General features: G+C 46.1%; 164 protein-coding genes and 4 pseudogenes (2 of these 168 only partly in view). 131 read left to right on the top strand and 37 right to left on the bottom strand.

Annotated features, from left to right (window positions below):
• Positions 1-117 carry the 5' end (the start) of a M15 family metallopeptidase gene (locus MHI37_RS26370; RefSeq protein ID WP_083676141.1) on the bottom strand. It extends 519 nt beyond the left edge of the window, so the window shows 117 of its 636 coding nt (coding positions 1-117); the start codon lies at positions 115-117; its stop codon lies beyond the left edge, outside the window.
• A 151-nt stretch (positions 118-268) separates the two neighbouring features.
• Between MHI37_RS26370 and MHI37_RS26365 the strand changes: the two genes are divergently transcribed.
• From MHI37_RS26365 to MHI37_RS26350, 4 genes are all read left to right on the top strand, one after another.
• Positions 269-712 carry a MarR family transcriptional regulator gene (locus MHI37_RS26365; protein WP_076335872.1) on the top strand — a complete coding sequence of 148 codons (444 nt, stop codon included), beginning with the start codon at positions 269-271 and terminating at the stop codon, positions 710-712.
• 60 nt (positions 713-772) lie between these two features.
• On the top strand, positions 773-1,750 hold the full coding sequence (locus MHI37_RS26360) for a ring-cleaving dioxygenase (protein ID WP_076335873.1): 978 nt from the start codon (positions 773-775) through the stop codon (positions 1,748-1,750).
• Positions 1,751-1,933: 183 nt separating this feature from the next.
• The gene (locus tag MHI37_RS26355) at positions 1,934-3,544 is read left to right on the top strand and encodes an S-layer homology domain-containing protein (protein WP_076335874.1); all 1,611 of its coding nucleotides are present in this window, start codon (positions 1,934-1,936) and stop codon (positions 3,542-3,544) included.
• A 248-nt stretch (positions 3,545-3,792) separates the two neighbouring features.
• Positions 3,793-5,031 carry a TraB/GumN family protein gene (locus tag MHI37_RS26350; protein WP_076335875.1) on the top strand — a complete coding sequence of 413 codons (1,239 nt, stop codon included), beginning with the start codon at positions 3,793-3,795 and terminating at the stop codon, positions 5,029-5,031.
• A 225-nt stretch (positions 5,032-5,256) separates the two neighbouring features.
• Here MHI37_RS26350 and MHI37_RS26345 read toward each other — a convergent pair whose 3' ends face one another.
• The 3 genes from MHI37_RS26345 to MHI37_RS26335 form a co-directional block, all read right to left on the bottom strand.
• Positions 5,257-6,138: a hypothetical protein gene (locus tag MHI37_RS26345; protein WP_076335876.1), complete on the bottom strand. Its 882-nt coding sequence runs from the start codon at positions 6,136-6,138 to the stop codon at positions 5,257-5,259.
• Positions 6,135-8,009 (bottom strand): StlD/DarB family beta-ketosynthase, encoded by a 1,875-nt coding sequence (locus MHI37_RS26340; RefSeq protein WP_076335877.1) that lies wholly within the window; start codon positions 8,007-8,009, stop codon positions 6,135-6,137. Before MHI37_RS26340 ends, MHI37_RS26345 begins: the two co-directional genes overlap by 4 nt.
• A 1,260-nt stretch (positions 8,010-9,269) precedes the next feature.
• Positions 9,270-9,578 carry a thioredoxin family protein gene (locus MHI37_RS26335; protein ID WP_083676143.1) on the bottom strand — a complete coding sequence of 103 codons (309 nt, stop codon included), beginning with the start codon at positions 9,576-9,578 and terminating at the stop codon, positions 9,270-9,272.
• Between the two features lie 257 nt (positions 9,579-9,835).
• Here MHI37_RS26335 and MHI37_RS26330 point away from each other — a divergent pair, with 257 nt between their 5' ends.
• From MHI37_RS26330 to MHI37_RS26255, 16 genes and pseudogenes are all read left to right on the top strand, one after another.
• Positions 9,836-10,762, top strand: coding sequence for a hypothetical protein (locus tag MHI37_RS26330; protein ID WP_144023627.1), 927 nt, complete (start codon positions 9,836-9,838; stop codon positions 10,760-10,762).
• A gap of 573 nt (positions 10,763-11,335) precedes the next feature.
• Entirely contained in the window at positions 11,336-11,929 is a 594-nt protein-coding gene (locus MHI37_RS26325) for a TerD family protein (RefSeq protein ID WP_076335879.1), read from the top strand.
• Between the two features lie 26 nt (positions 11,930-11,955).
• Positions 11,956-12,537 carry a TerD family protein gene (locus MHI37_RS26320; protein ID WP_076335880.1) on the top strand — a complete coding sequence of 194 codons (582 nt, stop codon included), beginning with the start codon at positions 11,956-11,958 and terminating at the stop codon, positions 12,535-12,537.
• A 399-nt stretch (positions 12,538-12,936) separates the two neighbouring features.
• Complete coding sequence (locus MHI37_RS26315; RefSeq protein WP_076335881.1) at positions 12,937-13,509, top strand: TerD family protein; 573 nt, start codon at positions 12,937-12,939, stop codon at positions 13,507-13,509.
• 35 nt (positions 13,510-13,544) lie between these two features.
• A complete protein-coding gene (locus tag MHI37_RS26310; protein ID WP_076335882.1) occupies positions 13,545-14,123 on the top strand; it encodes a TerD family protein in 579 nt (192 codons plus the stop codon).
• A gap of 73 nt (positions 14,124-14,196) precedes the next feature.
• Positions 14,197-15,483, top strand: coding sequence for a TerD family protein (locus MHI37_RS26305; protein WP_076335883.1), 1,287 nt, complete (start codon positions 14,197-14,199; stop codon positions 15,481-15,483).
• Positions 15,484-15,508: 25 nt separating this feature from the next.
• Positions 15,509-16,300 carry a TerC family protein gene (locus tag MHI37_RS26300; RefSeq protein WP_076335884.1) on the top strand — a complete coding sequence of 264 codons (792 nt, stop codon included), beginning with the start codon at positions 15,509-15,511 and terminating at the stop codon, positions 16,298-16,300.
• 96 nt (positions 16,301-16,396) lie between these two features.
• Positions 16,397-17,602 (top strand): HpcH/HpaI aldolase/citrate lyase family protein, encoded by a 1,206-nt coding sequence (locus MHI37_RS26295; RefSeq protein WP_076335885.1) that lies wholly within the window; start codon positions 16,397-16,399, stop codon positions 17,600-17,602.
• Positions 17,544-18,842: pseudogene (locus tag MHI37_RS26290) on the top strand (phosphoribosyltransferase family protein); the annotation flags it as partial. The gene MHI37_RS26295 and the pseudogene MHI37_RS26290, both read left to right, overlap by 59 nt.
• A gap of 30 nt (positions 18,843-18,872) precedes the next feature.
• Entirely contained in the window at positions 18,873-20,027 is a 1,155-nt protein-coding gene (locus MHI37_RS26285) for a cysteine protease StiP family protein (RefSeq protein ID WP_256710260.1), read from the top strand.
• Complete coding sequence (locus tag MHI37_RS26280; RefSeq protein WP_076335887.1) at positions 20,024-20,824, top strand: HAD family hydrolase; 801 nt, start codon at positions 20,024-20,026, stop codon at positions 20,822-20,824. The genes MHI37_RS26285 and MHI37_RS26280 overlap by 4 nt, the downstream gene beginning before the upstream one ends.
• 40 nt (positions 20,825-20,864) lie before the next feature.
• On the top strand, positions 20,865-21,887 hold the full coding sequence (locus MHI37_RS26275) for an ATP-grasp domain-containing protein (protein WP_076335965.1): 1,023 nt from the start codon (positions 20,865-20,867) through the stop codon (positions 21,885-21,887).
• A 141-nt stretch (positions 21,888-22,028) separates the two neighbouring features.
• Entirely contained in the window at positions 22,029-22,718 is a 690-nt protein-coding gene (locus MHI37_RS26270; protein ID WP_076335888.1) for a hypothetical protein, read from the top strand.
• 18 nt (positions 22,719-22,736) lie between these two features.
• The gene (locus tag MHI37_RS26265) at positions 22,737-23,831 is read left to right on the top strand and encodes a toxic anion resistance protein (RefSeq protein WP_076335889.1); all 1,095 of its coding nucleotides are present in this window, start codon (positions 22,737-22,739) and stop codon (positions 23,829-23,831) included.
• A gap of 311 nt (positions 23,832-24,142) precedes the next feature.
• Positions 24,143-24,709 carry a hypothetical protein gene (locus MHI37_RS26260; protein ID WP_076335890.1) on the top strand — a complete coding sequence of 189 codons (567 nt, stop codon included), beginning with the start codon at positions 24,143-24,145 and terminating at the stop codon, positions 24,707-24,709.
• Positions 24,710-24,770: 61 nt separating this feature from the next.
• Positions 24,771-25,361, top strand: a complete 591-nt coding sequence (locus MHI37_RS26255) for a thymidine kinase (protein ID WP_076335966.1) — start codon at positions 24,771-24,773, stop codon at positions 25,359-25,361.
• A 64-nt stretch (positions 25,362-25,425) separates the two neighbouring features.
• On the opposite strand, the gene MHI37_RS26250 is transcribed toward MHI37_RS26255, so the two are convergent.
• The gene (locus MHI37_RS26250) at positions 25,426-25,872 is read right to left on the bottom strand and encodes a tellurite resistance TerB family protein (protein ID WP_076335891.1); all 447 of its coding nucleotides are present in this window, start codon (positions 25,870-25,872) and stop codon (positions 25,426-25,428) included.
• A gap of 287 nt (positions 25,873-26,159) precedes the next feature.
• Here MHI37_RS26250 and MHI37_RS26245 point away from each other — a divergent pair, with 287 nt between their 5' ends.
• Positions 26,160-33,710, top strand: a complete 7,551-nt coding sequence (locus MHI37_RS26245; protein WP_256710238.1) for a glycoside hydrolase family 3 N-terminal domain-containing protein — start codon at positions 26,160-26,162, stop codon at positions 33,708-33,710.
• A 229-nt stretch (positions 33,711-33,939) separates the two neighbouring features.
• Here the strand turns inward: MHI37_RS26245 and MHI37_RS26240 are convergent, their stop codons facing one another.
• Genes MHI37_RS26240 through MHI37_RS26225 form a run of 4 tightly spaced genes read right to left on the bottom strand, consistent with a single transcriptional unit; the run spans position 33,940 to position 35,945 of the window.
• Positions 33,940-34,443, bottom strand: a complete 504-nt coding sequence (locus tag MHI37_RS26240; protein ID WP_076335892.1) for a VanZ family protein — start codon at positions 34,441-34,443, stop codon at positions 33,940-33,942.
• A gap of 53 nt (positions 34,444-34,496) precedes the next feature.
• Positions 34,497-35,351 (bottom strand): copper amine oxidase N-terminal domain-containing protein, encoded by an 855-nt coding sequence (locus MHI37_RS26235; protein WP_076335893.1) that lies wholly within the window; start codon positions 35,349-35,351, stop codon positions 34,497-34,499.
• A gap of 17 nt (positions 35,352-35,368) precedes the next feature.
• On the bottom strand, positions 35,369-35,770 hold the full coding sequence (locus MHI37_RS26230; RefSeq protein WP_076335894.1) for a hypothetical protein: 402 nt from the start codon (positions 35,768-35,770) through the stop codon (positions 35,369-35,371).
• Positions 35,763-35,945 (bottom strand): NUDIX domain-containing protein, encoded by a 183-nt coding sequence (locus tag MHI37_RS26225; protein ID WP_076335895.1) that lies wholly within the window; start codon positions 35,943-35,945, stop codon positions 35,763-35,765. Before MHI37_RS26225 ends, MHI37_RS26230 begins: the two co-directional genes overlap by 8 nt.
• Positions 35,946-36,284: 339 nt before the next feature.
• Between MHI37_RS26225 and htpG the strand changes: the two genes are divergently transcribed.
• Positions 36,285-38,165, top strand: coding sequence for a molecular chaperone HtpG (gene htpG, locus MHI37_RS26220; RefSeq protein WP_076335896.1), 1,881 nt, complete (start codon positions 36,285-36,287; stop codon positions 38,163-38,165).
• Positions 38,166-38,391: 226 nt separating this feature from the next.
• On the opposite strand, the gene MHI37_RS26215 is transcribed toward htpG, so the two are convergent.
• From MHI37_RS26215 to MHI37_RS26205, 3 genes are all read right to left on the bottom strand, one after another.
• On the bottom strand, positions 38,392-39,939 hold the full coding sequence (locus MHI37_RS26215) for a GGDEF domain-containing protein (protein WP_076335897.1): 1,548 nt from the start codon (positions 39,937-39,939) through the stop codon (positions 38,392-38,394).
• Positions 39,940-40,311: 372 nt separating this feature from the next.
• A complete protein-coding gene (locus MHI37_RS26210; protein ID WP_076335898.1) occupies positions 40,312-41,937 on the bottom strand; it encodes a response regulator in 1,626 nt (541 codons plus the stop codon).
• Positions 41,927-43,747 (bottom strand): sensor histidine kinase, encoded by a 1,821-nt coding sequence (locus MHI37_RS26205; protein WP_076335899.1) that lies wholly within the window; start codon positions 43,745-43,747, stop codon positions 41,927-41,929. Before MHI37_RS26205 ends, MHI37_RS26210 begins: the two co-directional genes overlap by 11 nt.
• A gap of 196 nt (positions 43,748-43,943) precedes the next feature.
• Here MHI37_RS26205 and MHI37_RS26200 point away from each other — a divergent pair, with 196 nt between their 5' ends.
• The 13 genes from MHI37_RS26200 to MHI37_RS26140 all read left to right on the top strand — a co-directional run bounded on the left by MHI37_RS26200 (position 43,944) and on the right by MHI37_RS26140 (position 73,504).
• On the top strand, positions 43,944-45,314 hold the full coding sequence (locus MHI37_RS26200) for an extracellular solute-binding protein (protein ID WP_076335900.1): 1,371 nt from the start codon (positions 43,944-43,946) through the stop codon (positions 45,312-45,314).
• Positions 45,315-45,405: 91 nt separating this feature from the next.
• Positions 45,406-46,290, top strand: coding sequence for a sugar ABC transporter permease (locus MHI37_RS26195; RefSeq protein WP_076335901.1), 885 nt, complete (start codon positions 45,406-45,408; stop codon positions 46,288-46,290).
• A gap of 57 nt (positions 46,291-46,347) precedes the next feature.
• Positions 46,348-47,235: a carbohydrate ABC transporter permease gene (locus tag MHI37_RS26190; protein ID WP_256710239.1), complete on the top strand. Its 888-nt coding sequence runs from the start codon at positions 46,348-46,350 to the stop codon at positions 47,233-47,235.
• 126 nt (positions 47,236-47,361) lie between these two features.
• Positions 47,362-48,225 (top strand): ABC transporter permease subunit, encoded by an 864-nt coding sequence (locus tag MHI37_RS26185; protein ID WP_083676152.1) that lies wholly within the window; start codon positions 47,362-47,364, stop codon positions 48,223-48,225.
• 43 nt (positions 48,226-48,268) lie between these two features.
• Positions 48,269-49,171 carry a carbohydrate ABC transporter permease gene (locus MHI37_RS26180; protein WP_076335903.1) on the top strand — a complete coding sequence of 301 codons (903 nt, stop codon included), beginning with the start codon at positions 48,269-48,271 and terminating at the stop codon, positions 49,169-49,171.
• 72 nt (positions 49,172-49,243) lie between these two features.
• A complete protein-coding gene (locus MHI37_RS26175) occupies positions 49,244-50,896 on the top strand; it encodes an extracellular solute-binding protein (protein ID WP_076335904.1) in 1,653 nt (550 codons plus the stop codon).
• A 430-nt stretch (positions 50,897-51,326) separates the two neighbouring features.
• Complete coding sequence (locus tag MHI37_RS26170; RefSeq protein WP_076335905.1) at positions 51,327-52,958, top strand: extracellular solute-binding protein; 1,632 nt, start codon at positions 51,327-51,329, stop codon at positions 52,956-52,958.
• Between the two features lie 18 nt (positions 52,959-52,976).
• Positions 52,977-53,936, top strand: coding sequence for an ABC transporter permease subunit (locus MHI37_RS26165; protein ID WP_179090167.1), 960 nt, complete (start codon positions 52,977-52,979; stop codon positions 53,934-53,936).
• Positions 53,937-53,984: 48 nt separating this feature from the next.
• The gene (locus tag MHI37_RS26160; protein WP_076335906.1) at positions 53,985-54,860 is read left to right on the top strand and encodes a carbohydrate ABC transporter permease; all 876 of its coding nucleotides are present in this window, start codon (positions 53,985-53,987) and stop codon (positions 54,858-54,860) included.
• A 9-nt stretch (positions 54,861-54,869) separates the two neighbouring features.
• On the top strand, positions 54,870-62,396 hold the full coding sequence (locus tag MHI37_RS26155; protein WP_144023628.1) for an S-layer homology domain-containing protein: 7,527 nt from the start codon (positions 54,870-54,872) through the stop codon (positions 62,394-62,396).
• Positions 62,397-63,189: 793 nt separating this feature from the next.
• Positions 63,190-71,997, top strand: a complete 8,808-nt coding sequence (locus MHI37_RS26150) for a glycosyl hydrolase (protein WP_076335908.1) — start codon at positions 63,190-63,192, stop codon at positions 71,995-71,997.
• 278 nt (positions 71,998-72,275) lie between these two features.
• Complete coding sequence (locus tag MHI37_RS26145; RefSeq protein ID WP_076335909.1) at positions 72,276-72,464, top strand: hypothetical protein; 189 nt, start codon at positions 72,276-72,278, stop codon at positions 72,462-72,464.
• Between the two features lie 392 nt (positions 72,465-72,856).
• Positions 72,857-73,504 (top strand): SIMPL domain-containing protein, encoded by a 648-nt coding sequence (locus tag MHI37_RS26140; protein WP_076335910.1) that lies wholly within the window; start codon positions 72,857-72,859, stop codon positions 73,502-73,504.
• Positions 73,505-74,248: 744 nt separating this feature from the next.
• Here MHI37_RS26140 and MHI37_RS26135 read toward each other — a convergent pair.
• Positions 74,249-74,671: a GNAT family N-acetyltransferase gene (locus MHI37_RS26135; protein WP_076335912.1), complete on the bottom strand. Its 423-nt coding sequence runs from the start codon at positions 74,669-74,671 to the stop codon at positions 74,249-74,251.
• 210 nt (positions 74,672-74,881) lie between these two features.
• Here MHI37_RS26135 and MHI37_RS26130 point away from each other — a divergent pair, with 210 nt between their 5' ends.
• A complete protein-coding gene (locus MHI37_RS26130) occupies positions 74,882-77,014 on the top strand; it encodes a GMC family oxidoreductase (protein ID WP_076335913.1) in 2,133 nt (710 codons plus the stop codon).
• Positions 77,015-77,361: 347 nt separating this feature from the next.
• Here MHI37_RS26130 and MHI37_RS26125 read toward each other — a convergent pair.
• Positions 77,362-78,216 (bottom strand): annotated as a pseudogene (locus MHI37_RS26125) (IS3 family transposase); the annotation flags it as partial.
• A gap of 20 nt (positions 78,217-78,236) precedes the next feature.
• On the bottom strand, positions 78,237-78,533 hold the full coding sequence (locus MHI37_RS26120) for a transposase (protein ID WP_076335915.1): 297 nt from the start codon (positions 78,531-78,533) through the stop codon (positions 78,237-78,239).
• A 588-nt stretch (positions 78,534-79,121) separates the two neighbouring features.
• Here MHI37_RS26120 and MHI37_RS26115 point away from each other — a divergent pair.
• From MHI37_RS26115 to MHI37_RS26080, 8 genes are all read left to right on the top strand, one after another.
• Positions 79,122-80,171 carry a LacI family DNA-binding transcriptional regulator gene (locus MHI37_RS26115; protein ID WP_076335970.1) on the top strand — a complete coding sequence of 350 codons (1,050 nt, stop codon included), beginning with the start codon at positions 79,122-79,124 and terminating at the stop codon, positions 80,169-80,171.
• A gap of 583 nt (positions 80,172-80,754) precedes the next feature.
• Complete coding sequence (locus MHI37_RS26110) at positions 80,755-82,059, top strand: extracellular solute-binding protein (RefSeq protein WP_076335916.1); 1,305 nt, start codon at positions 80,755-80,757, stop codon at positions 82,057-82,059.
• Positions 82,060-82,165: 106 nt separating this feature from the next.
• Positions 82,166-83,050, top strand: a complete 885-nt coding sequence (locus MHI37_RS26105) for a sugar ABC transporter permease (protein WP_076335917.1) — start codon at positions 82,166-82,168, stop codon at positions 83,048-83,050.
• Positions 83,051-83,053: 3 nt separating this feature from the next.
• A complete protein-coding gene (locus tag MHI37_RS26100; RefSeq protein ID WP_076335918.1) occupies positions 83,054-83,884 on the top strand; it encodes a carbohydrate ABC transporter permease in 831 nt (276 codons plus the stop codon).
• 62 nt (positions 83,885-83,946) lie between these two features.
• On the top strand, positions 83,947-85,227 hold the full coding sequence (locus tag MHI37_RS26095) for a cellulase family glycosylhydrolase (RefSeq protein ID WP_076335919.1): 1,281 nt from the start codon (positions 83,947-83,949) through the stop codon (positions 85,225-85,227).
• A 148-nt stretch (positions 85,228-85,375) separates the two neighbouring features.
• The gene (locus MHI37_RS26090; protein ID WP_076335920.1) at positions 85,376-85,792 is read left to right on the top strand and encodes a disulfide oxidoreductase; all 417 of its coding nucleotides are present in this window, start codon (positions 85,376-85,378) and stop codon (positions 85,790-85,792) included.
• A 53-nt stretch (positions 85,793-85,845) separates the two neighbouring features.
• On the top strand, positions 85,846-86,310 hold the full coding sequence (locus MHI37_RS26085; RefSeq protein WP_076335921.1) for an MEKHLA domain-containing protein: 465 nt from the start codon (positions 85,846-85,848) through the stop codon (positions 86,308-86,310).
• Between the two features lie 130 nt (positions 86,311-86,440).
• On the top strand, positions 86,441-87,319 hold the full coding sequence (locus MHI37_RS26080; protein ID WP_076335922.1) for a DUF72 domain-containing protein: 879 nt from the start codon (positions 86,441-86,443) through the stop codon (positions 87,317-87,319).
• A gap of 114 nt (positions 87,320-87,433) precedes the next feature.
• Here the strand turns inward: MHI37_RS26080 and MHI37_RS26075 are convergent, their stop codons facing one another.
• Positions 87,434-87,838 (bottom strand): hypothetical protein, encoded by a 405-nt coding sequence (locus tag MHI37_RS26075; protein WP_076335923.1) that lies wholly within the window; start codon positions 87,836-87,838, stop codon positions 87,434-87,436.
• Positions 87,839-88,269: 431 nt separating this feature from the next.
• On the opposite strand from MHI37_RS26075, the gene MHI37_RS26070 reads away from it, so the two are divergent.
• The 3 genes from MHI37_RS26070 to MHI37_RS26060 all read left to right on the top strand — a co-directional run bounded on the left by MHI37_RS26070 (position 88,270) and on the right by MHI37_RS26060 (position 94,129).
• On the top strand, positions 88,270-91,053 hold the full coding sequence (locus MHI37_RS26070; protein WP_076335924.1) for an ice-binding family protein: 2,784 nt from the start codon (positions 88,270-88,272) through the stop codon (positions 91,051-91,053).
• 908 nt (positions 91,054-91,961) lie between these two features.
• A complete protein-coding gene (locus MHI37_RS26065) occupies positions 91,962-93,050 on the top strand; it encodes a DUF1611 domain-containing protein (protein ID WP_076335925.1) in 1,089 nt (362 codons plus the stop codon).
• Entirely contained in the window at positions 93,047-94,129 is a 1,083-nt protein-coding gene (locus MHI37_RS26060; RefSeq protein ID WP_083676149.1) for an alanine/ornithine racemase family PLP-dependent enzyme, read from the top strand. Before MHI37_RS26065 ends, MHI37_RS26060 begins: the two co-directional genes overlap by 4 nt.
• 301 nt (positions 94,130-94,430) lie before the next feature.
• Here the strand turns inward: MHI37_RS26060 and MHI37_RS26055 are convergent, their stop codons facing one another.
• Positions 94,431-94,796 (bottom strand): MerR family transcriptional regulator, encoded by a 366-nt coding sequence (locus MHI37_RS26055; RefSeq protein WP_076335926.1) that lies wholly within the window; start codon positions 94,794-94,796, stop codon positions 94,431-94,433.
• A 131-nt stretch (positions 94,797-94,927) separates the two neighbouring features.
• Here MHI37_RS26055 and MHI37_RS26050 point away from each other — a divergent pair, with 131 nt between their 5' ends.
• The 16 genes from MHI37_RS26050 (at position 94,928) to MHI37_RS25975 (ending at position 115,578) form a co-directional block, all read left to right on the top strand.
• On the top strand, positions 94,928-95,692 hold the full coding sequence (locus MHI37_RS26050) for an SDR family oxidoreductase (RefSeq protein WP_076335927.1): 765 nt from the start codon (positions 94,928-94,930) through the stop codon (positions 95,690-95,692).
• A 217-nt stretch (positions 95,693-95,909) separates the two neighbouring features.
• On the top strand, positions 95,910-97,637 hold the full coding sequence (locus MHI37_RS26045) for a histidine kinase (protein WP_076335928.1): 1,728 nt from the start codon (positions 95,910-95,912) through the stop codon (positions 97,635-97,637).
• 5 nt (positions 97,638-97,642) lie between these two features.
• Positions 97,643-99,223, top strand: coding sequence for a response regulator (locus MHI37_RS26040; RefSeq protein ID WP_256710241.1), 1,581 nt, complete (start codon positions 97,643-97,645; stop codon positions 99,221-99,223).
• Positions 99,224-99,387: 164 nt separating this feature from the next.
• Positions 99,388-100,308, top strand: coding sequence for an ABC transporter permease subunit (locus tag MHI37_RS26035; protein WP_076335929.1), 921 nt, complete (start codon positions 99,388-99,390; stop codon positions 100,306-100,308).
• Positions 100,309-100,355: 47 nt separating this feature from the next.
• On the top strand, positions 100,356-101,255 hold the full coding sequence (locus MHI37_RS26030) for a carbohydrate ABC transporter permease (protein ID WP_076335973.1): 900 nt from the start codon (positions 100,356-100,358) through the stop codon (positions 101,253-101,255).
• A gap of 48 nt (positions 101,256-101,303) precedes the next feature.
• A complete protein-coding gene (locus MHI37_RS26025) occupies positions 101,304-102,869 on the top strand; it encodes an ABC transporter substrate-binding protein (RefSeq protein WP_076335930.1) in 1,566 nt (521 codons plus the stop codon).
• A gap of 1,274 nt (positions 102,870-104,143) precedes the next feature.
• Positions 104,144-105,739, top strand: coding sequence for a response regulator (locus tag MHI37_RS26020; RefSeq protein WP_076335931.1), 1,596 nt, complete (start codon positions 104,144-104,146; stop codon positions 105,737-105,739).
• The gene (locus MHI37_RS26015; RefSeq protein WP_256710244.1) at positions 105,736-107,514 is read left to right on the top strand and encodes a sensor histidine kinase; all 1,779 of its coding nucleotides are present in this window, start codon (positions 105,736-105,738) and stop codon (positions 107,512-107,514) included. Before MHI37_RS26020 ends, MHI37_RS26015 begins: the two co-directional genes overlap by 4 nt.
• A gap of 116 nt (positions 107,515-107,630) precedes the next feature.
• The gene (locus MHI37_RS26010) at positions 107,631-109,034 is read left to right on the top strand and encodes a sugar ABC transporter substrate-binding protein (RefSeq protein WP_076335932.1); all 1,404 of its coding nucleotides are present in this window, start codon (positions 107,631-107,633) and stop codon (positions 109,032-109,034) included.
• Positions 109,035-109,128: 94 nt separating this feature from the next.
• Entirely contained in the window at positions 109,129-110,016 is an 888-nt protein-coding gene (locus MHI37_RS26005) for a sugar ABC transporter permease (protein ID WP_076335933.1), read from the top strand.
• Complete coding sequence (locus tag MHI37_RS26000; RefSeq protein WP_256710248.1) at positions 110,013-110,843, top strand: carbohydrate ABC transporter permease; 831 nt, start codon at positions 110,013-110,015, stop codon at positions 110,841-110,843. The genes MHI37_RS26005 and MHI37_RS26000 overlap by 4 nt, the downstream gene beginning before the upstream one ends.
• Positions 110,844-110,864: 21 nt before the next feature.
• Complete coding sequence (locus MHI37_RS25995; RefSeq protein WP_076335934.1) at positions 110,865-112,706, top strand: beta-L-arabinofuranosidase domain-containing protein; 1,842 nt, start codon at positions 110,865-110,867, stop codon at positions 112,704-112,706.
• Positions 112,707-112,759: 53 nt separating this feature from the next.
• Positions 112,760-113,650 (top strand): glycoside hydrolase family 43 protein, encoded by an 891-nt coding sequence (locus MHI37_RS25990; RefSeq protein ID WP_076335935.1) that lies wholly within the window; start codon positions 112,760-112,762, stop codon positions 113,648-113,650.
• Positions 113,651-114,441: 791 nt separating this feature from the next.
• Positions 114,442-114,729, top strand: a complete 288-nt coding sequence (locus tag MHI37_RS25985; RefSeq protein ID WP_076335936.1) for a hypothetical protein — start codon at positions 114,442-114,444, stop codon at positions 114,727-114,729.
• A gap of 403 nt (positions 114,730-115,132) precedes the next feature.
• Complete coding sequence (locus tag MHI37_RS25980; RefSeq protein ID WP_076335937.1) at positions 115,133-115,366, top strand: hypothetical protein; 234 nt, start codon at positions 115,133-115,135, stop codon at positions 115,364-115,366.
• Positions 115,363-115,578 (top strand): PIN domain-containing protein, encoded by a 216-nt coding sequence (locus MHI37_RS25975; RefSeq protein WP_076335938.1) that lies wholly within the window; start codon positions 115,363-115,365, stop codon positions 115,576-115,578. The genes MHI37_RS25980 and MHI37_RS25975 overlap by 4 nt, the downstream gene beginning before the upstream one ends.
• 569 nt (positions 115,579-116,147) lie before the next feature.
• Here MHI37_RS25975 and MHI37_RS25970 read toward each other — a convergent pair.
• Both MHI37_RS25970 and MHI37_RS25965 read right to left on the bottom strand, forming a co-directional pair.
• Complete coding sequence (locus MHI37_RS25970) at positions 116,148-117,686, bottom strand: M56 family metallopeptidase (protein WP_076335939.1); 1,539 nt, start codon at positions 117,684-117,686, stop codon at positions 116,148-116,150.
• On the bottom strand, positions 117,683-118,042 hold the full coding sequence (locus MHI37_RS25965; RefSeq protein ID WP_076335940.1) for a BlaI/MecI/CopY family transcriptional regulator: 360 nt from the start codon (positions 118,040-118,042) through the stop codon (positions 117,683-117,685). Before MHI37_RS25965 ends, MHI37_RS25970 begins: the two co-directional genes overlap by 4 nt.
• 266 nt (positions 118,043-118,308) lie before the next feature.
• On the opposite strand from MHI37_RS25965, the gene MHI37_RS25960 reads away from it, so the two are divergent.
• Positions 118,309-122,430: an S-layer homology domain-containing protein gene (locus tag MHI37_RS25960; RefSeq protein WP_076335941.1), complete on the top strand. Its 4,122-nt coding sequence runs from the start codon at positions 118,309-118,311 to the stop codon at positions 122,428-122,430.
• 159 nt (positions 122,431-122,589) lie between these two features.
• Positions 122,590-123,165, top strand: coding sequence for a hypothetical protein (locus MHI37_RS25955; RefSeq protein WP_076335942.1), 576 nt, complete (start codon positions 122,590-122,592; stop codon positions 123,163-123,165).
• A gap of 70 nt (positions 123,166-123,235) precedes the next feature.
• On the opposite strand, the gene MHI37_RS25950 is transcribed toward MHI37_RS25955, so the two are convergent.
• A complete protein-coding gene (locus MHI37_RS25950; RefSeq protein WP_076335943.1) occupies positions 123,236-124,192 on the bottom strand; it encodes a hypothetical protein in 957 nt (318 codons plus the stop codon).
• Between the two features lie 303 nt (positions 124,193-124,495).
• Here MHI37_RS25950 and MHI37_RS25945 point away from each other — a divergent pair, with 303 nt between their 5' ends.
• The 9 genes from MHI37_RS25945 to MHI37_RS25905 all read left to right on the top strand — a co-directional run bounded on the left by MHI37_RS25945 (position 124,496) and on the right by MHI37_RS25905 (position 140,336).
• Entirely contained in the window at positions 124,496-126,268 is a 1,773-nt protein-coding gene (locus MHI37_RS25945; protein WP_076335944.1) for a vWA domain-containing protein, read from the top strand.
• Between the two features lie 25 nt (positions 126,269-126,293).
• The gene (locus tag MHI37_RS25940; RefSeq protein ID WP_076335945.1) at positions 126,294-129,683 is read left to right on the top strand and encodes a tubulin-like doman-containing protein; all 3,390 of its coding nucleotides are present in this window, start codon (positions 126,294-126,296) and stop codon (positions 129,681-129,683) included.
• A gap of 2 nt (positions 129,684-129,685) precedes the next feature.
• Complete coding sequence (locus MHI37_RS25935; protein ID WP_076335946.1) at positions 129,686-132,088, top strand: transcription initiation factor TFIID; 2,403 nt, start codon at positions 129,686-129,688, stop codon at positions 132,086-132,088.
• 59 nt (positions 132,089-132,147) lie between these two features.
• Positions 132,148-133,437: a vWA domain-containing protein gene (locus MHI37_RS25930; RefSeq protein WP_076335947.1), complete on the top strand. Its 1,290-nt coding sequence runs from the start codon at positions 132,148-132,150 to the stop codon at positions 133,435-133,437.
• Positions 133,438-133,459: 22 nt separating this feature from the next.
• Complete coding sequence (locus MHI37_RS25925) at positions 133,460-134,095, top strand: beta-mannanase (RefSeq protein ID WP_076335948.1); 636 nt, start codon at positions 133,460-133,462, stop codon at positions 134,093-134,095.
• A gap of 14 nt (positions 134,096-134,109) precedes the next feature.
• Positions 134,110-135,369, top strand: a complete 1,260-nt coding sequence (locus MHI37_RS25920) for a hypothetical protein (protein ID WP_076335949.1) — start codon at positions 134,110-134,112, stop codon at positions 135,367-135,369.
• The gene (locus tag MHI37_RS25915) at positions 135,369-138,383 is read left to right on the top strand and encodes a hypothetical protein (RefSeq protein WP_076335950.1); all 3,015 of its coding nucleotides are present in this window, start codon (positions 135,369-135,371) and stop codon (positions 138,381-138,383) included. Before MHI37_RS25920 ends, MHI37_RS25915 begins: the two co-directional genes overlap by 1 nt.
• A gap of 807 nt (positions 138,384-139,190) precedes the next feature.
• Entirely contained in the window at positions 139,191-139,700 is a 510-nt protein-coding gene (locus tag MHI37_RS25910; RefSeq protein ID WP_076335951.1) for a DUF6886 family protein, read from the top strand.
• A 78-nt stretch (positions 139,701-139,778) separates the two neighbouring features.
• Positions 139,779-140,336: a hypothetical protein gene (locus MHI37_RS25905; RefSeq protein ID WP_076335952.1), complete on the top strand. Its 558-nt coding sequence runs from the start codon at positions 139,779-139,781 to the stop codon at positions 140,334-140,336.
• A gap of 540 nt (positions 140,337-140,876) precedes the next feature.
• Here MHI37_RS25905 and MHI37_RS25900 read toward each other — a convergent pair.
• Genes MHI37_RS25900 through MHI37_RS25890 form a run of 3 tightly spaced genes read right to left on the bottom strand, consistent with a single transcriptional unit; the run spans position 140,877 to position 143,965 of the window.
• Positions 140,877-142,025 carry a DHHW family protein gene (locus MHI37_RS25900; protein ID WP_076335953.1) on the bottom strand — a complete coding sequence of 383 codons (1,149 nt, stop codon included), beginning with the start codon at positions 142,023-142,025 and terminating at the stop codon, positions 140,877-140,879.
• Positions 142,026-142,046: 21 nt separating this feature from the next.
• A complete protein-coding gene (locus tag MHI37_RS25895; RefSeq protein ID WP_076335954.1) occupies positions 142,047-143,429 on the bottom strand; it encodes an MBOAT family O-acyltransferase in 1,383 nt (460 codons plus the stop codon).
• 5 nt (positions 143,430-143,434) lie between these two features.
• Complete coding sequence (locus MHI37_RS25890) at positions 143,435-143,965, bottom strand: DUF4358 domain-containing protein (RefSeq protein WP_076335955.1); 531 nt, start codon at positions 143,963-143,965, stop codon at positions 143,435-143,437.
• A 265-nt stretch (positions 143,966-144,230) separates the two neighbouring features.
• Between MHI37_RS25890 and MHI37_RS25885 the strand changes: the two genes are divergently transcribed.
• The 3 genes from MHI37_RS25885 (at position 144,231) to MHI37_RS25875 (ending at position 149,069) form a co-directional block, all read left to right on the top strand.
• Entirely contained in the window at positions 144,231-145,466 is a 1,236-nt protein-coding gene (locus MHI37_RS25885) for a peptidase (RefSeq protein ID WP_076335956.1), read from the top strand.
• A 216-nt stretch (positions 145,467-145,682) separates the two neighbouring features.
• A complete protein-coding gene (locus MHI37_RS25880) occupies positions 145,683-147,464 on the top strand; it encodes a sensor histidine kinase (RefSeq protein WP_076335957.1) in 1,782 nt (593 codons plus the stop codon).
• A gap of 15 nt (positions 147,465-147,479) precedes the next feature.
• The gene (locus tag MHI37_RS25875) at positions 147,480-149,069 is read left to right on the top strand and encodes a response regulator (RefSeq protein WP_076335958.1); all 1,590 of its coding nucleotides are present in this window, start codon (positions 147,480-147,482) and stop codon (positions 149,067-149,069) included.
• A gap of 35 nt (positions 149,070-149,104) precedes the next feature.
• On the opposite strand, the gene MHI37_RS25870 is transcribed toward MHI37_RS25875, so the two are convergent.
• Positions 149,105-149,389, bottom strand: coding sequence for a hypothetical protein (locus MHI37_RS25870; RefSeq protein WP_179090146.1), 285 nt, complete (start codon positions 149,387-149,389; stop codon positions 149,105-149,107).
• Positions 149,390-149,638: 249 nt separating this feature from the next.
• Here MHI37_RS25870 and ltrA point away from each other — a divergent pair, with 249 nt between their 5' ends.
• From ltrA to MHI37_RS25850, 4 genes are all read left to right on the top strand, one after another.
• The gene (ltrA, locus tag MHI37_RS25865) at positions 149,639-150,901 is read left to right on the top strand and encodes a group II intron reverse transcriptase/maturase (RefSeq protein ID WP_342556517.1); all 1,263 of its coding nucleotides are present in this window, start codon (positions 149,639-149,641) and stop codon (positions 150,899-150,901) included.
• 208 nt (positions 150,902-151,109) lie between these two features.
• Positions 151,110-152,450, top strand: coding sequence for an extracellular solute-binding protein (locus MHI37_RS25860; RefSeq protein WP_076338084.1), 1,341 nt, complete (start codon positions 151,110-151,112; stop codon positions 152,448-152,450).
• 139 nt (positions 152,451-152,589) lie between these two features.
• Positions 152,590-153,471, top strand: a complete 882-nt coding sequence (locus MHI37_RS25855; protein ID WP_076338083.1) for a sugar ABC transporter permease — start codon at positions 152,590-152,592, stop codon at positions 153,469-153,471.
• A gap of 15 nt (positions 153,472-153,486) precedes the next feature.
• On the top strand, positions 153,487-154,329 hold the full coding sequence (locus MHI37_RS25850; protein WP_083676386.1) for a carbohydrate ABC transporter permease: 843 nt from the start codon (positions 153,487-153,489) through the stop codon (positions 154,327-154,329).
• Here MHI37_RS25850 and MHI37_RS25845 read toward each other — a convergent pair.
• Entirely contained in the window at positions 154,326-155,567 is a 1,242-nt protein-coding gene (locus MHI37_RS25845; RefSeq protein ID WP_076338082.1) for a DUF3895 domain-containing protein, read from the bottom strand. The genes MHI37_RS25850 and MHI37_RS25845 overlap by 4 nt on opposite strands.
• 459 nt (positions 155,568-156,026) lie before the next feature.
• Here MHI37_RS25845 and MHI37_RS25840 point away from each other — a divergent pair.
• From MHI37_RS25840 to MHI37_RS25780, 13 genes and pseudogenes are all read left to right on the top strand, one after another.
• Positions 156,027-156,317: pseudogene (locus tag MHI37_RS25840) on the top strand (VOC family protein); the annotation flags it as partial.
• A 75-nt stretch (positions 156,318-156,392) separates the two neighbouring features.
• Positions 156,393-156,461 (top strand): annotated as a pseudogene (locus MHI37_RS25835) (TetR family transcriptional regulator); the annotation flags it as partial.
• A gap of 33 nt (positions 156,462-156,494) precedes the next feature.
• A complete protein-coding gene (locus MHI37_RS25830) occupies positions 156,495-156,890 on the top strand; it encodes a hypothetical protein (RefSeq protein WP_256710599.1) in 396 nt (131 codons plus the stop codon).
• A gap of 7 nt (positions 156,891-156,897) precedes the next feature.
• Positions 156,898-157,335, top strand: a complete 438-nt coding sequence (locus tag MHI37_RS25825; RefSeq protein WP_076338080.1) for an N-acetyltransferase — start codon at positions 156,898-156,900, stop codon at positions 157,333-157,335.
• 476 nt (positions 157,336-157,811) lie between these two features.
• Complete coding sequence (locus tag MHI37_RS25820; protein WP_076338092.1) at positions 157,812-158,816, top strand: NAD(P)-dependent alcohol dehydrogenase; 1,005 nt, start codon at positions 157,812-157,814, stop codon at positions 158,814-158,816.
• A gap of 112 nt (positions 158,817-158,928) precedes the next feature.
• Entirely contained in the window at positions 158,929-159,390 is a 462-nt protein-coding gene (locus MHI37_RS25815) for a hypothetical protein (RefSeq protein ID WP_076338079.1), read from the top strand.
• Between the two features lie 529 nt (positions 159,391-159,919).
• Complete coding sequence (locus MHI37_RS25810; RefSeq protein ID WP_076338078.1) at positions 159,920-160,582, top strand: pentapeptide repeat-containing protein; 663 nt, start codon at positions 159,920-159,922, stop codon at positions 160,580-160,582.
• A 683-nt stretch (positions 160,583-161,265) separates the two neighbouring features.
• On the top strand, positions 161,266-167,178 hold the full coding sequence (locus MHI37_RS25805; protein ID WP_076338077.1) for an immunoglobulin-like domain-containing protein: 5,913 nt from the start codon (positions 161,266-161,268) through the stop codon (positions 167,176-167,178).
• A gap of 194 nt (positions 167,179-167,372) precedes the next feature.
• Complete coding sequence (gene thrC, locus MHI37_RS25800; protein WP_076338076.1) at positions 167,373-168,770, top strand: threonine synthase; 1,398 nt, start codon at positions 167,373-167,375, stop codon at positions 168,768-168,770.
• A gap of 603 nt (positions 168,771-169,373) precedes the next feature.
• Positions 169,374-169,625: a hypothetical protein gene (locus MHI37_RS25795; protein ID WP_076338075.1), complete on the top strand. Its 252-nt coding sequence runs from the start codon at positions 169,374-169,376 to the stop codon at positions 169,623-169,625.
• A gap of 5 nt (positions 169,626-169,630) precedes the next feature.
• A complete protein-coding gene (locus MHI37_RS25790) occupies positions 169,631-170,182 on the top strand; it encodes a GNAT family N-acetyltransferase (RefSeq protein ID WP_076338074.1) in 552 nt (183 codons plus the stop codon).
• Positions 170,183-170,198: 16 nt separating this feature from the next.
• Entirely contained in the window at positions 170,199-170,687 is a 489-nt protein-coding gene (locus MHI37_RS25785) for an SRPBCC family protein (protein ID WP_076338073.1), read from the top strand.
• A 37-nt stretch (positions 170,688-170,724) separates the two neighbouring features.
• Positions 170,725-171,792 (top strand): hypothetical protein, encoded by a 1,068-nt coding sequence (locus MHI37_RS25780; RefSeq protein WP_076338072.1) that lies wholly within the window; start codon positions 170,725-170,727, stop codon positions 171,790-171,792.
• 296 nt (positions 171,793-172,088) lie between these two features.
• Here MHI37_RS25780 and MHI37_RS25775 read toward each other — a convergent pair whose 3' ends face one another.
• Positions 172,089-173,171, bottom strand: coding sequence for a branched-chain amino acid aminotransferase (locus tag MHI37_RS25775; RefSeq protein ID WP_144023732.1), 1,083 nt, complete (start codon positions 173,169-173,171; stop codon positions 172,089-172,091).
• A 119-nt stretch (positions 173,172-173,290) separates the two neighbouring features.
• On the opposite strand from MHI37_RS25775, the gene MHI37_RS25770 reads away from it, so the two are divergent.
• From MHI37_RS25770 to MHI37_RS25710, 13 genes are all read left to right on the top strand, one after another.
• Complete coding sequence (locus MHI37_RS25770) at positions 173,291-174,226, top strand: LysR family transcriptional regulator (protein ID WP_076338070.1); 936 nt, start codon at positions 173,291-173,293, stop codon at positions 174,224-174,226.
• Positions 174,202-175,566: a UTP--glucose-1-phosphate uridylyltransferase gene (locus MHI37_RS25765; RefSeq protein ID WP_076338069.1), complete on the top strand. Its 1,365-nt coding sequence runs from the start codon at positions 174,202-174,204 to the stop codon at positions 175,564-175,566. The genes MHI37_RS25770 and MHI37_RS25765 overlap by 25 nt, the downstream gene beginning before the upstream one ends.
• Positions 175,567-175,720: 154 nt before the next feature.
• Entirely contained in the window at positions 175,721-176,473 is a 753-nt protein-coding gene (locus MHI37_RS25760; protein WP_218638941.1) for a methylenetetrahydrofolate reductase, read from the top strand.
• Positions 176,474-177,191: 718 nt separating this feature from the next.
• Positions 177,192-177,710 (top strand): GNAT family N-acetyltransferase, encoded by a 519-nt coding sequence (locus MHI37_RS25755; RefSeq protein ID WP_076338066.1) that lies wholly within the window; start codon positions 177,192-177,194, stop codon positions 177,708-177,710.
• Positions 177,711-178,149: 439 nt separating this feature from the next.
• A complete protein-coding gene (locus tag MHI37_RS25750; RefSeq protein WP_076338065.1) occupies positions 178,150-179,919 on the top strand; it encodes a sensor histidine kinase in 1,770 nt (589 codons plus the stop codon).
• The gene (locus MHI37_RS25745; RefSeq protein ID WP_076338064.1) at positions 179,912-181,546 is read left to right on the top strand and encodes a response regulator; all 1,635 of its coding nucleotides are present in this window, start codon (positions 179,912-179,914) and stop codon (positions 181,544-181,546) included. Before MHI37_RS25750 ends, MHI37_RS25745 begins: the two co-directional genes overlap by 8 nt.
• A gap of 106 nt (positions 181,547-181,652) precedes the next feature.
• Entirely contained in the window at positions 181,653-183,047 is a 1,395-nt protein-coding gene (locus tag MHI37_RS25740; protein ID WP_076338063.1) for a sugar ABC transporter substrate-binding protein, read from the top strand.
• 99 nt (positions 183,048-183,146) lie between these two features.
• Positions 183,147-184,043 (top strand): sugar ABC transporter permease, encoded by an 897-nt coding sequence (locus tag MHI37_RS25735; RefSeq protein ID WP_144023731.1) that lies wholly within the window; start codon positions 183,147-183,149, stop codon positions 184,041-184,043.
• 13 nt (positions 184,044-184,056) lie between these two features.
• Positions 184,057-184,920, top strand: a complete 864-nt coding sequence (locus MHI37_RS25730) for a carbohydrate ABC transporter permease (RefSeq protein ID WP_076338062.1) — start codon at positions 184,057-184,059, stop codon at positions 184,918-184,920.
• 58 nt (positions 184,921-184,978) lie between these two features.
• Positions 184,979-186,010: a glycoside hydrolase family 130 protein gene (locus tag MHI37_RS25725; protein WP_083676382.1), complete on the top strand. Its 1,032-nt coding sequence runs from the start codon at positions 184,979-184,981 to the stop codon at positions 186,008-186,010.
• The gene (locus MHI37_RS25720) at positions 186,007-187,371 is read left to right on the top strand and encodes an FAD-dependent oxidoreductase (RefSeq protein WP_076338060.1); all 1,365 of its coding nucleotides are present in this window, start codon (positions 186,007-186,009) and stop codon (positions 187,369-187,371) included. The genes MHI37_RS25725 and MHI37_RS25720 overlap by 4 nt, the downstream gene beginning before the upstream one ends.
• A gap of 68 nt (positions 187,372-187,439) precedes the next feature.
• Positions 187,440-188,435, top strand: a complete 996-nt coding sequence (locus MHI37_RS25715; protein ID WP_076338059.1) for an SGNH/GDSL hydrolase family protein — start codon at positions 187,440-187,442, stop codon at positions 188,433-188,435.
• Positions 188,436-188,646: 211 nt separating this feature from the next.
• Positions 188,647-189,312, top strand: coding sequence for a ribonuclease H family protein (locus MHI37_RS25710; RefSeq protein ID WP_076338058.1), 666 nt, complete (start codon positions 188,647-188,649; stop codon positions 189,310-189,312).
• Between the two features lie 29 nt (positions 189,313-189,341).
• On the opposite strand, the gene MHI37_RS25705 is transcribed toward MHI37_RS25710, so the two are convergent.
• A complete protein-coding gene (locus MHI37_RS25705) occupies positions 189,342-190,178 on the bottom strand; it encodes an AraC family transcriptional regulator (RefSeq protein ID WP_076338090.1) in 837 nt (278 codons plus the stop codon).
• Positions 190,179-190,346: 168 nt separating this feature from the next.
• On the opposite strand from MHI37_RS25705, the gene MHI37_RS25700 reads away from it, so the two are divergent.
• The 15 genes from MHI37_RS25700 to MHI37_RS25630 all read left to right on the top strand — a co-directional run bounded on the left by MHI37_RS25700 (position 190,347) and on the right by MHI37_RS25630 (position 210,092).
• Positions 190,347-191,405: a Gfo/Idh/MocA family oxidoreductase gene (locus MHI37_RS25700; RefSeq protein ID WP_076338057.1), complete on the top strand. Its 1,059-nt coding sequence runs from the start codon at positions 190,347-190,349 to the stop codon at positions 191,403-191,405.
• Positions 191,402-192,259, top strand: coding sequence for a sugar phosphate isomerase/epimerase family protein (locus tag MHI37_RS25695; RefSeq protein WP_076338056.1), 858 nt, complete (start codon positions 191,402-191,404; stop codon positions 192,257-192,259). Before MHI37_RS25700 ends, MHI37_RS25695 begins: the two co-directional genes overlap by 4 nt.
• Before the next feature lie 20 nt (positions 192,260-192,279).
• Entirely contained in the window at positions 192,280-193,173 is an 894-nt protein-coding gene (locus MHI37_RS25690; RefSeq protein ID WP_076338055.1) for a sugar phosphate isomerase/epimerase family protein, read from the top strand.
• Between the two features lie 227 nt (positions 193,174-193,400).
• A complete protein-coding gene (locus tag MHI37_RS25685) occupies positions 193,401-194,729 on the top strand; it encodes an extracellular solute-binding protein (protein WP_256710598.1) in 1,329 nt (442 codons plus the stop codon).
• A gap of 35 nt (positions 194,730-194,764) precedes the next feature.
• Positions 194,765-195,655: a sugar ABC transporter permease gene (locus MHI37_RS25680; RefSeq protein WP_076338054.1), complete on the top strand. Its 891-nt coding sequence runs from the start codon at positions 194,765-194,767 to the stop codon at positions 195,653-195,655.
• A gap of 52 nt (positions 195,656-195,707) precedes the next feature.
• Positions 195,708-196,523: a carbohydrate ABC transporter permease gene (locus MHI37_RS25675; RefSeq protein WP_076338053.1), complete on the top strand. Its 816-nt coding sequence runs from the start codon at positions 195,708-195,710 to the stop codon at positions 196,521-196,523.
• A 59-nt stretch (positions 196,524-196,582) separates the two neighbouring features.
• The gene (locus MHI37_RS25670) at positions 196,583-198,367 is read left to right on the top strand and encodes a sensor histidine kinase (protein ID WP_083676381.1); all 1,785 of its coding nucleotides are present in this window, start codon (positions 196,583-196,585) and stop codon (positions 198,365-198,367) included.
• On the top strand, positions 198,364-199,539 hold the full coding sequence (locus MHI37_RS25665) for a response regulator (RefSeq protein WP_076338052.1): 1,176 nt from the start codon (positions 198,364-198,366) through the stop codon (positions 199,537-199,539). Before MHI37_RS25670 ends, MHI37_RS25665 begins: the two co-directional genes overlap by 4 nt.
• A gap of 33 nt (positions 199,540-199,572) precedes the next feature.
• A complete protein-coding gene (locus tag MHI37_RS25660; protein WP_076338051.1) occupies positions 199,573-201,330 on the top strand; it encodes an S-layer homology domain-containing protein in 1,758 nt (585 codons plus the stop codon).
• Positions 201,331-201,356: 26 nt separating this feature from the next.
• Positions 201,357-203,654: a hypothetical protein gene (locus tag MHI37_RS25655; RefSeq protein ID WP_076338050.1), complete on the top strand. Its 2,298-nt coding sequence runs from the start codon at positions 201,357-201,359 to the stop codon at positions 203,652-203,654.
• Positions 203,655-203,745: 91 nt separating this feature from the next.
• Positions 203,746-204,726: a BadF/BadG/BcrA/BcrD ATPase family protein gene (locus tag MHI37_RS25650; protein WP_076338049.1), complete on the top strand. Its 981-nt coding sequence runs from the start codon at positions 203,746-203,748 to the stop codon at positions 204,724-204,726.
• Entirely contained in the window at positions 204,723-206,057 is a 1,335-nt protein-coding gene (locus MHI37_RS25645) for a 6-phospho-beta-glucosidase (RefSeq protein ID WP_076338048.1), read from the top strand. Before MHI37_RS25650 ends, MHI37_RS25645 begins: the two co-directional genes overlap by 4 nt.
• Positions 206,058-206,148: 91 nt before the next feature.
• Positions 206,149-206,475 (top strand): metalloregulator ArsR/SmtB family transcription factor, encoded by a 327-nt coding sequence (locus tag MHI37_RS25640; protein WP_076338087.1) that lies wholly within the window; start codon positions 206,149-206,151, stop codon positions 206,473-206,475.
• Complete coding sequence (locus MHI37_RS25635) at positions 206,472-206,882, top strand: SRPBCC domain-containing protein (protein ID WP_076338047.1); 411 nt, start codon at positions 206,472-206,474, stop codon at positions 206,880-206,882. The genes MHI37_RS25640 and MHI37_RS25635 overlap by 4 nt, the downstream gene beginning before the upstream one ends.
• A gap of 39 nt (positions 206,883-206,921) precedes the next feature.
• Positions 206,922-210,092: an ATP-binding cassette domain-containing protein gene (locus tag MHI37_RS25630; RefSeq protein ID WP_076338046.1), complete on the top strand. Its 3,171-nt coding sequence runs from the start codon at positions 206,922-206,924 to the stop codon at positions 210,090-210,092.
• A 319-nt stretch (positions 210,093-210,411) separates the two neighbouring features.
• Here the strand turns inward: MHI37_RS25630 and MHI37_RS25625 are convergent, their stop codons facing one another.
• From MHI37_RS25625 to MHI37_RS25600, 6 genes are all read right to left on the bottom strand, one after another.
• On the bottom strand, positions 210,412-211,551 hold the full coding sequence (locus MHI37_RS25625) for a hypothetical protein (RefSeq protein WP_076338045.1): 1,140 nt from the start codon (positions 211,549-211,551) through the stop codon (positions 210,412-210,414).
• Positions 211,552-211,565: 14 nt separating this feature from the next.
• Positions 211,566-212,855, bottom strand: coding sequence for a hypothetical protein (locus MHI37_RS25620; RefSeq protein WP_076338044.1), 1,290 nt, complete (start codon positions 212,853-212,855; stop codon positions 211,566-211,568).
• A complete protein-coding gene (locus MHI37_RS25615; protein ID WP_076338043.1) occupies positions 212,852-213,733 on the bottom strand; it encodes an ABC transporter ATP-binding protein in 882 nt (293 codons plus the stop codon). Before MHI37_RS25615 ends, MHI37_RS25620 begins: the two co-directional genes overlap by 4 nt.
• A gap of 1 nt (position 213,734) precedes the next feature.
• Complete coding sequence (locus tag MHI37_RS25610; RefSeq protein ID WP_076338042.1) at positions 213,735-214,499, bottom strand: hypothetical protein; 765 nt, start codon at positions 214,497-214,499, stop codon at positions 213,735-213,737.
• A 50-nt stretch (positions 214,500-214,549) separates the two neighbouring features.
• Entirely contained in the window at positions 214,550-215,086 is a 537-nt protein-coding gene (locus tag MHI37_RS25605) for a sigma-70 family RNA polymerase sigma factor (RefSeq protein ID WP_076338041.1), read from the bottom strand.
• Positions 215,087-215,831: 745 nt separating this feature from the next.
• The gene (locus MHI37_RS25600) at positions 215,832-216,290 is read right to left on the bottom strand and encodes a hypothetical protein (protein WP_076338039.1); all 459 of its coding nucleotides are present in this window, start codon (positions 216,288-216,290) and stop codon (positions 215,832-215,834) included.
• 385 nt (positions 216,291-216,675) lie between these two features.
• Here MHI37_RS25600 and MHI37_RS25595 point away from each other — a divergent pair, with 385 nt between their 5' ends.
• The 6 genes from MHI37_RS25595 to pruA all read left to right on the top strand — a co-directional run bounded on the left by MHI37_RS25595 (position 216,676) and on the right by pruA (position 223,997).
• Complete coding sequence (locus MHI37_RS25595) at positions 216,676-218,397, top strand: methyl-accepting chemotaxis protein (RefSeq protein ID WP_076338038.1); 1,722 nt, start codon at positions 216,676-216,678, stop codon at positions 218,395-218,397.
• A 205-nt stretch (positions 218,398-218,602) separates the two neighbouring features.
• Positions 218,603-219,535, top strand: a complete 933-nt coding sequence (locus MHI37_RS25590) for a manganese-dependent inorganic pyrophosphatase (RefSeq protein WP_076338037.1) — start codon at positions 218,603-218,605, stop codon at positions 219,533-219,535.
• A gap of 113 nt (positions 219,536-219,648) precedes the next feature.
• A complete protein-coding gene (locus tag MHI37_RS25585) occupies positions 219,649-219,945 on the top strand; it encodes a DUF6509 family protein (RefSeq protein WP_076338036.1) in 297 nt (98 codons plus the stop codon).
• A 331-nt stretch (positions 219,946-220,276) separates the two neighbouring features.
• A complete protein-coding gene (locus MHI37_RS25580) occupies positions 220,277-221,488 on the top strand; it encodes an ornithine--oxo-acid transaminase (protein ID WP_076338035.1) in 1,212 nt (403 codons plus the stop codon).
• A 5-nt stretch (positions 221,489-221,493) separates the two neighbouring features.
• Complete coding sequence (gene rocF / locus MHI37_RS25575) at positions 221,494-222,396, top strand: arginase (protein ID WP_076338034.1); 903 nt, start codon at positions 221,494-221,496, stop codon at positions 222,394-222,396.
• A 53-nt stretch (positions 222,397-222,449) separates the two neighbouring features.
• On the top strand, positions 222,450-223,997 hold the full coding sequence (gene pruA / locus MHI37_RS25570; RefSeq protein WP_076338033.1) for an L-glutamate gamma-semialdehyde dehydrogenase: 1,548 nt from the start codon (positions 222,450-222,452) through the stop codon (positions 223,995-223,997).
• Positions 223,998-224,081: 84 nt separating this feature from the next.
• On the opposite strand, the gene MHI37_RS25565 is transcribed toward pruA, so the two are convergent.
• Positions 224,082-224,636 carry a hypothetical protein gene (locus MHI37_RS25565; protein ID WP_076338032.1) on the bottom strand — a complete coding sequence of 185 codons (555 nt, stop codon included), beginning with the start codon at positions 224,634-224,636 and terminating at the stop codon, positions 224,082-224,084.
• Between the two features lie 708 nt (positions 224,637-225,344).
• Between MHI37_RS25565 and MHI37_RS25560 the strand changes: the two genes are divergently transcribed.
• Positions 225,345-226,832 carry an amidase family protein gene (locus tag MHI37_RS25560; protein ID WP_076338031.1) on the top strand — a complete coding sequence of 496 codons (1,488 nt, stop codon included), beginning with the start codon at positions 225,345-225,347 and terminating at the stop codon, positions 226,830-226,832.
• A gap of 197 nt (positions 226,833-227,029) precedes the next feature.
• Complete coding sequence (locus MHI37_RS25555; protein WP_076338030.1) at positions 227,030-227,830, top strand: hypothetical protein; 801 nt, start codon at positions 227,030-227,032, stop codon at positions 227,828-227,830.
• Between the two features lie 75 nt (positions 227,831-227,905).
• Here MHI37_RS25555 and MHI37_RS25550 read toward each other — a convergent pair whose 3' ends face one another.
• Genes MHI37_RS25550 through MHI37_RS25540 form a run of 3 tightly spaced genes read right to left on the bottom strand, consistent with a single transcriptional unit; the run spans position 227,906 to position 229,664 of the window.
• Positions 227,906-228,550 (bottom strand): metal-dependent hydrolase, encoded by a 645-nt coding sequence (locus MHI37_RS25550; protein WP_076338029.1) that lies wholly within the window; start codon positions 228,548-228,550, stop codon positions 227,906-227,908.
• Between the two features lie 48 nt (positions 228,551-228,598).
• Complete coding sequence (locus MHI37_RS25545) at positions 228,599-228,760, bottom strand: hypothetical protein (RefSeq protein WP_179090254.1); 162 nt, start codon at positions 228,758-228,760, stop codon at positions 228,599-228,601.
• A 16-nt stretch (positions 228,761-228,776) separates the two neighbouring features.
• A complete protein-coding gene (locus tag MHI37_RS25540) occupies positions 228,777-229,664 on the bottom strand; it encodes an AraC family transcriptional regulator (protein ID WP_076338028.1) in 888 nt (295 codons plus the stop codon).
• 215 nt (positions 229,665-229,879) lie between these two features.
• Between MHI37_RS25540 and MHI37_RS25535 the strand changes: the two genes are divergently transcribed.
• Positions 229,880-230,686: the 5' portion of a glycoside hydrolase family 78 protein gene (locus MHI37_RS25535; RefSeq protein ID WP_076338027.1), read on the top strand. 1,878 nt of this gene lie beyond the right edge of the window; only the first 807 of its 2,685 coding nucleotides appear in the window; it begins with the start codon at positions 229,880-229,882; its stop codon lies off the right edge, out of view.

Below are 230,686 nucleotides of genomic sequence, written 5' to 3'. Positions count from 1 at the left end.
AGCTAAAATAACGAACAGCAGCAGTCTGTTGCGTCTGCGTCTACCCCGTGCTGCCAGCTCGTAAGATGTCTGACCTATGGGAAGGGGCCGCTGAGAAAGATGATTCCGTTCAATCATTCGTAAATCTCCTTATGCTTTATATCCGCTTATCTTAACATATTATGAAATGGGTCGCCCTAGTCTCGGGTAGGGGATTAAGCTACGTTAGTTGACATTTTATCAGTTTATAACTAAACTGACAAATATAACGAGACCATGGGGTGATCAGATGGAGCGAAAGGATAAAGATGATTTGTTGTCTAAGCGAGATAAAAGATTAGGCTTAATGATTTGGTTTCGTTTATCGCGAGTTTACAATCGAAGCTCGCGCGAGACTCATCAGCATCTGAAAAAGTGGGATCTATCGGCAGCACAATTCGACATCCTCGCTCAAGTCGGTGCACATAAACGGTTGACGCAGCAGCAGCTCGCTGACAAGCTGTTTGTTACCAAGGGAAATATTACACAGCTGCTTGGCAAGCTGGAGAATTTGGGCTTCGTAAAGCGAGAGCAGGATTGGAAAATAAAATACGTTTCCTTAACGGAAAAAGGAAAAGAACTGTTTGATGCTGCCGTTCCTCTTCAGGAGCAGCATCAGGCGTCGCAGTATAACGTCCTAAATCAAGCGGAGAAGAAGCAGCTGCTTGAGCTGCTGAGAAAAATTCAAAGCTGAGCTATAGGACGGCGGTCAATATTATATGTTTCCATTTAGACTTTATGGGAGGTTTTTTATATGGAGCTTAAAGGCATTCACCACGTTTCCGCAGTTACAAGCAGCGCATCCGGAAATTTTGAATTTTATACGGAGCTATTAGGCTTGCGGCTTGTGAAGAAAACGGTAAATCAAGATGAGACATCCGTGTATCATTTGTTTTATGGCGATGAGAAAGGGAATCCGGGGACGGAGCTTACCTTCTTCGAATTTCCGATGGCCGCCAAAAATCGTGCAGGTACGAGCAGTATTTCCGCATTATCTCTGCGAGTAGGGAATGATGAAGCCATTCGTTACTGGAAGGAGCGTTTTGCGCAAAATAATGTCGATCATGATGAAATCGTGGAGCGCGCTGGCCGCAGCTCAATTGCTTTTAGAGATTTTGAGGGACAGCGTCTCGTGCTCGTATCCGACGAGCATAATCATGGTGTCAAAGGAGGTATTCCTTGGGATAAAAGCACGGTGCCAGTTCAGTACGGCATTCTAGGACTAGGCCCTGTCCAGCTCACAGTCAAAAACCCAGAGCCGACCATTATGGTTCTGACTCAGGTGATGGGCTTCCGTGAAAAAGGGAAATACGTATCGACCTTAGCAGGCCAACCGGATATTGTCGTGTTTGAAACGGGTGAAGGCGGCAGCGGTGCCGAGGTTCATATCGAGCAGCGGCATGATCTTCCGCGCGAGCAGCAGGGCTATGGCGGCGTTCATCATGTCGCGTTCCGCGTTGAGGACGATGATGAGCTGCGCAAGTGGATCGAGCATATTCGCGGAGTCCGCATACCAAGCTCAGGCTTCGTAGATCGCTTCTATTTCCGATCCTTGTATTTCCGCGAGCCTAATGGTATTTTGTTTGAGCTTGCAACGGATGGCCCGGGCTTTGACACGGATGAGGATATTAACCATCTTGGAGAATCGCTTGCGCTTCCCCCATTTCTAGAGCCGAAGCGTGCGCAAATTGAAGCGAGACTGAAGCCGCTCGACACAAAGCCGCAGCAATAAACGGCGATCGGTGTTTTCATAAGCTAGTCTTTACAAGACGAGTTCTTCCCAATGATCAAGGGGGAGCACTCGTCTTTTTTTCGCGATATGACCGACAAAACTGCGAAGCTACCAATATTTTTGCAATGAGTAATTTTCAATAGTTTGGTATGCTTCTTAAATTCGGGCATAAGGAGGATCATAATGAAGCGTACATATACTAGATTGCTATTAACAGCAGTGGCTTTGCTGGTGATGATAACGGCAATGGGCCAGCTGGCAGGCAGCCAAAGCAGTATACCTTTTGATGATATTTCGCACAGCTATGCGGAGCAGGAAATTATAGATTTATATAATCGTAAAATCATAACGGGAACCTCGGAGAGAAGCTTCTCACCATTGAAGTCGATATCTCGTGCAGAGTTTGTTACTGTACTGGATCGCCTGCTTGGCCTGGAGCCCGTACAATCTCCCGTATCACCGTTTGCGGATGTGGCTAAGCAGGCGTGGTACTATGGCTGGATTCAAGCAGCCGTGCAGCTAGGCTTGGCAGATGGAGTAAGCGCGAACAGTTTTGCGCCTTCGAAGCCTGTGACAAGGCAGGAGGCTGCTGTTTTATTAGCGCGAGCATTGAAGAAAACGACTAATCAAGCGAATGCGAAGCTGCTGTTTGGAGACGGCGACCAAATTGCGGGCTGGGCTGCTCCTTCTGTAGCGACCGTGAAAAGCCTTGGCTTGATGAAGGGGGATGATCATAGCAACTTCCGCCCCTCTGATCCAATAACAAGGCAAGAAACAGCTGTTATGATCTATCGCGTGCTGCAAAATAAAGCTTGGGCAGCAGAGCTGGCGGCCAAGCCGGTGGAATCGATAAAGCTCGGCTGGCAGTATGGCCAGACGACGCAGCAGTATAAGGAAAATATATTGTTGTCTAATGTGAATACATTATCTCCCCGCTGGTACTTTCTTGAAGCATCCGGCGCTATAACGGATTATACGGATAAGTCCCTAGTGACCTGGGCTAAGCAGCATAATAAGAAGGTGTGGGCAATGGTTGGCAATCGCTCAAACCAAACAGCTACGAGTCAAATGCTGTCTACTGCAAAAGCACGGAGCGCAGTCATTGCCAAGCTCGCAGCATTTGCCAAAACCTATGAATTAGACGGACTCAACATCGATTTTGAAAATGTAGCTCCGAAGGATCGTGCGGCACTGACTGCATTTATAGCGGAATTATCGGAGAAGCTAACGCAGATGAAGGTTACGCTCTCGATGGACGTATCACCCGACAGGGGAACAGATTGGACAGATGCCTTTGACTTTGCCTCCCTAGGCAAGCAAGTGGATTATATGGTATTAATGGGCTATGACGAGCATTGGGGTGCTAGCTCAGGTGCTGGCTCTAATGCTTCATTAGGCTTTTATCAAGCAGCCTTGGACAAACTAATGAAGCAAGTGAACAGCGGGAAAATCATTTTGGCGGTGCCATTTTACAATCGTGACTGGAATTTGAACAAGGATGGCAGCGTTGCGTCGTCAGAATTTATATCGCTTAGTGAGCAAAATGCCCTTATGAGCAAATTTTCCATTAAGCCCGTTTGGGATGCTAAAATAGGTCAATATACAGCTGCTTATACTAAAAACGGTGTAACCCATCGGATGTGGTTGGAGGATGGCCGTTCTTTAACCGCAAAATATAAGCTGGCAGTAGAGGCTAATTTTGCTGGTCTCGCGTATTGGCATATAGGCGGGGAGAGTGCCGATGTATGGGCAAGCTTTAGAAATGCTGATCGGTTCTTGCACTATTCCTTTTAAGCTGGAGACGTGATTGAGGTATGTTTGCGAATTTGCAGGCATGCCTTTTTTTTGTTGAATCCATTGCTCTTGTGACGACTGTCGCATTATATGCGATGATCTTCTCTGCATGCAACGAAAACTAGATTGGTATTTTCCGAAATAGTAATTGCGTGGTAGAAATGTGTAAAATAGGTCGTATAAGCGCGGCGTATGTTTTAACATATAGTATAAAAAGCCGTCTAATCAAGGAGAGAGAGGGTCAATCGATGAAAAGGTTTACTTCATTATTACTTTCACTAGCACTACTATTTTCTTTCGTTGCTACTGTTCAAGCGGAAGAGAAGCCGATCTCGGTATGGTTAGAAAACCAGCAGCTGCAGCTTGGCGAGAATCAGCCGATTATGGAGAACGGAACTACACTCGTTCCTGCAAAGGAAACTTTTGAGAAGCTTGCCTTTGAGGTCACTTGGGATCAGCAGAACAAAGTGATTAAAGGCGAGAAGGAAGGACTTATCCTTTTATTCCAAGTAGGAACTCCAGCGGTTAAGGTCAACGATACGGAGCAAGGCTTGCTTGTCGCTCCCAAGAATATTAAAGGCACGATATACATACCTCTGCGGACGGTCAGTGAAGCGGCTGGCTACGAGGTATCATGGAATAAAGAGGCTCGGGCCGTTGCGCTTGCAGTGAAGGAGCCAAGCCGAGGCTTTCTGTGGAAGTCGGAAAATGCAGGGAATACGGTGTACTTGCTAGGTTCGATTCATATTGCAAGCGAGGCGATGTATCCACTGCGTGCGGAAATTCAGAAGGCCTATGAGGCATCCGACTATTTGGTCGTGGAGGCTGACATTACGAAAATGAGCGATGAGGCTGTGCAGAAGCAGATACTTGATCTTAGCCTTCATAAGGATAATACAACACTTAAGGATCATATTTCCGCAGATGCTTATAAGAAGCTCGGGGAGATTTTGAAACAAAATGGCGCAGCTGAAAATGTATTGGATACGTACAAAACATGGAGTGTTGCCAGTACAGTGGATTATCTGACTGCGACGAAAGCAGGCTATAACGCTGGTATAGGAATTGATGCATTTTTCCTGCAGCAGTCTATTGAAAACAAGCAGCCGATTCTCGAGCTGGAGTCGATTGATTATCAGCTCAACATGTTCGATCGTTTCTCCGATAAGCTGCAGGAGGAGATGCTGAACCAATCCATTGAAAGCTATTACGCAGAGGATTCCGGCATTGATGATTTGACGAATATGTGGGTTACAGGGAACGAAGAGCAGCTGCTCGAGCTTACTAATTCAACGAAGTCAAATGAAGAGTTTTATAAGGCGCTTCTAGCAGATCGGAATGGTCCGATGGTCGAGAAGATCAAGGGCTATCTGAATGACAGCGGGAAGAAAACTTATTTTGTGGTGGTCGGTGCTGCTCATATGATCGGGGAAGATGGTATAGTGCCATTGCTTGAGAAACAAGGCTTTAAAGTAGTACCCGAATAACGAATTGAACAGACGCAGCAACAGAAGAAGGCGATCCCGCACAGAGCGGTGGTCGCCTTCTTTTTGAAATAAATGAAACGCGCCACCGCCATAAGGAGGCGACAGCCGTTTCACCTTGAAATATAGGAACGTATATCATTTCGCCATACTATCTCTATATTTCTCCGGAATGAAACGCGCCACCGCCATAAGGAGGCGACAGCCGTTTCACCTTGCTTCCGACGCTTATGAGGCCTGCTGCTGTTTAAGCTTGAGCTCGACAAGCAGTGCATGCAGCTGCTCAGTAGCAAGTCCATGCAGAACGAGCCGGAAGCCTGCTTTCAGCGTCGTAAGCGGAACCATGGGATGCTTGTTGTTGATTAGCGCCAATCTATCGTTGCTGCCAATAATTTTGGAGGCGAGAATACCGATGGTCTCATCGAGCTGCAGTGAATTGGTTGCCCGCCAAAAATCATTGTCCGTCAGAAACATTTGATAGACAGGCGTGAAGCATTCGATTGCCGTTGTCAGGTCCATAAAGTTGGTCCAGCGATTCGGCATCTGCTCAATAGGCAGGGGGCCAGAAGTAATGGCGCCGAAGTTAAGCTGATCCTGCTTCGTGACTTCGATTCCCTTGCTGCGCAGTTCACGATTAAGATTGATGACGAAATTATACAGATTAAGGTCGTGAATCAGAAAGAGATCGTCCTTAACTGGCTCGAGATGGGTAGGCTTAAGCGGATTCATCTCGATCTGAACGCCCGGCACATTGTCGCGAATGAAGCCAAGCACCTCGGAACCAAGATAGAAATGGCGCAAAATCATAAAGTTAGCGCTCGGACTAACGAAGGTTTTCATCCCAAAGTGGAGCACGCGGTGCAGCAGGCGAGATGACGTAAACGCTTTTGGAACGATGATTTTGTATAATTGCAGTAAAATAATCATCATTCTAGCGAATGGCCTTAGCACCGGCAGTAGAAATTGTCGCGATTTACTGGAGCAATCCTTAAGATAAGCGGCCTTCGCTTCCTCGTTAAAGGGAATACTCTGATCTAAATAGATGGCGAGAAATGGGTTTGGATCGTTTTTATCATGCTCCATTTGTTCAAAATAATTTGCGTTGCTCATATATTGCCCAACTCCTCTAATTGCAGCAGGTACAGGCGAGCTGTCGTTTTGGCGGTTTTCACAATTCGCGTTGCAATGTCCGCTGTCAGCATAGGATGCTGAACGACCGCCTCCAGCCGTTCAAAATGTTGCTCATCGGAGTCACTGTGATAAAGAAGAAAGGATACCTCATCATCGCTAAGCCCAAGCTGATCGCGAATCATTTCACCCCAGTAGCGAGCCATTCGGCAGCCAAGTCCCTCGATAATCCACATAGCGCCGATAAGATCAACGGGATTTTCACGGCTGGCCCGCTGAAATAAATAGGCAGAGAGCGCCTCGCTGCCAATATTTTTCTCTCCGGATTGAATCTTGCTCAGCTCTCCTCCTACAGCCACGTAGTTGCGCTCGAGAATTTGAAAGTCGCGATGCTCGTCGCGCGCATGAGCGATGAAGGTTGATCGAAGATCAATATGCTCAATCGAGATGTAAGAAGCTGCGCGAGCAATCCACTGGGAGCCGTCAATGACCTGCTGGCGAATATTTTCCATGAGCGCCATATAGTCGGCGAGCGTAAATTTATGATTGTACAATTTGTGAATAACGGGCACGTGCGCGAGCTTCTGCTCAAAATCGATCCATATCTGCACAAGCTGTCTCACAAGCTGAGCTTGAAAGGGATCTGCTTCGTCATACGTCAGATGAGGAGCCTCGGGCGGCCTCTCCTCGAATATAGGCTGAGCTGCAAGCCCCTCTTCAGCGGATTTGCCAACAACCGTGAGCAGCATATATGACGTTTGGAATCTGCCACTTTCAGGTACCATGCATAGCACCTGCTCGCCTGGCTTCAAATGTCCCTCATTTAGCAGTTCCTCGAGCATGATATAGATTGACGCTGCGCCAGTGTTGCCCTTCGAATAGAGATTCGTGAACCACTTTTCCTCTGGAATCGTCATTCCGCCAAGCTGCAGCAGCCTGAATATCTCATCGCGGAAAAAATGAGAAGAATAGTGGCAGACCATCCAATCTATTCGAGCAGGATCAACCTTGCCCTCATCCACCAGCTCGAAAAATCGTTTAACGCCAACCTTTGGCATTTCATTTACGAGCCTAATATCCTGCTTTAAATTAATGGCGCCGTCATCGGCTGCTTCGTGAACAGAGGGATAATCTAGCCAGCTGGCATATTCAGAATTCCCCTTGCTGCTGCCAGCATACATGCAGACATCATATAGATTGGCATAAGACTTATTGTCAATCCATTCAATGCGAAGCGATAGGCCGCTGGCTGCTGGCTGATGCTGGAGCACTGCTGCGCCAGCGCCATCGGATAACATAAAGCGCAGAAAGTCGGTATCGAAAGGAACGGGATGCGAGGAGAGCGACTTCTGCGTTTCGAATCTCGTATGCTTGAATACACGGCTCGGAAACTCGCTGGCGCAGGAAATAGCCGTCTTCTGCTCACCGGACTGCACATGTAGGTACGCATTCTTCATCGCTTGCATCCCGCTAGCGCAAACGCCATGATGGGTAGCGACCTCAAGCACAGGGAGGGTTGTTTGTGCATGGACCATGCTGGCGAAGCCTGGGACGAGCATATCCCCTTGGGTGGTGCCAACAGCGAGAAAATCAATCCCGTCATGCAAAGCTTGCGTATTGCGTGAAAGGGCATCGCGTATAGCGAGCCCAGCCATCTCTGCATTCGAGTAGAGGCTTTTTTGCTCCTTGTTCAGGGCATAATGCCGAAATCTTATTTTATTTTGATCGAGAATGCGGCGCATGGACCGGGAGCTCTTTCCGTCTATTTTTCCAAGATACTCTTCGATCTCATCATTGCCGACAGGCGGTCCAGGCAGAAATTTTCCAATGCTCGTAATGTAAACAGGATTCATGACGCACCTCCATAAAGTGGATGTCTATACGTTCTATCATCGTCGATGGGTCAATTTAATCCTAGTACTAACTTTATTTGGTACCGTTTGGAGGTGGGGCTTGAATTTGTACTCGACAGCCCGATATTCCCCTAGGTATTCTACTGTGTGCCGCTGGCCACGGTTTTTTACTGTATAGGAAACTATACATTCTTCGAACCTTTTGATAACGATGCTGCGCGAGTAGCCGGAGAGCGGATAACGAAAGCTAACGGAAGCTAGAGACGCTAAAGTTGCATTTTGGGTTAGCGTCACATTTTAACGGAACAGGGAGACGCTATTACGCAGAAATGAACTGAAATCGGGCATGTAGGGTACAAATAGAGGCGTGTGTTTCCGTTACAATCTTGAAACGAAAAATAAAGGCGATTTAGCGTCTGTGGTTTCCGTTAGAAGTGTGAGATGATGTGTTTGCGATTTCCGATTACCCGTAAGGACGATTTTGTTCACTATGCTTGAACTTTTTATAGTCGATTTGCGATAGTTGTCATGGGGAATAAGAAAAGTTCTAAACCAGCCGTTTTGGGCAGTGTAATACCGAGCGGTGGGAGTAGGAGACGTAAGGATTTGAGGAGCTAATAAGAATGAATAGTAGTAGGCTATCCTGCACATTTGCAGGGTAGCCTACTCTTTTTAATGGTTTAGGGCAGCTATCCTGTACGTAAGCAGGATAGCTGCTAACAATGGAGATAAGAGGGCCTTAGATGAGCTGAAATGACGAGCTATAATGCGTGAATACAGGATAGGTTAGCTAGAGCGTCCCAATCGCACGAAGTTACTGCGAAAGTGCAGGATAGCTTCTGCGCTGGGAGTAGGAGACGGGAGGATTTGAGAAGCGGCATGGAGCGTGGGGAAAGTTCAGGAAAAAGACGATGTGTGTGTTAGTTTTGTGAAGTATATGGGGATACTCAAACATGCCTAGAAAGGCAGCGGCCGCACGAGCTCTGCCCGTGACAGCCAATAAAGTAGACTCTCCTGCGCATTTGCAGCCTAGCTGCCAACAATGGAGCACGGCGTCTGAATCTAACACAAAATTCATCGACGAATACGCTTCGTCAGCCATTTCATCCGAAGTGGTTTTTTTATTATGATGTATTTAGAAACGGGAAATGTCAGTCTATGCAGCAATGAAAAAAAATGATTCGCCCTTGCGGCGTGTCCTAATCATTTGAGTTAAAATGGAACTAATCGTTAACGTATGCGTCTGTATATATATGGTATTTACTTCAGCATCAAATAAACATGGTCTACCGATTTCATGGCATATTCGTTGCGAATAGGCTCTCCGTTCTCAAGCAGAACAAGGCAAGGAACACTTGCAATTTTCCATTGCTCACGCAAGCGAGGTGCGTAGTTTATATTCAGCTTATACAGTGGGACGGAGATTCCTGTTGCTTGAGCAATTTCAAGCATGCGTTCACCGATTTTGCATGTCCCGCACAATGGAGTGAAGAAATATACGGCAATTTTTCTGTTTTCGGTGTGGATAAGGCTTTGTAAGGCTGCTTCGTCTATTTCGTGGATGGTCATTGTAATGCTCCTTCATGCGTTTAGTTGTCAGCGCCGCCAAAGGACGACGTAGTCGTTTCTTCTTGAAATATAGGAAAGTATAAGTTTCACATTTATACTCCGCCTATATTTTTGCGAGAAACCTCTTGTCCTTAGATAAGGACGACGTAGTCGTTTCTTCTTAGTTCACTTATAATACACAATAACGAAGGAAATAGGGAAGCGATCTGCGTGCTGGCACAATATTATTAGAAGATGTGAATATGGAGGGTGAGGGCATGAAGAGAACAATATGGCTCGTATTGATTCTGGCATTTGTATTGGCTGGCTGCAAGGGAGAGGGAGAAGCGCCGCTCGCAACTGCAGATGCCGCAGCTGAGGACAGTGCTATTCAAAATGAAAATAAACTGTTGAATGATCAGTTAATACTTATGCAGGCCCAGCTTCAGGCGACCGAGCAAGAGCTGGAAAATCTGCAAATCGAAATGGAGTCCAAGCAACCAATAGATCCGTATCAGGAATTGCTTATTGAGCTGACTAAACAATATCCTGCTCTTCGTCCCTTTGCTGCAGCTCAAACTTGGACATCGGTGACGATAACCAATGACTTGAAAACAAATGCGGTTCTCGATCCGGAGCTTCTAGAGATCATCGGTTCTTATCTTGTTATCACAGGTGAAACGATCGACTTCACCAATGGGCCGCAGAGCGATATTGATAATTTCTCGTTGCTGCTCGCGAATGAATCCGGTACTTATAAAATTGATATCGCAGGAAGGGATGTTATGACGTTTCCTGAGCTGGCTCCCGGCGTTTATTTCCGTATTTCATCCAATACAGCGGATGTAGGGAAAGCTTTGATGTCGAAGCCTGACTATGTACCGACGGATTCTTGGGAGACACGTATGTTAAACAGCGGCATGATTCATGTGAAAGCGGAGGATTCACAGTTTTATATGGTTTCGGCGTTTCGGACCAGAGGAGTTGCCATTCAATTGTTAAACGCAGCCAAACAAGAGATAGCTCAGCCGCAAAGCATAACGGAAAACGTGCTTGAGGAAATAACGTTTTATTTATACGGGAACAAAATTCAAATGAATGTATATTCCACTTATATTCAAATAAAGGATGGCAGCAGGGAAATATGGTATCAGGTAGACAAAGAAGTACCTAAGCAGATTCAGGGATTCATATCAGCGGGATAGAGGGCACATCATAGGTTTGGTTTGCTTTTTTAACGATTAGAAAGATACATGGTTAATAAAAAAAATCCATTAATGAGAAGCAAAGCAGTGAAGATAAGGCTCGTTTTGTTCCTTCTTATAAATTCCATGCGAACACCTCGCGAGTGCATATTTACTATATATAATTATCACGCTTATTATCTGATTTTTCCACCTTTTTTTTTCGTCGGCTGCGTCTCTTCGGTTTATTATTTGGATTGTGAATTTTGGGAAAGATATAACGATGAGGATAACGATATAGCCCTTTTCGATTTGAATTTATTAATTTGCAGAAATTTGTAATTTGATGAGAGAATGTTATAAAATTAAAGATGGATTAGCTTGCTATCGCTTTTTAAGCGTAACTGTTTATTCCGTATTTTGTTTGGGTAAAGAAGAGGTAGTTATCAGGTTATGTAGAATTATGTAGTGTAGGAATTTATTTTTTTGGAACTTGGAAGTTAGATAGGCGTATTGATGTTAGAGCTTATGAAATCACAATCACACTCAATGGTTCTATTTGGAGTAAAATAATGGAAAGGGGGTGCAATTCTAATGGCTATCTCTCTTGTTAAAGGTCAGAAGGTAGATTTAACCAAAGGCAATGCTGGTCTCAGCAAAGTAATTGTTGGATTGGGTTGGGATCCTGCTGAAACTAAGGGTGGTTTTTTTGGTTTGAAGAAGGCAGCCAACGTTGACTGTGATGCTTCGGCATTGCTGCTCGATGCAAATGGCAAGTTAAGCGGTGAGAAAAATCTTGTTTGCTTCTATAACAAGCAAAGCAGCTGCGGGACGGTTGTTCATACGGGAGACAATATTACAGGTGAAGGCGATGGCGATGATGAGCAAATTATCGTGCAGCTTGACCGTGTTCCAGCTAATATTGAGAAGATTCTTTGTGTGGTCAACATTTACGAATGTGAATCCAGACGTCAGGATTTTGGCATGATCAAATCTGCGTTTATTCGCATCGTTAATCCGAGCAATAACCAAGAGCTGATTCGATTTAATTTGACAGAAAACTATGCCGGCAAAACAGCGCTTGTTGTAGGCGAGCTTTACAGAAACAATGGTGAATGGAAATTCAATGCAATCGGAGAAGGCACTCATGCTCCGCATATCGATATTCTTGCTCGTAAATACCAATAATTCAATCTAGAAAAGAGGGCATTCAAATGGCAATTAGCTTATCCAAAGGACAGAAAATCGATCTTACGAAAACAAACCCTGGTCTTACAAAAATTACGATTGGACTAGGCTGGGATACGAATAAATATGATGGCGGAAAAGATTTTGACCTTGATGCTTCCGTATTCTGCTTGAACGCACAAGGCAAAGTAAGCTCCGATTCAGATTTTATTTTCTATAACAATACAAAGAACAGCAACGGCTCCGTACTCCACACTGGAGATAACCGCACAGGCGAAGGCGATGGAGACGATGAGCAAGTTATCGTAGACCTTCCTGCTGTTCCAGCTGATACAGATAAAATTGCCTTCGGCATCACGATTCATGATGCACAAGCACGCAGCCAAAATTTTGGACAAGTATCCAATGCTTTCGTTCGTATCGTAGACGAGCAAAGCGGCACTGAGCTGATCCGTTATGACCTAGGAGAAGATTTCTCCATTGAGACAGCGGTTGTTGTAGCTGAGCTTTATCGTCATTCCGGCGAATGGAAATTCAGTGCAATTGGAAGCGGCTTTCAAGATGGCTTAGGCGGTCTTGCACGCAACTATGGTCTGTCTACAAACTAATCGTTTTCGACTACCCGTAAAGGGTCGCCAGTGGCGGCCCTTTTTTTAAAATATAGGAAAGTATAAGTTTCACACTTATACTCCGCCTATATTTCTGGAATGAAACGCGCAAGCCGCCGCCAAAGGATTGCGACAGCCGTTTCACCTTGAAATATAGGAAAGTATAAGTTTCACACTTATACTCCGCCTATATTTCTGGAATGAAACGCGCAAGCCGCCGTCAAAGGACGGCGACAGCCGTTTCACCTTGAAATATAGGAAAGTATAAGTTTCACACTTATACTCCGCCTATATTTCTGGAATGAAACGCGCAAGCGCCGTCAAAGGACGGCGACAGCCGTTTCACCTTGAAATATAGGAAAGTATAATCATTACATATTCCACGAGGAGGCATTTATTTTGCCAGTTAATTTATCAAAGGGACAGAAGGTAGATTTGACTAAATCTAACCCAGGCTTGTCTAAAATTACAATAGGCCTCGGATGGGATGTTAACAAATATGACGGCGGAAACGAATTTGATTTGGATGCGACGGCATTTTGCTTGAATGCAACGGGTAAAGTAAGCAGCGAGAAGGAATTTATTTTTTATAACAATAAATCGAATCCGAATGGCTCTATTGTCTCCTCCGGTGACAACCGCAGCGGCGAAGGCGCCGGTGACGATGAAAGCATCAAGATCAATCTGCCTGCTGTGCCGGCAGACATACAGAAAGTGGCTTTCTGTATTACGATTCATGAAGCGAGTCAGCGCAATCAGAACTTTGGACAGGTAGCTAACGCTTATGTTCGTGTCTTGAATGAGGATACTGGGGAAGAATTGATTCGTTATGATTTGGGCGAGGATTTCTCAGTTGAAACGGCAGTCGTTGTAGGCGAGCTGTATCGTCACAACAGCGAGTGGAAATTTAGTGCAGTCGGAAGCGGCTACCAGAATGGGCTTGAAGGGCTTTGCAACGACTTCGGCGTATAAAACAAACCTAGGCAACGTTAAGGAGGAGTAGAACGATGTCCATTAATCTCTCAAAGGGGCAGCGGATTGATCTTACCAAAACAAATCCCGGACTAACAAAGGTTGTTCTTGGTCTTGGCTGGGATACAAACAAGTATACTGGCGGAGGCGAAATTGATCTGGATGCGAGTGCTTTTCTGCTGCATCAGGATGGTAAAGCCAAGGATGAGAAGGATTTTGTATTTTACAATGCGTTAATTGCTTATAACGGGGCGGTTGAGCATACCGGCGATAACCGTACAGGCGAGGGCGATGGTGACGATGAGCAAGTCAAAATTGATTTTGCTAAAGTGCCTGCTCATATCCAGCGTATCGGAATTACGGTTACCATTCATGATGCTGAATCCAGACACCAAAACTTTGGACAGGTTTCAAATGCCTTTGTTCGTTTAGTAGATGATACAACAGGCAGAGAAGTGCTTCGATATGATCTTGGAGAAGAGTTTTCAGTTGAGACGGCTATCGTATTTTGTGAGCTATATCGGCAAGGGGCAGACTGGAAGTTTCAAGCCGTTGGTTCAGGCTTCTCCGGTGGACTTGCATCGCTTTGCCGCAATTATGGTTTAACCGTGTAATTCAAATGACGTTTAGGGTGGCAAGGCTGAGATGAGTCACCCTATTTTATTTTACGGAAAAGGCGGTTTACTTATGGAGCTTGCATTATTGAAGGGTCAGAAGGCGGATATTACAAAAAACAATCCTTCCCTCAAGAGCATCCTGATAGGAATGGGTTGGAATAGCGCAGCAGGCATTGATATCGATTTTTCATCTTTTTTATTACGCGCGTCTGGAAAAGTTGCAGGAGATTCTGATCTTATTTTTTATAGCAATCCTAAAGATTCGAGTGGTTCAATTGAGCTCGTAGGAGAAAACAAAAGAAACGTGGCAGGAAAAGTAGACAAGGAGCAAGTCGTCGTGCGCCTAAGCGAGGTGCCTCAAGCAATTGAACGAATCTCCTTTACACTAACCATCTACGATGGTGAAGCGAAGAGACAAAGTTTTTCTAACGTGAATGATGCCTATATCCGCATCATCGACGAAACAACAGGCCGTGAAATTTTGCGGTATGAAATTGGAAAAAACTTCTCTATTGAGACTGCGATTGTCGTAGGAGATTTATATAGATATAATGGCGAATGGAAATTCAGCGCTATTGGATCAGGCTATTCAGGCGGATTGGCTGCGCTCTGCAATAGTTTTGGTATTGAAGTGAAGGCAGATGCACCCACCCCTTCGCCAGCACCAGCGCCTTCACCGGCTCCTGTGAAAGCACCTATTATTCCGCCTAAGCCTCCTGAACCGATCATCGCTGAGCCAAAAGCAGCGCCGGTAAATCTCAGTAAGATATCTCTCACGAAACGCGGAGATGTCATTAACCTGCAAAAGGGTGCAGGTGCACTCGGCGAAATTGTAATCAATTTGAATTGGAATCAAAAGAAAGCTTCAACTGGATTTTTTGGAAGATCGAGCGCTGGCGTGGACCTCGATGTCGGCTGTCTCTATGAATTGAAGAACGGCATGAAGGGCTCTGTTCAGGCTTTAGGCAACAGCTTCGGTGATTTCTCACGGGCACCATATGTCTCCTTGGACGGGGATGATCGTACCGGCTCCATTACGACGGGTGAGAATCTTAGAATAAATGGCAATAAAGTATCCGAAATTAAACGTATCGTTATTTATGCGTACATTTATGAAGGAGCAACGAATTGGGCTGAAGCCGCGGGGATTGTAACGATCAAACAATCGGGCGGGCCTGACATTGAAGTTCGCATGGACGAGCATAATAATCGTAAGGGTATGTGTGCCATTGCTATGGTAGAGAATGTAGGTGATCAAACGTTTAGTATCCAGCGGCTTGTGCAGTATTTCTCGGGGCATAAAGAGCTTGATGAGGCTTACCGCTGGGGTCTGAGATGGGTTCAAGGAAGCAAATAATGCATTATGCGGAGGTATTCACAGTATGGTTGATTTTTTTCAAAACATCATAGCGAATTTTGGCAGCTTCTTTCACTGGGATAATTTGTCGCAGGTTTTTACGGATCCAGCGAACCTAGGAATTGTTGCAACACTCGTTATTTTGGAAGGCTTGCTATCCGCGGATAACGCGCTAGTGCTTGCAGTTATGGTTAAGCATTTGCCGAAGGAACAGCAGAAGAGAGCGTTGTTCTACGGGATCATTGGTGCCTATATCTTCCGCTTTATCGCAATTGGTGTCGGTGTGTATTTGGTGCAAATTACTTGGATTAAAGTCGCCGGCGGTTTGTATCTGCTCTGGATCGCGTTAAGCAATCTCTTCCATCTCGAATTTAAGCTTGCGCGTGTTGGCAATATTCCACTCATTCCTTACATTGGCAAGAAGGGCGGTGGGGAAGAGTCAGAGGTTCAAAATAAAGGTCTAAGCTTCTGGCGTACCGTGCTTGCCGTTGAAATCATGGATATTGCGTTCAGTATCGACAGTGTTCTCGCTGCATTCGGCGTGAGCGAAGAGGTTTGGGTATTATTCCTCGGCGGTATTCTTGGCGTACTTATGATGCGTGGCGTGGCGCAGGTGTTCCTCAAGCTTATTGATAAGTTCCCTGAGCTTGAGAAAGCAGCCTTCATTCTCATTATCGTTATCGGTGTGAAAATGATCGCCGGCGCGTATGGTTTCCATGTATCGCATACTGTGTTTTTCGGTTTAATTATCGCAGTATTTGCAGGCACACTTATTTACGGTGCTATGCGCAGAAAAAGAGAATCAAAAGCAGCCTAATAGGCAAATACATCCATTTTTTGGAATATCCCTCAATGAAACACGAGGGATATTTTTAATCCCAGCTTGCCTTACAACATTTTAGGAGGGATAACTTTGAGGTATTTTAACTATCTTACCAATGAAGAAGAGCAAAATTTCTTTTATTCCCTTCCGACTCAGTTCAATAATTATACGGACAAAGAAATTATTGCTCACGCGGTTGGTGCTGCGCTATATATGCCAGCAACCAAAGATAACATAGCAGATGATTTGGTAGCCGTAAAACACGAAGGACTCGTGTCTATGGTGATAGACCTTGAAGATGCGGTAGGCGATAATCAGCTGGAGTATGCAGAAGCAACACTGAAAGCAACGCTATTAAAGATTGGTCGATACATTTCGGTAGGTTTATTACGTTCCGATGATGTCCCTCTTATATTTATTAGAGTGCGCTCTGTAGATCAGCTAAAGCGGCTGCTCTCTTTCTTCGGTGAAGAGATTGCTTACATTACAGGAATCGTTTTTCCAAAATTCAACGTGGAAACCGGCGGCGAGTATTTGAGACTGCTCGCTGATTATAACAAACGAAAAATGCCAACAAGCTCAACGTTATATGGCATGCCTATATTGGAGAGCGCGGACGTCATCTATCGGGAGAAGAGACTTGAGACGCTGCTTGGCATATCGGCTCTTCTGAACGAGTACAAGGAATATGTGCTGAATGTTCGCATCGGTGCTACTGATTTTTCCAGTTTATTTGGGCTTCGCAGAAGTCCGGATCATACGATCTATGACATTGGCGTCATACGGGATTGTATAGCTGATATCGTAAATGTATTTGGTAGAATGGACAACCATTTTGTCATCTCGGGACCGGTATGGGAGTATTTTAAGAGCGATCGGGTATTCAAGCCTCAGCTTAGGCAGACACCCTTCGAGGAGAGCATGGGACGGCACGGACGCATTTTGCGGATGGAATATATCAATAAATATGTGGACGGGCTTATACGCGAGGTAGCTATGGACAAGGAAAATGGCATTCTCGGAAAAACAATTATTCATCCTACTCATATTAAGCCGGTACAGTCGATGTTTGTGGTTACGCATGAGGAATATATGGACGCCCTGCACATTATTGAAAACGGACAAGGCGATTTTGGCGTGATGAAGAGCCGTTATTCGAACAAAATGAATGAGTTTAAGCCGCATATGACTTGGGCCAGACGAATGATGATCAGATCGAACATATATGGGGTGCTAAATGAAAACCAAAACTTCACCTGCTTGCTTGCAGCAGAACGAGAGTCCGCAATCGTTTAATATTATTGGAGACTTAGAGATTTCGATAGAAGTAACAAGCAACGCTTTTCATATTCCGCTGGAGCAGCTGTTTCAGATGGCGGCCAGAATAAATAAAAAACGCAGCTTCTTATTCGTAAGTAAGGTGCTTGGCAAGCATATTCCGGTAAGGCCGCATGTTTCCTTGCTATCGGGAGCGGCACTCGGTCTATTGTATCAGCAGTTCAGAGGCGAGCCGCTTCCAATTAGGATAGAGCAGCTGCTTCAGGCTTTCGAAGAGCCGGATTCAGCCCCAGAAGTATACGAGCAGATGAAGCGCAGCAAAATGAGCTTAACTGAAAAAACGCTGTTTATCGGGTTTGCGGAAACGGCTACGGCGCTCGGGCACAGCATGTTCGATATGTTCGATGGACAGGCTTCCTATTTGCATACGACGCGTGAGAGCATTGCCTATATGTCCTCCTGCATTGATTTTGAGGAGGAGCATTCCCATGCGACTACACATCGCTGTTATGCGGCTGATCCAGCTGTATTCGAGCAAGCTGAAACGATTATTTTAGTAGATGACGAAATGACCACAGGTAAAACGACCATCAATATTATTTATGATTTGCACGCAAAATACGGCAAGAAAAATTATATCGTGGCTAGTCTGCTGGATTGGCGCTCTGTGGAAAATATTGAGCGCTTTAGCAGGCTTGAACAGGAGCTGGGCATAAGTGTAAGCTGCCTATCGCTAGTGTCCGGGCAGATCGCGGTGCAGGGCAGCCCGGTTGAGAGCACGGACTATTTGGCGGAGCAGCATGTGCAGGCAATTGAGCCGACGATGGATTACCTTTATGTGAATGACTGCTTCTTGGGCCTCACGGCACGAAATGGAGACACCTCATATCTTCAGCATACCGGCCGCTTCGGACTAACCGCAGAGGAGAGCCTGCTCCTTGATCGTGAAGTAGAGCTGGCGGCAGCCTTACTGCAGCAGCATAGACTGGGCAGTAAAGCGCTGTGCATGGGTACGGGAGAGTTTATGTACATTCCGATGCGAGTAGCGGCGAAGCTAGGTAACGATACTTGGTATCAATCAAGCACGCGCAGTCCCATCCATCCTTATTCGCATCCAGAATATGCTGTTCATTCTGCATACCGCTTTGCGTCCCCTGAGCATGCTGATGTGACGAACTTCATGTACAATATTCCACGCGATCATTATGACGAAATATTTCTGTTTCTGGAACGCGAGATGGCTGCCGAGCAATTAAATGAGCTTAGAAGCATTCTGCTCTCTTTGGGTATCCCGCATATTCATATCGTTTATTTCAATCGAAAAAAGCTTGCCGATCCTGTACCTATCGGCAGCTATAAGCGTGAAGATGTGATCTTTCTCCTTAAGGATTTGAGTGATGTCTCATTAGAGCAGCGAACTGAGGATAGAGAGGCTGCTATGCAGACGGGCGGACATTATTCAGAAAGTCTTCCGATTGAGTATCAGCCAACTGCTGAATACATTCAGCTATTCGAGCTTACGCTTAAGGAGTCTGCAGCCCGCATCGCTCAAGCAGTCGGAACTGTATCAGAAATGATCGTCAAGAAATATGGGTTTGATGTTGTACTCGCTTCCTTGGCGAGGGGCGGCACGCCGATCGGAGTATTGATCAAACGCTACATTAAGCAAGCCTATGGAATAGACATTCCTCATTATAGTCTTTCGATTATTAGGGGAAAAGGGATTGACGAGAATGCCTTGCTCTATATTAATCAGACTCATCCCGATAGAAAAGTACAGTTTGTAGACGGCTGGACGGGCAAGGGGGCTATTCGCAAGGTACTCATTGCGGCATGCAGCCTGATGAAGCAAAAGTATGGCATCGAGCTGAACGATGAGCTTGCCGTGCTGGCGGACCCTGGATATTGTGCAGGCACATTCGGCACAAGAGAGGACTTTCTCATCCCTAGCGCATGTCTCAACTCTACCGTTTCGGGTCTTATCAGCCGCACTGTGCTGCGCAGCGATCTCATTGGACCGGATGACTTCCACGGCGCAAAGTTTTATAAGGAATGGGAGGATTCGGATCTAACGAATGTGTTCGTGGATACGATTGCTGCTTATTTCCCTCAGACTGCCGCCAGCTCGAAGGCAGAGGCACTTCAATTGGAAGCAAATCCAGAGCTTGTGGAGGTCACTTGGCAGGGGATGCAGGATATTGCCCGTATCCAGAGTGACTTTGGCGTTTCCGATGTCAATTTCATTAAGCCGGGAGTTGGCGAGACGACCCGTGTTCTATTGCGAAGAGTCCCTTGGAAGATCTTAGTTGATCGCCTTGATAATCCCAATCTGAAGCATATCCTTCTGCTCGCAAAGGACCGCGGCGTCCCCGTGGAGGAATATTCGCATATGACGTATTCCTGCTGTGGAATTATTAAAGCCGTGAAGGGGGATGCGGAATGATCTTTGCCAGTGATTTGGATCAAACACTTATTTATTCTGTGAGATCCAAAGGGGAACTTGCCGTTGAAGAAATGGTGCCTGTGGAGCTGTATGAAGGCAGACATATTTCCTATATGACAAAGCCTGCGATCGAAAAGCTGAAGGAGCTGTCAAGCATTGCCCGGTTCGTTCCTGTGACGACACGGATTCCTGAGCAGTTCAACCGTATATTCGGGATCAAGGAGCTGTTCGCCCCAGAGTATGTGATTGTCAGCAATGGCGGTACGATTTTGGTTAACGGCCAAATTGATCAGGAGTGGCATGGCCATGTACGTGCTGCGGTGAAGCAGCATTGTGCCGAGCATACGGAAATTGCCAGTCTGTTCGCTGACATTTCAAGCGAGCATTGGGTGAAGTCAAACGATCTCTGTGACGAGCTGTTTTATTCCATCGTTGTGGAGAGGGAGCATTTGCCGCAGGAATCAATCGAGCAATTGCGGCTGGAGCTTGCTTCTCGCGGCTGGAGCTACTCGCTTCAAGGGCGTAAAATTTATTTGGTTCCTGAGAAGGTAAGCAAGGGGGCAGCTATTCAATACGTGAAGGAGAAGCTGGGCTCAAGCTTCGTTTACGCAGCGGGGGACAGCTTGCTCGATGAGAGCTTGCTGCTGGCAGCCGACTTTGCGCTGTCTCCTGCTCATGGAGAATTAGGCCGAACTTACGCAGCGCATCCACATATTCAGTTTACGGAAGCTAGAGGAGCGTTAGCCTCTGATGAGCTGCTTGGTACGATCCTGGAGCATCTCCGGCGCAGATCCTAAGGAAATAGGCACAGCATTCTTAATGACAGGGAAGAAGGTAATGGGTATGACACGCGTATATATGAATCGGTGGTTTTCAGTAGCCTATCATTATATAAATATGATTCGGAACAATCCGGATGGACAAGCTTTTGAGTTTTTTGGCACGCATCCTGATATTAATCATATGTCATTGCTTGCGTCCGATCATATTGGAACGGAGCCAGCGGTATTTGGGCTGGATTACGTAAATTTTTGCGTAGATTTTTGCCGGAAAAATGAAATCGATATTTTCATCCCTCGACTGCATATGGAGGAAATATCTCGTTATGTACATTTGTTCGATGAGATTGGCACGAAGGTCATGGTTTGTCGTGACATTGAGCTGCTGGACGCTATGATCGAGAAGGATAAATTTTATGAAGCGCTGAAGGGGAAAGATCTGGTAACGATTCCCGACTACCGAGTCGTAAATACAGCGGAGCAATTCAAGCTGGCTTATGAGGAGCTTACTGCTGCTGGGCATAAGGTGTGCTTTAAGCCGACGATATCGGAGGGCGGAATGGGCTTTCGCATCATCGACAATGATCGTGATCCACTCCGTGACTTATATGGCTATGTGACCTTATCGACAACATTTGAGCAAGCTTATGAAACCTTGTCTCAGGCAGAGCGTTTTGATTCAATTATGGTGATGGAGCTTTTAGACGGTACGGAATATAGTATTGATTGTGTGTCTACCGCAGAAGGGGAGCTGCTTACAGCTATTCCTCGCCGCAAATCGACGGGGCGCACTTACCTGCTGGAGGAATCGCCTGAGCTGCTGGATATGGCCAGCCGCATTGCAGCAGCGCTGCGTATTCCTTACGCCTTTAATATTCAGGTGCGCTACAATAATGGCATCCCTAAATTGCTGGAAATTAATCCGCGGATGTCCGGCGGACTTTATATTACCTGCCTCTCAGGCGTGAACATGCCTTATTTGGCGGTTCAAGCGCTTCAAGGCTTAAAGGTAGAGCCGCCAGTTCCACAGTTTGGCATTCAAGCCGGCTATGTAGAGCAGCCGTTAATTATGCAGCAATAGCCGCTTTACAAGAAGAAGGTGACGGGAGTCCCTTCTTTTTTTATTTTTAAAATTGACTTCCCTATACTAAAAACGAGATAATTGGATTATGAAGACTAGCATAGACATCATGACAGGAAAGCTTAAAATGGAGGTGCAGCAATGAATGTTATGAAAAAAGGGTTAGGCATAGCGATTGCCAGTTATTTGGTCGCGCTGGTTGTTTACTGGATTTCTTCTCCCTATATAGCGATAGCTATACCAACAGCGGGTATGCTAATCGCGTTAACATGGAAGCAGCGCGGCAGGAAGGAAATCAATCAGCGGGAGAGAGAGCCTGAGCTGCAGCAGGGTGCGTCTAATCAACCGCCGCAGCCTATTGCAGCGGCTTCTGCCAATGTCCCTGCGCAGGCGCAGACTGCCCCCTCAGCTGCTTCACAGCCAGCCATCCAGGATCCAGAGCTTGCTTCTGCACTCGAATACATCGGAATTATCGAAGATATGATTTTGCTCGAAGGCGGAAAAAATAATTTAGATGATGAAATCGTACAGAAGACGCTTGCTTTGCTTGCACGTCTTAATCGACTGATTCCAGATTTGGTTGCCTTAGGGGATTCAAGCATCAATCACAACATTGTGCGATTGGTACGCAGGGATTTGAACTCGACCATCAATCCATTTCTGCGGCTGAGCGGCGAGGCGAAGCGTCAGAACAGGCGCCTGCTGCTTGATGGGATCAAGGATGTGGATTCCAAGCTTACTTTTTATACGAAAACGATTGAACAGAAGGATCTTATGGAGCTGCATACGAAGGCAGAATTGATTCAGCAGCGTTATCGACTTTCCGACTAATGAAAGGGGAAATGAACAATGGCACAACAGCTCGTACAATTAAAGAATGAAGATATTGAGAAACTGGAGCTTGAAGTACAGAGCACGATGCAGAAGGTAGCGACGACGGATGTTATGAATCTGGACACGCTAATGGATGAAATTACGAAAAAAGGCCAAAAGACGCTGGAGCGCTCCGGACAAACGTTAACGATGCTGGAGAGACCGTTATCGGATTTAATGTCAGGCAAACGTACTGAAGTTGCAAGCAATATGCTTAAGCTGCGCAGCGAGGTTGAGGACCTGAGCAGAAGCAAGCAGCTTACGTTCGTCCAGAAGCTGCTTCGCAAAGCGCCGATGAAGGAATATATTTATAAATACCAATCGGCGAAAACAAATGTGCAGGTCATCGTGAGCTCATTGCGGGACGGTCGCGACAATCTGGAAGAGAACGTCGTCCATATGAGAAACTTAAAGCGCAGCAGTTTGGACAATGTATATGATCTGCAGCTGCTTATTGAATATGGCAATCGCCTTAAAAAAATGTTCGAGGACGAGATCGCAAAGCCGGAGAACGAGCTAAGAAAAACTCATTTGGAGCGAGGCCTTCGCAAGGTCGTGACGAAGCTGCAAACGTATACGGAAATGATTATGCTTTATCAGCAAGCCATTGCAGCAACGGATATTATTAATGATACGAATGATAAGCTGATGGATGCGCTCGATAGCTCGATTGATAAAACGCAGCACTTGATGTCAGTTTCGGTCTTAATTGCAAGTGCAATCGATGATCAGATGAAGGCGATTGAAGCAGTCAATTCAACGAATGAGATGCTGGGTAATCAATTCGCTGAGAACGCGCGTCTTTTGAACGAAACAAGTGAAAAAGCGAATCAAGCGTTGACGAAGCCTGCGATGAGTATGGAGCTGGTGGAGCGGGCGATGTCAGACCTATTCTCAGCGATGGATAAGTATGAGAATTCAAACCGCCAAATCATCCAGACCGTATCACAGCAAACGGAGAAGATGACGCAAATCAATCAAAAGGTCGGACAGCGATTAGGCATTCAAGCGGGCTCAAGCGCTGCGCAGGCGGAGCTTCCAAAATCAGCAGCTAAAGGCTTTTTAGAGTAATCATTATACTAAGCATACGAGGGACGAGCTCTTAGAGGGCTCGTTTTTTTGCGTTTTTGAAAATATAGGAAAGGATATTGCTCATAAAAGTACGCTGGCCGGCATAGCCTTAAAGAAAAAACGAGGTGATTATGCTATGATTAGCGGTATTATCTTAGCGGCGCTGCTTGTTGTATTAATTGTCGTGGCAAGCTCGGAGAGGGCAGAAACCATCGTGGAAGAATTAGGCGTTTTTTGAAACAGGTAGTTGTGTCTAACTCCGATTTGGTATAATCGATATAAATTATACTAGCTGATCGGAGGTATTCCATTTGGAGTTTACCTATGAAATTATTTCGGAGTCCAATATTAACGTGCGCTATATATACGGCGGTGAATGGTTTACGTTCAACCTGTTCAATCGTGATGAGCAATGGGTGCTTCATCCCTTCGATTCCTCCCTTATTCGTAATAAGGATATGAGCAGGCTTGTCATCATTGACTTGCTCCAGCATCGGCCATTCCAAGTGATGCTTGCGAAGGAAGGAATTATTCTCTCAGAACTAAATACATCCATTTCTCTAGGTCAGCAGCAGGAGGAGCCGGAGTTCGAGGAGCTTCCTCGCAGGGACCGCGATTCGCGGCGTATCTTCGATGAGGAGCCGCCTAGCAGCAAAGCTCAAGCAGTCGATATTGATCGATTCATTGAGGAGAATGACCTTGAAGACTTGGTTCAGCAGGAGCTGCAGCTCGTGGAGCTGCGTCAAAACCTGTACAATCAAATTTTACATCGGATGTTCATGGCTGATTTAGGGCCGACAGATCCAGAGTTTCAAAAAATACAGCAAATTGTCAAGGCCTATGGTGATGCCAAAACGAAGCTTCTTGCGATAGAGTAACGAGCGGCAAAAACGAGTGTTCAAATATAGGAGCGTTGAATGATTTTTGGAGGAGATTGGTTTGGCACAGCTTTATTATAAATACGGTACGATGAATAGCGGCAAATCGTTTGAGATTATTAAGGTTGCACATAATTATGAGGAGCAGGGCAAGCAGGTGCTTATTTATTCGCCATCTGTCAGCGCAAGGGGGAGTGTATATCGCGTAGGCTCCAGGGTGGGCTTTGAGCGGGAAGCGATTCCGGTTAAAGAAGAGATGAATCTTTTTGAGAGTGTGAAGTCCCATGTGGCAGCAGCCTCCCCATCAAAAATTTATTGCGTGCTTATTGATGAGGCGCAGTTTCTAAAAAAGCATCATATATTGGAGCTAACTCAGGTTGTAGATGAGCTTAATATACCAGTCATGGCGTTTGGGCTCAAAAATGATTTTCAAAATCAGCTGTTTGAGGGCAGCTATAACTTGCTTGTTCAAGCAGATAAAATCGAAGAGATTAAGACGATTTGCTGGTTTTGCGATCGGAAGGCGACGATGGTCATTCGTTATAATGACGGTCAACCGATGAATGCCGGCGAGCAAATTCAGATCGGCGGCAATGAGGATTACAAGCCGGTGTGCAGGCGCTGTTATAATGACGCGTTCCGCAAGGCGTAGCCAGAATAAGAAAAGAACCTCCAATTCCACTTTTACAGTGGGCTGGAGGTTCTTTTTTCACTTATTATAGGCTGAATTCGCTTGGATCCAAGCCGAGTGTTTTGCAGATGTCGCGAACAGCTGCTTGCTCTTTGGCGTCAAAATCACCGTCTGCTGCGCCGATTGCGCTGCACACGCCAACAATAACACGGCCGATTTCCGGTTTGCCGCTATATTTAGCAATTGCTTTCAGCGCTTCCTGCTTGCCGATCATCCCGTCAAACTCGATATTGCCTACATAATGATTAAAGCGATTGATAACAAGAGTCATATCAAATACACTAAGCTCTTCGCTCCGGCCAATATAGCCAGCCATTTTTTGCTTCTCAGCAGCGTCGATGGAGCCGTCAGCGCCGGCTACAATCGCACAGCCAGCAACGACTGCATCGAGGAAGTCTTTATTTTTTAGTTTCTTAACCTGATCGGTTAGACCTTGCTTTGTATTCTGCAGCCATGATGAAAATGTACTCATTTTTTTGCAGCCTCCTAGTACTATTTTTAATCCCATATCTCTATTGTAAATTCTAATGGTGTCAATTAGCAAATTTTGCAGAAAAATGTCTGATTTCGTTTTGGCAGCTAATGTTCTGACAACGGTTGCAAAATGCGAAAAAACAATGCACATCATCGCAAGAATGCGCCATATTTTCAAATCGAAATCACTTTTATACTTGGAGGTAATCTACGCGCTGCCAAACCTTTTGGAGTTAAATGGCTGAAGCGGTGAGATTGCTATTAAAGTTTTGAGGAGGGCTTGGTTTGAAGAGAAAGATGTCAGTGATGACAGCAGTGCTATTGGTCGTTTCACTAATGACGAGTTTATTATCGGTTGGCGCGGCGCCTGTAACGCAGACTGTAGGGGCGCTTCCTGCGTACCTTGATCCATCGGAGAGTGTAGACGTCCGGGCAGCGGATTTGTTATCACGAATGACGCTAGAGGAACGTGTGGGACAAATGATACAGCCTGAGAAGGGCAATGCTACACCGGAGGAGGTAAAGCAATATTTTATAGGCTCGGTGCTAAGCGGCGGGGGCTCGTTCCCGAATGGCAAGCAGCAGGATAGCACGCGGGAGAATTGGCAGACGCTCATCGACAGCTATCAGGATGGTGCGCTGTCGACGCGGCTCGGCATTCCGCTCTTGTATGGTGTAGATGGCGTGCATGGGCATAACAATGTGAAGGGAGCGACGTTGTTCCCGCATAATATTGGACTTGGCGCAGCAAACAACGTGGAGCTTATGAAAAAAATTGGCGCTGCAACAGCTAAGGAAATTGGAGCGACCGGAGCGAATTGGGATTTTGCGCCGACGATCGCAGCGCCGCAGGACATTCGCTGGGGCCGTACCTATGAGGGCTATAGCAGCAATCAAGCAATCTCCAAGGTGCTTGGCGCGGCCTACATAGAAGGACTGCAAGGAGCAACTGCGCAGGAGCGCAGTGAAACGAAACATATCGTTGGAGCAGCAAAACATTTTATAGGGGAAGGCTACACGGATAATGGCACGAATCAAGGCAATATAACGAAGTATACAGAGGATGAGCTTATTGCAAGTGATTTGGCTATGTACAAGGCGGCTATTGATGCAGGCGTACAAACGGTCATGGCATCCTACCACAGCATTCAGGGGTTGAAAATGCATGCTAACAAGCGGCTGCTCACAGATGTGCTGAAAGGGGAGCTTGGCTTTAAGGGCTTCGTCATCTCAGATTACAATGCGATTCAACAAATTACCCGCAATCAAGAGGGTAACGCAGTAAGCGGCTTGAAAAATCAACTGCTCGTATCCGTCAATGCAGGTGTGGACATGTTCATGCTGACAGGTGATTGGAAGGCGAGTCTGAATCATTTAATTAGTCTTGTGAAGGAAGGCAGCATTACGGAGGAACGTCTCGATGATGCTGTATTGCGTATTTTGAAGGTGAAAATCTCGTCCGGCCTGTTCGAGAATCCGAAAACAGATTCGGATTTAATCGGCTACTTCGGTGCAGCCGAGCATCGCGCGCTGGCACGTCAGGCTGTGGCGGAGTCACTCGTGCTGCTGAAAAATGACGTAGTAAACGGTTCGCCGATTATGTCGCAGCTGAAGGACATGGACAAAATTTTTGTAGCTGGTAAAAATGCTAATGATATCGGCAATCAGGCAGGCGGCTGGTCGATTACATGGCAAGGGGCATCCGGTGCGATCACGACGGGAACAACGATCTACGAAGGGCTGCGAGAGATCGCGGGCGATTCAAAGACGGTAACGTATAACAAGCATGGACGCGGAGCAGCAGGCTATGACGTTGCGATTGCGGTCGTCGGTGAGACGCCTTATGCAGAAACGAATGGAGACAGGACAAGCTTGAATCTCGACGAGGAGGATTTGGCTACAATCGCGAATATTCGCGCAGCTGATCCAACGATACCGCTCGTAGTCGTTCTCGTATCCGGACGCCCGCTTACAATTGCGGATCAACTGGAGGATTGGGATGCTCTTGTGGCCGCGTGGCTTCCGGGAACCGAAGGGCAGGGCGTCGCTGACGTGCTGATTGGTGACAAGGACTTCAAAGGGAAAAATCCGATGAAGTGGCCGTTTTATTTGACAAATTATCCGATTGTGAGCGAGGACAGCACTAACGTCTTGTTCGATCTGGGTTATGGCTTAACGAGCGGACAAGCAACACCTGTACTGCCGGTGAAGCCAGTGCAGCCGGAGCTGCCGTCCTTGCCAATTCCAGGCAAGATCGAAGCAGAAGCTTACGCGGCAAAGAGCAGCGGCTTGAACACGGAGGATACGCAGGATACTGACGGCGGCCAAAATGTCGGTTGGTCCTCTGCTGGTGCATGGCTGGACTATAACGTAAAGGTGAGCGAGCCGGGCACCTACAGCGCTGCGTTTCGTTATGCTGGAAATGGCGCTGCAACAGGGATGAAGATTAAGACGGAAAACGGAGCAACCATAGGGACCGTATCTGTAACCTCAACAGGCGGCTGGCAAAGCTGGAGAACAGCGACCATCGACAACGTCGTATTAAGCAAAGCAGGCGTGCAAAAGCTGAGACTGGAGTTTATGGCAGGCGATATGAACTTTAACTGGGTTCAGTTTACACGTACGGGCGATGTACCTGTAGGAGGCGGCGGTGGCACGACGGATCCAGGTGATGGCGGAGATACTTCAACCGCCATAATTAATGGAGTGGTCGAGTCATGGGTTTCCAATGAACGTGATCCGGCTGATCGCAAATGGTATTACGCTGATCGCTATCAAGCGGAAGATAAGAAGCTGGAGAAGCAGCCTAATTTAGCGCTCGCGCTTCCGGATAACAAAGCTGTAACTACGATTACTCTCGATCCTAACAAAACATATCAGACGATGCTGGGCATCGGTTCTTCGATGGAAGAGTCGACGATTCATAATCTTGTGAAAATGTCTTCGGAGAAGCAAACAAAGCTGCTTCGCGAGCTGATCGACAAGGATAGCGGCATCGGCATGAGCCTGATTCGTTTAACGATCGGAACCTCGGATTTCACAGCGCAAACCTTCTATTCCTACGATGATTTGCCAGCTGGCGAAACCGATGTTGAGCTGGAGAAGTTTTCGATTCAGAAGGACATCGACTTTGGCATCATTCCGGCAGTCAAAAAAATACAGGCTATTAATCCAGATGTGAAATTTTTTGCATCGCCTTGGAGCCCTCCGGGCTGGATGAAGACGTCTGGCAGTATGATAAGAGGTCAGGTGAAGGAAGAATATCTTCCTGTGCTTGCCTCGTACTACGTGAAGTATTTGGAGGCCTATGCGGAGCATGGCATCTACTTTGAAGGCATGACGCTGCAAAATGAGCCTTTGCTCGAAATTGACTATCCAAGCACAGCGATGTCCTGGCAGCAAGCATCCCGCCTTGCAAAGCTGCTTCGCGCGAAGCTGGACATGAACAGCAATGCCAAGATCAAAAATGTGAAGCTATGGATGTTCGACCATAATCCTGGCGATACGATGGCGTACCCAGCTCAAATTTTGGGTAATCCGGTAGAAGGAGCATACGACGCTATTGAAGGAACAGCGTTCCATGATTACGGCGGAGAGCTCTCGATGATGACGGAGCTGCAAAGGCTGTTTCCTGCAAAAAGCGTTTATTTGACGGAGCGGGCTGTATGGGGTACTTCAGGTGCTGATCGAATGGCACAATATTTCCGCAATTATGCAAGAAGCTATAATAGCTGGGTAACGATGCTCGACAGCGATATTTCGGCTCATCAGTGGGTGGGCATTCCTGACCCTACGCCGGTTATACAGGATTCCTCGAACCCGGATCATTACTGGCTGCTGCCTGAGTATTATTTGATGGGACAGTTCACGAAATTCGTTAAGCCGGGTTTTGTGCGCATTGACAGCAACTATGGCTCTGCCTCGACAGTTACGAACGTTGCCTTCGCAAGCCCGGACGGCAAACAAATTGTAACGGTTGTTATCAATCAGACGAATGATCCGCAGCCATTCAAGGTTTTGGTTGACGGGCTCCAAATCAATGCGACGATTCCTGCTAAATCGGCTGCAACCTATCGTTGGAATCGCACCCAAGTGACTAGCGTTCCAGCAGAGATTGACGCTACGAGCTTCGCTTCGGCGGAGGGCGTATATCAGGTTAATCCGAATGGCTATCTCGGCTCCTTTGCATCAAATGGAACGGCTTCGTTTGATTATGTCATTAAAGTAGACGAGGCGGGCGAATATGAGCTTGATCTGGCACTTGCCGGTCATCAAACCGATAGCGCTGTAAGCTTTAGGCTGGACGGACAGCCGCTTATTACGCTTCCGATTCAGCAAACGACGTACCAGTGGGAGTATTTCGCAAATCAGCGCGTGCGTGTTGCACTTCCTGCGGGTACGCATAAATTAACGATGACCGTCAGCAAAAATGATTACAACATTAAAAGCATCACATTCACGAAGGCGGAGACAGCGCCAGTACAGCTTCCCGGACAACTGAAAGCAAGCGGGTTTACGGCTGCGCTTAATGTGCTGGTGAACGGCTCGGCGGTTAGCTATGCTGATCCTGGTGATTGGATGGAATATGTCGTTTCAGTGCCAGAGGATGGCGAATACGGCATTACGTATCAATATGCCACTACAAATGATGGCGCAAAAGCGCAGCTGGAAGCGGGAGGAAATGTTCTGAGTACGACTGAGCTTCCAAATACCGCCAGCTGGGAGGCTTGGGCAACAGCTTCGGATAAGGCCTATCTGACTGCAGGTATTCATACGCTTCGCATTCAAATTGTCGACAAGGGCTTTAACTTGAACACCATCGCCATTGGTCCAGCGATTATGGCGGATGCTTCTGGCATTACCGAAGGCGATGTGATAGGGAAAGAAATTTTTGTGCAGCTGTTTAATGATATTTACAAAGAAGAGCTGACTGCCTCGAACTGGCATGTCGCAGGATATGCAGGCACGGTAGTGGACAGCGTATACCGCGTGGACGATCATACAGCAAAGCTTATCGTCGGCGGAGCGGCAGCTAGAGATTATGATATTGACCGTACAGTCACAGTTACTGCCAGCGTGTATGAGGCGGCTTCAGGAAGTATCGGTCAGACGATGAAATCACAGGTGATCATTAAGGCGCTTAATGATCCGGAGAGTGTATCGTTGTCCGAGAGCACTCTAGCATATGGCGTTAATGGCAAGGAGCTTATATTAACGCTGACGGGCGGTACTTTCGCAGCGGATAAGCTTAATGCGATTACGCTTTCGGGCACAGCTATTTCTCTAGGAGGCGTATCGCTGCGCGGGACCGAGCTTCTGAGTCCTACTAGAGTAAAGCTTACGTTAGATTGGAACGCGAAGGTTTATTACAGCGATTTGACGCTTCAGGTTAACGTTCCTGTACAGGCCTATGATGATTCAACGGGAGACACAACGCTTGCTGCAGCAGCAGCTCTTCAGGGAACAGAAAACGTAAAAACGCCAATTGATTTGTTGAGTCTGGATTCCCTTGATAAATACAATAGGCAAAATGGGTTTACGATCACAGGTCTAGGCAGCACTAGCCAGTTAACCCAAATCGATGCTGGAGATTATGCGGATTATTTGGTCCATGTGCCAGCAAGCGGCAAGTATGCGGTAACGCTTAAGGTTACTTCAAACAGCCAAGTAATGAATGGTATTATTCTAGAGGCACAAGACGGTGCAGTAAGGAATACGTTGACCGTGCCTAATCTGTATAATCAGGTTGTGGAAATGCGGACGGTTATTACTCTAAATGAGGGCGATCAGAAGCTTCGAATTTTAGCCGGTGCATCGGGCTATGAGCTTAGGGGCATTAAATTTGAACCGCATGAAGTTCAAGTCATGGATGAGAGCGCAGCAATGAAAATTGAAGCGGAAAGCTACAGCCGCGCGGATGCTGCCGCCGTTCAAAGCAATATGGACGGACAAACGTTGCTGTTCAAAAATGTCGGCTTTATTGCCGCAGCAGGATCACTGTATTTTGACGTAAATATTGCGAAAACAGCGTTCTACAAAGTGACCTATCGTTACGCAACTCCTCAAGCGGGGGTAAGCGGAACGATATCGGTAAACGGCGAGAAGCTGTCCACAACTGCGCTTAGCGCAAGCGGCGGGTGGAACACGTATACGGAAGCATTCGGCATCGTCAAGCTCGCAGAAGGCGTTCAAACGCTTCAATTCACAAGCAATAATGACGGCGCCAATCTGGATTGGATTACACTGGAGGAGACAGAAGAAACAGGAGTGACTCCGGTTACTCAAGGCACTGTGGCTCTTCCGAAAGCGGGACTTAAAGTAGGGGGCTACAAAGGAAGCCAGCGGGTTACTCTAACCTCTGCTACAGAAGGAGCAGCCATTTATTACACGACAGACGGTACGCTGCCAAGCAGCACAAATGGTCAGTTGTACACTGGTCAGCTTACGTTGAAGGAGCTGACGGTGCTTCGTACTATAGCCGTCAAAGCGGGCATGAAAGACAGCTTTGTTGCACCATTTACGTATCGGATAACTGCTGGCGAGGAGCCGCCGATACCGACGGATGAACCAACACCATCGCCTGAACCAACGGCGACGCCAACGCCAACGCCGACATCAGGCCCGATCACAACGTCGCCAGCTGCGACTCCAGCAGTACCTTCAGGTGAGGTTGACGGCAATACGATCACTGCACCAAGGCCAGTCCTAGATGCAGCCAGTGGTTTAGGTAACGCAGCAATAAGCCAGGCTCAAATTGATGACGCTTTGAAGCAGGAGCAGGATGCTAAGGTCAAAATTGTGAAAATTGTAATTCCGAATGTGAGCACAGCTAATGGCTACGAGGTTCAATTGCCGCCAGCATCCATTAGCGATGCGAAGCTATCGGTGCAATATGAGATTCAAACGAATATAGGAACGGTCATCGTGCCGAGCCATATGCTGAAATCATTGCCGTCAGGTACAAAAAGCGTGTCTATCGTTATTGCGAATGCGGACAAGGCCAAGCTAAGCGAAGAAGCGCGCGCCGCCATCGGAAGCCGTCCGGCAGTTGAGCTTCAGCTGTATGTGGATGGCGTAAAGGTGGAATGGAGCAATTCAGGGGCAGTGGTAACCGTATTGCTTGATTACAGCTTATCTGCTCAGGAGAAGCAAAGCTCTGAACATATTACCGTATGGTATTTCGGAGCATCAGGCGAAGTTGTTGCAGTACCAAGCGGTAAGTACGATCCTGCGACAGGTATTGTAGTGTTTACAGTTAATCACTTCAGCACTTATGGCGTCGTATCGGTTCACAAATCGTTCGACGATCTGGGCAAGCATAGCTGGGCGAAGCAAGCGATCGAGGTGATGGCTTCCAAAGGCGTCATCAACGGGATATCAGACAACGCCTATGCTCCAGCACAAAAGGTGAAGCGAGCAGATTTCATTACATTGCTCGTGAAAACGTTAGGGCTCAGCGCAGACGTTAACGGGAATTTCAACGATGTCGCTAAGGATGCCTACTATTATGATTCCGTTGCTATCGCAAAGAAGCTTGGCATAGTGACAGGACGTTCAGACGGTTCGTTTGATCCGAATGCTGCGATAACAAGGCAAGAAATGTTTGCCATGACAGCTAGAGCACTAAATATGTCTGGCAAGAAGCTGCAGGCGGGAAGTGTAGACGAGCTAAAAGCGTTCACGGATTTGAAACAGCTAGCGTCCTACGCAGTAGACAGCTCTGCACTTCTTATAGCGAACGGTATTGTGAAGGGTGATGGCTCGAAGCTTAACCCGCTCGGCCACACGACACGCGCAGAGGCTGCTGTTATTATGTACGCGATCTATAACAAGTAAGCTTCGTACAATTAGCAGCAAATAGGTGTGAAAAATAAGGAGAAGACAGATGATGGCTGCTGCCATGGTTTGTCTTCTCCTTTGCTTTGTGTTGCATTGATAGAATTGATGGCTAGAGCGTGTGACACAGTGCTACTCGTTCTAACGGAAACAGCGGCAGCCATGGACGTGGAAAAATGTCCTAGACTTCCGCTGTTTTAATGAGCTAGCTATCCGATAGCTTAATATGTCAACTCGCATTGGTTCTGTTGACCACATCATAAGACGGAATCAATTTTTTCAACATCGCCAAACATGTGGTATAAATACCAAAACCAACTAATCCACCTAATGTGTTGAGAATTACATCATCTATATCGAAGCTGCCAACATGCAATAGCATTTGTGAAACTTCTAAAATAACAATAATGGTCAGTATTAATAAAAAGAATTGATTAAGATTCCTAGTTTTTTTTGAAAAGTAAGGTGCACTAAATCCTAACGGAATAAATAATAAAATATTTCCGAAGAGGTTGTTAAACCAAGTATTAAAATTGTAATGTTCATACCTTGTTATATACGTCGTAATTGTTTTAAAAGGAATTAAGTTGTAGTCGTAACCACTCTGAAGATAATAGCCATTCAACAACATAAACAACCTGTAATCCAAAAACAATGTTTTTACAACGAACAAAACATAAATGATAAATAGTCCAATCATAATAACTCTTGTTAATATTCTTAATAGTCTCACAATGTCTATTACTCCTATTCTGTGTCGTAGGAAGCATTAGCCGCTATCCTTTACTATGCAACTGTGTTACTGATAATCGTTATAGCACCATTATTTAAGGCGTTATAAATTAACTGATTAATGGAGTTTCTTGCGGCATCGTTAAACAAATACCATTGATTTTCAGTATCGTCATAAATCAAAACCTGTGGGGAGCCTGTTGAAGGTTCAGGTGGAGAAGATTTAACTAAAGAATAAATATCAAAACGTTTTATGCTGTTCCCTTTTTGATCCAAAAAATCATATTGTGCATTTTTATAATACCCCCCCGCTGTGTAGTAATGGCTCTGCCACGAGTAATCAGCTGGCGCTTCAACCTTGCTGTCTTTATTTTCTACAAAAATATTATAAATTGCTTCGTTATAAGCATTTCCATTGATTTGCTGTACTACGCCACCCATAGTCATGTGGTATTCCTGCTGCAATGCTTTCACTTTTATACCATCTATGACCAATGGCTCGGTATCAACGGTTACGATAGAGTTTTTGTAATTGACTTTGCAGCCAAACGTTTCTGAAATAAAGCGAAGTGGAACAATTGTGCGATCATTTTTTATATACGGTTTTACATCAAGCAGTACCGTCTTACCGTTTATCACTGCTGTACTGCTGTTTAGTTTTAATGTTACTTCCATATTGCTTTTAGTAAGTGTAATTTCAGAATTCGACCAATGGACCTTAGCTCCCAGATTTTCACTGATAACACGTAAAGGCACCATTGTACGATTGTTCTTAGTTTCGGGTTTCACATCGGATGCGATAGCAAAACCGTCAACTTTTATTTTGATGTCTGTGTCTGCTGCATAAGTAGTTGACGATGTAATGATTAGAATCAATGCAAGGAATACTCCTGAGAAAACCTTTTTCATTTTTAATAGCTCCTTTTTTATGAATTGCCTCCAATATGAAAGACACCAATAACGGTTTTACCATCAATGTCATATAGCGGAATATCAGAACCACCGAGGGGCCTACTGTTTTGTATAGCTAGAGCTTCCTCGGGTGTCTTGGGCTGCTCACCTTCTATATCTTTCTTAAGTACATATCCCATAGCACCATCCACACCTACTGCACTTATTAAATCTGGTTCCGATTCAGAGGAAATGGCGTCACCCGCAGAACCATATGTCTGTCCGTTTTCATTTGCAGGATAGTTAGGAGCTTTTGTAAGGCTTGGATTCGTCGTGGTTTTAGCATCTTTACTTTGGAACGCCATTGCAACCATCACAACGCAAATGGCAAAAATAAGACCAATGATTATTCTGATGCCTTTCGAATAACTATTCAAACCACCGCCTCGGTCCGATGATGTGGAATAAATGAGTAACCTCTGCAGACTCATTCTGCTCGGATAACCCACTAGGTAGTTCCCAATTGTATTTCCCATAGCTATGTTTTACTAGAAGAATTCGCCCTTCTGAGTCCATAATGATAGCAGCTGCTCCTACTAGCTTTTTTGACATTTAGAAATATCTCCTGAGCATATGTCTTGTTAATAACTTCCATATTAAAGACGATAATTATCTAAGTTTGTTGCGGTCTTATTAAAATATCCTATCTATCCGAAAGGAGAAAGGAGCTGTTTAGTGGGCGATAGTCTGCTAATCAGCTTCCTTTTTTCTGTATTTTTCTATTGCTGGAGGTTGACATTGAAAAATAGTTTGTGTTATATAAAAATAAGGATTAGCACTCTAACGAATTGAGTGCTAAGATTGAGGGGGTACTGGCATGAATTTGTCCAAGCCCTCCAGTTACGACGAATGGCTGATTTCATATTTGATGAATGGGAAGGGGAACTACTCTTGAGCAAAAAACAGTTTAAAGCAGAATCGAAACGACTGCTCGATATGATGATTAACTCCATTTATACGCAAAAAGAAATCTTCTTGAGAGAGCTTGTTTCTAATGCGAGTGATGCGATTGACAAGCTGTATTACAGAGCGCTCACGGATGATCAATTGGTCTTTAACAAGGAAGATTACTACATCAAGGTAGTTGCAGATAAGGAAAACCGTACATTAACGATTACAGATACAGGAATCGGGATGACGAAGGAGGACCTTGAGAACAATCTTGGCGTTATCGCGAAGAGCGGCTCCTTTGCATTCAAGAAGGACAATGAGCTTAAGGATGGCCACAATATTATTGGTCAATTCGGCGTGGGCTTCTACTCCGCATTCATGGTTGCCGATGTCGTTACCGTCGTGTCGAGGACGCTTGGCAGCGAAGAGGCTTACAAATGGGAATCGACAGGTTCTGATGGCTACACTATCGAGCCGTGTGAGAAGGCTTCGGTAGGTACGGAAATCGTATTGAACATCAAGGAAAATACAGAGGATGATCAGTATGATGAGTATTTAGACGAATACCGCCTAAAATCAATCATTAAAAAATATTCTGATTTCATTCGCTACCCGATTAAGATGGATGTGAAGGGACAGCGTCCTAAAGCTGACAGCGAGAACGAGTTCGAGGAATATGCGGAAGAGCAAACCGTGAACAGCATGGTGCCGATTTGGCGGAAAAATAAAAATGAGCTCACCCCTGAGGATTACGAGCAATTTTATTTTGAGAAACGTTATGGCTTTGATAAACCGATCAAGCATCTTCATATTAGTGCTGACGGCGCTGTCGTTTACAACGCCATTTTATATATCCCGGAAAATACACCATTCGATTATTACACGAAGGAGTATGAGAAGGGGCTGGAGCTTTATTCGAATGGCGTTCTAATTATGGAAAAATGCTCGGATCTTCTGCCTGACTATTTCAGCTTTGTCAAAGGAATGGTCGATTCCGAGGATCTGTCGCTTAATATTTCTAGAGAGCTGCTGCAGCATGATCGCCAGCTGAAGCTTATTGCTAAAAATATTAACAGCAAGATCAAGAGCGCGCTGCTTGGCATTTTGAAGGATGAGCGTGAGAAGTACGAATCCTTCTACAAAGCATTCGGCAGACAGCTGAAATTTGGCGTATACAACGATTATGGCGCTAACAAGGATGTGCTGCAGGATCTGCTGCTGTTCCATTCCTCCAAGGAGAAGAAGCTGGTTACGCTTGATGAATACGTATCCCGTATGAGCGAGGACCAGAAGTATATTTATTATGCTTCGGGTGAGTCGATCGATCGAATTGAGCGGTTGCCGCAAACGGAGATGGTATCCGATAAGGGCTATGAAATTCTTTACTTTACGGACGATATCGATGAGTTCGCGATCAAAATCGTTGCGAAATATAAGGATAAAGAATTCAAATCTGTATCAAGCGGTGACCTAGGCATTGAACCAGATGCTGTAGACAATGAAACGGCTGCGGAGCAGGATTTGAATAAGGAGCTCTTTGAGCAAATGAAAACAATCCTTCAGGACAAGGTAAAGAATGTTAAAGCATCCAAACGCCTTAAATCTCATCCGGTATGCTTGTCCACTGAGGGCGAGGTTACGATAGAGATGGAAAAAATATTGAAGGCGATGCCGAACAGCCAGGATGTCCAAGCGGACAAGGTGCTTGAAATCAACGTCAACCATGAGATTTTCCAATCACTAAAGGCTGCGTATGAGAACGACAAAGAAAAGCTAGGGCTGTATACGAACTTGCTGTATAACCAGGCGCTTCTAATCGAAGGCTTGCCTATCCAGGACCCTGTTGCATTCACAAATGATATGTGTAAGGTTATGGTTTAATTGTAGGTTGACCCAAAAGGAAAGAGTTGCTATAGCAGCTCCTTCCTTTTGGGTCTTTTTTATGAGAAACTTCTGATCAGTTTAAGTTGAATTTTAAAATTAAGTATTTAGCGAAGCGAGAAGATCGCTCTGGAGAAACGAAGTGTTCGCCTTTGCAACAGCGATCGTAAGAATGATCTTCTCGCGCAGCGACCAAAACGTAAATGTTTAATTCAACTTACTATGATTAGAAGTCAGTTTCAGGGGCCATGCTTTCCTGATATAAGCTGAACGTATTTTTACCGCTGCGCTTGGCGTAATAAAGCGCTTGATCGGCACAGGTATACAGCGCATCAGAATCCTGTGCATGCTCGGGAGCAACTGCGATACCGATCGATGCTGTCGTGCTGAAATCGTTGACGACATCGATGCCTTGAATTTCAATAGGAAGCTTAAGCGTAGCAATAATATGCTCTGCAATTTGCAAGGCTGCCTGGGTATCGGCAATATTACTTAAAATGACGACGAACTCATCACCGCCTAGCCGTGCTGTGATATCATTTGGATCGTGGACTGCAGCGCGAATACGTTTGCCGACCTCCTTGAGAAATAGATCTCCGGCATCATGACCCAGCGAATCGTTAACAACTTTGAAATGATCAAGATCAATGTGAAGCAGTGCGGTAAGCTTCTGTTTTCTTTTATTTTTCTCCATAATTGCAATTAGGGCGTTCTCAAAGGTTGCACGGTTGGATAGACCAGTGAGCACATCATGAGAGGCCAAGTACATGGGCCTTGCTACGAGCCTCGTTATAATATAAGAGATGATGAGCGCAATCAAAATTGTCGCTGCTAGCTGAAGTGAAAATATTTGTTTATTTAGCTTGAGATTTTGTTGAAGCTCCTGCTGATTATATACAATTTCAATCATGCGCTGGTCAGTAAAACGAACATAATTAATGTCGAATTGGATGGTATACGGTACATAACGATAAAAGATAGGATAGCCATTCCCTTGTCCGTGCACCTCTTGTATCTCTGAGTCATGGAACGCCTTGTCGAAAAAACGTCTGTTTTCGTTGGCAATAACAATCGATTTTCCATCCTCGCCCGTTTTTCCAATCGATTTTCCGGTTGTTGTATAGATCGTAATATCGTTAATATATTTGTATTTTTCAATGAGACCGTTCAAGATTCCCATGAAATCAATGGATTGGAACATCGGAGTATCCTCAAGATATACGCCTAGCTCTATTAAATATTTGTGATCAGGGGTAGGCATATAGCTATATTTTTTGATTTTTCCTGAATTCGTCTCCTGATCCAGACCATCCGATACGAAGCTGCTTCCCTTGATCCTCTCCTCGAGCAGTTGTGAGAAGGAGTCAGGGGCGTCGCCATCCGCTTTGAAGTTTAGGCCAATATCCTTGGTAAAGCTGCTGTGAATTATTGTAAGGGACTCATCGATGATATAAACATCCATACCGCCTAATTCTTTTTTGAGAGCTTGATAGTTCCAGCTGGCGACATCGGGAATTGCGCTATATTTTTGCAATAATGTATTGGAATAGGCCCGCATGTCTTTTTCCAATTCTTTTTCTGATATTCTAAAAGCTTTGTCAGCCGCAGCTACAGCAGTGACAATGGTATCCTCCACTAAAATAGACTCTCTTTTGTAGCTTTCTATTAAACTATTCTTCAAGCGATGCTGATTGACCGATGACACACTAAGTGTCAGTAAAATGCTGAAAATGCCCATAATGGTCATTAGTTTCGCTTTGAAACCAAGCTGCACTATACATTACCTCCTCTAGGATGCTCGCGGGTATTGCGCAGAAAATTTAGCTGTGCAAAGCGAGGGCCCATATGATAGGCTTGTGCAGCTAAAAGGATGATAGGACTATATACCTAAACTATATATCGGATAAAGTATTGGATTCGTTAACATCATGAGATATCCGCTCTGCAAATGAAAAATGCGCAGCTATCCTTTCAGCATCCTCAGCAGCGTACGACCCGAAATTCGCTATATCATGCACTAAACTGCAACGTAGTCTCTCTTTGCCCGTCATTTGCTCGTTCAAGCAGCGCTAAATAAAAATCAGCCGATCAAGGTAGGAACCCTGATCGGCTGATTTTCTGAAACCTACTTCATTGCCCGATTTCTTTATTCCGCAGTATAGTTTTTCTGATATTGCCGCGGCGTTAGTCCCGTCCACTTCTTGAAGGTGGAGCTAAAGTGCCGTTCCTCCTGATAGCCTACCAGCTTGGAGACAGCATATATTTTGTAGCTCTGACGAAGCAGCTCCTTCGAGCGCTCTACGCGGTATTGATGCAGGTAGTCGAGAAAATTAACCCCCAGCTCTTGCTTGAATAGGGAGCTGAGATAAGAATTGCTGACAAAGGTTTCTTTGGCGGCAAGCTCAAGCGTGAAGTTCGTGTTGTATCTATGCTTAATAAGCTCGATGGTCGCAGATACGGTGCGATGCAGCGATTTTTGATTGGATACGGCCTCGACGATGCTTTGAACAATTTTTTGCAGCACGACGGAGCAGTCATCGAGTGTCTCCATGTTAGGAATTTGCTCGATCCAATTGACGAAGCTGTCCTGCCATTCAATAGAGGCGACCTTCCGTTCCTGGGCGAATTTTTGCAGTTCCAAAATAAGGCTTGTTGACCGGAGCTGAACCTCAGCCTTCGAATAGCCGGAGTTGTTCCGAATATGAGACATGCACGCTTCGATCGTATCGACCGCCTGCTCGTACTGTTCATTTTGCAGCGAAATGAGCAGCTCCTTCTCCATTCGCTGCAGGAAGGCATCGTCCAAAATAGAGCCTTTCAGCATTTGCTGCCGATCTAAGCAAGTATAGAAGAAGATGCCTCCACGTCCTTGATAGAATCTGCCTTCCATCGCTTCAATGGCTTCCTGATAACCGATATGGGCAAAATCAACCGAGCACTTCGGCGAGCTGATTGATATGCTGATCGACAGCTTAAGATACGCCTCAAGGTTAAGCTGCAGCTTCTTCATTGCACTCTCAATCGCTTCATGAGTCATGTGATCCGAGTAATTGCCAATCCAAAGCATCTCATCACCATGGCGAAATACTTCAAGCTCTCCTAAATATAACGGCTGCAGCGTCTCTCCTGTAATGTTTAACAGAGCATACCGAATGAGCTCTAAATCCCTCTTGGAGGCGGCGTTAGGCGAGGTGCTGGAATCAATGCGGATAATCCCGACTTGAATAGAAGCTGAAAGAAGTGCCATACCAACCTCCTCCATAACGCTTTGCCGGTTCTCAAGCGGCATTAACGGCTGCTGAATCCACTGGGATAAAATTTGGTTTTTCAGCAAATGAAGGTTGCGATTCCAGCTGCGATTAAGCTCCGACAACATTTTATCCTCATTTTCCGATTCTTCAATTTTTTGTTTGAGCTCTAGAATGACACGTACAATATCATGAGGCGTGCAGGGCTTCAGGAGATAGTCGGATACGCCTAGCTTAATGGCTTCCTTCGCATACTCGAATTCGTTATAGCCAGTTAAGAGCACCGAACGAAACTCATGTCCGGCAGCCTTTGCCTCGCGAATCAGATCAAGGCCATTCAGATGAGGCATGCGAATATCGGTCAGCAGCAAATCCGGCGGATCGTTTTTGATCATTTCCAAAGCCTGCTGTCCATTCTCAGCCTCTCCTGCGATCTCAATGTCGTAGAGCTTCCAGTCCACAAGTGTAAGTATGCCTTCACGGAAGGATTGCTCATCCTCTGCAATGATCATTCTAAGCGCCATTCCCATTGCCCCCTTGTTTGATCTTTAATTGCACTCTAGTGCCCATGCTCTCGCGGCTTTCGATATGAAACTCTGCCTGCTCATAAAATAAAGCTAATCTTTCTTTAATATTGGATATAGCCATTCCGGAATGGGCGGCGTTTATTTGGAGCGACTTAATAGGCTCCTGCGCTGGAGCTAGGTTTAAAAGCTGAACCTTTGCTTCGGGCATCCCAAGCCCATTATCCGCAACCTCAAGTAGAATGCAGCCGTTTTCAGTATAGGCACGGATATGAATATGACCATTCCCTCCGGTAGGCTCGATCGCATGAATGATGGCATTCTCGACAAGCGGCTGAAGCAGCAGCTTGGGCATGCGGAAATGCTGGATAGACGGCTCCATATCGATCTCAAAATCAAAGCGGGTCGTAAACCGTTTTTTCTGCAAAAACAAGTAGTTTCGCACGAGCTCTATCTCATGCTGCAGCTCGACGAGATCATTGCCGCTATTAAGGCTTAACCTGAATACTTGAGAGAGGGAGACGACCATTTCGGAAATTTCGTGGTCTCCTTTTTGCATTGCGCTCCAATTAATCATATTTAATGTGTTGTATAGGAAGTGAGGGTTAATTTGTGATTGGAGCGCTTTAAGCTCAGCTTCCTTCTGCTTCAGCCGCGAGGCGTAGACATCATCAATCAGTGTCTTGATTCGGCCGACCATCGTATTGTACAAATGTCCAAGTCTGCCGATCTCATCGTTGCCGCTAAAATGGACGCGCTGCGTAAAATCACCCATTTGAAGCGCTCTCATGGACAGCATGAGCTTTTTCATCGGATTCGTAATAATACGAGCGATGACCCAAGATAAAATAATCGTGATGATCGTAACGATAGCCATGATAGAGAAGGTAGCTGATCCGATATGCTTAAGCTCTAGCACTAGTGTGCTGCGATCCTGAATGACGACGCTGTGCCAGCCGGTAATGTCCGATACCGTATCCGAAACGATATATTGCCGATTGTTTTTTAATACAGCTAAGCCATTCTCAGGATGAAGATTAGCCGTATCCGTTTCACTAAACATCGGAAGCAGAATCATAGGCTTGCCAATCCACTGCAGATCGGATGCTGCGAGCACGATGCCCTCATCATTCATAATGAACTGGTGGGCATTCTGATTGCCGTGGTATAAAGATTTGCTCAGCTTATCTGCATCCATACCAATAATGAGAAGACCGCTGCGCGAATAGTTGTAATAGTTTTTGTAGGGCTTAATCAAAACAATTTTGTGATGATAATCGCCAGGCAATATATAATCCGAGGGATAGAGCATATCCCAGATTTCCCCTGTTTCTGATTGGGCTAATCTATCATAGTAACGGGTTTTTGTAAAAGCCTTAAAGCCGATGGCGCTTGCAATACCTGTCTGCGTAATCGCGAAGGGCTGTCCGGAAGTCTCGTCGCTTGCGGTAGGGTAAAGAATTAGCGATTGGATGGTCTCTCCGGTAACCATAAGCGGCAGCAGATTTTTGTACACCTGATCGCGGCGCTGGGGCGTATCCCCATTCATCAGCATCCCTTGTACGGTCGGGTTCAGAAACAAATAGTTGGAGAAGCTCAGTGTGCTCTTGGCAAAATAATCGAGCTGATCCTTTGTCTTGATCGCCATATTGAGCTGCGACTGACGAAGCTTATCTACAACCTCGCCAGAGGCGATGTAATAGGAATACAAGCCGGTAATTCCTATCGTTGCAATAAGAAGGGGGATGACTAAGGTAAGCAGTTTGCGCTGTAAAGTAATATGTCGAAATGGAGGGAAAAGAGTTCTCATCCGATTCACCTTTAGCCATTCAAATTTGTGCTTTCAGTATACCAAGAAATAATTTGAATAAGGGGATTTTTGTATATGATCCAAAAAATGAGGCATCTCTTCTGAATTTTGGTACATATTTTGACGTGTAGTTTCCAAGTTATAATGGGGGCAGGAACAGGGAACGCCTGGTCAAACAAAAAAAGGTGGGGTAGCGATGAAGAAGATGTGGATTACGCTCGTGGCCATGCTGATGGTTTTCACGGTTGCAGCATGCTCGAGCAATAATGGCAATAACGGAAGCAGTGGGAATAAGGGTACGGTGCCAAGTCCTGCCGATGAAGCAAAGGCGACGGAGACGGCCAAAGAAGATAAGAATGCTGAGCCGGTGACGCTTAAGTTTTTTACAGCGCTGGCAGATCGCTCCAATGGAGCCGGGAAAATTGAACAAGCCATCATTGATAGCTACATCGCAGAAAATCCGAATGTGAAAATCGAAGTAGAAGCGCTCCAAGATGAGCCTTATAAATCTAAAATTAAAGTTTACGCATCAACAAATGCAGTACCAGACATCATTCAAGCTTGGGGTCAAACTTCATTCATCAAGCCGCTTATTGACAACGACATGCTGCTTGAGCTGAATGAGTCCGAATTCGAGAGCAGCAACTTTGTGCCAGGTGCGAAGGATGGCTTCTCCCAAGATGGTAAGCTCTACGGCTTGCCGCGCGGCACCGATTTCTTGGTCATCTACTATAACAAGAAGCTGTTCGATGACAATGGTTTGTCCGTTCCCACAACGACAACCGAATTGCTCGAAGTATCGAAGCAGCTAAGGGCTAAAGGCATTAACCCGATTGCAACTAACGCAATGGAAGGCTGGTCGCTCCCGATCTGGTTTGAATACGCGGCACAGCGCCACACGGGCGACTTTAACAAAATGGATGCTGTACTGAGCGGCGAAGGCAAGTTCTCAGGCGATGCTGATTTCCTCGCAGCAGCGCAGGATATTGCAGCACTCGCAGAAAACAAAGGACTTGCAGACGGCTTCCTGACTGCAGACTATGGGATGTCCCGCAACTTGTTCGGTCAAGGCCAAGCAGCGATGTACGTAATGGGCAACTGGGAAGCGGGTCTTGCTACCGATGAGAATTTCCCGGAAGAGTTCCGTAATAATGTAGGCGCAATCTCTTATCCTGCATCGGACAAAGGGGCAGCAACAGACGTAGCGGCATGGTATGGCGGCGGATACTCTGTATCCAAAAACTCTAAGCATCCTGAAGCAGCCGTAGCTTTCCTGAAATATTTCTTTGCACCGGAGAACTGGGCGAAGCAAGTATGGGAAACAGGCTCAGGCACGCCAGCGCAGAAGTTTGATCAGTTTTTGACAGGCAACGAAACCGCGCTGCAAAAGCAATTGGTAGACATTTTCAGCGCTATGACTTCCTCCAGTGGAACACCGGTTCATGATAACGGTACCGACGAGTTTAAGACGATCGTAATGGAAGCGCACCAGAAGCTATTCGGCAAACAAATTACGCCAGAGCAGTTCTTGACGGAAATGGATGCAGCTGTCGCTGTACTGAAATAACAACAGATAAACATCGTATCGGCGGGGCAGCGAAACGGATTTGAGGATTCGGCTGTCCCTGCCTTCTACGACAGAGAGAGCGGGGAGAACCATGCACAAACTGATGAGCAATCGGATCACCATTTTCTGGCTTGTCGCACCTGGCTTTTTGCTGTTTCTCTTCATGGTTTGCCTTCCGATTATCATGAGTGGTTATTATGGAACGACGAACTGGACAGGAATTGGCGCGTACGATTTTGTTGGATTCGATAATTATACAAAAATTCTTTTTCATGATGCTGTTTTTTGGCGCTCGATGCTTAACGCACTGCTGCTGCTGGCAGCAACGCTGCTTATCCAGCATCCAATCGCTTTATTGTTCGCCATATTCGTTACACATGCGGGAAAGCTTGAAAAATGGTTTCGGGCTATATTTTTTATTCCCGCAGTCATATCAATTGTCGTCACTTCAAAAATGTGGGTAAGCGTATTTCATCCGAATTTTGGGATGTTAAATAAATTGCTCGAAGGCGTGGGGTTAAGTACATGGAAGCAGGATTGGCTCGGTGACCCGCAAATCGCTATTTGGTGCATCGTTGTAGTTGTGATGTGGCAGGGCTTCGGTTACGCGCTGCTGCTCTATTACGCAGGACTTCAAGGCATCCCGCAGGATCTCTTCGAAGCGGCTGAGCTGGATGGGGCAGGAAGAGTGAAGCTGTATACGCGTGTCATTATTCCACTGCTGTCTCCGATGGTACGGGTTGCAGTCGTTATAGCAGTTACGGCTTGTCTAAAGCAGATGGAGACCGTATTTCTCATGACGAACGGGGGGCCTGCGAACACGACGCAGTTCATCGGCAACTATTTGTACAAAACCGCGTTCTCCTCCTCCTTATATGGCTATGGAAACGCAATATCCGTGGTGTTCGTCATTATTTGTCTCATCGTGACCATGGCGATGAATAAGGCGTTCAAAAAGGACGTTGGCGAGTTTTAACGCAGGCTTAGGCGCAGCGGTTAGTGGGTATACGATTTTTTTATAGGAGGCATGCTTGTGGGAGCCATTACAGCTAAGACCAATCGCGAGGCGCAAAGGGGGAATAAGAAGAAGGCTGCGGCAGCGCCCGCGTTAAAGGTCATTCTTCATTTGATCCTCTGGGCAGTAGCACTGCTTCAAATTTTTCCGCTTATTTGGCTCATTAATTATTCGTTTCTGAAGAGCGGAGATTTTTTTGGCAGCGGTATTTTGAAATGGCCTAAATCATTTGAATGGAATAACTATGTGAATGCATTCACATATGGGAGCGTTCCGCGCTTCTTATTGAACAGCTTAATGATTACAACTGTAACGATTGTAGTGGCCGCCTTTTTGGCGCTAATGCTGGGCTACGCATTTACAAGAATGGAGTGGAAGCTGCGCGGTCCCGCCATGGCGTTTATTATGCTTGGGATGATTGTGCCGATTCATGCGACACTGCTGCCGAACTTTATTTTGTTCGACAAGCTGAATCTCATTGATAATCCGCTATCGTTGATTCTTCCCTACATTGCGTTCTCGCTGCCCATCAGTCTGCTTATTATCTCGGGCTTTCTAGAGACGATTCCAAAAAGCATTGAGGAATCGGCGGTCATGGACGGCTGCTCTGTCTTTGGCGTCATTTTCCGCATCATTATGCCGATGACGAAGCCCGCCATCGCAACGGTATGCATTATGAATTTTATTAGCTGGTGGAATGAATTTATTATGGCGAATACGTTTCTGACATCCGAGACGTTCAAGACGCTGCCCTTTTCTATTATGAAATTTACAGGGCAATATTCTTCTAATTATGGCGCTCAGTTCGCAGTCATGACGATCATCGCTTTGCCGACAGTCATTATCTATTTATTGTTTACGGAGCAAATGTCACGCGGCATAACCGCTGGAGCAGTGAAGGGGTAGGCTAGACTTAATTAGAGAGGTGGAGGTAGCGTGCAAGCACCCGTTTCAGCGAATGCAGCGTTAAGCAGTCCGCGTAAGGAAAAACCGCTTTGGAGGCGGTTTTTCGCACAATGGCAAGTGCAGCTCATGATTTTTCCTGCTTTGATTTTTATTTTCATCTTCAACTATATTCCGATGTACGGCGTGCTGATGGCGTTTCAGGATTACAGCTTGTTTAAAGGCTTTTTTGGCAGCCCATGGGCGGGCTTTAAGCATTTTGAAATGTTTTTTAACTCGCCTGATTTTTACCGGGTTATTCGAAATACGATTGTCATCAGTCTGCTGAAGCTGGTAATTAACTTTCCAGCACCGATTTTGCTTGCGTTAATGCTCAATGAGGTTAGAAATATGGCCTTCAAAAAGATCATTCAAACGATCAGCTACCTGCCCCATTTCCTGTCGTGGGTTATCGTATCGGGCTTTACAATCTCCATCTTGTCCGTGGACAACGGCAGCTTGAATATTATGCTGCAGTCACTGGGGTTCATTGATAAGCCGATTAATTTTCTGTCGCTTCCCGAATATTTCTGGGGAATTATTATTACAACGAATTTGTGGAAGGAAATCGGTTTTGCAACGATCGTTTATTTGGCAGCGATCGCGGGCGTGAACCCAAGCCTATATGAAGCGGCATCCATCGACGGTGCAAGCAAGTTTAAACAGATCTTCTTGATAACGCTTCCATCAATTACGCCGGTCATCGTTATTTTCCTCATTCTGAATATTGGAAGCCTATTGAATGCAGGGTTTGATGACTTGCTGCTGCTTGGCAGAAGCCCGATGCTGCGTGATGTGGCAGATGTTATTGATACGTATGCCTACCGGATTGGAATTATTAACAACCGATTCTCGTATGCGGCGGCAGTTGGCTTGTTTAAGGCGATCATTAGCGTTGGCTTGCTGACTATGGCGAATTATATGGCAAGAAGAGCGGGTACAAGCTTATGGTAAACCGATTCGAGACTGCGAATAAACAGAAAAGTGGTGGAGCCCGGTGAAGCTGAGCAGCGGCGATAAAACATTGCAGGTTGTTATTTATTTCTTATTAGTGCTGCTAGGGCTGGCTACGTTATATCCGTTCTGGAATTCTGCTGTTATTTCCTTTAATCTCGGGCTGGATACGGCAAAAGGCGGAATAACGTTTTGGCCTAGAATGTTTACACTAGATAATTACAAGATCGTATTTCAAAACGAACGAATTCTGGACGCCTTCCTCATCTCGGTGCTCCGCACAGTGGCGGGTACGTTAATATCCATTTTCTTTACCGCTATATTCGCTTACGGCTTGTCTGTTAAGGGAGTAATCGGGAAGAAATTTTATATGATTTTTGCCATTATCACCATGTACTTTAGTGGAGGGCTTATTCCTTTCTATCTGCTGAACCGCGAGCTTGGACTAATGGATACGTTCTGGGTCTTGATCATTCCGACAGCAGTCAGCGTTTGGAACATGATTATCTTCCGTACCTTCTTTATGGGCTTGCCCGAGGGACTGGAGGAATCAGCGAAGATCGATGGAGCAAGCACATTTGGAATATTTTTCAAAATCGTATTGCCATTATCGGGGCCCGTAATCGCTACATTATCCTTGTTTACGGCAGTTTATCATTGGAATGATTGGTTTTCGGCAACGATCTTCATTAATGATGCGAAGCTGTATCCGATTCAAACCTTGCTTCAGCAAATTATGAACTCGAACACGATGAGTGAGCAGCTCTCAATCGCTGCCCAAGGAAGCGGAGCGGCTACGGACGCGCTTAGCCGAATGCAAAGTGTAACGAGCAAGTCGTTAACGATGGCTACGATGATGGTAGCGACGATTCCGATCGTGCTCGTCTATCCTTTCGTGCAGCGCTTTTTTGTGAAGGGTGTTTTGATTGGCTCCTTAAAGGAGTAGTCTCGGTATTCGATCCAAAGGCGCAGGCCGAGGGTTTGAGTATATATATTAAAAATTGGGAGGCGTACGAATATGAAAGGAAGAAAGCTGCTTACTGCGCTAATGACCGTTGGTCTAGCCGGTTCGGTGCTGCTTGCAGGCTGCTCAGACAATAATGGCGGAAATACAGGTAGCTCAAGCGATCCAGTAAATAAAGATTCGAATAAAGCCAGCACAAGCGATGGATTTGTTTTGGGGGAAACACCGGTATCATTCTCTTATTATGTCCATTATGACTGGTGGACGACTGAGCCATGGGGAGCGAGCCCGAACAGCAAGTGGGTACAAGACAATCTTAAGGTAACTGTAAATCCTATTCAATCCGGCGGCGCAGCAGCGCAAAAGCTGAGTACGATGATTGCCTCCAAGGAGCTTCCTGATGCGATTATGATGGACCGTGGACCTGAGGTAGAGCGGTTGAGATCAGCGGGGGCACTCGTTCCTCTTGATGATTATATTGATAAATATCCGAATTTGAAAAAATGGGCGGGCGAAGAAACGTTGAACATGCTGCGCTCTAGTGACGGCAAAATCTATCAATTCCCGAACTGGTATACAGCAGCTCCGACAGGCAATGGCGGCTGGTTTGTGAATAAGAAAATTTATGCGGAGCTGGGTTCGCCGAAGCTTGAGACTACAGATGATTTGTATACTTACTTGCAGCAGGTGAAATCAAAATATCCTGATGTTGTGCCATTAGAGGTTGGCGGTAATGGTTCGGGTGTAGAGGTGATGTTCCCAAGCTTCCAAGAGGGTGCAGCAGGTGCGTTCCATAGCATGAAGGCGTATCCGAACGGCGACAAATTTGACACCATTTATAATAACGAGGCTTGGAGGGAAACGATGCTGTACGCAAGCAAGCTGTTTAGAGAAGGCTTAATGACGCAGGATGCAATGACTCAAAAGGATGATCAAGTAAAAGAAAAGCTTGCCACAGGCAGAGTTGCTGTATTTGTTGGCGGCAATGCTACGAATATGGGTCGTGAAGGTCATAATGCTTTGAAAGCGCAGGATCCATCTGCAGGCTATGAGTTTATTTGGCCGATCGCCAAGTCTAGCTTAGACAAAAATAAAATTTATCCAAATGGCTATAACGCGCTTGGCTGGAACGTTAACGTAATTACAACCAGCTCGAAAAATCCGGAAGCCGTATTTGCCTACTTGGATTGGATGACGGGCGAAGAAGGCACACGCGTCATGTTCTTCGGGCCACAAGGCTTGTACTGGGACGATCTGGATGCAGACGGCGCTCCGATTCCGAATGACAAATGGTTCAGTACCACGCAAGAAGAGAAGGACAAGGATAAGCTTGAGGCTTACGTGTGGGCAGGAAATGCAACCTTTGTCGATACGAGCAAGCAAAAAATTGAGCAAACGCTGCCGGAGGACCAACGTAACTGGGGTGCTTTGGCGCAGTTGAACATCGCTTGGAAAACTTCACAGAATATGACGCAGTTCAACAATATTGATCCAGCTCCAGAGACGGATGAAGGGATCATTAATCAGCAGGTAACCGAGACAGCTAATGAGTATTTCGGTAAAATTCTGTTTGCTAAGAGCGATGCCGAGGTGCTTAGCTTGATTGAGGAAGCGAAGAAAACAACGACGGGTCTTGGCTTCGATAAGGTTAATGAATTCCGTACCATAAAATGGCAGGAGAACTTGAAGCTGATTAATGGTCAGTAGGAATATCAGAATTATAGCTTGGTCCAAAAGAAAGGGCTGTTTTCAGACGGATTTATCTGTCTGGGCGCGGCTCTTTTTTTTGCGTTGACACTCGTTGATAGCTCGTGATGAAGTAGTATTTAAAATTTCAACATTATTCAACTTTTATTCGAAATATGGAGAAGCTAACAAATTTTCTTGATGAAAAAATTGATCTTTATTGAGTAATGGAAAGAGGTTATACAGTACAGAAAACTTATAATCACAGTTGTATTCACATATTTCGGTTAAGTAGATATTGGTTCGTTTAATTATACTTAATTATATTAATTTAATAAAGTTTAAATTTGTTGTTTACAAAACAAACTGCTGGATATATAATCTAGTTGAAAATGAAAGCGGATTCAAATTGTTGAAAAGGTTGAATATTGGATGAATCGAGGGATGGGGAATGAGGAAAAAGGCTTGGGTTGGAGCGGCAATGGCTGTAACGCTGTTGTTGTCGGCATGTTCAGGGAATTCAGGAAATTCAGGAAATGAAAACAAGGGGGCGGTGAGTGGAAACGGGGAGAAGAATGCGGGTGAGCAGACCGCTGATGTGCCTAAGCAGCCGCTCAAAATCAGCATGGCGTTAATGGCAGGGCCCAAAACGCCGGATTCGTGGGCAGAGAAGGCGCTTGAGGGGGAGCTTGCGGCAAAGCTTGAGCGGACCGTTGATGTGGCGCCGCTCTTCCTGCCGGATTGGTCGGAGCTGAACACGAAGATCAACTTGCTGATGAGCGCTAAGGATACGAGGCCGAACATACTGTGGACTGGGGATACGAAGGAATATAAGAAGTGGATAGACGCTGGCATCGTGCAGGATGTTACGCCTTCCCTGCAAAAGTACGGCAAAGAAATTATCAATTATTATACGAAAGAAACGATGTTTTACCACTGGGATAAAAGCGGAAAAATTTTCCGCATACCAGGAGATGTGCCGGAAGCGAGCTATATGACGACGATCGTCCGCAAGGATTGGCTGGATAAGCTCGGGCTTGAGGTGCCGCAAACGCTGGAGGAATATGTAGCCGTGCTGCGTGCGTTCACAAATGACGACCCCGATGGCAACGGCAAGAAAGACACATTCGGCTTGTCGGGTGACAATTATTACCGCAGCTTGGCGCCATTCTTCTACGCTTACGGTATTGATGTGGAGAATTTCATCAAGCAGTCAGATGGCAGCATTAAATTCGGTGCGGTTATGCCTGAGGTGAAGCCGGTGCTGGAGCTCCTGCAGACGCTCTACAAGGAGGGGGTCATCGACCCGCGCATGACGACGTCTGCGAACAGCTCCGACCAAAAGGTGGACGAGATTTTTGCAGCAGGCAAGGTAGGCTCACTCTATAGATGGGTGGATTATTTCAATCCAGGCAATTCGGCGGCGATGTCATTTAAAAAGCTTAATCCGACCGGAGAGTACCTATCCATTGAACCGATCAAAGGTGCGGACGGCTTCGGCTCCGACCAGCCTGATCCGCGTATTGGCTGGTGTTATCTGGTCGTAACGGATACGGCGGATACCGACAGCGCGGTGCAGGTGCTGAATACGATGGCGACGCCTGAGGTATTCAAGCTGCTCGCATTCGGCAAGGATGGCGAGCATTACACGATGGATAACGGCATTTTTGCACCAACGATTACACCGGATGAAGGCAATAAGCTCGGACTTGGCAACTTTGGCTGGTACGTACAGCGCAAGGATGCGGCTAATATCAAAAACACGCCTGAGGTTACGGCGATGTTCGAGAAGAAGATCGAAACGTCTCAGCCGATGCGCGAGAAGATTGTGTACTTCAAGGCGCTGGACAGACCGGAGTGGGATAAATATTCCGCGGATATCAAGAAGGAGCGCGATGAGCTGTTCTGGTCGATTATTTCCGGCAAGAAGCCAGCAAGCGCATTTGATTCCTTCGTGAAGCAATACGAGAAGCTTGGCGGCAAGCAGATCGATGAGGAGGCCTCAAGGCTGTTCGAGCAGCAGCAGCAGGAATATACCGAGTATGAGGCTTGGTATAACGAGAATATTGAGCCTTTCAAATGAAAAAGGAGCTGACAAGCGATGGAGGCTGTACCAGACATTGCAATAAAACCCGATACTCCGCGAAAAGCCTCCATACGGTCCTTTCGGAAGGATATCATCCGAGATAAATATTTGTACCTGCTGCTGTTGCCAGGCTTGCTGCTGATCCTATTATTTCGGTATGCGCCTATGTACGGCATCATAATCGCGTTCCAGGACTACAACATTTATAACGGTATCGGAGGGAGCGAATGGGTTGGCTTCGATCAGTTCAAGCGCCTGTTTCAATCCCCGGATTTTTATGAAATTTTGCGCAATACGATCTTAATCAGCCTGTATAAGCTGGCGGCATCGTTCACGATTCCAATCATCCTGTCGCTGCTGCTGAATGAACTGAAGGTGTTAGCATTCAAGCGGATGACGCAGTCGGTTATTTATTTGCCGCATTTTGTATCCTGGGTTATTTTCTCGGGGCTGATGATTACGTTTCTGAACCCGGTAGATGGCTTGATTAACGCTGTAAGAGAATGGTTTGGCGCGGCGCCGATTGATTTTCTGGGAGATACGAATTATTTCCGGTCCCTTCTTGTCGTGAGCGATATTTACAAGGAGGTAGGCTGGGGGACCATTATCTATTTAGCTGCGATAGCTGGTGTGAATACGGATCTGTACGAAGCGGCGCGCATGGACGGTGCGAATAAAGCGAAGCAAATGTGGCATGTGACGCTGCCTTCGATCAGGCCGGTCATTCTCATTCTTGTTATCCTGAGCTTGGCGAATATATTGGAAGCGGGCTTTCAGCAAATTTATCTCCTGTATAGTCCGCTCGTCTACGAGGTCGCGGACATTATCGATACGTATGTGTACCGCGTGGGCATCCAGGATGCGAATTACAGCTACGCGACCGCAGCGGGCGTATTCAAATCATTAGTCGCGATGGTGTTAATTGTAACCGTCAACAAAATCGTGAAAAAAAGCGGTCAGGAGGGGCTGTGGTAACACAGCCTCTCACGGGCTGGTCCATGAGCCTTCAGGGAGGGAACAGGAATGGGATTGTCCACAGGTGAGAAAATATTTTCCGGCCTTAATTATTTATTTTTTATCATTTTGATGGTGATCATGATTTATCCGTTCTGGTACATGGTGATGGGATCGCTCAGCGATCCTGTCCATATTGCAAAAGGTGGTTTTTTTCTTGTGCCGGCGGGCTTTTCCTTCTCGGCCTACCAAGCGGTTTTGCAGAACGTATCCATACTGTCTGGATTTAAGGTAACGGTCATTTCCACGATCGGCGGGACGGTTATTGGGACGTTCTTCACGGCCACCACCGCTTATGCAATTTCGAAAAAAAGATTACGGGGCAAGCTGTTTTTCTCCTTCCTCATTCTTTTTACGATGCTCTTCAGCGGGGGGCTTGTACCGTCTTATTTGCTCGTGAAGGAGCTGCGTATGATCGACTCATACTGGGCGTTAATATTGCCGAGCGCGATGGGGGCATGGAATATTTTCGTGATGCAGAGCTTTTTCAGCGGCATTCCCGAGGAGCTGGAGGAGGCTGCCAAGATGGACGGGGCGAACGACTTGACCGTATTTTTCCGAATCGTACTGCCGCTCTCGAACGCGGTGCTGGCAACGATAGGCCTATTCATCGCCGTATGGTATTGGAATGATTTCTTCTCCTCCGTTATCTATATGACGGACAAGGGGATGTGGCAGCTGCAGATGGTGCTTAAGGATCTCATCAGCAATACGTCAGCGGCGATCCAGCAAGCGGGCATATCGATCAGCTATCAGAGCGAAGTGAATGAATTTACGGTCAAAATGGCTTCGATCATCGTATCGAGCTTGCCGATTCTGCTCGTATACCCCTTTCTGCAAAAGCATTTCGTGAAGGGTGCGCTGATTGGTTCAGTGAAAGGCTGACATTTGAGCATGAACAGAAGGAACAATGGAAGGATGATTATTTTGCGAGTGAAAAAACGAGAATCAAGAAGGTGGATGGCATTTCTATTGGTATTATCATTGCTTATCAGTCTGGTTGCTCCATCTTTAGGCGGGGATGATGTGCATGGGGCTTCAGCGGGGATGATTGCAAATCCGGGCTTCGAAACAGGAGATTTGACCGATTGGTCAGTCTCCGATGCTTCCAAGGTTTCTGTTGTGAGCTCGACCTACCGGTCGGGAAGCTATGCACTTCGCATTAACGGCGACGGCAGCTATCCGTACGCGCGCCAGCTGCCGATTGCGGTAGAGAAGAATACGGAGTATATCCTCAGCTTCTATGCCAAGGCAGATGCGGGCGGCACATCGATTGAATATCGCACCGCTTCAGCGGACAGTGCGAATACGGCGCTGAAGGTGACGACCAAGGACAATGCGCCTGCCGACTGGGCCTTGTATGAGCTAAGCTTCAACAGCGGCAATTATAGCGAAATTCGAGTGGTGCTTAAAGCTACAAAAACCGCTTATTTCGACGATATCCAGCTGGCGAAGTTCGAGCCTGCGCCTGCTGCCGAGGTGACGGTACTGCCAACAGACCCGAATATTAAGTATTTTGGCCGCTGGGATGACCGTGATGCCGCCAATTACAAAACTTCTTGGGCGGGCACCTATTTCAAGGTTAACTTTACCGGGACGACCGTGAAGCTGGCGCTTGGCGGTTCATCGAATGTATATGTAAGAATCGACGGGAAAGAAACGTATTATTCGGCTGCGAATGGGTTTGTCGACCTGACGGCGACGCCGCTTGCAGAAGGCACGCACAGCCTGATGGTTATTGCTCCCTACACGGATCAGAACATTCAATTCAGAGGCCTTGTGCTGGATGAGCATGCAACGACAGCGCTGCCTGAGGTCGGCAGCAAGACGATCGAATTTACGGGCGGCTCCATACTTGCAGGTTATTTGCTGCCAAAGCATGCGCTCTCGGATTTCGCATGGCTTGCGCCGGAGATGCTGGGCTATGAGCATACCCAAATTGCCTATAGCGGAATCAACTTGGTCGACAACTGGGAAGGAGGAAGCTATGTCTCCAATAAAGTTGGCCTGAGCAAGCAATTCTTTAAGCTGAAAAATGCTGAATCCAGCGATACGGCGGACTGGGACTTCGGTCGCTATGAGCCTGACGCTGTCGTCATCAATGTAGGAACAAACGATAAAAGCTTCGCTGTTCCTTCCGAAACATACCAAGCTGCCTATACAGCATTCCTAGCAAATATTCGTGCCAAATATCCCCATGCGGATATTTATGCGCAGCGATTGTTTAACGGTGCCTATGCAGCCGAAACGCTTAGCGCGGTAGAAGAGCGCAAGGCGGACGGCGATGATAAGGTGCACTATATTGATACGACAGGCTGGCTGTCCAGCAGCGATTATATCGATGGCACGCATCCGAATGAAGCGGCGCATCAGAAGCTGGCGCTCAGGTTCGCTGCCATTCTCGGCTACGACGAGAGCGTTAAGGCAAATCATGTGTCAATAAGTGGAACGCCGAAGGTTGGCGAGACACTGAACGGCAGTTATCAGTATGCGAATATGAATGGCAATCAAGAGGGAGGCTCTGCTTATCGCTGGCTTCTGTCAGATTCGGAGAACGGCACTTACTCTCCAATAATTGGGGAGACGGGTACGACCTTGAAATTAAAAAGGACCTTTATGAACAGCTTCGTGAAGTTCGAGGTGACACCGAGAGATGAAGCTGGACGCACAGGGGCAATTTCGATAAGCGAGCCTATTCAAGTGACGGGTTCTGCGGCTGCTGATTCTGTGTTTGAGCATTTCATCACGGCCCAAGGCGACAAGCTGATGGATGGCGAAGATGTGTTCCGCTTCGCTTCACTCAACTATCCAGGCGGCATGAGGGATTCGGAATTCTCGCAGGAGGATGCGCTTCGCACGCTGGCAGAAATCGGAGGAAGCGTGACTCGCACCTATATTCCTCCTGTGAAACGATACGACAATATGAATGCGGACTATGCGCTTATTCTTGGTCCGGATGCAAGCGGCGTGATGCAGTTTAATGAAGCGGGCTTCAGAAAGCTCGATAATCTGCTCGCGCTTGCCAATGAACATGGCATCCGCTTGCTTATCCCGTTCGTGGATCAGTGGCAGTGGGAGGGCGGCATTGAAAGCTATGTAAACTTCCGCTATCCAGGTACGATTTCGAACGATGCAGCTAATGATGAGGATGCGTGGAAATTTTACACTGATCCTCAGATTATCTCGGACTTTAAGCAGGTTATTCATTACATGATGAACCGCGTCAATACGATTACGGGCGTGCCTTATAAAGAAGACAAGGCGATTCTCGCTTGGGAAACGGGCAACGAGCTTGGCGGCTATAACCAGGACAAGTTCCCGCAAGCGTGGACGACTGAGGTCGCTCGTTATATTAAAGAAGAAGTGCGGCCGGAGCAGCTTCTGCTTGACGGCAGATTTGCGGTACATCCTGAATCGATTAGCGATGCCAATATCGACATCGTAGGCAACCATTTCTACACGGGAAATTTTATTGACAAGGTCAATGCTGATCAGGCGATGGCGCTTGGCAAAAAGCCGTATATTCTGGGCGAGTTCGGTTTGTATACAACGGCAGAGCCAGTAGATGCGCTGTTCAACGCCGCTTTGAAGAACGGCACGGATGGCATTATGATTTGGTCGCTTCGTCCCCATAAGGAAGATGGCGGGTTTTTCTGGCATGACGAGAACCCGGGGAACTGGGCGTCTTATCACTGGCCGGGCTTCAGCTCCGGTGACTATTACGGAGAAACGGACATCATCCGCACGGTTCATAAGTATGCCCACTATATGAAGCATGACGATGTGAATAAAGCGCTGCCGGTGCCAGCGATCAAGGCGCCTGCGAATGCTCCATTGCTCTTCCCGATTATCTCGGTGGCCGACATCAAATGGCAGGGCTCCGTCGGTGCGGCAGGCTACGAGGTGCAGCGCTCGGAGGATCAGCAGAACTGGGTGACGGTCGCAGGCAGCTTCTCAGATGGCGGACGCGCTGGAACTCCATCGTTCCACGACGAGAATGCGATCAGCGGCACAAGCTACTTCTACCGCGTGCGCGGCGTAAATGAATCCGGAGCTTCGGCATGGTCGAACACGGTAACAACGGCTGCGTCTCATGTGATTACGGATGAGCTGAGCTTGCTCTATAGCGACAAGGAAAAACGCAAGGTGTATGCCTATGACCATTCCGCGAACGTGCAGACAAGCTCGCCGGATGGGAATGAACTTGGAATAGGCTACAAAGCGTTCGTATCTACGGCGAAAGCTGGCTATATCACCTATGCAGCTCCTGTGCCGCTGAACAAAATTAGCGTCAAACAAACAGGCGGCGGTGCTGTGAAATGGTACGTATCCGCAACGAACAGCAATTTCGTTGAGATTCAACCTGTTGCCAATGGTTCGGTATATACGGCAGACCAGCTGCCGCCAAATACCCGGTTTGTAAAATTCAGCATTGCGGGCAACAATTCTGTTCAGATCGATCAGGTGCAGCTTGAGTATACGTACGCTGGTATCGGGCATGCTGCGATTCCGGCTCTTGAGAGGAATGGCTTCATCATCGATTCATCGTTCACACAGCTTTACGACTATAAATCCGCAAATCTTGCTGTGGTCCAAGGAACACAAGAAACAGAAGGCCTTGCAACACTTGTACAGTCAGACGGAAATGCGGGAGAGCTTGTTTACAAGACGAACGGTGACGTGAACTCCTACCGTGTGACCGCTTATACGAGTGGCAGCGAAGGGATTGCCTTCTTTGCTTCCATTGACGGAGTGGACTACACGCCCATTACGCCTGCTGTAAGCAAGGTACAAACAAGCGGTGGTTGGAGCAAGGTGATCTATACTGATTTTGCCCTTCCTGCGGCTGCCCGTTATATTAAATCGGTTTATGCTGCTGGCACAAGCGGAGCATCTCCGGCTATTGCACGCGTGGAGATCGGCTACGGCATCAACATGATTCCACTTACTGACAAGCCACCGGCAAATGTGTTCGAGGATGGTGAATACGATTATGGTCTTGATGACAATCTGAAGGCACGTTATACCCGGAATCCGAACGGAGACGATATTGCAATTTCGCTTGATTCTTTGAATAAAAAGCATGGCAGCTACGGCTTGAAGCTGAATTATGCTTTCAGCAATGCTTATTACGCGGGCTTGTCCCGTTCTTTGGACGGTGCAAATCTTTCGTCCTTCGACGCGCTGCATGCGTGGGTGAAAACCGACGGCTCAGGCAATACGCTCACCTTCCAGATCAAAACGGGCGATAACCGCGTGTGGGAAGGCAGAACGACGATGTCAGGAACGACGGGGACGATTGAAATTAAGCTGTCTGATTTCGTGCAGCCCCAGTGGAACATCGAGGCTTACGGAGCGGGCGCTATGAATTTGAACAGCGTCAGTGAATTTGCCATCATTGTGAGCAGTGGCGGCGGCACATCCTCCAATGTGGGTACCGTATACGTGGATGACGTGAAGCTGGCCAACGCTACGAAGCTGGACAATTTTGAAGGCTATGGCGGCTACAATGCTTTGATAAACAAAGCGTTCACCCGCAACAGCGGCGGCGGCTCCTTTGATGTATCGCTTGATGCGAGCCATAAATCAGAAGGCAGCTACGGCTTGAAGGTGGATTATAACTTCGGCGGTCCTGGTTATGCCGGAGGCAGCTTTAATCCAGATTTTCTTAACCTGAAGGGCTATGACGGCTTTAGCTTCTGGCTGCAGCCGGATGGTGCGAACAACGAGCTTGCCATTCAATTCACGGATGCAGCGGGCAAGTACTGGGAAACGAAGGCGGTATTCAAAGGTATGGACCCGCGCCTCGTATATGTGCCATTCGACTCCTTCCGTTTCCCAAGCTGGTACAGCAGCGATCAGAGCGCAAGGCCTGATCCGAATGAGAATATTACCGCATTCTCTTTATATGTCGGAGGCTCTCCGGATTCGCTTGCCAGCTCAGGCACGTTGTATATCGATGATATTAACGGTGCTAAATTCAAGGATCGACTGGCCTCATCGAGCGTGTCGGTCGATAAGAGTGCGGCGACGATTGCAGCATTGCCGTTCACGATTAAAGGGACGGCGGCTCAAGCGGATTTTGTCACTATAAAGGCAGGCTTGCAGGTATTCCATGCACCAGTGCAACAGGACGGCACTTGGACATACATGACATCGAAGTTGTCGAACGGTACTAAGGAAATCATAGTATCTGTAGAGCTTTATGACGGTACAGTTCTGAGCTCAGATTCGCATACGATCGAGGTGGCGGTACCGAATAATCCTTATGAAGACGGTACGGGCCCGCTATTGACCAACTATGCTCTGAACCCAAGCTTTGACGAGGCGGTTGACGCGTCGGCATGGCCAGTACTGCCGACTCATTGGAAGCATACGGATGCAAACGGCGGCGATATAACAGACGGTACGGTCAAGCTGGAAGCAACAGATGTGCGCACGGGAGCATACCGACTCGTACACTGGAATGCTTCGGCGTTCGAGGTGACCACCTCTCAAGAAGTAACGGGACTTGCAGACGGCATTTATGAGCTGCGGGCATGGACCAAAAACAAGGGCGGACAGCAGGCAGCAGAAATGCTTGCAGCAATAGACGGGCAAGAAACAAGACGCATTAGTCTCCCTGTCGGAGAGGGCGTATGGTCCTATCTGAAACTGAGCGATCTTGAAGTAAGAAACGGAAAGCTGACCATCGGTTTCCACTCCAAGGATCTCGGCGGCAACTGGATCGCTGTGGAGGATGTTGAGCTTGTCAGGCTCGTAGATTTGTCTGATCCAGTAATTGCAGTAACAGATGTGACGTTGAACAAGCAGACGTTAGGCTTGGAGGTGGGCGAGAGCGGACAGCTGAATGCATCCGTTAACCCTTCTAACGCTACGAACCGTGATGTTATCTGGTCAAGCAGCGACGAGGGTGTAGCTGCTGTAGATGCGGATGGCAATGTAAAAGGGATAGCAGCAGGCTCGGCGGTTATTACGGTAACGACGGTTGACGGAAGCAAGACGGCAAGCGCAGCTGTTACCGTTTCGGCGCCATCGGCTACGCCGACCCCAACAACGGTGCCATCGGCTACGCCGACCCCAACAACGGTGCCATCGGCGACACCGACGCCAACGCCAACAACGGCGCCATCGGCGACACCGACATCAACGCCAACAACGACGCCATCGGCGACACCGGCTTCAACGCCAATACCGACGCCATCGGCGACAGCTGCTCCAGACACGGGAGCACCTGCCGCGCCTGCCGTACCTGCCACACCGATTACGGTGAAGGACGGCATAATCATGGTGCACTCTGCTGTGGAAGTGGACGGTAAAGTTGTTATTCGAATGACTAACGAACAGTTGGCAGAAGCGCTCAAGCAAAACGGCAGCAAGCCGATCGGTATCGTCGCAGCGCCGATCAGCGGTATGCAGGAAATCAACATTCAGATTCCTGTGCAGCAGCTTGTTTCCGATTCAAATGGTGCATCTGTCCAAGTAGATATCGGCTGGGCTACCGTTTTACTCAGCCACTCCTTGCTTGCGAAAGCAGACGGAACGGCTTCAACCTATCTAGAGCTTACCGTGAAGAAGATTGCAGCCTCCGCTTTGCCGGGCACGGCGAGTGAACAGCTGGCTTCCGAAGCAGTCTATGACTTCAGCTTGAAGCTGGGCGGCAAGGAAATAAGTGAATTCAATGACGGCGATGTACAGGTTTACCTGCCATACAAGCTGAAGGCTGATGAAAACCCAGTCAAAGTAGTTGTTTATTATGTGGATGCAAACGGCAAGCTTACGGTGGTGAAGAACGGTTTGTACAGCAAGGAAAAAGCTGGGCTTGATTTTAAACCACAGCATTTCAGCATGTACGCCGTTTTCTATCATTCTGTATCCTTCGGCGATCTCGGCAAAGCGGCTTGGGCTGCTGACGCGATTGAGGCGTTGGCTGCTAGAGACGTGATTGCCGGAATAGGCGAAAACAGGTTTAACCCTGATGGCAAGGTGACGCGGGCAGCTTTTATTCAGATGCTGATGAACGCGCTCGACCTGAATGATCGCTCGAAGGCAAGCAGCTTTGGCGATGTTTCGCAGGATGCTTGGTATGCGTCTGCAGTTGCAAGCGCGCAGGCGCTGGGCATCGTGAAGGGCAAGGCAGATGGCAATTTCGGCGTTCATGATCCGATTAGCCGTCAAGAGATGGCTGTTATTCTCGATCGCACCGTGCAATTGGTAGGAACGGGCAGCCAAGTGTCCAATACGGACCTCAGGTTTGCAGACCGTGACGCCATTAGCGAGTATGCGCAGGAAGCAGTTGCGCGAATACAAGCAGTGGGACTAATGACGGGCATGGAGGATGGAAGCTTTGCTCCTCAGGCGCAGGCTACCAGAGCGCAAGCGGCAGTTGTCATTTACCGGTTGTTTATGCAAGCAAGATAGGTGGCAGTATCGTAAAGGCAATCCAGCACAGTTATTGAAGTGACAACGCGGAGAGTGGGCATCTAGATTCACTCTCCGTATTTGTATCTGCTGTCCTCTGAGGTGGTTGGCAATGAATGATTTCAAACAGGTGCACAATTCTGAATTTATAAGTTGAACTTGAAAAGTGAAGTTTAAGCGGAGTGAGAAGATCGTTTTGGAGAAACGAAGTGTTCGCCTTTGCAGTCTTATTCTTACCTTTATATATCATAGGAAATCAAAGCATCTGGCTGCAACAGCGGCCTTTCAGAATGATCTACTTGCGCGGCGCCCAAAACGTAAATGTTTAGTTCAACTTATATTTGGGGGGACTTTAGTTTTCTTTCTCCGGCTCTTAGGTTGGGAGTGCTAGTTCGATCGGTTAATCTATGAAATCGCTCTATAGGACGAGGCTACGCTGCACTTTGTACAACGTAATCGACGTTACTTGCCTGACTCGACTCGTACACTGCAGTTTGTACAATGGATTTCCAATTATAGGGCGATATTCATTGGTTTGGAGCTCATTCTACTGCAGTATTACATTGTAACCGTCTGAAACAGCTCTCATGTAAGGTTTCTGTTGTATTAAGTGCAGTCTAGGCTATTTCTCCTTAAACGAGCAGGGACTTTTAGTGCATGATACAGCGAGTTTCGGAAGGAAATCAAAGAATTTGGCTGCAATCGCGACCCTAAAGAATGATTTACTCGCGCAGCATCCAAAACGCAAATTTCTAGTTCAACTTATATAGTTAAAAAAAGGAGTGTAACATGCATGCAAAGAAAACGAAGGCTTTCGATGGGATTATCGCTTTTACTGTCGCTGGTTATGGTGTTTGGGATGCTTGGGGATACAATTGCCGTGCTTGCCAGTGGGGAAGCACCGGTCCAGATCGAAGAACTGACAAGCAATGAGCTTGTATCTGATCCGGATCAAGCAGCGGAAATAGCAAGCGCATTAGAGCTTAATGCGACGCGCCCGAGCAGCTTGGGTGATTTGAGCGATGAATTTAAAGTCGTGTTGGAAGATTACAACGAAGCTTCTGTAAACGATTACAGTCTCAATCCGAGTGTTGGCTCGATTTCCTTTGTCGACTCGCCATTCGGCCAAGGACTAGGCAAGGCGATGCAATTCTCTTACAACTTAAATCAAGGCTATAACGGAGTTATCCATAGAAGAGATGTTGGTGGCTTACCGCTTGACGGCGTGTGGAAAGGTCTGTCTGCCATCGAGCTTTGGGTGCAGATGCCTGCCCCGGCTCAGAATCCCATTCTACAGCTGAACATTGGCGATGCATGGCCAGGTACCTCATACGAGGTTGACCTGAAGAAGCATGAGGGCTTTGACAGCGACAGTGCAGACCCGCAGCATTTGGTCATTCCTATTGAGCAGTTTGTGCTTAAAGGCGGAACCGCTCCTATTTCGAGTACGGAAAATGTCATTTCGTTCTCCATATATTTGGGGGGTTCTGGAACAGGCAGCGTCTTCCTTGACGAGGTAAAGCTGATTTTTGCGGAAAAAGTTGCGATAGACGACTTTGAGGATTATGCGGACGATGCTGCTCTGTCGACGGCCTGGGTATCCAATTCATCCGGTGGGATCAACGATAAGACGCTTGTCGCATCCACTTCCGCTGGCGGGGGAAAGGAGATGAGCTTCGCTTATGACGCCGCAGCATTTAATGCCGCAGGCTATACCGGTGCGGTCAAGTCAGCGGTCGGACAGGACTGGACGGGCACTGGTGCGATCGGTCTTTGGTTTACAGGCGATGGGCTTGGCCAAGATATATTACTGCAGATCACGAGCGGGGCTAGCTCTTCAATGGAAGTGCATTTGAATGACCTCGACAGCTTTGATCAGGGATCAACGGCATCGCAATATTTGATCGTTCCGATATCGGAGTTTAAACCGAAAGCTGGAGGCATGGTCTTCGAGCCGAAGGATGTAAAAGGATTTGGCTTATACGTGAACAAAACGTCAGAGCTGGGGGCGTCCTCCACTCTGCTGCTGGACCAGATCGTGCGATACGTCCCAGCCGGATCTAAGCCGGTAGGCAGCGATGAGATCGTCTTTAACAGCACAAATATGACGGCGCAAGGAAACGACAACCTATTAAAGGTATTGAATGCGCATGTGAGCATCAGTAATGGCGGGCGCTTGGTTGGCGTCTCATTCGAGAGCAGCAGCCCAGCTGTTCTAGCCAACACAGACGGCTATGTGTACAAAGGAGTCTTCCAATCAGCCGGAAACGTGCGAGTAAATCTGAAATCGGTGCTCGTGCAAATAGATGGCGTGGTGAAAGAGGTGGCCATTCATGGCGAAATTTCGATCGAAGTATCCAATCTGGATGCATCCGTCGATGTTCTGACCTATTTGAGCCAGCTTTCGGGAAATGGGCTATTAACGGCCATGCACAACAAAGAGCCGAATACGAAACCGCGTGAGTCTACCGACAGGATACTCAGCACGACTGGAGTAACGCCGGCGATCTGGAGCGGAGATTTTCTGTATCAGACCCGCGACGTGACAGCTCGGCAGACGATGATCGATGAAGCGATACGCCAATGGAACGACGGCTCGCTCGTTAATATTATGCTGCATGTAGCTCCGCCAAATCGTACTGTGGAGCAGGAGAAAGCAGGCAGCAAATGGGATGACCGCGCCGCTGTCACGGACCAGAATGGCGTCCAGGCTTACCTGACTGAAGCCCAGTGGCAAAGCCTCATAACGGATGGCGGAGAGCTGAACATCAATTGGAAAAAACGGCTGGATGAATATTATCGGTACTTGGTGCAGCTGAAGAGCGCCGGCGTTACTGTTATGTTCCGTCCTTTCCATGAAATGAATCAGCATGTATTCTGGTGGGCTGGCAATCCGGCATACACGAAAGCGATCTATCGATTGACGCATGATTATCTTGTCGATGAGAAAGGTCTGGACAACCTAATCTGGGTGTGGGATGTACAGGATCTGCCGGCAGGCTATGGGAATGCTTATGGCTACGACGCCACGGATTGGTCAGCCTTCGATCCGGGGGCAGCCTACTGGGATGTTTTTGCACTTGATGTGTACGATGCGGCCGGGTATACAAAGGCTAATTACGACAAGGCAGTTGCTGCTGCTGGCGGAAAGCCGATAGCGATCGGCGAATGCTGGGTTCTGCCGACGCAGGCAGAGCTTGCACAGCAGCCCAAATGGGTATTCGCCATGCCGTGGGCGGGCGATACGTTTAACGAAAATTCGGCGGATGCCATCAAAATCTTTTATCAAAGCAATATAGCAATTGGAGATACGCCAAGATTCCAGACGCGCAGGGTCGGGACTTCGGACATCGAGAACTTCGACAGCTATGCAAGCCAGGCTGCTTTGTCGGCCGAATACCAGCGCGATTCGGGCGGCGGCAGCAACGCTGTAGCGCTGCAGGCATCACCTTTCAGCGGAGGAGGAAAGAACGGTTTGAGCATGGCCTATAACACAAACAGCGCATCGGGCTACTCTGGAACGTTCCGCAGCTTGAACGTAGACATCACCGGGGCAAAGACGATCAAGATGTGGTTCATGGGCAACGGCAACAGCGGCCAGACGGTGCTCGTACGGCTTGAGTCCGGTGCAGCCGGCAATTGGTTCGAATTTGATCTGCTTGATCTGCGCGGTTATGACGCCACCTCAAAGCAGGCTCAATATTTGGAAATACCAGTTGAGGCGTTTAAACCGCTTGAAAAAGGAACTGAGCTAGACTTGGCAAGCATTAGCGGACTAGGCTTCTATGTCAAAAAGCTGGGCGGCGAGCATCGCAGCGGCACGCTGCTGTTTGACAGCATTTCTTATTCAACCCTTGCGCCTGCCAAGGAAGCTCCACGCTTTAAGATAACCTTCGAGCATACCGATTGGACAGCTTCGGGCAATGATACGCTCATTTCGCTTTTGAAGAAGAATACGTCTGTCGCTTCGCTCGTACCGGGTAATACCGCCGATGCATCTTCGATTTTTCAAGTGCTCTATACGAGCAGCAGCGACGGCATTCTCAGAAATGACGGGTTATTCTCCTCAAAGGGCGTATTCCGAGCGGAGGGTAAGGTAGAGGTAGTCATCAAGAAGGTGACCATCTATTCTGGGAACAAGCAATATGAGATTGATGTGAATCAGCCGGTGAGCGTCGATGTCAGCAATCTTGCAGAGCCCGTCAATATACTGACATATTTGAAGATTTTGACAGGGAAGGGCACGCTGTCGGCTATGCACAACAAAGAGCCGAATGAGAGGCCCCGCATTACGACTGATCGCATCATGGAAACGACGGGGGTTACTCCGGCCATCTGGAGCGGCGACTTTCTTTTCCTCAAGGAGGATGTTGCGAATCGGCAAAAAATGATCGACGAGGCAATCCGGCAGTGGAATGACGGAGCGCTCATTAATGTGATGTTCCATGTTACTTCCCCGGTGCGGACGGTTGCTGAGGAGAAGGAGGGCGCCGATTGGTCAGGCAGCAGCAACTCGGTTCAAACCAATCTGACAGCTGCACAGTGGGAAAGTCTGCTTAAGGATGGAGGAGAGCTGAACAGTAATTGGAAGCTTCGGCTGAATGAATATGCGACGTATTTGCAGCAGCTAGAGGATGCGGGCGTCGTTCCGATGATACGCCCTTTCCATGAAATGAATCAGCACGCATTCTGGTGGGCGGGCATTCCGGAGAATACGGCAGCGCTTTATCGCTTGACCAAAGACTATTTGGTTAATGAGAAAGGGCTGGACAATCTGATCTGGATGTGGAACGTTCAGGATTTCGACAACCGCCTGAACTGGAATGACTATAACCCAGGCAACGAGTATTGGGATATTTTGACGCTGGATGCTTACACTAACGGGCTTGGAAGCCGAGGCGAGCAGTATTATGCCCAAATGAAGCAATATGCTGCAGACGCCGGGGGAAATGATGGGCCGAAGCCAATCGGCATCGGCGAGAGCTTCAAGCTGCTGAATGCAGCTGGTATTGCAAAGTATAAAGACTATGTGATGATGATGCCGTGGGCGGACGATGCCTGGGTATACAACACCGATGAGGAGCTCCGCGGCTTCTATAAAAACACACTGTCTATTTTGGATACTCCTGTGTTTTCCTCCAGGCTTGATGGCGGGAGCGTCGTTGGAACAGATGAGTATGCATTCAATATTGTCACCGAGGTGCAGAACTGGGGACAGAATGTGAAAGGCGTCGTCATCGATATGGGTTCGGAGATGAATGCGGCGGATCTTAATCTGAATACGTTCGAGGTAAGCGCGAAGCATACGACAAGCTCCGGCGCGGCTGCTTTTGACGGCTTGCGGACCATTACGAAGGTCTACGTCAACGACAGCGGCCAAATGACGGGAACGGGAGCTGCCAAAGGCCGATATGCTGTGCTGGAATTCAAAATGGGCAGGGACCTCGCGGAAGCCTCGACTACTGCGTGGGATAGCGTCAATAGGCTGACCACACTGCTGACGCTGGATTATGCCGTCAAGCAGAAGTCAGCCTTCGGCGACAAGCTGGCTCATAACAGCAACTATGTGTTTAAGGAGCAGATCAATTTGGTCGTAGATGAATTTATGCAGGGCACCTATACCGATGCGAACGGAGACCATGCCTATAACCTGTTCACTCCGAAAGTGAAGCAGGCAGGCCAAAAATATCCCCTAGTGGTGTGGCTGCACGGCAATGGCGAGAGAGGCTCGGTTGGTGCGCTGCCGCTGCTCTCAAGCAAAGGTGCGGTTGCGTTCGCCGAACCCGCCGCGCAGGCAGCCTATGGCGGCATGTATGTATTAGCGCCGCAGTTCAGCGCTGCACACGGCGCTAGCGACGATATTGTCGATGGAGCGAATGCGCTCGTGAAGCAGCTGCTTGCGAGCGACAGCCAAATTGATCCATCACGAGTATATTTGTTTGGCGGATCGGCAGGCGGTACAAGGGTTTGGAAAATGCTGCTGCAAGAGCCCAGCCTATATGCGGCTGCGGTTCCGATCTGCAGCACAACTACGGTCCCCGGCAATCTGAATTTGACTGCGGGAGACTATGATAAGCTGACGTCTATTCCTTTATGGCTGTTCCATGCCGCTAATGACGGTACGATCGGCGCGGCCAACAGCCGCAAAGCTTACGAGGAGCTGTCCAGCCGACAAGCGAATGTGAAGTATACCGAGTTCGCGAATATGGTTTATAATGGCGTCACTTATGACGGTCACCATTCATGGGTGCCGGTTCTGGACAACTATTATGATGAAAAATACGGGATCAAGACGTTCGATTGGCTGTTCGCGCAGTCATTGGAAGGCGAGACGAGTGATTATCGAATGGTTCTGGATGATTTCTCCTCCTACGCGAACAGTACGGAGCTTGCGAATGCGTATGCCCGCAACACCAATGGCGGCTCCAATACGGCAGAACTGGTGAAGTCGCCGTTCGGGGAAGACATGAACAATGCCATGAGGTTTACTTATTCGTTCACGAACGGCTATTCTGGAAGGTCCCGTCCAGTGAATGGCTACTGGCCAGGACTGAAGGCGGTTGATTTGTGGATACAGAGCGATGCTTCCGGTCAGGATATTTTGCTGCAATTGTCCGATGGAGCGTCCTATGAGCTGCATTTGAATCAATTCGCGGGTTTTGACAAGGCTTTTACCGAACCGCAGCATCTGACTATTCCGATTGAAGAGTTTAAGCGGAAGGAAGGCAGCGGTACGCTGAATACAAAAGGCATCGTCACTTTTGCCTTGTACGCCAATCAGATAGCTGGAGGAACCGGCGGCACGCTGACGCTTGACGAGATTGAGCTGGTCTTTGATAAGAAGCCGGATCTTCCTGAAATTACTTTTGAATCGACCAATATGCACGCTGATGGAGTCGGAAACCTAATCTCCCTGTTGAACAGCAGTGCTTCCGTGCCGAACGGCGGGAAAATTGTTCAGGTGACTTACGAATCGACGAACGAAGCCGTACTGCCTAACCGAGCTGGATTTGTTCCCAAAGGAGATTTCCTGAGCGAAGGCAGCACAAGCCTAAAGCTGAAGCAGGCCAAGCTTTATTTGGATGGAACGACGTATACGATCGATGTCAACGCCGAGCTGCAAATTAGCGTAAGCAAGCTGCCGGCAGCGATGGATGTCGTCCAGTATTTGAAGGATCTGACTGGCAAAGGGATGCTGTCGTCTATGCACCATGACCAATCCTATGCCAATCCTGGGAACAACGATGTGCTGCATCAGAGAGTGGCGAATGAATTTGGCGTATATCCGGCGCTGTACAGCGCGGATTTCCTGACAGGCGGGACGGTGCAATACCGCCAGAACATGATTAATGAAGTCATACGTCAATGGAACAACGGAAATCTGGTTCAGATTATGTTCCATGTATCGCCTCCGCAATATACGGTGCAGCAGGAGTCCGAGGGCAATTGGGGCGGAGATCAGGCACATGAAACGATGCCAAGCCCTAATCGTATTTTCAGCTATTTGTATAATGACCAGTGGAAAGAGCTGATGACGGAAGGTACCCCGCTCAATACCAACTGGAAGCTGCGGATGGATGAATATGCGAAATATTTGCAGCAGCTTGAAGACGCCGGTGTAACGATTATGCTGCGGCCATTCCATGAAATGAACCAGCATGTATTCTGGTGGGGCGGACGCCCGGGCGAGGAGGGCAGCGCCGAACTTTACCGCATGTTCCACGACTACATGGAGAACGAGAAGGGATTATCCAACATTATTTGGGTATGGAACATTCAGGACTTGCCGGATAATTACGGCTTTGCCGATGGAGACGCCAAGTTCGACCGCTATGAGGGAATAGACGGCGGGCTTGCGGAGTATGACGCGAATGATTGGAACAGCTTTAGTCCGGGCAAAGACTATTACGACGTTCTATCGGTCGATTTCTACGATGTGGACGGGTACGCGACACGTTATTATGAGCAGGCGAAGCGAATAGCCGAAACAGATGGCAAGCCGCAGATTATTGGAGAGACTTTTATTTTCCCGACACAGGCTGAACAAGCTGCACAGCCTGACTGGACGATTGCTATGCCATGGGGTATACGGACTTGGAACTACAACACGATGGAAGCGATGGCGGCATTTTATCAGAACAGCATAGGCGCCGAAGGCATGCCGCGTTTTACGACGCGTGACAATACGGTAAAGGTGATTGATAGAAGTGAGCTTGAAAAGCAGCTGGCGGAGGTTGCTCTGCTGAATGCAAGCGACTATACGTCAAGCTCTTGGGAAGCTTTGTCCAGCGCTGTAGCTGCGGCGAAAGTGGTTCTCGGCAGCTCTGCTGCGACTCAGGATGAAGTGAATCATGCGCTGCAAGCGGTGAAGGCCGCCTATGCAGGCTTGTCACGAATTGGGGGGAGCGGCGGCAGTACTTCTGTTGATTCCGCTATTAAAGTCGGAACAGGAAGCCAGGCTGTGTCGATTCCTTATAGCCTAAGTGGAACTCGTGTCGTGCTTGCGATCACAGGAAGCAAGCTTGATGAAATTCTAGCGAATGCTTCGCCAGAATCAAGCTTTGATCTAAGCGGCATTAAGGATGCTGCCGCAGTGGAGGTTGCTGTCTCTGTTCTGCAGAAGCTGGCAGAGTCCCAAAAGTTTGCAGCATTTAAGCTGCCGGGTGGGACGGTTAGCTTGGATGCCGTGGCATTGTTGTCTGCCTCGAAGCAGGCGGCAGGTCAGAGCGTGACGATTACACTCGAGGCCGTCAAGGGATCGAAGCTTACAGCCGAGCAGGTCAAGGCTGCTGGCGGCAACAAGGTATATGATATTACGATGAGCAGCGGTGGAAAGAACGTCACGTCCTTTGAAGGGGAACTGACGATTACGCTACCGTACGTCTTGAAGAAGGGCGAAGCGGAGAATGGTGTGGCAATTTGGTATTTGGACGAGGCGGGCAGACTGGCAAGCGTTCCTAGTCAATACGATGCAGAAACGCAAACGGTTCGCTTCTCGGTAAACCACCTTTCCTATTACGTGGTTGGTTATGATGAGGCTGCTGCATGGAGCAATCCTTTCCTTGATGTGATTAAAGGACAATGGTACTATGACAGCATTTCTTATGTAGTCCGAAGTGGGTTATTCTCAGGTGTGAAGGCTAATGAATTTAATCCAAAGGGACATATGACCCGAGCTATGCTCGTTACGGTGCTATACCGTCTTGCAGGAGAACCGGCTGCGGGTGCTAGCCGCTTCACGGACGTTGCTTCTGGCAACTGGTACTCCAGCGCCGCGGCTTGGGCTGATGAGCTAGGCATCGTGTCTGGCTACAGTGATGAGCTGTTCGGGCCGCAGGATGCGATTACGCGCGAGCAGATGGTCACTATTTTGTATCGTTATGCGACGCTTCGCGGCTATGCAGCTTCGGAGGCTGGAGAGCTTTCGAGGTTCGTGGACGGAGCACAGGTATCTGCCTGGGCGCAGGAGGCGATGCAATGGGCGGTTTCTGAGCAATTGATTACCGGCAAGGCAGGCAGTATGCTTGACCCGCAGGGTGCATCGACGCGTGCTGAGGTTGCGGCGCTTCTACAAAGGTTTGCAGATAAGCTCGTTCAGTAGAAAAACCATATTTGAGTTGATGAATTCGGAACAGGCCGCGAGCATGGCGCTGGCGGCTTACCGGGTTCGATCATTGTTGAGGACGCAGCCCAAGTGATGAGGTGGGAGCGTTCTTTTTTTTGTAGAAAGAACGATAAAGTTTAAATGGTTCACAATTAATTCATTCATGGAAGAACAAATTCCATTTAGATCAACCATCGGGGAATTACTTTGACGATCAAGTTAGAGAAGGAGAAGTAGCTTTTGCTAAGGTACTGCCTGAAGAAGAGCGCTCTGAATTGGGGAAGGTGCTAATCCGAAGCTGGACAGCCGGAGACATTTTAACTGCAATTGGGGGAAAAGGACTGTTTATCCGGGCCTTTGATGAAATACCAAGCCCAACAGACCCAAGGTTTCCAGAGTTTTATACGCTTATTGCTGATAAAATAGATATGGAGTTATCACCATTGTATGCTAACGCACCATAGAAGAAGTAATACTTAGATTATCTCAATATCATTTTCTTGAATTAAGACTAAGCGATATTGGCCATTTGGCTGAAATTCAGGATATCAACCAAGATCTAATATTCTCTTTTGTCTATAGTGTACGAACTTAAATAGATCTTCGTTATATTCCCATCGATGTTCATGTTCTTCATCAATAAAATCCTCAGGAGATACCTGGGTGAAAATGTTCCACTCAATTGTCCAACCTATTGGAAATCTAAGAGGTACTAATCCATTGTTATCAACGATCTCAGCAGTACAGTAAATAATGTATCCAAACTGATAATGTTGCGGCGGATACATTGAATTTCAAGCAATAAATGGGCATAGTTTAATTAAAGGTGCGATGATAAAGGAGGAGTATGGCGGCTATGGCTCAGCATAAAGAACATTCATGTGATTTTACGATAGAGGTGTGGGGAGAAGGTGTGGTAACAGCAGCTCCAGACCGTACATTGATTACACTGGGAACCGTTAGTGAAGGGGTAGAGCTGGAATCGGTTCAATCTGACAATGCTACAAAGGTGGCTGCGATTATTGAAGCGCTGGAGCAATTGGGCATTGCCCGTGAGAGCATCAAAACTACACAATTTCTAATTGAGCCTCAATACGATTATATAGACGGAAAGCAAGAGTTCCGCGGATACAGAGTCACCCATCTGCTTCAAGTGACGTTAGACAATGTTACGGAGGCTGGACGTCTAATTGATGCGGCAGTTGCGAATGGGGCGAACATGGTTACTTCGATAGAGTTTGATTCTAGTGAGGCCACTAAGGCGCGGCAAGAAGCACTGATCGCTGCTGTGCGAAATGCTGAGGCGAAGGCTACCACCATCGCCCGGGCACTCGGCGTTTCCTTGTCCGCGATTCCATGCAAAGTCGAGGAAGTAACGCAGCCAGGGGCGGCGCCTGTGTTCTTCAAGGCGGCAGCTATGCCGCTGGAAAGCGCAACAACCCTCATTGAGCCGGGTCAATTGACCTTTAGAGCTGCCACTCGAATTTGGTATATGTATGGCTGAAAAAAGAGCAGCAGCAGCTATGGACGGGAACGTGAAGCCCTAGACTGCGGGTGTTTTGTTGAACTAACGTGCTCCGCTAGCTTAACAAAGGATATGTAAAAGCTGAAACTTCAAGGAATTACTATTTCAACAAACGTTTAAGAATATATGAACTTTGGTTTTCTTTGACTACCAATTCCCATCCTTGATCTCCAAGAATATTTAAAACTCTTATGAGGGAGATATCGTTGTATTTTGGAAAGTGTTCACTTTCATCCAAAAAATATTTAACACCGTATATATCATCCTGCTTTCTCAAGACAGTATATTCAAACTTTATGACCATCACCTCTTAGTTTTTTTGTTTTTATATATTACCATAAGTTGGCGACCTTGGAAGTTCGAATTATCCTGTCCGTTAGGTTAGCGAAAAGCTGCCGATCATGTCGGCAGCTTCGTCATGGATGTGTAGCTTAACGCCAGGATTGGTAAGTCCTCTTTTCCCATCAACCTATTTGATTGTAGCTTTCGCCTAGGTTTGTAGCAAAATTATGCAATGTAATAGCACCGATAATTGCCACGAACACAATAATACCAACAAAAAGTAAAATTCGTTTTTTCATTCTATTATTAGCTCACCTCGTTTATGAATCCTGAATATGTAATAATTTAGACGATATCTGCGATAAAAGGTTGCGTTGCTGCCCGTTCGTTTAATGAAATGAGCAGGCTATCGAAGCCTGCTCAACAATGCTAATTATTCAACTAACGTTTCTCGCAGCTCAGTTTTTTTGTAAAGATAATTTCTAATGGCTGGGTATCGAGTATTAAGCAACCCGCATCTCTGTAGCCTAGTCTTCTATAAAAATGTTGAGCATCCTCATCAGCTTGGGTAGAAGTCATGACCAGCATAAAACCTTGTTGTTTCATCTCCTGTTCCCAAAATTCAACCACATATTTCCCGAGTCCTCTCTTTCGATAAGGTTCTTCGATCCAAATCATATTCATAAACGGAGTGTTATCCCAAAAATACCCGTAACGCATCCATCCTAGTATTGCATCGCTTTCATCTTGTACTAAGTAGATTTCCCTCTCCCTGATCTTCGGTAATATTAATTTCTCCTCGAGATGGGGGTCCCGGTTTCTTATCCATTCATAGTCCTTAACGGTTGCAACTGAAATTTTCATTTAATTGCGTTCCTCTCTAGTACGTTATGGCAGTTCATATTTTAGGCTAATCAGCAACCATTTCGGTCTACACTGTTATTATCTTCTTCTAAATTACAAATTGACAAGAGTAAAAAATAGCTATATTCAATTATAACTGTCTAGCGAGAGCCGAAGGCACGTGTTAGACTAAATGTTAAGTAGCCAAATCTCACTAGGCGGTGAACGTATATGAAGAACAGCGATTCAAAATATAATTTAAATGAACTTCACAGTATTCTGAAAGCGGTTGCAGATCGGCTGATTCCAAAGGATGCTTGGCCATCGGCGACCGAGGCGGGTGCTCTTGTCTACCTGGAACGATGCGCAGGCGAGGATGTCGCTACCTGGATGGATGTAATAGACCCCGGACTTCGAGCATTGGATGCAGAAGCGTTCGTTCTCTATCGCAAACACTTTTCAGAGCTGTCGGCTCATGAGCAAGATGGACTGCTGCACGACGTCCAGCAAGAGCGTTTTCGGGACTGGCCCATTTCGTCCAAACGCTTCTTTGAGACTCTATTAGGCTTGGTCATAGAAGGTTACTATGGAAGTCCTGAGGCTGGTGGGAATCATGAGGGCAAGTCGTGGGAGATGATCGGATTTCGTCCAGGCCCCGTCTCAGAGAGCGAGGCACCGGTCCCAGAAACCGAGTTGACAGAGCGGGCCTTGGGCCAGCTTCGAGACGAGTATGATGTGATCGTCGTGGGTGCTGGTGCCGGGGGCTCGGTAGCGGCGGCAATGCTGGCTGAAGCTGGACTTCGTGTTCTCGTCGTTGAACGTGGAAGCTGGCTTCGCTACAATCAGATCGGCAGCGATCATCTACGGAACCATCGTTTAAGCAAATACGGTCATAATACCGGGCCAAGCATGGAAGGTAACCCTCGCACAATCGTATTGGCCGACGGTACCGAGCGAATCACCGTCCCCTTTGAAGGGGACTATCATAATAATGCGATGACGGCAGGCGGCGGAACACGGGTCTATGGGGCACAAGCGTGGCGATTTCATCGGGATGATTTTCGAATGGCGACTCGGTATGGGGTTCCTGAAGGGAGCTCATTAAGCGACTGGCCGTTTGGGTATGACGAACTCGAGCCCTATTACGAGCGTGCCGAGTGGGAAGTCGGCGTTTCTGGCGATGGGAATGCCCATCATGGACGAGGCGAACGGCGACGCCCTTATCCTATGCCGGCGCTATCGCTGACGCTGGAAGCCGAATACTTGGCTCGGGGAGCAGCGAAGCTGGGATGGGAAGCGGGGCCGGTTCCTCTCCTCATCAATTCGGTGGAGCGCGACGGACGACCAGCCTGCGGGAGATGCGGCCAGTGTGTCGGGTTTGCCTGCCCGACCAACAGCAAAAATGGCGGTCACAACACGATGCTGGTGAGGGCTATCGCTACCGGCAACTACGACCTGATCTGCGATACAATGGTCGAACGCATCGACACCGAGGGAGGAAAGCATGCTACTGGCGTTCGCCTTGTGCAGGAAGTGGCAGGCTCGATCCAGCGCCGGCAAATCCGTGCAGGGCATGTGGTGGTTGCAGCAGGAGCCATTGAAAGCGCACGCCTCCTTCTCAATTCCGCAAGTGATTCGGAACCTAACGGGATAGGCAACCGGAACGGACAAGTCGGTCGGAACCTGCAGGGCCATGTCTATTCAGGTGCCTACGGCCTCTTTGATGAACCGATTCAAGACGGTCTTGGACCGGGAGTGAGCATTGCGACCTTTCGGTTTGACCACGATAACGGAGCCGGGATTATCGGGGGCGGGTTTCTTGCCAACGAGTTCACCCGCATACCGCTCATTCACTGGTACCGGGCACTTGCACCGGATGCGGCGCGATGGGGGAGCGCAGGCAAGGATACTATGCGTGAGACTTACTTGCGCACTGGTCAAATTCAAGGTCCAATTCAAGAAATTCCGACACCAGAGTCAAGAGTGCTGCTTTCGCGTTCGGTCAAAGATCGTTTCGGCTTGCCTGTGGCTCAACTATCTGGAAGCGTTCATCCCGAGTCGCTTCGTGCTGCGGGCATGCTGGCAGAACAAGCGGAGAATTGGCTTTGGGCTGCCGGGGCACGTCGCGTTTGGCAAACAAGGCCAGGTGGGGGGCTTAGTGCCGGGCAGCATCAGGCGGGAACTCTCCGTATGGGGGAAGACCCATTGATATCCGTCACCGATCCCTCGGGGCGCATACACGGATACGATAATCTTTGGGTGAGTGATGGATCCTTGCACGTAACAAATGGCGGAGTTAACCCGGTGTTGACGATTCTTGCACTGGCCTTCCGCACGGCAGAAAACCTAGTGAAGCAAGGATAGCGACAGGTTTGTTTCATATTAGGATGACCAATAAGGCAATTATGATTAGCTTGCTAAAGTCATATTAAAATACCAGTTAGCAGAGAGGGTCTCCCTTTCAGTAGATAAATCTACTGAAAGGGAGACCCCTTTTGAGTTTGAATTGCATGCAACGCAAGCTTACTTGTATTGCTCGCTCCACCAGATAAGCACATATATGTGCCTATCACATAAGAATGCCTGATGTGCTGCGGCTTTAAGCACCTATGTGTTCTTATCCGCACGAAATGACCATAACCCGCCACTAATTCTACATCATAAGCGCATATTGGACCTCTGTCAAGAAAGTAGACACGCAATAAGAGTATTTAGCTAATCTTTTTGTAGTACATTTCCTCAAAACGGTCCGGCGATTCGTAGCCTAAAGAACCATGGATTATCTTTCGGTTGTAAAAGAGCTCAATGTACTCAAACATCTCTTGTTGTGCTTGGGCCTTTGTTCTAAAACGCGTACAGTAAATAAACTCTTTCTTCAGTACACTGTGGAACGACTCAATGCAGGCGTTATCGTAACAATTGCCTTTCCGGCTCATACTTGCCCGCATACGATACTTTTTTAAACGCTTGCGGTATTCTTCCGAGGCATACTGGGAACCCCGATCAGAGTGGTGGATCAGTCCTTTGCTCGGTTTCTTAGCTTCATAAGCCTGGTCTAATGCAGCCAGTACCAAATCTGTGGTCATGCGGTCACCGAGCTTCCAACCTACAATCTTGCGCGTGTAGAGATCCATAACGCTAGCGAGATACAAGCGGCCTTCGCGGCACGGTACGTATGTGATGTCCGTTACCCATATTTTGTTTGGAGCTGTTGTCTTAAAATTCTGGTTAAGCACGTTTGGCGCAATGGGTTCGTTATGGTTAGAGTCTGTCGTTGTTACTCTAAATTTCTTTGACACGCATGACCGTAGTCCGCTCTCATTCATGAGGCTGCCAACAAGGCGTTCGGACACACGCCATCCCTCTCGTCTAAGCAAATTTGTGATTTTTGGAGCACCGTATCGGCTGCAATGATCCAAAAAAAGCCAAGTAATGCGCGCCAGTAGCGTCTTTCGACGCCTTTGGTAACTATTTTCTTTTGCCTTCTCCTGCTGCCATTTGTAGTAGCCACTCCGTGATACTTCAAGTAGGGTGCACATCTTCTCTAGTCGAAACTCGGAGCGATGATCTTCGACAAACTGGAACCTTAGTTCCTTTCTTTGCTGAAGATGTGCATGGCCTTTTTTAGAATCGCGATCTCTTCTTTAAGATCCTCAATTTCGGTGGCCTGCTCCTCGATTTTATAATCTTTTTGACGGATGGCTTCGCGATCGACGAGCGGTTCGTTTTCAAACTTACGATGTTTCGCTAACCATTGATGTAACGTTCCCGCTGGGATGTTTAGTTCTTCTGCTATCTGTGGCACACTTTTCGTCTGCTCTTGAATGTACTGGACGGTCTTTTCTTTAAAGTCCTCACTATACCGTTGTCTGCTCTCACCCATACTAGACACCTCTTCCTCTTTGTTGTTTATTATCTGTCTACTCTTATGAGGTGTCCACTTTTTATTCTAGCTACATATATGTGCTTATCACATAAGAATACCTCCAACTGTACCACCATAAGCACCTATGCGTTCTTATCCGCACGAAATGACCATAACCCGCCACTAATTCTACATCATAAGCGCATATATGTGCTTATCACCCAAGAATACCTCGAACTGTACCACCATAAGCACCTATGCGTTCTTATTCGCAAGAAATGACCATTATCGGCCACTAATTCCATCTGATGAGAGGGTGGCACAAAAGTGATACGCTCCCCATACGGTTGACAGGAGAAATAATGAAAACCTGATACCGTATGTTGGGAGAAGGATGCTTCACTCAGTGCCCCCAGCGTGTTTTCATCCTAGAGGATTTTTATGCACGACAGCGATGTTCAGCAAATTGCCAGAGGGATTATTGTTCTGAATAATGGAAAATACTTAAATTTAACGAGAGATTAAAGAATTTTTATTGAAAAATGTTGAAAAAAGTTCTATTGTTTAAAATAGAGTATGGCAGTTGAAAGGACGGAAACGCAGGACATGAAAAAAATTACGCTGCAACTAATCGCGGATGAGCTGGGCGTGTCCAAAGCGCTCGTATCCAAAGCGTTGTCCAATGATCCCGCTGTTAATGATGTAACCAAGGAAACGATATGGGCGAAGGCGGAGGAAATGGGCTATCGTATGAAATCGTCGCGCAAGACGATTCCGGCTTCGCGCACGGGCAATCTTGCTGTGCTGATGCCGCGTGCGTATTTGGACGACATGGAGTATTGGGGCAAGGTCATACACGGTATTGAGAAGGAACTAGCTAACCATAGCTTCAGCATGATACTCTCCAGCATCGAAATTTCGTTGTCGCCGAAGGATGGGCTGCCTTCGAGCATTTACGAGAAGAAGGTGGACGGTGCCATCGTCATGGGCCATCTGCCAGACAGCTATATACAAGCGTTAGCGGCAACGGATTTTCCTTATGTCATGGTTGACGCGAACCTGCTTGATTCGTCGATTGACCATGTACTTGCCAACAACTTTCTTGGCGCCTATCAGGCGACGAACCATCTGCTTGAATCTGGCCATGTAAAGCTAGGCTTTGTCGGCGATGCGGATACATCATGGAGCTTTCGGGAGAGGAGCCGGGGCTTTGAGGAAGCGATTCGCGATTTCAATCGTAAGAGCACAAGTAGCGCCACAGCGGTTACGATTGAAGGCGTCGGGGTAAGCGGCACGGGCATGTACGTAGCGGACGAATTTGCGAAGGGGCTAAGCCGATTCGTGAAAGCAGATCAGCCGGTGACCGCGCTGTTCTGTGCGAATGATCTCACCGCATTCGAATCGCTCAAGCTGCTCGGCGACTGGGGCATAAGCTGTCCTGGAGATATTTCGGTTATCGGCTTTGACGATTTAACGCTGACAGAAATCATGTCACCGAAGCTGACAACGGTACGCGTGCCCAAAGCCGACATCGGCAGCCGCGCTGCCCAGATGATTTTGCGCCGTATTGAGAAACCGGACGTAACGCCGGAGCATGTGTTGCTGTCCACGCAGCTTATCAAGCGCGCTTCGGTTGCAATATTGGACAATGTCTAATCAAAGGCCGAAGTGCCTGATTAGCCGTCTATGTCTATTTGCTGCCTTTAAGGACCAGGAGGTCACAAACCTCCGAAGTCTTTGATAGGCAGCTTTTTTAACATATAGGAAAGTATGAGCCTCACATCTATACTTCGCCTATATTTTTGCAAGAAACTTGTCGTCCTTAGACAAGGACGACATAGTCGTCTCACCTTGTGGAGCGGCTGATTACTATAAATAGCGGATAAAATCCCCTTTACCACACGGTAAAGGGGATTTTTATTAGACAAACACGGAAACTTTTTTATATTTTTATAAAGTATTGGCATCTATCTCAATAAGAAAATCAAAATCCTCAAAAAGGCGGCATTCTTCATCTCTATAGGTGCTTAATGATTGCAGCTAGCTCGAAAATCCAATTAGAGCTGCGGTAGAGCTTAAACAAGCCTGTCTTACTATCAAATTTGATAATAAGGAAACCATGTTGAAAATAATAAAAATATAATTTTTGTTAATATTAATTTAAATATGTTGAATTATAAGTTTCATTATGTTAAAATTCGAAATGTAAACGATACCATATTTATTAGGGGGAAGCACAATGAAGAAGCCATTATTGTCTGTTTTAACGCTTATGATGCTCGTGGTTCTATTGGCAGCATGTGGAGGAAACAACAACAAGCCAGCAGAGGCGACAAATGCTCCAGCAACGGATGCAGCCAATGCTAATAACGAAGGCAGCGCAGAGAGCGAAATCAGCGGCACCGTCACGTTCCTGACAAACCGTACGGACATGATTGATACGGAATATGTAGAGTACGCGAAACGATTTAAAGAAAAATACCCGAATGCAGAAGTGAAATTCGAAGCGGTAACCGATTTGGACAAAACGACGAAGATCCGCATCGCGTCAGGCGAATTCCCAGACGTTGTCCTTATTCCCACGATTCCGAACTCCGAGCTTCCGCAATATTTTGCTCCACTCGATGACATCGGTCTGAACGACCGCATTTACTTCAAAGATTACAAAGGACATGACGGCAAAGTTTACGGCATTTCCGCAGGCGCAAGCACAACGGGCATCGTGTACAACAAGAAAGCGTTCGCGGACGCTGGCATTACTGAAATCCCAACGACACTTGATGCATTCTACGCAGCGGCAGAGAAGCTGAAAGCGAAGGGCATCGTTCCGCTAGCCTCCAACTTTAAGGATCAATGGACGCTTTACCCTTGGGCGTCAGAGGTTGCGACTTCAATCGCTGGCAATGCTAACCTGAACAACGAGCGTAAAGACACAGATGCACCTTTTGCAATGGACAATGCTTACGGTCAAGCAATGACCATCATCCGCACGATGTATGAGAAAGGCTATCTAGAGCCGGACGTCAACTCGACGAACTGGGAGCAATCGAAGAAAGATATCGCTAGCGGCAAATTCGCGATGTACATGCTTGGCAACTGGGTTATCCCGCAGGTAGCGGACAGCGGAACAACTTCCGATAATGTAGGTTTCTTCCCGCTGCCTTATGACAATTCCGGCAAAACCAATGTAGCGCTCGCACCTGACTGGGCTTACGGCGTGAACAAAAACAGCAAAAACCTCGCGACTGCCAAAGCATTCGTGAAATGGATGGTCGAGGATTCCGGCTTTGATGATTTCGCAGGCTTCATCCCGGTATTGAAGGATAAAGAGCCGAATGTACCACAGCTTTCCGAGTTCAACTCCTTCAATCCGACATACATCGAAGCGGTTGCTGACGACGCGGCTGCAACGGACATCGTTAACAAAGCGCAAATTACGAAAGAGGCGATGGTACAGGAGTTCGTATTGTCGAAGGATCCGCGGTCTATTCTAGACAAATACAACGAAAACTGGGCAAAAGCTAGAAAATCGGTAGCGAAATAATAGCGATTCTACTATAGACAGATAAGCAAAGCGGATGATCGACGATAAAGTCAGGTCATCCCTTTGCACCTATAAGCCCTCTTTGGATGAGAAATGGAGTGGAACGATGAACACCCTGTCATATAAAGCGCAACGAAAGCTAATTCTGATCAGTTTCCTATCGATCCCGCTTGTCTTGCTCTGTTTGTTCACGTATTATCCGGCCGTCAAATTAATTTACTTAAGCTTCACGGACTGGAATGGCATCAGCAAAAACAGCCAATGGCTGGGCCTCGGCAATTATAAGGAAATATTCACAAACTCCGATTTATTCGGCGTATTTATTCATCAAATTCCGTACGTCATCATTGGCGTCATTCAAAATATAATCGCAATCGTGTTCGCGGTTATTCTTAACTCGAAACTTCGTGGAAGAAATGTATTTCGCGTTATGCTGTTTCTTCCCTTTATTATGAACGCTGTAGCAGTCGCTTTTATGTTTCAGTATGTTTTCGACACGACGAACGGTTCACTGAACAACTTGCTGGGCATGGTAGGGCTTTCTTCGCTTCAGCAAAGCTGGCTCGGTGATGTGTCGCTTGTAAATTTCTCGCTTGCGTCGATCGGCTTCTGGCGGTTTATGGGCTACAACATGGTTATTTATTTAGGTGCGATGCAGTCCATTCCGGGCGATATGTATGAGGCGGCGAAAATTGATGGGTCTAATCGCTTTCAGACGTTATGGTATTTAACGATTCCGAATTTGACCAAAATCATTCAGCTCAATATGTTCTTAACGCTAAGCGGGGCGCTTGCCGTATTCGATCTGCCTTTCGTGCTGACCAAGGGCGGCCCAGCCGGCGCGAGCGAAACATTCCTGCTCAAGACGATCGAAACTGCCTTCCAGTTCAACAATTATGGTTTGGCTTCGGCGATGAGTGTCGTGCTGCTGTTTTTCACCGTTGTTATTCTTGGCATTCAGAATGCAGTCATCAACAGGAAAGGGGAATAACGAATGCAAGTGAAACGGTTCGATCCCATCCATGTACTGAAATATTTGCTGCTCGTATTCGCTACCTTCGTCGTATTATTCCCGCCTTATGTCGTGCTTGTGAATGCGTTCAAGACGGAGAACGAAGGCTCCAGCCCATTCGCGCTTCCAGAGAGCTTTTTTAACTTCAGCAATTTCATAACGGTAATCGAGCGCGCCAACATCCTTCAAGCGTTCTCGAATACATTCGTTATCGTCATCGCATCGCTCGCCGGAAACGTGCTGCTTGGCACGATGGTGGCGTATGCGATTGGACGAATTGAGTTCAAGGGGAAAACACAAATACTTGGAGCCTTTCTAGTCGCTACGATTATTCCAACCATTACGACACAGGTGGTTGTATTCTCTCTTATTCAATCTATGGGTCTATACAACTCGCTGTATGCGCCTATTCTGCTGTTCATCGGCGCGGATGTGATTCAGATCTACATCTACCTGCAATTTATTAAAAATATTCCTTACGAGCTCGATGAGAGCGCGATGATGGACGGAGCCAGCTTATTTCGCATTTATGCGGGCATCATATTCCCGCTGTTAGGCCCAGCAACGGCCACGCTTATTATTTTGAAAACAATCAACATCTACAACGAGCTTTATATTCCGTTTCTGTATATGCCAAAGCAGGAGCTGGTCGTCGTCTCCACGTCGATCATGCGCTTCGCAGGCAATAACCAAGCGCAGTGGGGCAACATATGCGCAGCGATTCTAATCATCATGATTCCGACTGTGCTGCTGTATTTATTCCTGCAGAAATATATATTCTCCGGCGTGACGAACGGCGCGGTTAAAGGGTAATTCGTTTCTATTCATTTACCGACAAGAAAGATTAATCATATAAAAGTAAGGAATGATAACCGATGAAACTACAGCAGTTTATTAAGCGGAAAGGGTCCAGGTTGATGGAAGGCGCCAAGCCATTCCGCTTCGGCGGCCCTAATATTTATTGGCTTGGTCTTGACGAGAATGTTGGTGGGGTCGATTGGCCGACTCCGTTCCGCGTCATCGATGCGCTGGATACGGCGAAGGAGATGGGCGCAACGGTCGTACGCTCGCATACGCTGGCGGCTTCGCAAGGATGTCCGAAAGCTATATCTCCAAAGCTTGGCGAGTACAACGAGGAAGCTTTCCGCAGAGTCGACTTTGCCATTAAGGAAGCGGGCGAGCGCGGACTTCGGCTCATTATTCCGTTCGTATGCAATTGGAGCTACTATCATGGAGGCCGATCGACGTTTACGAACTGGAGAGGGCTTGAGGATCCGAATGCATTCTATACGGATGAGGATGTTATACGGGATTTCAAAGCGTATATCTATACGATTGTTAACCGGGTTAATTCATATACCGGAATTGCCTATAAGGATGATCCGATGATCCTGGCATGGGAGCTTGGCAATGAGCTTAACGATGCGCCGGCAGATTGGGTAGAGGAGATTTGTGCTTTTTTGAAAAAAAATGCTCCGCGTCACTTAACTGCGCATGGCAAACAATTTCAGCTTGATGCGGATAAATTAGCGATTCCAAGTCTGGATATTCTTGACGTGCACTATTATCCGGCGAATGCCGAGGAGCTGCTGAAGGATGCAAAAGCGGTGCAAGCTGCTGGCAAAGTGTATATTGCGGGCGAATACGGCTGGCCTGATTGTGATTTGCAAGGTTTCCTAGCTGCGGCAGAGGCAGAAGAGGCTGTCTCCGGAACTTCCTTCTGGTCATTGTTCGGCCATCATGATGAGGGCGGGTACGTACAGCATTATGACGGGTTTGCCGTTCATTATCCCGGCTGCGGCATCAATGAGGAGCTGCAGCAGCGTATTCAACAGCTGAGAGAACATGCTTTCCGGATGAGTGGACAAACGCTGCCCGAGATTTCGCTCCCGGATGCTCCAATCATAAGGGATGCTGCTGCTGTAGTGAAATTTCGTGGAACGGTGGGAGCCGCCTATTATACGATCGAGAAATCTACCGAGGGTGAGAGCGGCCCGTGGCATATCGTATATGACAAGCAGCCGGTTCAACATGCTGGGGCTTGGATCGATCCGACTCGTATTCACACGAAGGAGGCTTATTACCGCGTTAAGGCACATAGCCTATCGGGCGAAGCCGGTGTATATTCGAGTGTATATAAATCGAATCCTTTTTAGTAAAAGGGAAAAGCTTCTTCTATAGGTCCAAAAGTTCGCAATTATTTCCTATGCAATAGCCCTTTCGAGTCATGTCCAGTGCCTCGCCTTTGAGCGAAAATGATAGATAGAGCTCAAGGAAGGCGAGGAGAATCAACTGGAAGATCAAATGGATAAGAAAAGATCGTTTTGGCTATTTATAGCTTGGGCAGCAGCTGTCTTATCGACGGCAGGGAGCTTATATTTGAGCGAGGTTATGCATTTTGCGCCATGCAGCCTCTGCTGGTTTCAGCGGATATTTATGTATCCTCTGGCGATTCTGCTTGGAATCGCATATTCCAAAGGGGATACGGGAATCGTTTCGTATGCGCTGCCGCTTGTGGTCATCGGGGGCGGGTTTTCACTTTATCATACGGTACTGCAAAAGCTGCCGCATGATTCGCCGCTTGCGGCCTGCGGTCCTGTCTCCTGTCAGGGCGACTATTTGAACTGGTTTGGATTTATTACGATTCCGATGCTGGCGCTTGCTGCATTTTTAATTATTTTGACAGCACTCCTTCGTTTGAGAAAGCTTGGTAGACATTAAACTCTCTCCGTGATATAAAAAATGAAAGTGAACAACACGGGGAGGGTAAGGCGATGCAATTACCGCATACAGGCGTTGGTGCGACAGAGGAGCATGTGAGACTTCTGCTAAGCAGCTACCGGAGATGGACAGGCAGAGAGCTGCTGGTGCTTAGGCTCGGTGAGAGCTTGCAGGAACAGCTTTTTAACGCGGATACCGTTATTTTGTCACATGGAACAGAGGCTGATCCGGTATTAAACTATGGCAATCAGAGAGGTTTAGATTTATGGGAGATGGCTTGGGAGAGATTTACAAGCACCCCCTCAAGATTGACAGCAGAGCCTATGGAGCGGGCGGAGCGTGACCGATTCTTTGAAGCGGTAACGGCGAACGGGTATGTCGACAATTACACAGGTATCCGAATTTCCAGCACAGGGCGACGGTTCTATATTGTTAATGCAACGGTTTGGAATGTGGTGGACGGGAGCGGCTGTTATTTGGGACAAGCAGCGGCATTTTCGGAATATCAGTACTTATAATCGTTTGTTTATCTAGCATAATCAGGAGCAGCCCTTTCGTAGACTTATCTGCGGGAGGGCTGTTTTTTTCTCATATAAAGTTTCGGTATAATGATCCTATCAGAGCTCAACCAAAGAACGGAGGATTAATATGCCGATACATATCGGACTGGCAGGCTGGGGAGATCATGATCGGCTGTATGTCTCAGGGGCAAAAGCAGGCAGCAAGCTGCGGCAATATGCGAAGCATTTTCCGGTTGTTGAGGTAGACAGCACGTTCTATGCCATTCAATCCAGAGAGCGGTTTGCGAAATGGCTGGAGGATACGCCGGAGACGCTTCATTTTGTGGTGAAGGCTTATCAGGGCATGACCGGGCATCAGCGTGGACCAATCGTGCCGGCGTCAGAGACAAACGAGATGTTTGCGGCTTTCCGAAGCATGCTGGAGCCCGTGATTGAGGCGGGCCGTTTGACAGCGGCGCTGTTTCAATACCCGCCCTGGTTCGATTGCACGCAGAGCAATGTGCGAATTCTTCGAGAAACAAAGGCTAGAATGAAAGGGATTCCGTGTGCTTTGGAATTCCGTAATCAAAGCTGGTTTGCGGAGGATCTAAGAGAGAAGACGCTGGCCTTTATGGAGCAAGAGCAGTGGATGCATAGCGTGTGCGATGAGCCGCAGGCAGGCATTGGCTCGGTACCTACGGTGCTGAAGGCAACGGATGCTCTTGGAACCATTGTGAGGTTTCACGGTCGCAACGTGTCTGGCTGGAATCAAGCGAGTGCGCCAAATTGGCGTGAGGTGCGCTATTTGTACCGTTACAGCGAGGAGGAACTGCTGGAATGGGCGGATATGCTTAAGCTGCTGCAGCAGCAGAGCAAGCATGTCCACGTTATCTTTAACAACAACTCCGGAGGAGATGCGGCAGATAATGCGAAGCGGCTGATGGAGCTGCTCGGGCTAACGAGGCCGGATGGCGGGGATCCGAACGAGCCGCCGCCTCCTGTGGTCGAGCAGTTAGATTTATTTTGATAGAGTACATGGCTAGTTAGTGGTGGAAATGACTAAAGTAGTCACTCCACAGGTGTGGAGCTCTGTATGTTGTTTGTGAGGAGTAATAATGAGGAGCCAATTTTCCAGATCTACTTAGCTTATGTTGTCAGTTGAGAATAAATCAAAAGAGTCCGATTGGTCTCCCCATTTTATTATTACTTTAATCCGTTCGTCTTTATCTAATATCGATAGATTGTCCATAAAGTTTTGCTTAAATGAAACTTCATAAAAATCCTGTTTGCTACTTCCTTTTACAGTTTCAACAATATTGCCCGCTGATGTCCCATAAGAAAATGAAATATCGGTGTCCAACGATTTTGGTGAGTGCAAATAGTAATATTTAATGAGTAGTTCATTACTTTTTACAGTCTGTGTATCATATTCAATTGTTGCTTTCCAGCTGGTCCCAATACCTGAATACATTGTTTTTATAGGTTTCTGCTCGTTCTCACACCCAAGTAAAGAAAAGAGTATTATCATTATTAAATACTTTTTCACAGACCTCACTCCTTGATTAAATTCACGAAAAATTTCCCAGTAGCCTTATCTCGATTAATCGCCATGCGTGTCGACAATTTGGTTGGAGGCTAATCCGGCCTCCTACAACACCCTACGTACCGTTAAGTTTACACTATAGCGTTTGCGACTTCTAATGATAATTCTTATTTCAACCGCTATTCAAGATTCATCTCTTTACGTCAGAGTCCAATAGTGGAAATCCATCTACCGGAGCCTTCACAAAAATACAATGTTTCAGATTCCTAGTATAAGGTTAAATAGTAATTAGAGTATGTTCAAAAATGGCGAAGAGGATATACAGATCGGGGCCCAAGGTTAGTATTAACGTCAGGTCGAGATCCGAGGCTCTTGGTCTTTTTAATCATTCTCTATTTTATCTCTCTTATAGATTCATCGAGGAGTTGCTGACAATGGGTAGAAGAAGTAGCAGAAGAGCATTGATATGGATTGTCGCTTTAACTTTAATTTTCTCATCCCTCGGACTGGCTTCGGCAGCCGCCCCCAGTGATATTAAAGGCAATTGGGCAGAAGGCTCCATTAACAGCTGGATAAGCAAGGGCTTCGTGAAGGGTTATAGCGACGGTACATTCAGACCTAATGGCAAGGTAAGCCGTGAGGAATTTTCTGCTTTTGTAAACCGGTCATTCGGATATAGCGAGCGCGGAACTCTGTCATTCACGGATGTGGCTTCGTCTTCATGGGCTTATCAGGATATATCGATAGCGAAGGCTGCGGGATATATAAGCGGGTATGTAGACGGTACATTCCGGCCCAAAAATGAAATCAGCAGACAAGAGGCAGCGGCGATGGTTTTCAGTATATTGAATTTGGAAAATTCTTCATCAGCCGACTTGTATGCAGATACGATCAACAGTCCCCAATGGAGCAAAAGTTCCATAGGTGCTGTTATCGATCACGGAATCATGGTGGGATACACGGATAATACTTTCCGACCAGGACAGGCGATTACACGGGCGGAAGCTATTGTCGTTCTCGAAAGAGCGTTTAAAGTCAAATCCGAGATGGCCACAACAACTACCTATGATGCAGCCGGTACCTACGGGCCGATATCCGGAGTTTTGGCCATTAAAGGGAATGTGGTTATTTCCGCTCAGGATGTCACCCTTCAGAATGTGACGATCAGCGGAAACCTTCTATTGGCGGAAACCATAGGAGAAGGGGACGTTTTCCTCAAGAATGTTACGGTCATGGGACACACGACTGTGAATGGCGGCGGAGAGAACAGCATTCATGTTGAGAATTCCGTTCTTGGGACGGTTACAGTCAACAAACCAACAGGCTCAGTACGAATAGTCGCTTCAGGAACGACTTTTCTTGGGGAAATTACTCTTCAATCCAGCAGCATACTGGAAGAAACGAATCTGACGGGCAAAGGATTCGGAGATGTCATTTTATCAGAATTGCTGCCTGATGGATCCAAGGTCATCGTGACCGGGAAATTCGATAAGGTTAATGTAAATGCGAACAACGCCATATTGGATATTCCGGCTGGGTCCAGCGTGGATTCACTGATTATGAATGGCGCAGGCTCTGTAACCGGACAAGGGACCATTCGAAATGTCCAGTTGAACCAGTCAGGTGCCAGTGTACAACAAATACCAACTAATATAGTGGTAGCGGCTGGAGTAATTGCTACGGTCGGCGGGATTGCTGCTGTTTCAACGCCAATACCAACATCGACACCAACACCGGCGCCGATCCCCAATATACCGAGTAATGCTAAAGCCATAACGGTCTTTAACTTCGGTGGGCTGCACCCTGTCGTAGTTGGAGCAATCAATGAAGTAACCAGTACAATCTCTCTGTCGGTTCCATTCGGTACGGATGTAACCGCATTGCTTCCGAGTATCGCAAGCTCAGGCATAAGCATTTCTCCTTCTGCAGGAACATTAAATAACTTTATCAGCCCTGCGACTTATACGGTCACAGCAGAGAACGGAACAGCACAAGCTTATGTGGTTACGGTTATTGCGGCCTCAACCGTAGCGGCTGGAGCAAACGTCACGATTAATGCTCCCGCAGAGGGCATTACAGCATGGTTGGCTCCTGCAGGGACAGTTAATTTCACTGCAACAGCAGCCGATAAGACAAAACTTGTTGGAGACGGAACAGCGTCTGTTATCGTGGCACCGACGGCTCTAGGAGAATACAATTTGTTCTTGGTAAACTCCGACGATCCCACAGATGTATCGCTGGCACCTGTAGGCATATTAACGGTAGTCGAAGGTTCAACAGAACCCGTAAATCTAGGGGTATCCGCGAACTTTGCGATTCTGGCTAAAACAGGTGTTTCTACCGTTCCAGAATCTACAGTCACCGGTAATATAGGAGTCAGTCCGGCATCCTCAACGGCAATTACCGGATTTGGCCTGACTCTAGGAAGTGCTGCTGCATTCTCAACGTCCGAGCAGGTTGTTGGACAAGTATTTGCGCCAGATTATGCGTTGCCAACGCCCAGTGTTCTGACGACGGCAATATCCGACATGGAAACGGCATACACGGATGCGGCAGGACGTGCTCCCAACTATACCGAGCTGCTTAGCGGCAATATTAGTGGGCAGACACTTGCCCCCGGTGTCTATAAATGGGGTACGAGCGTTCGAATAGATTCAGGTAAGGATGTTACTCTCGATGGTGGGGCAAACGATGTCTGGGTTTTCCAAATAGCTGGTGGATTCACACAGGCAAGCGCTACACGGATTATTCTGTCCGGTGGAGCAAAGCCAGAGAACATCTTCTGGCAGATAGCGGATACGGTTGCTATTGGAACAACTGCCCACTTTGAAGGAGTCGTTCTGGGTCAGAAAGAGATTGCTATAGGGACGGGTGCATCCGTGAACGGCAGATTATTGTCGCAGACGGCAGTCACCCTGAATAAGAGCACGATTGTAGTGCCAGCTTCTGCCACAGACTCTGACAAGGTAGCCATAGCGAAAGTTAATCTTAGCTTAGGCGATCTAAGTGCTGTAACGGAAAATATCATTCTGCCTGTCATTCAGGATGATGCAGCGATAACCTGGTTATCCAACAAACAGGAAGTGCTGAATAATGAGGGAGAGGTAATCAGGCCCATTGAGGATACAGTTGTAACACTCACCGCAACCATAGAAGCGGGATCGGAAATAGCCACTAAGTCATTTGTAGTTACAGTAAAAGGAATGCAGGATATTTAAGTTTGCAGTGTGATGTAAACTTCCATATAAGCATATTCGGAGGTCTTCCTGAAGCTTTTTTCAGGAAGGTTTTTGTTGTCGGGAAAATGTGTTTATCTGTTCTTATAAATAAAGATATCAGGTATGCACGTTGAGCTCGTCTTGCGACCATCCTTCCTCCCACTCTGATCTGGATGAAGATTTCGTACCAATATTATTCCCGTTTCCGTTGTTCCGAAATGGATGCTGTCGGAGTGGGAGCAGCGAGATTTTAGTTCGACAACGGGCAAGTTGATGTTGACTTTGTTATCCGCCTTCTCCGAATTCGAATAAAGGTAGATACACTGAAAATCGATAAATCATTTGTTCAGGAGAGATTAACAGATTCAGTAAATAAAAGCATCATCCAAAGTATCATAAGTTTAGCCAAAACGCTGGAAATGAGTGTCGTTGCTGAGGGCGTGGAAACTTTTGAACAATACACCTTTTTGATTGAATACCGCCTGTAATCATCCTCTGCCAAATTCTCGAACTTTTTAGTTTGTCCAGTCAGGTATCCTTGTCCCAGAGGACTATATGGAGAAGCGATTATGATTGGGAATAAAATGGCATGATAGGAAGCAGGGTTAAGCTGCTAAAGGTTTTTCAACATAACAGTATCGTATCTTTGAAAAAGCATTTTAACGAAGTCCAGGAATAAGTGTTAAATTTGGAAACTTACGGTCCCGTTTTTGTTTATCATGTGAAGATGATTCGAAGCTGGATTCCCAGCGATAAAAAAAGGAGATAACGTGTGCTTTCCCATTATTATTGCGGATCGTATATTATGCAAAAGTATTTATTTTCTCCAGTTTGTGGTAAGTTAATAACACTTACTTATAATAGTGGTCGAATATTTAAGAGGAATTGATTTTGGGAGGAAATTCGTTATGAGAGAAACAGCGATTATTTATTGTGAAGGAAATTTTGGTACGATGGATGGAAAGACAGCAAACGGGCTAGTTAGAAATTCAAAGAAATATCAGATTGTCGGCGTGGTTGACAGCACAAAGGCTGGTATCGATGCTGGTGAATATATTGAAGGACAAAAGAACGGAATTCTAGTGTTTTCAAGTCTCGTTCATGCAATTAAATCCTTGACCAAAGTACCCGACCATTTTATTTATGGGATTGCCCCCGCGGATGCCTTTCTGAAAGAAGATGAAAGGGCTATCATTTTCGAAGCAATGGAACAAGGAATGAATATTGTTAATCCTTTGCAGCAATTTTTTACTGATGATAAAGAATTTGTTAAGTCTGCTGCTGAAAATAATGTTCAAATGCTTGATATCAGAAAACCGCCTGAAAAAGCAGATATGGGTATATTCTCAGGAAAAATATTCAATGTTCCAACGCCTGTTGTTGCAGTACTCGGTACGGATGGCGCGATTGGCAAAAGAACAACATCGGTTCTACTGGTAAAGGCACTAATTGATCAAGGATATAATGCTGCATTCGTGGCAACAGGGCAAACGGGACTCATACAAGGGGCGAAATACGGTGTTGCCATTGACGCAATCCCGTTTCAGTTTATGATCGGTGAAATTGAAAAAGAGGTTGTCAAAGCTTACGAAAATGAGCGCCCTGACATCATCATTATTGAAGGACAAGGCGCGATGAGCCATCCGGCGTATATTAGTTCCTGCGGCATCATTAGGGGAGCGCGTCCTGGGGCGATCATCGTTCAGCATGCCCCCAAACGGGAAAACCTGGGCGACTTCGACTTTATGAAAATGCCTAAGCTGGAAGATGAAATCGAACTGATTGAAATGTTCTCGAAGTCACAGGTCATCGCCATTACCATTAACCATGAGAATATGTCGGATAATGAGATAGATACGGCTGTTGCCGAATATGAACAACAATTCAAAATTCCGGCGACGGACGTCCTTAAGCACGGTTGCGACAAGCTAATCGCAAGCATTGTGGAAAGATATCCGCAATTGAGCAAGAAAGCGAAGCAGGTAACTGTAGAATGATTGAACTGGTTACGCCTAGAATTGAGATTGATCTTGCGAAAATTGCACATAATGCAACTGTACTGAAAGAATTATACAATTCAAAAGGCATCGGAATCATGGGAGTAACCAAGGCTGTTTGCGGTAGTAATGCGATCGCAGAAGTTCTAGTCAACAATGGAATCCATACGCTAGCTGATTCTAAGATACAAAATTTGAAGAGCTTGCGCGAAGCAAATATAAGAGCACAGTTGGTTTTGCTTAGAACACCGGCTTTAAGCGAAATAGACATGGTCATTAAATACGCTGAAATTAGCATGAATACAGAGTTGTCTGTAATCAAAGCCCTTTCAGTAGCTGCGACAAAATACGATACCTTACATAAAATCATTCTGATGGTTGAATTGGGAGATTTGCGGGAAGGAATTATGCCGGATGATATTGAGGAATTCATTCGGGAAGTATTGAGACTACCGGGAATTGAGATGGTTGGTATTGGAGCGAGTTTTGCATGTTTTGGAGGTGTCAAACCGAGCGAGCAAAATATGCAGCAGCTTTCGTTGCTTTCAACCGAAATTGAAAATAAGTTTTCACTGCCCTTATCTTTTGTTTCGGGGGGGAATTCGGCTAATTACGATTGGTTCATAGCTGCTGAAAGCATTGGCAACATCAATAATGTAAGATTAGGCGAATCGATATATTTGGGATGCGAGCCAATTGAAAGAAAGATCATTCCTGGGTTATATACGGATGCATTTACATTCGTCGCTGAAGTAATTGAAGCGAAAATAAAGCCATCTGAGCCTTATGGGGAACTAGGTCAGGATGCTTTCGGAAATCAACACCGATTTCAGAATAGCGGACCAATGAGACGTGGTATTGTTAGCGTTGGTTCTCAGGATGTGCTCGTAACCGGATTGCAGCCGGAAGATGACATTGACATACTTGGCTCTAGCAGCGATCATACCATTCTTGATTTGAAAAGGACAGATTTGAAAGTAGGAGACGAGGTAAGATTCTCTCTCAACTACGGGGCATTGCTTTCTGCAATGACTTCCCCATACGTAATCAAGCAATATACCAGCGTGGGCGAAAGATAGTGTTGCTTTTGTGAAGCAAGATGGGATTGTGCAAGCTTGCTTTATTGATCTCACACGAATAGCAAAATTCTTATTACAAGTTGCGGCCACACTTACCATCAATATTAGACACTCCATACATGTGGCGTGTCTAATATTGATGATTCGTAAAGGCAACTGAAGCATAGACAAGGATCTCTCATCGAAAAAATAATGGCTGCCGGGAAACACCCGGTAGTCATTATTTTTTATGGAGTGTGTAGCCGGGGCACTACCAAAAGAAGTCGAACAAATACTTAGAGATTACTCTAAGTAAGCACGCTTAAGTAGAATGAATGCCATCGGATTCGTAGTAGGTAATTTTCAGGTCGATGAGGTTCAGGTTTTTCTTTAAATCGTCGATCTGCCGCAGCACTTCCCTGCGGTGATCCTTCATCATTTGCTTACGTGAAGCCGCGGTCTCAATTCCATGCATGAACATGTCGACGTACCGCTTTATTTCTTTAATCGGCATTCCTGTATTTTTTAAGCAGCAAATAAGTTTGATCATCTCCAGATCTCTGTCCGAAAACGTGCGGTTGCCGGATTTATTCCTAGAAACAAAGGGCAGCAATCCTTCCTTGTCGTAGAAACGTAGTGTATGAGCGGAAATATCGAATAATTGGGCCACTTGATTAATCGTATACATGTTCATTCCCTCCACTCGAAAAAAAGCGAGCATTTCCCTTGACTTCGATAGAACTCTAAGTAATATCCTGAGTATAGGCTACTTACTGTGGCAGTTCAAGCCTATTATGTAACAGGAATGGAGAGATCACCGTGGAAAAGCAAACGAAAATAGCCTTAGTAACTGGCGGGAGTCGGGGACTTGGCCGAAATGCGGCATTAGCGTTGTCCCGAAAAGGAATCGATGTCATCGTCACCTACTATAAGGAGAAAGACCATGCGGATACGGTCGTTCAAGAGATCGAGCGCGGTGGACGTAAGGCGGCTGCACTTCAGTTTGACGCAGGAAGGGTCGCTTCCTTTGACCATTTTGTCTCTCGGCTGTCTGATGTGCTTCAGTCGACGTGGGGTCGGGATAGGATCGATTATCTCGTCAACAACGCTGGCTTCGGCGTGAACGCTCCCATTGCGAGCACGACGGAAGAACAGTTCGACAGCCTGATGAACGTAAACTTCAAGGGTGTATTCTTCCTGACGCAGAAGCTGCTGCCGCTTATTGCCGACAATGGCGGAATCGTCAACATTTCCTCGGGGTTGACCCGATTTTCTTTCGAAGGCAATGGCGCCTATGCGGCCATGAAGGGCGCCGTTGAGGTACTGACTCGCTATATGGCGAAGGAATGGGGCCATAGAGGCATCCGGGTGAATACGATCGCTCCCGGAGCGATCGCTACGGACTTCTCAGGCGGCAGGGTACGGGATAACTCGGAAGTGAACGCATTCATAAGTTCGAAAACAGCATTGGGCAGGGTCGGCGAGCCCCAAGATATCGGAGGCGTCATCGCTTCTTTATGTACAACGGAGATGAGCTGGCTGAACGCCCAGAGAATAGAAGCTTCCGGTGGCATGGTTCTTTAACATACGGTTCGTAGAAGGCCTCCCTTTGCAGGGAGGCCTTTTACCGTTGATACACTGCTCTACTAGGCATTGTTTGGCTTGATTTTTGTATATTTAACTTGATGATATAAATGGTTAATTGTACATTATGTATAATTAACTTTACATTAATTAAAATTGAACGTACCTTAATGGATGATTTTCACCATATAAGATTGCTGATCAAAGGCGGGGGATAATGAAGAGACTCATACCTAAAAAGCTCTATATTCCATTCACGTATAAGGTCATGATTCCTTATCTTATTCTAGTATTGCTGACAGACTTGTTAATTGGATACATATCCTATACGATGCTTATTCAGTCTAGAACGGAGATGGCCGAAACGAATATTCGAACGGCTATGAAGCAGGCGAAGAGCAATATTGAATACCAGATGGATGAAATTCAGCGAATGTCGAATACACTGTTTACCAGTCTCACCTTTCAAAATGCTCTTCAGTTTGAAGGGGATGAGCTAGGAGTTATGCTCAAAATGAAAGATGATATTATTCCGCAAATGAAAGCTCCGCTTCAGCTGTATGGAAATAATATCAGACTCGTGCTCTACACGGTGAATGAAAGCATGCTTGAGGTTCCCGGTGATAATATGGCGACTCCGATTCATAGACGTGATTACTATGTGCTCTCGCACCATAGCATAGAGAATAGTGAGTGGTATAAAGCTATTGCAGGCGCCAACCAGGATAATCTTTGGCTGCAAATTGATACGGATCAACAGCATAATAATATTTCGCATTTTCGAAAGCTAGTATCGTCAAGCGGTCTTTCCTCTACGATAGGCTATGTGCGTGTTACTGCTCGGTTTGATGAATTATTAGGCAATTTTGATGCCTTTCCAATTGAGCAAGGCATGAGCCTTCGATTAATTGATACAGCCTTAGATTCCGTATTATATGAACGAGGAACGATTGATGAGCAAGCAAGCGAAAGCGCATACCTGAGTGTAAGAGAACAAATTGCGGGGACAAGCTTCGTGATCGAGTCATTGGTTCCGCAATCCTATTTGAATAAGGATGCCAGCAGAATGCAGAGGGCAATTGGGACCGTTTGTTTAATTAGCTTTCTAGTGATGGCATTCATTGGATTTATTGTCGCTCGTGTATCAGGCAAAAAAATGAAGCGTATTGTGACCTTAGTCCAATCCTTCCAGGAAGGTAATTTTCACAAAAGAATTGGGTTTACCGGGAATGATGAATTTGTTCATATTGCTGATTCCTTTAATAAGATGGCCATTAGTATTCAAGATCTCATTAAAAATGTTTATGTACAGGGGCTTCAGAAAAAGCAGGCGGAGCTCGATGTGCTTCAAGCTCAAATTAGCCCGCATTTTCTGTACAATACGTTATCGACCATCGGAAGCCTGGCTAATTTAGGGGAGGTCGACAAGGTTACGAGGATGGTCAAAGCGCTCTCTAAATTTTATCGATTAACGTTAAATGGAGGGAATGCTTATATTTCGCTTGAAGAAGAGCTGGAGCAGGTGGAAGCTTACCTTGATATTCAACGAGTAAAGTATGCGGATTCGTTTAAGGTTTATTTTGACATTGAGCCTGATATTGTGCAGGAAACTGTTATTAAGCTAATTCTTCAGCCCTTCGTAGAAAATATATTTAAACATGCCTGGTTTGGAGAATCGATCGCCATTCGGATTACCGGCAGGCGTTTAGACAACCGAATTGAATTAAAAATTATTGATAACGGCATTGGAATGAGACCGGAAACGTTGAAAAAAATGCTGTTTAATACGACGGAATCAGACGGCTACGGATTGAAAAATGTAGAGGAGCGAATCAAGCTCAGATACGGCAGCGATTTTGGCATTCGCATTGGCAGCATTTATGGAGCAGGTACGACGGTGCAAATTTTACTTCCGCTTGATAATGAGGAGATTCGTCAGGAGTGAGGAATATGAGCTTGGACATTAGCATTTTATTAGTAGATGATGAGGCTGTTGATTTAGAGTGGTTAAGACGTCGTGTAGTCGGCAACGAGCATTTGAATCTACAGGACGTTGGGACAGCCATGAGCGGGTTTTCGGCGCTGAAAATTATGGAGCAGAAGCGAATCGATCTTATTTTGTCTGATATTCGAATGCCGATTATGTCTGGAATGGAGTTTGCGCGCAAAGCGAAGGAAATCAATCCGGATGTGCAAATTATTTTTATTAGCGGCCATCAGGATTTTAGCTATGCCAAAGAAGCGATTCAGCTTAATGCAAGCGGTTACTTGCTTAAGCCGGTAGATGACAGCGAGCTTAACGATATGCTGATTGAGATTTGCAACAAGATTGAAGAAGAACGAAAAGAGGTTATGGCTCTATCTGAAACCTTAACTCTAGTGAATCAGGAGCTGCTGCTGCGGTGGTTAAATGACGTCACGCCGGGACAGGTCGAGGCACATATTCATAGCTTTATCACACCGCTATTGCAGCGGGGATCTACTGTGGCCATTATAGAGATCGATAATCTCGCTTGGAAGTTTAAAGACAAGACGGAGGATGAGCGCCGCTTGTTTATGAACAGCATCACTCAATATTTCCGGGATTTTGTTCTGAATAACAATTTGGGCAGCATCATGACAAGCTATGACTACCGCTATGTTTTGCTGGCGACGATTCAAGAGGAATATTTTACAGCCTTGCTGGAAGAGCTGGTGCAGAGCTTCAATCAGACCTTTTCACACACCATTACCATCGGAACAGGCATGTACACTAGCGAAGTAAACAAGCTGCATGATTGCTATCGGCAGGCACAGGCTGCGCTGAGCATTAAATGGATTATGGGCAAAAATCGGTTAATTCAAGGAGCTTCAGAATGGTGTCCACAGGCTGCAATGGCACCGAATTTCGAAGAGGTTGTCAATACGATGCTTCAAGCGATGCTTGAATATGATCTGATGACGATTGATGATTGTTTGATTAAGCTGTTTAGCGGCGATAAACCATTAACTCAGAAAAATGATATTTACGAGCTTATTATTCGGATTACCTCTAAGCTCCACGCAGATCTGCAGCAAATGAACGAGCATTTATATGAAATTTTAAAGTGGGAGACCCATCAGCCGTTTATTTTGTTCGAATTTGAAACGGTGCATGATATTCTCTCCTGGATCAGAAGAAGGTTTTTTGAATTATCCGAGCTGCTCTATTTAAAAAAACAAAGACAAAAACGAAAGCTGATCGATCGAATGACAACGTATGTAGAGGAAAGATTGGATCAGAAAATTACACTTAATGAGGTTGCCGCCCACTTTGACTTTACGCCTAATTATCTAGGACAACTGTTTAAATCGGAGACGAATATTTTATTCAGCGACTATGTAAATAAATTGCGCATGGAGCGGGTATGTGAGCGACTGGCTGACCCTACGAAGAAGATTTATGAAATTGCTGAGCAGGCGGGATATAAAAACATGATTTATTTCAATAGACAGTTTAAGCAGCTGATCGGAATGTCACCGGGAGAGTATCGCAAAAAGAATAAAGTTTAATAATGTTTAGGTATAGCTCAAGTCGCAGTTGGACTATGAGCTATTTATTTGCCGTTTTTCATGAAATCGTTGATTTAGTATTGGTTTTAGTTGTTTCTCACAATTTTTTTGATCCTTGCTGCCTTTTATAATAAGACGTACAGAGGGTAGAGAGGAGCGTAGAGATGAATCTACATCAATTTTGGAATGATCTTGTCAGATATAGAATCATTTTGTTGATGCTGGCACCAGGAGTAATATTTTTTCTCCTTTTTGCTTACGTACCGATGGTGGGAATTATTCTTGCTTTTAAACATTATGATTATGCGGGCGGTGTGTTCGGCAGTCCATGGAACGGTTTGGCTAACATTCGCTTTTTCTTTGAATCAGGGGATGCTTGGCGAGTGACAAGAAATACAGCACTATACAATATCGCATTTATCATTGTGAATAATTTACTCCAAATGTTTACAGCGATTTTTTTGTTTGAGGTTGGCGGCAAGTGGTTCCGCAAGATCACTCAAACGATCATGTTCCTGCCATACTTTATATCCTGGGTAGTCGTTGGAGCTATCGCCTACAACCTATTAAATACCGACATTGGAACGGTGAATGCTCTGCTTAAGGGTCTGGGGATGGAGCCAGTTGATATTTACAACACACCTGCCTATTGGCCCTATATATTAGTATTTGTGTCGGCGTGGAAGATGCTCGGATACGGAACGGTCATGTATTTAGCGGCGATTACGAGCATTGATACAGAAATGTATGAAGCGGCCGAAATCGATGGGGCGAATATTTTCCAGCGCATGCTGCGCGTGACGATTCCGAACCTGTATCCTACCATTATTATTCTCACCTTGCTTGCAGTCGGCAATATTTTTCGAGGTGACTTCGGAATGTTCTACAACTTAATCGGCAATAACGGGGTGTTGTTCTCTACGACGGATGTTATTGATACCTTCGTATTCAGATCTCTGATTACTACGAATGAAATTGGAATGTCGGCAGCAGCAGGGGTTTATCAATCTATTTTAGGATTCACAACAATAATGGTAGTGAACTATGCCGTTCGCAAATACGACAAGGATCGTGCGCTATTCTAAATGGGGGTCAAGCTATGAATACATCTGACTTAGGCTTAAATAAAAAAATGAGCAAGAGCTCGGGTATAAAACAAACGGATCGCCAGCTATTCGCTGTAATTGGCTATACCATTCTTGCGATTCTTGCATGCCTATGCATCATTCCTTTTATTCTTATACTATCGTCGTCTTTAACCGAGGAAAGCAGTATTGTTGTGAAAGGATTTCAATTTTTCCCTTCAGAATTTTCGTTGGAGGCATATCAAATTTTATTCAAGTATCCTGATCAAATGCTCAAAGCTTATACGGTCACGATATTGGTTACGGCAGTTGGCACTGCATTAGGCTTGCTTCTCACCGCAATGACTGCTTACTGCATTTCTAGAAGGGATTTCAAATGGCGCAATCATTTTTCCTTCTTTTTCTTCTTCACTACGTTGTTTAACGGAGGGTTGGTTCCTTGGTACCTGCTTATGGTCAATTACCTCCACTTAAAGGATACGCCGCTGGCATTAATTCTACCTTTGCTGCTTAACGTTTTTTACATTATTGTCATGAAGTCCTTTATGAGCGCCATACCGGAAGCGATTACTGAATCAGCAAAAATAGATGGCGCAGGCGATTTTCTAATCTTTATTCGTCTTATTCTTCCCTTGTCTAAACCAGCCTTGGCTACCATCGGTCTTTTTCTTGCCCTTGGCTACTGGAATGATTGGTATAACGCGCTCTTGTTTATATCCGATCAGAATTTAATGCCGCTTCAATATTATTTGTACAAAATGTTAGGCAATATGGATGGTATGCGGAAGGCGATGATGGGCTCAGGCGCAGTAGTTACGACCATCATTCCGACAGAGGGGCTTAAGATGGCGATGACCATTGTAGCGAGCGGCCCTATTCTCATTGCTTATCCATTTGTTCAAAAATATTTTGTTCAAGGCTTAACGATTGGCGCTGTAAAAGGATGATTCCAGGGAAGCCTGGTTTATCAATATAAGTCTAGGGGGAAATTCAGCATGTCAAAGAAAAAATCCATTTTGCTCGCACTTGTATTAACATTTGTAATGCTTCTATCTGCATGCTCAGGCAATACGAATAAGGCAGCCGAGTCACCGCAGCCTACTAAAGAGCCACAAGCGTCTGCTCCAGAAAAGGATGCTGTAGAGCCTGGAATCGATACATCCAAAGAAGTTAAGCTTAAAATGATTTTTGTAGGGCCAAAGCCAGTAGACTACGACACTGTCTTTGCTGAAATCAACAAGAAGCTGAAGGAAAAAATCAATGCAACTATCGAAGGCGAATTTCTAGACTGGTCGGATTGGGCACAAAAATATCCACTTAAATTAGCGGCGAATGAAGATTTTGACCTGATTTACTCTGCTAACTGGGCTGGCTATAACGACCAAGCTTTAAAAGGTGGTTTCCTAGATTTAACAGAAGAGCTGCTATCGACGTATATGCCGAAAACTTGGGAGCTAATGCCTGAGTCTAGCTGGGATCAATCTAAAGTAAATGGAAAACTGTATATGGTACCTCAAAATAGAGGGGAATCCGTAGAAAAGCTTATTTTGTACCGTGAGGATTTACGCGAAAAATACAATCTTCCTGCACTCGACAGTCCTGAAGCTTACGCAAACTATTTGAAGACGATTGCGGAAAAGGAGCAGGGAGTCATTCCATTTACTCCGGAAACGGGGGACTGGAAGCTTCATAATTTAGACCGTGTATTATTGAAGCAGCAGTTCGAATGGAATATGCTTGACTTCGATCTTCCCATTGGCTTTAAGCTGACGGATGAGAAGGGACAAATTTTCAACGTTTATGAAACAGAGGAATTTAAAGGACTATTGAGCTACTACAAGGATCTTGCAGACAATAATTCCTGGTCCAAGAACGTACTGAACAATAAGAACGATCATCAACAGGACTTCAAAGAAGGAAAGACAGCATCTATTACTCATAATATGGGGACACTGGGAGCATTAAAGGCTGCGATGGAAAGAGAAAATTCCCCATTCAAAGCGGCTTTGGCTGACATTACTCCTGATAAGAAAAAGTCACAGGCAGTTGCTACACAGAATGGTACGTCGATTCATGCAACCTCCAAAAATGCTGAGCGCGCTTTGATGTTCATTGATCTCATGCAAAATGATGCAGAGCTGCATAATCTCATGATGTATGGTATTGATGGGGTTCACTACACAGCTGTTGGGGATAATAAGTATCAATCCACAGACAAGAGCGCCAATTATACGGGCTTCTCTAATTGGAGCTTCAACTCTGATTTGAATCGTGACGATGTCGCTTTCCCAGAAGAGGCTTCCGCTATGGAAAAATCGTGGCAGGAAACGGTTTATCACTATCCGCTTGAAACCTTCGTGTTTGATAACAGTAAGGTGAAGACCGAGGTAGCGAATGTGAGCAATGTGATGCTGCGTTACGCTATCCCACTCGAATACGGAGCTATCAAGGATGTTGATAAAGGGCTGGCAGATTTGCAGAAGCAGCTGGGCTCAGCTGGAATCGAAAAAATTATAGCAGAGGTACAAAGCCAAATTGACGCATTTTTAGCGGCAAAATAATAGAGTAATCGAAGAAGCGCCTAATGAGGCGCTTCTTTTGTTATTGTATAGAAAAGTATGCATTCTCCGAACCTGTTGATAACGAAAGCTAACGGAAATCAGAGACGCTAAAGTTCCATTTTTGGTTAGCATCACATTCTAACGGAAGAGGGAGACGCTATTACGCAGAAATGAAGCGAGATACGGCATGTAGGGTACAAATAGAGGCCTGTGTTTCCGTTACAATCTTGAAACGAACAATAAAGGCGATTTAGCGTCTCTGGTTTCCGTTAGAAGTGTGAGCTGACGCGTCTGCGATTTCCAATCGCTTGTAAGGGTGATTTTGTCCTTTATAATTATACCAATATTAGTCCACCAATCTAATATTATTAATCTGTCTATATAGGGCTAATGTGTTTATAATGAGGTCAACAAAAATTCAGCGCTTGTCCACATGAAGGCGCTTTTTTTAAATATAGGAAAGTATATCAATTCACCATACTATCTCTATATTTCTCCGGAATGAAACGCGCCACCGCCATAAGGACGGCGACAGCCGTTTCACCTTGAATAAACTAAAGCTATATAAGTTGGACTGAAAAATAAAGTTATAGCGAAGCGAGAAGATCGTTCTGGAGAAACGAAGTGTTCGCCTTTGCAGCCAGATTCTTACCTTTAAATGTCTTAGAAAATCAAAGAATCTGGCTGCAACCGCGATCGTAAGAATGATCTACTCGCGCAGCGACCACTACGTAAATTTGATCAAGGAGCTGAGCAGTTACTTTAGCTTTCGTTCTCCGGTTCTTAGATTGGTCGTGCTAGCTCGATGAGTTCAGCGCTATAGGGAGAGGCTACACTGCAGTTTGTACAATGTAATCGACGTTACTTGCCTGACTCGATACGTACACTGTAGTTTGTGCAATAGAATGCCTATTCTAGGGCGATATTCGTTGGTTTGGAGCTCATTCTAGTGCAATAATACAATGTAGCCATTTGAAACAGCTCTCATGTGAGGTTTTCATTGTAATAAGTGCAGTGTAAGCGCTTCTCCTTATTTTAGCGGAAACTTTAGTGCATGATATAACGAATTTTGGGTCGTACGCAGCTAAGGATGCTGCAAGGATACAAGGATAGCTGCGCATTGGAGTCTAATCTATAAGTTGAACTTATCACATGCAGATTTAGCGAAGCGAGAAGATCGTTCTGGAGAAACGAAGTGTTCGCCTGAGCGACCCTTCAGAATGATCTACTCGCGCAGCGACCACTACGTAAATTTGATCTAGGAGCTGAGCGGTGTGAGAATATTGGTAGTAGATGATGAACCGAGACATCTTAGAGGAATGTTGAATTTATTACGCCAATTACGGCCGAGTGCCGAGGTCATTGCCGCTAAAGATGGTGCTTCTGCATTGGAGCTTGTCCGATCAGAGCTGCCGGAAGTCGTATTGTCGGATATCCGGATGCCTAACATGGACGGACTAACCTTCTTGCAGAAGCTGAAGGAAGAAAACATTCATACGAAGGTTGTCATGGTGTCAGCCTACGATCTGTTTGAGTATGCACAGAAGGCGGTTCGCCACGGTGCTTATGATTATTTGTTAAAGCCTGTGGAAGTAGAGAAAATCGAGGAGGTACTCAGTCGAATTGAGCTTCAGCTGGGGAAAGAATCGATGCAGCACGAAAAGGCAGCGGAGCTGAAGCATCAGATGGAGAGCGCCTCCTCGGCTTATCGAAATCGGCTGCTGTTAGCTTGGCTAAATGGAAGCATAACGACGATGGAGTACGATGAGCTAAATAAGTATGATGAGCTGCAGGGGGAGGGGATTGTTATTTTCTCAAAGCTAACCATTGATCTTAGCAGCGATGAAAATTATGATTTCACATTGTTCCTGCGAGACCTGGAGCGTAGCTGGGCAACCATTGGGACAGCAATGACGATCCCATTGAATGCACTGAAAGAGGAGGGGTATCAAGCCGTCACGATTATCCGCAGCTCCCCTCTTACTTTAGATAGAAAAAAAGAAATTCGCAGCGTAGCAGCAGCACTAGCGATGAACTGGACAGATATTGGGCAGCTTACCCACGGGATAGGACCAAATTGTACATCTCTATTGAAGGAAGCGCCGAAAGCTTATCGGGCGTCCCAAACGGCAAACCGCTATAGCTTCTATGAGAGCTGGAAGGGAGTGCTGTTTCATGATGAGCTGCTTCCTTCTTCAAATGCTATAAATCTCGACTTGGAAAAGCTATTTGAAGCTCTGATCGGAAATGCTGTAAATGGTGCGATAGATATGTGCAGGGCAGCCTTCAAGCAGCTTTCAGACGGCGGTCATGCGAACCCAGCGGTACTTAAGGAAAACACATCTCTTCTATTGATGAAGCTCATAAGCCGAATTCGTCCTATCGTTGATCGCAAGGTTGGAAACCTTCTCACGAATACAGCTACGGCTCTTATTCAAGATTGTGGAACTTATAACGAACTAATGGTTTTTCTAGAGGATAGGCTTTTGGAGCTGCAAGATGCTTTAATGCAAGCGCAGCAGAACAAAAAAGAAATCATCGTTGCGAATTGCCTCAGCTGGATACAAGAAAATGCGAAAGAAGATGTGACGCTTGAACGAGCAGCAGAGCATTTTTTCTTTAATCCGTCCTATTTCAGCACCTTAATTAAAAGCAGGACAGGGAGGACGTTTTCCGAGCATGTGACGGCAGCAAGGATGAAACGCGCGAAGGAGCTGCTTGCAGAGAACAGACTTCGAATTTATGAAATTTCCGAGGAGTGCGGGTATCAGGACACGAAATATTTTTGCAGAGTTTTTAAGAAGCAAAATGGAGTATCGCCTGAATCCTATAAACACACTTTACTTCCAGAAAGGAAGCATGAGGAATGAAGATGACATTCCGCTCTCGAATTTTAGCGAGCTATATCTTTTTAATTGCCATTCCTCTCATCGTTTTAGGGCTTCTTTTTTATCGCACCAGTCTACAGGTTGTGACGGAGCAGGCACAGAAAAACGTGTATGAGATTGTCAAAAAAAATAATGAGATTTTGGATACAAAGCTCGGGATCGTTGACCTGAACAGTCTAGCTTTATTCGTAGACAAGGATTTATTTCGAATATTCAACAACCTGGACCCGTTAAACGAAGCGGACATATTTGCAGCCGATCGTCAGGTGTCGGCCATTTTAAGTAAATATTTTTCTCAAAATAAGGATACGTATTCGTACCAGCTCTGGACGTCCTATTTCACCTTTGGGCAGATGCTTCCGCAAGGCGATCCAACGCAGTCGGATGTTTATCGTAAAGCACAGCAGGCTGGAGGCAAAATGGTATGGTATCCCACTTACGATTTCGTTGAAATGTTTGATCAGCCTTATTTGAAGGAAGGGAAGATAGACTTTCGTTATTTGTTCTCTGCAACGCGTGTTCTTGATTTCTCTCATGTCAACAATACGACACTGGAGAAGCTGGAAGCTGATATTGAACGGCCAGTTCTGACGATCAGCTTTAAATTAGAAGCATTGGAGTCCTTATATGAGGAAAGTATTCCTGAGGGCTCGCGTTATTTGGTTCTGGATGCAGACCATAAAGTTGCTGCAAGCAGCGAGCCGGAAAGAGTTACGCAAACCTACAGAGAGCCATGGCTAGAACAGCTCCAAATGGAGAGCAGCGGTACACGAAGATTGACATTGGATGGGCAGGCCATGATCGTCTACTTCGATCGCTCGGAAGTGACGGGATGGATGTCAATCGTATGGACGCCGGAATCTACGCTTGTGAGCAATCTGGTGCCCGTAATCCGTACCTCGATTACTCTCTTGGCAGTTATTATGGGAATTGTGGCACTTATTTTCGCTTATTTTATGGCAGATAGAATTACGAACCCGATTAAGAAGCTGCTTGGTGCGATGAGGTCAGTAGGCGTAGGGGATTTTCAAACGCAAATTGTTGTTGGCACCAATGACGAGTTCGGTATTTTACTGCAGCGCTTTAATCGGATGAATGAACGGATACGGCTTCTAGTTACAGAAAATTATGAGATTAAATTAAAGGAGCAAGAGGCTGAAATTCAAGCACTAAGCATGCAGATGAATCCTCACTTCCTATATAACACGTTAAATATTATGAATTGGACGGCCATTGAGAACGACCAGAAGGAACTAAGCAAGATGCTTGTTTGTTTATCCAATATGCTCCATTATACGTCAAGGAAGGATTGGGGAGCCGTTCATTTATCTGAGGAGACGAAGTGGATGAACAATTATTTCTATATTATGTCTGTTCGCTTTGAAGATAAATTTATCGTGAAATACGATATTGATTCGACACTTTATGAGTACAAGGTGCCAAGGCTATTATTCCAGCCCTTTGTTGAGAATGCGATTTTACACGGCTTTGATCAGACGGAAACGGGCGGCCTTATTCAAATCAGCGGCTGGATCGAAAGCGAAACACGCTATTATGAGATTGCTGATAACGGACGGGGAATGAGCAAGGATGCTATACATGCGATTTTGTATAAGGAATCCTCATCGATCGGAATCAAGAACACCATCGCTCGGATTCAATTGACGTATGGTGAGGAATACGGTATTTCAATCAGCTCCTTTCCGGGAACCGGAACGAGAGTAGTCATTAGGCTGCCGCTGAAAAGCGAATATTAGTCCACCTATCCAAAGCTTTTCGGGTTATGTAAGCGCTACCCTAGAACTTATAATAAAAGCATCATAGACTGCAGCTATGAACTAATAACGCTTGAAATCGAGAGGGGTTTTCGAATATGAAACAACAAAGAAAATCGATAATCGTTCTAATGGCTCTACTGTTAATGTTTGCTACTGTTTTATCTGCATGCTCAAAATCCACCACAGATAACAATAATAGCCCAAACTCTACATCCAGTGAAACACCAGCGAAGAAGCCCATTACTCTTCGGATGACCGTGTGGGGTGCGCCGGAGGAAGTGGCTGCATACAAGGTAGCGATTCAAAGGTTTGAAGCGAAATATACGAATATTAAAGTTGATCTTCAACATATTGCTGCTGATTATGATACGAAGCTGACCACAATGGTAGCGGGTAATGATGTACCGGATATCGCCATGATGGAGTCAGGCACCATTGCCTTTCCGTTGGCAGAGCAGGGGAAGTTTTATAACCTTCAACAATTTCTGGACAATGACTCCGAGATCAGTGTAGACAGCCTAGTTCCAAACATTATGTATTCGCTTGAGCCGGGTAATGTCATCGGTATTGCTCCAGGCCCAGAATCATTTGGTCTATTTTATAACGAGGACATCTTTAAGGAAGCGGGCATTGCACCTCCGCCTAGTAAAGTATCGGAAGCCTGGACATGGGATGAGTTTGTTGAAGTCGCGAAGAAGCTGACGATCGACACAAAAGGCAAATCGGCGAACGAAGCAGGATTTGATGCGAAAAATATTAAGCAGTATGGGATTAACATCTCGACATGGTGGGGCGTCTACAGCAACTTTGTTTATTCCAATGGCGGTGACTTCGTCTCAGCGGATGGTAAGAGCTTTGCGCTTAACCAGCCGGAAGCAGTCGAGGCTATACAGAAAATGTCGGATTTGATGAATGTGCACCATGTCGCGCCTTCACCGGTGCAAGCCAAAAACATCCCATCAACAAATGTTGCCCTTCAGACGAAAAAGGTAGCGATGGCCATTGATGGCCAATGGGCCAGCACGGGACTCGCGCAGTCGAAGTTTAACTTTAACGTAGGAGTAATGCCAGTTCTGAAAGAGCCAGTGACTACGGTTGTATGTGGAATGTTCTCGATATTTAAATCAACGGAGCATCCACAAGAAGCATGGGAGCTGTTGAAAGCGCTTCTTGATCCGGAAGCCTCTATTGATATGATAACAGCCGGAACATGGATGCCATCATATAAAGATTGGTACACAGAGCCAGCCTTGCTCGCCAAATGGACAGAGAATCTAGATTCAAGGCCTTCCGGTTATAAAGACGCTATCGTGGATGTTATTTTGACTAAGAGTCATCAGACACCGACAGGATATGTGAAAAACTTTACTAAAATCATGGATATCGTGAACCCTGCTTTGGATAAAGTATGGCTCGGTCAACAAACCGCGCAGGAAGCGATGGATTCTATTGCTGCCAAAGCACAAGAACAAGTGCAAGGACGAAGAGATATAGAGTAATCACGTCATTTCGAATTCTACGATGCAGAAGACGACGATCGGCTTATAGACCGTCGTCTTCTATAACTAGAGAGCTTCGGGATCGGAGGCAGGTATGCGCAAGGGACTATTTTACGGGCTATTGTTTACGGCTCCGGCTATACTCGGTTTTATCATTTTCACATTAGGACCAATGATTGCAAGCCTGGTGCTTAGCTTAACGGACTATAACGTCTTCAAGGATCAAACTTCCTTTATCGGTTTTGATAACTATGTAAAGATGTTCTCAGGTGAAGATGATCTGTTCTATAAATCGTTAGGTGTTACGTTCTATTTTGTTATTCTGCGGGTTCCTGCAGTCATCATTCTTTCCTTCTTTATTGCATTACTGCTGAACATGAATGTCAAAGGTAGAGCGATGTTCCGGACGATTATCTATCTTCCGAGCATTGTGCCAGCCGTTGCATCCGCGATGATCTGGATGTGGCTGATGAATCCTGATCTAGGACTAATTAATTCCGTGCTCAATTGGCTGCATTTGCCGACAAGCAATTGGTTGTACTCGGAAGGCAGTGTTATTCCATCGGTTGTGCTGACTACGCTATGGGGAATCGGAAGCACGGTCATTATTTTTCTAGCGGGACTCTCTGGTATTCCCAAGCAGTATTATGAAGCTATCGATGTGGATGGAGGTGGCTGGTACAACAAGCTGCGCCATATTACGATACCGATGGTCACGCCGACGATATTCTTCAATACGATTATGACGATTATCGGCTCCTTCCAGGTGTTTAATGAAGCCTATATCTTAACGGAAGGCGGACCGAATAACAAAAGCTTGTTTTATGTATTTTACCTCTGGAGAACGGGGTTTAGAGATACTGAGATGGGGTATGCATCAGCGCTTGCTTGGATTTTGTTTATCATTATTATGTTCTTTACGTTTATCGTATTCAAAACCTCTAAGTCTTGGGTGCATTACGAAGGAGGTGAGCGCTCTTGAAACAATCGAGGCTTATGCTTAGTGCAGGCTACGGAGCTCTAATCTTGATCTCAGCCATGTTTATCATCCCGTTCATTTGGTTAATCCGCAGCTCGCTCATGAATTTATCACAGATTTTTACGATGCCGCCGGAATGGATACCAGCGCCGTTTCAATGGGATAATTTCCGCAGAGCGCTCACGGTGCTGCCGTTCGATACTTTTTTTACAAACACGATCATTATTGTTGTTAGCGTTCTTATTGGAACGGTGGTGACGAGCAGCGTAGCGGCATTTGGTTTTTCACGGATCTCATGGAAGGGCAGAGATACGCTGTTCGCCATTCTTATGACCAGCATGATGCTGCCGGCAGCGGTTACGATTATTCCAAGCTTTCTTGGCTGGCAAATGCTTGGCTTCTACGATACGTATTATCCATTAATCGTTCCTGCTTATTTTGGCGGGGGGATCTTTAATATATTTCTGCTAAGACAGTTTTACTTAACGATTCCGCGAGATTTTGATGAAGCGGCATTCGTAGATGGAGCGAACTATTTTCAAATCTATATCAAAATTATATTCCCATTAAGCCGTTCAGCAATTATTGTCGTTGCGCTGTTTAGCTTCTTAGGATCATGGAATGATTTCATGGGACCGCTTATTTATCTAAAGAGCGATAAGCTCTTTACGTTGGCATTAGGATTGCAGATGTTCCAAGGCTCTTATACCGCGCAATGGGATTTGCTTATGGCGGCTTCAGCGGCGGTTGTACTGCCTTGTGTTATCGTGTTTTTGATTGGACAGCGTTATTTCCTAGAAGGAATTACGTTAACAGGTCTAAAGGGATAAGGAAAGCGAGGAGATTATATTATGACACATATACAAGAACGACTGCATCATTGGCAAGGCGTGCCCTTTACGAAAGTAAGCATTGATGACGCCTTCTGGCGTCCGCGGCTGGAGGTGCTGAAGAAGGTTACGCTGACGACCTGCCTAATGAAATGCGAGGAGACAGGCCGCATATCGAATTTCGCTAAAGCAGGCGGGTTGATAGAAGGGAAGTTTGAAGGCATTTATTTCAATGATTCTGATGTGTATAAGGTGCTTGAGGGCGTAGCTTATGCGTTAATGACGGATCGCGATTCAGAGCTGGAGGCGGAGGCCGATCGAATTATTGAGCTCATCGCAGCAGCGCAAGAACCGGACGGATATTTGTGTGCCTACTATACATTAGAAGCACCTGAGAGCAAATGGACAGATATGGAGAAGCACGAAATGTACAATGGAGGCCACTTGATCGAGGCAGCGGTCGCTTATTTCGAAGCGACTGGCAAACGCCACCTTCTCGATGTAGCATGTAAAATGGCAGATCATTACGATCATGTTTTTGGACCAGACAAGCGGCATTGGGTAGAAGGTCATGAGGAGATTGAGCTCGCTCTCGTGAAGCTGTATCGCATCACGAAGGAAGAGCGCTATTGGAAGCTGGCGCTTTGGCTGCTTGAGGAACGCGGGCATGGCCATGGCGTAGGAGCCATATGGGATAAGAAGGAATGGGGACCAGCGTACTGCCAAGACGACGTTCCAGTTCGCAGCATAGAGAAGGTAACTGGCCATGCTGTTCGGGCGATGTATTTATACACGGCGATGGCAGATGTAGTTCATGCTTCCGGCGATCCAACCTACGTCGATGCCCTGCACCGTGTCTGGAGACATACGGTAGAGCGCAATATGTATTTAACCGGAGGAATTGGACCTTCTCATCATAATGAAGGTTTCACACATGATTACGATTTGCCGAATGAATCTGCTTATTGCGAAACCTGTGCCGCTATTGCTATGGTATTTTGGAATCATCGGATGAACATGTTGTTTGGGGACAGCAAATATGCTGATATTGTGGAGCGTGAAATGTACAACGGAGCTTTAGCTGGAATTTCGTTATCGGGTGACAAGTTTTTTTATGTTAATCCGTTAGCGTCGAAGGGCGACCACCATCGTGTACCTTGGTTCGATACTTCCTGCTGCCCGACGAATTTAGCACGTTTCCTACCATCAATAGGCCAATATGTCTATGCTCAAACCGATAAGGGGATAGCGGTGAATCAATATATAAATAGTGAAGCGGAATTCCTTGTCCGGGACGGAGTGAGCGTTAAGCTGAATCAAAAAACGCAATATCCTTGGAACGGTAAAATCGAGCTTACCGTGGACGCAGAGAAAAGCAGTTATTTCAGCATTCGTATGCGGGTGCCTGATTGGTGCAGAGGATATAACGTTCAAGTCGGTGGAGAAAAAATATCTGGATTGGAAGCTCTGACAGAGCAGGGCTATGTTGTTCTAAGTCGAAACTGGTCGCAGGGCGATACGATCGTGCTCGAGCTTGATATGCCTGTAGAAATTGTTCGTGCCAAGCAGGAGGTACAGGAGAATAGAGGTCGAATTGCTATTCAACGCGGACCGATTGTGTATTGTATGGAGCAGGCGGATCATGCGGAGCTGTCCTATGATGAATATACATTTTCGGCAGGGGAGAGGCTGTATGTGGATCATATGCCGGAGCTGCTTGGAGGCGTAACTGTTCTGCGAGGCAAGGATGGGAACGGCAAGCCTTTCCAGTTCATCCCTTATTACGCTTGGGATAACAGGGAGCCTGGCTTTATGCAGGTATGGATTCGTGAGAAGGAAGAGCCTGGGCTTTACAGCTATTAATAATGTGAGTGCGAATGGAATGATGTTGTCGAAGAGGAAGGAGCTGCTCTTGATTGAAAGGTGTAACGAATCCCATTGTACCTGGCTGGTATGCAGATCCTGAAGCGCGAACTTACGCGGGGAAGCATTGGATTTATGCAACTCGTTCCTTTACGGAATATACGATGCAGATGAATTTGGATGCATTCAGCTCCGAAGATCTGATCCACTGGGACAAACATGAAGCTATTATTGAAATGTCAGATTTCCCTTGGGTGTGGAGAGCCGTTTGGGCGCCAACCCATATTGAACACAAAGGAAAATATTATCTCGTATTCGCGTCAAACGATATTCAATCGAACGATGAAATTGGCGGCTTGGAGATTGCAATAGCGGATCGGCCGGAAGGCCCGTACAGAGGTTATCTTGGGAAACCGCTTATTGATCGGTTCATCCATAATGCCCAGCCGATCGATGCACATTTCTTCAAAGATGATGATGGCACGATCTATCTTTATTATGGCGGATGGGGGCATTGCAACGTTGCACAAATGAATGACGATATGACAGGGTTTGTCCCGCTTGGCAATGGGAAGCTCTTCGAGTCCATTACTCCGGAGGGCTATGTGGAAGGGCCCTGTATGATAAAGAAGGATGGTCTCTATTATCTCATGTGGTCGATGGGCGGATGGACCAATGGAACCTATCGTGTTGCCTATGGCGTAAGCGATCATCCGCTGGGGCCCTTCGAGAACAAAGGGACCATTCTGGAGAAGCAAGAGCCGATTGCGGAAGGCCCTGGTCATCACGGATATTTGCATTTGCCCGAGGAAGACGTATGGTTCATAGTCTATCATCGTAGAATTATTGGGGATAATGAGCCGGGCAATCGGATGTTATGTATCGATAGATTGTTTATCGAGGCTGGTGAGATTAAGCCTGTTGTAATGACGGATGGATGGTAGTTAGAGAACAACAATAACAAGTGGGCTGCTGGTTAATACAACTGGCAGCCTATTTGCTTTTATTCAATAAAATACATTTATCACTTGGCCAAGCGATGACAACGTCTCCGCTAGAATAAGGAGAAGCGCCTACACTGCACTTATTACAATGAAAACCTCACATGAGTGCTGTTTCAGATGGCTACATTGTAATTATGCAGGAGAATGAGCTCCAAACCAACGAATATCGCGCTATACTAGGCAATCTATTGCACAAACTACAGTGTACGTATCGAGTCAGGCAAGTAACGTCGATTACGTTGTACAAACTGCAGCGTAGCCTAGTCCTATAGTGCTATTTCCTAAACGAACTAACCCAACTATATAAGTTGAACCAAAGAAATTGGCGGTGTCCTTGACTGCTTATCCCTTAAGATATAAATATAACGCTTGATAAAGTTCGTCCCTGCCTGTTCGAGTTATTTGCTTTCTTATTCGACATGCAGGTCGTTATTTCCTTATCAATGGTAGAATGGAGGTGAGGTGATGGATATGTCTTTGACAGACGTATTAGAAGTACAAGAACGTCAGCAAGACTATGCAAAAAATATTTTCTCATCCCCCAAATTAAAGGAGAACATAATTACGTACAACATGTTGGACTCGTGCAAAATGTAATCCCTGCTCAAGATATCTCTTATTCTACAAGCGATGTTGCTCGAATGATTGGTGTATCGCACCAAACGATATCGAGATGGATTGCCTAGGGCCGATTCGAAGGGATAGAACGTCCAGCTCCAGGAGCGCATGTAGTGATTCCAGCTCATACTGTTTTTCATTATCCAAGCAATGAAACCATACGTATTAGCGATGTTGCTAAGGTTTACGAAGAGCGTATGAAGGCAGCTAGTGAAGAAGTTGAGGATGAACTAAGTTTCATAAGCAATAAAATTTTGGGATACGAAAGTAAATATGAACCTTTAAAGCTTCTAGAGCAAAGAATTCAATCCGGCGAAATTTTTGCATCTGATGGTGGTTTGGATTTCGACGTTTGCTCTTACTTAGTTAAAAGGAAAAAAGAGCTTCTTGTCCACGTTTGATCAAGACGTCTACACGTCTGTGCCAGAAAACATCAAAAACGCTCATCCGGGTATCATACTTGATGTTATATTGAAAAGCGCAAGCTTTAAATGACTAAAAAACCCGAAATGAGTTTGAAATACTGAATAACTAGAAAAATAAAGAGGCAGCTTTTGCGTATTCTATATGTGCAAAGGTTGCCTGTTTTACGTGAATTTAGAGTTCTTCATCCGCTGTGTTATTTTTCTCACCGAAGTAGTCCCTTACAGAAAGCTCAGTGACAATTTCAGTGTTGCGTAATCCGTATGCCAGCCAAAAACTTTTTGCGGCTTGCCGATACACACGCATGAAGACCGGTGGTTACTATTGAAACAGCCCTGTATATGTTATAATGAGTTATTAATTGACAATGGAGGGATAACGATGATCCCCCAAAAAATGGATCAACAAGCCACGAGTGCGATAAAATCCATCCTTCAAAAACTCAATATAAATAACCCTCGTGTATTGATTGACCTTGAAAAGCAAACTGTGGAAGCTCAAGAAGATGACTATTCCATTGATGATCTTTTGGAAGCGGCCGGTACTTTAACGCCTGAACGAGGGAAAGAGCTTCTTGAAGAAGTCAACAAATCGCGTGAGGAATGGAATGCATGAGTAATGGGTATCTCTTGGACACGAATATTGCGATTGCAATTCTTACTAACGAGAGTAATGTTATCAATTCTGTTCAACAGGCCTCCTGTGATAAAATGCCGATTTATTTTTCTGTAATTACGGTTTCTGAGGTGTTTGCAGGGTTAGAACACGAGGAACAACTTCGTGCAGAAAAGCTATTTACATCAAAAAGAAGTATAGACCACTATTAAATATAGATTTAAATTAAGGGCAATTGTGGAGAAAAATAAATACTGGATACGAAAATAAAAAGTTGTTTGCTCTTTAACGGGGCAGGCAACTTTTTTTCTGTATAAAATTCACCATCGTTTTGATTTCTATATAAAAACGAAATCGTGAGCGCAGGAAATGTCTACAACCGTGAATGGCAACCTGAAAGGAAATCGGGTAAAACAAGTTCTCATGCAGATCCAAAAAATCAAAGGTAGACGTGGAAGGGACGAACCTGTACATCTCGGGATGAGCCTTGACCTCTTTGGTTTTTTTTGGTGAGTATCAGATGAACGTTTTGATCAAATGGGCAGACGCAGTCCCGAAAGAATACCAGTGGAGCCCAAATCCTTTACCCGTATGACATAATTCCACAGCAGACGGCAGGATTTTATTTCTCTGCTGGACAAAAGCAGAAGTGGTTGCGGTGTTTACGTCATAGCCCTGCGATTCCAATAGTTCTTTATAGATGCTGTTTCCCCCCATTGCGATCAGGAGTTACATGACCGTTGCACCTGCTCAGAGAGTTTAGTTCTGCTGCTTCAGGCTTTCAATCGTCGGCTAAAAGGTCTTTGCGCAGAGCAGCCACAATATGGCCCTTGAGTCCATTATCCTGGAATGTTTCATACCGCTCATTCAGATAATTAAGAGCCTCATCACCCATTTCTAATATGCGATTATATTCAACGTGATGAGCTTTGATATAATCATTAGGGTTAGAGGATATTACTGGTGAAGACATAATGATTTCAAGATAGTTTTCTACTTTTACTGCAGTATCGGTAGAATCTACTAATTTATCCTCATAAATATTTTTATAGTCAGTAACTACGAGTTTTCCGTCTTCTTTGCCAAAGGTAACCGCTTCCTCTGTTTTGTAGAATGCAGGTTCGCTGGTTTTAGTTAAATAAGTGATAAGAGCAATGCTACCGTCAAGCTTAACTTCAAAGTCTACGACCCATGGGCTGGAGTATCCGATATTAAAATTCCAGTCTTCCCCCGCTTTATTTATTTGCTCTTGCTTAAATTTTTCCTTCATCCCCAAAGACATCATTTCATAGCGGGGCTCCCCATCACGGGTTTTCAGTGCATTTGCCCAAACCACAGCCATCTGACCAAAATTATGATCCGATAAATCCTGTTTTCCTGCAGGATTGGCCGTAAAACCTATGATGAAAATCAGTGTTGCCATGGAAGCAGCTATGACCACCCAAAATGTTGGTTTTTTATAGTTGAGGACATTTCTAATTCTAGAATGGACATTGCTCTCCCCGAAGGCGAGAGGGCTGCCAATGATTATACCGCTGCTTTTAACCGAAAGTGAAAGAAGCGATTTTGAATAGCTGCCCTTTATCTCATTGCCCATTTTTCTAATTACATTTTCGTCGCAGGACATTTCCATATCCTTGCTCATTAATGCAAAGGAGACCCACATAAGCGGATTGAACCAGTGAACAATAAGGACTAGAAACGCAAACGGTTTAATAAGATAATCCAGTCTGTGGATATGAGTCTGCTCATGCGCCACAATATAAGATAGTTCGTCATCACTTATTCCGATAGGAACATATATTTTAGGCTTGATGAATCCGCATAAAAATGGCGTGGTAATCCTATCGGTTTCGAAGATGTTATCTTTGATAAGCGTTGCGGTTTTCACATTGTTGATTACTTTTAAGTACGAAATAACGGAGTAGCTAAGTAGTATGACCATGCCAATAACCCAGATCATTCCGGAAATCTCTATAATGCTTTGCATTGATGTGACGCTTGCTATCGCTGTTGCTGTTGCTGGTGGAAGAGATGAGTTAACAGCATCAACCGCAGGACTTTGCATCATGCCTATAGTAGAGGGAACAAATTTCATTGTTCCTGTATCAGCTTGAAGATTAGGCTGTAGAAAGCCTAAAAAGCTAAAGGAAGAATTAAAGCTAAACGGGAATACAAGTCTTATGAGCACCGCCAGCCATAATGCATAGGAAAAAACCTTCGGTGCCTTTTTTAAGAGCAGTCTTATTGCAAAAATGGCAAGTGCAACATAACTTGCAGTTATACTCATATTCAAAATGGAGGTGAAAAACGAGATCATTTGATCGCCTCCTCAATGATACGTTTAAGCTGCTCGGCTTCTTTTTCAGTAATTTTGTTTTTACCTAAAAAAGCAGTTAAAAATTGCGGCAATGACCCATCAAAAGCTTTTTCTATCAAGGCCTCACTCTCATACTTTTGTGCATCCTCGCGTTTAATAAGGGCAGTGACAATTGCGTTTTGATTTTGCAAAATACCACGATCGCAAAGCTTTCTCAAAACGGTATACGTAGTTGACTTTTTCCAGCCTAATTTTTCGAGACAAAGCTTTACGAGCTCGGTTGAATTCATAGGCTCATTCTCCCAAATGAGAGAGACAAATTTATGCTCCGCATCAAATAGCTTGTATTGTTCCATTATTTCACCTCATTATTTTAGGTTTATTTGAATAGACCTTTATCATGAGTTTATTGCAGTAGACCTATTTAGTCAATAGTCAAAATTATTGAGACAGATAGGGGGAATTTCTTTTTCTACACAGAAATACTCACCGTTGCCAATCCTATGGTTGATAATCATTTATTTTCATATAATTTCTTAACATTTAATGCCATTCTATTTTACATTGCACTGTTATAGTACTCGGTAACCAGTAAATCTAATAACAGGAGCAGTGAAAAGTGATGAAGGGTAAAGCACAACAAGTATTACGCAAATCAATCGTAGTCGCATCAATGATGACGTTGCTAGGCGGAGAAATGCTGATCGGATTTGGGCAAAGCAATGCGGTTCATGCAGCAGATGCAATTGCAGCTTCCGTTATCGTTGAAGATTTTGAGGATGGAATTTCGGATGTTAAATTTAATCCTAAACGTATGTATGAAGCGTCGATACACCTCGAAGATAACCAGAAGTATGTAAGAAATGGACAACATTCCGCTAGAATTGATTACGATATGATAGGCATCGTAGATAACCCCTCTCAAATTGAAGTAGGATATACAAACGGATATATTCCAATAACAGGTTACCCTATTAAAGTGGGCATGTGGATTTATGGCAATAATGATGGACATCTATTAACGACAAAATTTAGAGAAAAAGGAGGAAGCGGTTCTTCTTTCCAAGCTGAATTTTATGATGAAAATGAAGTAGGTATTAATTGGTCTGGCTGGAAATATATCGAGGCAGAGGTTCCGCAAGGTAAACAAGGCCCGATTATTCTTGAATTGTTTTTCCAATTGAAGCAATCGAATATGAGCAAGAAAAATAAGGGCTCCGTATGGGTAGATGATATTGCCTTTATCTATGAGGAAACGGATAAGGATAATGACGTTCCAACCATTAAAGCGATAGCGCCTGCTGAAAACGAAGTATTGACTGCTCCACTTGATGAATTGAAGGTTGAACTGATCGATACCAAGTCGGGTCTGGATTTAGCTACATTATCTGTGCAGTTGGACGGGACGGATATTACGGATGACGTACATTATTCTCCAGATACGAATCTAATAACATACCCCGGCGAAAATATCGACGGCGGTTATCATGAGCTTGTTGTTGAAGTGAAGGATAACGATGGCAACCCAGCAGGGAAAACATACGCCTTTACGATTAATGCAGGAGAACGTCTATTCATGTCTGCTGCTGAGGAAGCGGTAAGCAATGAACTCTATGCTGTTCATGTTAGTATCAAAGATTACTTGAATGCAGAGTCGGCAAATTTTTCCTTGAATTACGATGCAAGTACGCTTCAAGTTGAAGGGATTACTCAGGCGAGTGGAGTTACTCTAACCTCAGATATTGATAATGTGAACGGGAATGTTCAGGTAACGCTTGATCATGTATTGGCAGCAGCAGCAAATGTTGTCGTTACGGTCAACTTCAGAGTTAGCTCTCATGCTGTATTAGAGCGCGGTGAGGATTATAAGACGGTTACAATGAACAATTCGAAGCTAGCAGCAGGCGGAGCTCAAACTAGCTCACCAATAGCTGCCCCTATTCACTATACAATCGGGTTTCCATATCAGTTGAAAATGACGGGTGTTGGGTTGGGTACAGCCTCTACATTTACGGTATCAGATCGTGAAGGCAAACCTTTTGAAGGTGCGGATATATACTTCACTGGATTATTAAAGCAAAGCTCAGCAGTTACAATTAACGCTGCAACGACTAATGTATATGAGGATGATGATACATCATCTGATGTTTTAATGGTTGCCAAAGCTGGCGAACGTTACTATGCTTCAGCAGAAGCTGAGGATGGGTTGTTCGAGATTATTTTTGCAGATGGCCAAACGACAGGCTATATCGCAGAGGCTGATGTTAGCAGTCAGCAATTGAATGGCAGTCTTGGCAAAACAGATGCTAAAGGACAATTAACAACAGACTTAACCACCTTGGCGCTTGGAACATACCAGGTTCAAGCCATCAAAGGTGATCAAAACAGCAAGGTTGTAAATTATGAAGTCGTTGAGCAGTATGGTATGGATGTACCTCAATTTGTACAAACCTATGTGGCAGAGGATATGTCTACACAGCTAAGCGCTGCATGGAATACCAATTCAGATACAGAAGATACGTATATTCAATATATCGAGGCTAGTGATTGGAAGGCAGAAGAAAATCTTAATGCTGCTAATGTAAAACAACAGCATGCCGAGAGTGAGCTTCAAGTGCTTAGTATGGAGGAAAACGGCACGAAAGGTGAAATTCGTTTCCATAATGTTCTGATTGAAGACTTGAAAGCAGATACGGCTTACAAATATCGTGTAGGCTATGAGGACAAATGGTCGGAGTGGTATGAATATTCTACTGTTGATCAAAACAAATCTACGCCAGTCTCATTTTTGTATATTACGGATTCACATACGAATCAAGATCAAGGATTACAAATCTATCAAGAACTCATGTCCGGCGCATTGGCGCAATATCCATCAACACAGTTTATTATGCATGGTGGAGATATGGTTGACGCAGGTGGTGCATTTCGAGAGTGGCAGCAGTTCTGGAAAGCATCTTCGGTCTATGCGACAACAATTCCAACCGCTCTAACATTGGGAAATCATGATGTGAAGAGTGAAGGCAAGGATGTATTCACAAAAGGCGCGAATTTCCCGGAAAACGGGCCGGAATCTCATCTGCAATATGCTTACTCTTATGATGTCGATGATACACATTTTGTGGTATTGAACTCAGAAGGCACCGAAGAACAAATGATCGAACAAGCTGCATGGCTGCAGCAGGATTTGGATCTGAATGATAAAAAATGGACGATCGCTATGTTCCACCGTCCTGCATACCACACTGAAGAAGGCCGCGACACCCTTGTAGAGTATACACAAACGTATTTTGCGCCGATATTAGAAAAGAAGGCAGTTGATTTAGTTCTAGTTGGCCATGATCACGTGTATTCGCGCACTTATCCCATGCAAGATGGAAAGCCAAATAAAGCTACAAATGAGGGTACTGTATATCTCGATGGCGGTGCTTCAGGCTGGAAATTTTATGATGGTATTCAATATAATTATTTGAATTTTATGTTTGATGAGGATATTCCGGTATATTCTGCGATTGAAATTACTGAGGATAAGATTCATGTGGAAGCACGTACGAGTGCAGGTGATTTGATCGATGAGTTTTCTGTCGTGAAACCAACGAAAAGTGAACCTCCTGTCGAGAATCCAACCAACAATGTTCCGACGGAAAAACCACCAACGACAACAAAAGATCATATGCTTACTGAACAAGAGGTAACAGCAGCGCTTCAATCCAAGCGTTTGGTCATTGAATTAAGCAGTGATGGTGGTTCTATTCAAATTCCAGCTGGATTGACTGAACTAATCAAACAGTTGGCTGATGGTGCTGTTATCATCACTGTACCTAATCAGCCGGACATTGTTATTCAGGGGCAAAAGATTAATGAGCTGTTACAGCAAAATAACGGCAAGGAAACGGTTGGAATCTCAGTTAAATATGCATCAAACGCTGAGCAGCAAACCTATGCGGATCAAATTCAAACCTCACAGAAGACTGCGAGTGCAGCAAGCAAGGCATTTACAGTTAGAGCAGCGATAGGTGATAAAGCGGTTGATGTTAATTATAGGCTTGAAATTGGTGCAGGAGAATTATCTACTTACACGAATTTGTATGAATTGAATGCGGATGGAAAGCTATCACTAGTGCAGGCGAATGTAGCGCCGCTCTCCAAAAACCTTAATCTATTGACTGGCCATACCTATGTGGCAATTGAGGTTGTGACGAATTATTCGGATGTGTCGAGTGCTCACTGGTCTTACGAGTACATTCAGATGTTATCTGCCGCTAATCTAGTCAATGGAATAAATACGCAGCAGTTTGGGTTGAATGCATCCATTACTCGTGCAGAGTTCTCAACAATCATTGCTCGTGGTTTACAGCTTACTGCAACAGGAAATGATAATGGTAATTTCACAGATGTGAAAGATGATGCTTGGTATGCGGAAGCAGTTGCTGCTGCAGCGGAAGCGGGTATCGTGAACGGTCAAGGCAACCAACGATTTAATCCTCAGGCGCAGATTAGTCGTCAAGAGATGGCTGTAATTATAAATCGCGCCTATGAGTACGTGTTTGGAAAGTCTACAAATCATAATCAATCTGCAAGCTTTAATGATTTGAACAAAGCGCAGGCTTGGGCGATCGAAGCGATTGCGAATGTAGAGAAGCTAGGAATCATTCAAGGGGATGGAAATGGTGAATTTAATCCCGAGCGCTCTGTAACACGTGCTGAGGCAGCAAAGGTTATTGCTATGCTGCGCGTTCTATAATACCACTAGATCATACATGAAGGAGTTAGCTTATCTGTAGCGATTACAGATGGGCTAGCTTTTTTGTTTGTATCGTGAGTTAAGTTATTTATTGGAATGTTCCGATAAATAACTTAACTGAGTGTAATTCACAATCAAAATGAGGACGGAGGCGCTAAAATGGAAATAAACGCAAACCGATTGAATGATTCGACTACGCTGCCTTACAAAAAGGGCATAAGCAAAGAACGAGCAGCAGAGAACGAATCGAAAACAGAAAAAACTGCAGCAGAACAGAAGGAACAATACATTCCAAATAGCAGTGTGGAACAGAAAACGACTTATGAAAAGCCTAAAGCGGATCAGGCTACGATTGATAAGCTAAAGGGTGAGAGTGATCGAATTTATAATGATTTAAGAAAAATCGTAGAGGAGCTATTAAAGAAACAAGGAATGACATTCAGTGATGTAACGGCTGATACGATACTCGAGGTGGATGAGGCTACAAGGCTGGAAGCTCAAGCTCGTATTGAAGGAGAGGGAGAGCTAAGCCCGGAAAAGGTAAGTGATCGAATCGTTGATTTCGCCAAAGCAGTTTCAGGCGGAGATGCTTCTAAGTTTGAAGTATTAAAGTCAGCAATTGAAGAAGGGTTCAAGCAGGCAGCCTCTGCGTTAGGCGGGGAGCTTCCTGACATTTCGAAGAAAACCTATGATTTAGTCATGCAAAAGCTGAATCAATGGAAAGAAGAGTCATGATCTTCAAAGCTTAAAAAAACCGGCTGACAAACACTTAGTTAAAGTGTCTGTCAGCCGGTTTTTCTTCATATTATTTCAATTCCGTTTCGTTGCCAGTTGACCGAAAATCCTCATCCCACTTGTATTTCTCGTTATAGACGCGCATAACTTCTTCATACAATGGGCCTGTTCCGATTTCAGGATTGCTCTGAAGCATTCGGTAGAGCCGCAGAAAACGATCCTTCGGAAGCTTGCCTGCATAACGCATGATCAAATACGGATAAAGTGAAATATAGCGCTGCATTCTAACTGCGGCGCCGGCAACCGAGGCGAGAATATTGTCGCCCTGCTCCATTTTCAAAATCTGGATTTCGTGCAGCAGCACGTACCGAAACGTATTTTCCTTGAGCAGATCCCGTCTGATTTTTGCGAGCTCACCGATATACTCTACAAGATCTGTATTAAAATGGTCCATCAGCAGCGGGTCTATCATAAGATCCATGTCCTTGCGCAGCATAAACGATTGGAGCAGCAATATTTGCTCTATTCGGAGCTGATCGGTATGTACAAGCGCTCCGATCTCGCGCAGCATTTCATAGGCGAGCGGTTTATTGCCGCTATGAAATACTTTTATAGCTTCTTCGCGGTCATTAGCAAGCCCAGCTACGAGGGTATAGGCTTCTTTGTGAAATAAATTTTCAAGCTCTACACGTAAAAGTGCAGGGGTCAGGCGTCTCTGCAACGTCCATAATAGAGCGAGTAGCACGGCTCCTCCTATAATGGACAAGCTGGTCTGCAAAATCGACTGGCTCACGACAAGGCTTATGGCCCAAATGAGCATAACGATTACCCGTGCGCCCCACATGGATCGCTTCAGTATGGAGGCAGCCCTTTGCTCCACACCAAGCAATGAAGATTTTCCGCATACTGGACAATCCTCGTCGCCAAGTACTGTAAAGTGATTGCAGCGGCGGCATATTTTAAGCTTATTATAAGGATAACGTGTTTTAATATAAGGACTAATAATAACAGGCAGCTTCTTCATCATTCGCGATCACGCTGCCCGCCGCTTTTGAGAATGGAGAAGACAAGCTTGTTCAATTGTTCGGGAGAGGGTGCGCGTTTTACTCTCGAACGGTAGCTAAGGGCTGTGATTAAGACAAAAAGAAACATTAGCGCAAGACATACGTAAGTAACCATAGGCTGTTCCCCTCTTACAGTAATAGTGATTTATGGAAATCTATCAGGTATACTCATTTTATATTATATCATTTTCAAAGCAACAGAAACTAACCGTGACTATTGGACTAGCTTGGCAATATAGGCTGTCCCAATGTAGAGGAGTACAAATATGAATCCATTTCAACGCTTTAGGCGTCATCTCATCGTGCTTTCGATCTCTTTATTGCTTCTCCCGCTCAGCGGCCTTTCTACCGTGCATGCGGCGCAAGGCGCTTCCCAAATCGACGCAGTGCTCGTACTGGATGTAAGCAACTCCATGAGTACCAGTGATCCGGGAAAAATCGGGAATGAAGCGATGAAGATGTTCATTGACATGCTGCCGACAAAGGGAGATCGGGTGGGCATCGTTGCGTATACGGATCAGATTCAGCGTGAGAAGGCGCTGCTTGAAATTCAGTCGACAGCAGATAAAGATAATCTAAAGAGCTTTATCGACCAGTTAAACCGCGGTGCCTATACGGACATATCCGTTGGCGTCAAGGAGGCTGTGCAAATTCTTAATGACGGCGCTGATCCTGATCATGAGCCGATGATTATTTTGCTGGCAGACGGCAATAACGATTTTGACAAACGCTCCGGTAGAACACAAGCCGAATCTGATGCAGATATGGAGCTGGCGCTTAAAGAAGCGAATGACAGCGGCATTCCGCTCTATACGATTGGGCTGAACGCTAATGGGAAATTAAATGAAACAGCTTTGGATGAGTTATCGCGCTTGACTGGCGGCAAGTCGTTTGCGACCGATTCGGCAGATGATCTGCCGCAAATTCTGAGTGAAATTTTTGCCAGCCATCTGGAGCTCAACGTTGTGCCAGTCGATTCCTTTACAGCGGACGGCAGCTACCAGAATGTGAAAATATCGGTTCCCAACTCGAACGTACTCGAAGCGAATATTTCTATTATGTCGGATCAGCCTGTGGAGACCAAGCTGCTTGACCCGTCGGGCAACGAGATTCCGATCCCTTCCGATGAAGTGCTGCTGTCGAAGTCAAAGAGCTATTCTTTGCTTAAGCTGCTTGCTCCGTCACAAGGAGATTGGACGCTTCAGGTGAAAGGCGTGAATCGGGATAAAATCGATATTAATCTCGTTTTCAACTATGATTTGGGCCTCGTGATGGACCCGCTCGCTTCATCGACCTATTCAAAGGGGGATAAGGTGTCATTCACCTCATACCTCGTCAGCGGCGGCAAAAAGCTGGAGGACAACACGCAGTACAGCAACATGAATGCTGTTTTACTCGTTAAAGATATGGATACGGGCGCGACAGAGGAGATCCCGATGGAAAACGCGGGAGACCATTTTGAAGGAACATATAAAATTGCTGAGAAGCATGACTATGAGATAAGAGTAAAGGCGGAGGAGAAAAGCTTCTTCCGTGAAACAGATGCCATAACCATTAGTGCCAAATCGGGTGCGGCGACACCGGCTGAGCCAGCTCTCGAAGAGGCAAAGCCATTCCCAATCGTTCCTGTTATTTTAGGTGCTGTAGGGCTAATTGTATTGCTGGCGGCAGCTTATTATGTGCTGCGGATTATGAAGCAGGCGAATCGAGGTTTTGTCGGACAGCTGATCATCGAAATTCGCGATGAAAATACAGGCGACAAAACGTCGCCGCAGTACAAGAAGCTCTCAGCCTTCAAGGGAAAGCTTCAGCTTCACCAGCTGCTGCAGCTCGCGCCGGAAATGAAGGAAACCGAGAAGGTCATCTTTAAACCAGGCAGCAATGACCGTATCGTGCTGCAAAATGCGTCTACCGCCACGGTTGAGAAGTCGGGACGGGCCATCGATGCAGCTCGTGAGTTGGAAATGAAGAGCGGGGACCGGATTACGGTTTCGCTGAAGCAAGTGGACAAAACGATATTCATCGAATATCTCGTATAAATTAGAGCACAGGAGGCAGTAATTTATGAAACCAATCGTAAGAGAACATATACAGCAGCTTGATGTATCGCTTGGCGGAGGTATTGTCAGTGAGAAAATACGGGTAGACACCATTGACAATCCGATTTTGATTATTGGACTTGGCGGTACAGGGATTGATGCGCTGCTGCGCTTGAAATATCAGATTAATCGGCGCTTTAAGCTGCCTGAGGATCCTGTTTCCAAAAGGAAGATGGAGAAGCCAAGCAACGTGGAGTTTCTTGCCTTCGAAACGAACGAGCAGGATCGCAATAAAAAGTATAAGGGCATCGGTCTTGATCCGATTAATGAATTCGTGCTGCTATCCAATGCCGAGGTTGGGGGCTTGCTGCAAAACCGCAGTATTTTGGAGCCGTACATTACCGACTGGCTCTCGCCGGAGCTTAGCATTACCGATGGGATGAACGGAGCGGCAGGCGTGCGTCAAGCAGGACGGCTGCTGCTGTTTACGAAGATTAATCAGGTCGTGCAAAGCATTGACAAGAAGATCAAGACGCTGTCTGTCGGCACGAATAAGAAGCTGATGGTATTTCTGCTTACGGGTTTATCGGGCGGAACAGGAAGCGGCTGCTTCCTTGATATTTCCTATATCGTTAGAGGGATAATCGAGCGCGATCATGGCGCTGCGGGTATCGACCGCGTAAATACGCTTGGTTATTTGTTTACGCCGGACATTAATCTTGCGAACAAAAGCTTGAGTGATCATACGCGCGAGTACATTAAGAAAAACGGCTATGCAGCTCTGAAGGAGCTGGACTATTGGATGAATGTGGACGGTAGGGGAGAGCGCTTCAAGCAGCAGTACGGCAATATTTTATCCGTTAATTCGCCGCTTCCGCCATTTAACCTATGCCATCTTATTTCTGCTACTAATGCGGAAGGCAAGCTGCTTGAAAATGCCTATGATTACTGCATGAACGTAACAGCGGAGAACATTACGAACTTTATTTCGAGTGAAGAGAAGCAGTCGGGCGAGGAATTCGCCATTCATGACTATATTAGCAATATTCGGACGAATATCGCTCAAATGAACAAAATGTACCCGGCTAACTACGACTATAACATTATTGGTGCTTCCTCGGCGGTGCTGCCGATTGAGGAAATGACAACCTACTTAGCGTACCGTCTCTTCAACAAAATGGACAAAATGTTCGACAGGGCACCGAGTCAGGATGACGTGGAGAAGTTCGCGCACAAGCTGGGCATCGATCTCGAAACGATGATGAAGACGTTCGATTCGCGTGTGCCGGAGCCGCTCCCAGGCTTCGAGAACAGTGAGCGCCTAAGCTACAATAATGTGGTGAAGATGCAGGCAGTGAACATGGACACCGAGCTGGAGCAAAACTTCTTGGCACGTGCGCGAGAGGAATACATCAAAGCCAAAAAACAGCTTCCTGGTGAAATCGTTGGGCAATTTACTGATCAAATTCGGCGTACCTTCCTTCATCCGGAGCAGGGACCATTCTATGTGTCGCGTCTCCTTTATACGGAAAAGGGCTTCTGCCTGCTCAAGATGCTGCTCTCTTATATTGAGACGCTTCGCGAGAATCTGACACGTCTTCCACGAGAGATTGAAGCGGCTAGAGAGCAAGCGGAGGAGCGGATGGGCGATGCGAAGAGTGCGTTCGTGTCCAAGGATAAGAAGAAAAACAACTATATTGAAGCAAAAATAAATGAGTACTGGCTGCTTGCCGATGTCGAGCGCATGGAGCAATTGATTGAGTTTTATGAGGATTTGCATACGCTGCTGAATAATGAAAATAATCGGATTTACAACGTATTTACGGAAATTCTAAATGTGCTTAATTCGATTTTTGCCAAAAATGGCGAGCTTCTCACCAAAGGCGATGAGCAAGCGGATCACAAAGGAAACAAAACCTACTATTGGAATATTGTCGGCGTACCGGATATTTCCGATGTGATCAGCCGCTTGATGGACAAGAAGGACGGGGATGACCTGATTCGCGACTTTACGCAGGAGCTGCTGGACCATTCCAATCTGTGGGTGAAGGAGCAGGAGGTCGATATTGTCAGCTCCATCTCGGAATTTTTGACCGATAAATTTGGTGATCTGATTACGAAGTCGATGGAAGAGTTTCTCGTTATGAAATACGGGAACGAGGAATCGATCGAGAAGTTTGTCGAGCGCCATATCGCCAGCAAATTGGACGAGGAGGCTGTACCTGTATTCCATCTGAGCAATAGCTCGGGCAATTTGCATGTGCCGTCATGGGGCTTCGTGTCCGTACCGGTTCAAGCGCCTAGCATTTTGCGCGGTATTCGAAACTACCAAAACAACTCGATTGGCAAATCTCACTTTACCATTAAGGAAAGTGAGGTCAAAAATCGGATTTTCTGGCTGAATACGAGAAACGGTGTGCCTCTGTTCGTCTATACGCCGCTGAAGGTATATGAGGAAAGCTATGAGCGGACGATCATGGATAAGGAAGGGATTGGACGCCATTTGGTACAAACCGAGCGAGTCAATTGGACCTTCCTGCCATCGCCAATTCCAGAGAAATCATGGGGCGACACGTACGTTAATCCGCGAGTGAAAAGCTACAACGCAAGAGTACGTGCTGAGTTTGTTAAAGCCGAAGGCTATCGCATTATTGCGGAGAAGGACATTAACAATAACTTGAGCAGCCGATATGAGCTTCGTTTCACGAAACCTTTTTCGCTGGCGGCTGAATTAAAGCCATATAATATGCAGCTGGATGCTGCAAAGCCGAATTTGGGTGAGGTTAAACGAGCGTTGAATGAATTGAAGCGTCTGCTCTCGGAAGGTCTGGAGCTCGAATCGACGAAGGATATATTCGGAAGCTTCAATGAGGAGCTGGCGCAGGAAAATCTAATTCGTTCACCGGAGCAACTAAGGCTTGTTCGTGAGGAATTAGCGAAATACGACGCCATAGCGGCTAAGTCGAGCGAGCTTGAGCAGCTGCTGCACCAGCATGAGGATGAGGGAAAAGGCTTCGATCAGTTTATCGAGGCTCTATATACCGATACGATCTGCAAGAAGGGCGCTCTTTATGTGTATGACCGTGACCCGGAAGAGGAAGCATGGCCGCCATTCGCTAATTTAATGAAGAGCAGCAACTATGTGGAGCAAGAGGTCTATGAGAGCTTCCGACAGCTCGATGAGAAGAGCCGCAGCGTGCTTATGCGCAAAGCTGGCCGCAGAGTTACGGAAATGACAGCAACGGAAGATACCTCGCAGCTGCTGGCTAAGCTGGAGGAGCTGTTCGGCATTTTCTTGGATGCGCGCGAGCGTCTCGAATATGAGAAGGTCGAGCTGGCAAATGGCGAGGAGATGCATCGCTTCTACAAGGAAATGACGACAAAGCTTAATGAAATTCGCAGAAAGTTGAAATAGCTATGAGAATAGTGCTGGATCAATACGCGGCCGATTATTCGGCCGCAGAACAGAAGCTAAGCGGCCTTGAGGATGATCAGAGCAGTATTTATTATCCAACTGTCTTTTTATTTATTGGCGATGAGGCAGAAGAAGCTATTGCCCCGATGATTCGCTCGAATGAGCAGAGATGGGATAACAATGCCGGAGTTGTATACTTTCATGTATGCACAGGAGAAACAGCGGCAGCACTCGCCAAGGAGGATGAAGGCAAGCGTATTAAATCCTCTCAAAAGGTTATGCGGGTTTCACTGGCTGGCGTTACTGCGGGTCAAGGCGACAGCCGAACAAAGCGCAAGGATATCGGAGCAGCCTTCCATGAAGAAGGAAGCCATCTGGTGCAGCTTAACCGAGCATTGCGGCAGGTTAGCGATAGAATAGCGGATTATGGACGTCTGTACGCCTCCTTCGATCGCCTTCAGCTAGCTGTCATTACGAGGGTAGATGATCCTTTAAACGTGCTCGTGCCTGAAATATCGCTGCTTGCCAAATCGATTTTTCTGCTGCTGTTCAAATCGGTGCAAATGGATATGTACGCATTAATTCAGGAACGGGAGCAAGCGGAGACGTTCGGGTATGGCAGCGCGGCTGGAATTAGCTTCTTGCGTGAGCTGGACGGCATGCAGCGGCCTGATTATTCGTACTCCGCGCAGCTGCAAGTGACAGGAGACGGTTTAGCGATCCCCGTTATTCACAACTCGTCTCCGTTGTTTGATCTTGTCTATGTATTATCTGACCGCAACGAGCGTGGAATGACGACTCAGAACGGGATGCTGGATAATTATGAAATCATTTGCCACATTTTGCTGCTCAAAAACAGGAAGAGGAAGGATGCGCAGCTGCAGTCTAATGAGGTAAGCTACAACAATTCCTCCTTCAAGAACAGCTTGATGGCCGAATCTGGAAGGCAGGGCTTCGTCTCTGCTGGACTAGCCAAGGTGAAGCGTCCTAACTATTCAATTGCTTTGACGGTGCTTTATCACTTCTTCAAGCAATTGAAGCTGAGGCTGCAAAGCAGCCCTGAGCTCGGCAGCAAGGAGAAGCTGGCATTTTTCGGACTTGATGCGCCGGCGATGGAGGCGAGATTGGCTGGTATCGTACCAAGCGAGGAGCAGCTCGTCGATATGCAGGGGCTCTTAACAAGCGGGATCAAGTTCGAACAGATTCGGCGCATGTCGCTGCGCGAGGCTGAGGAAGCACTGTTCAGCGATAGCTGCGCCACCTTCTTTCATAAGCATTTCACTAGCGCAGCGGAAGAGCGCATGGGGGCTGTGAAAGCGGCCGAGGAGCTGCAGCGCACCGTTAGTCAAAGGCTGAAGGAGCATCCGGAAATTAGCTTCTATCAGGTAGCTGAATGGAGCGGCGAGCAGCAGGAGTCTGGAAGTACGGTGGAGGCTGTTCGCGCTCGTATGCGCGATTTGGTTAGAGAAATTGATTTGGCGGGCGAGGAGCTTGAGCGAACCCGTGAAATGCGAGTCGAGGATTTGAAATTCAAGCGGCTTCCGCTGCTGGACAAGCAAAACCTGCGTTCCTTTATACGAGTATTTCTTGACACCGTTTATCAACTGAAGTGGCATCTGCTGCGTTTGGAGACAGAGCTTGCGATGTATCGACGATTTGCTGGTGAGCTGAATCGACTGCACGAGACGTATCAGGCTAGCGTGGAGCAAATGGCTGGTTTAGAGCATGAGCTTAAGGAGACGGCGCTGCAAAGCATCCGTGTCGCAGATGAATATATCGGGCAGAACATTTTCGATTATTATGAGCGTGTAACCGAGAATGTGATGAAGGAGTTTGAGGAGAAGCGCGGCACAGCGGCGTTTTTTGAGAACGCATTGGCGAGCAGCGTTAGGCAGCTGTTGGAGCAGGGAGATATCCCATTCGTAGAGCGATTGATTAGTATTTGCCGCAAGCATATTTTGACCGCTGAGCCCTTTGCTCAGACCTTTGAGGAAGAGCTGCTGCTGCGGGCGAACGTATCGATTGCTTACAGCAATCGCAAAGCATTATCGAGGGACGAGCTGTTCCACAAGCTTTACCGCATGCTGGAGGAAAATGCTGTTATTCATACAAGGCTGCTCGATTATACACATGAGCATCGTTATGAGGAGAAATATTTGTTTGGAGATCGGGAAAGCGAGTTTATTCGCTATGCTCTTGGCGTGGACGAAACGTCGCGCATCTATAAGCTCGGCTGTGTGCATGAGAAGCGCAGCAGCGGGGTTGAGAAGCTGAACCTTATGGGCGGCTTTCATTTAGATGATTTAATGTACTATCGGAACGGCAAAGTCTATTACGAAACCTATATGCAGAACGGGTACGAGTTTCACGCGCTTGATCCCTCCCTTCTGCCTAAGCTTCGCTGACCGGTATGACTAGGTAATAGCTGCGGTCCACTAGCAAGTGCGGAAAGGATGCTTTCAATATGCAACGAAAAATAAATTGGCTGCTTCTGCTGTTCAGCTTAATTGGCGGTACAGTGGGGTTCGCAATCGGCGAGATTATACTAGGCGCGCTGCTCGAGAGCTGGCCGCGCTTTGTCGTCGCAGGTCTCTACTTTGGCGTTCTTGCGCTCTGCATCGGGCTGTCCTGCTTGATTGCCGAGATGATTGCGCCTCGTTTGAACGGTTCTTCCTGGCGAGCGCGTTATACAGGCTTATCGTGGCAGCTGCTCGTACCAGCTACACTGGTGCTGCTGTTTGCGGTTGGAGCGCTGCTGCAGCTTCTTTACGGGCTGCATTTCGGCGGCAGCAAGCAGGTAAAGGATATCGTGCTCGTCATAGACAACTCGGGGAGCATGCTGGAGACAGACCCGGAAAACGAGCGCTATACGGCTGCTAAGCAGCTGATTGAAAACATGAAGGACGATAAACGAGTGGCTGTAGTCGTCTTCAGCAATACAGCCGAATTGCTGCAGCCCTTCGTTTCTGTGAAGTCGCAGGCTGAGAAGGATGAAGTGAATGCGGCGATTGATGCGCTTGAGCCGACGGATGGCGGAACCAATTTTAGCCTAGCGCTGGCGGAGACGATGAAGACGATTGAGAGCAAAAAATATGCAGAGCGCGGCACGATGGTTATTTTGCTGTCCGATGGGTTCAGTGAATCTAATATCAGTCGGCAGCTTGAAGCCTATCAAGCACAGCAGGTAGTCGTCAATACGGTTGGCCTTAGTGTCGTAGATGCTAGAGGCACAGCTTTGCTTCAGCAAATCGCGGATTCTACCGGAGGAAGCTATTACGATGTATCAGAAGCAGGTGGAATAGCGCTCGTCTTCCAAAATATATACAACAAGCTTGATAATCGGACCCTCATAACGGACCGTACAGGTGTGATGGAGCATAGTACGTTCTACACGCTGCTGCGGATTTTATCATTAGCCATTATCGGTGCAGCTATTGGAGTATCGCTGGGGTTAATGTTCGACAATCGTTTCCTTGCGCTAAGCTTTGGCGCTGGAGGCATCGTCTCAGGCTTGCTGGCTGGATTTATTTTGGAATATGGATTATCCGGGCATGCGTTCTCAGATGGCTTCATTCGCTTTATAGCGATCCTTGTACTGGCGGCAATTATTGGTGCATTTACGCTTATTGTACCGGTTAGAGAGAGCAGCAGCCTTAAGCCGCGCAGTGGCGGAAGAAGCGGTGGCAAGAAGGCTGAGCCTTCCTCTACAGGCTTCAGCGGGCGGGCAAAGGACAGCCGCAGCCATGGATTTTAAACGATGCGGGAGGCGGATGTAAATGCGTTTTATGGATGCGGAGGCGGCTTCTCCTATGATCAGCGGCTTGACCCGTACTATGGAGGAGGACCGCTGTACGCTGCGCTGGATTTGGCCGCGTGATTTAGACGCGGTCTATATTGGGAAGGTATCTGCTGAGCAGGCGGAGATTAGCGGTGAGAACGCTGCAAATATGAAGCTGTACACGAAGGCGGAATATAAAGCGAACAACGGCTATCATATCCGAATCGAGGGCTTCGGGCGATATATTTTCACCGTATATGCTTGCTTGGAAGGGAGCGGCGGCCCGCAGCTTATCCTTCAGCAGAATCGTGAGAACAGAATAGAAATCAGTGCCGGCAAGGCTAAAATATATTATTCAATTTCTGACAAGAGCGGTTTTTTTCGAAAGCTCAAAACGATTCAAATTCAGGTTACGCCAGAAGTGCCGATCGCCAAGGATGTACTCTGCTATGTGAAGAAGCAAGGCGGTTACCCTGCGAATAAAGAGGACGGCTTGCAGTATCCCTTCGTTGCGCCGTTCGCGGCGGGAAAAAATGTTCTGCCAGCCATTGAGGTTGGCAAACAGGACTATATTCGATTGTTTTTCACAGATGGCCGAGCCTATGGGCAAATGTACGAGCTGATTTCAGTATAAAGGAGGCAGATCGGATGGGTATTTTTGATCTTTTTAAGAAGAAACCAGAGCCAAAGCAGCGGCCGTTATTTTATGATATTGTGTGCCCCTACTGCTTTAGCAAGTTTACGCCGGATGAGGTCGTTTTCCGCGCTACCCATTCCCGTGAGGACGATGAGGATTATGCGCTTGGAGAGGATGAGGAGCTCAATAAATATCGGGAGCGCTTTGGCCTTGATTCCGTTCACGATATGGAGGCGGTGCTGCATCCGGTAGATGTGCCGGAGGAATACCGCGTCTATTCCGACCATGTGCTCATTGGCATTAATGATCGGTACGGAGAGCTGACACGCAGAAGGCTATGTCCGAAATGCCATAACGAGCTTCCAGTAACGGCGGGCAAGGCGCCAAGCAACATCATTTCAATTATCGGCGCATCTCAGGTTGGTAAATCGGTGTATATGACGGCATTAATTCATACGCTTCAAAATACGACAGCAGACCATTTTGATGCAGCCTGCATGCCGCTTAATGCCGAGATTAGCCGCAAGTTCCGTACCTATTACGAGGAGCCGTTATTCGAGCGCGGCGATCTGCTTGCTTCCACCCAAAAGGAGAAAATGCAGGAGCCTTTCATTTTCCAATTTGTGTTTAAGGATGAATCGAAGCCGCCGCTTACGCTCGTATTTTTTGATGTGGCGGGCGAGGGTATGGTGGAGCAGGATTACCTTGGCCTTCACGGCCAGCATATCAAAAACTCGGCAGGCATTCTGCTGATGGTTGATCCGCTGCAAATTCGTTCCATTCGCGAGAAAATAAGAATGAACCTCGGCGACAAGCCGGGAGAATGGGTCTCCCAATACGATGAGCCGCGCGATGTCGTGCTAACGATGTTCGGCGATTTCATCGCTTATCAGGAGAACAACAAAACGGATATTCCGACCGCCGTCGTGCTGACGAAGAGCGACATGCTTCATTCGCTTAAGGATGAGGATGGGGAATACATTAAATCGAACAGCAATGTTTTCAACAATATGGTGCACCGCAATTATTTTAACCTGACAGAATTCGAAAATATCGATGGAGAAATCCGCCGCTTTATTGAGAAGGTCGATCGGCCCTTCAAAGGTACGATGGACGTTTATTTCAGAGATACCGCGTATTACGCCGTATCCGCGCTTGGCAGCAACCCCGTGGATCAGAAGCTGCAAACCGTCGTTAGCCCAATCCGAGTGGATGAGCCTTTCATTTGGCTGCTTTATAAGCTGAACTACATTGAGGGGAGAAGAGAATAGTGCGCGATTCCAAGCCCCGCAGGATGATCCAGCAGCAGCTGTACGCACGGGAGAGACGCGGTATTTTCAGATCCACGGAAGGCTACGACACGATCGCCAAATCAAACGGTTTAGAGCCTGCTTTTATCAAAAAAGTGCTGCATCCCTTCTGTGTATACGACGCACCTGCGGAGCTTTCCACACGCGGTGAGAAGGACGGAGCGGCATATCCAGAGACGATGCATTTGCTCCATTTGGATAATGGCGATATCCTGCTGGGACGCAGCGTGTATCAGGCAGCAGATTTCACGGGGCTTCGCAGCGCGTTCTTTACACATAACTATGTTATTCCAAGCGGTCATGAAGATGAGTCAGTCAGTCCTTATGAGAGCTGGCTGCGAGCATCCTTTACGGACAGCTATGATATTGACAAGGGGACAGAGATCGCAGAGCTTGCGCATTTGCCGCTTGAGAGGGCGGCTGTAGTTAGACCCTCGTATCGTTCCATATTAGCACTGCTGAATATTGGAGAGAAGGCTTTCAAGCAGCTGCTTTATGCGGTGATGGCAGCCGTTGGCGGCAAGAAGAAAATATATGTTTCGCTTGATGTGCCTATTGCTCAACTGCCGGACAAAGCCAAGCAGCTTCTGATGGTGCTTTATGCGAGCCTGCCTTATGCCTATCGCAAGCAGCTTGGCTTTATCACCTATGCCAAGGAGCCGCAAAGTAGAAAATCAGTGCATTTAACGTTCGTTGAGCAGGGGAGCCTACGCCCGGGAGATCGAAGCATCGAGAAGGATTTTACGTTTGATTTCGTGAGCGGCCGGATCATGAATGTGGATTTGGATGGAGCGGAGCAGCCGTATTTGGATTTCGCTTGGGACATGCTAGAGCGACCGGATCGCGCGGAGAGCTTCTTTCAATTTGCTCAGTTAATGCTGGCAGATATGGGGGCAGAGCGTCAAACAGCTGCATCCAGCTATCATGAGCTATGCATTATTTATCAAATTGAGGAGGGCAATGAATCGCTCTATGAAGCGCATAAAAGCGCGGTGCTGCGAGGCCTGCTCGATTATTTGGAGCCATCAGGCTCAATAGATTCAAAAATTCGGCTGAATGATATTCTTCTGTCACGCTTCGATTATGAATTTGATCGTGTACGGCAAGGGGCAGTTCCCGAGGCGTTCATTGTGGATGTCTTCAAGGAGTATTACCGAATCGATGGCAAAAATCTTGAGGGCAAGATGATCTCTTTCTTCATCTCAGCGCTCAATAATGCGAACAAGCAGAACGATCAGGAAGCAGCGGCTGCGCTTTATGCGGCAATTGAAAGCAGTCCGAATTTAAGCAAAGCCTTTTTTAAGTCGCTGCTTGCTGGTTCGCGGCTGGCCGACACATTACTGCTGCCCTTTCTGGAGAAGAAGCTTCAAGCGGTATCAGGTGCCAAAAGCGTGCTTCAGCTCATTGAGGAGTGGGGCAGCGTGCATCCTAAGCTGCTTGGTTATGCGCCTTTCCATACACTAGCCCGTCAGCAGCTGCAAGGCAAGCTTGAGCGTGAGCGCTATTCGCTCCCAGCGGTTAGCAGAGCCTTCGAGCAGCTGCGCAGGCTGGATGGAATAGAAAAACAGCGATCCTCGGATGAAGCTGGGGATTTATATCGGGAGCTGGAGCTTGCTGTCTATCGGACGACGCTTGCTGAGCTTGAGCTGAGCAGGATCACCAAGGATCAGCTTGCGTCAGCAGATTTCCTAAGCCATAAGGATCGGCTGCAGCGCTGGAACGGAAAGCTGCAGGATCCGCGTCAGAGCTCGGCAGCCGTTATGCTGCTTGCCTTGTATGAATGGTTTGTGCAGCCTAAGCCGTCAGCTTCATTGTTCGACAGACTGTCGCCGCCGGAGATTGATCTTGTACAGTTGGCAGGACGCGGGCTGCTGGAGGGACAGCTGGATCGAGCTGATTTTCCGCAGCTTATGCTGGCGTTTCTGCGCAGTACCGATACAGAGACAGTAGATTATGTGGGATTGCTGGACTATTTGCATCGTCATGCTCCGAATAAGGAAATGATTTATCAGTTTTTTCAATGGTCTGAGCAGCAGTCTGAATTCATGAGGCCAAGAGGGTTCGTACCTGCATATTCCTCAGCGATTGTCAGCTATTTTGTGAAATATGACCGCGATGCTTTCAAGAAACGTGCGAATCGGAAACAGCATTTCGACAAGGGAGGGGCCTTCCTTAAGGCTGTATATAAGCAGGCTGAACGAGAGCTTTCCTCGGGCAATCCCTTATTATTTTTTCGGAATTCGAAAGCGAAGATGATAACAACGATTGCGGGCCTCGGAGTTGTATTGATCGTTGCCGGGTTCATTTACTCTAATGCGAACAAAGGCGATGAGGGGAAGGAAGGGGCCATTTTGCCTGGGGTTCAGCCTACTGCTGAAGCGAATATGACGGGTCCAGATACGCTCGTTTATGCGGAGCTGCAGCCGGAAATCGAGGGGCAGGAGGCAACAACCTCCCTAGTGTTCTTGTTCAAGGACGCAGCCGCTTGTGAACAGTTTGCACCGAGCTCGTTAACTATAGAGTCGGCGGGCATTGAAAAGGTTGAATATACTAAGCTGATGCTAGCCTCTAACTGCAGCACGGATACGGCAAATGGCAGTGTTACAGACGCACCTTCCGGAGAATGGTCGCAGCAGCCTTCGGAGTCAACGGAACCGTCTGCATCTTTGCCTGCTGCAACGCCTGTATCAGATGCGGAATACGGAACGGCTGCTTCGAGTGATTCGGGTGCTTCAGGGAGCAGTTCTGCGACAACCAATCCTAATGCGCCTGAATCTGATTCTGATTCGGGGAGTCAAGCAGAAACTAGCCCTCTGCCAGACATCGGCAGCAATGAGGCGAATGAGCTCAATGGTTATGGAAGCCGGGTTGAAGTTAATCTCGGCAAGCAGGTCGATATCCCGGCGGACAGCATTATCCGTATCGGTGAAGAAGAATATAAGCTTACTGTGTTAAGCGTTGTAGATAAATCATAAACATTTCCGCTAGTTAACTTATCCTAAGTTGATTAGCGGATTTTTTTTGGAAGTAATAACTCAAGCAGAAGTTAGTTAGCGAGATAGCATACAAGATGGTAAGGTGTAAGTCGTCAGTTGATATAAGCTGGATAGTTGGGTTAGTTGAGCCCATCTGCCGCCTCTACATTGCGCTTTATACAGGCCTGTTGATTACCCAGTAAAAGGGAATGTGATTTGAAAAGAGCTTATCCATTCCCAGCAGAAATAGGACGACTACAGAGACCTATTCACACACGTTCCCAACCAATGGGCACATCATGCCCGCTCTACGGTGAAATAGGTCTAATTTTTAGATCTAAATCCACCAAATGAGCTTAAAACGCTGAAATAGATCTAATAAATAGATCTATTCTTACACCTTCCCAACAAATGGGCACATCATGCCCGCTTTGCGATGAAATAGGTCTATTTTTTAGATCTAAATTCGCCAACTTAGCTTAAAATGCTGAAATAGATCTAATAAATAGATCTATTTCCACACCTTCCCCTTATCCTAATACTTGGATAATCAACAGGCCTGTATTTTGTGCAATGTAGCTCTGAAAATCGCTCATTTTTTTGCTTTCTATTGCAGAAAGTGCATTACTTTGATTTGACTACACACGAACTCGGCCGTAGGCTTTATAATGAATATTATTATTCTCCATACTTAGGTAGGAAATCGTATTTTATCTATGGAAATTGAAAACCTAATTACAGTAAGATTATTAAGATAAGTTAAGTTTGTCCTTGCAGCATACCAATCAATAGTAAAGAGGGTGCGGAATGTTATATCATTTTAGCGAGGATAGCAGCATTAAATTATTTGTGCCACGAGAAAATCAAAATATACCAGGCAGTCAGCCCGTCGTATGGGCGATTGACGAAGAGAATGAATATTCATATTATGTTCCAAGGGACTGTCCCCGCATTGTTTGCAGGAGAACGGAAGAGACGACTGAGGAGCATGTACAGTTATTTTTCAATCATACGTCTGCGCATACAATCGTTACAGTGGAAAGTGGTTGGTATACAAAAATCGCCGAGCAAATGTTGTATAGATATCACTTTCATGAGGATAGCTTTGAACTTATGGATAAAACAGCGGGTTATTATGTATCACATCAAACGGTTATACCATTACAGGTAGAGCCGATAGATCGTTTAATGGATCGACTTTTGGAAAAAGGCATCGAATTAAGATTTACCCCTAATCTCTATCCGCTTCGCGATGCTATATTAGCTTCAAGCTTTGGAGATTTTGGAATATATCGGTTCCGTAATGCAAAAAAATAATCGATATGCTCGAATTCCGCAACTATTAGCTCTTATTCCCGTCTAAATGCTAGGTAGAAATAATGGGAGGGCACCCAAATGAAACGATTATACTCATTTATATTCGTATTGCTGCTAATCACTGCAGGCTGCAGTACGGAAAAAAATATTAAAATAGAATCAACAAGGATACAGAAACCTAGTAAAGCTGCTGAGCAAAATACGATGCCGAAGACCATGCCGAATGCTTTTAATTTCATGGTCCGCTACGGATATGGAACCGTTAACAAAAACGAAATTAATACTTTTCAAGGAACAGCAACAAAGGATTTGATCATGAATGGGACAGCTTCTGCAAAAATTGCGTTTACAAAAGAAGAAATGATCAGTATTTATGAGAAAATGAGAGAAATAAACATCATGGCTATGAAGGAGCTGGAACCAGCGGTTAAAGGCTGTGAACGTGTTCCTTACAGCGAGGACACATGGGAAATCAATATAAATGGAGAAACGAAAACTTTTACTTGGACGGACAAATATTGTGAGTTATCTGAAGATGCAGAGCGTGTATTGGAATTGCGAGAGTACATTCAAAGCATTGTCGAGGCTAAGCAGGAATACATCAACTTACCTGAATCAGAGGGCGGTTATGATTGATTGAATCAGCGTACCAATAGAAAAGACTGTTTTTTGAGAAGCTGAGCTTTTCTAGAGTACAGTTGGGGCGGAGGGAGTAAGCTGGAAATTTTAATTGTTATTCTGTTGCTTATCGTCATTGGATTGCTGCTAGTAATTAACTCCAAGCTGCCAAAGCGTGATTTAGCGAAGGAAGCAATAGAGCGTTATGAAGCGCAGAAGCAGAAGGAAAACTAACCCCCTAGTAGATAATACTACTATTGAGACTCCACGTTTATTGGCTCAGTGCTGATATGTGGGTGAAGGCTCAGGAGGCTGTTTGAGTAACAGGAAATTCTCCTTCTAATCTTTCGATTTGTACGTGTTGGAGCTTGATACATGGAAAAACTACCGTTAATTTGGACAAATAGGGTCAAAATAGATCAAGCAGACAAAATTAGCGGGTGTTTTTCCCTGTATATCTGAAAAAGACTCGGTATTGCCTAGTTTAACTGGAGATTTTCCAGCTATTCTTGCCGCCACCAGACAAATATAGGATTAACCGCCCCAGCTGCCATCCTCTTAATATTTCAGCTTCAACAAATTCCGTTCGGTTATAAACGTTGTTGTATTAAAGAGCAGAAGCACATCCTTAATCCCGTTTTCCGCCATGTAGTCGCTGATGCTGCCATTATAGTAGCGAATATCGATGACATGAATTTGTTCCACATGCTGCGTAAGGAATGGCAGGAAGCTGTGCGCATAAGAATCCTTGATGACCAGCAGCTTATCTAGGTCAGCTGTGCCAGGTGTAAGCTCGGTTTTAAGCGTTAATAACGCATGCACGCCGCCGAGAAAATAAGAGTATTTATCCTTTTTCGCTAAGTAGCTCGGATCATACATGCTGCTGAGCGTTTGATCGGTATCCGCAACGTACATTTCAGTAGCGAAACTATTTTTCGGTAAATAGGCTTGTATGGCATCCGCGTCCAATCCGCTGAATTGACTGCGCGTATGATAGCTGCCAAGAAACGAATCGGTAACGGTTTTAATATCAAAATCCGTTTCAACAGCGGGCGTCCAGCCCATGTTCTTTGCGTAAGCAGCATAAGCCAGATAAGCGCCATAGGTTGTCCAGTGGTGATCTGTTTTGTAGTAGATCGGCTTGGAGCCGCTGGCAGCCGGACGCAGAAAGTCAAAGCCGTTGATAAACGATAAGCTGCCCTGGACCTGATCAGCAATAAGGCTGTTTACGTTCGTTTGCGGATAAGCTTCGGCGAGCCAAGGCAAACGCTCGGGATAAAGGCCGATAGAGGTAGGCGCCAGCATAAAGGTTACATTTGCATCGGGATGATTTAGCGCATATTTCTTTACCGCCGCTGTATATTCCAAGAGCTCTGCGGAACTCGGCTCATTGAACTTTTCGAATAAATAGCCATCCGAGCCCTTGTAAATGCCGTTATTTTCCTGCTGCAGCCGAAGCTGCTCCAGTAATGATTTTGACCAAACCCAGCCCGTCCGGAAAGGGAAATGATCGGTCACATAGCTTTCGGATTCATCCGAAAACTTCTTGGACCAAAGGTTCTCCCAAGTAAGCTTGGGTGCTTGCTGCAGTGTGCGATTTTCTACGTCGGAGAATACTTGCACAGGCAGCACAAAAAATAATAACGACAGGGCAAACAGAATACTGACGAAGCCCCATACAAAAGCGCGATCCGTCTTCTTGTTCATATTTGCCAGCCTCCTTCACCATTAAAAACGGAAATACAAAAACGGGTTAAACGTGGCGTCAACCAAATAAGCGATTGACATGAGAAACAGCACAGCATGCCAGCCGAGCTGAATGACCGGTGCTAAGCGAAGCTCTTTCTTGCGCTTGGGCAAGGATGCCAGCACTAATAGCAGAATCAAAATAGCGTTCGTATACAACAGATACAACGATTCATCATTCCATAGCGGCTGATCGTTAAATCCAAGCATAGCAGCGAAATAAGCGCTCATTGCCGAAAGCTCATCAAAGGCGAAAAATACCCAGCCGATTAAAATAAGCAGCAATGCGTACATATGTCGAACCCAGACGGGCATTCGCTGCAGCAGCCTTAGGCCGAGCCATTTTTCAAAAACGAGAACAACTCCGAAATATAAGCCCCAAAGCAGAAAATTCCAGCTTGCCCCATGCCAAATGCCAGTCAGCAGCCAAACGATCATAATGTTTCTTAGCTGCTTCCAAGGCCCTTTCCGATTACCGCCAAGCGGTATATACACATAGTCACGAAACCATGTGCTGAGTGAAATATGCCACCGACGCCAAAAGTCAGTAATGCTTTGCGCCGTGTACGGGCGATTGAAGTTTTCATTAAAGCGGAAGCCAAACATGAGGCCAAGCCCAATGGCCATATCGGAATAACCGCTGAAATCGAAGTAAATTTGAAAAGCGAAGGCAATGATCCCTAGCCAAGCAGTCAAAGCCGGCATCGATTCTACGCTTGTGCTGGATATCGTATTCCATAAGAGGCCGATATTGTTGGCAAGCAGCACTTTTTTCGCTAATCCAATGATGAATCTCCGCACGCCCTCCGCGAATAGCTCTGTGCTGACGGTCCGATGGCGCAATTGCTCTGCGATCGTCGAGTACTGAACGATAGGCCCAGCGACGAGCTGCGGAAACAAGGCGACGAAGGTAGCGAAGTCGAGCCAGTTGCGCTGCGCTTTTGCAGTGCCTCGGTAGATATCAATAATGTAGGACATGGACTGGAACGTATAAAACGATATGCCAATTGGCAGCGCCAGCTCAGTTAACGGGATTTGCGTACCAAGCAGTGCATTCACATTTTGGATCAAAAAATCAGCGTATTTAAAATAACCGAGCAAAGTCAAATTAACGATGATGGAGGCGACAACGATCCATTTCCGCTGCAGGCTGCTGCGCTTCGGATTGCTTAGGAGCAGTCCGAAGCCGTAGTCTGTAATCGTGGAAAGAAGCATGATCGCAATATACACGGGCTCGCCCCATGCATAGAAAATGAGGCTTGTCGCGAATAATACGAGGTTTTTCAATCTCCACGGCGATACGAAATAAAGCAGCAGCACAGCAGGCAGAAAGAGAAAGAGAAAAAGTAGACTGCTGAATACCATACTCGTTATTTCTGTTCGAAGAAGGAGTCAAATGCGTTAATGAATTTATCGACATCGGCAGCATCCGCAATTACAAAAAACACATAGTTTCCTTTGGTTACAAGCTTATAGTTTTTCGCGTTCTCGTATTGGTCCGGAAGATAGGTTTCAAACGTTTTTTGGATATCTGCTGCACGCTTCTTAATGCCATCTTGGACGGCTGTTAGATCCTTAGCATCTTTCACTTTGAACACGGCAACTTCATTCGTTTTGATATTCATCATTGGGGACATAATTGTATATTGATCGAGTAAAGATGCGTCGAAATAGTACATTTGGTTGACCATATCCCCAGTCATTTCAACCAAGGAAGGCTGCTCAATTTTGGCAAGCATTTCATCAACCATTTCTTTGGTCGTTTTTGTCGTAGAAACTTCAGCTTCCTGGTTTGTGGAAGTATTGTTATTCGTACCAGAGTTTGTGTTCGAGCCTGAGCATGCAGTCAGAACCAAACCTAGTGCAATAACGAGCATAAAAGCAAAATATTTTTTTTTCATAGTAATCAATCTCCTTGGTGTCTATTTTTTGTGTTTCAAAAGGTAGAAACGGGAATCAGTCCAATTATGTTGCAGTTGTATTAGTATTGGGAAAAAATAACGCAAGTAACTCTGCAATATTGTATTTGCAGAATGGTCACTTTTAAAAAGGTACCAAAAACTTATTTTCAATTTAAGCAACATTCAGCAAATTTCTCCGTTTAGAAATGTGTAAGCAAGCACGCCTACTACAAAAAACTTAGGTACTTCATTGGAGGAAACACAGATGAACAAAATGAACAAAATGTTAGCAACAACATCTATTCTAGCCATGGCAATTATTCCGCTTACCGCATACGCACAAAATGTTCCACCCTCTACGATTCATAATGGACAAGGGATAATTCAAAACCAAGCTAAAATTGTCCCAGCTACAATGGGGCTTATTACTAATTTTGTTAATGATAAATCGGGTAAATTCATTACCGTATTAGGTCGAGGTCTTGCTGTAACTGATCAAAGCGAGATCATTTTATCTATTACTAAAGATACTAAAATTATTGATTCTAAAGGAAAGAAAGTGGCATTAAAAACGATTATTGATGAGAAAAAAGTCGTTAAAGCATTTTACGGAGGGAATATTACGCGCAGCCTTCCCGCACAAGGAACTGCACTAACGCTCGTTGTTCAAGATCAAAGCTTTCTTGGGATTAATGGTATAGTATCCGAAGTGAAGGAAGACAGTATTGTAGTAAAAGGGACAGACATCTATTCATCAAATGAAGAGACGGTTATTCTACGATTTGCTAACAAAGCTCAAATTTTAGATCAAAATGGCATAGTTATTGAAGCAAGCGTGATTCAGCCAGGGATGAGCGTCAAAGCATTCTACGGCCCTGCGGCTACGATGAGTATTCCTCCTCAATCGACATCCAACTATATTTTGGTGAATACGATTATGGAAGAAGACGCTCAGGAAGATGAAATCGGTACAAATGGTATTATCACGAATGCAACAGATAATCGTTTTACGGTAATTGGAAATCCAATGAAAAAGGGCGGGTCGGATTATGTTATCCTATCCGTAGATGAAAATACTCAAATCGTGGACGAAGATGGAAATTTATTAACGGAAGCAGCTTTGAAAAGTGATGTTCGCGTCGATGCTTACTATAATGGAGTAATGACAATGAGTTATCCAGGTCAGACTCATGCGGACAAAATTGTTGTAAAAGCAATGGATACTTACAAAGTTGAAGGCACAATTATAGCCTCGGACGCTGCAACGGAAGGTCAAGTATATGTCGATATCAATTCAGACAAATCTACGGCTAACGATATAATTCTAAATATTTCAGATGACACTAAAGTGATCTCAATGTCCTTGAATGGTGCTGATTTACGAGAAGGTATGAAAATTACTGCATACCACTCCCCAATCATGACGAGATCGTTACCAGGTATAACTAATGCTGAAATTGTGATCGTGAATGCTGACGACAATGCAGCAGCTCTTCAATAAGCATTAGATTGAATAAGCAAAAAAACAGGCAACTTTTCGTTTATCATAAACGAAAAGTTGCCTGTTTATGTTTAAAAATGATTATAACTAAGCATATTTGTGTATGAGCAGCCCCTCTTATCTATTTTTAAGTTGATTAACCGCTTACTTCCGCTTTATATTATGTAGTAAAGTTGGTGAAAAATATATTTTTCGGCTAGGGGGCGTAACGAGAACATGGATAAGCGGCCAAAACGCTTCGAATGGTTCCGCAATTTATTAATTCGCAACAAGATTATGCTCGTATATGTTCCGCTTATCATTGTCCCCCTGTTCGTGCTGGGCTTTGCGTCCCACCATATTTATACGAAGGCGATTGTAGAAAAAACAGTGAAAAACGTATCCGATAATTCCTCGCTCATTATTACTCAAATTAATGGAATCATGACGAATGCGACCAGTTCAGCGAATATGCTGACTTTGAATTTGAATAAGGTGCTGGTGGAGGAGCAAGCAAGAGGACAGGTTTCTGATCTGCAGCTTTATACGAAGATCACCAATCAGCTTAGCTTTGCCATGGTCGTATTTCCTGATGTAGAGTCGGCTGCTTTCGTAGATCAGAACAATCGAATTTATGGCTCCAGCTTGAGAATGGAGAGCGAGCCCGAGCTTGCTGCTGCAAGCGAGATGCTGGAGCGGCTGAAGCAATCGAATGGCGCAAATCTATGGTTTCCGATGCAAAGACGAGATTATTTGGTTACGGACTCGACGAAGCCTGTCCTTACGCTAGGCAAGCGAATCGTCAACATCAATACGGGTGTTCCGCTTGGTTATGTTATTTTGAACATTCGTGAAAGCGATGTATCGGAAGTGTATAAAAATATAGGTTCAATCAAGGAAGGCTCTTATTTTATCGCTAATAGCAATGGGCTTATTGTATCCTCGCAAAACGAGGCAGACGTTCTGGAGCAAGTAGCTGAGCCCGCCTTGCGGAGCTGGGTCATGGAGGGGAAAGCCAAAACTAATATTCAAGTGACCAATCAAGGAAAGATGCTGTTGATCAGCACGGATATTTCGAATCTAGACTGGCACTTAATATCAATGATGCCTTATAATCTGCTGACTGAGGATACGAGCAAAATTACGAGCTTAATCCTCTTGATCGGTCTTGTCTGCTTTGTAATTGCGCTATTTAGCGCAAGGCTGCTGTCCAATGTCATTTCTAAGCCCATCGTTCATTTGTCCAGACATATGAAGAAGGTGAAGGAAGGGAATTTGGACCAGCAGATTGAAGTGACCTCGGGTGATGAAATCGGGCTGCTCGCCTCGGGCTTCAATACGATGATGGGCCGAGTCCAGGAGCTGCTGGTCAACATTAGCGCGGAGCAGAGGAAGAAACGGGAGTACGAGCTCGCGCTCATGCAGGCGCAGATCAAGCCTCATTTTTTGTACAACACGCTGGACGTTATTTATACGCTGTCGGAGATGGGCAGGACAAGAGATGTGCAGCGAACGACGAAGGCGCTTGCCGACTTTTATCGGGTGGCACTTAGTCAGGGCAAGGACCAGATTAGGCTGGAGGATGAAATTAGAAGCGTCAGCGATTATTTATCGATTCAGCGTATTCGTTATTCGGACGTGTTTAATTATGAGATGGATATTGCTCCCGACATTATGGCATGTACGATTCCGAAGCTGACGATTCAGCCGCTGGTGGAAAATGCGATTTATCATGGCTTGAAAAATAAAGCGAGCTTTGGTCAGCTTACAATAACCGCAAGGCGCGAGGATCAGAAGGTTATCGTGGTCGTGAGAGATGATGGCGCAGGCATTGCGGAGGATCGGCTGCTTGCGATAAAGAGGAGCATGCATGACTCGCAGCAGCAGGTAGGATTCGGCCTAAGCAGCGTGCAGGAGCGAATAAAGCTGTATTTTGGTGAGCTGTATGGGTTGCAAATTGAGAGCAAGAGCGGACAGGGCACCAGCGTAACGGTAGAGCTTCCGTATCAAGCGAGCTAGGGGCGGGGAAATCAGATGCAAAAAGTAATGATCGTAGATGATGAGGTTATTTTTCGTGATTATTTGAAATCGGTGCTGGATTGGGAGACGCTGGGCTTCTCCATAAGCATGGAAGCGAGAAATGGAATTGAGGCGCTGGAGCTTGTTGAGGCGGAGCGTCCGGACATTGCGTTAATTGATATTACCATGCCCTTTATGGACGGGCTGGAGCTGTCGGAGAAGCTGAAGGAGCTGTATCCAGAGGTCAGCATTGTACTCATTACCGGTCATAATGAGTTTGATTATGCACGGAAGGCGCTCAAGCTTGGCGTCGAGGATTATATTTTGAAGCCCTTCTCCAAGGACGAGCTGCTGCTGACGCTCGTTAAACTGCGGCAGCAATATCAGAAGGCGCAGGAGGAGAAGCTCACGCTGCGGGAAAATACGGAGCTGATGAAGGAAAGCTTTCTGGGCCAGCTGATTAGCCGAGAATATGCGCTAACCGAGGAGGAGACAATTAGGCGGCTTCAGCAGCTGGGCATCCAGGCTGAAACGGGCTGCTATGTGATCGCCTGTGTTGAAATTGATCATATGGATCGGAAGTGGGGCAAGGCGAGCGATCGGCTGCTCATGAAATATGCGGTGACGAATGTGCTTAATGAAGCGATGGAGGAGAGCGGGAATCATCTTATTTTTAACGGGCCCGAAGGGCGTATTATTTGCTTGGTTAGACATCAAGGCGGGCATAACGATGAAATTCCTTCCTTAGAGGGATACAAGAAGCTTTGTTTTCTCATTAAAAAATATTTAAAATTTACGATTACCGTAGGTGTCGGCCGCAGCAAGGAGGGCTTTAAAGGTGTCTATGCCTCCTACGGCGAGGCGCTTGAAGCACTGCAAAACAAATTTGTACTTGGGCATGACCGCGTCATCGCTTACGGCGAGCAATTGCCGAGCAGCGGCAATCAGCCATTCTATCCTACAGAGGCGAATGAGGAGCTGCTAGTTTTGCTGCGGTTGAACAGCTGGGAGCAGCTTGAGCGCAAGCTTGACGATGTATTTCAAACGATACGGGAGCGGCGGCTGTCGATTGATTATATTTATGTCATTTGCATGGGCCTTGTATCGGTGAACCTCTCTTATTTCGAGGAGTCAGGGCATCCAATAGCAGATTGCTTCGGCGAGCAATTTTATCCGTACAATGAGATTCGCAAATTCGAGTCCGCAGAGCAAACCTTTGAATGGATCAAGGAGCTGTTTCATAAAGCAGTCGTGTACAATAGCAAGCATCGCAACACCCGTTCCTCCAAAATAGCCAAGGCGGCGAAGGAATACATTGAGCAGAATTATGCTGATCCAGGCTTGCAATTGGAGCAGATTGCGCAGCATGTCTTTATTAATCCGAGTTATCTGCGAGCGGTCTTTAAGAAGGAAATTGGAATCACGGTCAGCGATCATTTGACACAATATCGGATGCAGCAGGCGAAGGAGCTGCTCGCGCGCAACACGGTGCGGCTAACCGATATAGCGGAGAAGGTCGGCTATAATGATCCGGGCTATTTTAGCAAAAGCTTCAAAAAATTCTACGGATATTCCCCGAGCGAATATGAGAAGAGCCGCCAATAGCGGCTCTTTATGTGCGCCCAGCATGGGCGCTATCTCTAGGGTTCAAGTCCCGAATGGTGAAGGCAGTAGTAGCCATAGCTTAAGGCAAGGGTGTCCATCGCGAGATGGAATCTGAAGGAAGCCGACGGCAAATCTCCGGTCTGAGGAACACGAACTTCATACAAGGCTAGCGTACGTTGGATGAGACTGCATAACAAGTCAAAGTCCTTACTGCCGAAGGCGTACGAGAGTAAATGAAGCAGATAGATGGAGAGGAAGATAGCGTTCTTACCTGGGGAGATCTGTACGGAAGGCGGAGCAAACTCCGTAACCTTGCTCATGAGGGCAAGCTGAACGTACAGAAGTCAGCAGACGCCATAGTACGCAGATGGTTGCAACCGTCTGCGGAAGGGCTGAACATGGAATAGGAATGAGGAAACTTGGCGTTCGAGGATGGATGATGAAAGCAGACAATCCGAAAGGACTTATCTGGGGAAAATAGCGGTGAATACGTGAGGGTACCCAGAAGGGCGGAGTCCATCAGCGGCACAAAGAGAAAGAATCGTTCACGCAAGGGAGTGTATCGAAGGATGATTGAGAAAGTGCTGTCACGAGAAAATATGCTGTCGGCGCTAGCAAGGGTTGAGGCGAATAAAGGAAGCCATGGCGTAGATGGTATGTCGGTAAAAGATTTACGCAGACACATCGTACAAAACTGGCAAACCATTCGCGAAAGCATCGAGAACGGAACCTATGAACCGAGTCCAGCGAGGCGGGTCGAAATCCCGAAACCGAACGGTGGAACTCGGCTCTTAGGCATACCGACCGTGACAGACCGCCTCATACAACAGGCGATCACGCAAGTATTGACCCCTGTATTCGACCCGACGTTCTCCGAACACAGCTATGGATTTCGCCCGAAAAGGCGAGGACATGATGCGGTAAGGAAAGCACGTACGTACATGCAAGAAGGACATCGCCTTGTGGTGGACATTGACATGGAGAAATTTTTCGACCGCATCCATCATGACCGCTTAATGGCAAAAGTGGCGCAGCGAGTACCAGATAAGGCGGTACTGAGGCTGATCCGCTCTTACCTAAAGGCGGGAGTCATGGAAGGTGGTCTCGTCCAAGCAACAACAGAAGGAGCACCGCAAGGGGGTCCACTCAGTCCGTTATTATCGAATATCGTATTAGACGAACTAGATAAAGAACTGGAGAAGAGGAACCTTCGCTTCGTGAGATACGCCGATGACTGTAACATTTACGTGAAAACGTGGAAGGCAGGAGATCGGGTGATGAGATCCATAACCACATTCATTGAGGATAAACTGAAACTGAAAGTTAACCGAAGGAAAAGTGCGGTAGACCGTCCGTGGAAACGCAAATTTCTGGGGTTCACGTTCAGCTGGGATAAGCAGAACCCGCGAATCAAGATGGCAAAGACATCCCTGCAACGAGTGAAAGCCAAGATCAAGGCGATCACCTCCCGCAGCAAACCGATCCCAATCGAAATGCGGATTAAAGAACTCAATCCGTATCTAACAGGTTGGTGCGGTTATTACGCACTAACCGACACGAAGAGTGTATTTCGAGAGTTGGATGCATGGACGAGAAGAAGACTTCGAATGTGTGTCTGGAAACAATGGAAACAACCTAAGACAAAGGTTAGAAAACTACAGTCTCTGGGAGTTCCGAAACAGAAGGCGTACGAGTGGGGGAATTCAAGGAAGAAACACTGGCGAATCGCAAGTAGTCCAATTCTCGACCGATCATTAAATAACCAATACTGGTCATCTCTTGGTCTAAAGAGTCTAACGGACAGATACAACCAATTGCGGAATATGACATGAACCGCCGTATACCGAACGGTACGTACGGTGGTGTGAGAGGACGGGGGCTAGTCACCCCCTCCTACTCGATTTCATACAAATCTGCGGATATTACCAAAAGCACGCAGTTTCTTCATTATCTTAACGAGTCACATTGTTTATACTCAGAATTGTAAAGAGAACGAGGTCGTGATTTATTTTTTCAGAACAAACTCTAGGGGGTCAAACAATGAACAAGCTGGCAGTGGCAATAATGAGTCTTTGTTTAATTTTCGTAGCAGCCTGCGGCTCTGCGGGCAACAATGAACCTGCAAGCAATAAAGCGGCAAATGAAGGCAACAAAGAAACGGTGCAGGAAGAAACGAAGCCCGAGGAACCTAAGGCGGTTAAGCTTCGCATCTATGCACAGTATGCGGATGATGACACGAAACTTCCTTATGACTATGCTGTAGCAGAATTGAAGAAGGAAATGCCGAATGTCGAGCTGGAGCTTGAGGTACAGGCGCAGGATGATGGGCAAAAGCTTAAAACCTATGCGGCAACGGGCAACCTTCCTGATATTTTTCAAGCGGGACTGGATATTATTACGACGTTCAAAAAATCCGGCAATATTCTAGAGCTTGACTCTTATGTAGATTCACTTGGTTTCCGGGACAAAATGTACCCAAGCACCATGAACACACTCGTAACAGAGGATGGCCACTCTTATGCCTTCCCATATGCTGGCAATGAATTCATGCTGCTCTATTACAACAAAGAGCTGTTTGAGCAAAATGGCGTAACGGTGCCAACGACTTATGATGAGCTGATGGCTGCTGTTAAAGCGTTCAATGCGGCAGGAATTACGCCGTTGTCCTTATTCGCCAAAGAAAAATGGCCAACGGTTGCTTTGTACGATATGTTCGTGACTCGGAACGAGCCGCAGGGCGTGTCGAAGCTGGATAAAGGTCAAGCTAGCGCGAGTGATCCTGCATTCAAGGATGCTGCTGACAAAATTATTGAGCTTGTGAAAGCAGGAATGCTGCCGAAGGGCGCAACGAACCTGAACTATGACCAAGCAGCAGCCTTGTTCCATCAGGGAAAAGCAGCAATGTTTCTGAACGGAAATTGGGAAATTGCAGAATCAACGAAGCAGCTTGGCGACAAAGCAGGCTGGATGTACTTCCCTGGCACAGACGCAGCGAACTATGAAGCAAGCAAATATGCATTCAGCGGCGGCGGCGGACCTGGCGGCTATGCTGTAAACCCGGATACGAAGGATAAGGATTTGGCAGCTAAGGTAGCCGCTTTCCTATCCCTTAAATATGCGGAGTACAAATATACGGAGCGGGGCAATCCGATTGTAGCTACAAAGGTAGATAAAGCGATTGTTACCGAGTATCCGCCGATGATGCAGCAGCTGTCCGAGGATATTGCGAAGATCACGAGCACAACTGCTTTCGCATGGGGGCTTTCGGATGCAAAGTTTAAAGCAGCAATTGAGGATGCCTCGCAAAGCCTGATGACAGGCTCCTACACGGCGGAGCAGTTCATTGAGGATGTGAACAAGGCCATTCCGGCTGCGAAGTAGCAGCGGCTGCAAACAATACAATAGCGGTTAAATGAGCTAGAGCCCACTCCGACGCGGCAATGGGGTGGGTTCTAGCTCTCTCTAGCCAGCTCACTGCGTGCGCTATAGCCTAAGTCAGACTAGCAGAGGATGTGATGAAATGAACAAATTTCTAGGGAATAAGACGGCCATACTTCTGTTTATACTGCCTGCGCTTCTTCTATACACGGTCATGGTATTTTATCCAATTATACAAACGTTCTTTCGCAGCTTATATGAATGGGATGGACTCTCGGAGGGCACCTTCATTTGGTTCGATAATTATACGAGATTGTTTCAGGACAGCCTGTTTTTCACTTCCGTTAAAAATGGCCTAATCTTCGCGGTTATTATAACCGTTACACAAATTGGAATTGGCTCGATTCTTGCTTTTGCGGTAGCGGATGCGAAGTTTAAGGGTCGTAAAATATTGCGAATTAGCTTTTTCATCCCCGTAGTGCTCTCGATTACGGTTGTCTGCCAGCTATGGCTGTCGATTTATAACGGTGAATACGGTCTAATCAATAAGGTATTTGAATTACTTGGACTTGAATACAAGCAGGATTGGCTCTCCAGCAGCAAGTCGGCGATTATTGCAATCGCATTTGTTAACGCTTGGCAGTATATGGGATACCACTTTGCCCTGCTGCTTGCAGGAGTGAAGTCTGTACCTGAACAATATATGGAGGCTGCGCGCATCGATGGCGCAACGAAGCTGCAGGCCATTATGAAAATCAATATCCCGATGATGGCGGAGACGTACAAATTTTGTCTTGTGTTTGCGATTACAGGGGGCTTGAACGCTTTTGCCAACATGTACATTATGACCAGCGGCGGTCCAGGAACCTCTACGTATACGCTCACTTATCTCATGTATCGTTCTGCTTTCCGAGTTGGAGAGTTCGGTTATGGCAGTGCCGCAGCAGCGATTCTCGTTATCGAATGTTTGATTGCGACGCTAATTATTAATCGACTGATTGCTAGAGAACGGATTTCTTACTAGAGGAGGTGGACAGAAATGGCCTGGATGATGAAGCTGAGAAAAAACAACCCAAGCATGACGATCTTTTTGTGGCTGTATGCGATAGTGTCTGTGTACCCGCTATTATGGATGATTTTTTACTCTCTGAAAAACAACGATGAGATCTTTGTAACTAACCCATTTGGCCCGCCGACACATTTCCGTTTTGAAAACTATGTAGAAGCATGGTCAAAATATAATGTTCCGGTCTATTTTATGAATAGTCTGCTCGTTGCAGTTGCTACAGTGGCCGGAGCCATTCTGCTTGCAGTCATGTTCTCCTATGCGGCGGCAAGGCTGCGCTGGCGTTTTAGCAAGATCGCTCATACGTATATTCTCGTCGGGATGTTTATTCCGATTCAAGTGATCATGATTCCGCTGGCGATTATCGTGAGGGACTTGCATTTGGCGAACACGTACGGCGCTTTAATTATTCCTTATATTGCATTCAATATATCATTTGCTTCTATGGTGTTTTATGGCTTCTTCCGTAGTATTCCGATTGAGATGGAGGAATCGGCTTGTATCGATGGAGCGAGCATTTACCGGACGTTTTTCAGCATTATGCTGCCGATTATTAAGCCTGCACTCGCTACGATGGTCATTTTTATTTTTCTTAATTCATGGAATGAATTTACGATGGCCGTTATCCTAATTACGAAGGAGAACTTAAAGACACTGCCACTTGGCCTGCTGTTCTTCCAAGGACAATTTACGACGGATTGGGGTGCGATGGGAGCAGCGATGACCATTGCGAGCCTGCCGACGGTACTCATTTACATGCTCTTTAGTGAACAGGTTGAAAACGCGCTTACCGTAGGCTCGGCTGTTAAGGGCTAATGCTGCTCCTTGTTATTCGTATAGACGCGATCCTGAGAGTCGCCAGTGACAAGCTCGCATTGTCCCGCAGCTGCAAGCTTGTCCAAGTAAGCAGCGACGGCAATGTAAACAGCGGGCTTGCCGGTGGACATACGGATGTCGGAAACGAGCTTCTGTTCAATGATGAAGTTGGACAGTGCGAGCGTGCTGATGCGACCATATTTGAGGGCGTCATCCACAACGTACTGAGCAGATTGCGGTAAGTAGAACGGACTTGAGCTCTTCGAGCTGGAGCTGCTCAGCTCCGATTCTCTTATTGCCGCGGCACCGAGCTTCTTGCCAGCTTCTTCATAAGCGAATGCATCCTGTGAAGGCGAATATGGTTCAGAAGGAGACGGAAGCGGAGCGGGCTCGTCGAATAGGAAGGCCCCTTGGCTCTCGGGTGCGTCGTCGAATACGAAGGCTCCTTGACTGTTCTCATCCTCAAACACAAACGCGCCTTGGCCGCTGACCGTTTCTTCGAAGCTAAAGGAACTTTGGCTTGCGCCTGATTCGTCAAAATCGAAGGAGCCTTGTGCAGCAATCTCGCCGATTGGCGCAGCATCAGATTGCTCCGCAGCTGCGGGTGTAGGCTCATCAAAATAGGTTAAAGCGGCTGCGAGCCGCTTTTTTCTGCTGGCAACATCAAGCTCATGCAGTCTGCTGCGAATGCGAGCAAGCTGTCTATCGAGCAGTGGAAGCTTGGCATCCATATGCGCTTGTATATCAACAGGTATCTCCAGCTCAGGGGGCAGCGGCAAAAATAAATGCTGACCGAGCTGCCAGCCATCGCGATGCTTGCTGAGCATCTCGTTCATTTCTCCATCAAGCACATCAAAGCCCTTCATAATATCTGATATCGCCTTAGCATCAATGCCTGTGTGCAGCTGCAAATGCTCGATGCCGAAGTAACGGATCGTATTCGTCGGCAGATGCAGCACCTGATGCTGGTAGCGGAGCGAGCGGCCGCATTCGCACTTCGTATGCGGCGATACCTCGCCGCTGTCTGTAAAGCCAATGTAGTCCCATTCCTCTATAAATGATGCAATATCCTCAAACTGAGCATCCTCAGGGATGAACTGGCATTTCTTCCTCGCAAGCTGCCGTGCGAACAACGTTCTCCGGCCTCTAACCAGCTCATGATGCAGGAAATGACGTTGCTCCTCCGATAGTGTCCCCATAATATAATCGCGCTGCTCCAATGTCATCTCATACTTCATCTCGCACCTCTATTCTCTATAAAAAAGGTAATTAAACCATATTTGCATACTTTATGAGCCTCTTCTTCGTCAATTTCTATAAATATGAGTTACATCCTTATTATATAGGAAAAGGATGCATTATTTAATGTAGGGTGGTACACAGCTGCTTATTTTATGGTATCCATGCAATCGTCCGCTATTAATTCACATTATAGATGGGGACTAGGAAGAAGTCATTAGTAATATAAAAGCGAATTGCAGTGTTATTCCTTAGATCAATTAAGATATAAATCTGAGCAAGGAGTTTGGTCTTTAGGGCAAATGTATAACCACATAATACTCTCAACTTAGTATTAATGAGAATGTCAGAGTGGGAAGAGAAAGTTGATACGATGAATCCAAATTATAAAGTCAGACATGACGGCTTTGGGTGGCTCAACGCACGGGAGTGGATAGATTTGGCCAGTAGACATTTCCGCCGTATATGAAGACGATGTCTCTGCAGTATTCAACTTCGGTAATATGAGTATTAACCTCCTGAGTATTTCCGAAGCATACGGTTTGATCCATCCTAGAACAGTCGCAAGCCCAGAAACAGGATCTCGTTTTCAGTTTACCATCCGAGTAGATGATGTTGATGCAGTATGTAACGAATTGAATATACGTGGTGTTACTCTACTTAACGGTCCAATGGACCGGCCATGGGGAATACGCAGTGCTGCTTTTACGGACCCGGCAGGGCATGCCTGGGAGATTGCACAGCAATAAACTTAGGGATGATAGTGTTGGTCATTCAACTATCGGGTAACTATAGCTTAACATGAGAACGGCGCGAATGTTCAGGATATCGCGGATGCAGCTGGCATTAGTATTGGGCTGCTGTATCGTCATTACAAAACGAAGGATCAGTTATTTAACGAATTGGTTGCCTACGCGGTTGAAGGATTGAAACGTAATATTACTATCTTTGAATCCGATCACTCCCCTAAAAAGTTAATGGCACAGTTTGTCGACGAAGTCTACACTGACATGATCAATGGGGAGGAACTAGCTCATCTACTGATCCTTATTAATCAATCGCTATTAGCGGGAGCTACCACAGCTGCAGAACATTATGAAGAGATCCTCCAGGTAAATGCCAGGTTGCTTGATTCTACGACACAGCTCATTCGCAAGGGTCAGCAGCATGGGGAATTTCACTCGGGTGATGCGCAGGAAATGGCTGCCCTTTTTTATGCATCGATTCAGGGTTTGGCTCAGATGAAAGTATTACTAAAGAGCAAATTCACCATGCCCTCACCTTCTATCCTCACCGCATTTCTATTTAAGGAAAGGGAGTGACCATACCATGCTTAAGGTGGTTAGAGCTGATCAAGCTGAGTTTGACGCGAGGCAAGGGATATCTGAAATATTCGCCGAGGGATTCACACAGTGGCTTGATTTAGGCTTTTTAAAAGGAAGTATGGCTGGTATTTTCCTTAAAAAAGAATTTGAATCTCCCTTTGTTAATCCTTTACCTGGTGTAGGCTCAATCGAATTTGTAGGAACAGCTGCCGAATTCAGGGGGCAAGGTGTTGCTTCGCAAATGATTCGTCATACCCTTGAGAATACACCATATGAGGCTTACTTGATTGAAGAAGTTGCCGATACCAATATTCCAGCCATGAAGCTCTATTATAAATTAGGTTTTGAAGAATACAAACGTAGGCAAATACCAATTAAACGGGCAAAGAAAATCGGGATCAATTACCTTGTATCATTGAGATATTCGAATAAATCGGATTAGAAAAGTTATTACGTTGACCAACGAATTCTAGACTTCTAAAATGAAGAATACTCATTAAGCTATCGAGGAACGATTGCTTCATAAACACGAAGAAACGGCAGCCAGATTCATGGCTGCCGTTTTCTCAACTATGGGCAGGATAGTTAAGATCATTTGCGGTGAACCGTATCACAAATAGGGAAAATAGAATCAGATTGAGGTTTTCACTCTCCTGTGGCCCTGGCAGTAGATGAGTTGTTTATACTGACGTTTAAGCAAGCCAGACCTTCGCTCAACTAACGAACAAAATAGCTAAGTGAAACCAAGAATCTTTGCTTGGCGTATTGAATGGAACATTACATATTTTGGGTGGTTGCATATAATTGTGTTATTCGGATCCAATCAACGTTTAGTCCTAATTTAAGAAAGGATGGGAACTCACAATGAAGACCGAGACAATAAATAAAGACGATCAAGTGAACTTAGGAGCAAGTACAATGAGGGCACTGGTCTATGAGAGCTACGGAACGCCTGATGTCCTTCGCATTGAAGAGGTGGACATTCCCAAGCCTATGGACCATGAAGTGTTAATCGAAGTCCATGCAGCATCGGTAAATTCCTGGGACTGGGATCTCCTGCGCGGAAGACCGTATATTAACCGTCTTGGCGGACTACGAAAGCCCCGTTACCGCACCCTAGGCGCGGACATTGCGGGGCGGGTAGTCGCTGTGGGTTCCGCCGTCAAACGTTTTCGACAGGGGGATGAAGTTTTCGGAGACATTTCTGGTTGCGGATGGGGAGGGTTTGCGGAATATGTATGTGCTAACGAAGAAGCACTGACACAGAAGCCAGAAGGTTTGAGCTTCGAGCAAGCGGCAGCCATTCCACAAGCGGCAGTTCTCGCCTTACAAGGATTACGTGATAAAGGAAAGCTATTGAAGGGCTATCAGGTACTGATTAATGGGGCGGGCGGCGGTGTAGGTACATTTGGAATTCAATATGCAAAGTTGCTTGGGGCAGAAGTGACTGGAGTGGATAGAGCCGAGAAGTTGGAAGCACTGCGTTCCGTGGGGGCAGATCATGTTCTTGATTATACGAATGAAGACTTCACCGCAAGTAGTAGGCGATACGATCTGATCCTCGATGTTGTCGGAAACCGTTCTATTTTTGCGATCAAGCGCGCACTCAAATCAGGAGGCACATATGTCATGGTTGGCGGTCCTCTTCATCGCATCTTCCAGGTACTGTTGATGGCACCGCTGACCGCTTGGCTTGAAAAGAAGAAAGTGGGGGTGCTGCTACATAAGCCGAACCATATTGATCAGTTGGTCTGGAAGTCTTTAGTTGAAGAGGGTCAAGTCATGCCCATCATCGATCGGCGGTATTCTTTAAAGGACGCGACCCAGGCACTTGAGTATTTCGGAGAAGGTCTCGTGATAGGAAAGGTCATTATTAGTATGAAACCGCAGATGCATGGAGATAAGATGAGCTTGTTCAGCTAACGGTACACTTTAGTTTAACATTAGGAATATTTTTACATATTAGCCACTCTAACTTTTTCATTATGCTAAAGGGCTGTTTAGAAAGAAAGATTATTTGAATGGAGATCTGATATTGAAAAAGTTTCGTGGGAAGAGGAGACATTTCAAAAAACTATGGTCTTTGATCGAGGGATATGAGTTAAATGTTGAGGATGATTCTTGGTATGACTTTTGGCATAGACATCTCGATTTTTATGGACTGGGCAACAACAGTCTAAAAGTAAGAAGAGAACACATTAAAGCACATATACATCTTTATTCAAAATTTTTACAACAACTTAAAGATTTTAGTAAACCGTATCAAACATGGGTGTGTATTCATGAGGAAGATAGTGGTGCTGACGCAGTATACGTCCATACTCCCAATTCTAATGATGAAAATTTTCCTGTGAAATTCGATTTTATAAAGTGGAATTGTAAACCTCCAAATACGTTCAGTGATCTCATTGATTTATCTCAATACAATGTTGGTTATTATGAAACTGAAATTGAACGCATTTATTATATTCAGTCAAAATATATTCAAATTCCATAGTCAATCAGACGATTGTTTAACTAACGAGATAGAATAGTTCAAAAGGCAAGAAGATTAAAACCTCTCCTTCGAAGTAAACTAGAATTAATAGCTTCTAAGGGGAGGTTTTGTTTTGAACTTGAGTGAATTGTGGCAGTTGTACGAGGCTGACAATCGTATTCAAGGATGTAGTCCGAAAACAATAAAAGCTTATGTCCTTAGCACAAAGCGTTGATGCTGGAGCTTGTCGATCTCGAAATATCAGAGATAACGTTAACAATGCTGAAGGAGTACTTGGCCAAACAAGCAGATCGTTTAAAGTCTACTAGCAGTCTAGGGATCAATTAAGATATAAATCTGAGAAAGGAGTTTGCTCGATATCACCCAATCGTAATTTGTATGTGTATAATATAGAGATAATCAGTTGCTGCTGGTTGTTCTAGAATAGGATAACCATGCTGACTACGCTTTGAAGAATATTCCCTAAGAAATTCAGCAATTTTTGTTTGCGTTTGCAATCACAACTAAATAAAGGCAGGTCATCAAGCATATGTCCAGTAAAAAAGTGAAAATCGAAGCTCCCAAACTACCGAGCACTCTTGAAACATTAGACGTTCCAGATTACGAGTGGGCGGATGAGCATGAAATTAGCGACAGCATCATTAAGGATTGCAGCATTCAAAATCAATCTGCCTATAAAGCTTGCTTCGATAGAGTCGTGTTTAATAACGTCGTATTCCGCGCGACAAGCCTGCGTAAGGCAGAGTTTACTGATGTGCGGTTCGAAAATTGTGATTTATCGAATATCGAGCTGAGCGAGGTTGTTTTGCATCGCGTTTCCTTCCACAACTGCAAAATGCTCGGTATGGATATTACAGGCTCAACGCTTCGGAATGTACTCTTCGAGCAATGCGTCGGAGATTATGCCGTGATGCGTTTTTCAAATGCCAAGAATGTTAAGTTTCAGAAAAGCTCGCTAGCCAAGGCAGATATGTCCAATATGACACTAGCCAGCTTTTCTTTACATGAAGTAAATATTGATCAAGCGCAGCTGTCGCTGACCAAGCTTGGCGGCATAGATATTAGCAGCTGTGAGTTTAACGGCTTGGGCGTTTCGCTTGAGGAATTGCGGCGCTGCATCATATCGCCTGCGCAGGCGATTACGTTTGCGACGATTTTTGGGCTTGTGGTGAATGACGGGATGTCATCGTAGGCGAGATCACGGTAAGAGCAGCAATGAGGAAAAGCAATACGCAAAACGAGCCCAAGAAGCAATTCTAGCGGCTCGTTTTTTTGTTGCTAGCCCTAGGGCATTTCTCGTATAGTCATGACCAATCGAAGACTGGCGGAGAAGCGAGACAAAAGTAAATAAGTTTGGCGCAGCAGCCGCTATCCTGCATATTCGCAACATAGCGGCTATATTTTTAAGCAGGAGGGTGTCTATCATGTACATGGTGCAGGATAGACGCCCTGATATAAGCATAGAAGCTCAAAAGTAAGCCATTCTAGTGCAGATGTACAAGATAGGTACTTCACAGAGGCTTGAAAGTGTAAAGTTACTGCACTGGTGCAGGATAGCCGGCCGGAGCATTAGAGGCAGCATACACGTTCAAAGCTAAGCAGCAGCAGAAGTTTTGTAGTGAAGCATAATATTGCGCAACGAGCATTGCGATGGCGGCTGAACGAGCGCTCCAGGCAGTGAAAAAAACAAACCTAGGTGAACAATTCAGCACTAATCGTACGATAATAAGAGCTGCTGACTGAAGTATACTGTCGTTTAGATTGTTCAGTTGAATCGTTTTTTGATCTTCGATATCATTCGTGGTGACGTTCTAAAAGCAAAAGGTTGTAAGCGCATTCAGTGTGAGCGATCAATGGGTTTTGGGAGGAATGACATTGTTGAGAAAAAAGAAATGGTTGTCTGTGACGTTATGCTGCGCGCTGCTTGCGTCGATGTTAACCTCACTAACGCCTGCCTATGCAGCGAGTGAAGAACCGCAAGCTGTGACTGCCGTCACAGACCAATTTACTGACCAAGAGTTGAAGGATAACGACTACATTCTTTATTTTGTGAATGCAGGAGATCCAACGCCAGCTACGCTGGAAGGAAGCGACAAGCTTGGTCTGTACAGCTCATTGACGGAGCAGCTGTACGGAGTTGATCCAGAAACGTCAAAATCATGGGGGCTTGTGACAACAACGACAAATACAAGCGTTAATGATGCAGCGACAAAATCAGGCTCGTTAAGATATTATAACGGTACTCAGGTGAGAGATAAGGAAATTGCTTATAGCTTCGAGCTGCCGATAGGTGAATACGATGTCACCTTTGGCTTCAAAAATCCTTGGAGCGGCCGAAGCGTTCATTTGCTTTTGGAAGATAACAATGTGTCTAATGGCGACTTTGCCATTGGGGGAGAGGGAACCGAGACGGTCGTTACTTATCGGAAGGTCAGTGTAACTGACGGACAGCTGAACGTTCGTATTAAAGGGCCGGCAACAGCTGCGCTCAGCAATTATAATGATCCGCTCATCAATTATCTTATGATTAGACTGAACGTCACGATTCCGCTCTCTGATTTAGAGAATAAGATTGCAGCGGCAAAAGCAGAAGCGGCAAATGACATGTATACGCCGTATAGCATTGCTTCGCTGAATATGATTATTCAGACTAGCGAAACGCTGGTACAGTCGCTAGTCGGCAGCAATGCGGATATTACGGAGCCGGCAATCCAAGAGCAGATCATCACTGCAATCGCTGCCTTGACGAGCGGGATATCGGAGCTGGCAGTAAATGAGCCGTATAATTCCTTCCAGCCAGGCGCTGTCTGGCGGGATACAAACGGAGCGCTCATTCAGGCACATGGTGCAGGCATCATCTATGATGATCAGACTGAGGCATATTACTGGTACGGAGAGGATAAAACACACGGTTATTTGCCGGCTAGAGGCGTTCGGGTATATACATCGAAGGATCTGTACAATTGGGAGGATAAAGGCCTTGCGCTAACCGCGATCGAGTCTGCGGATGATTTTGAGAATGATCCGCTCATTTCAGCTTTGTATGAAGGACGAACGGATAAGGCTGATATTTTGAATGATATTGGTATAGATCGTATCATTGAACGTCCAAAGGTCATTTATAATGATTTGACGGAAAAATATGTGATGTGGATGCACACCGATGGTCCAAGCACCACTTCGACGGCGAACTATGCGAAGGCGGAGGCAGGTTATGCGCTGAGCGATTCTCCGATTGGGCCGTTTGTCTATCAGGAAAGTCATCGTATGGACCGCGCTCCGGCAGGAGCTACAGACGATGGACAGCCGAATTCACCAGGAATGGCGCGGGATATGACGTTATTCAAGGATGATGATGGCACAGGCTATTTGGTATATTCAAGCGAAGAAAACTTAACGATATACATTTCCAAGCTGAATGATTCGTATACAGATATTGTGGGCTGGCATAAGGATGGCAATGTAGAGCGCGATACGCAGTATAAAGCGGAATATGGAGTCGATTATGTGCGTGTATTCCCGCTTGCGCAGCGTGAAGCTCCGGCTCTATTCAAGTACCAAGGGAAATACTACATGATTACGTCTGGGGCAACCGGCTGGGATCCGAACGTAGGTAAGTATACCGTTGCTGACAACATTATGGGGCCGTGGAAGACGATGCGCGATGTTGCTCCAGAGAGCTCAACGACCTATGGCTCGCAAAGCACGCATGTCATACCGGTGGATGCTGCAGCTGGTAAATTTATTTACATGGGAGATCGCTGGAATAAAAATGATTTAACGAACTCTCGTTATGTTTGGCTGCCTATTCAATTTGGTCAAAATGATGAGATTACTCTTCGCTGGCATGATGAATGGACGCTTGATCTATTAGACGGCATGGGTAGAGTATCGATTAATACCGTGCTCCCTTCAAGTACGACCATAGGCAAAGCTCCAGCGCTTCCGTCGACGGTCAATGTTACCTTATCAGACGGAACGATTAAGGATACGCCTGTTGAATGGAGTGTGAATGCCACTACCTTCTCGAAGCCAGGCACAGTTCGAATTAATGGTACGCTGACTCAGCTCTCGAATAAAAGCATTGAGCATCAGCTATATGTCATTCCTGAGAAAAACGCTTATTTCGTCAATGCAGGAGGAGCGGAAACTGCTGATTATATGGATATGATCGCTTTAATGGGCGAGGAGAACGTACTTAACGGAGCAGTAATTGATCAGCAATATAACGCTACCGATGGCCAAAGCTGGGGGTATGTCGGCGATAATACAGCTACGTCCGGCACTAACAGCGGCAATATTTTCACATCGCTGCGTTATTTGAAAAGCAATGCAGGCGATGATCTGACGTATCGCTTCGACCTGGATAATGGAAGCTACGATGTTTATGTAGGCCTATACGATCCGTGGTCGCAATATTCGAATGGCCAGCGAATTGCAGATATTATGTTGAATGGTTCGGTCAAGACGAGCGGTTACGTCTTTACAGCAGCAAGTGATGTGCTCAGCTATGGCGACGTATCAGTTGCGGATGGGAAGCTGGAGCTGACGGTACACCGTTCTTCAACGGCAGGAACCTCCAGCTCGGACCCGCAAATTAGCTGGATTATAGTTGCGGAAAAAACAGGTGATGTCGTTGAGCCGCCAGCTTCTTCCGAATCCGAGCTGATCGTTCATTATGATATGAGCGATGTGGATGGTGAGACAGTTAAGGATCAGGCGGGTCAGCATAACGGCAAGTGGATCAATCCGGCTAACGCGGAATGGATCAATACGGCTGCTGCGGGAGCGATCAGCTTTACTGGAGGCAGCACGAGCTCCTATATTGAAATGCCGCAGGGCGTTTTGGATGGGCTGACGGATATTACTGTCTCAGCGCTCGTGAACTGGAACGGCAAGAGCAGCGCGGAATGGCTGTTTGCACTCGGACAGAACGACACCCATTATTTGTACATGACGCCAAAATACAATGCGGACAGCACGGCACGTCTAGGAATCGCGACGAACGGCTGGCGCAATGAAGCTTCGACTAAAACGACTGCGCTGCAATCAGGCGAATGGAAGCTGGTTACAGCGGTCATGTCCGGAACAGATGGCAAGCTTTCGCTGTACATCGACGGTGTGTTAGTGTCATCCAGCACGACGGGCGGCTTTACGCTTGATCAAATTAAGAAAACAGACGGAATCAGCGGCTTTATTGGGAAATCCTTTTACTCGGGAGACCCTTACTTTGGCGGTATGCTTGCGGATTTCCAAATCTATGATGGCGCCTTGCTTGCTTCTGAAATCAGTGAACTGAAGGCAAAGGCTGATTTGAAGGTTGCAAGCATGGAGGGGCTGCTCGTTCAGCACGCGTCGGAGCTGCTGGGTGAGTCGGATTTGCTTGGCGTGAACATCAGCAAGGATGCCATTATAACCGATTTGAATTTGCCAGCGGCTGGCGCACACGGAACGGCGATTACTTGGCAATCGGCGAATGAAGCTGTTATTAGTGCTAGCGGCGCGGTGGCAAGACCGGCCTACGCTTTGGGAGATGCGACGGTGGTTTTGACAGCAACCTTAACGGATGGGCTGTCGACAGTTATAAAAACCTTTACACTAACGGTAAAAAAACAGCTGAATAACGATGAAGCGGTTGCGAAGGATGCAGCGTCATTAACCGTTCATAACATTCAAGATGTTCGCGGCAACCTGACTTTGAAGACAGCAGGCGACAATGGCAGCACTATTGCATGGTCATCTGCACTTCCAGCAGTTGTTACTGCTACGGGTGAGGTGCATAGACCAGCTCACGGCAGTGGGGACGTTACGGTTATACTTACGGCGACTGTTGAGAAAAACGGAGCTGCGCTTACAAAGGCTTTTGCAGCAAATGTGAAGGAGCTTCCGAAGGCTGAGGCTTACGCAGGCTATGTGTTCAGTTACTTCACAGGAGAAGGAACAGCAAATGGCGAGCAGATTTATTTCGCATTAAGCGAAGGAAATGATCCTCTGCACTGGAATGAACTAAATGCTGGAAAGCCTGCGATTCTGTCTAGCTTGGGGGACAAGGGCGTTCGTGATCCATTCATCATTAGAGCGCCAGAGGGCGATAAGTTTTATTTAATTGCAACCGATTTGAAGATTAATGGGAACAACGACTGGAATGCAGCACAAACCGCAGGCAGTCGTTCGATCATGGTATGGGAATCGAATGATCTGGTGAATTGGTCAGAGCAGCGGATGGCGCAGGTATCTCCGAAGGAAGCGGGGAATACGTGGGCGCCGGAAGTGATTTATGATGATGCGACAGGTGAATATATCGTGTTCTGGGCCTCCAAATTGTATGAGAACGAGGATCATACGGGCAGCAGCTATCAGCGCATCATGTATGCGAAGACGAGAGATTTTTACAGCTTTACAGAGCCAGAAGTGTATATGGATTATGGTTATTCCATTATTGATACGACGATGATTCAGCATGACGGCAAGGTTTACCGATTTACGAAGGATGAGCGGAACAACTCTGTACAGACGCCAAATGGGAAGTTTGTATTGCAGGAATCTGGCTCTTCGATCTTTGATCCTGCATTTACCGTTATTAAAGAAGGCGTAGGCAAAGGGATCATTAGCCAAGGAGAAGGACCAACCGTATTCAAATCGAATACGGAGGAGAAATGGTATTTGTTCATTGATGAGTTCGGAGGCAGAGGTTATGTGCCGTTTGAAACGACAGATCTGAGCTCCGGTGAATGGACGCTTTCAACAGGCTACAGTCTGCCAGCTAGTCCGCGTCATGGAACGGTCATCCCTGTCACGGAGTCTGAATATACGCAGCTCCTAGCGAATATACCGACTGTTGAACAGCCGAATACAGAGGTCCGCGTCGCAGGCATTTCTTTAGACAAGTCGGAAATTACGCTGAAGGAAGAGGAGCAGGCACAGCTTACTGCGCTTATAGCGCCGCAGACTGCCGCAAACCAAACCGTTCTTTGGACGAGTACGGAGGAAGCTGTTGCGAAGGTAGACACGAATGGACGTATTACAGCACTGAAGGAAGGAACGGCTGTCATTACAGCAACGACAGCTGATGGCGGTTTTATGGCTGCAGTGACCGTGACTGTGGAGAAGAAGGCTGATACGGGTGTTGAACCTAGTCCTTCGCCAAGCCCTTCACCAAGTCCATCACCAAGCCCGACCACAAGTCCAACAACGGACCCGACGAGTCCATCACCGACAGTTAGTCCTTCGCCAAGCCCGACTACAGAGCCGCAGATTAGCTTTCTGGATACAGCGGGACACTGGGCAAGCGAAGCTATAAACAAGCTGGCCGCTAAAAATATTTTCGGAGGTTTCCCTGATGGAAGCTTTAAGCCGAATAAGCAGATGAGTCGAGCGGAATTTATGGCTGTTATGTACAGATTGCTTGGAATGGAGGCTGCACCGGGTGCGTCCAGCTTCGAGGATGTGGGAGCAACAGCCTGGTACAGCATTTATGTGAATAGTCTGTTTGAAGCAGGCATTGTTACAGGCTTCCCTGATGGCAATTTCAGGCCAAATCAAGAGATGACGAGAGAAGAAGCATTTATTATTTTGTACAGAGGGCTGAAAGATCAGTTAGCTGCTTCTGCTGAAGCTAGTCCGCGAATCTTTACGGATGAGACGGACATATCCAGCTGGGCTAAAGATGCGGTTGCTGCTCTAACAGAGGCAGGTATTATTAAAGGCTACGAGGACGGAACCTTGCGGCCAAAGGATAAAATTACACGTGCGGAAATTGCAGCGATTGCAGCGAGCTTCGTAAAATAATGCAAATAATGAAAGGCAGCCGGCAGTATAGGCTGTCTTTCGTTTTGCCTTCAAATATAGGGAAGTATAAGTTTCACCTTGCCCAATAAAAATGCTATACTGTTGTGAAAAGAATCGATTATTATGGAAAACGATGATATGATTTAGATAATAATATTGACGATAATGGTTTGTATATAGGAGGCATTTTACAAATGGAGTACATCAGTACAAGAGGCAATGTTGGAAAAATAGGATTTATCGACGCATTCATGATGGGGCTGGGCAATGATGGCGGCCTGCTCGTTCCAAGCGAAATTCCGGTCATTTCGGCAGAAACGTTAAAGGAGTGGCAGGAGCTTAGCTATCAAGAGCTTGTTCTTGCGATATTCTCGTATTATACGAATGGCGAAATTCCAGAGCAGGATTTGAAGGATATGGTGTATGCGAGCTATTCGACCTTCCGTGATCCAGAAGTAACGCCGGTTCGCAAATTAAAGGATGATCTTTATTTGCTGGAGCTCTTCCACGGACCAACCTTCGCCTTTAAAGATATTGCTCTTCAGTTTATGGGGCAGCTGTATACGTACGTTGCAGCGAAGCAAAACAAGAAGATTCATATTCTTGGGGCAACCTCAGGCGATACGGGAGCATCTGCGATTGAGGGAGTTAAGGGCAAGGAAGGCATCAAAATTTGCATTCTGCATCCACACGGAAAAGTAAGTAAGGTGCAGGAGCTGCAAATGACGACGGTTCAGGAAAACAATGTACTGAATCTATCGGTAGACGGCAACTTTGATGATTGTCAGCGTATGATCAAGGATCTGTTCGCAGACCTCGACTTTAAGGCGACCAATCACTTGGCGGCGATCAACTCCATTAATTTTGTCCGTATTTTGGCACAGACCGTCTATTATTTCTATGCTTACTTCCAGGTTGCAAAGCAGGCGGATGCGAAGGAGCTGAACTTCAGCGTTCCAACGGGCAATTTCGGCGATATTTTCGCAGGTTATCTGGCGAAGCGTATGGGGCTTCCAATTGGCAAGCTGATTCTAGCTACGAATGAAAATAATATTTTGGAGCGCTTTATTCTTGAAGGCGTTTATAAGCCGGGAGACTTCCGCAGCACTTATAGTCCTTCAATGGATATTCAAGTGGCAAGCAACTTTGAGCGTTACTTGTATTACGTACTAGGCGAGGATGCTTCTCAAATTCGCACGATCATGGATCAGTTTAAGGCTGAAGGACAAATTGTCATTTCCGGCGAAGCGCTGAGCAAGGTGCAGGCGGAATTTGGCGCACATGGCGTACAAGGGCAAGAGTGCTTGAGCACAATTAAAAAATACGAAGCGGCAAACAGCTACCTGCTTGATCCGCATTCGGCCTGCGGTGTAGCAGCTGCTGACAAATACAGCGATGGCAAAGCGATTACCGTTTCGCTTGCGACAGCGCACCCAGCTAAATTCAATGAAGCGATTGAGCTTTGCGGCATTGAGCAGCAATTTCCTGAACAAATTTCCTCGTTGTTCAACAAAGAACAGCGCCAGACTCGTGTTGACGGGTCGCTTGAAGCGATCGTCAGCCAATTGGAAGCATTTTATAACGCAAAATAATAGTTAAGCAATACGGAAAACTGCAGCTAGAGGAAGAGCATTCCTTTTTCTGCAGTTTTTTTGTGCTTTGTTGTCTAGTTGGTTTGACTAAATAATTTGAACTAAACATTTACGCTTTGGTCGCTGCGCGAGTAGATCATTCTTACGATCGCTGTTGCAGCCAGATTCTTTGGTTTTCTAAGACATTTAAAGGTAAGAATCCGGCTGCAAAGGCGAACACTACGTTTCTCCAGAACGATCTTCTCGCTTCGCTTAATCTTCATTTTTTTAAGTTCAAGTTATATAGTTTAGTTTAAGGCTAGGCCATACACTCGAAGTACGAATGCAGCATGATTGATACTTGGCTACGTTGTACTAAATACAACAGATTCCATGCTATTTGACTAGCTTCTCCCGTACATTGTACTTTGTGCAATGGAATTCGGGTTTTAGGGGGGAAATCATCCGCAGGAAGCAGATTCTGCTGCAAAATTGCAGTGTAGCTTATTGAAATAGGACTCATGTGAGGTTTCTATTGTATTAAGTACAACGTAGGTTTCTAGCGGTGTAAATATATGGTATGGTTTGAATAGCTAGATGTCAGCTTCTATATAGGGGGAGCAAATGAACGAAATAGACAGCTATGAGAGCAGCAAATGGAGTAAGATTCGAGCGAGAGGCCGGGTGCTGTACGCGATTCGGTGGATCATTTATCTTGCGTTGTTTTTCGGATTTATGCAAGTAGTTCTGCTGATGGTTAGCGATAAAACAGTTGGTTTCCTGAGCATTCTCGCTATGCTATTGATTTCAATCGTTTTAGGGATTGCTGTTTCTATTATTAGATGGTCTGTGTTTGAGAACAATCATAAGAGGTGAAGCCAATGGAAATTATATCATTATCCAAAGTTGACAAGAGCAGGCTTGAGGAGGCAGCGCGTCTATTGCTCGATGGCTTCACTGCATCTTGGAATGACTGGACGGAATGCGTGGAAGAAGTAGAGGAGTCTTTGCAAAATGATCGGATAAGCAGAGTTGCGATACATGAGAATGGGAAGGTAGTTGGCTGGATCGCAGGCGCAAGCAATTATAGAGGAAACGTGTGGGATCTGCATCCCTTAGTCGTACATAAGGATTACCAAGGGCAGGGCATCGGGAAAGCTTTGGTTGCAGATTTTGAGAGCTGCGTGAGAGAAAAGGGCGGGGTGACTATTTTTCTTGGAACAGATGATGAGGACAACGGCACGACTCTTTTTGGACAAGAGCTTTATCCGGACGTATTAGGCCGCTTGCAGCAAATTAAAAATCGAAACCATCATCCGTTTGGATTTTATGAAAAAGCAGGCTTCTCTATCGTAGGTGTTTTGCCGGACGCTAACGGCTTTGGAAAACCGGATATTTTTATGGCGAAGCGTGTTGCCAAATTAACGAAATGAAGGGTGGAGATAGAAGATGAGTAAGCTGGCTCATATTTATGGAGTAAACGCGGGTTATGAAGCTCGGTTTGAGCGCCATCTAAAGCATGCGGTGGATGAGGTTTGGTCATGGCTGACGGTTAACGATAAGTTAAAGAAATGGTTCTCCGAGCTTAGTATTGACGAGCTGCGAGAAGGCGGCGTAATTAAATTCGATATGCAGAATGGGGATTTTGAGGAATTAAAAATTGTCGCACTCGAAATAGGTTCGGTATTGGAATTCACTTGGGATGAAGATTTGGTTCGTTTTGAGCTGTATCCGGAGTCGGAAGGGTGCCGGCTAGTTCTGCTGGAGAAGCTGACCAAATTGACAGACCATACGCCTAGAGATATTGCCGGCTGGGATGTATGCTTGGATGTCATCGAAGTGTTGCTGGATGGCAAGACGATCGAGTCACGCACGGACGTTTGGAAAATAAAGTACGAGCAGTATAAGGAAGCGATTGCAGCTTTAGCTCGGGCTTAGCCTATAAAAGAAGGCTACAAGAAATGAGGGAGTTCGTATGTCATCGTTGAAGCTCCGATCATTGCTGCTTGTCCTTATCCTTATGCTTGTACCGGCGGAAGTCAGCGCAAATGGAGGACCACTGTATGATCCGGCTGCAGGCTATGGATTATTACAGCTGGATGAGCATTCAAATATTAGTTTGGTGCACGAGAAAATTATGTATTCGGTTAGTCAAGATTCTAATTATTATACAAGCCGTGCGGAAGTAACGGTTCAATATGAGCTGCACAATAAAAGCGATGTTAAGAAAGCGGTTGATGTGCTGTTTCTAACTCCGTCCAAAGAAGCCCTGACCGTTACAGAAGGCGACAGCACAATTGCCGCGAGTGTAGCTGCCGAATTAAGGCCTGTCAATTGGCGTCCCGAAGTGAAAACGGCTGTGATCGAACCTGTAAGCGTCAAGGAGCTAAGTTTAAATTTGCATGGAGGAATGCCTATTCAGGCGTTAGGAGCCCGGTTTTCGCTATCGTTTGAAGAAAATGAAACAAAAGCTATTGTCATTCGCTATGTGGAAAACGGAGGGATCTATGATAAGGGCGTCATTAATATGATTTATTCCCACTTATACTATCTAACACCGGCGAAGTTCTGGGAAGGAGAGCCGCAGGTTGAGCTTGAAGTCAATTTGGATGCGCGTGGTAGCAAGCTGCATTCGAACTTGCCTATGGAGCAGCTCAGCCCGACCACGTATAGAGCCACCTTGAACGGTTTGCCTAGTGAGGAATGGTATTTTTCGTATACGTATCCGAAGAGACTACTATTTCCCACAAATATTGAAAAGGATCATAATCTTATGGTACTTGGCTCGGTCGCGGTATTCACCGCTATTATGGCTGCGTTAGCGCTTGGTTTTCGAAAAAGCTATATGTTCACTATAGGCGCAATAGCGAGCTTCAGCTTTACGTTATATTATATTTCAAAGATGGGCGGCTATCCGTTTGACGTTATACTCGTTCCCTTTACCGATGCGGTAGTAGGGATATGTTTAATTTTGTGTAATCTATTTATTTGGAGAAAAAATAAAAGTCGCCGCGTTGCCTCGTCTACAGATAGAGTGCAGTAACTAAAGTAAGCGGCGATTTCGAGTTTATAGCTGATGTGCATCTACCCAGTTCGTTAGAAACTTCAGCTTACCGTCAAAATAAGAATCATCCTGCCAAGCTCCCCATACGTCGCTGCGTCCTGTATGCAGTCCGATGAGCCAAAGCTGTCTGATCGCAACGAAAACCGGCTATCCCAAATCCGATCAATTGGAGATGGAAACAATAGCTATAAACATTTTTTACCGGGCGAAGACGAGCCAGACGCAGCAAAAAAAGGCTGTCGATTGGGGTCGACAGCCTTTTTTTCATATACTACTTAGACATTTACAGGGCTAGCCTCTACCGTCCAGCCTAGCGGATCTTCGAGCTTGCCTACTTGAATACCGGTTAGCGTATCATAAAGCTTCTTGGAGAGCTCGCCGGTTTGTCCTTCGTTAATGACCAGCACATCATCCTGCCAGTTCAGCTCGCCGATTGGAGAAATAACCGCTGCTGTTCCCGTACCGAATGCTTCCTCTAGCTGACCATTGCGACCAGCCTCGTATAGCTCCTGAATCGTAATCGGACGCTCAACGACCTCGATATTCCAATGCTGAAGCAGCTGAATAATCGAATTCCGAGTGACGCCGTCCAAAATACTGCCACTCAATTCTGGTGTGTGAACGACGCCGTTGATTTTAAAGAAGACATTCATGCTGCCGACTTCCTCAATATATTGACGGTGAACACCATCAAGCCAGAGCACTTGCGAATAACCCTTCGCAGTAGCAAGCTCTTGCGCTTTTAGCCCTGCCGCGTAATTTCCCGCAGTTTTTGCTTCGCCTACGCCGCCTTTAACGGAACGCACATAGTGTGATTCGACGAATATTTTGACCGGATTTACGCCTTCTGTATAATAAGCGCCCACTGGCGACATGATTATGATAAATTGGTATTCAGTGGAAGGCGCTACACCAAGCTGCGGCTGAGTTGCAATAATGAAGGGGCGAACGTACAGCGATGTACTTGGCGCTGCTGGAATCCAATCCTTATCTACGGCAATAAGCTGCTTCAACGCTTCAATAACGTTATCAACATCCAGCTCAGGAACGCTGAGCCGCTCGTTCGAGCGATTCATTCTTTGTATGTTTTTTTGAGGTCTGAACAGCAGTACGCGGCCATCTTCGGTTTTATACGCTTTCAGCCCTTCAAATATCGTTTGTCCATAATGAAATACTTTAGCTGCAGGATCGAGTACAATCGGTTGGTAAGGAATGATGCGTGGCTTATGCCAGCCGTTGTCTGTCGAATAATCCATAATAAACATATGATCCGTGAAGTAATTTCCGAATCCAAGCTGGTCTGCTGCTGGCTGTTGTTTCTTGTTTTTGGTTAACTCGATTTCCAATGATTGAAGCAATATGCCCATCTCCCTTAAGTGATCGATAATTGAATGCTAACACTTCATGCGATATATTTAAAATATCTATTTTATTGAATGTGTATACCTTAAAGGTATGCACGAGTGGAGTGAACGATATGGATATGCGTCAACTCAAATACTTCTTAACTATAGCACAAGAAGGACAGGTTACGCGCGCAGCGAAGCTGCTTAATATGGAACAGCCGCCACTCAGCAGACAGCTGAAGCTGATGGAGGAGGAGCTGGGCGTTAAGCTGTTTGAGCGTAATGGCAAGGGCTTGCTGCTAACTGATGCAGGCGAGCTGCTCAAGGTTAAGGCAGAATCGTTAGTACAGCAATTTGATGATTCGCTCAGAGAGGTGAAGGGGATGGAGGAGGGCATTCACGGCGTCCTGTCTATAGGCTCAGTAGTGTCCTGCATTTCTCTATTGCCCAAGCGAATTCAATTATTTAGGGAAAAGTATCCCCAGGTTACGTTCAAAATATCGGAGGGCGATCACTTTTATCTTGGTGAGAAGCTTGAACGGCGGGCCATTGATTTGGTAGTCGCGAGGCTTCCTTTTGAGGCTCAGAAGCATCCACAGCAATATTCCGTACTGCCGCTGCCCTCAGATCCGTTCGTGGCCGTTATTCCAAGCACCTGGACGGCGTACTCGAGCAAAGAATCGATATGCATGAAGGAGCTTGCTCATTTCCCGTTTCTTACTTTAAAGACGGACAAGACGACCCGTATGCACGAGCAAGTTGTGAATGAATGCAAGCGTCACGGGTTTGAGCCTAATATTATATGTGAATGCTCAAGCGTTGCTATCATTATGTCGCTAATTGCTGGAGGGATTGGCGCAACGGTGTTCCCGAAGTCGGTCATGTCTTCTTTCCCAGGCAGCGTCGTCAAAATGCTTGATATAGAGGATGCGGATTTTCAGTCCGATGTCGGTATTCTTTGGCTTAAGGATCATTATTTGCCGAAACGCGCACAGCAATTCATTGAGAGCTTTCGCGAGGATATGTATAAGGAGGAAAGCGGATGGAGCAGCATATCAGTCATGTGAAGAACAAGCTTCGCGCATATCATCAGGAGCATCTGCTAGAGAGGCTTGATGGACTGCCAGAGGCTGCAAGAATGAAACTGTCGGCTCAGATCGAGCATATGGAGCTGGATCAGCTGTTCGCAGCTATTGAAAAATACAAGCAGGCGGCGAGCAGCAGTAGTGGAGCCCATATAACCCCGATTGCTTACGTGGATTGGGAGCGTTATGAGGAGCAGGAGAAGCAGGCGTTCACCGAACGGGGCTGGGAGCTGCTGCGAGCTGGGGCTGTTGGAGTGGTCGTTGTAGCGGGAGGAAACGGCAGCCGATTAGGACATGATGGGCCAAAGGGGACATGCGACATAGGACTTCCCTCCGGCAAGTCGTTATTTCAGCTGCAAGCGGAAAGGCTGCTTCACTTATCGAAGCGAGCGGGACGAACGATTGCTTGGTACATCATGACAAGTCCGGATAACCATGATGCAACGGTAGCGTTTTTTCAAGCCGCCGATTTCTTTGGTTACCCTGCAGAGGACTGCTTTATCTTTCAGCAAAATATGATGCCCGCCGTTGATCACGATGGGAAGCTGCTGCTATCGGCAGAAGGGGCGATCAAGCTTGCACCAAGCGGCAATGGAGAATGCTTCGCTTCGCTGAGGCGTTCTGGCGCGCTGGCAGACATGAAGCAGCGAGGCGTCGAATGGTTATTTTATTATAACGTAGATAATGCGCTTATTAAGGTAGCTGACCCTGCTTTTATTGGCGTGGCGGCTCATTATAACAACAGAATTGCTACTAAGGTGATCGAGAAGACGAATGCGGATGAGAAAATCGGCATTGTTTGTCGGCAGCATGGTCGTCCAGCAGTGCTCGAATATAATGAAATTCCAGAGTCAGTGAGTAATGAAAGAACGAAGGATGGACGTTTGTTTTATGGCCTAGGGCATATTTCGATCCACCTATTCAAGGTTGAGTTCATTGAAGAGTATGCGGATGCGGACATCCCTTACCATGTCGCCTCGAAAAGGCTGGAGTATCTGGATACGGAGGGTCAAGCCATTGTACCAACCGAGCCTAATGCGTATAAGCTGGAGCGCTTTATTTTTGACTTTTTGCCATATGCCGATGAAATTACCGTACTAAAGGTCAGACGTGATGCGGAATTCGCTCCAGTGAAAAATAAATCAGGCGAGGATAGTCCTGCTAGTGCGCGGAGCCTCGTCCTAGAGCTGCATAAAAAATGGCTAGCAGCCGCTGGTGTTCCGAAGGCTGAGCTGCAGGGACGGGATATTGAAATATCGCCTTTGCTGTCGTATAGCGGTGAAGGCTTGAGTGCAGAGGATTGGGAAAAGCGGCTCAGCTAAAGAAGCATTATATATACGATTCTCCTTTATAAGAAAAATTGATAGATACTAGTGGTTAAACTTATTGGAGAAACGCATTAAAATTCGGTATCATGAATTATTATACATTAATAGAATAGCGTACTGATTATTATGGAAGTAAGGAGACTATGTGGTGAGAATTTCGTTAGAGCTTGTACCTAGAGATTCAGAAGGATTAAGAGCTGAGCTTGAACTTGTGCAAGCTCAGTTTCCGTCTATCAATACGATTAATATTCCTGATTTGACAAGGTTTGAACTGAGAAGCTGGGAAGCGACGCGTCTATCCAAATCATTTTATAAGGATAGTATTCCGCATATTCGTGCGATGGACTTTGACGCCGACGAGCCCTTTGTTTTAGCTGAATACTTGGACACGCATCAAATTTCGGAGATTCTTGTCATTACGGGAGATGTACCGAAAAATAGCAGCAAGCCGCTATATTCGACAACATGCCTCGATTTAATTGCGAAGCTGAAGCGTGAGCATCCTCATTTGAAAATATATTCAGCGCTTGATCCTTATCGGAACAGCGTACGCAAAGAATATGAATATGTGCAGCAAAAGCTTAATGCAGGCGTGGATGGCTTCTTTACCCAGCCTTTCTTCGACCTTCGCTTGATGACGCTTTATTCGGAAATGATGGAAGGAGCAGATATTTTTTGGGGCGTTTCACCTGTTGTATCCGAATCGTCCAGACGGTATTGGGAAACTAGAAACCACGTCGTTTTTCCAAAAGATTTTCAGCCTACTCTGGAGTGGAATATTGAGTTCTCGAAGCAAGCTTTGGCGTATACAAAGCAAACGAACAGCAATATTTATTTTATGCCGATTAAAGTAGATTTGCAGGCGTATTTTGATGGTGTATTCAGCAAAGTTCTCGTATAGGTGATTGATCTGGCAACCAGTTTTTTATGGTTGTCTTTTTTATTGTATAGGAAATTATGCATTCTCGGAACCTGTTGATAATGATGCTGCGGTTTGCTAGAGCGTCTTAATCGCATGAAGTTACTGCAAAAGTGCAGGATAGCTTTTGCGCTGGGAGAGCGCTCGCAAGGCATGCAAGAGGTCAGGGGCAGTCCGAGCGGACGGAGCGAATGCGGAGGAGCACGGCGTCTGAATCTAACGCTAAAATTCATTGATGAATACGCTTCGTCAGACATTTCATCCGAAGTATTTTTTGTTTTTATATAAATTTAAGCAAAGCCATACCCGATAGAGGAGAGTATGAAAAGTAATGTAGTTTGTGCAGCAGAAACCATCATAAAGAGCGAATCGAGGAGCTACGTTGTACAAAATACAGTAGATTTCAGTCTAATGGGCCTATTTTGCATAGAATGGTGCCATTCTATTGTAATAAGTACATTGTAGGTTCATTGAACCTGCTCGGAAGCCGGCTTGATTGTACAAAGTGCAGTGTAGAGATGGAAGCAATAGGTTGGCTAACGAATAGAAGGTTTGAGGCAGCACAAGTGCGAGGAACGATCAGCCTTTTGAGCGCCTCAACAGTAGGGATAGTTTATTTATAGCCGTACTGTACCATATAAGCCGTGGTAAGATGAGGGAAAGCTATCATTTTGGGAAACACTTGAGAGGGGATTGCGATATGAGTACTTCTATTCAAATAAGGCAAATGAACAGTGAAGATGTTGATGCCGTATTCCAAGGACTAGCTAAGCACCATATTGGGAAACCACTGGATTATATTCAAAGGTGCTGGGAAGAGAACAAGTCGGGGGAAAGAGTTACTCTTGTCGCTTTATATGAGGGGAGCTTTGCTGGGTGGCTTCATCTGTTGTCAGCATCAACCTATTCCTATTTCGCTGAGAAAGGAATTCCAGAGATTAATAACTTTGACGTTGTTCCTACCTGTCGCCGACTAGGCATCGGCAATGCTTTAATGGATGCTATCGAACAAATAGCGTTTGAGAAGCACAGCATGGTCGGAATTGGTGTTGGGCTGTTCCATACCTATGGGAATGCACAGCGCCTTTATGCTAAGCGGGGCTATATTCCTGATGGAAGAGGAATCATGGACGGAAATGAGCAAGTGCAGTTAGGCAGCTATGTGCATGTTGGGCATGATCTGGCTTTATGGATGATTAAAGAGAGAATAGATAGGTAAGAGTACACAGGGATGATGAGGGCAATGGTCTATGAGTTGAAAAGGCTTAAGGGATACCGAAGTGATCTTTAGCTTCGATATCCCTATTTGTGTTTCGTCTAACGCTAATTTCTCGCGAATTTCAAAACAGCTGCCGGGGGAAGATTAGCAGGAATTTATTAATGGAGTTATTTTACCGCCTGTCAACAGTAGGGTTACCTCTCCGTCTTCAGCGAAATAGAGCAGTATAATAGCAGCAGTAACGACGGCCATACAACAATGAATCGCGAGATGTAAATGTAGGCTTCACGATTAACGATTAGCAATGATCTAATTTCCTAACCGCCCGCCAGACATGGCTTACCCGTGTCTGGCGGGCTCCTGTCATTGCATTGTGTGGCAAGACTGTGCGTGACATAATGAAAGGGTTCCCAAATTATAAGTGCAGGAAGTGATCTCCATGCTGCGAGTGAATACGCTGTCGTTTCGCAATAAACTGAAATATGCCTTTCTCATCGTCACGATTATGGCTGTTCTAGTGACCGGAGGATTATCCTACTATATATCGGCTGGAATATTGGAAGAGAAATCGCTCACCTTAACGCAGGATTCGGTCGCCACCTCCGCCCAAGTCGTAGATGAGAAGCTGAGTAAATTAATGTTGGTTATGATGACGTTCATGATCAGTGAGCCATTCAAAGATTTGCTGGAGAGCGTGTCGGCTGGTGATTACGACAATTATTATAAGCATCTAAATAATATGGACAATGTGTTCTCGCAGGCAAGAGTGGCGGAGTCGCTCATCCATTCCATCTACGTATCCACTCCGATGGGAGACTTTTATCCGCTGTCCATTAATCGCAATCGCTCTGTAACTTTTCAGGATACGCCGATGTACGAGCGAATTTTGCAAGAGAAGCGGAATATTTGGGTGGAAAGTCACGAGGACCAGCTGTTCACGGGTAAACAGCGAGTGGTCTCGCTTGTGCTGGAGCCGATTACCGACTCAACCCTGTTCTCGTTAAGAGATGTATACGTGGTCGTTAACATTCGCGAAAGCGGGCTGAGCAGACTGATCGGGACGGATTCAGCGAGCGGCTCAATGCGTTTTTTAGTGAACAACAAGGGAGGGCTAGTCGTTCGCGAGAGCAATTCACTTGTCCAGCAAGCGGTGGATAGCGGCATGATTGGCGACATTGTCAGCAGTGGCGAAGCGGGCCAAGCGACGCATGCGCTTCATGATGAGGATTATTTTATTAACTACGCCTCCTTAGGGTTAAATGACTGGAAAATTGTTTCGATTCAATCCAAAAACAACGTCCTGCAGGACTTGATTTTCGTTAAGTGGATGATCGTTTTTATCGTGCTGGGCTGTTTTGTAGTGGTCACGATTGTGTCCAGCGGCCTGATCCGTTATTTGCTGAAGCCTCTCAAGAGTCTGCTGGTCGTTATGAAGAGGGTGGAGAGCAATGATCTTACGGCACGCTTCGAGATACAGAACGGTGATGAGCTTGCACAAATCGGCATTCGTTTTAATCGGATGCTGGAGCAGATCGTCAGCTTGATTGACGACGTGAAGCAAGCGGAGACGAATAAGCGGACGACGGAGATTAAAGCGCTGTCTGCGCAAATGGATCCTCATTTTCTCTATAACACATTAAATACGATTTATTGGAAAATGAAACTGAAAAAAACCGAGGAGTCCCAGCATATGGTCATGTCTTTATCCCGTTTGTTCCAGCTTGGGCTGAACAAGGGGCAGGAGTTTACGACGCTGGAGAAGGAAATTCTGCATGTCAGGCAATATTTGGAGCTGCAAAAATATTGCTACGAGGAATTGTTTGAGTACGAAATTGAGATAAATGACACTGCGGTGGAGGCGCTGTATGTGCCAAGAATTATGCTGCAGCCGCTGGTGGAAAACAGTATTTTGCATGGATTCGGCGACATAGAAAGTGGAGGTCGAATTCGTATTTCATTGGATTCAGATGCTCAGGCGGGTCATTGCATCATTACGGTCAGTGACAATGGGGCTGGCATAGATAAGGCGACCGCAAGCTCTCTTCTCAGGCAAACCTCAGAGAAGGGTTATGCGATTGGCAATCTTCTTAGCCGCTTGCATCTCTATTACGGCGAGCAGGCAGGCATGCTCGTTATTGACAGTGAGCCAGGCAATGGCATGACCATAAAAATAACCATTCCATTGAAAGGGGAAAATAACTTTGGATAAGACGGAACAAGTTAGTTTATGCATCATCGATGATATTAAGAGCGTAGTGGAAGGTCTTTCATCTCTGGAATGGGAAGAGAAGGGCGTTATCCTTGCAGGCAAAGCCTATAACGGGGAAGATGGGCTAATGCTTATTAAAGAGATGAAGCCTGACATTATCATAACGGATATCCGCATGCCAAAAATGGACGGCCTGTCTATGCTGCGCGCGGTGCTTGAGCTGAATCATGCCTGTAAAATTATATTGATCAGCAGCTACACGGACTTTGATTATGCTAGACAAGCGGTGAAGCTTGGCGCGTTCGACTTTGTCGTGAAACCGTTCACGGAGGAGGATATTATGACCGCCGTATTAAAGGCGAGAGAGGCTGGACTGCAGGAGCGGGCCAGGCTGCTGAATGAGAAAGAGATGGAGCGCAAGCTGCGAGAGAGTATTCCCTTGCTTCAGCAGGAATATATGGAGCTTCTACTGAGCTATCCCACATCATGGGATAAGGCTTCAAATCGCTGGGAGTTCCTTGGGCTGAGCGTAAGACCGGAAGCGATGGCGGTGCTGCTGATGGAAATTGACGGATTTCAAGAGCGGATGGAGGAGCTTTCTGTTCATCAAATAGAGCTGGCTCGTTTTACTTTACAGAACATCGTAGAGGAAACGATGCGCGAGTACGCAAGCTGCATTGTGTATCGCTCCAAGGAGAATCGATTCGTCGCAGTAGTGAATGTCCGCGATGCGGCGGAGGCGGCAGCCTTGGCTGAACGCTGCTGTGATCATATCGGGAAATATTCGAAATTTACAATTTCTGTTGGCATAGGCGGTGTAGCGGAAAGCGTTAGCGGCTTGCCTGAGTCGCGCCGTCAGGCAGAGTGGGCACTCGCTCATCATCTCTACACATCTGGAAACAGCGTGATCAGCTATGGGGATGTCGTTCACACGGATCAGCCTGAAGCGGTTTCACTAGAGTATAAGGATGAGCTGCTGCTCGCGCTGCGTTCGGGCAATGGGGAGAAAGCGGTATCGCTGCTTAAAGAAATGGCGGAGGCGCTTAAAGGTTTGGCACGTAGGCCGAGTCCTGATTATTTGCTTAGTTTATATGAGGAACTGGCTGCTTCCGCGATGCGAACGTTTCATGAGCTTGGCTTCTATTCCGATATTAAGGTCGCAGCAGACCGATTTAAAGCGATGCAGCGTTCCAGTGGAGTCACATTGGCCGCGCTTCAGCAGCAGATGGAGTCGCTCTGCAGGGATGGTGCTGATTTAGTTCGAAGGGGAACACTATCTGAGGGACAGACGATTATTTATAAGTCGATGGAGTATCTAAGCGGGCAGCTTGGACGTGAGGTAACGGTTACGGAATGCGCAGCGCAGGTTCACCTCAGCGCGAGCTATTTCTCCATTTTATTTAAGAAAGTAACAGGCATGACACTTACGCAATACATGACTTCTGAGCGCATCCGCAAGGCGAAAGCAATGCTGATTGACGGTGTGCCCGTACAAGAGATTGCATTTGCGGTCGGCTATGAGGAACGGCGTTATTTCAGCGACATGTTTAAACGATCGACAGGGATGACACCGTCTGAGTTTCGTGAGAGCTACCATTCAGATGAGGTGGACATTATAACAGAATGAACTTACCGCACCTGGAGAGTGGCTGTGCCACCCTCCTTTTTTATCGCTTCGCTCCTATAATGAAATCGTAGACACACAATAATATAACCGAAAAGGGGTATTGCACATGTTGAAAAAATCTTCAGCTCTCATTATGGCGCTAACGATTATGCTCGTCCTCGCGGCATGCGGCGGAAACAATGCAGTTCAGAACAATAATCAAGCAACAGAGAAACCAGCCCAGACGGAAAATACTCAGAAGGAGAAGCCGGCTCAGAAAACGACGATTACGTACTGGACCGACGATCGGCATGATCAGGAGTATCTAAAAGAGCTTATTACGGAGTTTAATGCAAGCAACTCTGACAATATCGAGGTGGAGCTGACGGTGCTCTCCGAGAATTTCAACCAGAGTGTAGACATTGCGTTTTCAGGAAATCAAGCACCTGATTTGCTTCGTATTAAAAGTGCCAACACGGGCGTTTTTGTGAAGAAAGGGTATTTGGAACCGATTGACAATTACTTAACGGATGAGATGAAGACGAAATTCGACAGTTTGATCATTGATGAAGTGAACCGTTTCGGAGGCAAGCTATATTCCCTTCCGAATACAGGCTTGACCCTTCGTCTAGTATACAACCAAGAGCTGTTCGACAAGGCTGGCATAACTGCTCCTCCTGCTACAATGCAAGAGCTGGTAGACGCAGCGAAGAAGATTACGGAAGTCGGCAAGTCAGAGGGCATATACGGCTTTGCGTTGAATTACAAAAACCCTAAGGGCGCCTTTGATCGTTCGATCCGCGAAATTTTGTCGCTGAGCGGGTATCAAGGACTTGGCTATGACCTCAAGACGGGCAAGTTCGACTTCGCTCCATACGCTGAGGTTGTTGAGTACTTCAAGCAAATGTGGGCAGACGGCAGTATTCTCCCTGGCGCAGAATCATTGGATATCGATCCGCTTCGCGCTCAATTCGCAGCTGGCAAGATCGGCATGTACATGTCGTTCTCGACAGAACCAGGCGTATACCAAGATCAATTCCCGACAGATATTAACTGGGGCGGTACACTGGCGCCGACTATAAACGGAGAAATCAAAGGCAAGTCTGAGATCGTCTCCGCCGGCACATGGTTTGGCATCAGCGCAAGCTCCAAGCATAAAGAAGCAGCATGGAAGTTCATGGAGTATATGTATGCGGACGATGTTATGACAACGTACCATGAGAAAGGTTTCGGCATAGCGGTTGTTCCTAGCATTTCAGAGAAAGCGAAGCAGCCGGATATCAAAGGAATGGAAGGTTTCTTGGTCGGTCAGCATGACGCTATGTGGCCAGCAACACCTAGCATAACGCCAGAGGGAGCGAACTATGGCGACGTATTCTTCAAATACATGCTTAGCGGCGGCGACCTGAATGGACTCGTTAAGGACTTGAACCAACGTTACAATGATGCATTGGACAAAGCGGTAGAGAAGGGCGAAGCAGCGATAACGCCTCTTGCAGATTTTGACCCTAGCAAGCTGTAAGAAGCGAAAATTGGGAGCCTTCGCGAAGACTTCGCGGAGGCTTTCTGGCTTCTGTCGTTTGCCGGCGGTCGCCAGGATATCATAAAGGAGGAGAGAAAGGTGCTGAAATTACGAAAACTTCAGGAGAATTCTCTATTTCTGCTCCCGAGCGTCATCTTGACGCTGGCGCTGGGCATATACCCGCTAGTATGGGTGCTTCGGTATATGTTCTATGATTATGCAGGTTATGGACAGGAATTGTTCGTTGGGCTCGATAACTTCCGAAGACTGTTTCGGGACGATTTATTTTGGCAATCGGTCGTTAATACGCTTGTTTTTGCAGGAGGAAAGCTGGTGCTGACCATCCCGCTCTCGCTGCTGCTTGCCGTAATATTGAACGCAAGCTTTCGAGGCCGTAATTTTTTGAGAGCCGTATATTTTATGCCCACCGTAATTAGCACAGCGGTTATCTCTGTCGTCTTCTATATTTTGTTTAACGCTTATAACGGAATGGTGAATCAACAATTGATGAAGTACGGAATTATTTCTGATCCAATCAATTGGCTAGGACCAGACCATGCGATGCTCACGGTCATTCTGGTCGCTGCATGGGGGGCTGTCGGCAATTATATGCTGTTATTTTTGGCGGGCCTTCAGAGCATTCCGCGCGATCTGTACGAGAGTGCCTCCATTGACGGTGCGAACGCTGTACAGCGCTTTACCCGTATCACCGTTCCAATGCTGGGGCCGATTATGCAGGTTATTATTATGCTTGCAGTTATCGCGTCTCTGAAAGGATACGAGAGTATTATGGTCATGACCGAAGGCGGGCCTATCGGCAAGACAGAAGTGATGTACTTGTATCTGTATAAGCTACTCTTCCCAGTATCCACAGGCTCGCCGGTAGAGCAGCAGATCGGTTACGGCAGTGCCGTAGGTTTCGCAACGGCTCTTATTGTAGGAGCTATAACAGCACTTTATTATTATTTCAGCAGAAAAATGAACCGGGTATTCTAGGAGGCTGAGCAAAATGAACCAACAAGCGATAGGGGCGGGAAAGTCTTACGCGAAATGGATCTCCCGTGTGCTGATCGGACTGTTCCTGCTAGCCGTAACGATATTGACCTTATTTCCTCTCGTCATGATGATTGCGGGCTCGCTGAAGAGCAGCTCCGAGCTGATGAGCGGTACCGGCATACTGCCCGTTAAATGGCAGTTTGCAAATTACGCCGAGGCATGGAAGCAAACGAACTTTGCAAGGTTTACCTGGAACAGCACCTTTCTTAGCACGGTGTCTACAGTGGGAACACTGCTTGTTGCAGCGATGGCTGCCTATGTAACGGACCGCAGAGACTTCCCCGGCAAGAAATTATACGTTGCAGTACAAGCTTCAACCTTGTTTGTTTCCGTAGGTGCGGTTGTGCTTCGCCCTCAGTATGATCTAATGGTTATACTGCATCTGAACACTTCATTGTGGGGAGTAATCTTAATTTTGATCAGCGCGCATGCGAGCACTTATTTTATTCTTTCGAGCTTCTTTAAATCTATCCCGCGCGAGCTGGACGAAGCAGCGATGATTGACGGCTCTGGTTTTATTAGGACGTTCTTTAAGGTTATGCTTCCACTGCTTGCACCGGGGCTTGGCGTTGCAGGACTGTTCGCTTTCCGGCATGGCTGGAATGAGTATATTTTGCCGCTCGTATTCACAATGACGAGTCCCGAACTGCAAACGTTAACTGTAGGCCTTGCCAATTTGCGTTATGGCTCATCCGCAGCAATGCAGACACATCTCATGCTAGCAGGGGCTTGCTTATCGGTACTGCCGATGCTGCTCGTCTATATCATTGCGAACAAATCATTTATGCAAATGACAGCCGGTTCTTTGAAAGGCTGAAGATTATAGATCAATCAGAAAGAACAGCATAGGGGCAAACTTAAGGAGGACATATTCCATGACTGACAAGACGATAGGCGAATTGACATCTAGTTCTATTCTTCACAGGCACCCGCTGAATCCGGTGCTGTCGCCAAAGGATGTGCCATATCATCCAGCGATGGTATTCAACGCGGGCGTAACGAAGTTTCAAGGCCAGTACGTCATGGTTTTCCGAAATGATTACGGAGACGCGCAGAAGGGGACGATTGAGCCGCATAGCACGACAAATCTGGGGCTTGCGTACAGCGATGATGGCGTGAACTGGAAGCCTCAGCCGGCCCCATGCTGGATTTGGAATGATGAAGAGGTCATTCGTGTATATGACCCTCGACTGACCGTGATTGAAGGACGCTGCTATATGTGTTTCGCGGTAGATACGAAGCATGGTCTGCGCGGGGGGATCGCTGTGACGGACGACTTCGCGAAATTCGATGTACTCAGCTTGAGCGTACCTGATAACCGCAATATGGTGCTGTTTCCCGATCGAATTGGCGGCCGATATGTCCGCTTGGAAAGACCTATGCCGGTGTATAGCCGCGGAGGTATGGATCGCTTTGATACTTGGATGAGTGAGTCGCCGGATCTTGCATATTGGGGGAATTCCAAGCTGCTGCTGTCGGTGGAGCAGGTTCCGTTTGCTAACGATAAGGTTGGACCAGGCGCGCCGCCGATTAAGACGGATAAGGGCTACCTCACTACCTTCCACGCGGTGGACATTGACCGCAGCCGCGGCAAGAACGGCTGGGAGGATCGCTGGCAGAAGCGATATACAGCGGGAATTATGCTGCTGGATAAGGAAGACCCAAGCCGAATCATCGGCATGTCGAAGTCACCTCTCATTGCGCCAGAAGCATCTTATGAAACGGAGGGCGGTTTCCGAAACGATGTCATTTTCCCTGGAGGAATGATACTAGAGGAAACGGGCGAGGTGAAAATTTATTACGGGTCGGCGGACACCGTAGAGTGTTTGGCAACGGCTGATGTGGATGATTTGCTGAAGCTTTGTTTAGAGGGAGCCGAAGAGCAAGAAGGAGGGAATCGTATATGAACAGCGGTTCATACGTTACACTGCCGGTGAAGCCAATTCCTGTATCCCGAGAGGTGGATGTGGTCGTTATCGGCGGCGGAGCCTCGGGTATCGGAGCGGCAATTAGCGCCGCAGCAAATGGCGCGAGAACACTATTAATTGAGCAGAGAGGATTTCTCGGAGGCATGGGAACCGTTTCTCTCGTTCCTGCCTTCTGTCCTTTTACGGATAAAGAAAAGCCGATTATTCGCGGCGTCGGAATGGCTTTAATGGAGCGAATGAAACGTGCTTGCAAGGAGGATTTCCAGCGTGAATATGAGGATACATTGGACTGGGTGCCGATCGATCCTGAGGTTTTGAAGCGAGTATACGACGATGCGCTGCTAGAGCAAGGCGTGGAGCTGCTCTATCATACATTCGTTAGTGAAGTGCTAATGTCAGCCAATAATCGCCGCGTAGACGGTGTTGTGGTCGTGAATAAGAGCGGTCGTTCACTTGTCCGGTGCAGCTATATTATCGATGCGACAGGAGACGCGGATATTGCTGCGATGGCTGGGGCTCCGTTTCAGAAGGGTGGAGAGCAGGGAGAACTGCAGCCCGGCAGCATGTGTTATTTGCTGGCGAACGTTGACCGGAAGAGCTTTGCAACGTTTTTGGAGGAGTCCGGAGATTCGGGTCAGCTTCATCAAACGGTGGAACGTGCAATTGAGGAAGGAGCGCTTCCGGAAGGCCGCAAGTCGATCTCCGGTCTGGCATGGGTTAGCGACTATCTTGTCGGTGTCAATTTTGGCCATGTATTCGGCATCGACGGTACGAAGGCAGAGGACTTGACGCGGGGTGCAATTGAAGGGCGCCGCCTGGCAGAACGCCAGCTTCGGTTCTTCCGCGACTACGTGCCAGGGTTCGAGGGGGCGCATATGGTAGCAAGCGGAGAGCAACTTGGCATACGCGAGACTCGCCGCATCGAAGGCGACTATGTGCTTAAGGCGGAAGACTTTATGGAAGCTCGATCCTTTCCGGATGATATCGCGCGGAATGCTTATTATATCGATATCCATATGGCCACTAGCAAAGGAAACATGACGTTCACGCATTTGCCGCCGGGACAGTCCCATGGCGTTCCCTACCGTGTATTGCTGCCGCTTGGCCTAGATAATATTTGGGTGCCGGGCAGGGCCGCTTCATCAGACCGAGCCGTTCAAGGCTCCCTGCGAGTGATGCCGAACTGCTTCGCTATGGGCCAAGCGTCAGGCACGGCGGCAGCGTTGGCGCTCCGTATCGACGGTGGTTCCCGCGATGTATTGATTGCTGAGCTTCAAGCGAAATTGGTAGAGCAAGGTGCATGGCTTGGAGAGAGCTTCGCGGAAGGCTCTGTCGGCTAATGACTGAGAAGGTAAACTAGCATAAGGGGCATATTGCAAGCTTGAACAGCATGAGGAGGCGTTGACTTATGAAGCATGTTCAGCTTTCAGAAGAGTGGATTCATGGAGCGGTTTCTCTGGAACGACGGGGGAGCGGTCTGAAGCCATGGCGCATTCCTTATGCCGATTATGAACTGTACCCGCCAGACGGCATTGGTGGCAAGGCGGAAATTTGCGCAGGAATTCGACTGCGATTTCAGACGGATTCCTTATTCATTACGCTAAAGTTTGAGCCATTAACCGAAGGAGCGCGCATCGATTGCATGGCAGACGGAAATTTCGTTGGTACGGCGGATCTTGCGGCAGGTGAGATGGAGGCAGCTTGGACGGATTTGCCAAGCGGCCGCAAAGTTGTGGAGATCTGGCTTCCGCAAAATATCGGTATGACACTGACAGTTCTCTTGCTTGATGCAGATGCCTATGCAGAGCCAGCTCCAGATACTCGTCCAAAGTGGATCACGTACGGCAGCTCCATTACGCAGTGTGTCGCTGCTGATAGTCCGGCACAGACCTGGCCTTCTATTGCATCTAGTATCGGTGGTCTTAACTTAACATGCTTAGGGTATTCTGGAAATTGCCAGATGGAGCCAATGGTCGCACGTCTTATTCGCGATCTTCCAGCAGATATTATTTCCCTCTGCCTTGGCATTAATATCTACGGAGCGGAATCTCTTAGTGCTAGAGCTCTAAAGTCTTCCGTTATCGGGATGCTGGAAATTATACGCGAGAAGCACCGAAATACGCCGCTGCTGCTGATCTCTCCCATTTTCGCCTCAGAGCGTGAAGCAACGCCGAATAAGCTTGATTTGACGGTAAGCTTTATTCGGGAGGAAATCGCAGAGGTTGCTGCCTTGCTGAGGAATCGAGGGGATCAGAACTTGTATTACCGAGACGGCAGGGAATGGTTCTCTGAAGCTGACGCGGTTCATCTATCTGACGGCCTCCATCCAGATGCGCAAGGATACAAGCTGCTTGGCGAGCGTTTTAGGGGACGTATGTTAGAAGGTGTCGTACTGAATTCCTAAACAATTGTTAGACCATGCACGTGAAAAATAACGGATGCCGTTGATCCCGAGGAAGGGACAACGGCATCCGTTATTTTTTATAAAAGGTCAGTGATGGGTAAGATTAGCGACTCTAAGCTTGATCATTTATGGTATTCTAGAGCTATGAAATCGCACTGCTGGAATTTATGAATCCGAGCATCAACTTCAATAAAGGTGGTAGTTAGCAGCAATGGCTAAAGGGAAATATTATGTGGTCTGGGTAGGCAAGAAAACAGGGGTATTCTCAACATGGCCGGAATGCCAAGCGCAGGTAAACGGCATGCAGGATGCAAAGTTCAAATCGTTTGAGAGCAAGCCGCTCGCCGAGGCGGCGTTCAAGGATGGGTGGAAAAAGCACTGGGGACAGGGGAAAGCTGCGACAAGTACGAAGACAGGCACAAAATCCGGTCCAAGTGTACAGCAGACTGTGCTGTTCGGAGAGGAACCCTCTATTGATTATGACAGTATATCCGTTGATGTAGGCACTAGAGGCAACCCGGGTCCTGTTGAATATAAGGGTGTAGATACGCAGACGGGTGACATTTTGTTCTATGTAGGCCCTATTGCGAATGGTACGAATAATTTGGGCGAGTTTATTGCCATCGTGCATGCACTTCGTTATTTGAAGGAGAAGGGCAGCGCGAGAACCGTTTATACCGATTCCAAAACCGCGCTTAGCTGGCTTCGCAATAAGAAGGTAGCCTCGACGTTAAAGAGGGATGCGTCCACCGCGAAAATATGGGAGCTGACTGATCAAGCGATCAAATGGATTCAAATGAATACCTATTCCAATAAGGTGCTGAAATGGAATACCGAAGAGTGGGGCGAAATTAAAGCCGACTTCGGACGCAAATAGCCTGCTTAGAGGCTCGTGCATGTTTGAATCTAGTTTCCCCGAAGTGTGGACGGGGAAACTTTTTTGTGTTTCTTAAACGTCCGGCTAAAATAGTAGATGTCGTTAAAGCCTGTGGCAGCAGCGATCTCGGATACGGTGAGGCTGCTGTGGCGCAGCAAATAATCGGCTTTGCCAAGCCTAGTCATCGTGATGTACTCCGTCACGGTATGACCGCTGAGCTCCTTGAACAAGCGGCTAAAGTGGAAGCGGCTTAAATTTGCCATACTCGCGAGCAAATCAACAGATAGTTCGCCTTGAAAGCATCGCTCAATATATTGAAAGACGGGGGCAAAGCGCTCGATATTTTTCATTCGCTCTGCATATTCATCCTTTGTGAGGATAGTGGCTACATGGCTTCTGAGCAGCAGCGTCAGCAGCCGGTAAAGCTCGGACTTAATGGCAAGCTCGTATCCAAACTCGCGCTGCTCGAGTTCATGGACGATAGCGAGCATGCTGGCAGTTACTTTGCTGTCATTACCGATGTCGTTTTGCAGCAGTAGACGATTTTGAGTGATCGGGGTAATAAATTTGGTTTCAGCCGCATCCACCGATTGGCTGTGCAGCAGTGATATGTCAGCAATAAGCGCATAGTAATACAAATCTTCCGACAGACTGACACCATAATGGAGCTCGTTGCTGTTAACTACGATGAAATCGCCGGCTGAGGCCGTTATGGTCGTTGATCCACATTCAATTAAAGCTTTGCCAGCAACGATGTATAGAAATTCAAGATGCTCATGAAAGTGATGAGGGAAAATGACGACGCCCTGCTCTTTGCACGCACTATGATGTACTTTAATTGGAAAATGAGGATCAGGCATGTCCATCGGTTCTCGCAGCTCTTCGAATTTCTCCAACTTCCTTCACCTCCTAATCGGAATAGCACAATCGTACAAACAAACCGCACAGCTTTGCATGGAGTTGCGTTATGGAATCATTATAATACGTAAGTATAGATGTGCAAAACATAAGCTACTATGAAGGAGAGATTAGTAATGAAACCGGTACAAATTGCTGTCATTGGAACTGGCTCTATTTCAGCATCTCATCTAGACTCTTATAAGAACAATCCGAAAGTAAATATTTATGCCGTTTGCGACTTAAATGCGGAACGGGCACAGGCGGCAGCAGATAAATACGGTGCGGAGAAGGTGTACACGGACTACCGCGAGCTGCTTGCCGATGCATCCATTGAAGCAGTAAGCATATGTACGTGGAACAACATGCATGCGGAAATCAGCATTGCTGCTTTAGAGGCAGGCAAGCATGTTCTTGTGGAGAAGCCGTTATGCCGCACGGTAGAAGAAGCGCTTCGTGTGCAGGAGGCCGTGGAGAAATCCGGAAAGCTGCTTCAAGTAGGCTTCGTTCGACGTTATGATACGAATGCGCAGCTCCTGCGTGCGATGGCGGATAGAGGTGAATTCGGCGAAATTTATTTTGCCAAAGCTTCGTCGATCAGAAGACTGGGCAACCCCGGCGGATGGTTTTCAGATATAGAGCGTTCGGGCGGCGGACCGCTTATTGATATTGGTGTTCATGCTATCGATCTTTGCTGGTATATGATGGGACGGCCGAAGCCGGTCTCTGTAAGTGCGAACACCTATCATAAGCTGGGCAATCGATCGAATATCGAGCATTTGAGCTTCTATCAGGCTGCTGATTATGATGCGGCTAAAAATACAGTCGAGGATATGGCGAATGCATTGATTCGCTTCGAGAATGGCGCCTCGCTGCTGGTTGACGTTAGCTTCACGCTGCATGCCAAGTCCGATGAAGCAGCAATTAAGCTTTATGGCGAGAAAGGCGGCTTCGAGATTGACCCGGAGACGGTCATCGTAACGGAGCAGAATAATACGATTCTAAACGTATATCCGCAGACCGACAACAAAGGCTTTCATTTCGCTGGAGCGTTTCAGAATGAAATTAATCATTTTATCGAATGCATAATCAGTGGTGAGCAGCCGCTTAGTCCTGTTGCGGATGGTGTGGAAATGATGAAAATTTTAGTGAGTTTATACGAATCGGCTGCGAAGGGAGCGGAAGTACGGCTATGAAACTAGGAATCAGTACTTACAGCTTATCTCAAGCGCTGCATGCGGGAGAAATGACGATTCAGGATGTGATTGTGTTCATAGCATCGCTTGGCGCGGAGCATGCGGAAATCGTGCCGCATGGCTTTAGCTTGACTGAAAACCCGCAATTAATTGAAGCGATTAAGAAGCAGGCGCAGGAAAGTGGCATTGAGCTGTCAAATTATGCGGTAGGAGCAAATTTTTCCGGCTTGAATGATGAGCAGTATGAGCAGGAGATTACTCGTTTGAAGCAGGAGGTAGATATTGCTGCAGCACTCGGCGTAAAAAAAATGCGTCACGATGTGGCTTCCTCCTCCGACCTATCTGTAACTAAGTTTCTGCAAGAGCTGCCAAGGCTGGCAAGGGCATGCCAAGCTATCGCTGATTATGCGGCACCGTTCGGCATTACCACGAGTGTAGAAAACCATGGCTATTATATTCAGCATAGTGATCGCGTACAAGCACTGGTGGAGCTGGTCGATCGTCCAAACTTCAGAACAACGCTGGATATCGGCAATTTCCTATGTGTGGACGAGAATCCGGCAGCAGCAGTGAGGAATAACATTAAACTCGCTTCGATGGTCCATGTGAAGGATTTCTATTTCCGCTCGTCTACCGAAAGCCATGGTGAAGGCTGGTTTAAATCGACAAGCGGGAACTATCTACGCGGTGCGATTGTGGGTCACGGGGATATCGCGATACCGCAGGTGCTGCGTATTGTGAAGGAAAGCGGCTATGATGATTATATTTCAATCGAGTTTGAAGGCTTAGAGGACTGCCGACTTGGAACGAGACTGGGCTTTGATTTTGTGAAACGGGCATGGAACGAAGCATAACTAAAAGGAGTGTGGCGTACATGACATTGCCGATAATAACGAACAAAATTGGTGTTATCGTAGACAGTTTTCAGGTAGGCGTAAAGGAAGGCTTGCTTAAGGCTAAGCAGGTGGGTGCCGATGGGGTTCAAATGTATGCGGTGAGCGGTGAGCTGGACCCTGCTAATCTATCGGCGGCAGCAAGGAAAGAATGGAAATCATATATTCAATCACTAGGGCTTGAAATTTCTGCTTTAGTGGGCGACTTAGGCGGACACGGCTTTCAGGACGCTGCGGCCAATCATCAGAAAATTGAGAAATCGAAGCGGATTATGGAGCTCGGCATGGAGCTTGGCACGAACATTATTACGACACATATTGGCATTGTACCGGATGACAAAAACAGTCAGATCTATGCGTCGATGCATGCGGCCTGCGAGGAGCTCGCGAGCTTTGCAAGCAGCATGAATGCTTATTTTGCGATTGAAACGGGACCGGAGACGTCTGCCCATTTGAAAACTTTTCTCGATAGTCTGGGAACAAAAGGGGTAGCTGTTAACTTTGACCCGGCGAATATGGTCATGGTTACGGGGGATGATCCGGTTCAGGGTGTACATCTTCTTAAGGAGTATATCGTTCATACTCATGCGAAGGATGGCGTGAAGCTTGGCAACGTCGATCCGCGCGATGTGTATGGTTATTATGGCTATGAAAAGACGCTTAATCATGAGCAGGTTGCGGCAATGGCGGAATCAGGCGATGGATTTCGCGAGGTTCCGCTTGGCGAGGGAAGTGTCGAATGGGCAGCTTACCTGCATGCTTTAAATGAGATCGGCTACAAAGGGTATCTAACGATTGAACGTGAGGTCGGTACGAGCCCGGAGGCGGATATAAGCAAGGCGGTTCAGTTTTTAAATCGTTTTAAAAATATTTAAATGTCTTTTTATTCCATTTATTATTAATGAATAGGCTGTAAACCGAAAAGCATTCAAAATCATAATGATTTTGAATGCTTTTTTTGTGTTTTGCAATTTAAGAGGACGATTCTTTACATTTCTATAATAATTGAACAACCTCTCTATAGTTTACACATAGTCACAGATCAAACATCAGCCCATAATTAAAAACAGGAATGATACATTTGATAAGGGGGACGAAAGACTTGAAACAAGCAAAACGAAAGTCAGTGTTACTATTTATGTTCTGTCTCATTTTAGTGCTAACCGCTTGCTCTGGAAATAATGGAACTACGGAACAGCCGGATACGACTAAAAAGGAAGTTGAGCCATCGAAGAAGCAAATTACATTAACCTTTCAAAATCATTATCCGGATGCTACAGATGTGCAGCACAAGGTTATGCAGCAAATTACAGATGATTACATGGCGGCCAACCCGCATATTAAAGTCGAAGTGGATTCCCTTAATATCGATCAACAAAAGATAAAACTAAAAACGCAAGCCGCTTCAAATGATATGCCTGATATTACGGTAGTCAATGCTGCCGCACAAATGGCGCCATTCGTAGAAGGAGGGAAGCTTGCATCGCTAAATGATATTTTGGAGCGTGACGGTCTGGGAGAAAGCTTTCATAGCGGGATTTTAGATTACTACACTTTCGACGATAACGTGTACGCGCTGCCAGACGGCAATAATATTGCGGTCATTTATTACAACAAGGAATTGTTTGAGCAAGCCGGAGTAGCGATTCCTGCTACCTACGATGATTTAATTAAGGCTGCGGAAACATTTAATAGCAAGAAGATCATTCCTATGGTTGTTGGCGAGAAGGAAACATGGACGGGATCGTACTTTTTCATGAATATCCTTCTGCGTCTGGCAGGTCCGGGCTATCTAAACGATGTTCAAAACAAAACAAAGGATTTCATGGATCCGGCCTTTATCGAGTCGGTAGCGAAGTTCCGTCAATTCATTGAAGCTAAGGGCTTTCAAGAAGGAGCAACCTCCTACGATTATGATTCTGCTGAGAGCCTATTCACATCCGGCCAAGCAGCCATGTACTTCATGGGAACATGGGCGACAGGCGCGATGGATGAAGCAGATGTAAAGGGGAAGGTTGGCGTGTTTCCTTTTCCTACAGTAGATGGCAAGGGCGACCCTAATGAATATATGCTGGGTCCTGGTACCGGTTTCGCTCTGGCGGCGAATAGCGAGCACTTAGAGGAAGCAAAGGATTTCCTGCATTATTTTATGACTAACTACCCGAAGGTATCCTTTGACTTCAAAAACGCGGTAGGTGTAGCGCAAGTTGTACAAGGTGATTTCGTGCAAGCAGGGTATTCGCAATTGGCGATTGATGTACTCGATATTTTTAAGCAGGTAAAAGGCGGAGATATTGCTTTCGATAACACGATGGATCCGAGTACGACTCAGACGCATCTTAATAGTATTCAAAATCTATTCGTATCCTCCATTCCACCGGAAGATACCGCGAGAGAGCATCAAAATGCATTTGCAGCTAATAATCAGTAGACGATACCAGCATTTACAGGGGAGAGGATAATTCGATGCACGCCGCCAAAATTTCAAAACTCACTCTTTCGGTTTTCGTTCTCCCTTGTCTAATCTTATACGTAGTGCTTGTGTTTGTACCGATTTCTGTAGCGGGTTATTATTCATTGTTTCAATGGAATGGCATCGGTGAGCAGCTATTTGTTGGGTTCTCCAATTATTCAAAGATGCTGACCAATGATCCTGTATTTTGGCCCTCGGTAGGGAGAACGATCATGTTCGCGTTCTTCTCTATGGCTGAAATACCGATTGCCTTACTCATTGCAGTACTTCTCACCCGTTATGTTCGTAAGCCGAATTTTCTTGTTTCAAGCTATTTCTTGCCAGTTATCTTATCCGTTGTCGTTATCGGGCAGCTTTGGAAGTCCATCTATAATCCGGCTTCACTAGGTGGATTATTGAATAATGCGCTAGATTTTGTAGGCTTGGAATCCTGGACAAGGACATGGCTCGCTGATCCTAAGGTATCCATATTCGCTTTGTTCTTCGTATCGCTGTGGCAGTATCTGGGCTACCATATTCTCATTCAATTTACAGGAATCCAGAACATTTCACAGGAGGTATATGAAGCGGCCAAAATTGACGGCGCTGACGGCTGGAAGGCAGATCGCTACATCACTTTTCCGCTTGTCGTCCCCGTATTCAAAATCTCGATGGTATTAGCAGTAATTGGCTCTCTAAAGGTATTTGATATGGTGATGGTGATGACAGCTGGAGGTCCAGCACACGCGACTGAGGTTATTTCTACTCTTATGTATAATAAAACATTCGCGGCGCTTGAGTATGGGTATGGCAGCGCGATCTCAATCTTCCTTGTCATTGAATGCTTACTGGCGACAGTGCTGCTCAACAAGTTATTTAAAAGCTCCGAGGACAGCATGGAGTAAGCGGCATGGCTAGAAAGAAAGGGAAGGACTAACAGGCAATGAGGTGGACCGAATGAAAAAAATAGCGGTATGGATTTTGTTTTCAGTTCTTTTTGTATCACAGGTATACCCCTTAGTGTGGCTGCTGCTTTATTCATTCAAGACAAATAAAGAGATTATGTCAGGCAATTTTTTATCATTGCCAGCATCTTTGCAGTGGGAGAACTACACATCGGCTTATACCGCTGGTCATTATTTTCAATATTTGATGAACAGTCTGATCGTCGTAAGCATTACACTGCTGTGCACCTTAGTTTTAAGCTCGATGGTGTCGTATGCCATCACAAGGTTTAATTGGAAGTGGGGCAAGGCTATTATGCTCTTGTTCCTGATCGGAATTATGATTCCCATTCAATCGACATTGCTTCCGCTCGTCGTTATTTTCAAAAACATCGGTATTCTGAATACGCATCTCTCGCTTATTCTGCCGTACATCGCTTTTGCGATTCCGATCGCGGTATTTATTTTATCAGGCTTCTTCAAGACGGTGCCTCGTGAAATAGAGGAATCGGCGAGTATGGACGGAGCGTCGGTTTATCGGATCTTCTTCAGTATCATGCTTCCGATCATTGCTCCACCGATGATGACCGTGACGATTCTAACGTTTATTGATGTGTGGAACGAGTACATTTTAGCATCGACCTTCATTTCTAAAATAAGCTTAAAAACACTGCCTTTCGGAATTTACAGCTTTTTTAGCCAGTACTCAACGAATCATGGTGCGATCGGAGCCTATTTGATTATGGGAGCAATCCCAGTTATAACCATTTACTTCATACTATCCGAAAAAATAACGAAAGGGATGGTTGCTGGAGCGATAAAAGGTTGATTTATCGTGTTATAATGCGAGCATTAATCATGATAATACTATGAAAAAGGTGTTAAAAAATGATGACAATGTTCAATTTCCGTTCATTCGGGACACGATTATTTCTTTTGTTCTCGGCTTGCTCCTTATGCCTGCTTATCGTTTTTTCGTTAACGTACTCTAAGCGATTAACAGAGCAAACGAACAGCATGCTTGGCGATGCAGCGTTCAAAAACGTATCCCAAGCCCGTGAGCACGTCGAGCTTCTCCTGAAGGGTTATGACAGCTTAAGCAGATCGATTGTTACGAATACGGACATTCAGCGCTTGCTCGATAAGAAAGAGTCCAACTCGGCCGTCAGAGCGATTAATGACCGCACGATAACGAATGCGATCGGCTCCATCTATTATTCCTGGGATGATGTGCTCGGCATTCATTTATTCAGCTTGGATAGTCGCTTGTACAGCTATGGCAGCAGCACACAAGTTATTGATCCTGATTACGCTAGCCAGTCATGGTTCGAGCAGATTAAGAAATCCAATGGAGAAACGATCTGGATTGGGATGAGGCAAAATTCGGTTATTGATCGAAATGAGAAAGGTCCTGTTTTCGTATTCGGAAGAAAGCTGACTGATCTGCATAAATCTCACTCTATAGGCATGGTATTGATTGAGATTAAGCCGGCAGCGCTGCAGAGGATACTCAGCAATATGAACGTAACGGATCATACGACATCATTCCTCGCGGACGCCAAGCAGATCATGGCGCACTTGGATGTAGCCCTTCTGCAAACCGAGCCAGGCATCACGCTGCCGCTGATAGAGAATGAAACATCTAATCGATTCATTGCTGCTGATGAGCAAATTGTGGTGTCCAAGCTAAGTGCAAATAGCTGGTTTGCAGTAAGCGTAACGCCAATCTCGGATTTGACGGTGGAAGTAAACACGATTCAACGTCTAATGACAGGCTTGACCATCGGGTTGCTCATCGTTTCGCTTATCTTTGCACTGTTCGTTTCTGTTACCTTTACAGCACCGCTCAAGCAATTAATGCGCCATATGAGACTTGTTGGCCAAGGGAAATTCGAGGAGGCGCCGCTTAGGAAGTCATTTAAGGAAACAGAGCTTCTGACCGAGGGCTTCAATCAGATGGTAAGGCGAATCAATGAGCTGATTGAACGGAACAATCAAGTATCGGAGAGTGAGAAGATCGCACAGTTGAATGCGCTTCAATCCCAGGTGAACCCTCATTTTCTCTACAATACGCTGGATATGGTGTATTGGATGCTAGACGAGAAGGAAAATGAATATTTGGGGAATGTTGTACTGGCGCTTTCAAGCATATTCCGTTATAGCTGTGACTGGACAAATGGCTCCTCCGCAACGCTTGGCGAGGAGATGGAGCAGATTAAACGGTATGCTCTCATTTCGCAAGCTCGATTTGGCGATAAACTGAAATTCGAGTTTATTGGAGAAGAATATGGTCTGGATTTGACTCTGCCCAAGATGACGCTTCAGCCAATCGTCGAAAATGCTGTTATTCATGGTATAGGCAAAGCGGGAGGCGCAGGCGTTGTCAGTATAACGGTAGTACGTACAGAACAGCTTCTTACGATAACTATTGGGGATAACGGTATCGGCATTTCACCAGATAAGGCTGCGATTATGAACGAAACGTTCGAGAGGGCGGTACCTTCAAGCGGGAGCTCGGGTGTTGGGCTGGCTAATGTTCACCGCAGGCTCGCCTATCGTTTTGGAACAGCTTATGGACTATCCATTCAATCCGCTTATGGACAAGGCACGCAGATTATCATTTCTCTGCCATTTCAAGGAGCTCAATCTGTACACAGGGAGGTGCCGCTATGAGGGTATTAATTGTTGATGATGAACCAACGATCCGCAACGGTGTGAAGCGAACGATTGAAGCTGCTTTTCCTTCTGCTGTTGTACAGACTGCTGATTCTGGTGAAGCGGCATTGCCTTATTTGCCTGACGTTGACATCGTTTTCCTTGATGTCATGATGCCGGGTATGGGAGGTCTTGAGCTGCTGCGGATTGGGAAGAAAAGCCGTGAGAATATACGATGGGTCGTTATCTCCGCCTATTCTGATTTTTCCTTTGCTCAGCAGGCGCTCCGCTATGGAGCTAAGGACTATTTATTAAAACCGATTGGCAAGCAAAAGGTTATTGAGCTGCTTCAGGAGGCGGATGAAGCTATTCATGCGCAGCGGTCGTTAAAATCCGAGCTGGAGCAGCTAGAGCACCATACTCACTTTATTCGGGAAGCCGTATTCCAGCGCTGGGCGTCAGGCCTGGATACAGGGCATTATGATATGACCCCGATAGCGCAGGAATATGCGGGCTGTCGACTAATTATGGTCAGCCTTGCTCAAAACGAAAGTAAGAGTGGACGGCATCTACTAGTTGAGAAAGCGCTTACGGAATGGATGGCGAGCAGCGGGAAAGGGCTTTGTGTCAGCTTCGGACAAAGATCACTGCTCGGCGTGTTTCTTTCTTCTAAGCCACTAAAGGATGAAAAAATAAAAAATGAGCTGCATTCGATTTTGGATAACGCTTTAAATGGCTCATTCAGGCTGCAGGTTTCCGAGCCCGTTGCCTCATTTGATCGTATCCATCAGCAAGTTACGCTCATGCAAGCGAAGGCTGATGAGACTGTTGAGAATCTGAGCTTGCCCGAGGCAAACAGCAATGTCATTGTCCAAACGGCAATAAAGTACATCCAAGAGCATTATCAGGATAGCTTGACGCTGGAGAAGGTAGCGGCTGCCGTATACTTGAATCCCGTTTATTTCAGCCATCTGTTCAAGCAAAGCAATGGCATTGGCTATAAGGAATATGTCATTCAGCTGCGGATCGAGAAGGCCAAAGACATGCTCAGAAATTCAACCTGTAAAATAACAGATGTTGCAGAGCAAGTAGGCTACCAGGATATGCGCCACTTTACACAGGTTTTTCGAAAAGCAGTGTGCATGACACCAAGTGAATATCGTTTGCAAGAGAGCAAGAAATGTCTTTAAGCATTTTGAAATCAGAAATGGGAGGGATCGTAGATGTTGAAAAAAATCAGAAAACCGGCAGTCGTGTTTACGGCAACCTGCACACTATTAATGTCCGTCGTTGCGTTCGCCGCAACGGATAGCAGTCCTAAGCACTGGGCATCAGATACGATGCAGACTTGGGTAGCAGAAGGTCTATTGAAGGGTGATGCCAATGGTGAATTGCATGCTAATCAATCGATTACTAGAGCTGAATTCGTAGCGCTTGTCAATCGTGTATTCAATTACAGTGATACCTCATCCCGTGTATTTACGGATGTTGCAGCTAATAAATGGTATGCTGAGGAATTTTCCAAAGCTTTTGCTGCTGGCATTATACAGGGTGATGCTAATGGCTTGATGAAACCGACAGCCAGCATTACGAGAGCTGAGGTTGCTGTCGTGCTGGCTAATGCATTCAAGCTGACAGCACAAAATACGAGCGCCTACAGCAGCTTTGCCGATGGACAGTCCGTTGCAGCATGGGCACAGGATGCGGTCAGCGTATTAGTTGAGAAAAAATACGTGCAAGGAAGAACCGGCAACAAATTTGCACCTACTGCGCAAATTACACGAGCGGAAGCAGTAGTCATGATTGATAATGTTATGGGTTATCTGATGCGTCTCCCTGGCACCTACAGCGATAATGCAAGTGGAAATGCGATCCTTAATGTACGTGATATCAAGTTGAACAACTCTAATGTCGATGGCAACCTCTACTTAACCTCAGGTATTGGTGACGGCGATGCAGATCTTCAAGGCGTTACAGTCAAAGGTGATGTGTATGTTGAAGGCGGCGGCGTGAACAGCGTAAGGCTTGATAATACATCAATTGCAGGTCGACTCCATATTAATCGCAAGCAAGCACCAGTTAGAGCAGTTATTAGCGGTGAAAGTACGATAAGAACTATTAATTTTCAAAGCTCAGGTACGCTGATAAACGAAGCAACAGGAACGATTGATTTGGTCACATTGTCGGCTTCCAAAACCGGTGAAACGATAGTTGTTACAGGTAAAATCAAGCATCTTGTGATTAGCGATGCATTATCGGTGGATCTTAGCCATGCAGAAATTGAAGTGTTAGAAATCAAAGGCTCTGGGGCTGGAACTGTTGTAACAGTAGGTACTTCCTCTTCTATTGGTAAGGTTGTAATTAATGGAGCAGCTTCTCTGATAGGCACAGGAAAAGTGAACGAAGCTGAAATCAATGCAAGCGGTGTTACGATTGAGCAAAACGTTCCGAAAGTAACCGTTCAAGATGGCAAAATGGCTATTGTCAATGGAAAAGAGATTCGGGGAACTACAGCCAATACGGGCGGAGGCAGCACGAACGGCGGAAATACGGGGACAACGCCAACACCGACGCCAGATCCAACGCCGACACCAACACCGGATCCAACACCAACACCTGATCCTGTAGGAACCGTGAAATTCTTTGATTTCTCAGATCAGAAAGTACCTGTCCAGCTTAGAAATTATCATCTCGTACTGCTTGGCGATAAGACGCTTGATTATACACTAACGCTACAGCCGTCGATATTCCCAGTCAGCGACGATAACGTCGTTGCATCTGCTTTGGATAAGGACGGGAAGGTCTGGGTTGCTACAGCTAATGAGCTTACTAGATTCAACGTCTATGAAACGGATGCAAGCAAGGTAGAGGTCTTCTTGCAGGATGAGAAGTTCAAGGGAGAAATTCAGGCGCTTCTAGTGGAAGGCAACGTGATTTGGGTTCTGACGAATGAATCGGTATCTCAAATTAAATACAAATAATTAGCAAATTAATGAGGAGGGTTACGATGAAAAAATGGAGAAAGTCAATTATTTCGGCTGTCGTCGGCACCGCAGTATTCGCTTCAGTTCCGTTTAACGTTTTTGCTGGAACAGCGGCATTGCCGAGTTCCAGCTTTGCTCCTGTTGTGCTTGAGGAGCGGGCTCAGAAGGATATGAAATATTATAGCAATTCAGAGTTTGCAGCACTCGCTGCGAAGGAGACCATTTCAGCTGGATTTGCTGCATCCTTAGCGGTACCTAGTGATTTGCAGGTGCTTAAATTTATTGGCGAAGACAAGGTGACGGCATTCGCGCAAGATGGAGATACGCTCTGGATTGGAACAAATAGCGGCGTTACACGAATTAATTTCAGCGAGGCAGATACACGCGATTATGTACAGTATTTGTCTGGGCCTCGATATATTTATAATGGTGATGATGTGGTGACTGGACTTTACAGCGACGGTAATCATGGCGTTTGGATTCAAAACGCCAAGGGCGTCGTTCAACTGAAAATGGAAGACAAGACGCTCAAGCAAAAAGCGGATCTTCAAGAGAGCATTATGCGCACAGTCAATGACCGCAACGGCATGATTCCAGATCAATACTATTCTATCGTAAATGGTCAATATGTTGGCAAGCCAAGAACGAATGACAATGATGGCTTGTGGACGGCAGCCTATGCTATTGGCGAGATCTTCCGTTACCAGACTGCGCTGCGTGAAGGGAACGAGCAAGAACGTATAGAGTCCAAAGCAGCTGCTACAAGAGCGACTAAGGCAGTTTTGCTGCTTAATCAAATTGCCGGCCGCGCCGATGGTTTTCCGTCGCGCTCCTATATTGTGAAGGGTGAGGAGCAGCGCAGCGGTTTATGGTTTGAAGTGAAGGAAGCAGGAGCCGGCGGATTTGCGCTTGCGGTTAAATCACGTGAGGCTGTGGGTGATAAAGGGGCAGAGAACTTCCAAATCACGGATCCTGATCTAATCGCTGAGGCGAAAGCGGCTTATGCAACGATGACAGGAAGGACGTATGACGCTGATTGGGGGACTAAAACCTATTATGGACCGGATTGGATTTATCCAGTTGTATTCGATACGAGCGTATCTGGACCGAGGAACGTTGGTTATTTGGAGCCAGGGGTAGCATGGCGCTTGAAATCCGATATTAATGAAGATCTTGACCCGATGCTTGCTGCTTTATATCGTGACATGGGCATATCCGACATGGATATTATTTATAAGGCAGATACATCCTCGGACGAAGTTCTTGCTCATTTCAGCTTATTCTATTACGCTGCACGCTATTTATTTGACGGAAGCGGAGCAGAGGACGCGCACTTGAAGGAACTTACGGTTGAATTTGCAGACCGGATGATGAACCATATCATAACGAATGACTTTAGAATTGTTGACGCACATGGCAACTCAACCACCTGGTCAAAGTGGTTCGCGTCTTATTTTCTGAAGGATGATCCTAAAAACCCGGGTGAATTTGCTTATGGCTATGAAGACGGTCCGCTTAATGCGATTGAAATTATGAGCTTCTTAAAAACGACGATGTACTTAACGAAAGGCAATGGGGCTTACAGTGAGCATTATGCACAGTATGAGAAAGCCTACAATGACCTTTGGGATTATAGCTATGATGGCAAAGAAGACGGAAAAGGCTACATCCATATGGCCAAAGAGCATTTGGAGCGCAGAATGGATATCGTGCCGCGGGATTATATGGAGTTTGATGACTACAGTCAAAATCCAGAGCGAATCGACGATATCGTTGCCCGTAAGGACGTAACGCTGTCGGTCAATTATTCCGATGAGCATTTGTTCACGATTTCGTTCATGCCTTTAATTGAATTGGAGCTGGAAGAGAACCAGAGCTCTAGTCGAGTGAAGGATTTGAGAGAAATTATGGAGCAATGGTGGGTGAATATGAGCCGTGAGCTAAATCCACTTTATACGTTTGTCTACCAGCTTACTAATCAGGATAAAACGGATGTAGATCTAGAATCAGCGGTATGGATGATGTACCGTACTCCGCAAGTTCGTATCGAGCTGCCGGTGATGAACTCGGTGCGCAAAGATGTCCTACATTTGGATGATTACAGCGCAAGAGACGAGGAAGAGCTGCTGCTCAATCGTGTTCTTCCGCCAGACGAGAACAAAATTTACAAATACAACAAGAATCCATTTGTAGCTGATGAAAATGTAAGCAACGGTGCATATCCAAATGTTAATTACAATGATGGTTACATGGGGAATTCGACCGCGTTTACGCTCCCTTATTGGATGGGGCGCTATTACGGAATGATCGAAGGCGAATAACGCTGCGATAACAGCTGGCCTGGGCGCTATCGATCGAAATGATCGTTCAACCGCCCAGGCTTTTTATTGACGGAAGATAGAGGTGATCCAGATGGCAATCGTAATGGGAGTTGATGGCGGCGGAAGCAAGACGTATGCCGTCATCGTAAATGAACAAGGCGTTAAGCTTGGTGCTGCTGTTGCAGGCAGTGGCAATTATCAGCGAATTGGAATCGAGTCGGCAATAACAAATATTAGATTGGCGATAGACAGTGCATTGGAAAGTGCAATGCTGACGAGAGAACAAATTGATTTTGTGCAATATGGGCTTGCAGGAGCGGATCGTGCCAAGGACTTTTCCATCTTATTGCCGGCGCTAGCCACCATTCCTTTCTCCAAATGGGATCTTGTCTGCGACACAATGATTGGCTTGCGAACAGGGAGCATGAAAAATACCGGCGTCGTTTTGATATGCGGCAGTGGAACGAATGCGGCTGGGCGAAGCAGAGATGGACAAATGGTTCAAGTAGGCGGGTTTGGCGAGCTGTTTGGTGATCGTGCTGGCGGTGAGTATTTATCGGCTGCAACGTTTAAGGCAGCCGTTCGTTCCATTGAAGGAAGGGAACGAGCAAGCAGGCTGACGGATACGGTAGCTGCCTTTTTCGGGCACGACACCTTGGACATAGTAATAGAGAGTCTGCTTGACGAAGATATTGCGTCAGTTCCTGAGGAACTGACCGTAGTTCTACATGAAACGGCTGCTGAGGGGGATGAGCTGGCCATTCAGCTATTAAGAGAAGCCGGGCAAGAGCTTGGCTTATCGGCTAATTCAGTTATTCGCAGGCTGGGGGATTTTGGTGCTGAGCGTATCCCAATTGTGTTGATCGGCAGCGTTATTCAAAAAGGACGCAGTCCTCATTTACTGAATGGGCTGCAAAAAACACTAGAATCAGAAAATATCAATCACGTGCTCATCATTCCAGAAATGGCACCTGTATATGGCGCTGTTCTGCTAGCGCTGGATCATGAGAAGGTTTTGAGTACGGAGTCACTGGAATCTATTTTTGTACAATATGGAGGCTACCAAGAATGAAACATAAAGATTTAAAGGTTGCTGTAATCGGCGGCGGCTCATCTTATACACCTGAGCTAATGGAAGGCTTTATTAAAAATTATGATCAATTTCCGATTAAGCAGCTTTATCTAGTTGATGTGGAAGCAGGCGTAGAAAAGCTGAGAATTATCGGTGATCTTGCTCGTCGAATGTTCGACAAGGCGGGGCTAACGGTAGATATTCAAGTGACGCTGGATCGGCGAGAAGCGATTAAGGATGCTGATTTTATCAGCACACAAATTCGTGTCGGGCAGCTTGCGGCAAGATCACTCGATGAGCGTATACCTGCGATGCTTGGTCTAATTGGACAAGAAACAACCGGCGCAGGCGGATTTGCCAAAGCACTGCGTACGATACCCGTCATTCTGGATATTTGCCGAGATATTCGTGAGCTTGCACCCAATGCATTCCTTATTAACTTTACGAATCCAGCAGGTATCGTAACCGAAGCGGTGCTTAAATATGGAGGAGTGAAAACGATAGGTTTATGCAACTTGCCAATCGGACTGCGCAATCAGATTGCAGAACTGTGTCAGGTTGCTGCTTCGGAGGTTCATTTGGAATGGACCGGCATTAATCATCTGAATTGGACAACACGTATCATCGTTAGTGGTAACGATATTACGGAACAGTTTCTTGAGGAAACAGCAGGTGCTGGCGGGATGACGATGAAGAACATCCCGGATTTGGATTGGGATAAACAGTTTTTGCAATCGTTAGGGGCTTTGCCTTGTGCTTATCATCGTTACTATTATTTGCGTGATGAGATGCTGAATGAGCAGTTTACGGCTATGCAATCCAATGGAACGCGAGCGGAAACCGTTATGCAATTAGAGACGGAGCTATTCGAGCTTTACAAAGATCCTCAGCTCGCTATTAAGCCGCCGCAGCTGGAGCAGCGCGGTGGAGCTTTTTACTCCGAGGTAGCGGTTAATCTCATGACGGCTATTTATAATAATAAAGGTGATATTCAAACGGTAAATGTACGCAATAATGGTATTATCGCCTGCTTGCCGGATGATGCTAGCGTGGAGGTTAACGCGATCATTGATGCGCAGGGGGCACATCCTATTGCGCTAACTGCGCAGCCAGGACCACAAATACGTGGTTTGCTGCAAGTAGTGAAGGCTTATGAGGAGCTCACAGTTGAAGCAGCTGTTCATGGCGATTATAATTTGGCCCTACAGGCGTTGTGCATTCATCCATTGGTAGGCTCCGCAGCAATTGCGAAGCGAGTGCTTAATGAATTGCTCACCGCACACAAGGACTATTTGCCGCAATTTGACATGACACCTTTTGGTGTCTTATAATTATTGAGACAACAAAAGGTGTCCTATTATGTTAATATGAAGTTTAATGGGTGACATTACAGGAAATAATGATGAAAAGGTGGGGGTGGTTTTGAACGAAAATAGTCAAATCAGGGATGTTTATGACGCTGTTGCCGATCCAACAAGGCGAAAAATACTTCAAATGCTGGCAGATGTTGAAGAACTACCCTTATATGAGATAACGGTTCATTTTCAAATGGGTCGTACAGCAGTTTCTAAGCATTTGGCTATCCTTAAAGAATCTGGCCTCGTAATTGCTCGAAAAGCTGGCAGAGAAACGAGATATCGGTTAAATGCCGCTCCGCTCCAAGAAATTCAAGATTGGGTATCTTTTTACGAAGTCTTCTGGAAACAAAGAATGATTAAATTAAATCAATTATTGGAGGAAAAAAAATGAAACCAGATGTATCATTAGATTATCAATTCACAAGCTCAATCGAGCAGGTATGGAACGCGTTAACTGATTCGGATACTCTTGCGAAATGGATCTGGGATAATGATTTTAAACCAGTCGTTGGACATAAATTTCAGTTTCGAGCAGAGCCCTCCGAATGGTGGAATGGAATTGTAGATTGCGAGGTGCTCAAAGTGGACGAGCCTCATACATTATCTTACACTTGGTTAAGTGCCGGAGAAAGCACTACGATTACATGGACTTTGAAAAAAGGTTCAGATGGAACGACCCATCTACATCTCGATCAAACTGGATTTAGCGAAGAAACAAAAGCCCGTCAGGGAGCCATTGAGGGAGCTAAATCTGCTTGGAAGCATATGGGCGATCAGCTCGAAAAGGTATTAGCATAATTGTGAAAATGATTTCTTCTAGAATGAGAGGTTTTCACCTTGAAAATAGATCAATTAATTGCGAACAATATTAACAAATTAGATGCTGTACTGCCGGCAGATCAATCGTTAGGCATTGCGGGTTTGTCTGGTTCTGGAAAAACAACCTTTAGTCAAACTATTGGAGAAGAATCCAAGAAACGTCTCGTTTCCTTATTGCCGAAGGCTGAATATCAGTATTTATTTCCTAATATTATGGAAACCAATTTCAGTGCGATCAAGATGAAAGAAATGCCGCTTGTGCTTTTTCTAGGCAGATCGTCTATTTCTTCAAATCCACGTTCAACCATTGGCACACACACTGGCGTGTTTACAGAGATTCGTGTTGCTCTTGCTGAAAAATATAATCTTTCTCCAGAAGTTTTTTCATTTAATAATGAATTAGGCTGGTGTCCAGACTGTAAAGGTCGTGGAACGACTAAAAATATCGAATGTAAAAAGTGTAAGGGGAAGCGCTATAACCAAGAGGTTGAACAATATAAAATCGAATTATTTGATCAACCACATCATATTTCCGATATCAACGATTTAAGCGTTGAAACTATTTTTTCACTAGCAGAGGTTTTAAAGATCAGTGAAGGTAAACAAAAAATTCTGAAAAATATAATGAATATGAATATTGGTTATTTAACATTAAATCGCATTATGGGTACATTGTCAGGCGGAGAAGTAACAAGGCTCTACTTGGCAGAATTTATGGCAACAAGTGAGAATACGGTTATTATTATTGATGAAATCTCCGTGGGCCTTGATCACCAAACACTATTGAAAATTTTAGCAGAGATTAAACAATTGGGGTATAAGAATCAAATTTGGCTCATTGACCATTCCGACACGGTGCTCGACACAGCAGGCAAGCACTTGTTCTTTGGTCCTGGCAGTGGTAAATACGGCGGGAAAATTGTTGAAGAATCACCTCGTCCAAAACCAATCTATGGGGAACGAAACCAGGCAGCAGCAACACAATTCTATCAATTTCATGATCTTTATTGTCGTAATATTCAAATGGCTGAAATTCAGATTCCTAAAAATAGAGTTGTAACTTTTACGGGTGAATCTGGCTGTGGTAAATCTACACTTGTTAATGAGTGTATAGCGAAAGACTTTCTGAAGCGATATCCCAAAGATAAACTGGTAGTGGTTGGGCAAGATCGAAACCAATCGATTACCAGTCGGTCAACCGTTGCGACTTTTCTTGATATTAAAAAGAAGCTCACAAAATACAGCGAAGATATTGATGATATTTTTCAGCGCTCGATTGAAGATATTATTGATGAACTGCCCAATGAAGACATCGCTCATAGACGCTTAAGCTTATTGATCAAGCTCGGACTTGGTTATTTGACGTTGGAAAGAAAAACGCAATCCCTATCAACGGGTGAATTTCAATGTGTTCATTTAGTTTCTGAGCTGTTTGCGGGCTCAAGAAGCCCACATACGCTTTTTATTTTTGACGAGCCTTCAAAAGGTTTATCACAAAACATATTAAATCAATTTATTGATAGTATTAGGGGCATTTTGCAGGATGAATCTGTCTCCATCATAACGATTGAACATCATTCGTATATGCTGGAAAGCTCTGATTTTATCGTTGATTTTGGTGAAAGACAGTCTGCACCTGTGGAGCATCTTGAGGTTGTCAGTCATGATGATTATTATCGCGAGCAAAACGGTTCGGATAGCACTGCTCCATTGCAAATTTCTTCAACGCTCCAGCAGCAAAATGGGATCACCTATTTAAAAGAAAATCAGATCGACTATTTTAAAAATGCAGAAAACATCTATAAGGGCGGCATATTAAAAAGCTTGTCATCAATGGCCCGTCTGATTTATGGCGAATACGAATCGGACAAAATTGCACCCGTCATCGCGATTGATCTGGAACGGCACTTGTATAGTCAATATACTTTTCTCTATGAAATTGGCGGCTTGATCAATCATATTGTGACGGCACATCCAACGAATAAAGATACAAATAGCTTCGATTTTTATAGACAAGACAATCATTGTCCATGCTGCTCGGGCCGACGAGTGATTGGGAAATTTGATTTTGATATTGTTGTTCAGGACAAAACCGTACCATTCTGGGATGGCCAACTGCATCCTGATGTAATGGAGGTTCTAAAATTCTATCAATTCTCAAGAATACAATTCATCTTTGATGAGATTAAGAATGAGCTTGGTCAGGATTTAAGCAAAAGCTATAACGAGATGACAGAGGCAGAAAAGCATACTTTTTTATACGGCTATTGGGAAAAGTCATTTTATGATAAAGCAGCCAAAGCAACGAGGATTTGGGAAGGCTTTAATCACATCATTGGGATGTATATGTTTGTATCGAAATCGATGATTAAAGAGCAGATAAAAGAATCCAAAGAAATGATTATCTGTCCAATCTGTCAAGGAACCGTACTAAAGCATCATAAAAAGCTGAAATTTGGCGATACGGATATTCGTGAGATTATTCAGCAGCCAATTGATGAAGTCATGAAAACGGTAGGGAAGCTGCAGGAACTAGAAAAATTGAAAGCCATTGTCGGCGGCGACATGGTTTTGACCGAAGATGTCTCTTTATTGCCTCGGGAAACACAAGTCGCGCTGAAAATGCTGGAACTAGAGCTGGCAAGCTTTGCGCACTATGAAATGGTATTGCAAAATGCCCTGCCATTCTGGGGCAGCATTAGCAGCAGTATCGAATCGATCAGCATTAATAATCGGATCTCTATCTGTGATTTTGGCAATATCAACGAGACGAGAGAAACGATCATTGATAAGTATTTTACGAATGGAAAATACAAAAAACTGACCTATGTCTATGAAGCGTTTGGTTACAAAAAAATCGTCACCTTAATTAATAAGGTTAAAGCAAGCCATCCATGTCCGTTCTGTAAAGGAAAGAAAGTAATTTCAGAAGATGGACTCCATGATGGTGTATACAAATTATCGGTACCATGTGTTAGATGTTATGCAAGTGGCATCAACGATGAAGGGCGTAAGGAAATCGTCGAAGGCATAGATGTGCAAAGATGGCTAACTGGCAAAGTAAGTGATGTTGTTGCTGAAAGCTTAACTATTGAGGCTGTAGCAGATATTCCAATTTTCAATCGGATCCGTGAGTTGAACAAACAAGAAATGATGGCGATTTACCAATTCCTTGTGCTAAATAATTGAATTTAAACATTTGCGTTTTGGTCGCTGCGCGAGAAGATCATTCTTACGATCGCTGTTGCAGCCAGATTCTTTGATTTCCTAAGACATTTAAAGGTAAGAATATGGCTGCAAAGGCGAACACTTCGTTTCTAGAGAAACGATCTTCTCGCTTCGCTAAATCTTCATTTTTTTAAGTTCAAGTTATATAGTTCAACTAATATACATGTCAGACAGTGAAGATAACTCATTTGCAATAATGAATTGCAGATGAGTTTTTTTGCTATTTTGAACCGGAGTTAGGCTATTGCCCAGCGTGCTTCTTTTTTGATACATTCCATCGCTATACCAGCAGGTCCGCTCGTCGCTCTCTTCGCCAGCGAAGGGCAAGCAGCAGAACTACGCCCGAGATAAGCAGCAAATAAGCGAGCGGCTGCACATACTGAGCATAATAGAGATCAGCAAGTCTGCTGACGAGTGCAACGGGCAGCATGCCAAGCACAAGGAAGGCATACGGAATCTGAAGTCCGATGATCGTTATGAAGCTGCCAGCCAAGCTTGAAATCCATGCAGCAGCCAAAGCCGTGATCAGACCGAACAAGTACATAGCAGCGATAGACAAGGCGATAAATTGACCAAAGGTGAGGTTATACCAAAAGTAGCTGTCATTAAATATCGAGCTGATGCCGGAATCTAGAAATATCCCTGTTCCTAGTCGGCTGTATAGCAGAAAGAAGGTGCCGAGCTGAACCGTAATGATGATGAGTGAGGATAGGAGGGCAGCGATCAGCTTTTTACGGAATAAGGCTCGTCCGATACGTGTCGTATATTGCAGATGAATGACTCTGCTGTGCTTGTCCTTTAAGAAGAGCGGCGAAATGATAAATAAGATGCTCAGCCCGATAAGAACGGTCATATAGTTGATTAAGGTTTTGTAATTATTAAAGACGACAAACGTAAAAACAGAGTCGCTCTCGCCGCTGGCTAGAAGCTCATCAATTCTGTGCTGCTGCTTCGGAGTATGTCCATTTGCCCCATAAATCCATCTCGTCTCACTATTTTCTTTGCGTTCTATTAAATAGCTGTACGCTTGTGCCTTCCAAAAGAGGCCATTGCTGAGCTCAAACATGACGTAGCTTTTAAGCTTCTTCAACTGTTCATAGTCCGCACTGCGAAAGGCATCATAGGTTGAAATTCTAGCAGCGATGAACTGTGGGTTTGACTGCATGAATTGTTCGGTTTCTTCAATTGTATTGGCATAGTTCTGGAGAAAATGATCATATTCAGTATCATCCATATGAGTGCCGTAATTATTTTTCATCTCGATGCTAATATTGTGGAGATCAAGGTCTGGCCTGCCGTTAGGGAAATATTGAAAGTAAAACTGGATAAATAAAAAGTAAAAAACGACGTTGAAGGCAAGCAGCAGCACAACCATTCTCAGTCCAAACAGCTTCTTTATTTCATGCAGCACAATGCTCATATCATCGCCTCCTTCTAATTTATATTTTGACGTTTGAATTTCCGCAGGCCATGGACGCAAAGGAGCAAGAGCAGCACGGACCAAGAACCAGCCGTTATCCATTCATAATTAGGAAAGCTTGAGAAAGCGCTGTTAGCCATAAACCACATATTTGGGTTCAGTGCGAGATGAAATGGCGTAAAGCCTGTAAATAATATGAGCTTCCAATCTTTTGGCACGAGGTTAGTCATAAGAAGAATAGTGCCAAATAGGATGGCGAAGCATCCAAATACGAAATAGCTGTTGCGTACATAAGCGGATATCGCAAAGGAAATAGCGGTATAAATAAGCTGCAGTATATAGACGAGCGCTATAGCACAGGTTAGATAGCCGACAAACGACATGCTGTGCCATGATATGTAAGGCTGAGGCATGCCAAATCCCCAATTAAAGAAGCTGCTTATCGGCACCAGCCAAAGTCCATCGTAGCTAAATAGCAGGAAATAAGCGGACAGCGTAATACCGGATAAAACGATCGTAACGCTCGTTCCTGCCGCAAGGGCTGCAAGCAGCTTGTCTGTTTGCAGCCTTCGTCCTCGCTTCGTGCTGTAATGCAGCAGGTGGGTGCCTTTCTCAAACTCGTAATTGCTTATACTGCTGCTCATCAGCACGATTAGAATCATAAGCTGGAGCACGAGGGTTCGAATGAGCGTCTTGAAGAGCATGGCATGTGTATTGTACTCCTTACCGATGAAAAAAAGACTTTTGTGCTCTTCATTAGCAATAAGCTGTTGAAGCCGCTCGTCAATTAGGACATACTGCTGCTTGACCGTATCGGCCGCCTGTCCGCTTAGGCCATACTTTGCTATCTCACTCTCCGCAAGCTGCTTCATATTAAGCCCAGCATAGGTTTCATCAATATTTTGCATCAGATAATCATAATTTTGAATGACACGCAGCTCATTGAACATGGCAAGTTCTTTGCTGCTGTATAGATCTGGCTGATCGATCACGTACATTTTATAATTGTCATACTGAAAGAAATCGCCAGGCATCTCATAGGTACGGGCTGAACGCTTGTCTGTCAGCTTGTTCATTTCGTCCAGTCGGGTCAAATAGTATTTTTCATAGTCTCCTTGCATCTCGTCGCTAATCTTCCAACCAAATTGGTCGACGAGCCTGTTCAGTATGCGCATTTCATCCCTCAAAGGGGCTTGCTCGGCAATGAGAAACAAGTTATAGGCGGCAAACAGTGTCAGCAGTGATAGAATAACCGGTGACAGCAGCGCCTTTCTAAGCTCATAAGCCCGAACCTTCCAGCTCATACTGGCTCACCCGTCTGTGCCTCATCCTGATAAATGTAAATAAATACGTCCTCTAGATTTGGCGCTGCCGCTTTCCAATCAGGCTGGGGCAGTCCTGAGCTAATGAATCGAATCAGTAATCGTCCGGACTCCTGCTTCTCGGAAAGCGAGAGATACGAGCGACGGAAAGCTTCCACAGCCTCGTAGTCTATGGTAGTCTCAAATACCATACCCTCGATAAGACCGCACAGCTTCTCGATGGAATCCTTGTGCAGCACCCGCCGATCCTTGATCATTATAATTTCATTGGCAATTGATTCGACATCGGATACGATATGCGTGGACAAAATTACGATTCGATTGCGTGCCAGCGCCGTCAGCATATTGCGGAAGCGGACGCGCTCCTTCGGATCAAGCCCGGCGGTAGGCTCATCAAGAATAAGCACTCGCGGATCATTCAGCATCGCCTGTGCAATACCGACACGTTGAATCATGCCGCCAGAAAACTTTTTCATTTTCTTATCCATAACCTCTTCCAAGGCAACAAGCTTCAGCAGCTCCACGATTTTCGGCTTGGCGATTGCGGCTTTGATGCCCTTGAGGGCAGCGAGATAGAGCAGGTATTTGCGAGGGCTGTAATTTTTGTAGTAGCCGAACTGCTGTGGGAGATATCCGAGCTGCTCGCGGTAGCGCTCATCCAGCTTGATAATGTTTTCACCGTTGTACAAAATTTCGCCTTCACTTGGATGAAGAAGAGTGGCTAGCATTTTGATCAGCGTTGTTTTGCCAGCGCCATTAGGGGCAAGCAGGCCGTATACGCCATTTTCAAATTCAAGATTAATCTGCTCCAGCGCGCTGAAGCTTCCGAAGCGTTTGGATACCTGTTGTACGGTCAGCATGTCAGACAGCTCCTTCCGAGCCTTGGAATGTTGTTAGCTTCTTAAGATTTTTTATATACAAAGCACAGAACAAGAAAGCGGCTATTACATAAGCCGATGTCGGAACAGCGAAGAGAATTTGCATATACAGAGCCTTGCTTAAAAAGGTAAAGGATAGATTAGCGATGAACCAGCCGGCAAGAAGCACGACCTTTATCGTGTCTGAATGTACACGCAGCAAAACATATAGGAAAACTGTCGAGAATAAAAACAAGGACGCAGCTGATAATGTAAGCCCGAATAAAACGTTGATAGACTGGAAAACAAATGAGGCTGCTGTGATTAGAGCGGCATTGATCATCATACAGATCAAGCTGAAGGCCAGCATCCGAAAAGAGGCGAGCTGGTATACATTGTACTTGCATGCCATTTCTGTTTCATAGGTATCGCTATGCCTTCGCCTGACAAAAAATAGAATAGAAATAACGAGATAAAGTATCGGAGAGCCTATAAAGATGGATGAATAGATATCTTCGTTTTGCAATCTTGAATCACCGCTGATTCCAAGCGCCAGCCCGAACAGGAGAAGCACACCAGTTGCCAGCGCATAGACGATTTCGGTCCAGTCATGGAACAGATGACGAAAGCCAAGGCGGGCATGCATTACTCGTAAATAACGATAGAAGCTTTGCCTCGGAACGAGACCAGCAGCAACGATGCTGCGAATATGCTGCGTTACTTCCTCCTCATCGGGCAGTTCAACCGAGGGGAGGTTTTTTTTATTCAATACGATCGCCTCCGAGTCTTTTTTATTAGGATGGCACTATAAAGAACGGGCTATAGCAGATTATGCTTTAGCTTTCTGATCATGGCATAATATTTGGTTTTAACCGTTGATTCTGGCATATTCAGCAGTGGGGCAATGTCAGCAAAGGTGTATTCAGCAAAAAACTTAAGCCGGAATATATGCTGCGAGACGGCGTCCATTTGGTTCACCAGCTGCATAACAGCCTCGATTTGTTCTTTTTTCTCAATTTCCAGCGTGAAATCTTCATTGCTTTGAATATCCTCTTCCATTGGAGCCGTATGGCGAGCGTAGCTGTAGTATTTGGAACGGTAATAGTCGACGATGCGATTGGTAGCAAGCTTGTACAGCCAAGTGCGGAACATGCCGCGGCTTCCGTCATAGCGTCCAATCGATTGCAGCATATGGATGAAAATGTCTTGTGTCAGATCCATGGATAGCTGCTTGTTTGTCGTTTGTCGGTAAGTGTAGCTGTACATTTCCTTGTAGTACCGAGAAACGAGCGCATTTGCTGACGTTTCACAGGCTTTCCGCTGAATTTTTCTAATCCATGCTGCTTCTGTATCCATAGTTCCTCTCTTTCCTTGCGATGTAATCAGCTTGCCGCTCATATCTATATTCGTAAATAGTTTAGAAATAGTTTGAATTCATCCAAGGTGAAACGGCTGTCGCCGTCCTTTGGCGGCGCTGCGTGTTTCATTCCGGAGAAATATAGAGATCGTATGGCGAAATGGCTTTCCTATATTTTGAAAAAAGGTGCTGCCCCTTTAGGTCTATGACCTTTTGGGACAGCACCTTTTATTTTAGTGCGGCATCCTAGATGCCCACTTGGCGGGAATGCGCAAGGATAGGTCTATTTATTAGATCTATTCCATCGACTTGAGCTAAATTGGCGGATTTAGATCTAAAAAGTAGACTTATTTCTCCCCGAAGCAGGCAGAAGGTGCCCATTTGACGGGAATGCGCAAGGATAGGTCTATTTATTAGATCTATTCCTACGATTTGGACCCATTTGGCAAGCTTAGATCTAAAAAGTAGACTTATTTCTCCCCGAAGCAGGCAGAAGGTGCCCATTTGGCGGAAATGCGCAAGGATAGGTCTATTTATTAGACCTATTCCTGCGATTTGGACCCATTTGGCAGGCTTAGACCTAAAAAGTAGACTTATTTCTCCCCGAAGCAGGCAGAAGGTGCCCATTTGGCGGGAATGCGCAAGAATAGGTCTATTTATTAGACCTAATCCATCGACTTGAGCTAAATTGGCGGATTTAGATCTAAAAAATAGACTTAATCCACCGCGGAGATGAGGCTCCACTTAGGCACCAATAAGAGCCTCCGGAAGCTCGCGCTCATAGTTTTTATGTAAAAGATATCGTTGAACTCCTCGGCAGCTCTGCAGTGCTTGTCTTGCTAGTGAGATAGCCTCGCTGCGGTTCCCAGCTTTTATTTCGATCTCGGAGAGCAGGGCAGCTCTCATCCACAGCTTGGATATTTTAGCTGCATTTGCTCGGGCTGTCTCCAAATCGCCTTCCTCTATTTGAAAATACGTTTCATAATAAAAACGGTATTCTACTGGTTGAATACGTGCGATTTCACTTTTAACAGCAGCAGAATTTTTTCGGTACATGCCATGAATCGCCTTGTACAGCGCTTGTCTGTTAGGCTGCTTATACTTGATCAGCAGCTTGCCAATCAACTGCTCAACCTCTTCATCCTGCTGGTTCGCAGCGGCATAAAAAAGATACAAAGCAGGCTTCTTTCGCTGTTTAATCAAAAACTTCTCCAGCCGCTTAATATTAGTTTCTCGAAAAATCAAATGATTGTGAGGCCATATGATAAACACGGTCACAATAAGGAGTGCGGCAATAAAAATATAAATAATAGGTAGATCCAGCATTGTCAAAATTACGGTTACGATAAAGATGAGGAGATAGACGAATACAATTCGAACTGGCGAGTAAATAATGAATCCCTCCTTCTATTTTTAGTAGTATAGCACAACATCTAATAGAGCTGGTTTATAATTTCCAAGCAGCAGGAGCGATTTTTAATAGTCGAATGTCGACACAATAATATACCGAAATAGAATAGAAGAAAATAGTCGAATGCTGTAAAATAGTGTAATATATCGTTATGGAAGTATGGGAAGGGGAATACGTTTGAATCGCTTATTAACGAGAATGGTTCTGTTTTTTTCTAGTCTCATTTTACTTGCAGGTGCCGTGCTGGGGTTTACTATTTATCGTTCATCGACGGGGCTTGTTGAAAACTCTTTGGGAGCGCAAGCGCAGCTTGTAGCAGAGAATGCAGCTAGGTTGATTGATTCGGAGTCTTATGAAGAGCTCAGCGTCGAGGCGGGGGAAACCGCGTATTATACGAAGCTGCGTTCCGAGCTGAATGAGCTTCGAGAAATGAATGGCTTGAAATATCTGTACACGCTTGCAAAAACAGAGCAGGATGGCAAACCTGTCTATTATTACGTTGTGGATGGAGCGCCGCTGGATGTAGACCCTGAAGACTTCTCAGCTTTAGGCGATACGGAGGAGAACGAATATCCGCATATGGTGAAAGCATTTGCTGAAGGAAAAACGGAAATCGGAGAATTGTCGAATGATCCGCAATATGGAGCGACCATAACCGCTTACGTTCCCATTAAGAACGGGGCTGGTGAGCTGATCGGTCTTGTCGGTGCTGATTTTGACGCTACAAATGTGTTCACACTTATGGATGATAACAAGAAGGCGACGTTATTTATAACTTTAAGTATTATCGCAGCAGGAATCGTTCTCGTCTTTCTAATGGCGACATATTTGACTCGGCCTTTAATTAAGCTTACGTCACAGGTTGCCAAAGTGAGAGAGGGAGATATGACGGTCGTCATTAACACAAGCCGCAAGGATGAAATTGGGCATCTGGCAAACACATTTGATCAGCTGGTTACGAATACTAGAACGGTTATCAGCAAAATGCGGGACAATTCGGAGAAACTGCTTACGTCCTCGAAGGGGGTATCCGCGCATGCTAAATCTACGACAGAAGCGAGTCGCTTGATCGCGGCGAGTATTCAGGATGCGTCAGGCGGCGCCAGCATTCAGGTAATCCGAGCGGCGGATATGTCCAAAGCTGTAGTAGGCATGACGCACAATATGCTGCGCATTACAGAATCAGCTTCCATTGTTTCGGATGTGGCGCAAGGGACGATGGAGCATACCGAGCACGGCAATGAGCTTATTGTGCAGGCGATGACCGAGATGGAATCGATCCATGATACGGCTGCACAAATGCTGGAAGCAACAAGAAGGCTGGAGAGCCGCTCAGGTGAAATTGGAGAAATTACAACGGTGATGGCAGGTATCGCGAAGCAGACGAATTTGCTAGCGCTAAATGCGGCTATCGAAGCTGCACATGCGGGAGTTAACGGCAAAGGGTTTGCTGTTGTGGCGGAGGAGGTGCGCAAGCTTGCGACACAATCACAAAATTCAGCTACGTTAATTGGTGAATTAATTAACGCTATCCTGGAGCAAACCTCACAATTGTCCTCGGACATGGAGTCGAATGCGCGGAAGGTCGAGTCAGGGCTTCATCTTGTGAAGGATGCAGGCCATGCTTTTCAATTGATTGTAACGGGACTAGAGCAGGTGAATATGCAGCTGCAGGAGGTATCCTCCGCTTCAGAGGAGGTTTCTGCGGAATCGGAGGAGGTAGCGGCTTCTGTTGACGAAATGGAGCGGATCTCACGACAGGCGGCCCAGCATTTTGAAGGGATTGCGGTGAATTCCGGTGCACAGATCGTTTCGATGGATGAAGTAAGCACCTCAGCAGAGAATATTCGCTCGATGTCTGACGAGCTTACCTCTCTGAATAAGCGCTTTATTGTATAGCCACTCATTATTCACATTTTTTATATTTTAATTCGGTGTAAAGGTATAGGAACAAAGAGGGCTTAAAGCTATAATGATTTTAAGTAAGAAGAAACGAGCATTGACGACAGCTGGCAGCGCTTGGTGGTATAATCAACCAGGGGACTTGGGCTTGTTGATCAAGGTTTAGGCTCTGCCGACAAATAACCCTTAAGGAGTATTCGAAATGACTAAAACACTTATTTTCGGGCACAAAAACCCGGATACAGACACGATTACATCAGCTATCGCTTACGCTGAGCTGAAAACTAAGCTAGGTGCTGACGTTGAGGCGATTCGTCTTGGCGACGTGAATGGCGAAACGCAATACGCGCTTGACTATTTTGGCATTGCAGCGCCTCGTTTGATTGAGAACGTTGCTGACGAGACCGATACGGTCATTTTGGTTGACCATAACGAGCGCCAACAAAGCGCTAATGATATCGATAGAGTACGTGTGCTTGAGGTTATTGACCACCACCGTATCGCTAATTTCGAGACAAGCCACCCCGTTTATTTCCGCGCGGAGCCTGTTGGCTGTACAGCTACAATTTTGAATAAATTGTACAAAGAGAACGGCGTAGCCATTCGTAAAGAAATTGCTGGCCTAATGCTTTCAGCAATTATTTCGGATTCCTTGCTGTTCAAATCACCAACTTGCACAGAGCAAGATGTTGCAGCAGCACGCGAGCTTGCTGAAATTGCTGGCGTTAACGCGGATAGCTACGGACTGGACATGCTTAAAGCAGGTGCAGACCTAAGCGACAAAACCATTGCTCAGCTGATTTCCCTTGATGCGAAAGAATTCGCAATGGGCAGCTACAAAGTAGAAATCGCACAAGTTAATGCGGTGGATACAAACGATGTTATTTCCCGTCAAGCAGAGCTGGAAGCTGCGCTAAATGACATTATCGCAACTAAGGGTCTTGATCTGTTCGTGCTTGTCGTAACGGATATTTTGAACAACGATTCCGTAGCGCTTGCACTTGGTACTCAAGCTCATGCAGTAGAGAAAGCTTATAACGTGACTTTGACTGATAACAAAGCTCTATTGAAGGGCGTTGTATCCCGCAAATCGCAAATCGTTCCAGTCCTTACTGAAACGCTTAGCAGCCTGTAATCAGCAGATCGGTTATTGGCGTTTGTAAAAAAGAAAAAAAGCAGTTTGAAGCTTGTAATTCAAGTTTCAGACTGCTTTTGTTTTGTTATACTAGAAAAGAAGGAGTGGATGAGATGTTTACTGTAACTGAATATAGCGCTGAATTGATGAAGGATCCCTTTGGTATTTTGACGGGGAAGCGATATGAATTTAGTCTCGATCTTGCTGTAGAAGAGGATGACGAGCTGTTCCACGATGAAGGCGTGACGCTTCGCGTCGTTTATGTTGTTGAAGAAGACAGCGCTAGAATCGCAAAATATGAGTTTTTGACAACCTCTTCGAATAAGTATATCGATTTTGAGTTGGAAGAGGATGAGGAGAAAATGGTGTTTGCATTTTGTCAGGAGCATTTTGACAGCTCTAAGGGATAATGGTATTACATAAGGAGATTAAACTGTTGTATAGAATAGAGCTGCAGCTCTATTCTATACAACGTCCCAAAAGCGCCGTGAAAACCCATATGCGGGAGAGATTTAACGATGGAGAATGAAGCAGGGCGAACAGCATAAGCAAAAAACGAATATATTCATTCTAAAAAACAGCGGTTGCCATTGAAATGGCAGCCGCTGTTTTTAGTTATTCAGCAAGGCTTCAGCCTTGAGCAGCTAAGCAGCATTAGAAAAGCTTTGTTATTTGTCGACGCTCCATCGCATAAAATTTGAAAACAACGATTTATGCAGTGCATGAGGAAGGGAGCAGGTGATGAACACGGGACAGAAGGATATAGAGCTGGCAGAACAGTACGGCGCCCATAATTATCATCCCCTGCCGATCGTAATTAGCCGTGCTGAGGGTGTGTGGGTACAGAACTTAGAGGGCACACGCTATATGGATATGCTTAGTGCTTATTCGGCTTTAAATCAGGGGCATTGCCATCCGCGGATTATTGCTGCGTTAAAGGAGCAGGCGGATAAGGTTACCCTTACGTCGCGTGCTTTTCATAACGAAATGTTCGGTGTGTTCAGTGAGCGGCTTGCGAAATATACCGGCAAAGAGCGAATTCTTCCCATGAATACAGGAGCGGAGGCGGTTGAAACAGCGATAAAGGCTGCAAGGCGCTGGGGTTACCGCACCAAGCTTATACCGGATGGGCAAGCAGAAATTATTGTATTCGAAGGCAATTTTCACGGACGAACGCTGACGGTAACCTCATGCTCCTCGACAGAGGCTTATCGCGAAGGCTTCGGTCCCTTCACACCAGGCTTTCGAATCATTCCGTACGGCGATATCGCAGCATTAAGAGCCGCTATTTCGCCAAATACCGCCGCAGTGCTGATTGAGCCGATTCAAGGCGAAGCGGGCATATGTATTCCGCCTAATGGATTTCTTAGTGCTGTGGCTGAGCTTTGCAAGCAGAATAAGGTGCTGCTTATTGCCGATGAGATTCAAACGGGCTTTGGACGTACAGGTCGCCGCTTCGCATGTGATTGGGAGAGTGTTGTGCCGGACATCTATATTATGGGCAAGGCGCTTGGCGGAGGAGTACTGCCGGTTTCGGCAATTGCAGCTGATGGATTCATTATGGATGTATTTGAGCCGGGCTCTCACGGCTCGACCTTTGGCGGCAATCCTTTAAGCTGTGCTGTTGCCATTGCTGCACTGGATGTCATTCAAGAGGAGCAGCTGGCAGATCGATCGCTTAGGTTAGGGAATTATTTCATGAGCAAGCTTGCTGCGCTGCGGCATCCTGACATTATAGAAATTAGAGGACGCGGTCTATTTATCGGAATCGTGCTATCTACCCCTGCGAGAGCCTATTGTGAGCAATTGATGCAGCTTGGGCTGCTGTGCAAAGAAACCCATGACTATGTTATCCGACTGGCGCCACCGCTTATTATTACGGAAAATGAGATCGATTGGGCCTTTGATAAAATTGAAGCTGTCTTCACGAATAGCAACCTAGCAGGAGCGTGACGGCTATGAGCAAACAACAGGTAGCGATTGTGACGGTCCCATTTGGGAGAGGGGCGGGTACGACAGGAGCAGAACGAGGTCCAGAGCATATTATACAATTTGCGGGACTTACGGATAAGCTGACGGATCTGAATATCAGCTACCGGCTGGCGGGCGAGGTGCGCGAACCATCCAAGGCGAAGCCGCTGAAGACGAATAATGCGAAGCATCTATCTGAGGTATACGAGATGAGCAATCTGCTGGCGGATCAAGTGTCGGAAATCGTTGCAGCAGGACAGTTTCCGCTCGTGCTGGGCGGAGATCATAGCATTGCCATAGGGACGATTGCGGGACTTGCAGAGCATTATACGAATCTTGGCGTTATTTGGTTCGATGCCCATTCTGATTTGAATACGGAGGATACGAGTCCGTCAGGCAATATCCATGGCATGTCGCTTGGCATAAGTCTGGGGAGAGGTATTCCGCTGTTGACAGGTCTTAGGGGCATTTTTCCGAAAATAAAACCAGAGCATGTCGCTATTGTCGGAGCCAGATCTCTGGATGCAGGAGAGAAGGAATCTATTCGGGAGCTGGGTATTGCCTGCTATACGATGCATGATATTGACCGGCTTGGTATCGCAAGGGTCATGGAGAAGATCATTCATCAAATGAAGCAAATGACTGATGGCGTGCATATCAGCTTTGACATCGACAGTATTGATCCTCTCGAGGCGCCTGGCACTGGTACACCGGTGAAAGGCGGCTTAAGCTACCGTGAAGCGCATCTGGCACTTGAGTTTCTTTATCAATCAGCACTCGTCACATCAGCAGAGCTTGTAGAGGTAAACCCCAGCCTCGACCACAACGATCAGACGTCTAAGCTAGCTGTCGAGCTTATAGCCTCACTGCTTGGCGATCAAATATTGTGATGGGCAGCGGCGATTAGCTTAAATGGATGCGAATGGATAGGAGGGATATACTCATGCGGGAGCCATTTCAAAATGAGCCCTTTACCGATTTTTCGGTAGTGGATCATGTTGTTGATTTTCAGGAGGCGCTGCGCAAGGTTGAAGCGGAGCTGGGGCAGGAATATACGCTGAAGATTGGCCCGAATCGAATTGAGACGATACAAAAGCGGAAATCGATAAATCCTTCCGACGTAGGTCAGCTTGTCGGTATCGTATCGCAGGCAGATACAGTGCTTGCTCATAAGGCGATTCTTGCAGCAGTCTCTGCCTTTGACAGCTGGAAGCAGGTAGCCCCGCTCGCAAGAGCGAGAGTGCTTTATAAGGCTGCGGCTATGCTGCGGCGCCGCAAGCATGAATTTTCTGCATGGCTCGTATACGAAGCAGGAAAAAGCTGGGCCGAGGCGGATGCGGATACAGCAGAAGCGATTGATTTTCTTGAGTTTTATGGAAGAGAGATGGAGCGTCTGGCTGATCGACAGCCGGTTGTCGCGCTTGGCGGCGAGGATAATGAGCTTGTCTATATCCCGCTTGGCGTGGGTATTATTATTCCTCCATGGAACTTTCCGCTTGCCATAATGGCAGGCATGACAATGGCTGCAGTCGTCGCTGGCAATACAGTTGTATTAAAGCCAGCCAGCGCAACAGCCGTCATTGCAGCCAAGTTTGTTGAGCTGCTAGAGGCTGCGGGCCTGCCTGATGGTGTTGTGAATTTCCTGCCAGGCGCGGGCAGCGAGGTGGGTGATTTTCTGGTAGAACACCCGTTAACCCGTTTTGTATGCTTTACAGGCTCGCGGGAGATCGGGATCCGTATTAACGAGAAAGCATCGCTTATTCAACAGGATCAGAAATGGCTGAAGCGTGTAGTTGCGGAAATGGGCGGCAAGGATACGATTATCGTGGATCAGGACGCGGATCTTGATCTCGCTGCCGATGCGATTACGGCTTCTGCCTTCGGCTACGCAGGACAGAAATGCTCGGCGTGCTCGCGAGCCGTCGTGCATGAGCTTGTCTATGACGAGGTCATTGAGAAGGTTGTCGCAAGAACGAAGCAGCTTAAGCTTGGCAAAGCAAACGAGCAAAGCACCTATGTAGGGCCAGTTATTGATGAGAGAGCTTACCTAAGTATTTTAAAATATATCGAGGTTGGACGCAGTGAAGGCATTATCGTGCATGGCGGTAAAATTGGAGACAGCAGCGGTTATTTTATTGAGCCGACTATTATTAAGGACATTGCTCCGGATGATCGAATTGCGCAGGAGGAAATATTCGGTCCCGTATTAGCGTTTATCAAAGCCGAGAGCTTTGATGAGGCGCTTACTATTGCCAACAACACCGAGTATGGCTTAACGGGTGCGGTCATCTCGCGAAACCGCAGCCGGCTGGAGCAAGCCCGTGAGCAATTTCATGTAGGCAATCTGTATATTAATCGAAAATGTACAGGAGCACTGGTCGGTGCTCATCCCTTTGGGGGCTTTAATATGTCAGGCACAGACTCCAAGGCAGGCGGGCGTGATTATTTGCTGCTCTTTACGCAGGCTAAGGTGATATCCGAAAGGTTCTAACTGTTATTGCGGGCGGATTTGGCAAGTATGAAGCCAATCCGCTCTATCCTTCTCTCGAGATCCTTAATTTGGATCGACAGTTAGTTATCTGAATATATCTTTTATCCAATGCAGCACTGGGGTGATCATTTCTTTGTTTACCCAGCGAATCGGAGGATAGATCAGCTTCATCCATAAGAAGCGGAACGGATAATATACGGCGTTTCGCCACAATAAGCCAAGCAAGTGTAACAGCCATTTAGTTGCAATTGCACAATATCGGAGGACGGGTATAAATACCTCATAGTAGAGCCAGCGAAATACATACTTCCACAGAAAGTAGAGCGGATAGTAGATCCCGTAATAAAGAATAGGATAGAGTATGAATTTCCAAAGGAATCGACAGAGTGGAAGAAGCAAATGCTTTGCTGCCCATCTGAGCGGATAGTACAATAGGTACCGCCATAGCGGCCTAAACAGATAACAATATAAAAATTCAAATACAGGAGCAAGGATTCGCTCCCACACCCAGCCAAGCGGTGGAACGATGAGGCGCAGCCAGATGAATTCTAGTATTCGTAGAGCTAAGTGGATGGGCATATAAATGATAAATACAATACCTCGAAGCACATATTTCAGAGCAGTCGCTAATCCGCGCATTCATTCTCACAACCTTTTATTCTACTATTTGGCGACCAATTCCATTATACCTAACCGCAGAGCCCCCAATATACTTTTTTTGTGCGATTTATGTGTGCAGATGTAGGCTGAGAGATAGTATGCAGCGTTATGACGATGAAAAGTAGTGTACTTTGTGCAACAGAATACGTAGAAAAGTGCGACTTGCGAGTCTACGTTGTAGAAAATACAATAGAATCGCGCATTATGGGTAAAATTGTGCCCTATGAGACCGATTCTATTGTAAAAAGTACACTCTAGGCTCAGTTGAGCTCCTCAGACGCCAGTTTCATTGTAAAAAGTGCAATGTAGGAGCGGCGGGTGGGCTGGAACCAACCAACCAACCAACCAACGTTTGAAATAGTTCATCCTATTCTAAAAGAATTATTCTACTCGAAGCAGAGCTGAGCCGCGCATGATATAAGTGTGGTGTTTTCTAAACGATTCGGATGCCATTGTACAGGATAGTGTAGAATACGTGCGGAAAAGCAGGAGGTTGCCGTAAATATTCAGAACCGCGCGAGCTTTTCCGGGTGACGGGTGAGAGGTTAAGGGCGATGAGTAAGTTTGACTATAGTTATTTTTTACGAAGCCATCTTCCTTTAAATGGGATATGATGAAGAGGCTGCGTGCAACCTGCAAGCGGAGTAACGGTTCACAGCGGAGATTGGGAGTAGGGGAGCTGGTTATATGAAGCTGGATTTGGAGAAATGGATCATAGAAGCGGATATTATAAGTATGCAGACGGCTATGGAAGCGGGCTTGCTATGCTCAGAGGATTTAGTGAACGTATATTTGGATCGAATCGGAAAATATGATACGGAGCTTCGCTCGATATTGGAAGTTAACCCCGATGCGTTAGAAATTGCTAGGGTTTTAGATAAGGAACGAACCGAGAAGGGGAGCAGAGGACAGCTGCACGGAATTCCAATATTGCTGAAGGATAATATTGATACGCATGATAACATGCATACAAGCGCGGGCTCGGTGGCTTTAGCAAATTCATTTGCTGCTAAGGATTCCTTTGTCGCTTCGCAATTGCGTGCGGCGGGAGCTGTGCTGCTCGGCAAAGCAAATATGACGGAGTGGGCAAACTTTATGTCAGGCTCCATGTGGGCGGGATACAGCTCAAGAGGCGGGCTTGTCCTTAATCCCTATGGACCCGGCGAGCTGTTCATTGGCGGCTCCAGCTCTGGATCAGCCGCTGCGGTTGCTGCGAATTTGGCAGCTGCTGCGATCGGAACGGAAACCTCCGGCTCGATTATTAGTCCTGCCAGCCAAACCTGCCTTGTTGGGCTTAAACCAACGATTGGGCTAGTCAGCCGAACGGGAATTATCCCCATTACGAATAGTCAAGACACTGCTGGCCCAATGACGAGAACGGTGACGGATGCAGCTATTCTGCTGGGAGCGTTGACCGGGGCGGATGAGAGGGACGCGGTCACATTGACGGGAGCGAAGCACGCCTACCGGGACTATACGCCGTTCTTAGATGCTGATTATATTAAGCAGGCACGAATCGGAGTGCCGCGCTTTTATTATGAGCATTTGGACGAGGATAGGCTTGCGGTTATTGAAGCGGCGATAACGGATTTAAAGGAAGTTGGGGCGACCATTATTGATCCGGTTGAGCTAGCATGCGAGCAGACCGATTGGCAGTGGCATGTTCTACGCTATGAGTTCAAAAAATATATTAATGATTACTTGGGAGGGCTCGATGAATCTGTTCCGGTTCATTCTCTTTCAGAGCTAATTGCCTTCAATGAAGCGAATGCGGAGATCGCTTTGAAATACGGACAGGATACGCTGCTTTCGGCCGAGGAAACAAGCGGCACGCTTACTGAACAGGAGTATCTCGATAGTCTAGAGCAAAACAAAGAGATGGCTGGCAAGCAAGGCATTGATTATGCAATCAAGAAGTACCGTTTAGATGCGCTGCTGTTTCTTGGCGACGAGGAAGGCGACGATATTGCCGCTCGGGCAGGTTATCCTGTGATCACCGTGCCTGGAGGAGTCGCGCATAAGGGTGTCATAGCTCCTGGGGGCTATACAACCAAAGGACCGCAGGGTATCACGTTTATAGGAACTGCATTCAGCGAGCCGACTTTAATTAAACTAGCGTATGGCTATGAGCAGACGACCAAGCATCGGTTTTCTCCTGTGGTTGGGAAAGGTTAGGAGGTTCTACATTTCAAAACAAATAGGCGCAGGCAGCAGAAGGCATTCCCTCGCTGTACTGTGCTTATTTTTTTATTTACAAGAGGCGATGTATGAAACAATAAAAAGTGAAACATATCCATAATTGGATCGTTTATGTTAGAGAGGGAGTCAATAGTGAGTTGTATTAGAAAATAAATTGCTAGGGAGTGTAAAAAATGAAATTACTACAGTCGCTATTTCTTTCGGTTATGGTTGTCTTTGTATTCGTTATACCAGCATATGCTGAAAATAGGATTCCTGAGGATGTTCATTCGTTTGCAGGATCAGAGGGTTTGAATATTATCAAGAAAGGGTTTTTAGCAGACCCCGCTGGCTACGGCTATTCTATTGAAGCTGGTATTAATGAGCTTGTATTAGGAGAAGGAAGACAACTATATTATGTGAATCCAGAATTGCTGAAAAAAGCTGATAATAGCCTAATTGAGATTACAGAAGCAAAAGAACACTTTGCCTATGTGATTTTGTATGAAGGTAAGCCAAAATCCATCATGGTAATTAGCAGGACTCCCGAGAAGAAACTTGAAGTTTTCGAATTTGGAGGAAGACCGGATACATTAGCTGCTGCATTTGAACTTATTTCAAAGCAGACTGCAGTAAATTCGGAAAGTCGACTGATCAGATTAAAAGGAGAGTTTGTTGTTGCAACAAAAACAAATAATAAAGAAACGATATTTGTCCCCGAGTTGATAAATCTAAGTAATGGTAGTGAGGAAATAAATGACTCTCCAGCAGAATTAGCCGTTGAAGTAAAAGAGCTAGAGGCAGCCCAGTTGATTAAATCTCTGAAAGAGATTCAATTAGAGAATAGCGATAAAGATGGATCAGGAGCTTTAACTAATCTAGATCAGCCTAAGGGCAGCTGGATAGTTACCATTGGTATAAGTATTCTATTAGCAAGTCTAGTTGTTGCAGTTGTATATTATATTCTTAAACGCAAACCATCCAAGACAAACTGATATACATGAAATGATCATAGGCGCAGGCAGCAAAGGGCATTCCGCCCCGCTGCACTGCGCCTATTTTGTTTATGCTTACAGCCGGATTTTAAATGACTTTTTCGTTAACGGATAGAGCCATTTCACACCGCTGGGCGTGAGCGTATCAGCAATGAGATGAGATAAATAGCCGAGCATCGACACAATCGATATGCCTTCAATTTGCAGCTGATTTTCGAGTCCCAAGCCAATGGCTCCCCAGATTGGGACAACCCATATCGTATGCGTCATGCCGCGATGCTTCAACCAAGGTGCCCACACGGAGAACAAACCAAAGCCAATAAGCCAGTTCATGTGGTAATAATAACCAGCATACATGACGATGCCGCCGACTGCGCTCGCGAGCACATTGCGGATGACGCCCTGCTTAGCAACGAGACCGAGCAGGAAGAAGGCAGCAGCAACGCCTATGTACAGAGGGGAGGGTGATTGCTCAGTGAAAAAATAAAGGCAAATGATGCCGGCGAGCAAAACCCCGGACCAAAGTGTGAACTCACGGATCAGCTTGGAGAGCTTCGTAAGCTTGCTGCTGAGCATGCTCGGACCGTCGAGGTCGGCACATAATGCTGAAAAACCGGCTACCGCAATATACAAAGCGGCATGCTCCAAAGTGAAAGGGTAATAAATTGAAGCGGCCGCACCAACTGCTGCTCCAATGATAAGATGGCTCTTTCCTGTCATAGTTCCTCCTGTGACTGATTATGCGTATGCATGAATTATGGCAGTCTGCTATAGTTGTTCTCGATTAATCTGTTCGTTGCGAACCATTTGTTCTAGCTTTTCTACTAGGCGGTCATGAGAGGGATCTTTTTTGCCAAAACGAAACAGTCTTTTACGATTTTGCTTTTTTAGCAATTGAAGCAGATAAAGCTTTTCTTTTAACGTGAGCATGTTGGCACAGAACCTCCTAACGATTAGGCACATCAGCCGTCGCTGTTTCTTTCCGATAGGCGCTTGGCGTCATACCTGTGCATCTTTTGAACAATTGGTTAAAGGAATGAATATCCTTGTACCCGACCATCTCAGCAATAGTGCTGATTTTGAGCGAAGAGCTGCGAAGAAGCTCTTGGCTTTTTTGAATACGCAAATTTTGCAGGTAGCGATGAAAGCTTTGCTTTGTATGCTGCTGGAAAAGACGCTGAAGATGGCGCTCGCTCCAGCCGCTTGCCTGAGCGAGCTTGGCGAGCGTTAGCTCCTGATTGTAGTGCAGATCCAATTCGTTTAACAGCTGTACAAAAGCGGTTTGCGAAGGGGCGGACGATGGGCTGCTGCGTTCCATAGAGCGCTGCAAGGCAATCATAAGCTGCAGCAGCAGAGTATGCAGGTAATCAGATGAGCCGCTTTGCGGCAGCACAAACTCTCTGTGCATCGTCAAAAACAGCTTTTCGAATTGATCATTCGTATCTATGCAAGAGTAGTAGGGAAAATGGCCGCGCTCCATGTCACTCATGAACTGCACAATGCTGTAGTCGGATGCAAATGCACTAAGCTTATGCAGCAGCAGCGGAGAAAAGACGCAATTAAATACAGATAAGGGGTTCTTATCCTTGCTTGAGGAGATGGGCCGAAATACATGCGAGGCGCCGATAGGAATGAAAAAAACTTGCCCCTTAAGCACTTTATGCACCTGATCGCCAATATGGTGATAGCCTGCGCCTTCTGCAATATATACACATTCGAGAAAATCATGATCATGATAAGGACTCATCATGCTTTCGCTTGCGCGATTGACGTAAAGCAGCTGATTTTTTTGGAAAAAATGCTCTCCACGATACGTTTCAGCGGGATGGCTCATGGCGTATGCTCCCTATGGTCATTGTCTAATTTAAGCAAAGATGTCCGTAATGCCGTATGATATTGTCTGTTTTCCCAGCAATTATTCCGCTGCGCTTTTTTATAATTATAGAGGAAAGAGCAGTGGCAAGGAAGGCGAACACACAAAAAATGAAGCAAATATCATAAACAAGCGTAGGCAGCAAGTTAGTTTTACATTCTAAGGAGGCGTATTCAATGTTCAAAATTGTAGGATTGCTTTGTGAATATCAGCAAAACCCGATCGGAATCGGAGTGACAAATCCACGTTTAAGCTGGAGAATGGAGTCGGATGAGAGAGCTGCAGCTCAGTCTGCCTATGAGATTGAGATTGCAGAAGATGAAGGCTTTGCGTCAATCATTTGGCAATCGAGGCGAATAGAATCAGAGCAATCTGTTCATATCGAGCTGGCAGCCTTCCAATCGGAATCCAGCAAGCGTTACTACTATCATGTCCGGGCGTGGAATCAAGAGAGGGAAGAATCCGCATGGTCGGAGACGGCCTTCTGGGAGATGGGACTGCTTCAGCCGAAGGAGTGGACGGGGAACTGGATTACTGCTCCGCTCGCGTTATTGCCTGTGGAGTCTGAGCCTTCCCCAATGCTCAGAAAAACGTTCGAGCTGACAGGCAAGGTGAAGAAGGCTCGGCTCTATGCAACCGCACTTGGATTATATGAGCTGGAGCTGAATGGGAAGCGGATAGGAGACAGCTATTTTACGCCGGGCTGGACTAGCTATAGCCATACCATCCAAACGCAGACGTATGATGTGACGGAGCTGCTTGCTGCAAGCGGCAATGCGCTGGGCGCTTATCTTGGAAATGGCTGGTATAAAGGGAATTTGGCGTGGCACGAACAGAAGTGCTTGTACGGTGATCGTTTGGCGCTGCTTGTGCAATTGCGAATTGAATATGAGGATGGCAGGACGGAGCTGATCGTTACAGACGAGAGCTGGAAGGCGGCTATAAGCCAAATTCAGCTATCTGAGCTCTATCACGGTGAAACG

Source organism: Paenibacillus sp. FSL H8-0548, from assembly GCF_038630985.1.
GTDB lineage: Bacteria > Bacillota > Bacilli > Paenibacillales > Paenibacillaceae > Pristimantibacillus.
The sequence above is the reverse complement of the archived record's forward strand: the minus strand, read 5'-3'. Positions and strand labels throughout refer to the sequence as shown.

Bases quoted from the DNA above. Each gene is read 5' to 3' on its own strand.
- MHI37_RS26160 (WP_076335906.1), top strand. From the start codon at position 53,985: ATGGGATTGTCCACAGGTGAGAAAATATTTTCCGGCCTTAATTATTTA.
- MHI37_RS26275 (WP_076335965.1), top strand. From the start codon at position 20,865: ATGGGTATGACACGCGTATATATGAATCGGTGGTTTTCAGTAGCCTAT.
- MHI37_RS25540 (WP_076338028.1), bottom strand. From the start codon at position 229,664: ATGAGCCATCCCGCTGAAACGTATCGTGGAGAGCATTTTTTCCAAAAA.
- MHI37_RS25555 (WP_076338030.1), top strand. From the start codon at position 227,030: ATGAAATTACTACAGTCGCTATTTCTTTCGGTTATGGTTGTCTTTGTA.
- MHI37_RS25950 (WP_076335943.1), bottom strand. From the start codon at position 124,192: ATGATGAAGAAGCTGCCTGTTATTATTAGTCCTTATATTAAAACACGT.
- MHI37_RS26200 (WP_076335900.1), top strand. From the start codon at position 43,944: ATGAAGAAGATGTGGATTACGCTCGTGGCCATGCTGATGGTTTTCACG.
- MHI37_RS25550 (WP_076338029.1), bottom strand. From the start codon at position 228,550: ATGACAGGAAAGAGCCATCTTATCATTGGAGCAGCAGTTGGTGCGGCC.
- MHI37_RS26010 (WP_076335932.1), top strand. From the start codon at position 107,631: ATGAAACAACAAAGAAAATCGATAATCGTTCTAATGGCTCTACTGTTA.
- MHI37_RS26325 (WP_076335879.1), top strand. From the start codon at position 11,336: ATGGCTATCTCTCTTGTTAAAGGTCAGAAGGTAGATTTAACCAAAGGC.
- MHI37_RS26060 (WP_083676149.1), top strand. From the start codon at position 93,047: ATGATTGAACTGGTTACGCCTAGAATTGAGATTGATCTTGCGAAAATT.
- MHI37_RS25905 (WP_076335952.1), top strand. From the start codon at position 139,779: ATGAAACGATTATACTCATTTATATTCGTATTGCTGCTAATCACTGCA.
- MHI37_RS25855 (WP_076338083.1), top strand. From the start codon at position 152,590: ATGAACAAATTTCTAGGGAATAAGACGGCCATACTTCTGTTTATACTG.
- MHI37_RS25970 (WP_076335939.1), bottom strand. From the start codon at position 117,686: ATGATCTCGTTTTTCACCTCCATTTTGAATATGAGTATAACTGCAAGT.
- MHI37_RS25715 (WP_076338059.1), top strand. From the start codon at position 187,440: ATGAAGCATGTTCAGCTTTCAGAAGAGTGGATTCATGGAGCGGTTTCT.
- MHI37_RS26350 (WP_076335875.1), top strand. From the start codon at position 3,793: ATGAAAAGGTTTACTTCATTATTACTTTCACTAGCACTACTATTTTCT.
- MHI37_RS26110 (WP_076335916.1), top strand. From the start codon at position 80,755: ATGAAGAAGCCATTATTGTCTGTTTTAACGCTTATGATGCTCGTGGTT.
- MHI37_RS25560 (WP_076338031.1), top strand. From the start codon at position 225,345: ATGAAGCTGGATTTGGAGAAATGGATCATAGAAGCGGATATTATAAGT.
- MHI37_RS25670 (WP_083676381.1), top strand. From the start codon at position 196,583: ATGATGACAATGTTCAATTTCCGTTCATTCGGGACACGATTATTTCTT.
- MHI37_RS26300 (WP_076335884.1), top strand. From the start codon at position 15,509: ATGGTTGATTTTTTTCAAAACATCATAGCGAATTTTGGCAGCTTCTTT.
- MHI37_RS26035 (WP_076335929.1), top strand. From the start codon at position 99,388: ATGAATCTACATCAATTTTGGAATGATCTTGTCAGATATAGAATCATT.
- MHI37_RS26065 (WP_076335925.1), top strand. From the start codon at position 91,962: ATGAGAGAAACAGCGATTATTTATTGTGAAGGAAATTTTGGTACGATG.
- MHI37_RS25790 (WP_076338074.1), top strand. From the start codon at position 169,631: ATGGAAATTATATCATTATCCAAAGTTGACAAGAGCAGGCTTGAGGAG.
- MHI37_RS25880 (WP_076335957.1), top strand. From the start codon at position 145,683: ATGGATAAGCGGCCAAAACGCTTCGAATGGTTCCGCAATTTATTAATT.
- MHI37_RS25965 (WP_076335940.1), bottom strand. From the start codon at position 118,042: ATGGAACAATACAAGCTATTTGATGCGGAGCATAAATTTGTCTCTCTC.
- MHI37_RS26195 (WP_076335901.1), top strand. From the start codon at position 45,406: ATGCACAAACTGATGAGCAATCGGATCACCATTTTCTGGCTTGTCGCA.
- MHI37_RS25720 (WP_076338060.1), top strand. From the start codon at position 186,007: ATGAACAGCGGTTCATACGTTACACTGCCGGTGAAGCCAATTCCTGTA.
- MHI37_RS25825 (WP_076338080.1), top strand. From the start codon at position 156,898: ATGCTTAAGGTGGTTAGAGCTGATCAAGCTGAGTTTGACGCGAGGCAA.
- MHI37_RS25935 (WP_076335946.1), top strand. From the start codon at position 129,686: ATGAGAATAGTGCTGGATCAATACGCGGCCGATTATTCGGCCGCAGAA.
- ltrA (WP_342556517.1), top strand. From the start codon at position 149,639: ATGATTGAGAAAGTGCTGTCACGAGAAAATATGCTGTCGGCGCTAGCA.
- MHI37_RS25710 (WP_076338058.1), top strand. From the start codon at position 188,647: ATGGCTAAAGGGAAATATTATGTGGTCTGGGTAGGCAAGAAAACAGGG.
- MHI37_RS25925 (WP_076335948.1), top strand. From the start codon at position 133,460: ATGCGTTTTATGGATGCGGAGGCGGCTTCTCCTATGATCAGCGGCTTG.
- MHI37_RS25755 (WP_076338066.1), top strand. From the start codon at position 177,192: ATGAGTACTTCTATTCAAATAAGGCAAATGAACAGTGAAGATGTTGAT.
- MHI37_RS26210 (WP_076335898.1), bottom strand. From the start codon at position 41,937: ATGGCGCTTAGAATGATCATTGCAGAGGATGAGCAATCCTTCCGTGAA.
- MHI37_RS25645 (WP_076338048.1), top strand. From the start codon at position 204,723: ATGAAACATAAAGATTTAAAGGTTGCTGTAATCGGCGGCGGCTCATCT.
- MHI37_RS25675 (WP_076338053.1), top strand. From the start codon at position 195,708: ATGAAAAAAATAGCGGTATGGATTTTGTTTTCAGTTCTTTTTGTATCA.
- MHI37_RS26150 (WP_076335908.1), top strand. From the start codon at position 63,190: ATGCAAAGAAAACGAAGGCTTTCGATGGGATTATCGCTTTTACTGTCG.
- MHI37_RS26175 (WP_076335904.1), top strand. From the start codon at position 49,244: ATGAAAGGAAGAAAGCTGCTTACTGCGCTAATGACCGTTGGTCTAGCC.
- MHI37_RS26320 (WP_076335880.1), top strand. From the start codon at position 11,956: ATGGCAATTAGCTTATCCAAAGGACAGAAAATCGATCTTACGAAAACA.
- MHI37_RS25940 (WP_076335945.1), top strand. From the start codon at position 126,294: ATGAAACCAATCGTAAGAGAACATATACAGCAGCTTGATGTATCGCTT.
- MHI37_RS25980 (WP_076335937.1), top strand. From the start codon at position 115,133: ATGATCCCCCAAAAAATGGATCAACAAGCCACGAGTGCGATAAAATCC.
- MHI37_RS25765 (WP_076338069.1), top strand. From the start codon at position 174,202: ATGGAGCAGCATATCAGTCATGTGAAGAACAAGCTTCGCGCATATCAT.
- MHI37_RS25875 (WP_076335958.1), top strand. From the start codon at position 147,480: ATGCAAAAAGTAATGATCGTAGATGATGAGGTTATTTTTCGTGATTAT.
- MHI37_RS25910 (WP_076335951.1), top strand. From the start codon at position 139,191: ATGTTATATCATTTTAGCGAGGATAGCAGCATTAAATTATTTGTGCCA.
- MHI37_RS25725 (WP_083676382.1), top strand. From the start codon at position 184,979: ATGACTGACAAGACGATAGGCGAATTGACATCTAGTTCTATTCTTCAC.
- MHI37_RS25705 (WP_076338090.1), bottom strand. From the start codon at position 190,178: ATGGACATGCCTGATCCTCATTTTCCAATTAAAGTACATCATAGTGCG.
- MHI37_RS25810 (WP_076338078.1), top strand. From the start codon at position 159,920: ATGTCCAGTAAAAAAGTGAAAATCGAAGCTCCCAAACTACCGAGCACT.
- MHI37_RS26115 (WP_076335970.1), top strand. From the start codon at position 79,122: ATGAAAAAAATTACGCTGCAACTAATCGCGGATGAGCTGGGCGTGTCC.
- MHI37_RS25665 (WP_076338052.1), top strand. From the start codon at position 198,364: ATGAGGGTATTAATTGTTGATGATGAACCAACGATCCGCAACGGTGTG.
- MHI37_RS26235 (WP_076335893.1), bottom strand. From the start codon at position 35,351: ATGAAAAAGGTTTTCTCAGGAGTATTCCTTGCATTGATTCTAATCATT.
- MHI37_RS26345 (WP_076335876.1), bottom strand. From the start codon at position 6,138: ATGAGCAACGCAAATTATTTTGAACAAATGGAGCATGATAAAAACGAT.
- MHI37_RS26335 (WP_083676143.1), bottom strand. From the start codon at position 9,578: ATGACCATCCACGAAATAGACGAAGCAGCCTTACAAAGCCTTATCCAC.
- MHI37_RS26095 (WP_076335919.1), top strand. From the start codon at position 83,947: ATGAAACTACAGCAGTTTATTAAGCGGAAAGGGTCCAGGTTGATGGAA.
- MHI37_RS25605 (WP_076338041.1), bottom strand. From the start codon at position 215,086: ATGGATACAGAAGCAGCATGGATTAGAAAAATTCAGCGGAAAGCCTGT.
- MHI37_RS25945 (WP_076335944.1), top strand. From the start codon at position 124,496: ATGAATCCATTTCAACGCTTTAGGCGTCATCTCATCGTGCTTTCGATC.
- MHI37_RS26030 (WP_076335973.1), top strand. From the start codon at position 100,356: ATGAGCAAGAGCTCGGGTATAAAACAAACGGATCGCCAGCTATTCGCT.
- MHI37_RS25860 (WP_076338084.1), top strand. From the start codon at position 151,110: ATGAACAAGCTGGCAGTGGCAATAATGAGTCTTTGTTTAATTTTCGTA.
- MHI37_RS25955 (WP_076335942.1), top strand. From the start codon at position 122,590: ATGGAAATAAACGCAAACCGATTGAATGATTCGACTACGCTGCCTTAC.
- MHI37_RS25850 (WP_083676386.1), top strand. From the start codon at position 153,487: ATGGCCTGGATGATGAAGCTGAGAAAAAACAACCCAAGCATGACGATC.
- MHI37_RS26250 (WP_076335891.1), bottom strand. From the start codon at position 25,872: ATGAGTACATTTTCATCATGGCTGCAGAATACAAAGCAAGGTCTAACC.
- MHI37_RS26265 (WP_076335889.1), top strand. From the start codon at position 22,737: ATGGCACAACAGCTCGTACAATTAAAGAATGAAGATATTGAGAAACTG.
- MHI37_RS25785 (WP_076338073.1), top strand. From the start codon at position 170,199: ATGAGTAAGCTGGCTCATATTTATGGAGTAAACGCGGGTTATGAAGCT.
- MHI37_RS25660 (WP_076338051.1), top strand. From the start codon at position 199,573: ATGTTGAAAAAAATCAGAAAACCGGCAGTCGTGTTTACGGCAACCTGC.
- MHI37_RS26005 (WP_076335933.1), top strand. From the start codon at position 109,129: ATGCGCAAGGGACTATTTTACGGGCTATTGTTTACGGCTCCGGCTATA.
- MHI37_RS26120 (WP_076335915.1), bottom strand. From the start codon at position 78,533: ATGGGTGAGAGCAGACAACGGTATAGTGAGGACTTTAAAGAAAAGACC.
- MHI37_RS25995 (WP_076335934.1), top strand. From the start codon at position 110,865: ATGACACATATACAAGAACGACTGCATCATTGGCAAGGCGTGCCCTTT.
- MHI37_RS25795 (WP_076338075.1), top strand. From the start codon at position 169,374: ATGAACGAAATAGACAGCTATGAGAGCAGCAAATGGAGTAAGATTCGA.
- MHI37_RS25820 (WP_076338092.1), top strand. From the start codon at position 157,812: ATGAGGGCACTGGTCTATGAGAGCTACGGAACGCCTGATGTCCTTCGC.
- MHI37_RS25975 (WP_076335938.1), top strand. From the start codon at position 115,363: ATGAGTAATGGGTATCTCTTGGACACGAATATTGCGATTGCAATTCTT.
- MHI37_RS25635 (WP_076338047.1), top strand. From the start codon at position 206,472: ATGAAACCAGATGTATCATTAGATTATCAATTCACAAGCTCAATCGAG.
- MHI37_RS25695 (WP_076338056.1), top strand. From the start codon at position 191,402: ATGAAACTAGGAATCAGTACTTACAGCTTATCTCAAGCGCTGCATGCG.
- MHI37_RS25895 (WP_076335954.1), bottom strand. From the start codon at position 143,429: ATGGTATTCAGCAGTCTACTTTTTCTCTTTCTCTTTCTGCCTGCTGTG.
- MHI37_RS25770 (WP_076338070.1), top strand. From the start codon at position 173,291: ATGGATATGCGTCAACTCAAATACTTCTTAACTATAGCACAAGAAGGA.
- MHI37_RS26090 (WP_076335920.1), top strand. From the start codon at position 85,376: ATGGATAAGAAAAGATCGTTTTGGCTATTTATAGCTTGGGCAGCAGCT.
- pruA (WP_076338033.1), top strand. From the start codon at position 222,450: ATGCGGGAGCCATTTCAAAATGAGCCCTTTACCGATTTTTCGGTAGTG.
- MHI37_RS26270 (WP_076335888.1), top strand. From the start codon at position 22,029: ATGAATGTTATGAAAAAAGGGTTAGGCATAGCGATTGCCAGTTATTTG.
- MHI37_RS26085 (WP_076335921.1), top strand. From the start codon at position 85,846: ATGCAATTACCGCATACAGGCGTTGGTGCGACAGAGGAGCATGTGAGA.
- MHI37_RS25585 (WP_076338036.1), top strand. From the start codon at position 219,649: ATGTTTACTGTAACTGAATATAGCGCTGAATTGATGAAGGATCCCTTT.
- MHI37_RS25780 (WP_076338072.1), top strand. From the start codon at position 170,725: ATGTCATCGTTGAAGCTCCGATCATTGCTGCTTGTCCTTATCCTTATG.
- MHI37_RS25650 (WP_076338049.1), top strand. From the start codon at position 203,746: ATGGCAATCGTAATGGGAGTTGATGGCGGCGGAAGCAAGACGTATGCC.
- MHI37_RS25680 (WP_076338054.1), top strand. From the start codon at position 194,765: ATGCACGCCGCCAAAATTTCAAAACTCACTCTTTCGGTTTTCGTTCTC.
- MHI37_RS26040 (WP_256710241.1), top strand. From the start codon at position 97,643: ATGAGCTTGGACATTAGCATTTTATTAGTAGATGATGAGGCTGTTGAT.
- MHI37_RS25690 (WP_076338055.1), top strand. From the start codon at position 192,280: ATGACATTGCCGATAATAACGAACAAAATTGGTGTTATCGTAGACAGT.
- MHI37_RS26170 (WP_076335905.1), top strand. From the start codon at position 51,327: ATGAGGAAAAAGGCTTGGGTTGGAGCGGCAATGGCTGTAACGCTGTTG.
- MHI37_RS25750 (WP_076338065.1), top strand. From the start codon at position 178,150: ATGCTGCGAGTGAATACGCTGTCGTTTCGCAATAAACTGAAATATGCC.
- MHI37_RS26055 (WP_076335926.1), bottom strand. From the start codon at position 94,796: ATGTATACGATTAATCAAGTGGCCCAATTATTCGATATTTCCGCTCAT.
- thrC (WP_076338076.1), top strand. From the start codon at position 167,373: ATGGAGTACATCAGTACAAGAGGCAATGTTGGAAAAATAGGATTTATC.
- MHI37_RS26080 (WP_076335922.1), top strand. From the start codon at position 86,441: ATGCCGATACATATCGGACTGGCAGGCTGGGGAGATCATGATCGGCTG.
- MHI37_RS26070 (WP_076335924.1), top strand. From the start codon at position 88,270: ATGGGTAGAAGAAGTAGCAGAAGAGCATTGATATGGATTGTCGCTTTA.
- MHI37_RS26140 (WP_076335910.1), top strand. From the start codon at position 72,857: ATGGCTCAGCATAAAGAACATTCATGTGATTTTACGATAGAGGTGTGG.
- MHI37_RS26205 (WP_076335899.1), bottom strand. From the start codon at position 43,747: ATGAGAACTCTTTTCCCTCCATTTCGACATATTACTTTACAGCGCAAA.
- rocF (WP_076338034.1), top strand. From the start codon at position 221,494: ATGAGCAAACAACAGGTAGCGATTGTGACGGTCCCATTTGGGAGAGGG.
- MHI37_RS26185 (WP_083676152.1), top strand. From the start codon at position 47,362: ATGATTTTTCCTGCTTTGATTTTTATTTTCATCTTCAACTATATTCCG.
- MHI37_RS26015 (WP_256710244.1), top strand. From the start codon at position 105,736: ATGAAGATGACATTCCGCTCTCGAATTTTAGCGAGCTATATCTTTTTA.
- MHI37_RS26045 (WP_076335928.1), top strand. From the start codon at position 95,910: ATGAAGAGACTCATACCTAAAAAGCTCTATATTCCATTCACGTATAAG.
- MHI37_RS26135 (WP_076335912.1), bottom strand. From the start codon at position 74,671: ATGAAAATTTCAGTTGCAACCGTTAAGGACTATGAATGGATAAGAAAC.
- MHI37_RS25655 (WP_076338050.1), top strand. From the start codon at position 201,357: ATGAAAAAATGGAGAAAGTCAATTATTTCGGCTGTCGTCGGCACCGCA.
- MHI37_RS26340 (WP_076335877.1), bottom strand. From the start codon at position 8,009: ATGAATCCTGTTTACATTACGAGCATTGGAAAATTTCTGCCTGGACCG.
- MHI37_RS25890 (WP_076335955.1), bottom strand. From the start codon at position 143,965: ATGAAAAAAAAATATTTTGCTTTTATGCTCGTTATTGCACTAGGTTTG.
- MHI37_RS26280 (WP_076335887.1), top strand. From the start codon at position 20,024: ATGATCTTTGCCAGTGATTTGGATCAAACACTTATTTATTCTGTGAGA.
- MHI37_RS26100 (WP_076335918.1), top strand. From the start codon at position 83,054: ATGCAAGTGAAACGGTTCGATCCCATCCATGTACTGAAATATTTGCTG.
- MHI37_RS25565 (WP_076338032.1), bottom strand. From the start codon at position 224,636: ATGCGCGGATTAGCGACTGCTCTGAAATATGTGCTTCGAGGTATTGTA.
- MHI37_RS25620 (WP_076338044.1), bottom strand. From the start codon at position 212,855: ATGAGCTGGAAGGTTCGGGCTTATGAGCTTAGAAAGGCGCTGCTGTCA.
- MHI37_RS25625 (WP_076338045.1), bottom strand. From the start codon at position 211,551: ATGAGCATTGTGCTGCATGAAATAAAGAAGCTGTTTGGACTGAGAATG.
- MHI37_RS25615 (WP_076338043.1), bottom strand. From the start codon at position 213,733: ATGCTGACCGTACAACAGGTATCCAAACGCTTCGGAAGCTTCAGCGCG.
- MHI37_RS25730 (WP_076338062.1), top strand. From the start codon at position 184,057: ATGAACCAACAAGCGATAGGGGCGGGAAAGTCTTACGCGAAATGGATC.
- MHI37_RS26360 (WP_076335873.1), top strand. From the start codon at position 773: ATGGAGCTTAAAGGCATTCACCACGTTTCCGCAGTTACAAGCAGCGCA.
- MHI37_RS26130 (WP_076335913.1), top strand. From the start codon at position 74,882: ATGAAGAACAGCGATTCAAAATATAATTTAAATGAACTTCACAGTATT.
- MHI37_RS26305 (WP_076335883.1), top strand. From the start codon at position 14,197: ATGGAGCTTGCATTATTGAAGGGTCAGAAGGCGGATATTACAAAAAAC.
- MHI37_RS25930 (WP_076335947.1), top strand. From the start codon at position 132,148: ATGCAACGAAAAATAAATTGGCTGCTTCTGCTGTTCAGCTTAATTGGC.
- MHI37_RS26165 (WP_179090167.1), top strand. From the start codon at position 52,977: ATGGAGGCTGTACCAGACATTGCAATAAAACCCGATACTCCGCGAAAA.
- MHI37_RS25580 (WP_076338035.1), top strand. From the start codon at position 220,277: ATGAACACGGGACAGAAGGATATAGAGCTGGCAGAACAGTACGGCGCC.
- MHI37_RS26365 (WP_076335872.1), top strand. From the start codon at position 269: ATGGAGCGAAAGGATAAAGATGATTTGTTGTCTAAGCGAGATAAAAGA.
- MHI37_RS25885 (WP_076335956.1), top strand. From the start codon at position 144,231: ATGAACAAAATGAACAAAATGTTAGCAACAACATCTATTCTAGCCATG.
- MHI37_RS26225 (WP_076335895.1), bottom strand. From the start codon at position 35,945: ATGTCAAAAAAGCTAGTAGGAGCAGCTGCTATCATTATGGACTCAGAA.
- MHI37_RS26105 (WP_076335917.1), top strand. From the start codon at position 82,166: ATGAACACCCTGTCATATAAAGCGCAACGAAAGCTAATTCTGATCAGT.
- MHI37_RS25870 (WP_179090146.1), bottom strand. From the start codon at position 149,389: ATGAGCAAGGTTACGGAGTTTGCTCCGCCTTCCGTACAGATCTCCCCA.
- MHI37_RS25700 (WP_076338057.1), top strand. From the start codon at position 190,347: ATGAAACCGGTACAAATTGCTGTCATTGGAACTGGCTCTATTTCAGCA.
- MHI37_RS25740 (WP_076338063.1), top strand. From the start codon at position 181,653: ATGTTGAAAAAATCTTCAGCTCTCATTATGGCGCTAACGATTATGCTC.
- MHI37_RS26025 (WP_076335930.1), top strand. From the start codon at position 101,304: ATGTCAAAGAAAAAATCCATTTTGCTCGCACTTGTATTAACATTTGTA.
- MHI37_RS25920 (WP_076335949.1), top strand. From the start codon at position 134,110: ATGGGTATTTTTGATCTTTTTAAGAAGAAACCAGAGCCAAAGCAGCGG.
- MHI37_RS25590 (WP_076338037.1), top strand. From the start codon at position 218,603: ATGACTAAAACACTTATTTTCGGGCACAAAAACCCGGATACAGACACG.
- MHI37_RS26155 (WP_144023628.1), top strand. From the start codon at position 54,870: ATGAACAGAAGGAACAATGGAAGGATGATTATTTTGCGAGTGAAAAAA.
- MHI37_RS25900 (WP_076335953.1), bottom strand. From the start codon at position 142,025: ATGAACAAGAAGACGGATCGCGCTTTTGTATGGGGCTTCGTCAGTATT.
- MHI37_RS25845 (WP_076338082.1), bottom strand. From the start codon at position 155,567: ATGAAGTATGAGATGACATTGGAGCAGCGCGATTATATTATGGGGACA.
- MHI37_RS25545 (WP_179090254.1), bottom strand. From the start codon at position 228,760: ATGCTCACGTTAAAAGAAAAGCTTTATCTGCTTCAATTGCTAAAAAAG.
- MHI37_RS26355 (WP_076335874.1), top strand. From the start codon at position 1,934: ATGAAGCGTACATATACTAGATTGCTATTAACAGCAGTGGCTTTGCTG.
- MHI37_RS26330 (WP_144023627.1), top strand. From the start codon at position 9,836: ATGAAGAGAACAATATGGCTCGTATTGATTCTGGCATTTGTATTGGCT.
- MHI37_RS26310 (WP_076335882.1), top strand. From the start codon at position 13,545: ATGTCCATTAATCTCTCAAAGGGGCAGCGGATTGATCTTACCAAAACA.
- MHI37_RS25960 (WP_076335941.1), top strand. From the start codon at position 118,309: ATGAAGGGTAAAGCACAACAAGTATTACGCAAATCAATCGTAGTCGCA.